The following is a 230686-nucleotide window of genomic DNA, read 5'->3' as shown; positions in this document are numbered from 1 at the left end:
GCCGACATCATGGTCAACTCCTGGTACGACCCGGAGGAGGGCGAAGTCCTCGCCTTCGAGGAGCAGATCGGCTCGCACGGCGGGCTCGGCGGGGCGCAGGCCCGGCCGTTCCTGCTGTCGCCGCTCGCGCTCTCCGCGCCGGTGCCGGAGGGCGCGGAACTGGTCGGCGCCGAGCAGGTCCATCACGTGCTGCGGTGCTGGCTGGGGGAGGACCTGGGGCCGGAGGTGCCGGTGACCGCCACGGCGGAGGCGCCCCTCACGGAGGCCACGATTCCGGTGAACGATTCCCCGCCGGAAGCCCCTGATGGCACAGCATTTGCGGCCGCCGATGCCGCCGTGCAGGACAAAACACACTGATTTGGCGGAGCGTCCGCCGTGCCCGACCATGGCTTCCGCTCGGCGATCCCGGGCACCGGGCACGACGAGAGGCGCACCACCCCATGCACGACACCGGAACCGCAGTACCGTCGGCTCCGGCCCCTGACCAGGGAGAAGGCCAGGAAGCGCAGAGCAGGCACGCCCGGCGCTTCGGGCTTCCGATCGCCACCTGCCTCGTCATGGGCAACATCATCGGCGGCGGCATCTTCCTGCTCCCGGCCTCCGTCGCCCCGTTCGGCACCATCAGCCTGGTCGCCTTCGCCGTCCTGACCGCGGGGGCCATCGCGCTCGCGCTGGTCTTCGGACGGCTCGCCGAGCGCGACCCGCGCACCGGCGGACCGTATGTGTACGCACGGGAGGCCTTCGGCGACTTCGCGGGGTTCCTCGCGGCCTGGTCGTACTGGATCACCACCTGGGTGTCGAACGCCGCGCTCGCCGTCGCCGCCGTCGGCTACCTGGACGTGCTGATCCCCGTCAACGAGCACAAGTGGACCGCCTGCCTGGCCGCGCTCGTCCTGCAACTCCTGCCCGCGCTCGCCAACTTCGCGGGCACGCGGTACGTCGGCGCGGTCCAGCTCGTCGCGACCGTCCTGAAGTTCCTGCCGCTGCTGCTCGTCGCGATCGGCGGTCTCTTCTTCTTCGACAGCGCCAACCTCGGGCCCTTCCAGGCGAGCAACGACAGCCCGATCGGGGCCGTTTCGGCGTCCGCCGCGATCCTGCTCTTCTCCTACCTGGGCGTCGAGTCGGCCGCCGTCAGCGCGGGCGAGGTGCGCGACCCGCGCCGCAACGTCGGGCGCGCCACCATCCTCGGCACGCTGGGCGCCGCCCTGGTCTATCTGCTCGGCACCCTCGCCGTGTTCGGGACCGTCGCCCACGACAAGCTGGTGACGTCCACCGCGCCCTTCTCGGACGCCGTCGACGTCATGTTCGGCGGCTCCTGGGGCGGCACCGCGGTGGCGCTCGCCGCACTGGTGTCGATGGTCGGCGCCCTCAACGGCTGGACCCTGCTCAGCGCCCAGACGCCCTACGCGGCCGCCAAGGACGGGCTCTTCCCGAGCGCGTTCGGCAAGAAGAAGCGCGGCGTGCCGACCGTCGGCGTCCTCGTCACCGTCGTCCTCGCCTCGCTGCTCACCGTGTACAACTACACGGCGGGCTCGGCGGGCGTCTTCGAGTCGCTCGTCCTGATCACCACGTTCACGGCGACCGTGCCCTATCTGCTCGCCACCGCGGCGCAGATCTACTTCCTCGTCTCCGGGCAGCGCGAGCGCGTCAACCGCTCCCGTCTGGTGCGCGACGCGGTCCTCGCCGGTGTCGCCTTCGCGTTCTCGATGTGGCTCGTCGCCGGGTCCGGCTACGCGGCCGTCTACCAGGGAGTGCTCTTCCTCTTCGTCGGCGTGCTCGTCTACGCGTGGCTGGCGGCCCGCAAGCAGCGGACCGCCACCCCTGCGCAGGACTGACCCGGCAGGACCGAACGGGCCGCCCGCACCGCCCCCACCGGTGCGGGCGGCCCGTGGCCGCGCCTACCTCGCCAGCGGCGCGACGACCCAGCGCCGCGTACGGAACATGCTGTCCCGCGCGCCGATCTCGATCAGCTTGCGGGCCGCCGGATAGGCCTCGTTGCCCGCCAGCTCGTAGCCGACCTCGAACGTGCCCGGCACGTCCCTGACCTCGGGCTGGCGCTGCTGCGCCGCACCCTGGCCGGTCTCGTCCGCGGTGACGGCGGCCAGCTCGGCGAGCAGCTTCTTCTGGGCCGCGTCGAGCGCCTTGCGCGGATCGCGCTCCAGCGGGGCCGGGGCCGCCGTGCCGCCCTTGGGCGGCGGCGGTGAGATCTCGGTGCTCGGCTCGCGCGTGACACCGGTGGCCTTGCGGGTCGAGATCTGCGACTGGACGACGGTGCCGTCGTTGTCCAGGCCCACCCGGATCAGACCGCGTCCCGGCGTGATGACCGGTACGCCGTCGAAGACCTGCCGGAACGTCACATGCGTCTGCAGGGACACCGGGCGCCCGACCTCGGAGCCGTCCTTGGTGCCGGAGTTCTGCATCAGGTCGTGCACGCTGTCGACGACGAGCTCGGCGCCGTCGGCGTACTGCTCGGCGAAGGCGCGCGCCGCCTCGACCGCGCGGTCGGTGGGCAGCTGCTGGGTGTTGCGGTGGTTGGGCTCGGCGAGCTTGACCCAGCGGATGCCCTGCGGGGCGGTGGAGACGACGCGGTCGCCGGAGGTCGCGTTGATGACGCCCTGGCGCTCGACCTGCACCTCCTGCAGCGCGGCCGTCGGGAAGCCGGCCTGCCGGCCGAGCGAGGTGAGTTCGGCGCTCGGGTCGCGGGGCGCGAGCTGCACGATCTGCTGCTGGCCGGAGAGCTGTGTGAGCGGTTCCCTGACGCCTTCGCGCGCGTAGTACCAGCGCCACGCGTACCAGGTGTCCGGCACGTGCTCGCGGAAGAAGTTCCGCTCGGTGTTGAGCCGGTTGACGGCCTCGGCCTGCGTGGTGCCGACCGCGGCGACCGAGGGCGCCTGCCCGTGGTAGATGTCCCAGCTCGCGTTCAGCCAGGCGTCGCAGAACGTCTGCCCGGCCCGCCACTTCTCCCAGAACTTCTTGCCGTAGTCCGGGCTGTCGATGCTGGTCGTCTCGAAGCCGAAGATCATCCGGAAGCCGATGTTGGGTCCGGCCCAGGTGCGGATCGGGGAGTGGCCGCCGGTGACCTTGAGCGAGTCGCAGGTCGACCAGAAGATGTAGTTGGCCTTCTCGTTGCCGAGCGCCATCCGGTTGGAGACGGCGTCGCTGCGGCCGTCCCAGACGGCGCCGAGCGGCGCGAAGAAGACGCCGTTGCCGTCCATGCCGCCGTGCCCGGAGTGGTACACGGCGCACACCGCGTCCATCCCGTACCGGTCCTGCCAGTTGTCGTACGTCTCCTCGTACGCCCACACCTGCGCGCCGCCGTCGGCGAACCAGAAGTTGCGGTCGTAGAACTGCTGGAGGTACGCCAGCCAGCCGGTGGCGTCGGCGTGGGTGTGGGAGAGCGGGTTCTGGTTGACGAACTTCTGGATGCTGAAGGCGCCCCACCAGCCGAACGTCGAATCCCGGTCACCCGCGGCTCCGGGCTTCTCCGGTTCGAGTGGCGACGGACCGCGGTCCGCGTAGTTCATGCGCATGGCCATACCCCCTGAGTGAGCTCCTCGTTCCGTGCGCGAGGGGGCCTCAAAGTGTCACCGCCGACGCGCCTTGCCCAGGTGCCATTTCGGCCATACGGCCCCTGCCACGGGGCTGTTCTGGCACCTCAGCGGCATCTGTGGCGCGACGGCACGCACAACGTGTTCGTATCGGACGATCCGCACCTGCGCTCCCCGCTCGAACACCTCCGTGGCCCCGCGGCGACCCGTGCGGCCCGTTTTCATCCGGAGTGTGATCGGATGGTCCCCACGGAACTTCCGATCACGGAACCGCACTGAAGGGAACTGCATCGTGGCAACCACGCGCTCCGCGCACACGGTCTGGGAAGGCTCGCTGACGGAGGGTTCGGGCACCGTCACCTTCGACTCCTCCGGCATCGGGGAGCAGGCGGTGTCCTGGCCGTCGCGCGCCGAGCAGGCCAACGGCAAGACCAGCCCGGAGGAGCTGATTGCGGCCGCGCACTCCAGCTGCTTCTCGATGGCGCTGTCGCACGGCCTGACCGGCGCGGGCACCCCGCCCACCCGGCTCACCACCTCCGCCGACGTGACCTTCCAGCCGGGCACCGGCATCACCGGCATCCACCTCACCGTCGAGGGCACCGTGCCGGGCCTCGACGAGGCGGCCTTCGTCTCGGCCGCCGAGGACGCCAAGGCCAACTGCCCGGTGAGCCAGGCGCTGACGGGCACCACCATCACGCTTTCGGCCAAGCTGGCCTGACCCGAGGCCCGTTGACGATGCCGCCGTCCCTTTTGGGGCGGCGGCATTGTCATGCCCGGGGATTGACAAGAGCCCGCTCAAGTTTTGTGATGGAGGGTGGAGTAGACCTGGATACGGGGGACTTGGGCTCGCGGCGGAAGGGACTGGACCATGGCACGTGCGGTGGGGATCGATCTCGGGACGACGAACTCGGTGGTGGCCGTGCTGGAGGGCGGTGAGCCCACCGTGGTCGCCAACGCGGAGGGCGCGCGCACCACCCCGTCGGTGGTCGCCTTCGCGAAGAGCGGCGACGTCCTGGTGGGCGAGGTCGCCAAGCGGCAGGCGGTCACGAACGTGGAGCGGACGGCCCGCTCCGTCAAACGCCATATGGGCGACAGCGGTTGGCGCTTCCCGGAGAGCGGCTCCGTGGACGGCACCCGCTACACCGCGCAGGAACTCTCCGCGCGCGTCCTGCAGAAGCTCAAGCGCGACGCCGAGTCCTATCTGGGTGAGGACGTCACCGACGCGGTGGTCACCGTGCCCGCGTACTTCGACGACACCCAGCGCCAGGCCACCAAGGAGGCCGGCGAGATCGCGGGCCTCAACGTGCTGCGGATCATCAACGAGCCGACGGCGGCGGCCCTCGCGTACGGCCTGGACAAGGGCGACGACCAGACCGTGCTCGTTTTCGACCTCGGCGGCGGCACCTTCGACGTGTCCCTCCTGGAGATGGGCGAGGGCGTCATCGAGGTCAAGGCCACCAACGGCGACACACAGCTCGGCGGCGACGACTGGGACCAGCGGATCGTCGAGTACCTGGTGCGGCAGTTCAAGAACGGCCACGGCGTGGACCTCGCCAAGGACAAGATGGCGCTCCAGCGTCTGCGCGAGGGCGCCGAGAAGGCGAAGATCGAGCTGTCCTCGTCCAGCGAGACGGACATCAACCTGCCCTACATCACCGCGTCGGCCGAGGGCCCGCTGCACCTCGCCGAGAAGCTGACGCGCGCCCAGTTCCAGGAACTCACGTCGGACCTGCTCGACCGCTGCAAGCAGCCCTTCCACCAGGCGGTCAAGGACGCGGGCGTCAAGCTGTCCGCCGTCGACCACGTGATCCTGGTGGGCGGCTCCACGCGGATGCCCGCCGTCACCGAACTGGTCAGGGAACTCACCGGCAAGGACCCGCACAAGGGCGTCAACCCGGACGAGGTGGTCGCCCTCGGCGCGACCCTGCAGGCCGGGGTGATCCGCGGCGACGTGAAGGACGTCCTCCTCCTCGACGTGACCCCGCTCTCCCTCGGCATCGAGACCAAGGGCGGCATCATGACCAAACTCATCGAACGCAACACCACGATCCCCACGAAGCGTTCGGAGACGTTCTCGACCGCCGAGGACAACCAGCCGTCGGTCGGCATCCAGGTCTTCCAGGGCGAACGCGAGATCGCCGCGTACAACAAGAAGCTCGGCGTCTTCGACCTCACGGGACTGCCGCCCGCCCCGCGCGGCGTCCCCAAGATCGAGGTCACCTTCGACATCGACGCCAACGGCATCATGCACGTCTCGGCGAAGGACGAAGCCACCGGGCGCGAGCAGCGCATGACGGTGACCGGCGGCTCCGCGCTCCCCAAGGACGACATCAACCGCATGGTCCGCGAGGCCGAGGAACACGCCGAGGAGGACCGCAAGCGCCGCGAGGCCGCAGAGACCCGCAACCAGGCCGAGCAGCTCGTCTACCAGACGGAGCGGTTCCTGCGCGACAACGCCGAGAACGCGGCGCGGATCCCCGCCGACACCAGGAGCGAAGTGGAGGCGGCCGCCGCGGAGTTGAAGGACCTCCTCAAGAACAGGGCGGACGACACGGCCGCCCTGCGCACCGGCGCGGAGAAGCTCGCCACCGTCAGCCAGAAGATGGGCCAGGCGATGTACGCGCATTCTGGCGGGGGCGCCTCACAGGAACAGACGGCCTCGGACTCCGCGGCCGAGGAGGGGGTGGTGGACGCGGAGATCGTGGACGAGGAGGACAAGGGAGGCAAGGGCGCCCCGTAGGCAGCGCCCCGTAAGCAGCGCCCCGCGGGCGGCGTCAGGAATCCGCCCGCTCCCACCCCCGCCGTTCCGGGCGGGGGCCCAGCTGTTTCGGGTCCCGGCTCCGATACACCACGTACGGCCGGAACACGTACTGAACCGGCGCGCTGAACATATGGATGAGCCGGGTGAACGGCAGCAACGCGAACAGCAGCAGACCGATGACGGCGTGGATCTGGAAGGTGAGCGGAACGCCCACCATCAGGTCCACGTCCGGTTGCAGAGTGAACAGGCTGCGCGCCCAAGGCGCGATCGTCTCACGGTAGTTGTAGCCCTCGTCGAGCCCGGAGTTGGTGAGCTTGGCCCACATGCCCATGATGATCGCGGAGAGCAGGACGACGTACATCACCTTGTCGTTGGCGGTCGTCGCGCGGAAGACGGGCGCCTTGGTGCGGCGGCGGTAGAGCAGCATGAGGATGCCGAGCACGGCGAGCGCGCCCGCCGCCGTGCCGCCCCACAGCGACAGCTTGTGGTACGCGCTCTCGGTGAGGCCGACCTTGTCCGTCCAGGACTCCGGTACGAACAGGCCCATGAGGTGGCCGACGAGCACGAAGAGAATGCCGTAGTGGAACATCGGCGACGCGATGTTGAGGAGCTTCGACTCGTAGACCTGCGAGGAGCGGGTCGTCCAGCCGAACTTGTCGTAGCGGTAGCGCCAGATGATGCCCGCGACGAGCAGGACGAAGGCGACGTAGGGGAGCACGCCCCACAGCAGGGTGCTCATGGGCGCTCCCCGATCAGTGCGAACGGTTCGAGGCCGACGTCCTCGCGCGGCGGCCCCGAGCGGGCAAGGGCCAGGGCCTCGGCGCGGTCCCTGGGCGAGGGTCCGGGCAGCGTCGCGCACACCGCGTCGAGCACGGCGGCGTACGGCGTGCCGAAGTCGGTCAGGGCCAGGCGCAGCAGTTCGAGGCCGCTGCGGTGCTCCGTCAGCAGCACGGGACCCGCGTGCGCGGAGAACTCAAGGACGGCGGGCAGGAAGTCGGGCAGCTCCTCGCCGCTGAACTCCAGGCCGTGCTCGCGGTAGACCTCCTTGAAGCGCACCAGGGCCATGCCGCGCCGCCGGGTGTCGCCGTCCCGCCACCAGCTCAGGTACAGGCTGTGCCGGTTCTTGAAGTCGAAGACCTGGACGTAGTGGGCCTGGAGTGCGCGCGGGTCGGTGGCGGCCGCGTGCGCCAGGAAGCCGTCGAGGGCCGCGGGCGCGGCGGCCGTGAGGAGCGGCAGCCGGGCACGGAACTCCTCGTCCGGGTAGCCGAGGCACAGCGCGGCGGCCTGGTAGAGCACGGCGTTCTCGCTCGGGGAAGTCAACTCTCGTCCTCCTTGTCGGCGGTCTGCCGTCTGCGCAGCGCGTGGAAGTTCTCGATGGTGACCAGCGGCAGCTGCTTGCGTCCCGAGTCCTGGCCGAAGGGGCCCTCGCCGCCCATGCCGGGACCGTCCTCGTAGTCGAGGCTGCAGGAGTCGGACAGCCCGGGAATCGCCGATTCCTCGAGGCGCCGCGCGTCGCCGACCGCCGCGGTGGGGATGACGTACCGGTCCTCGTACTTGGCGATGGCGAGCAGCCGGTACATCTCCTCGATCTCCCGGCCCGACATGCCCACGGACCCGGCGACCGAACTGTCGGGCCGCTCCCCGAGGTTGATGGCCCGCATGTGCGCCCGCATCGCCGCGAGCTTCTCCAGCGAGGACCGCACCGGGCCGACGTCGCCGGCCGTGAAGATCTCCGCGAGGTATTCGAGGGGGATGCGCAGCGTGTCGATCGCGCCGAAGAGGTTCGCGGCGTCCTCGCCGTCGTGGCCCGTCTCGGTGAGCGCGTCGACCACCGGGGACAGCGGCGGGATGTACCAGACCATCGGCATGGTGCGGTACTCCGGGTGCAGCGGGAGCGCCACCTTGTACGTGCTGATCAGCGCGTGCACGGGGGAGCGGCGTGCCGCTTCGATCCAGTCGTACGAGATCCCGGAGCGCTCGGCGTCGCGGCGCACCTCCGGGTCGTCGGGGTCGAGGAAGACGCCCAACTGCGCCTCGTACAGCTTGTGTTCATCGGGCTCGGAGGCCGCGGCCGTCACCTTGTCGGGGTCGTAGAGGATCACGCCGAGATAGCGCAGGCGGCCCACGCAGGTCTCCGAGCAGACGGTGGGCAGGCCGACCTCGACGCGCGGGTAGCACATGGTGCACTTCTCGGCCTTGCCGGTGCGGTGGTTGAAGTAGACCTTCTTGTACGGGCAGCCCGTCACGCACTTGCGCCAGCCCTTGCACTGGTCCTGGTCGACGAGGACGATGCCGTCCTCCTCGCGCTTGTACATCGCGCCCGAGGGACAGGACGCCACGCACGCCGGGTTCAGGCAGTGCTCGCAGATGCGCGGCAGATAGAACATGAAGGTCTGCTCGAAGGCGAACTTCACCTTGTCGGCGGCCTGTTGACGGGTCTTGGCGACCATCGGGTCGAGGTCGCCGTACTGCGTGGCGCCGCCGAGGTTGTCGTCCCAGTTCGACGACCACTCGATCTTCATGGGCTTGCCGGAGATCAGGGAGCGCGGCTCGGCCACCGGGTAGTCGTCGCCGAGCGGGGCGTCGGTGAGGTTCTTGTACTCGTACGTCCAGGGCTCGTAGTAGTCCTTGATCTCCGGCAGCTTGGGGTTGGAGAAGATCTCGAGGAGGGACTTGATCCGCCCGCCGTTCTTCAGCTTGAGGGCGCCGCGCTTGTTCAGCTCCCAGCCGCCGCGCCACTTCTCCTGGTCCTCGTAGCGGCGCGGATAGCCCTGTCCCGGGCGGGTCTCGACGTTGTTGAACCAGACGTACTCCATGCCGTCGCGGTTGGTCCACGTCTGCTTGCAGGTGACCGAACAGGTGTGACACCCGATGCACTTGTCGAGGTTCATCACCATCGCGATCTGAGCCATCACGCGTCGTTGGGTGGCTTCGCCACGGGGCATCAGTACTGCACCTCCTGGCTGCGGCGACGGATGACCGTCACCTCGTCGCGCTGGTTGCCCGTCGGGCCCAGGTAGTTGAACGCCCAGGACAACTGGGCGTAGCCGCCGATGAGATGGGACGGCTTGAGGATGAGCCGGGTCAGGGAGTTGTGGATGCCGCCGCGCTTTCCGGTGGCCTCCGCCTTGGGGACGTTCACCGTGCGTTCCTGCGCGTGGTGCATGTAGACCGTGCCCGCGGGCATCCGGTGCGAGACGACCGCCCGCGCCACCACCACGCCGTTCCGGTTGACCGCCTCGATCCAGTCGTTGTCCTTGACGCCGATCGCGTCGGCGTCCTGCGGCGCCATCCAGATGCACTGGCCGCCGCGCGAGAGGGACAGCATGAAGAGGTTGTCCTGGTACTCGGAGTGGATCGACCACTTGTTGTGCGGCGTGAGGTAGCGGACCGTCACCTCCTTCTCGCCGTCCGGGCCGAGGCGCGGCTCGCCGAAGAGCCGGTTCATGTCGAGCGGCGGCCGGTAGACGGGCATCGCCTCGCCCAGCTCGTGCATCCAGTCGTGGTCGATGAAGAAGTGCTGGCGTCCGGTGAGGGTGTGCCAGGGCTTGAGGTGCTCGGTGTTGAGCGTGAAGGCGGTGTAGCGGCGGCCGCCGGACTCGCTGCCGCTCCACTCCGGCGAGGTGATCACCGGGACGGGCGCGGCCTGTGTGTCGGCGTACGTGATGCGCTTGCCCTCGTGCTCGGCGGCCAGATGTGCCATCTCCTGGCCCGTGCGCGCCTCCAGCGTGTGGAAACCCTGGGTGGCCAGGCGCCCGTTCGTCGTGCCGGACAGGGCGAGGATGGTGTTGGCGGCCTTCACCGCGGTGTCCAGGGCGGGCCGTCCGTCGGCGGGTCCGCCGCGCACGACGCCGTTGCGCTCCTTGAGATCCTCGACCTCCTGGTCGGGGCGGAAGGCGATGCCCTTCACCGGCAGGCCCAGCTGCTCGACCAGCGGGCCCAGCGAGGCGAACTTCGCGCCGATCGCGGTGTAGTCGCGCTCGACGACCGCGAGGTTCGGCATGGTCCTGCCGGGGATCGCCTCGCACTCGCCCTTGCGCCAGTCCAGGACGACCCCGCCGGGCTGCGCGGTCTCCCCGGGGGTGTCGTGCTGGAGCGCGGTCGCGACGACGTCCTTGCGTACGCCGAGGTGGTCGACGGACAGCTCGCTGAGGCGGTCCGCGATCGCGTGGAAGGTGTCGAAGTCGGTGCGGGCCTGCCAGGGCGGGTCGACGGCCGGGGTGAAGGAGTGCACGTAGGGGTGCATGTCCGTGGTCGACAGATCGTGCTTCTCGTACCAGGTGGCCGCGGGAAGCACGACATCGGAGAGGAGGGTCGACGAGGTCTGGCGGAAGTCGAGCGAGACCAGCAGGTCGAGCTTGCCCTCGGGGGCCTGATCACGCCAAGTGACCGTCGAGGGCCGCTCATGGGGGGCGGCCTCCTCGGCGCGCAGTGAGGAGTGCGTGCCAAGGAGGTGCTTGGTGAAGTACTCGGCGCCCTTCGCGGACGAGCCGAGCAGGTTGGCGCGCCACAGGGTCAGGACGCGCGGCCAGTTCTCCGGGGCGTCCGGGTCCTCGCAGGCGAACTTGAGGGTGCCCGCCTTGAGTTCGTCGACGACATTGGCCACCGGGTCGCCCGTGGTGTCGCCCAGCTCCAGGGAACTGCGGTCGAAGGTCGGATACGACGGCATCCACCCGGTACGCGCCGACAGCGCAAGGCAGTCGGCGCCCGTCATCCCCGCGAACCGGCCCTCGCCCAGCGGGGAGGCGAGGACGTCGGCGGCGAACCTGTCGTAGCGCCACTGGTCGGTGTTGAGGAACCAGTACGCGGCGCCGATCATCTGCCGCGGCGGCCTGCTCCAGTCGTTGGCGCTGGCCAGCGTCGCCCAGCCGGTGGAAGGGCGGCACTTCTCCTGACCGACGTAGTGCGCCCAGCCGCCGCCGTTGCGGCCCTGGCAGCCGGTCAGCTGGAGCAGCGCGAGGAAGGCGCGGTAGATCGTCTCGGAGTGGAACCAGTGGTTGGTGCCCGCGCCCATCAGGATCATGCAGCGGCCGCGCGACTGCTCCGCGGTCCTCGCGAACTCCCGGGCGATCTTCACGCACTTGGCGGCGGGTACGGACGTGTGCGCCTCCTGCCAGGCGGGCGTGCCGGGCGCGGCGGCATCCTCGTACGAAGCGGGCCACTCGCCCGGCAGTCCCTCGCGCGCCACGCCGTACTGCGCGAGCAGCAGGTCGAAGACCGTCGTGACCAGCGGCCCTTCCTGGCCGCCGAGCCGCGTCGCGGGCACGCCCCTGCGCACCACGTCGCCGCGGCCCTGGCCGTGCGTGCCGCCCTCGGTGTCGAAGCGGGGAAGCAGCACCTCGACGCCCGCCGCGACGTCGGAGCCGTGGAAGCTCAGGAGCGGTCTGATGTTGCCGAGCTCAAGATTCCACTTGCCCTTGCCCGACTCGGTCCAGCGGAAGCCGAGCGAGCCGTTGGGGACGGCGGGGTGCCCGGTGTTCTCGTCAAGGACGGCCGTCTTCCACTCGCCGCCCTCGCCGTCCTGGCCGAGGTCGGTGGCGCGCAGGAACTTCGCGGGGACGTACGCGCCGTCGCGCTCGGTGAGCGTCACGAGGAACGGCAGATCGGTGAACCGGCGCACGTAGTCCGTGAAGAAGTCCGTCCGCCGGTCGACGAAGAACTCCTTGAGGATCACATGCCCCATCGCGATGGCGAGCGCCCCGTCCGTGCCCGGGTGCGGATGCAGCCACTCGTCGGCGAACTTGGCGTTGTCGGCGTAGTCGGGCGCGACGACCACGACCTTCTGCCCGCGGTAGCGCGCCTCGGCCATCCAGTGCGCGTCCGGCGTCCGCGTCACCGGGACGTTCGAGCCCCACATCATCAGATACGCGGCGTCCCACCAGTCGCCCGACTCCGGGACGTCGGTCTGGTCGCCGAACACCTGCGGCGAGGCCACCGGCAGGTCCGCGTACCAGTCGTAGAACGACAGCATGGGCGCGCCGATGAGCCCCATGAAGCGGGCGCCCGCCGCATGCGACACCATCGACATGGCGGGGATGGGGGAGAAGCCCGCGACCCGGTCCGGGCCGTACGTCTTGATGGTGTGGACATGCGCGGCCGCGACGATCTCGACCGCCTCGTCCCATGTCGCCCGCACCAACCCGCCCTTGCCGCGCGCCTGTTGATAGGTGCGGCGGCGCTCCGGGTCCCCCTGGATGTCCGCCCAGGCGAGCACCGGGTCCTTCAGACGGGACTTCGCGTCGCGGTACATCTCCAGGAGCACACCGCGCAGATACGGGTAGCGGACGCGGGTGGGGGAGTACGTGTACCAGGAGAACGCGGCGCCGCGGGGGCAGCCGCGCGGCTCGTACTCGGGGCGGTCGGGGCCCACGCTCGGATAGTCCGTCTGCTGGGTCTCCCAGGTGATGATGCCGTCCTTGACGTACACCTTCCAGCGGCAGGATCCGGTGCAGTTCACGCCGTGCGTCGAGTTCACGACCTTGTCGTGGCTCCAGCGGTCCCGGTAGAAGGCGTCCGCGTCCCGGCCGCCGGTCAGCCGGACACTGTGCAGGTCGGGGGCGGCGGTGCCGCGCCGGAAGAACTTGCCCGCGCGCAACAGGGCGGCGGCGGGCTCGGTCGTCTCTGTCACCGTGGCGCTCCCTAGGTCTGCCTTCCCTCGAACCTAGGGGCGGGGGGCGCGGGACACCTGTCGGCCGCCGCCGTACGGGTTGCCGCGGGAGGCCGCCAGGACCGCCATTACCTGGCGCGTAATCGACCCGTCGGCGCCGCCCCGACACAGTGGTGTCACCGGATCCGGTCCGGCGCACTCCGGCCCGGATCCGGCTTCCCGAACCGCTCTTCGCCCTGCTTGGAGGCTGATCCCGCATGTCCGCGTTCCAGCTCACCGCCCTGGCCCGCACGACCGACCCGCAGCTGATGCTGCGCCGCTTCCTCGCCCTGGACGCGGTCGTGACCACCGGCAACGGACTCGCGTACGCCGCCGCGTCGGGCCCCCTCGGACGCTTCCTCGGCGTCGACTCCGGCCTGCTGCTCGTCCTCGGCGTCTTCCTGGCCCTCTACGGCGCGGGCGTCGGGTACCTCGCGTCCCGCAAGAGCCCGCCGACGCTGCCCGTCCGCGCGGTGATCGAGCTGAACGCCGCCTGGGCGCTGCTCAGCATCGTCGCACTCGTCGCCTGGCTCTCGCCCGGCACCGCGGGCGCCGTGTGGATCCCGCTGCAGGCCCTGACGGTGGGCGGCTTCGCGGCGCTGCAGTACGCGGCGCTGCGGGGGATCGCGGACGGTCGCTAGGCCATCAGCGACTGCAGGTACTTGGACGTCGCCGGGTCGGCCGGGAGGAGTGTCTCGATGGCCAGCTCGGCGACCGTCACGTCCATGGGCGTGTTGAACGTGGAGATGGACGAGATGAAGGACAGGACGTGCCCTTCGTGCTCGACGCGCAGGGGCAGCGCGAAGTACGGGACGTCCGTGCCGGCGTCGAAGGCGTCGACCCCGGGATCCGCCACCGGGTAGGCGGCCACCTCGTCGTACACGGCGCGCAGCGCGGCGGAGCGCTGCAGGGCGATCTGCCGCTCCATCTGGTGCAGCAGATGCCCGCGCCACTCCCGCAGATTGCGGATCCGCGGGGCGAGGCCCTCGGGGTGGAGGGTGAGGCGCATCGCGTTCAGCGGGGCCTGCGCCAGCAGGTGCTCGGGGATGCCGTCGAGCAGCACGGCGAGGCTGCGGTTCGCCGCGATCACGTCGTACGCCGCGTCGACGACCAGCGCCGGATACGGCTCGTAGCCGCTCAGGAGCCGGTCCAGGCTCTCGCGCAGCGCGCCCATCGACGGGTCGTCGAGCGGCGTCTCACGGAAGCGCGGCGCGTAACCGGCCGCGAGCAGCAGGGAGTTGCGCTCCCGCACCGGCACGTCGAGGTGGTCGGCGAGGCGCAGCAGGAACTCCTCGCTCGGCCGCGACCTGCCGTTCTCGACGAAGCTGATGTGCCGCGCCGATGAATCCGCGCGCAGGGCCAGTTCCAGCTGGCTGACGCGGCGGCGCTCGCGCCAGCCGCGCAGCAGGGGGCCCACCCCGGTGGTGTTCCCCTGGGCGTTCCCTCGGGCATTCCCCTTGTGGGGCGCGGCGGTTGTCATACGTAGACGGTAATCGAAAGGGAGTGTGGCAAGGTGAGCCGGAGACGGACTCCGTGCCGCGCCGGACACGGGACGCGCCCCGTGCCCGACCCGGACGACCTGGAAGGAAGCGTGGCCCATGACCCCCGAACCGCTTTCCCTGAAGGAGATCGAGGACCGCCTGGCCGAGCTGCCCGGCTGGTCGCTCGACGGTGACCGGATCACCCGTTCGTACCGGCTCGGCTCGCACTTCGCGGCGGCCGCCCTGGTCCTGCACATCGCCCAGACGCAGGAGGAACTCGGTCACCACTCCGACCTGAGGCTCGGCTACAACACCGTCACCCTCTCCGTGAACACGCACAGCGCGGGCGGCGCGCTCACCGACCTCGACTTCGAACTCGCCCGCAGGGTCGAGGCGTTCGCGCCCGGCCACGGCGCGGAATGACGTCGATGCTCGACTACAGCAAGGAAGCCGACCGCTACGACGCCTCACGCGGCGGCGAGCCGCGCGCGGCGGCCGCGGCGGACGCCGTGCTCGGACTGCTGCCCCCGGACACCGCCAGCCTCCTCGACGTGGCCTGCGGCACCGGCCTCGTCACCCGGCGGCTCGCCGCACGGCAGGGCCTGCGGGTGACCGGGGTCGACGCGGCGTACCGCATGGCCCGGATGGCCGCGGACCGCGTTCCGGGGGCCGTGGTGCTCGGCGACAGCCGCCGACTGCCGTTCCCGGACGGCGCGTTCGACGCCGTCAGCACGGTGTGGCTGCTGCATCTGCTGTCCGGCGAGGAGGAGACGTCGTCCGTCGTCGCCGAGTGCGCGCGCGTGCTGCGGCCCGGCGGAACCCTCGTCACCACCGTCGACAAGGCCGCGTCGCACGACGTGGGCAGCGACATCGACGCCGTGCTCGCGCCGCGTCCGATACGTCCCGCGGTCGACCGCGCGGAATCGGTCGGTGCGATCGCGGCGGCGCACGGCCTCGTGCCCGCGGGCCAGGCCAGGTTCCGCGGCCACGGGCAGGGCCGCTCGCCCCGCTCCACGGTGGACGACCTGCACCGGGGCTGGTTCACGCGGATCGCCCCCGACGGGCCGCTCGCCGCGCGGCTCGCCGCGGGGCTCGCGGAACTCCCCGACCAGGAAGTCCCGCGCCCCGACCCGTGGTTCACGCTGCGGTCGTTCCGCAAGCGCGGCTGACGGGCGCTCAGACGGAGCGGTCGGCCGGGGCCCCGGCGCCGCCGGAGGAACCCGTGCCGCCGAACGCGCCCGACGCGCCGAACGCCCGCTCGGCGAAGCGTTCCCCGATGCGGCGGTGCGCGGCAGCGTCCGGGTGCAGATCGTCGGGCAGGGGCAGCTCCGCGAAGTCGGCCTCTCCGTAGAGGTGGCGGCCGTCGAGGTAGTGCAGGTTCGGGTCGTCGGCCGCCCGCTCCCGCACGATCCGCGCCAGCTCGGCGCGGATGACGGAGAGCGTCAGCTTCCCGCTCGCGGTCTCCGCCGGGTCGCCCGTGGCCCGGAAGCGCAGCCGACCCTCGCCGAGAGCGGAGAGGTCGAAGGCGCAGGGGCCCGGGGTGTCCTCGTGGATCGGGCACAGGATGGGCGAGACGACGAGCAGCGGCGCCGTGGGGTGTCCTTCGCGCACGGTGTCGAGGAAGCCGTGCACGGCGGGGCCGAAGGCGCGCAGGCGCATCAGATCCGCGTTCACCACGTTGATGCCGATCTTGAGGCTGATCAGGTCGGCCGGGGTGTCCCGTATCGCGCGGGCGGTGAACGGGTCGAGCAGCGCGCTGCCGCCCAGACCCAGATTGATCAGCTCCGCGCCGCCCAGGGATGCGGCGAGCGCGGGCCACGTGGTGGTGGGGCTCGCGGCGTCGGAGCCGTGACTGATCGAACTGCCGTGGTGCAGCCACACTGTGCGGCCCCGGTCCGGCACGGGCTCGACGGGCGCGTCGGTGCGCAGTGCGACGAGCTCGGTGGTCTCGTTGTGCGGCAGCCAGATCTCGACGTCCTTCTCGCCCGCGGCGAGCCCGTCGAAACGGACGGTGCCGACCGGTCCTGGCCGGTGCTCGGCGGTGCCGGTGCTCAGGTCGATGGTCAGCGTGTTGCCGCCGCCGACGCTTGCCCGGCCGGCCGGGCGCCCGTCGACGAGCAGGTCGTACACGCCGTCGGGGCGGGGCGGGGCGCCCGGGTAGACGCGCTTGGTGGCCAGCGTGTCGAGCTCCACGGCGGTGGCGCGGGTCCGGAAGACCAGGCGTACGCCGGAGGGCTGGGACTCCACCATGGCGAGCTGCCCGTCGGCGCACTGGGCACGGGCCCTGGCGGGCAGCCGGTGCGGCAGGACGCCGTGGGCGGTGCGCTCCAGGTCGAGCGCGCCGCGCAGGAGGTCGGCGGTGAGGGGGGTGCTGATGGGAGTGGCGGTGGACGGGGCGGTGGACGTGGCGGTGGTGTGCTCGGTGTTCATTGCCTCAGCCTGTTGATTCAGGGGGTTCGGGGTTCGGGGTTCGTTCGGGGTACGGGATGGTGCGTCGCGCGTCGCCCGGCCGGTGCGGCCGGTGCTCAGGCCGTCGTGGTCCAGCCGCGCAGCAGGGCGTCGAGGCGGTCCAGGGTCCACTCCCAGGACTCCTGCGAGTCCGGGGCGCTGTGGCTGAAGCCGCCGGCCAGTTCGAGGCTGACGTAGCCGTGGAAGACGCTGCCGAGGAGCCGCACCGCGTGGGTCTGGTCCGGTTCGGCCAGGTCGTAGCCGCGCAGGATCGCCCGCATCATCTGTGCGTGCCTGGCCCCTGCGCTCGCCGCGGCCGCCTCCGGGTCGAGCCGGAACTGGGCCGCCGCGTAGCGGCCGGGGTGCTCCCGCGCGTAGTCGCGGTAGACGTTCGCGAAGGCGGCCAGGGCGTCCCTGCCCGCGCGCCCGGCGAGCGCGGCGGAGCCCCGGTCGGCGAGTTCCGCGAGGGCGAGCAGGGCGATCCGGGTCTTCAGGTCGTGGGAGTTCTTCAGGTGCGAGTACAGGCTCGCGACCTTGACGTCGAACTGCCGGGCGAGCGCGGACACGGTCACCTGCGCGAAGCCGACCTCGTCGGCCAGCTCGGCTCCCGCCGTGACGAGTCGTTCCGTGGTCAGTCCTGCGCGTGCGGCCATGAGGTCCTCTCCTTCCGTTCCTGCCGTGCCTTCCGTGTTCCTAAAGCAATAGTGCACCTGCCTAAAAGCTTTAGGCAAATTGGATACTGCTTCAGGCTGGTGGGGCATCGGCGCGCACACTTGCCGGAACAGCAAGGCGGGTAGGCGGAAACGGGAAATGGGGAGCAGGCTGGCACCGTTCCCCCGCGAGGGCGGGCAGCGACTGCCCCGCCGCGGAGGGCGGGCAGAGAAGGAACAGGAAGGCGGCGGACAACGATGGCGCACGGACAGACACCCGGCCACCACCACGACCACGATCACGACCCCGGCCAGGGCCGGACGGAGACCCACACCCACACCCACTCGCATGGACACGGTCACGGTCACGGCGACGTCGACTGGGCTGCCATGGGCACCTACCTGGAGCGGTACGCGAAGATCGCCGCGCCGATGTACCGGGAGGCGGCCGCGTGGGTGCGGCAGTGGACCCCGAAGCCCGGCGTCGTGGCCGACGTCGGCAGCGGCCCCGGCGGCGTGGCGTTCCTGCTGGCCGAGGCGTTCCCCGGCGCGCAGGTCATCGCCGCCGACCCGGAGGAGCCGCTCCTGGAGCGGGCCCGCGACCGCGCGGAGCGGGAGGGCGTCGCCGACCGGTTCAGCACGGTCCGCGTGGAACTCCCGGACAGCATCGGCCAGTTGCCGCCCGCCGACCTCCTGTGGCTCGGCAAGTCCCTGCACCACGTCGGCGACCAGGGCGCGGCGCTCGCCGCCCTCGCGGAACGGCTCGCCCCCGGCGGCGCGCTCGCCCTTCTGGAGGGCGGCCTGAGCGCCCGCAGCCTGCCCCGCGACATCGGCTTCGGTACACCGGGTCTGCAGGCCCGCATGGAGGCGTACGACGAGGAGTGGTTCGCCGGGATGCGCGCGAGCCTCCCGGGCGCGAAGCGCGAGACGGAGGACTGGCCCGCGCTCCTCGGTGCGGCGGGCCTGCGCCACGTGGCGAGCCGCAGCTTCCTGCTCGACCTGCCCGCCCCCCTCTCGGCGGACGCCCGCGCCCACCTGGTCGACGAACTCACCCGCCGCCGCGAGATGCGCGCCGAGAGCCTCGCCGCCGACGACGACCTCGCCACCATCGACCGCCTCATCGACCCGGCCGACCCGGCGGGCCTGATGCGGCGCCCCGATGTGTTCCTGCTGGCCGTGCAGACGGTGCATGTGGCGGTGAAGGACGACGGCGCGACGTCCTGACCGGAGCCGCCGCCCCGGCCGGGCTCAACAGCGGCCGGGGCGCGCGTACAACGTGACGCGGAACTCCTGGCCGTGCCAGGTGCGGCACGGTTCGAAGCGCTCCCTGAGGATGTCGCGCTTCATGCTCTCCGCCTCGCCCGTGCCGCCCGGGTCCCCCGACGGGTCGGTGACGAAGACGACCCGGGGCCGGGTCAGCAGACGGGCCCGGATGACGTCGGCGGGGACCTCGGTGCCGTACAAGGTGTGCGAGGCGGCCGGGCTCCGGTCGAGGGCGAGGTCGCGCAGGCCCGCGAAGGCGCCGGGGTCGGGCAGCGACCACACCCTGCGCCGCAACGGCATGTACAGCACGGCATCGCCCCGGGCCGAGGCGTCGGCGATGGCCCGCGCGGCCGCCGTCGCGTTGTCCAGGCGGCTCTGCGGGGTCCGCAGATGGGCGCTGACGGGCACGAGCGTGGTCACGGCGACGGCGATGACGACGAGTGCCGTGGCGCGCTGCCGCCCGGTGACCGCACCCGCCGTGCCGAGCACGGTGCCGAGCAGCGGGCCGATGAGCAGGGCGAGACCGGCGTACCCGTAGAGGACGTAACGGTCCACGTACAGAGGCGTGATGGGGGTGAGTGCCAGGAGCGTGGCGGTGGGGGCGACGAGCAGCGACAGGGCGAGCCGCGGCAGTTCGACGGGGCGGTGCGGGAAGGCGCCCGGCGTCCACTTCCTGAGCAGCGCGGCGCAGCCGGCCCCGACCACGCACACGCCGACGGCTGCCGCGTACCAGCCCACGTTGACGTGCAGCCAGGCCACTTGGGCCTTCTGCCGCTCGCTCACGACCACGAGCGGGGCGAGCCCCACGACCACGGCACCGGCCGCCGCGGCCCAGCGCCCGCGGACCGCGCGGGGCACCGCGAGGGCGTGCGCGGCCAGCGCGAACACCGCGAACTCGTGCAGCAGGCAGGCCACCAGCAGCACGGCGCCGTACGCACACCACAGCCGCCGCGCCCGCCGCCCCTCCGCTGAGCCGGGGACGGGCACGGACGCGGCGATCGCGCGCACCAGCAGATACGTCGCCCAGACGACCAGCGCGCACACCATCGCGTACGAACGCCCCTCCTGGGCGAACCGCTGGACCGGCGGCAGCACCGCGAAGACCACCCCGGAGAGCAGCCCCGCCCGCCGCCCCGCGAGCCGCCCGCCGAGCACGGCCACACCGGCGGCGGCCGCGGCCATGGCAAGGACGGACGGGACGCGCAGGACCAGCAGCGGGTCCGCGCCGCCGGTGAGCCGGAACAGGCCGTGCATCAGCAGGTAGTAGAGCCCGTGGACGGCGTCGGCGTTCCCGAGCGTCTGCCAGAGGCCGGAAACGCCGCGGCGCGCGACGTCGTACGTCACCACCTCGTCGCGCCACATGGTGCCCTCGCGGCGCACGCCCCACAGGCCGAGGGCGAGGGTGAGGAGCGTGCCCGGCAGGACGAGGACCGAGCGCCGTGCGAGGGAGCGGGCCCGGGTGCCGAACGGGTCCTTCTTGGCGGGTTCTCGGGTCTGTTCCGCGAGATCGGAGCGGAGGGTGGTGGCGATGACGTACTCCCCGTGCGCAGACGTCGGCTTTCCCTGGTCAGGGCCCAAGTGCAGGGCCGTGGAGCCGAGTTCAGCGGCGCGGGAATTGATGGGCAGCCCTGTTTCCGCCGTCCGATCAATTGCTAGCGTGGGACCGGATCTTGACCGGAGGGGCCGGGCGGTATCCGGGGGAGGCGGTCGGCATGGGGCGTCGCGAGAAGCCTCTGGAGCCGACGGCCGGGCCCGTCCAGCGCCTCGCGCACGAGCTGCGCAAGCTCCGCGTGGACGCGGGCGGCCCCACCTACCGCGAGATGGCCCGGCGTGTCCCGTACGCCGCACCCACGCTCTCCGCCGCGGCCGCCGGGGAGCGGCTGCCGACGCTGCCCGTGCTGCTCGCCTACGTCCGCGCGTGCGACGGGGATCCACAGGAGTGGGAGCGGCGCTGGTACGAGACGGTCGCCGAGGACGCCGACCGCGACCGCGCGGACGACGGCGCATCGCCCTATCCGGGGCTCGCCCGGTTCGGCCCCGACGACCGGGACCGCTTCCACGGCCGCGACGACCTCGTCGGCGACCTGCTGCGCCTGACCGCGCGGCGGCGCGTCGCCGTGGTGCTCGGTGCCTCGGGCAGCGGCAAGTCGTCCCTGCTCAGGGCCGGGCTGATACCGGCCCTTCGGGAGTCGGCGGGACCACCGGAGCTGGCCGCGATCCGTCTCCTGACCCCGGGCGACCGGCCCGCCCGCAGCCACGCGGACCTGTTCACCCCCGCGGCGGGCGACGGCGACACGCTGCTCGTGGTCGACCAGTTCGAGGAGGTCTTCTCGCTCTGCCACGACCCGGCGGAACGGGCCGCCTTCCTGGACCGGCTGCTCGCGGCCCGCGACCCCGCGAGCAGGCTGCGCGTCCTGCTCGCCGTGCGCGCCGACTTCTACGGCAGATGCGCCGAACACGGCGGGCTCGCCGCTGCCCTCGGCGACGCGGGCCTCCTCGTCGGTCCCATGTCGCCAAGTCGCCTCAGAGAAGCCGTCGTCAGGCCCGCGGCGGCCGAACGGCTCGTCGTGGAACGCTCCTTGACGGCCCGGATCGTCGCCGACGTGGCGGACGAGCCGGGCGGTCTGCCGCTCATGGCGCACGCGCTGCGCGAAGTCTGGCGGCGGCGCAACGGCAAGACCCTGACGGTGGCGGCGTACGAGGCGATCGGCGGGGTCAGGGGAGCCGTCGCGCACACCGCCGAGGACGTCTACGGGCGTCTTTCCGGGCGCGAGGCCGCCATGGCGCGCTCGCTGCTCCTGCGGATGGTGGCGCCGGGCGACGGCACGCAGGACACCCGGCGCCCCGTCGACCGGGCCGAACTGCCGGCGGGCTGCGCCGATGTGCTGGAACGCCTCGTCTGTGCCCGCCTGTTGACCGTCGACGGCACCACGGTCGAACTCGCCCATGAGGCGCTGCTCAGCGCGTGGCCGCGGCTGCGGGGGTGGATCGAGGAGGACAGGGAGCGGCTGCGGCTGCACCGGTCGCTCACGGAAGCCGCAAGCGCCTGGGCCGAGTTGGCGCGCGATCCGGGCGCGGTGTACCGGGGGACGCGTCTCGCGGCGGCGCGCGAGGCGTTCGGGGCGGTCCCGGACGGTGACGCGCTGGAACTGACGCCGCTGGAAAGGGAGTTCCTCGACGCCGGGATCGAGGCCCACGACCACGCCCTGCGCGCCCGCAGCCGCGCCGCGCGGCGTACTCGCGCCCTCCTGGGCGCCCTCGCCGTCGTGCTCTGCCTGGCCGCCGTGGCGGGCGCGATCGCCTGGCAGCAGAACCGGAACGGGCGGCGCCAGGACGCCGAGGCCGAGGCGCGGCGCGTCGTCGGCGTCGCGGCGACCCTGCGCACGTCCGACCCGGTCGCCGCCATGCGCCTGAGCGTGGCGGCCTGGCGGATCGCGGATCTGCCCGAGACGCGGGAGGCGGTACGGACGGCGGGCGCGCAGCGGGAGGTGGCGGCGTTCTCCGGCGGCGGCGGCGCGGAGACCGCCACGACGGCGCGGTACCTCAGCGCCGACGGCCGCGTCCTGACGGTGGCCGACAAGGGGAAGGCGACGCGATGGGACCTGCGCGGGCCGCGCAGGATCGGCGTCTTCGACCCGCCGGGAGCCGCCGGCGACGACCTGGACGTCAGCGCGGACGGACGGCTGATCGCGCTGGCCACCGGACGCGGCGTGCAGGTGTGGGACCTGCGGCGGGAGCGTCCCGTGGGCCCGCCGCTGGGGGCCGCCGATGCGCGGCACTGGGACGGGCGGTTCGGACCCGGCGGGCGGACGTTCCTCCTCCAGCACGAGGAGCGCGGCGAGGTCCAGGTGTGGGACGTACGCCGCCACCGCCTGCTGGCCGAGGTGACCGGCGTGGCCACCAGCAGCGCGCCGTTCTCCGCCATGAGCCCCGACGACCGGCTCCTCGCCACCTGCTCGGCCGAGGGCAGGCTCGCCGTCCGGGACGTCGTCGCGGGACGGGCGCTGCCCAGGACGTGGCCGCGCGCACTGGACCGGCACGCCTGCGGGGCGCAGGAGGTGCTGTTCACGCCGGACAGCAGGGCGCTCGCCGTTCCGCTGACGGGTGGCATCCGCACCTGGGACGTACGGTCCGGGCGGGAACGCCCCGGCATCGAACTGCCCGGCGCGGCCGAGCCGTCGGTGGACTTCAGCGCGGACGGCGCCACGGCGGTCGCCCTCGCGGACGGGGAGGTCGTCCTGTGGCGTACGGCGGACCCGGACACTCCGCTGCTCCGCCACGCGTACGACGAGAACACGGTCCAGGACGTGCGGCTCGACACGGCGGACGGCGTGGTCCGGCTGCGGGTGAGCGCCACGGAGGTCCGCACGCTCGACGTCCGCGACGCACTGGCGCGCGAACCGCTGAAGCACCCGCTGACGAAGGCCCGGTTCAGTCCCGACGGCCGCACGCTCGCCGTGGTGGAGCGGCGGGGCGATGAACGGAAGGTGCTGCTCCGCGACGCACGGGACGCGCAGCCGTCGTCCGTGCCGCCCGTGCTCCCCGGCCGCTGGTGCGAGGACTGCGCGGACCCGCTCCTCGCGTTCTCGCCGGGCGGCGGCACGTTCGCGTACACCGAGGACGCCGCGCGCGGGACGACGGTGCGGCAGTGGGACGTACGTCGTGGTGGTGTCGCCTCCCGTACGACCGTGGCCACGCGGGCGGACGGCCTCGTGCAGCCCACGGAGGGCGGGCGGGTCCTCACGGCGGGCGCGCCGCCCGGCACGCAGGACCACGACGATCCCCGCGCCGTCGTGTGGCGGATCGACGGGCGCGCCAGCACCCGGCTGCTGCACCGCAGGCTCCCCGGCGACCTCGTCCTCACGCCCGACGGCCGTCGACTGCTCACCCTGAACGGCGAGTTGACCGACCTGGACACGGGGCGCACGGCACGCGTGCTGCGCGGGGAGGACGAGCTGATCGCCGCGGCCTTCAGTCCCGAAGGGCGTCAGCTGGCGGTGGCCGACAGGAACGGCAGGATCGCGCTGTGGAACGGCGCCGGTACGCGCCCGCTCGGCGTCCTCGCGTCGGCCCTGCGGACCCGGGGCGACGACCTGGCGGCCGCGCCCGTCATCGCCTTCTCCGCCGACGGCCGGCTGCTCGCCGTGAGCGCCGCCGACGGCTCCGTCCGCGTCTGGGAGACCGGCACGCCGCGGCTCTCGGGAGCCGTGTACCCGGCGACCGGAGGACCCGTCATCGCCCTCGGCTTCGCGGGGGACGAGCTGCGGGTGGCGACGGCGCACCGCACGCCCCGCGCCGTGCCCGTGGCGGCGGGCCGTGCCGCGGCGGCGGTCTGCGAGCGCGCGGGCGGCGGCCTCACCCGGCAGGAATGGCGCACCTATCTGCCCAACTCCAGGTACATGGACACCTGTTGACGTACAGTCGGGCGGACTCTGCAGTCCGGGGAGGGGCGCGGCGGCGTGAGCGAACTGATGCGGTGGGAGTCGGACGGGGGCCCCGTCGTGGTCGAAGTGGACTCCAGGGACCCGGGGTTCAGGTCGGTGGCGCGGCGCGGTGACGGCGACGAGATCCATGATGTCGACGCCCGCTTCGAGTCCGCGCTCGGCAATGTGCGGGGCGCCGCGCTGTCCGCGCTGCGGACCTTCCGGGACCGGACCCTCGATCCGGACGGGATCGAGCTGGAGTTCGGGGTCAAGCTCAGCGCCGTCGCGGGTGCCGTCATCGCGAAGACCGCGGCCGAGGGGCATCTGACGGTCAAGCTCACCTGGTCGAAGGCGTCGAAGCCGTCGCAGGAGCCGCGGACCGACGGGCCAGGGAGCGACCGCCCCGGGACCGAAGGGTCCGGACCCGAAGGATCCGGGCAGGGTGTTCGGCAGGACGGCGGCGGTCAGGGCGTGCAAGGCGAATAATGGCGGGCATGCACTGGCGTGCCCGGATCGGCACGGTCGACGGCGTCCCCAGAGGGGCGGGCGTGCTGGTCGACGGCACCCGGCTGATCACCTGCGCCCATGTCGTCGAGGGGCTCGACGAGGTCTCCGTGACGCTGCCCGGGTGCGCCGAAGCGCTGCACGGGGCCGTGGCCTGGGTCGGGGACTGGCGGCGCGTCGGGGACCGCGGCGACGTGGCCGTGGTCGCACTCGACCGGGCGGCCCGCGTGCCGCCGTGCGGGTTCGCGCCGCTCGACGTCCTGCGGCCGCGCGCGGGACACGTCGTACGCGAACTGCGCGCGCTCGGCTTCCCGTTCGGCCACGAGAAGGAGGGCACGCACGTCACGCTGCGCACCAGCGCCGACCGGCTGCTCGGCCAGGAGTGGCTGGAGATCGACGTCGAGCAGGCCCATCTGCAGCGCCTGGGCGAGGGATTCAGCGGCGCCGCCGTCTACGACCCGGAGACCGGCCTCGTCGTCGGCATCGTCACCGACGCCGTGCTCGACGGGGAACAGGAAGGCTACATCGGGCGGATGCTGCCCCTCGACACCCTGCGCGGCCACTGGGAGGAGCTGGACGACCTCCTGCCGCTCGACTGGCTGCCGACGCTGCCGCGCCGCGAACTGCGCGCCCTGTTCGACGGCGTGCGGATCGACCCGGCGAGCCTGGAACTGATCGTCCGGCGGGCCTTCCCCACCTTCCGCCGCCCCCTGCCCGCCTTCCGGTCCGTCTGGCACGCCGTCCGGTACGTCGCCGAGGAACTGACCGGCGAGGACCGCCTGGTGCGGCTGCTGGACTCCCTGCGCGCGGCCGGGCCGCCCGGAGTGGACGTCGGACGGTGGCTGCGCCGGTGGATGCCCGGGCAGTGGGAGGAGGCCGAGGCCCGCGACGTGGTCGCGCCCACCGGCTCCGTGATGTTCCGGGCCGAGTCGATGACCCGCGGTGCCGGGCTCGACCTCTCCGTGTGCACGGTGGTCGACGGCGTGCCGGTCGGCAGGTCGGGGCCCGTACGGATCCGGCCCCGCCAGCTGCGTACGAAGGTCGAGGCGCTGCTCGCCGAACAGGTCGGCAAGGTCCACGAGTTCGACTGGATGCTGGAGTTCGTGGTGCCGGAGCGGCTGATGAGCGAGCCGTTCGAGGAGTGGCAGATCCATGAACCGGGCGCCGCCCGCCCCCGGCCGATGCGCACCGTGCCCGTCGTGGTCCGGCACATGGACCGCCTCAAGCCGCTCACCGTCTCGCGGCTCACCCGCAGACGCTGGGAGACGGTGCGGGCCCGCGGCGAGACCAGACCGCTGCGCGTGGAGTGCGGACTGCCGTACGGGTACGACGAGTTCCACGACTGGCTGGACGCCGACGACGACGTGTGCGCCCTCGCGTACGCGGCGACACCCGCGGGCGACTGGCTCGCCGCCGCCCTCGACACCGGTGTCCCGATCATGCTGTGGCGGCGCCACGACTGCGGCGCCGACGGCCACGCCCACTGCGCGCCCGACAAGTTCCTGGACCGGCTCACGGACGCGGTGGCCGCCCTCGACCCCGACCGGCTGCCCTGCGAGGTGATGCGGCTGCGCAAGGAGGCCCGCTCCCCGGACAAGGGCGACGCCGAGCACTGCGGACACCGCCTGACCCTGTTCTGGGACGACCCGGAACGCAAACCGGATCCACCGCTGGCGATGGGGACGAGGGGAGAACCGTGAGTGGGCAGGACACCCGAGGCGCGGGAGTGGGGAGCGGATCCGACATGACCGCCGCGCGGCCCGACTGGCAGATCTACCAAGGGAGCCGGATCCCGCACGAGGGCATCGACCGGCTCCCCGAACCGCCCCCGTGGCGCACGTTCACCGGCGGCCCGCCCCTGCCCACCCCGCCCGGCGACTCCGGCAACCCGCACGCGGCCGTCAGCTACCGGCCCGGCGAGGACGCGGTCCGCCAGGTCAACGCCGCGCTCTATCTGCGCAGGCCGCTCCTGGTGACCGGCGCCCCCGGCACCGGCAAGTCCTCCCTCGCGTACGCGGTCACGCACGAACTCGGCCTCGGCAAGGTCCTGCACTGGCCGATCACCAGCCGCGTCACCCTGCGCGACGGCCTCTACGCCTACGACCCGCTCACCCGGCTGTACGCCGCCGAACGCGCCCGCGGCGAACGGGACATGGGGTCCGGCGGCGGCGATGACATCGGCGACTATCTGCGCCTCGGCCCGCTCGGCACGGCCCTGCTCCCCTACGAGCGGCCCCGCGTGCTGCTCGTCGACGAGATCGACAAGAGTGACATCGATCTGCCCAACGACCTCCTCACCATCTTCGAGAAGGGCTCGTACGAGATCGTCGAGCTGGCCCGCCGCGCCGCGCCCACCGCGGAGGTGATGACGGCCGACAGCACCACCGACCGCGTGGAGATCCGCGACGGCACCGTCACCTGCCGCGCCTTCCCCCTCGTCATCATGACGAGCAACGGCGAGCGCGAGTTCCCGCCCGCGTTCCTGCGGCGCTGTGTGACCGTGGACCTGAAGCAGCCCGCGGGCGTGGCGGAGCTGACCGCCATCGTCCGCGAGCACCTCGGCCCGGTGGTCGGCGGCGAGGGCGGCGAACTCCCGCCGGGCGCCCGGGAGATCATCGACCGCTTCTTCGAGCGGCGCAGCGCCGGACTGCTCGCCAACGACCAGCTCCTGAACGCCATCTACATGTGCCATCACGCCGCGTTCAGCGAGGAGCCCGAGAACGTACGGAAGCTGGCGGACCAGGTGATGCCGTTCCTGAGCGGTGAGGCGACGCGGCACGATGACGCTTGACCGGCTCAGGAACGCCCTCGACGCGCTCGGCCCGCCGGTCACCCCGCTGGAACTGGCGGAGATGCTGTGGCTGGCGGAGCGGTTGCCCGCGGGGCCGGGGGACGCCGGACCCCCGGCGTCGCGCCGGTACACCGGCGACCACGTGGACTTCACCGGCGCGACGTTCAACGCTCCCATGGCGGGCGAGGCCATCCTCGGGGAACGAGGGGATGCCGCGGCCGCGGCGGGCGGCGGGGCGGGCGCCGGGCCCCGCGGCCCGGCGCAGCAGGACGGCGATGCCGAGCCGCCCCCCGGCCCCGGCGGACGGCGCAGCACCCTGCACATTCCGCGCGGCACCCCGGGGCCCGGCACCGACGCCGAGGACGTCCTCGTCCCCGCCCCGCAGGCCCTGTGCCGCGAACTGGCGATCCAGCGCGCCCTGCGCCCGCTCAAGCGCCGCGTCCCCGACCCGCGCCGCCGCACCCTGGACGAGGAGGCCACCGCCGCACGCGCCGCCCGCCACCCGGGCCTGCGCCCCTGGGCGCCCGTCATGGCACCGGTCACCGACCGGCTCCTCAGCCTGGTCCTGGTCGTCGACACGGGCCCGGCGATGACGGTGTGGCGCCCGCTCGCCCGTGAGCTGCGCGAGGCGATGCAGCGCACCGGCGCGTTCCGCGACGTACGCGTGAGGCACCTGGCCGACCTGGGCCCGCGGGTCGGCGTCCGCAGCTCGGCCACGGGGCCCGCGCTCGACCCGGCGGCCCTCGTCGACCCGACGGGCCGTCAGGTCGTCCTGGTGCTCAGCGACTGCTCGGGGCCGCACTGGTGGGGCGGCCGCGCGGCCCCCGCCCTGCACCTGTGGGCGGGGCGCGGCCCCACGGCGATCCTCCAGCCACTGCCCGAACGCCTCTGGCGCAGGACCGCGGCCCCCGCCGTGCCGGGACGCGCGATCGCCTCCCGCGCGGGCGCCCCCAACACCGCGCTGCGCTTCACCCCGCACGACGGCCGCGCGGGGCCTCCCGCGCCGGACGCGATCCCCGTGCCGGTCCTCGAACTGGCCCCCGAGTGGCTCGCCGACTGGGCGGGCCTGGTGACCGCGTCGGGCGACCTGCACAGGGACACGGCCGTGACGTACCTGAGTGCGACACCCCCGCCGCACGGCCAACCCGACGTGACCGAAGGGGACTTGACGCTCACCGAACGCATCATCCGCTTCCAGGCGGCGGCCTCGCCCACGGCCGCCGACCTGGCCGCGCACGTCGCGCTCTCGGTGCCCGCGCTGCCGGTCATGCGCCTGATCCAGCAGCGGATCACTCCGGGCTCCCGCCCCAGCGACCTCGCCGAGGTGCTGTTGAGCGGACTGCTCGAACCCGTCGACCCGGAGCGCGGCCTGTACGACTTCGTGCCGGGCGCGCGGGGCGCCCTCCTGGAAACCCTGCCCCGCCCCGAGTCGTTGGCGGTCGCCGACCTCCTGGGGCGGCTCGGCGCGGAGATCGAGGCGCGGGCGGGCTCGGCGACCCGGGCCTTCCGCGCGGTCGTGCCGGTGACCGAAGGGACGGGGAGCCGGGGGCTCGGGGCAGCGGGGGAGCCGTTCGCGCTGGTGAGCGAGGAGGCGTTGGGGCTGTTGCGGGGGCGGGCGATCCGGGTGGTGGAGCGGCCGGGGACGGTGGTCACGGGGGCGGAGGCGCGGGTCCCCGGGGCAGGGAGTGAGGCCGCCTCGTCGTCGGCGGCGGGAGGGGAACCGCCCGGGTCGGTGACGGCTCCGGCGGGTCTCTCCAACGTCACGGTCGCGGACCCGTTCATCGGCCGGGCGCATGAACTCGACGGCCTGGAAAGGACATTCACCGACCTTCACGGGGTCGAGCGGGTCCTCCTGCACGGCAGGGAGGGCGTGGGCAAGACCATGATGGCGATGGCGTGGGCGCGCCGGTGGGGCGGCCGCGACCAGGAGGCCCCTGCGTGGTGGGTCGATGCGGGCTCGCCCGCGTCGCTCGTCGGAGGGCTCTGCGAACTGGCCGGTGCGCTGCAGCCGTCGGCGACGGATTCCGGTACGGCGGGCGAGCGCTGGGAATGGGCCCTTGAGTGGCTGAGCTCCCACACCGGCTGGGCGCTCGTCCTCGACGGCGTCGAGGACCCCGACCACGTGCACGCCCTGCTGTCCCGCCTGGGCCGCGGTGGTGCCGTCCTGATCACCAGCCGGGTGACGGACGGCTGGCCGGACGACGTCTTCCGGCTCGGGCTCGACGTGCCCGCGCTGTCGGAAGTGGTCCAGATGTTCAAGGGCCGCGCGGGCCGGGAGGTCGAAGGCGCCGCGCGTCTGTGTGAAGAGCTGGGCCGCGTGCCGGGCGCCGTGGTGCGGGCGGCCGAGACCGTCGCCGCGACGGGCATGACGGTGGACGAGTACCTCTCCGCGCTGATGGGGGAGGCGTTCGAGTCCCTGGCGGAGGGCCCGGTGCCGACCGAGGCGGCCGAGGGCGCGATCAGGGACGCGCTGCGCTCCCTCGCCGACCTGCAGGCCGTGCAACTGCTGCAGATCCTCGCCTGGTTGGGTTCCGGACCCATTCCCCGTGAGGTGCTCCTGCGCGGCCTGACCCCGGCGTACGACGTGCCCCGCTGTCTGCATGCCCTGTCGGACGCCGGCCTGGTCGGGCTGGATCCGGCGACGGCCACGGTCATGCTTCCCGAGCGGGTCGGAGCCGTCGCCCGCACGCCCGACCACCCCTTCCGGCTGTTCTGGGGGCGCAGTGACATCAACGATGCCCGCTACCGGGCCGTCGTCTGCCTCCTCTCGAGGTCTCCGGAGCCCGCCGACGACCCGGCGAACTGGCCCCGCCACCGACAACTCCTGCCGCTCGTCCAGGGCTTGTGTGCGCGGGCCAGGCCCGATGACGACGGCGCGCCCATGGCCGAGCTGCTGACCTCGACGGCACAATTCCTCCTTACCCAGCGGGAGTTCGACCGGGCCATCGACATGCTGGACAGGGTGCTGTCGTGCCGACGGCGACTCTCGGGCGCGCACTCACCGGCGGCGGCGCATGCCATGGCGGAGCTGGCGCGGGCCCATCTGGCGGCGGGAGGCGCGGAGGCCGCGATCGAACTCCTCAAGGACGCCCAGGCGGCCCTTGCCGACGGCGGCACGGGCTTCGACGAACCGGACATGCTGGCGCTGCGCGCCTCACTCGCGGACGCCTACGCGCAGTCGGGCGAACCCAGGCGGGCCGTGCGGGTCATGGGGGAGGCCCATGCGGCGGCGGCCAGGACGCTGGGAGCCGAGCACCCGAGCACCCTGCGGCTGCAGTCGCGCCTCGCGGCCGCGTACGCGGCGGCGGGGCAATGGGGCGAGGCCGTGAACGCGTACGAGGACGTGTTGGCCGTGCACGGCAGGGTGCTGGGAGCGGACGCCCCCGAAACGCTGGAGGCGCGCCGCGACCTGGCCTTCGCGCACGCGGGGGCGGGGGACGTGCATCTGGCGGTGGCCGAGCAGGATCTGGTGGTGGCGGCCCTGCGCCGGGTCCTCGACGAGGAACACCCGCGCGTGATCCGGGCGCTTGCGGAACTGGCGGGTCTCTATCGGAGGGGCGGCATGAAGCGGCGTGCCGAGCACACGTACGAGCGCGCGCTCCTCGACAGCCTCACCGCGCTGGGCGATGAACATCCGCAGACCCTGGACATCCGTGAGCTGCTGGCCGGGACCTATCTCGCCGACGGGGTCGCGGAACGGGCCGTAGGGCTGCTCGAATCCGTGCTGTCGGGCAGGGGCGGACTCTTCGGCGAGAACGACCCGGACACCCTCCGTGCCGCGGACTCCCTCGCGGTGGCCTACGGGGCCGTGGGGCGCGGGGACGAGCAGATCGCCCTGTACGAAAGGACGTTGGCGGCCCGGCGGGCGCTGTTCGGGGACGACGACCTCGCCACACTGGAGTCGTACGACCGGCTCGCCATGGTCGTCCAGGACGAAGCCGGCGTGATCGACATGCATGCGCGCGCCCACGCGGGGCGGGTGCGGACGCTGGGCGAGGACCATCCCGACACGCTGTGCGCCCTCGAACGACTGGCGCTCGCCCGGATCAGAGCCGGAGAGGCGACGAGGGGCTTCGCCGAGCTGCGGCAGGCGCTGACCCTGTGGCGCGACACCCAGGGGCCCGCCCACACCGACACCCTTCGGGTGCTCGCCACGCTCGCGGACACCTACCTGGGCAGGCATGACGACGAGCAGGCCGTCGCGGTGTACAGGACGGCCCACGAGGAAGCGGGCGACGCCGAGGACTCCGTCGTCGTGCTGCGGCACGCGGTCGCGCACCTCAAGTCGGCGCTGGGCCCCGCCCATCCGGGCGTCCGGCTGATGAGCGAGCGGTTGGCCCGCTCGTACTGACACCCCGAAGGGCCGTCAGTACGAGCGGGCCGCACGCATGTCTTGCCGGGCTGCCGGGCGGTTCGCCGGGCTCAGACCACGTCGAACGTGGCCGGGTCGGGACCGATCCGCCGGTCCTCGTTGAGCGCGGAGATCGCGGCCATGTCCTCGGGGTCGAGCTCGAACCCGAAGACGTCGATGTTCTCCTTGATCCGCGACGGCGTCACGGACTTGGGAATGACCACGTTGCCCAGCTGGATGTGCCAGCGCAGGACGATCTGCGCGGGCGAGCGCCCGTGCTTCTGGGCGATCGCGACGATCGCGGGGACCTCCAGGAGCCCCTTGCCCTGGCCGAGCGGCGACCAGGCCTCGGTGGCGATGCCCTGCTCCGCGTGGAACTCGCGGGAGGCGCGCTGCTGGAGGTGCGGGTGCAGCTCGATCTGGTTGACGGCGGGCACGATCGACGTCTCGCCGAGCAGCCGCTCCAGGTGTCCCGGCAGGAAGTTCGAGACGCCGATGGACGTGGCGCGGCCGTCGGCGTGGATCTTCTCGAACGCCTTGTACGTGTCGACGTACAGGTCCTTGGAAGGCAGCGGCCAGTGGATCAGGTACAGGTCCACGTGGTCGAGGCCGAGCTTCTCCAGCGACGTGTCGAAGGCGCGGAGCGTGGCGTCGTAGCCCTGCTCGCTGTTCCAGAGCTTCGTCGTGACGAAGAGCTCCTCGCGGGCGACGCCGGACGCGGCGATGGCCTTGCCCGTGCCCTCCTCGTTGCCGTAGATGGCCGCGGTGTCGATGCTGCGGTACCCGGCCTCCAGGGCCGTCGCGACGGCCTTCTCGGCCTCGTCGTCCGGCACCTGCCAGACGCCGAATCCGAGCTGGGGCATCTCGACGCCGTTGTTCAGGATGATCGGGGGGACCTTGCTCACGAGCTCTCGATCCTTACATTCGTCGGGTGGTGCTTCCATGGTCAACGATCAGCGGCGCCGCTGCATTCCTGTCCGTGGTCACGGCCGTTTTTCCGGCCCTGGAACGACGGGTGCGGAATGGCCGGATATCTAGGCGGCGCCCGGATCGGATCGGTCCGGACCATTGACGGTGTCCCGTCATGCCGCGACCCTATTGCACGCCACTGAACGCGGGACACTCATGTGAACGCATCCGTCGCCTGTGCCGCCCCGCGCCTCCGTGGCGCGCTCCTGAAACCCCACCTCTTCAGGAAAGGCCGCGACATGCCCACGCCCACACACTCCCTCCCGGCACCCACGACCGGCCGCGAGCACCCGGCCACGCCCCCCGCACGGCCCGCCGCGGACGACGCCGGCTGGCAGACCCCCGGCTACGCGGTCGTCGACACCGCCCTCGAAGTCACCGCCTACCTCCTCGCCGACCGGTAGCACCGCCGCCATGCTGCTGCAGGTGCTCGGCACCGCGGCGGGCGGCGGGCTGCCCCAGTGGAACTGCGCGTGCCCCGGGTGCACCGGGGCACGCACCCACCCGGAGCGCCGCCGCCGGCACGCCGCACTCGCCGTCCACGCGGGGGAGGGGCGCTGGTACCTCGTCAACGCCACCCCCGACATCGCCGACCAGATCGAGTCGGTCCACGCGCTGCTCCCCGGCGCGGGCGCCGACGCACGGCGCACCCCCGTCGCCGGAGTCGTCCTCACCGACGCGGAACTCGACCACACCCTCGGCCTCGCCCGGCTGCGCGAGGCGCGCGACGGCATCGAGGTCATCGCCACGGCGCCCGTACGCGACGCGGTGCGCGACGGGCTGCGGCTCGACGCGCTCCTGGAGCCCTACACGCGGGTGCGCTGGCGGGAACTGACCGCCGAAGCGAGCCTGCATCTGCCGGGCGGCGCCGGAATCCAGGTCCGTGCCGTACCTGTTTCGGCCAAGCGTCCGCGGTACGCCGCGGGCACGGGGCCCGACGCGGGCACCTGGTCCATCGCCCTGCGCCTCCACGAGCCCGCCACCGGCAGGACCGTGCTCTACGCCCCGGCCCTCGCCGTCTGGAGCACGGCGTTCGACCGGGCCGCCAAGGACGCCGACTGCGTCATCGTCGACGGCACGTTCTGGGACGACGACGAGCCCGTACGCTCCGGCTTCACCGCCCGCACCGCCACGGCCATGGGGCACCGCCCGATCTCCGGACCCACCGGCACGGCCCACCGCCTCGCCCGGCTGCCGGGCCGCTGCCTCTACACCCACCTCAACAACACCAACCCCTTGGGGGACCCGCATGCCGAGCAGTACAAGCTGCTCGCCGAGTGGGGCATCGAAGTGGCCGCCGAGGGGATGGTGATCGAGCCGTGACGACGGCGACCCGCACCCGGGAGCAGGAACCCTGGACCCCGGACGAGCTCACGGACCGGCTGCGCGCCGTCTCCGCCGAGCGCTACCACGACCGGCACCCCTTCAACGTACGCATGCACGCGGGCGAACTGACCCGCGAGGAGCTGCGCCGCTGGATCGCCAACCGCTTCCACTACCAGCGGCACATCCCCGTCAAGGACGCCCTGATCCTCGCCAAGTTCGACGACCCCGCGCTGCGCAGGGGCTGGCTGCGCAGGATCAGGGACCACGACGGGGAGCGGGACGGCGAGGGCGGCATCGAGCGCTGGCTGCGGCTCGGCGAGGCCGCCGGGCTCGACAGGGAGCAACTCCTCGACGCCTCACAGGTGTTGCCCGGGGTGCGGCTCGCCGTCGACGGGTACGTCAACTTCTGCCGCCTCGGCACCGCCCTGGACGCCGTCGCCGCCTCGCTCACCGAACTGTCCGCGCCCGATCTGATGGTGACCAGGATCGCCGCGTTCGAGCGGCACTATCCGTGGATCGACGGGGACGGACTCGCCTACTTCCGCACCCGCGTCGGACAGGGCGGCCGCGACGGGCAGGAGGCGCTCGCCCTGGTCCGCGCCTGGGCCCGCACCCGCGAGGAGCAGGAACGGGCCGTCGCCGCGCTCGCGTTCAAGTGCGACGTGCTGTGGTCGCTGCTCGACGCCGTCGACCGGGGGACCGGAGGTGCTCCGTGACCGCCCGCGACGCCCTGCGCGCTGCCGCGCGCGACGCGTGGCGCCCCGAGCTGGCCCGCTCGGTGCTGCTCCGCCACGACCGGGTGCGCGGCGTCGACCTCCTGGTGCTGCCCGAGCGCGTGGTCGTCCTGCGGGGCGCCGCGGGCAGCATCGTCGGCCTGTGCGACGGGCGGCGTGATGTCGCGGGGATCGTGGCGGAGCTGGCGCGGCGGCATCCGGACGCGCCCGTTGCCGCCGAAGTGCCGGTGTTCCTTGAGCAGTTGAGGGACGAGGGGTGGCTGCGGTGACGGCTGCCCCCGAGCAGGACGCGAGAGGGGGAAGAGGCGCCCCGGAACCCGACCCGCCCTGGGCCCTCCTCGCCGAGCTCACCCACGGCTGCCCCCTGCGCTGCGCCTACTGCTCGAACCCCGTCGAACTGGCCGGTCGGTCAGGCGAGTTGACGGCCGCCGAGTGGGCCGACGTCTTCCGGCAGGCCGCCGAACTCGGCGTCGTGCAGAGCCACTTGTCCGGCGGCGAACCCCTGCTGCGGCGCGACCTCACGGAGATCGTCGCGGGCGCCGTCGCCGCGGAGATCCATACGCAGCTCGTGACCAGCGGCGTCGGACTGCACGGCAAACGGCTCGCCGCGCTCGTCGGTGCCGGGCTGCACAGCGTCCAGCTGTCCGTGCAGCACGCCGACCCCCGGGCCGCGCTGCGCATCGCGGGCGTACGGGCGTTCGCGGCGAAGGAGCGGGCCGCGCGCCTCATCAGGGCGGCCGGGCTGCCGCTCGGGCTCAACGCCGTCCTGCACCGCGCCAACCTCGACGCGCTCGACGCCCTCGTGGAACTCGGCATCTCCTGGGGCGCCGACCGGATCGAACTGGCCAACACGCAGTTCTACGGCTGGGCGCTGCGCAACCGCGACGCGCTGCTCCCGGACCGGGCCCAGGTGGCGCGGGCCCGCGAGCGCGTGGAGCGGTGGCGGCGGCGACTGGAGGGACGCATGGAACTCGTGTGGGTGGCGCCCGACTACGTCGACGGCATCGCGAAACCCTGCATGGGCGGCTGGGGCGCCCGCTCGCTGACCGTCACGCCGGACGGCACGGTGCTGCCCTGCCCGGCGGCCGCGGATCTCGTCGGACCCGCGGCACCCAACGTCAGAAGGCATCAACTGGCCTGGATCTGGCGGGAGTCGGACGCCTTCACCCGCTACCGCGGCGACGCGTGGATGAGCGACACCTGCCGCGGCTGCGCGCTGCGGACGGTCGACTTCGGCGGCTGCCGCTGCCAGGCGTACGCCCTGACCGGCGACGCCGCCCGCACGGACCCCGCCTGCCACCGCTCGCCGGACCACGCCATGGTCCGCGCCCTGGTCGACGGGGCGGACGCCACCGCGCAGGCGCCGCCCGACTACGTCTACCGCGCGCACACCACCGGACCGGCGCCCAGGTAGCCAGGTAGCTGGGTAGCTGAGTAGCTGAGTAGTCCGGCAACTCCCCACGGCCCCAAGGGTCTTGGGCCCCGTACGTCCCCCGACTGTCAGGAAACCTTCCTGACATTGCCGCAGAAAGGGAAGCCCCACGTGACACTCCACACTCCCCGCTCACGCTCCCGTACTCGCTCCCGTGCCCGTTCCCGTTCCCGCAGAACGACCGCCGCCCTGGCTGCCGTCGCCGCGCTGTCCGGCGCGGCGGCGCTGACCCTGGCGGGCGAGCCCACCACCGCAGAGGCGTCCCCCGCGCCCGCCGCACGGGCGTCCGGCACCATCCACGCCGCGCCCTACGAGTACCTCGGCTGGGGAAATCCGCAGAAGCCCACCGATGTGATGGCCGCGACCGGCGTCAAGTGGTTCACGCTCGCGTTCATCCTGTCCGACGGCGGCTGCAACCCGGCCTGGGACGGCAGCCGACCGCTCAAGGGCGGCTCCGACGAGGCGGCCATCAAGTCCATCCGCGGCGCGGGCGGCGACATCGTCGTGTCCGTCGGCGGCTGGAGCGGTGCCAAGCTCGGCGAGAAGTGCAGCAGCGCCACCGCGCTCGCCGGTGCTTACCAAAAGGTCATCGACGCCTACAAGTTGAAGGCGTTCGACATCGACATCGAGGACACCGAGTTCTCCAACGCCACCGTGCGGCAGCGCGTCGTGGACGCCCTGAAGATCGTCGAGGCGAAGAACCCCGGGATCGTCACCTATGTGACCATGGGCACCACCCCGAACGGCCCCGACGCCACCGGCAAGGACCTCATCAAACGCGGCGCAGCGGCCGGACTCGCCCATGACGCCTGGGTGATCATGCCGTTCGACTTCGGCGGGCACAGCGGCACCATGGGCCAGGCCTCCGTCAGCGCCCTGGAGGGCCTGAAGAGCGCGGTCAAGAGCGCCTACGGCTACAGCGACGCCGACGCCTACCAGCACATAGGCGTGTCCTCCATGAACGGCAAGACCGACGTGGCGGGCGAGACCGTCACCACGGCCGACTTCAGGACGATCCTCGCGTACGCACAGGAGCACCACATCGCGCGGTACGCCTTCTGGTCCGTGAACCGCGACCGCGCCTGCGGTTCCGGCGGTGACGCCGACGCCTGCAGCGGCGTCGCGCAGTCGCCGTACGACTTCACCAAAATCGTCGCGCAGTACGGAGGTTGAGATGGGCAGCGCACGCATGGGACGCAAGAAGAGAGCGGTCCTGCTCGCGACCGCCGTCGCGCTGGCGGCCGGTGCCGTGACCGCCGCGACGGCCGGTGCGGCACCGGCACCGGCATCCGCACCGGCACCCGCACCGGACCGTACGGCCTCCGCCGCCGGTGAGCCGGGCGCCCCCGTCACCCTCTCCACCGGCTGGACCATCCCCTGGGGCACGTCCTGGCTGCCCGACGGATCCGGCGCACTGGTCACCGAGCGCGACGACTTCCGGGTGTGGTGGATCGCGAAGGACGGCAAGGAGAAGAAGGATCTCGGCAAGGTCCCCGAGTCGCAGACCACCGGGGGCGAGGGCGGTCTGATGGGGCTCGCCGTCGATCCGGACTGGGCGACGAACCACTACATCTACGTCATGCACACCTCGTCCGAGGGCAACCGCATCGCCCGCATGACGTACGACGGGACGTCCGTCGGCGGCTACAAGGTGCTGCTCAAGGGCATCAAGAAGAACAAGTACCACAACGGCGGCCGCCTCGCCTTCGGCCCCGACGGGTATCTGTACGCCACCACGGGCGACGCCCAGGACAAGCCGCTCGCCCAGGACAAGAACTCCCTCAACGGCAAGATCCTGCGCCTGACGAAGGACGGGAAGCCCGCCCCCGGCAACCCCTTCGGCACCTACGTGTACAGCCTCGGCCACCGCAACCCGCAGGGCATCGCCTTCGACCCCCAAGGCCGCCTGTGGGAGGCCGAGTTGGGCGACGCCACCAGGGACGAACTCAACCTCATCAAGTCCGGCAAGAACTACGGCTGGCCCACCTGCGAAGGCACCTGCGACGTCGCAGGCATGACCAACCCCAAGCGGACCTGGGGCGTCGCCGAGGCCTCGCCGAGCGGCGTCGCGATCGTCGACGGCGCCGTCTACATGGCGGCCCTGAAGGGCAAACGCCTGTGGCGCATCCCGATCAACGCCGACAACGAGGACACCGGCACCCCGAAGGCGTACTACATCAGTGAGTACGGTCGCCTGCGCTCCGTGACCACGGTGCCCGGCGCCTCCGAACTGTGGCTGTCCACCACCAACGCCGACAACAACGGCGGACAGCCCGACGGCTCGGACAAGATCTTCCGCGTGCCCATCGGACAGGGCTGAGCTAGGCGGCGGTCCCGAGGTAGGCGTCGCGGACCTTCGGGTCGGCGCGTACCTCGGCCGCCGTGCCCTGTGCGAGGACGCGGCCCAGGTCGAGGACGACGACACGGGCGCACAGTTCCATCACGAAGGCGACGTTGTGCTCGACGAGCAGCACCGCGCAGCTCTCCTCGTCCGCCAAGTGCCGGATGACGGCGGCCAGATGGCGTCTCTCGGACTCCGTCATCCCGGAGGCGGGTTCGTCCAGGAGCAGCACCCTGGGCGGATCCGCCACCGCACGTGCCAGCTCCACCATGCGGGCCAGGCCGACCGGCAGCGCGCCCGCGTAGTCACCGGCGAGCGCGTCGAGTCCGCAGGCGCGCAGGACGGCGGCGGCCCGTTCGCGCCGCCTCCTCTCGTGCGTACGACGGGTGGGCGCCGCCACGAGATCCGCGGCGAACCCGCCTCCGCCGCCCCGCCACTCCTGCGCGACGACGAGATTGTCGGCGACGGTGAGCTGCCCGAAGAGCTGCTGCCGCTGGAAGGTGCGGCGCATCCCGTGCCGGGCGCGCCACACGGGGGAGCGGCGCGTGACATCGGTGCCGTCGAGGACGACGCGGCCGCCGTCGGGGCGGCGGATGCCGGAGAGGACGTCGAACAGGGTCGTCTTTCCCGCCCCGTTGGGCCCGATCAGCCCGCACACCTCGCCCGCGCGGACGGCCAGTTCGACGCCGGTGAGGGCATGGATGCCGCCGAATCTGACGCCGACCCCGGTGGCCTGAAGGACGTGCTCCGCCGCCCGCCGCCCGCTCCTGCTCTCCTGCACGACTGCCCCACTCCCTCGGCGGCCGTGCCGCCCGCCGCCATGCCCAGATACGCCTCGGTGAGCCGGTCCGCCCGCACCTCGGAGCGCGGACCGCACCAGGAGACGCGGCCCTGGGCGAGATACGCCACCGTGTCCGCGACGCCCAGGATCTCGGCCGCCTTCTCCTCGACGAGCAGCAACGCCGTTCCGTGGTCCCGGAGTTCGACGAGCAGCCGGAACACCTCATCGACGACGCGCGGCGCGAGACCGAGCGACGGCTCGTCCGCGATCAGCACCTTCGGCGGGCGCTGGAGCAGCGGCGCGAGCGCAAGCAGCTGCTGCTCCCCGCCGGACAGCGAGCCCGCCACGACCCCTCGGCGGTCCGCGAGGCCCGTGAACCGTTCGTAGACGGCGTCGCGTTGGTCCTTCTCCTTGAGGTGCAGGGCGAGATTCTCCTCGATGGTGAGCGAGGGGAAGATCCCCCGGCCCTCGGGGGCAAGGACCACCCCTGCGCAGGAACGCTGGACGGCGCCCTCGCGGGTGGCGTCGCGGCCCGCCCCACGTACACCCGCCCCTCGGCTGGCCGGACGAGGCCTGCCGTGACCCGGCATGTGGTGGACTTTCCGGCCCCGTTGGGCCCGAGCAGGGCGACGATCTCGCCGGGGTGCACGGTGAGATTCACTCCGTGGAGGACGGGGGCGCCGTCGTATCCGGCGTGGAGTCCGTCGAGGACGAGGGCGGGGGCTGCGCCGTGGGCCCCGACGTCGTCCGGGTTGCTGGGGCTCCGCCCCGGACCCCGCTCCTCGAACGCCGGAGGGGCTGAAACTGTCCGGCCCGGGGGAGCACTCATCCGTCTGCGATGCATCCGCACGGACACCGCCGCGCAGTACCCGTCCGGGTCATTGGCCAACGCAAGCCCCGCGAGCCCGAACAGAATCACCGGCAAGTGCACCGACTCCGTCACATGGTCCGCCACGAGATGCGGCACGATCGCGAAGACCAGGCCCGCCACCACCGCGAACTGCGCCCGCCGCACGCCCGCCGCGACCGCCACCGGCATCCCCTCCCCGCCGGGCGAGAAGGTTTACGGCCGGGGCCGATGGTTCACGCATCCGACTCCCGGTCGCCCGGTGCCTTGCCGCCGGAGCGACTGCGCGTGCGTTCGCCGCGTACCCCGCGGCAGAGGCCCTCGTGCGGGACGGCGAGCCGAGAACGGCAGTAGGGCAGCAGGGGGCGATTCGCTGCACGGCGACCGCAACTGCACGATCAGGCGCGGAAATTGAACAGTGCGCGCTGCGTCGTGCGCGGCTACCAACGCCTCATGACCGGTACAGCGCCTCGACCTCGGCCAGATACGCCTGCTCGATCGCCTTCCGCTTCAGCTTCAGGGAGGGGGTCAGGAGCCCGTGCTCCTCGGAGAACTGGTGCGCCAGTATCCGGAACGTACGGATCGACTCGGCCTGCGAGACAAGGGTGTTGGCGGCCACCACCGCGCGCCGCACCTCGGTCTCCAGGTCCGGGTCGCGCACCAGGTCGCCGGGCGGCATCAGCGGCTTGCGGCGCATGGTCAGCCAGTGCTCGACGGCCTCCGAGTCCAGCGTGACGAGCGCCGCGATGTAGGGGCGGTCGTTGCCGACGACGATGCACTGCGCGACCAGCGGGTGGTCGCGCACCCGCTCCTCCAGCTGGGCCGGCGACACGCTCTTGCCGCCGGACGTCACCAGGATCTCCTTCTTGCGGCCGGTGATCGTGAGGTAGCCGTCCTCGTCGAGCGCGCCGAGGTCGCCGGTGGCGAGCCAGCCGTCGTGCAGGGTCGCGTCGGTGGCCTTGCGGTCGTTGAGGTAGCCCTGGAAGACATTGCCCCCGTGCAGCCAGACCTCGCCGTCCTCCGCGATGTGCACGGTGGTGCCGGGGATGGCGAGGCCCACCGTGCCGTAGCGGGTGCGCTCGGGCGGGTTGGCGGTCGCGGCGGCCGTCGACTCGGTCAGGCCGTACCCCTCGTAGATCGTGACGCCCGCGCCCGCGAAGAACAGGCCGAGCCGCCGGTCCATCCCGGAACCGCCGGACATCGCGTGCCGCACCCGGCCGCCCATCGCCTCGCGCACCTTGGAGTAGACGAGCTTCTCGAAGAGCTGGTGCTGCATGCGCAGGGACGCCGAAGGGCCGGGTCCGGTGCCGAACGCCCTGGCCTCCATCGCCTCGGCGTACCGCACCGCGCACTCCACGGCCTTGTCGAAGGCGCCCGCCCTGCCGTCCTTCTCCGCCTTGCGCCGCGCCGCGTTGAAGACCTTCTCGAAGATGTACGGCACGGCCAGGATGAACGAGGGCCGGAACGCCGCCAGATCGGGCAGCAGCGCCGCCGCGTTGAGGTTCGGCTGGTGGCCCATCTTGACCCGGCCGCGCACCGCCGCGACCTGCACCATGCGGCCGAAGACGTGCGCGAGCGGCAGGAAGAGCAGCGTCGTCGCCTCGTCGCCGCGCTTGGAGTGGAAGACCGGCTCCCAGCGCGCGACCATCACATCGGCCTCGAACATGAAATTCGCGTGGGAGATCAGACAGCCCTTGGGGCGGCCGGTGGTGCCAGACGTGTAGATGATCGTCGCGATCGAGTCGGGCGTGACCGCGCGCCGGTGCCGGTGCACCACCTCGTCGTCGATGTCCCGGCCCGCGCCGTTCAGTTCACCGACGGCGTCGGCGTCCAGCTGCCAGAGCCTGCGCAGCTGCGGAAGGCGGTCTATCACCGAGCCGATCGTCATCGCGTGGTCCTCGTGCTCGACCATCGCGGCCGACACCTGCGCGTCGTGCAGCATCCAGAAGACCTGCTCGGCGGAGGACGTCGGATAGACCGGCACCACCTGGGCGCCGATGGTCCACAGGGCGAAGTCGAAGAGCGTCCACTCGTACCGGGTGCGGGACATGATGGCGACGCGGTCCCCGAACCGTACGCCCTGCGCGATGAGCCCTTTGGCCAGCGCGAGCACCTCGTCGCGGAACCCGGCGGAGGTGACGTCGTGCCACCGCCCGTCCGTCTTGCGGCCGAGCGCGATGCGATGCGGGTCCTCGGCGGCATGGTCGAACACGGCGTCGGCAAGGCCGCCCACCAGCGGCGCCGACGCCATCGGAGGATTCGTGAACTCGCGCAATGATGCTCCTTGTGGCGCTCCGCACAGCGCCGTGACCGTACCCCACGCCGCTCACGTTCGGGAGGGGGTCGCAACCCGGTCGGTCCGGACCATCGGCACAGGTCAGCCGGTGGAAATGCGGCCACATGGGGAAGGGCCGGACAACTTACTTACGCTGGAGTAAGTTTCGGTGGCGTAATCTCCACCGAATCTGTACGCGGTACACAGAGGGCGGTTGACGGATCCCCACGGGTGCGCGCCCCCGTGGGCGGACGTCACGTGAGGGACGTGTCGCCGAGGGCTTCGAGCACCTGGCGCAGGCCGTCGCCCGCCTTGTCGACCAACTCCGGGTCCACATCGGCGAGCAGCCGCCTGTAGTTCGCCAGATGGTCGGTGAAGGCGGCCAGGGTGACCTCGTGGCCGCGCTCGGTGAGACGGATCTTGACGGTGCGCCGGTCCCCTCCGTCGCGCACCCGTTCCACCAGGCCCTTGGCCTCCATCTTGTCGACGCGGTTGGTGATCGTGCCCGAGGACACCATGGACGCCTTGAGGAAGGTCCCCGCGGTGAGGGCGTAGGGCGGGCCCGAGCGCTGCAGCGTGGTGAGGACGTCGAACTCGCCGACGTCCAGGCCGTGTCGGGCCGCGACCTCCTTCACCGACTTGTCGACCATGAGGGCGAGCCGCTGGACGCGCCCGAAGAGCTGCACGGGCCAGAGGGTCTCCGCGGCGTCGGGGCGCTCCGTGACCCACTGGTCGATGATCGCGTCCACGGCATCGCTCATCGCCGTCACTCCTCTCGATGCGGACTATCTCGACAGGGACTCTATCAGTCATAAGTCTCTTAGATTCGAGATACTTGACTCTGGGAAAGTCGGATGCTTCTATCTCGTCATTGAGATTGCCGAGTCTGAACGACAGGAGCACCCGATGCCCGAGCTGTCCCTCCACCCCGCCGCCCAGGACCTCCTCTTCCGCGAGGCCCGCACCGCCAACACGTTCACCGCGGAGCCGGTGACCGACGAGCAGGTCCAGGCGGTCTACGACCTGGTCAAGTACGCGCCCACCGCGTACAACCAGTCGCCCCTGCGCGTGGTCCTCGTCCGGTCCGCCGAGGCCCGCGAGCGGCTCGTGGGCCTGATGGCCGAGGGCAACAGGCCGAAGACCGAGGCCGCCCCGCTGGTCGCGATACTCGCCGCCGACAACGAGTTCCACGAGGAACTCCCGGCGCTGCTCCCGCACTTCCCGCAGGCCAAGGACCTCTTCTTCGCCGACCGCACGGTCCGTGAGGAGTCCGCGCTGCTCAACGCGTCGCTCCAGGCGGCGTACTTCATCCTCGGCGTGCGCGCGGCGGGGCTCGCCGCGGGGCCGATGACCGGATGCGACTTCCCCGGCCTGCGGAAGGAGTTCCTCGACGACGACCACACCCCGCTGATGGTCGTGAACATCGGGCGCCCGGGCCCCGACGCCTGGTTCCCGCGCTCGCCGCGGCTCGCCTACGACGAGGTCGTCACCACGGTCTGATCCGCCCGCCGACCGCCCCACCTGCCGGAGCTGCCTGCCATGTCTCTGCTCACCCGAACCCGAACCCGAACGCGAACCGGCCCCGCCCCCGAGGCGGCGACACCGGAGGCCCGCCAAGTCCCCGCCGTCTGGCTGGCGTTGCTGGCCACCCCCGTCGCCGCGAGCGCCAACGGACCCGTCCTGATCCTGCCCGACATGGCCCAGTCGCTCGGTGTCCGCACGGCCACCGCGACCTGGCTCGTCACCGTCTTCGCCTGGGCCATGGCCGTCGGCACCCCGCTGATGGCGGGCCTGCTGCGCCGCAAGGGGCTCGGCGCCACGCTCAAGCTGAGCGCCGCCCTGATCGTGGCGGGCACCGCGGTCCTCGCCGTCGCGCCCTCGCTGCCCCTGGCGATGGCGGGCCGGGCGGCCCAGGCTGCGGGCGGCGCGGGGCTGATCACCGCGGCGATGAGCCTGGCGGGTTCCGTGCGCCGGATGGGCGTGATCACCGCGGGCTTCGGCACGCTGGGGGCGGTCGGCCCGCTGCTCGGTTCGGCGATCGCGGACGTAGCCTCCTGGCGGGTGTCCCTGGCCGTCGGCGCGGTCACCCTCATCGCCGTGCCCGCGGTGATGCGCCGCGCCGACCTGTCCGCACCGAAGCACAGCACCCCCTTCGACGGCCGGGGCGCCGCCCTGCTCGTCCTGACGGCGACGGCCCTGGTGCTCATCCCGCGCCACCCGCTCCCCGCGGTGGCCGCGTCACTGGCGGCGGCCGCGCTCCTCGCCCTGCACATCCGCTCCAGGCCCACCGGTTTCGTACCGGTGTCGCTGCTGCGCACCCGCGTGTTCGTGCTCTCCGCCCTGCTCGCCTGCGCCTTCGCCACCTCGTACTTCACCCTGCTCTTCACCGTTCCGCAGCTGCTGAGCGAGCGCACCGGGCTTTCGGCCTCCGCGATCGGCACCGGCCAGCTGGTCGCCCTCCTCGCGGGCTCGGCGCTCGCCATGGCGCTGGCCGCGGCCTCGGCCCGCATGACCCGCCCCCGGGTCCTGGCGATCCTGCTGACCGTCGGCGTGCTCGCCCCGTTCACCGCGGCGTTCGCCCCCTGGGCGCCGCTGCTCCTGCTGGCCGCGACCCTGGCCGTCCTGACCGCGAGCGGGGGACAGGCGACGCTCGCGGTGTACGCGACCGCGGCGGCCCCGGCCGCGCAACGCCCCACCGCGATCGGCCTGTTCAGTCTCTGCTACCAGCTCGGCGGCGCCTTCGGCCCGGCGATCGCGGCCGTCATCACGCTGGGCGGCTGAGCCGGGTCTGCGGGCGTACGCGGCGTTGTGTCACAGAACGTCAACAGCGCAACCGATCGGTGCTTTCCCCGCTCTTGGAGGGCGGACCGACAGCGCCCGTCCGCTGCCCGCACCAGCCGAGGAGACCCTTGCCGTGACCGAGACTTCCCCTTCCGCGCCCCGGCGTCCGCTCGGCCGTGTCACGGCACTCGCCGTGGCCAGCATGGCCCTGGCCCTCGCTGCGCCGGTCGCGGTGACGGCCACGGCGGGCGAGGCCCGTGCCGCCGCCGACCCGGTCTCCGTCCTGAAGTTCACGGCCAAGGAGCGCAAGGACGCCCTCGCCTACTGGACGCCCGCCCGCATCAAGGCCGTCGGGAAGTCCGTCGACCTCGGCCCGACGGGACCGAAGGCCAAGCCGTGGCGGGGCACCACCCTCAAGGCCGTGGGGCGGCTCTTCTTCGTCAACGCCAACGGCGCGGACACCTGGTGCACGGCCACCGCGGTGAAGAGCGCCAACCGCTCCGCCGTGATGACCGCGGCCCACTGCGTCCGCAGGGGCTCCTCGCCGTACAACACCAACATGTCGATGGTGTTCGTCCCCGCCTACGAGAAGGGCAGGATGCCGTACGGCGCGTTCGCGGTCCGCCAGGCCGTGACGCCGCGCGCCTGGGAGACGGACTCCACGAACGACATGTCCGCGCTGGTCGTCGACCCCGGCAAGAACGGCAAGAAGCTCACCGACGCCGTGGGCGCCCAGGCCGTCGCCTTCAACCGCCCCGTCGGCGGCACCGTCTCCGCCTTCGGCTACTCCGCGACCCGCCCGCAGCGCGGCGAATCCCTGCTGCGCTGCGTCGGCACGGCGAAGAAGGAGCACGGCACCCAGGCCATCCCCTGCGACATGAGCGGCGGCTCCAGCGGCGGCCCGTGGCTGGCCGACTTCAACGCCACCACCGGCAAGGGCGTGCTCGTCTCGGTCAACAGCGCCCTGGACAACCTGACGCCGACCAAGATGTACGGCGAGATCTGGAAGGGCACGGCCAAGAAGGTGTACGACCGGGCGCAGCACGCCTGAGGTCTCCCGGCGCCGGGCTCCCCGGTCCGCACCGCGTGAGTGCCCCTGCCCCGGTCGTCGGGGCAGGGGCACTTCCGGTCACCGCGCGGGTTCCTCGACCCGCCCCGGCCGCGCGGGAGTTGCCGCCGCCCGGACCGGCGCCGCGGCCGTCTCCGATTCCTTCCGCGGCGTACGCACCATCACAAGGACCAGGATCCCGGCCACCAGGCCCGTGACGCCCGCCGTCAGGGACGCGCCGTTCAGGCCCGAGGCGAAGGCCGAGCGCACCACGTCCGCGGAGACCGTGCCGTGCAGCGCCGATGCGCCGCCGCCCGCAGCCGTGTGCGCGGCGTCATGGCCGAGCGAGCCCTGCATGCGGGAGGTGAGGACCGTGCCGAACAGGGCGACCCCGACCGCGTATCCGAGCTGACGGAAGGTGTTGACCGCGCCGCCCGCCATCCCGGCGTTCGCGGGCGGCACCGAGGCGAGCGCGGCCCCCGCGAGGGCCGGTGCGACCAGGCCCGCGCCGATGCCGGTGACCGTCAGGCCGGGCGCGAGGGACGTCCAGGTCGACCCCGCGTCGAGCACCGCGGTGCAGAGCCCGCCCGCGCCGATCAGGAGCAGCCCGACGCCGATGACGAGCCGCGGCGCCACCCCGTGCAGCAGCCGCCCGCCGACCGCGGCCACCAGGAAGGACATCCCGGCGAGCGGAAGCAGCACCAGACTGCCGCGCACCGGGCTCATGCCGAGCACGGTCTGCAGCCAGATGGAGAGGTAGGGGATGACGCCGAACGCCGCCGCGTTGTAGCCGATCGCGCCGATCAGGACCCCGGTGAAGGCGGGCTTGCGCAGCAGCCGCAGGTCCAGGAGCGGCTGGGCGGTGCGCCGTTCGACCAGGACGAAGCAGAGCAGCGCGAGCGCCGAGACGGCGAAGGCCGTGCCGGTCACCGCCGACGCCCAGCCGTCCGTGCCGCCGCGCAGCACGCCGTACGTCCCCGCGCCCGCGAAGCACGCGAACGCCGCCGTGCCCGCCCAGTCGATCCGGCGCCCGGCAGGCCCCTTCGACTCCGGCACCACGCGCAGCGTCAGCCAGATCGACGCCACGCTCACCGGCAGGTTCACGAAGAAGATCCAGCGCCAGCCGGGCCCCTCGGTGAGCAGCCCGCCCACGATCGGGCCGAGCGCGGCCGCCGCCCCGCTCACCGCGCCCCACACGCCGAGCGCGACCGACCGGTCGCGGCCCTGGTAGGCGGCGCCGAGCAGCGGCAGCGTCGTGGCGAACATCGCGGCGGCGCCGAGTCCCTGCGCGGCGCGGGCGGCCACCAGCAGGTCGGCGTCGGAGGCGAGTCCGCAGCCGAGCGAGGCCAGCGCGAATAGCGCGGTGCCGACGATGTTGAGCCTGCGCCTGCCGAGCACGTCGGCGGCGGCGCCGACGCCCAGGAGCAGCGCGGCGAGTGCCAGCGCGTAGCCGTCGATGACCCATTGCAGATCGCTGAGCGAGGCGTCCAGCGCCCGCGCCATGTCGGGCAGCGCCACGACCACGATCGTCACGTCCAGCAACAGCATGAACGTCCCCAGCGACACCGCGGTCAGCGGCCCCCATGTACGCATCGTCCGTCTCCTCGTCCCACGTCGGGTGGATCTCCGTGCCCTCGTACGATGGGGTCACGGCGGACGATCCTGGTGCTGGCACATATCTGGGTGACGTAATTCGACATTGAAGGGTGGGCCGATGACGGAATCCGATGTGTTCGACGAGCTCGACCGCAAGCTGCTGCACGCCCTGGAGGTCGACGGCCGGGCCCCCTTCAGCCGTATCGCCCATGTCCTCGGCGTCTCCGACCAGACCGTCGCCCGCCGCTACCGCAGGCTGTGCGCGGGGGCGGGCCTGCGCGTCGTCGGCGTCCGCGACACCCAACGGCTCGGCAGGGACCAGTGGATGCTGCGGCTGCGCTGCTCGCCGGACGGCGCCGAGGCCATCGCGCAGGCCCTCGCCCGGCGCTCCGACACGGCCTGGGTCCACCTCACGTCGGCGGGCACCGAAGTGGTCTGCATGACGCTGCCCCGTACTCCGGGCGACCACGACGACCTGGTCTTCGGCAAGCTCCTGCGCACCCGGCAGATCGTCGAGAGCACCGCGCACCAGCTGCTGCACCGCTTCTACGGCGGCCGCACCGGCTGGATCGGCAAACAGGGCTTCCTCACCGCGGAACAGATCGCAGCCCTGCACCCAGGCACCTGCCAGGACCCGTCCCCGGCCACCGCGTCCGCACCCCGCGGCGACGTCCGCATCGGCCCCGAGGACGAGCCGCTCGTCGCCGCGCTGAAGACCGACGGGCGCGCCACCCACCCCGAACTCCAGCGGCTCACCGGCCGCTCGGAGTCCTCCGTGAAGCGCCGTCTCGCGGCGCTGCTCGCATCCGGCGCGCTCTACATCGACACCGAGTACGACACCTCGCGGTTCGGCTTCGCCACCGCCGCCATGCTCTGGATCACCGTCGAGCCCGGGGCGCTGGACGCGGTCGGCCGTGCGATGGCCGAGCACCCCGAGGTCGCCCATGTCTCCGCGGTCACCGGGTCCGCCAACCTCATGGCGAGCGTGCTGACCCGCGACACCGGCGAGCTGTACGCCTATCTGAGCGGCAGGCTCGGCGCGCTGGAGGGCGTGCGGCACATCGAGACGTCGCCCCTCCTGCGCCGCTTCAAGGAGCTCACCTACCCGCGCCCCCTGCGATAGCCCCGGCGCCTGCCGCCGTGCAGCCCGTCGCCGCCCGCGAGGATCGCCGCCGCAAGGGCGTCCGCCGCGTCCTGGGCGGAGGCGCGCCGCTCGGCGTGCAGCAGCACGAAGTCGACCCTGCCGAGTTCGGGCAGGCCCGCCCGGTCGGGGACGCGGACCAGGCCCGGCGGGATCAGGCCGCGCGAGTGCGCCATCACGCCGAGACCCGCGCGGGCCGCCGCCACCAGGCCGTTGAGGCTGCCGCTCGTGCACGCCACGCGCCAGGCGCGGCCGCTGCGTTCCAGGGCCTCGAAGGCGAGCGCGCGGGTGATGCCGGGCGGCGGGTAGACGATCAGCGGCACCGGCCGCTCGGGGTCGATGCGCAGCCGTTCGGCGCCGATCCAGACGAGGTCGTCCTGCCGGACCAGTTCGCCGCGCGGGTCCTCCGGGCGCCGCTTGGCGAGCACCAGGTCGAGCTTGCCCGCGTCCAACTGCTCGTGCAGCGTGCCGGACAGCTCGACCGTCAGTTCCAGATCGACGTCGGGGTGGTCGTGCCGGAACGACTCCAGGATGTCGGTGAGCTGAGTGAGGACGAAGTCCTCCGACGCCCCGAACCGCAGCCGCCCGCCGAGCCGCGTCCCCGTGAAGAACGCCGCCGCCTGCTCGTGCGCCGCCAGGATCCGGCGGGCGAAGCCGAGCATCGCCTCGCCGTCCTCGGTCAGCTCCACGGAGTGGGTGTCACGGGTGAAGAGCTGGCGCCCGGTGGCGTCCTCCAGGCGGCGCACGTGCTGGCTCACCGTCGACTGGCGCAGGCCGAGGCGGCGGGCGGCCTGGGTGAAGCTCAGGGTCTGGGCGACCGCGAGGAACGTACGGAGCTGCACGGGGTCGTACATGCGGGCCAGCCTAGCGCCGGTCATCGCGATGCATGATGACAGTCAGAGCGGTATACGGGATTCCCGATCGCGCGGATCGGGGGGATCATGAGGAGGGCACGTCCCCGTACCGAGAGCATGGAGCACCGTGAAACGCCTGAAGTGGCCGTCCTGGATGCCGGTCGACCCGTACATCGTGGCGTTGCTCGGCACCGTGGGGATCGCGGCGCTGCTCCCGGCCCGCGGCGGCGCCGCCGATGTCGCGTCCGGTGCCTCGACCGCCGCGGTCTCGCTGCTCTTCTTTCTCTACGGGGCGCGCCTGTCCACCCGTGAGGCGATGGACGGCCTGCGGCACTGGCGGCTGCACGTCACGGTCCTCGTCTGTACGTTCGTCGCCTTCCCGCTGCTCGGGCTCGCGGCCAAGGGCCTCGTGCCGTACGTCCTGACGCCCGCCCTCTACAGCGGATTCCTCTTCCTCACGCTGGTGCCTTCGACGATCCAGTCGTCCATCGCCTTCACCTCCATGGCGCGCGGCAACGTGCCCGCCGCGATCTGTGCGGGCTCCTTCTCCTCGCTCGCCGGCATCCTGCTCACCCCGCTGCTCGCGGCGGCGCTGCTCGGCAACAGCGGCGGCGGCTTCTCCGCCGACTCGCTCGTCAGAATCGTCCTTCAGCTGCTCGTGCCGTTCGTCGCGGGGCAGGTGCTGCGCCGCTGGGTCGGCAGTTTCCTCGCCCGGCACAAGAAGGTCCTCGGATATGTCGACCGCGGTTCGATCCTGCTCGTCGTCTACACCGCGTTCAGCCAGGGCATGGTGGAGGGCATCTGGCACCAGGTGACCCCGCTGCGGCTGCTCGCGCTGCTCGGCGTGGAGGCGCTGCTGCTCGCCGCGATGCTGGCGCTGACCTGGTACGGCGCGAAGCGGCTCGGCTTCCCGCGGGGCGACAGGATCGCGATCCAGTTCGCCGGGTCGAAGAAGTCCCTCGCCGCGGGACTGCCCATGGCGAGCGTCCTGTTCGGGGCGCAGGCCTCGCTGGCCGTGCTTCCGCTGATGCTCTTCCACCAGATGCAGCTGATGGTCTGCGCGGTGATCGCCAAGCGCCGCTCCCGGGACCTGGAGGACTTCGTCGCCGAGGACTCCGGTGACGTGAGAGCCGTCAGCGCGGCTCCGCGAGGCGCAGCGTCACGAACCGCGGCCGGTACAGCGACACGTTCCGGCTGATGTTCGCCTGTGCGCTCGCGGGCGTCGCGTCCAGCCAGTTGACGTCGTAGCTGAGCGTGACGCGCCCGTCCCCGCCGAGCGCCGTGTGGACCTGCGGGTTGTAGGCGGCCGTGTCCTGGCGTGCCGCGCCGTCCTGCGGCAGCGGTGCGTCGAACCCCTTGGCGGGACCGTGCCAGGGCCCGGTGGGGGAGCAGGCCCAGTAGGTGCTGACGGCGGTCAGGCCCTCGGTGCCCGCGGCCATGGTGAACAGGACGTACGTCCCGTCGTCGCGCACCACCGTGAACGCGCTGCCCACGCCCTTGCGCCGGCCGTCCCCGAGCACGGGCTCGTGCGTGTCCTGCCCGCCCCAGTCGTCCCCGTCCCAGTACTCCCACGCCCCGGCGTCGGCGAGCCTGCCGTGCGGGACGCGCGCGACATAGGCGTGCGAGGTGGGGCGCGCGGTCGCCTGGGCGTCCGTGCCGCCGAAGACGTACGTCCAGCCGTCGTCGTCGACCGTCGTCGTGCCGTACAGGACCCGCTTCTCCGGATCGCCCACGGACTGCTGGTCGGAGACCTTCACGATGCCCTCGACGCGCAGGTCGGGCAGCGAGAGCGTGGCGACCTCCGTGGCGACGGGCACGCCGTAGATCCAGGGGCCCCGGCTGGCCATGCGGTTCCACAGGAGGACGCGGACGACCTGCTCCGCGGAGCCGGGCGAGCGCGGCTCCACCCGGGCCGCGACCGGCCAGCGCCACTGCTGGGCCGCCGGGTCGGCGAACAGCGGGGCGGGCAGGGTGCGTTCCAGGGTGCCCGAACGGGACATCACCACCGCGGAGTTGCGGACCATCGGGGTGTTGGTGTCCCGCCAGGTGTGCGGCTGGCCCGCCGGGTTGGGCGGCGCGTGGACCTGGCCGAGGAAGGTGTCGGAGAACAGCCACAGGACCCGCCCGTCCGGCAGGCGCACCGAGTGGGTGCCGTCCCCGCCGGTCCAGTCGTCGGTGCGCGTCATGTCGTCGCCGTAGCGCGCGAACTCCCCGGTGACCTTGTCGTCGGCGGACCAGGAGGCCACGCCGCGGGGGCGGCAGGCCGCCGCGCCCTCCCGGTCCTCGTCCGGGAGGGCGATGAGCAGTACGGCGGCGCAGGCCAGGGCGAGCAGCAGGACGAGCCAGACCCTGCGCGGCCCCGCGGCGGGACGTTCTCGGGCGGACACGCCCGGGACGTTAGTTGCTGCCGCTCACCCGGTCCATGGGGAGCCGGACGACGGTGTCCCGTGTCACAGCGGTGCCGGTGGTGCCCAGGTCGCCGAGTTCGGCGTCGCTCAACGCCCGGTCATAGACCCGTACTTCGTCGATCGCGCCGGTGAAGTGGGCGCGGCTGTCCAGGCGTTGGCCGACGTGCACACCGAAGGGCGAATTGCGGCTGACCGAGCCGGGCACGTCGGCGGCGGAGCCGATCTGTGTGCCGTCGAGGAAGAGCGTCAGGGCGGTGCCCGTCCGGCGGCGCAGCGCGATGTGGTGCCACTGGCCGTCGTTGTACGCGCCGGTGGTGCGCACGGACGCGGATCTCGGGGGCGTGGCGCCGTCGCGGGTGGTGATCAGGCCGGTGACGCGGTTGCTCGCGGGCTCGCCGCGCAGCCACACCTGGGGCTGATTGGTGCCTATGCCGCCCATCCACAGCAGGGGTTGTTCGCCGGTGGTGGCGGAGTAGCGGAACCACAGGGACGCCGTGAAGTCCTTGGTGCCGAGCGGCAGTCGGCCGCTGTAGGGGAGGCGTACGGCGTCGTCCACGCCGTCGAAGGCGATCGCTCCGCCGAACCGGCCCTCGGTCTCGCGCGCCCCGCCGAGCACCGCGGCGCGGCGGGCGCCCGGCGCATCGTCGCGGGTCGTCGGGTCGGGTCCGCGGCGCGGCGCGAGCCAGTCCTCGGTGAACCGCGCGAAGCGGATCTCGTCGCGCGCGTCGACCGCGCCGCCCTCGTACATCAGGCCCACGTGCTCGTCGTCGGCCCGCACCATGTCGGAGTAGCCGGACCAGTCCGTGGTCACCGTCGTGCCCCGGTCGACGCTGTCCCAGGTGCGCCCGCCGTCGTAGGAGGAGCGGATCTGCATCGTGCGGCGGCGGTCGGGGTCGCCGGGGCAGGCGAGCAGCATGCGCCCGCCGAACTGGAGTGTGGAGCCCTGCACTTGGGGCGTGTAGAGGTCGGGGATCGCCCGGAAGGGGGCGGCGAAGGAGTCGCCGCCGTCGCGGCTGACGGTGTGCGTGCGGTGGCCGAGGTCGGTGCCGTCCTGCTCGCGGCCGCTGACGTAGACGGCCCCGTCGGGCCGTTCGGTGAGGGTCATCTCGGACGGCTTCTGGCGGAACGTGCCGTCGTCGGCGATCGGGTACGAGTCCGTCGCGCCGATCTCCCAGTCGTCGCCGCCGTCGTCGCTGACGATCAGCGCGGCGTGGTTGGCGGTGACCCGACTGCCGTTCCACGTCTCGGCGTTGACGGCGAGGACGAGCCGTCCGGCGTGCCGGCCGCGGGTCAGCTGGATGCCGTGCACGGGCCCGGTCGCGTACCAGGAGTTCCAGTCGTCGGGCAGGATCTCGTCGCTCAGGTCGCGCGGCTTCGACCAGCTGCGGCCTTCGTCGTCGCTGTACTGGAGGTGGGGCGTGCGGTCGCACGGCACGTCGCAGTTCTTGCCGTCCGTGCGGCCGGTGTTGTACGTCTCCGCGAGCAGGATGCGGCCGGTCCCGCGGTCCACGACGGGCGCCGGATTGCCGTGCGTGTCGCCCGCGCCCTCGTTGATCACCTGGAGCGGGCCCCAGGTGCGGCCGCCGTCGTGCGAGCGCTTGAGCACCAGGTCTATGTCGCCCGCGTCGCTGCAGTCGTTGACCCGGCCCTCGGCGAAGGCGAGGAGTGTGCCCTCGGTCGTGCGCACGACGGCAGGGATGCGGAAACAGGCGTACCCGGGATCCTGCGCCGCCTTGAACAGCACCTGCTGCTCGAACGGCGGCGTCGGCTCGTCGGGGGCGGCCTGCGCCGTCGGCGCGGGCAGCAGCGCGCCGACCGCGACGGCGGTCACGGCGGCCGCGGCGGTGCGCAGTGTTCTCAGGCGTGCACGGAGTCTCGATGGCATGGTGCGGCCCGCCCTTCATGGCGATGGCGACTCATGACGGTGACGCCGGACGGCGGGTGACCTGACATCCTGACATCCCACGTCCAACGCGCGTGCCACAGACGCTACTTGGGGGCTTCGGGGCCCCACAAGAAGCGTGCGTCAGGGGATCAGTACGACCTTGCCCCGATTGCTCCGCGCTTCGATCGCCTCGTGCGCCTTCGCCGCGTCCGTCAGGGCGAACTCCGCGTGCACGGCGGGCCGCAGCTCACCCGCCGCGAACAGCCGCCACAGTTCCCTCCGCCACCGTTCGTACACCTGTGGCCTGCCCCGTGCGATCAGCGCCATCTGGAAGCCGATGACCGACTTGGCGCCGACGAGCAGGTCGTACGCCGCCACGGTGCCGCCGCCCGAGCTGTAGGCGACGAGGCGGCCGTGCGGGGCGAGCGAGGCGACGGCGGGTGTGAGCAGCTCGCCGCCGACCGCGTCCAGGACGTAGTCGACGGGCTCGCCCCAGGTCTCCTCGTCGTATGTGACGACCTCGTCGGCGCCGAGTCCGCGGACGAAGTCCGCCTTGCCGGAATCCGACACGGCCGCGACGACGCGGGACGCGCCCCTCAATCGGGCCAGCTGGACGGCGAGGTGGCCGACGCCGCTCGCGGCCGCGGTGACGAGCGCGGACTCGCCGGGTTCGGGGCGCGCGGCATCCAGGGCGCCGTGGGCGACGAGCCCCGACCGGACCAGGGCGACCGCGTCGACGGCACTCGCGCCGTCCGGGACGGGGGAGGCCATCGCGGTGTGCAGCAGGGCGTGGTCGGCGTACCCGTGTCCGAAGACGAGCCCCGTGACGCGGTCGCCCGGCGCGTACCCGGTGACGCCGTCGCCGAGCGCGACCACCGCACCGGCGACCTCCCCGCCGAGCGGGATCGGCTCGCGGGGCTCGCGGACCTTCCGTACGACGGGCAGTGTCACGCCGACCGCCTCGACGCGCACGAGGAGCTCGCCGGGGCCGGGTTCGGGGACGGGGGCCTCCTCCAGGAACAGCACTTCGGGGCCGCCGCTGTGCTCGTACCGGACGCGACGCATCCGTACACCTCCATGAGTGGGAAGCCGGTCGGTGACCGGCCGAAAACCATTGGGAACTCCAACGATGCCCTCACGGTAGGGCGGATACCGTTGGGAAGTCCAATGATTCTTCGCTAGGCTTTCCCCATGCCCACGACGCCGCCCGCACCCAGCACCATCCGCACCCTGCCCAGCTGGCTCCTCGGCCGCGCGGCCGCCCGGGGCCGCGGCCTGGTCGCCGAGGCGCTGGCCCGCGAGGGCCTGAAGATGTGGCACCACGTGGTGCTCTCCGCCGTCGCCGACCTGGGCCCCGTCGCCCAGGCCGAGCTGGGCCGCAGCGTGTCCCTCGACCCCAAGGACATGGTCGGCGTCATCAACGACCTGCAGTCCGAAGGACTCGTCGAGCGGGCGCCCGACCCCAAGGACCGGCGCAAGAACGCCATCACGATCACGGACAAGGGGGAGCGGCTCGTGGCGCGCTGCGCGAAGGCGGCCGCGGGCGCCAACGACGCACTCCTTGCGGCGCTTTCGACGGCCGAGCGGGAACGGTTCCTGGAGATGCTGACCAGGATCTCGGGGGTCGGGGACGGGGACGGGGCCGACGCGGCGGAGTAGGGCAGTGGGCCCGGCCGGCGCAGGGGGCGCTCCCCGCCGGCCGGGACCCCGCCGCCGTGCGGCGGGCGGCCCGGGTCAGCCCTGGGCGGCCGCGGCCCGCAGGGCGACGCGGTGCTCGCCCGCGTACACGTTCATGGAGGAGCCGCGCAGGAAGCCGACCAGCGTGAGCCCGGTCTCGGCCGCGAGGTCGACGGCGAGCGAGGACGGCGCGGAGACCGCGGCGAGCACCGGGATGCCCGCCATCACCGCCTTCTGCGCGAGCTCGAACGAGGCGCGCCCGGAGACCAGGAGGACCGCGCGGGACAGCGGAAGCCGTCCGTCCTGGAGCGCGCGGCCGACCAGCTTGTCGACGGCGTTGTGCCGCCCCACGTCCTCGCGTATGTCGAGCAGTTCGCCCTCCTCGGAGAAGAGCGCCGCGGCGTGCAGGCCCCCGGTCCTGTCGAAGACGCGCTGGGACTCGCGCAGCCGGTCGGGGAGGCTCGCGAGCAGCTCGACGCCGAGCAGGACCGGGGGAGCGTCGGCGATCGGGAAGCGTGCCGTGGTGCGGACCGCGTCCAGGCTCGCCTTGCCGCACAGGCCGCAGGACGAGGTGGTGTAGACGTTGCGTTCCAGGGTGATGTCGGGGAGGACGACGCCGGGGGCGGTCTGCACGTCGACCACGTTGTACGTGTTCGAGCCGTCCGCCGTCGCCCCCGCGCAGTAGACGATCGACCGCAGCTCGTCCGCGGAGCCGAGCACCCCCTCGCTCACCAGGAAGCCCGCCGCGAGCGCGAAGTCGTCGCCCGGCGTGCGCATGGTGATGGCGAGCGGCTTGCCGTTCAGCCGGATCTCCAGGGGTTCCTCGGCGACGAGGGTGTCAGGACGCTCCGAGACGTGCCCGTCCCGGATCCGGAGCACCTTGCGTCGTTCCGTGACTCGTCCCATGTCTTGATCAGTCCCGGTTCTGTACGTGCTGGTAGCCGAAGCGGCCCTTGATGCAGAGGTTGCCGTGGGTCACCGGGTTGTCGTGCGGCGAGGTGACCTTGACGATGTCATTGTCCTGCACGTGCAGGGTCAGGTTGCAGCCGACTCCGCAGTACGCGCACACGGTCGTCGTCTCGGTCTGCGCCGACTCGTCCCACGTCCCCGCGGCCCGCATGTCGAACTCCGACTTGAAGCTGAGGGCGCCCGTCGGACAGACCTCGATGCAGTTTCCGCAGTACACGCACGCCGAGTCGGTCAGCGGGGCGTCGTGCTCGACGGCGATGCGGGCGTCGAAGCCGCGCCCGACGACCGAGATCGCGAAGGTGTTCTGCCACTGCTCGCCGCAGGCGTCCACGCACTTGTAGCAGAGGATGCACTTGTCGTAGTCGCGCACATACAGGTCGTTGTCGACCTTGGGCGCCTCGTCGAGACGGGCCGCGTCGGGGCCGAACCGCTCGGGCTCGGCCCCGTACTCCTCCAGCCAGCCCGCGACCTTCGGCGTCGTCGACAAGTCGACCGAAGAGGCGAGCAGTTCAAGGACGACCTTGCGGCTGTGCCGGGTGCGCTCGGTGTCCGTGCGCACGCTCATGCCCGGCTCGGCGCGGCGCGAGCAGGCGGGGGCGAGCGTGCGGGCGCCCGCCACCTCCACGACACACACCCGGCAGGCGTTCTTGGGCGTGAGGGTGTCGCCCTCGCACAGGGTCGGCACGTCCTTGCCCGCGGCGCGGCAGGCGTCGAGGACCGTGGCCCCCTCCGGAACCCTGGTCGCCGTCCCGTCCAGGGTGAACTCCACCAGGCGGCGCGGCGGTTGAAGCGGTATCGCGGTCATTCGTACGCCCCCAGGCGGTCGATGGCGGATTCCACGGCGTTCCACGCGGTCTGGCCGAGACCGCAGATCGAGGCGTCCCGCATGGCGCGGCCCACCTCGCGGAGCAGCGCGACGTCGGCGGCGGCGTCGGCCCCGGTCCGCCCGGCGATGCGGTGCAGGGCCTCCTCCTGGCGGACGGTGCCGACCCGGCAGGGCACGCACTGGCCGCAGGACTCGTCGCGGAAGAACTCCGCGATGCGCAGCAGGACGCGGGGGAGCGGCACGGAGTCGTCGAGGGCGAGCACCACGCCGGAACCGAGCGTCGTCCCCGCGGCCCTCGTCCCCTCGAAGGTGAGGGGGATGTCCAGCTCGTCGGGGCGCACGAAACCGCCCGCCGCGCCGCCGAGCAGGATCGCGCGCAGAGTGCGGGGCGTTCCGGCGAGGGCGAGCAGTTCGCCGAGCGTCGCGCCGAAGGGCAGCTCGTAGACGCCCGGCCGCTCCACGCTGCCCGACACGCAGAAGAGCTTGGGGCCGGTGGACTTCTCCGTGCCGATCGCGGCGTACGCCCGGGCGCCCATCGTGAGGATGGGCAGCACATTGACGAGGGTCTCCACGTTATTCTCGGCGGTGGGCTTGCCGAACAGGCCCTTCTCCACGGGGAAGGGAGGCTTCGAGCGCGGCTCTCCCCGGTATCCCTCGATGGAGTTGAAGAGGGCGGTCTCCTCACCGCAGATGTAGGCGCCCGCGCCGCGCCTGATCTCGATGTCGAAGGCGTATCCCTGGCCGAGGATGTCGGCGCCGAGGAGGCCGCGGGAGCGGGCCTGCGTGATGGCGTGCTCCAGGCTGTGCAGGGCGCGCGGGTACTCGCCGCGCAGGTAGAGGTAGCCCTGGTGGGCGCCGACCGCGTATCCCGCGACCGTCATCGCCTCGACCAGCGCGTACGGGTCGCCCTCCATGAGCACGCGGTCCTTGAACGTGCCCGGCTCCGACTCGTCGGCGTTGCAGACGAGGTAGTGGGGGTGGTCGGGCTGGGCCGCTGTGGCCTGCCACTTCCTTCCCGTGGGGAACGCGGCGCCGCCTCGGCCCACCAGTCCCGACTCGGTGACCTCCCTGATGACCTCGGCGGGGCCGATGGCGAAGGCGCGGCGGAGGGCGGTGTAGCCGCCGTGGGCGCGGTAGTCGTCGAGGGAGGCGGGGTCCACGGTGCCGATCCTGCTGAGCAGGATCAGTCCGTCCCGGCCCGCTTGGGGGACGGCGTGGGAGGCGGGGGGTTCGGCGGGGGAGGAGTCGGGGTCGGTGGCGGCGAGGGCGATCGTGTCGGGTGCGGCGGGGGCGATGGTCGCGGTGGTACGGGTCTTCTCCCCGCTCCCGCCCCTACCCGAATCCCGCGGCTCCGCCGCCACGGGGTTGCCGCCCCTGGGGCTCCGCCCCAGACCCCGCTCCTCAAACGCCGGAGGGGCTGAAATGTCCCGGACCGGCGAATCCTCAGCCCGTCCGGCGTTTGAGGACGCCGGAGGCCCCGCCCGCACCACCGCCGCCGCCGGCGCCCGCTCGCACAGCCCCAGGCAGGGGCTGGCCTCGACCGCGACCCCCGGCACGGCGGCGAGCCGTTCCGACGCCTCCCCGCACAACCCCGCACCCCCACACGCAAGATCCGTACAGACCCGCACCACCGTCCGAGGCCGCGGTCGCACCGAGAACATGGAGTAGAACGTGGCCACCCCATACCCCTCCGCGGGCGGAACGGTGAGCCGCCTGCACAGGTAGTCGAGGCCTCCTTCGCTGATCCACCCCACCCGGTCGTTCAAGGCGTGCAGCCCGGGCAACAGCAGGTCCCGCCGCTCACGGGCCGCACGGCCACCCCGTGCCCACCGCAGATCCGCGTCGCTGCGGTCGTCGGCGCCCTCCCACGCGGATCCGGGCGGCCCGAGCACCGCGTCGACGGCCGATCGCTCCTCGTCCGTCGGCTTGCTGTCACCGAAGCGCAGATCCACTTGACGTCACCTCACAGCCGCTGTCAGCTTGTCGATCCGGATCGCCGACGCCTTGAACTCCGCCGTCCCCGCGATGGGGCAATTCGCCTCGATCGTCAGCTGGTTGGTGTCGACCTCGTCGGGAAAGTGCATGGTCATGAAGGCGAGTCCGGGCCGCAGGCCGGGGTCGATCCAGACGGGGGCCGTCACCGTGCCGCGCCGCGAGGACACGCGGACCTCCTCGCCCACGACGACGCCGTAGCGCTCGGCGTCCTCCGGGCACAGTTCGACGTACTCGCCGCGCCGCAGCGGGGAGGCGAAACTGCCGCTCTGCACACCGGTGTTGTACGAATCGAGCCGCCGCCCGGTGGTCAGTCGGATCGGGTACGCCTCGTCGGTGAGGTCGACCGGCGGGTCGTGCTCGACGAGTCCGAAGGGGGCGAGGCGGCCGCGCAGTGCCGGGTCCTGCTCCCACAACCTGCCGTGCAGATACGTCGGTTCGAGCCGGTCCTCGTCGGGGCAGGGCCACTGGATGCCCTGCAGGGCTTCGAGCCGGTCGTACGTCATGCCGTGGTGGTCGGGCGACACCGACCGCAGCTCGTCCCAGACGGCCCGCGCGTCCGCGTACTTCCAGTCGTGGCCGAGGAGTCCCGCGAGCTCGCAGATGATGTCGATGTCCTCGCGGGCCTCGCCGGGCGGCCGCACGGCCTTGCGGACCCGCTGCACACGCCGCTCGCTGTTGGTGGTGGTGCCGTCGGTCTCGGCCCAGGCGGCGGTCGCGGGCAGCACCACGTCCGCCAGTTCGGCGGTCTTGGTGAGGAAGATGTCCTGGACGACCAGGAAGTCCAGGGAGCCGAGGCGCCGCATCGCCTGTTCGCTGTCGGCCTCCGACTGCGCGGGGTTCTCGCCGATGCAGTAGACCGCCTTGAGCGTGCCCTCCTCCATCGCCTCGAACATCTCCGTGAGGTTCAGGCCGTAGCGGGGCTGGATGACGGTGTCCCACGCCGACTCGAACTTCAGGCGGGACGCGGGGTCGAGGATGTCCTGGAAGCCGGGCAGCCGGTTCGGGATGGCGCCCATGTCGCCGCCGCCCTGCACGTTGTTCTGGCCGCGCAGCGGCTGCAGGCCCGAGCCGAAGCGGCCCACGTGCCCGGTGAGCAGCGACAGGTTGATGAGGGCGCGCACGTTGTCCGTGCCGTTGTGGTGCTCGGTGATGCCGAGCGTCCAGCACAGCTGCGCCCGCTCGGCCCGTGCGTAGGCGTGCGCCAACTCCCGTATGGCGGCGGCCGGTACGCCCGTCACCTGTTCGGCGAGCGACAGCGTCCACGGCTCGACCAGGGCCGCGTACTCCGCGAAGCCCGTCGTCGCCCGCTCGACGAACGCGCGGTTGACGAGGCCCGCGTGGATGATCTCGCGGCCGATCGCGTGCGCCATCGGGATGTCCGTGCCGACGTTCAGGCCGAGCCAGCTCTCCGCCCACTCGGCGGTCTTGGTGCGGCGCGGGTCGACCGCGTACATCCGCGCGCCGTTCCTGATGCCCTTCAGGACGTGCTGGAAGAAGATCGGGTGCGCGAAGCGGGCGTTGGAGCCCCACATCACGATGAGGTCCGTGTGCTCGACTTCTTCGTACGACGATGTCCCGCCGCCCGAACCGAAGGCGGCCGAGAGGCCCGCGACGCTCGGCGCGTGGCAGGTGCGGTTGCAGGAGTCGACGTTGTTGGTGCCCATCACCACGCGGGCGAACTTCTGCGCCACATAGTTCATCTCGTTGGTCGCGCGGGCGCAGGAGAACATCCCGAAGGCGCCGTGCGCCGCCCGGAATCCGGCCGCCGCCCTGGTCAGCGCCTCGTCCCAGGTCGCCCTGCGGAAGGGCTCGGCGCGGGAGTCGCGGACCAGGGGGTGGGTCAGTCGTGTGTAGGTCTTCGGGGTGCGGTCGCGTTCGTTCATGCGGCAGTCCTCGATGCGAGCAGGTCCGAGATGGCGTGCACGGTGCGCAGCGTCGGCACCGGGACGCCGGTGATGTCCGCGAGTTCCACGACGGCCGCGAGCAGCACGTCCAGTTCCAGCGGTTTGCCGCGCTCCAGGTCCTGGAGGGTGGAGGTGCGGTGGTCGCCGACGCGCTCGGCGCCCGCGATGCGCCGCTCGACGGAGATGTCGGGGCGGCAGCCGAGGGCGGCCGCGACGGCGAGGGTCTCGTTCATCATGATCTCGATGACGCGGCGCGTGCGGCCGTGCAGGCACATCTCGCGCATCGTGGCGCGGGACAGCGCGCTGATCGGGTTGAAGGAGATGTTGCCGAGCAGCTTGATCCAGATGTCGCCGCGCAGGTCGGGCTCGACCGGGCACTTGAGGCCGCCCGCCACCATGGCCTCGCTGAAGGCGACGCAGCGCGCGGAGCGGGAGCGGTCCGGCTCGCCGATGGAGAAGCGGGTGCCTTCCAAGTGGCGTACGACACCCGGGCGTTCGAGCTCGGTGGCCGCGTAGACGACGCAGCCGACGGCCCGTTCGGGCGCGAGCACCGCACTGACCGCGCCCCCTGGGTCGACGCTCTCGACACGGTGGCCGTCGTGCGGTCCGCCGTGCCGGTGGAAGTACCACCAGGGGATGCCGTTCTGCGCGGCGATCACCGCGGTCGACTCGTGGAGCAGCGGCTCGATCAGCGGCCCGCACGCCGCGTACGAGGTGGCCTTGAGGCCCAGGAAGACGACGTCGACGGGGCCGATGTCGGCCGGGACGTCGGTGGCGTGGGCCCGCGCGGTGAAGTCGCCGCGCGGGCTCAGGACACGGACGCCGTGCTGCCTCATGGCCGCCAGATGCGGTCCACGGGCGACGAGATGCACGTCGGCGCCCGCGCGGTGCAGGGCGGCTCCGACGTAGGCGCCGATCGCACCGGCGCCGAGGACTGCGACTTTCACGGTGGGGCGCTCCATTCGGTCGAGGGATCCGAGGAACGTGGGGAGTGGAACGGAACGTATGGAGAAGACGTCGACGGAATATTGTCTACAGTATGGAAGTTGGGGCAGCAAGGGGTCGCGCGGGAGATTGCATACCGTCGACGAATCGCGTGCGCCCTCTTCCCAACTCCGCCGCCGGTTCCTAACGTTCGGGATCATGAGGCCCCCCGTCGCACCCCCCGGCTGGAGCCGCTGGCTCGTGCCGCCCGCCGCCCTGTCGGTGCATCTCTCCATCGGCCAGGCCTACGCCTGGAGCGTGTTCAAACCGCCCCTGGAATCCGCGCTCGACCTCAGCGGCACCCAGAGCGCGCTGCCCTTCCAGCTAGGCATCGTCATGCTCGGGCTGTCCGCCGCGTTCGGCGGCACACTCGTCGAGCGCAACGGCCCGCGCTGGGCCATGGCCGTCGCCCTGAGCTGCTTCTCGTCCGGATTCCTGCTCGCCGCGCTGGGCGCCGCGACCGGCCAGTACTGGCTGATCGTGTTCGGCTACGGCTTCGTCGGCGGGATCGGCCTCGGCATCGGCTACATCTCCCCGGTCTCCACACTGATCAAGTGGTTCCCGGACCGCCCCGGCATGGCCACCGGCATCGCGATCATGGGCTTCGGCGGCGGCGCGCTCATCGCCTCGCCGTGGAGCGCGCAGATGCTGGAGTCCTTCGGCACGGACGCGGACGGCATCGCGCTCGCGTTCCTCGTGCACGGCCTCACGTACGCCGTCTTCATGTCGCTCGGCGTGCTCCTGGTACGCGTACCCCGTACGGAAGGTGCGCACAGGCCCGGCGGCCCCGGCGCGCTCGACGGACCCCAGGTGTCGGCGAAGCAGGCCATCCGCACCCCGCAGTTCTGGTGCCTGTGGGTGATCCTGTGCATGAACGTGACCGCGGGCATCGGCATCCTGGAGAAGGCCGCCCCGATGATCACGGACTTCTTCGCGGACACGGAGACGCCCGTGTCGGTCTCCGCGGCGGCGGGCTTCGTCGCCCTGCTCTCCGCGGCCAACATGGCTGGACGCATCGGCTGGTCATCGGCGTCCGACCTGATCGGCCGCAAGAACGTCTACCGCGTCTACCTCGGTGTCGGCGCGCTCATGTACCTCCTCATCGCCCGCTTCGGAGACACCTCCAAGCCGCTGTTCATCGTCTGCGCGCTGGTGATCCTCTCCTTCTACGGAGGCGGCTTCGCGACGATCCCCGCGTATCTGAAGGACCTCTTCGGGACCTACCAGGTCGGCGCCATCCACGGCAGGCTGCTCACCGCCTGGTCCACGGCGGGGGTCCTCGGCCCGCTGATCGTGAACCGCGTCGCCGACCACCAGGAGGAGGCGGGCAAACACGGCTCGGCGCTCTACGGCCTCTCCTTCACGATCATGATCGGGCTGCTCGTCGTGGGCTTCGTCGCCAACGAACTCGTCCGCCCCGTCCACCCCCGCCACCACGTCCCCGCACCGAAGGAGGCCGCCGATGGCCATGCCGCCGAGCACACCGCCCCGTAGCCGCCGCGCGCTGACGCTCTTCGCCTGGCTCTGGGTGGGACTGCCGCTCGCCTACGGCATCTACGAACTCGTACACAAGGCCACCCAGCTGTTCACCGGGTGACACGATGATGAGAAGCATCCAAACCCGGAGCCCCTTTCCTGTCGCTTTACGTACCCCGTTACTCGTGAGTCGCTGACCAGACTGGAGGGTCCCGCAGCTCCGGCAACACAAGGGGGACCCGTCCATGCACGGCTCGCGCATCGCCGCCGTCGGCCACTACCAGCCCGCCAAGGTGCTCACGAACGAGGACCTCGCGGGTGTGGTCGACACCAGCGACGAGTGGATCCGCTCCCGTGTGGGCATCCGCACCCGCCACATCGCGGGCCCCGAGGAGCCGGTCGACGAGCTGGCCGCGCACGCCGGAGGCAAGGCCCTGGCCGCCGCCGGCCTGGCCCCCGACGCCATCGATCTGGTCCTGGTGGCCACCTCCACGGCCATCGACAGGTCGCCGAACATGGCGGCCCGGGTGTCCGCGCGGCTCGGCATCCCCGCGCCGTCCGCCATGGACCTCAACGTCGTGTGCGCGGGCTTCACACACGCCCTCGCCACCGCCGACCACACCGTGCGGGCCGGGGCGGCGACCCGCGCCCTGGTCATCGGCGCGGACAAGATGTCCGAGGTGACCGACTGGACGGACCGCACCACCTGCGTGCTGACCGGCGACGGTGCGGGCGCCGCCGTCGTCGAGGCGTGCGGGCCCGGCGAGGAGCCCGGCATCGGCCCCGTGCTGTGGGGCTCGGTGCCGGAGATGGGCAACGCCGTCCGCATCGAGGGCACCCCGCCGCGCTTCGCCCAGGAGGGCCAGAGCGTCTACCGCTGGGCGACCACCCAGCTGCCGCCGCTCGCCCGCGCGGCCTGCGAGAAGGCCGGGCTCACCCCCGCCGACCTCGCAGGGGTGGTCCTGCACCAGGCGAACCTGCGCATCATCGAACCGCTCGCCGAGCGCATCGGCGCCGTGAACGCCGTCGTCGCGCGCGATGTCGTCGACTCCGGGAACACCTCGGCGGCGAGCGTCCCCATGGCGCTGTCCAAGCTGGTGGAGCGCGGGGAGATCCGCTCGGGCGATCCGGTCCTGCTCTTCGGCTTCGGCGGGAACCTGTCGTACGCGGGGCAGGTCGTGCGCTGCCCCTGAGACGGAGTGTGACCGGCTCAACTCCCCCTGGTGCTGGCCCCTGTAGCTCGTAGACTGTAGACAAAAGGCAATCGTCGAGGAGGGGACCGCGATGTTGTCCACAGGACTGCCGCAGGGGGCGGTGCCCAGGCTCGAACGCCCCGGGCCGCTCAGAGAGCGGGTCTACGAGGCGCTGCTCGAACTCATCACGACCCGCTCGCTGCAGCCCGGCCAGCACCTCGTCGAGAGCGAACTCGCCGGACACCTCGGCGTGTCCCGGCAGCCGGTCCGCGAGGCGCTGCAGCGGCTCAACACCGAGGGCTGGGTCGATCTGCGCCCCGCCCAGGGCGCCTTCGTGCACGAGCCGACCGAGGAGGAGGCGGACCAACTCCTCACGGTCCGTACGCTCCTGGAGGCCGAGGCCGCACGGCTCGCCGCCGCGAACACCGGCACCGCGGGGATCACCGCGCTCGACGAACTCTGCACCCGGGGCGAACAGGCCGTCGCGGACGGCGACGTGGACCAGGTCGTGACCCTGAACGCGGCCTTCCACGCCAAGGTGATGGAACTCGCGGGCAATGTGGTCCTCGCCGAACTCGCCGGACAGGTGGACCGCAGGGTGCGCTGGTACTACACGCCGGTCGCCCGGCAGCGCGGCAGCCAGTCCTGGATCGAGCACCGCGAACTGATCGCCGCGATCGCCGACCGCGACGAGCAGCGGGCCACGGACGTCATGCGCGCCCACACGGAACACACGCGCAAGACCTACCACGAGCGCGACCGGGGCTGAGTCCTCGGCGGCCGCCTCGCTCCGCGCACCGCACGGCTCCGCTACATCACGCCCATGCCGCGCTTGGCGAGGCGCTTGAAGAGGTTGGAGAGGTCGTTGACGAGCTCTCCGATGTCCCGGTGCAGGCGGCGCGACGCGTCGCGCGTCTCGTCGTCCAGGGAGGGCGCGCCGAGCGCCTGGTGCCTGCGCACCGCGCCGTCCACCCACGCGGCGTCACGGCGGACGATCACGGGTCTCTCGTAGAGGAGCTGGTGGTTGGGGGCCATGGAGCACCACCCCGGGGCGGTGCGCGGCAGCGTGGGGGCGAGCAGGCGCCACTCCTCGGGCGTCCGCCCGTCCCTGACCGGGTCCAACTGGATCCTGGCCTCCGCGTAGGGGCCGACGATCTTCGCGAACTCGGACTGGAAGGTGTCCAGTTGGGCGATGGTGGCGGCTCTGACACCGCCCAGGGAGGTGTAGCGCGCGGCCAGCAGGGTCGCCACAGCACCGGTCGCCACGCCGCCGAGTCCCACCAGCGCGACCTGTAACTCGGACTGTGCCACTGTGCCCCCTCCGGTCCCCGCCAAGCGGCCTGATCGATTGTGGCAGCGGGGCGCGGGCAAAGGAACGCGGCGGCGGGCTTGATCGTTGGGTGGACGGGCCGTGACCGTCGGCCGAGGACGTGGCGACACCCGGAGGAGAGAGAGCATGCAGCGCAATCCTGTGCGCCCCCTGATCACCGAAGACGTTCCGACCGCGGTGGGGACGCTCGCCCGGGCCTTCGCCGACTACGCCTTCACACGGCACGTGGTCGCGGCCGACGGCCACGAGGAGCGGGTCCGCCGCTTCCAGGAGCTCTTCCTCACCCGTATCGGGATGGTCTACGGACGCGTCTGGGTCGCCGGAGCCGGGCGGGCCGTCGCCGTCTGGACCACCCCTGACCGGGACCCGAGCCCCGGTTTCGCCGCCGTGGGCCCGCTGATCGGCGAGCTCGCGGGCGATCGCGCGGCCTGGTTCGAATCGGCCGACCAGGCGCTGCGCCCGCATCGCCCGCAGCGCCCCGCGTGGTTCCTCGCCACGGTCGGCGTGGACCCCGACGCCCAGGGGCAGGGCCTCGGCCGCGCGGTGATCAAGCCGGGCATCGAAGCGGCCGACCGTGCGGGACACCCGGCCTTCCTGGAGACGTCGACCGAGCGGAACGTGGCGTTCTACGAGCGGCTCGGCTTCGCCGTCACCGCGGAGGTCACCCTGCCGGGCAACGGCCCGCGCACGTGGTGCATGCTGCGCGAACCGGCGTAGGGCGGGACTCACCGGCGTGGGACGGGACTCACCGGCGTAGGACGGGACTCACCGGCGTTGGGCGGGACTCTCCGTACCCGCACGCACACCTTTGTCCTGTGACTGGAGAAAGTCATGGGTAATTCCCGCGCAACTTCTTCCCACTCCCGGCAGGCACTGCTACGTTCCCCTCGAAAGCCTGAAGGAGGCCCGAAGGCAACGGCGTTGCCCGAGGGCGTGGCACTGGCAGCCCGAAGAGGCGGGAGGGGCGCGTGAGACGTATGACGGCTCGACCCGCCAACGCGCACCAGGCGCGACTGTTGCGGCTGTTGCGCGACGGGGGGCCCAACTCCCGTGCCCAGCTGGGCGATCAGATCGACCTCTCGCGGTCCAAGCTCGCCGTCGAGGTCGACCGGCTCCTGGAGACCGGACTCGTGGTCGCCGACGGACTCGCCGCCTCGCGCGGCGGCCGCCGCTCCCACAACATCCGCCTGGCCCCCGCCCTCCGCTTCCTCGGCGTGGACATCGGCGCGACCTCGGTCGACGTCGCGGTGACCAACGCCGAGCTGGAGGTCCTCGGCCACATCAACCAGCCCATGGACGTACGCGAAGGACCGGTCGCCGTCTTCGAGCAAGTCCTCGCCATGGCCGCCAAGTTGAAGGCCACCGGGCTCGCGGAAGGGTTCGACGGCGCCGGGATCGGCGTCCCCGGGCCCGTCCGCTTCCCCGAGGGCGTGCCGGTCGCCCCGCCGATCATGCCGGGGTGGGACGGCTTCCCCGTCAGGGAGGCCCTCAGCCAGGACCTGGGCTGCCCCGTCATGGTCGACAACGACGTGAACCTCATGGCGATGGGGGAGCAGCACGCGGGCGTCGCACGCTCCGTGGGCGACTTCCTCTGCGTGAAGATCGGCACGGGCATCGGCTGCGGCATCGTCGTCGGCGGTGAGGTCTACCGCGGTACGACGGGCAGTGCGGGCGACATCGGCCACATCCAGGCCGAACCGGACGGACGCCCCTGCGCCTGCGGCAACAAGGGCTGCCTGGAGGCCTACTTCAGCGGCGCGGCGCTCGCCCGCGACGCCGAGGAGGCGGCCAGGGAAGGACGTTCGGCGGAACTCGCCACACGGCTCGCCGAGGCGGGGCGGCTCACCGCCGTCGACGTCGCGGCGGCCGCCGCCGCGGGTGACGCCACCGCCCTCGACCTCATCAGGGCCGGCGGCAACCGCACCGGCCAGGTCATCGCGGGCCTCGTCAGCTTCTTCAACCCCGGCCTCGTGGTGATCGGCGGCGGTGTGACCGGCCTCGGCCATACGCTGCTCGCCGCGATCCGCACCCAGGTCTACCGCCAGTCGCTGCCCCTGGCGACCGGCAACCTCCCCATCGTCCTGGGCGAGTTGGGGCCCACCGCCGGGGTCATCGGCGGCGCCCGGCTCATCAGCGACCACCTGTTCTCCCCGGCCTGACCGGTCGCCGACCGGCCTGACCGGGACGTAGCGACACCTCACCCAGCACAGCGCCTCGCTCTGCCCTGCCCTGCCCTGAAACCGGCACGCACACGCACCTGCCTGGGGGAACCGTCATGGCACCAGAACCACCGCTGCTCAGCATGTCCGGCATCACCAAGTCGTTCCCCGGAGTCCGCGCGCTCGACGGCGTCGACCTCCAGGTCCAGGCGGGCGAAGTGCACTGCCTCCTCGGCCAGAACGGCGCCGGGAAGTCCACCCTCATCAAGGTCCTCGCGGGCGCCCACCAACCCGACGGAGGCGAGATCAGCTGGCGCGGCGAACGCACCACCCTGCGGTCGCCCATCGCGGCCATGCGGCTCGGCATCGCCACCATCTACCAGGAACTCGACCTGGTGGAGGGCCTCTCGGTCGCCGAGAACGTCCACCTCGGGCACGAGCCGACCGCCGCCGGATTCGTCGTACGGGGACGGGAGGCGAGGGCGTCGACCGCCGCCCTGCTCAAGCGGCTCGGGCACACCGAGATCGATCCGGGGCGCCTCGTCGGCGACCTGTCCGCGGCCCAGCAGCAGATCGTCTCGATGGCCCGCGCGCTCTCCCACGAGGTGCGCCTCATCGTCATGGACGAACCGTCCGCCGCGCTCGACCCCGACGAGGTCGACAACCTCTTCCGCATCGTCGGCGACCTGACGGCGGACGGTGTCGCCGTGGTCTACATCTCGCACCGCCTGGAGGAGATCCGCCGCATCGGCGACCGCGTCACCGTCCTCAAGGACGGCCGCGCCGTGGCCGGTGGACTCCCCGCGAAGTCCACGCCGACCAGCGAGGTCGTGGCGCTGATGACGGGCCGCAACGTCGAGTACGTCTTCCCTGACCGCCCCACCGAACGGGCCCTGCCCGAACCGGTGCTGACCGTGCGCGGCCTGACGCGCCGCGACGAGTTCGAGCCCTTCGACCTCGACCTGCGCCCCGGCGAGATCGTCGGCCTCGCCGGACTCGTCGGCTCGGGACGCTCCGAGATCCTGGAGACGATCTACGGCGCACGCAAGGCCCACGCGGGTCAAGTGACCGTCGACGGGCGTACGTTGCGGCCCGGCAGCGTACGCGCCGCCGTCCGCGCCGGACTCGGCCTCGCCCCCGAGGAGCGCAAGGCGCAGGCCCTGCTGATGCTGGAATCCGTCACCCGCAACGTGTCCGTCTCCTCCATGTCCCGCTTCTCGCGCGGCGGTTGGCTGGACCGGAGGGGGGAACGCGAAGCGGCCCGCGCCGCGACCCGCGAACTGTCCCTGCGGCCCGACAACCCCTCCGCCCCGGTGCGCACCCTCTCCGGCGGCAACCAGCAGAAGGCCGTCCTGGCCCGGTGGCTGCTGCGCGGCTGCCGCGTCCTGCTGCTCGACGAACCGACCCGCGGCGTCGACGTCGGCGCCCGAGCCGAGCTGTACGCGGTGATCCGCCGGCTCGCCGACGACGGCCTCGCCGTCCTCCTCGTCTCCAGCGAGGTGCCCGAGGTGCTCGGCCTCGCCGACCGCGTCCTGGTGCTCCGCGAGGGCCGCGTCGTGCATGCCGCACCCGCCCGTGACCTCGACGAACACCGCGTACTCGACCTTGTCATCGAAGGGAGCCCGGCGGCATGACCCAGCCAGCCCCGGCGGCTGAGGCCGCCACCCGCAAGAGCGCCCCCGCCGACGGCAGAAGCCCGTGGCGGACCGTCATCGCCCGCGCCGACGTGCGCACGCTCTCGCTGCTCGGGGTGCTCGCCGCGCTGATCGTGATCGGCGGCATCACCCAGCCCGACTCGTTCCTGGACACCGACAACGTCCAACTGGTCCTCACCCAGGCCTCCGTCATCGGCGTCGTCACCGTCGGCATGACCTTCGTGATCATCTCCGGCGGCATCGACCTGTCGGTCGGCGCGATCGTCGCGCTCGCCTCGGTGTGGGCGACGACGGTCGCCACCCAGGAGTACGGCTTCGCGGGCATCCTGTTCACCGCGGTGCTCGTCGGCATGGCATGCGGCCTGGTCAACGGCCTGCTCATCGCGTACGGCGGAATGGTGCCGTTCATCGCGACCCTCGCCATGCTGGCCTCCGGGCGCGGGCTCGCCCTGCAGATCACCGACGGAAAGACCCAAATGGTCACCGTGGACGGGGTGTTGGACCTCGGCCTGCGCGACTCCTACATCCTCGGCATCCCGCCGCTCGTCCTCGTCTTCGCGGCCGTCACGGTCGTCGGCTGGCTGCTCCTGAACCGCACCACCTTCGGGCGGCGCTCCGTCGCGGTCGGCGGCAACGCGGAAGCGGCGCGCCTCGCAGGGATCGACGTACGAAGGCAGCGGCTCTACCTCTATCTGCTCTCCGGGCTCTGCTGCGGCATCGCGGCCTTCCTGCTGATCATCCTGTCCGGCTCGGGACAGAACACCAACGGCAATCTGTACGAGCTCGACGCCATCGCCGCGGCGATCATCGGCGGCACGCTGCTCAGCGGCGGCCGGGGCACCATCACCGGCTCCGTGCTCGGCGTGCTGATCTTCACCACGATCCAGAACATCTTCGCGCTCAACAACCTGGAGACCGCGACCCAGCAGATCGCCAAGGGCGCGATCATCGTCGCCGCGGTGCTCGTCCAACGACGTACGGCCCACACCACCTGAGTCGAGGGGTTCACCATGCCAACCAACACGAGCCGCAGAGGGCTCCTCTTCGGAGCCGCCGCCCTGTCCTCCGGAGCCCTCCTCGCGGGGTGCACCAGCAACGAGTCCAAGGACGAGGGCTCCGACGACAAGGAACAGCAGGTCGCCGACGACAAGCCCGGCAAGCAGGTCACCATCGGCTTCGCGGGCCCGCAGGCCGACCACGGCTGGCTCAACGCCATCAACGACAACGCCAAGGAGCGGGCCAAGAAGTACAAGGACGTCACCCTGGAGGCCACCGAGGGCTCGAACGACACCGCCGCGCAGATCGGCCAGGTCGAGACGCTGATCAACAAGAAGGTCGACGTCCTGGTGATCCTGCCCGCCGACGGCAAGGCGCTCACCCAGGTCGGCCTGAAGGCCATGAAGGCGGGCATCCCCGTCGTCAACCTCGACCGTGTCTTCGCCTCGCCGCAGGCCTACCGCTGCTGGATCGGCGGCGACAACTACGGCATGGGCCTCAACGCCGGGCACTACATCGGCGAGCAGCTCAAGGGCAAGAAGAACGCCCGCGTCGTGGAGCTGGCAGGGCTCGACAACCTGGAGCTGACCAAGCAGCGCACCAAGGGCTTCGACGACGCGCTGAAGAACTATCCGAACATCGAGAAGGTCGCCCGCCAGGCCGCCGACTTCACCGTCGAGTCCGGCCAGCAGAAGATGTCCCAACTCCTCCAGGCGCAGAAGAACTTCGACGCCCTGTGGAACCACGACGACGACCAGGGGGTCGGCGCCCTGCGCGCCATCAAGCAGGCGGGTCGCGACGACTTCCTGATGGTCGGCGGCGCGGGCGCGCTCTCCGCCTTCCAGGCCATCGACGCGGGCGACAGCGTCCTGAAGGCCACCGTCCTCTACCCGCCCACGATGGCCGCGTCCGCGATCGACCTCGCGCGCGCCCTCGGGCAGAGCAAGGGCATCAGCGGCATGGCCGAGTTCGAGATCCCGGCCTTCATCACCCTGTACTCGGCGGTGGTCGACAAGGACAACGTCGAGCAGTACATGCCCACCGGCTTCAAGTGATGTGCGCCTCAGTACCGCCCATCGAGCGTCGACGAGGAGGAGTACCGCATGCGTGAGACGGAACCCGAGGCGGGGAAGCGGCCGTTGGGGGTGGGCATGGTGGGATACGCGTTCATGGGCGCGGCCCACTCCCAGGGCTGGCGCACCGTCGGGCGCGTCTTCGACCTGCCGGTCAGGCCGGTGCTCTCGGCCGTCTGCGGACGCGACGGCGGTGCCGTGCGCGCCGCGGCCGACCGGCTCGGCTGGGCCGCGGCCGAGACCGACTGGCGCGCCCTGATCGCCCGGGACGACGTCGACCTCGTCGACATCTGCACCCCCGGCGACAGCCATGCGGAGATCGCCGTCGCCGCGCTCGACGCGGGCAAGCACGTGCTGTGCGAGAAGCCGCTCGCCAACACCGTCGAGGAGGCCGAGGCGATGGCCGACGCCGCCGAACGGGCCCGCGCCCGGGGACAGATGGCCATGGTCGGCTTCAACTACCGGCGGGTTCCCGCGCTCGCGCTCGCCCGCCGGATGGTCGCCGACGGACGGCTCGGCGTGCTCCGACACGTACGTCTGACGTACCTTCAGGACTGGCTGGTGGACCCGAAGTTCCCGCTCACCTGGCGGCTGCGCAAGGACCGCGCGGGCTCCGGGGCGCTCGGTGACCTGGGGGCGCACATCGTGGACCTCGCGCAGTATCTGGCGGGGGAGCAGGTCGCCGGGGTTTCGGCGCTCACCGAGACCTTCGTACGCGAACGGCCGCTTGTCGAGGCGGCGGCGGGGGTGTCCAGCGGGCTCACCGCGTCGGGCGGCACCCGGCTCGGCACGGTCACCGTGGACGACGCCGCGGTCTTCACCGGCCGCTTCCCCTCCGGCGCGCTCGCCAGCTTCGAGGCAACCCGCTTCGCCACCGGACGCAAGAACGCCCTGCGGCTCGAACTCAATGGCTCCGAAGGGTCGTTGGCGTTCGACCTGGAGCGGCTCAACGAGCTCTCCTTCCACGACCACACCGAGCCCGCCGCGTCGGCCGGCTTCCGCCGGATCCTGGTGACCGAGCCCGACCACCCCTACCTGGAGGCCTGGTGGCCGCCGGGCCACGGCCTCGGCTACGAGCACACCTTCGTGCACCAGGCCCGCGACCTGCTGCACGCCATCGCCACGGGCGCCGAACCCGCGCCCTCCTTCGCCGACGGGCTCTCCGTGCAGCGGGTGCTCGCGGCGGTCGAGGAGAGCGCGGCGAAGAACTCCGTGTATACGCCGATTCCTGCCTGAGTGTTCAGCCGATCCCTGCCTGAGGAGGCCCCGTCATGCCCCGCACCTTCACGCTCTTCACCGGCCAGTGGGCCGACCTGCCGCTCGAGGAGGTCTGCTCCCTCGCCCGTGACTTCGGCTACGACGGCCTCGAACTCGCCTGCTGGGGCGACCACTTCGAGGTCGACAAGGCGCTCGCCGACCCCGGCTATCTGGCTGGCAGGCACGCGCTGCTCGACAAGTACGGGCTCAAGTGCTGGGCGATCTCCAACCACTTGGTGGGCCAGGCCGTCTGCGACGCGATCATCGACGAGCGGCACCGGGCGATCCTGCCCGCCAGGATCTGGGGCGACGGGGAGGCGGAGGGCGTGCGGCGGCGGGCCGCCGCCGAGATCAAGGACACCGCGCGGGCGGCGGCCGCCTTCGGCGTCGACACGGTCGTCGGCTTCACGGGGTCGGCGATCTGGCATCTGGTCGCGATGTTCCCACCGGCCCCCGAGTCCATGATCGAGCGCGGTTACGAGGACTTCGCGGAGCGCTGGAACCCGATCCTGGACGTCTTCGACGCCGAGGGCGTCCGCTTCGCCCACGAGGTGCACCCCTCCGAGATCGCGTACGACTACTGGACAACGCACAAGGCTCTGGAGGCCGTTGACCACCGCACGGCCTTCGGCCTGAACTTCGACCCGTCGCACTTCGTGTGGCAGGACCTCGATCCGGTGGGCTTCCTCTACGACTTCCGCGACCGGATCTACCACGTGGACTGCAAGGAGGCCCGGCGCCGCCTGGACGGCCGCAATGGCAGGCTCGGCTCGCATCTGCCGTGGGGCGACCCGCGCCGCGGCTGGGACTTCGTGTCGGCGGGCCACGGGGACGTCCCGTGGGAGGACGTGTTCCGGATGCTGCGTTCCATCGCGTACGAGGGCCCGGTCTCGGTGGAGTGGGAGGACGCGGGCATGGACCGCCTCCAGGGCGCGCCCGAGGCGCTGAAGCGCTTGAAGGCGTACGACTTCGAGGCGCCGAGCGCGTCGTTCGACGCGGCGTTCGGCTCGGACTGAGGCCTGGGCCTGCGCGGCGTTCGGCTCGGACTGAGGCCTGGGCCTGCGCGGCGCTCGGTTCCGGCCGGGCCCCGCCGCCTCGCGGAGCTTTGTCCTGTCGGAGGAAGAAGCCGAACTCTGGTACCGCACAAGGGCTTTCGGCCACGTACAAAGCTCGCTACCGTCCCTGATGTGTACAGGACATGAGACTTCCGGGGTGACGGCGCACCCCGGCGCACGGAGTACCGCACGACACCCGCTCCCATCCGGAGGAACCCCCGTGCACAGGAAACGCCCGAGACTCCACAAAGCCCTCGCCCTGCTCACCGGAACACTCCTGACCGGTGCCTCTTTGGCCATCGCCGTACCCCAGGCCGGCGCCGTCCCCGCGGATCCGCCCGGGGCCGCGCCCGCCGCCGAGGACTTCCAGCAGGTCACGCTCGCCAAGGGCGAGCCGGAGATGGGCGAGCCGATGACGCTCGCCGTGCTGCCCGACCGTTCCGTCCTGCACACCTCCCGCGACGGCACGGTCCGCCTCACCGACGCGACCGGCGACACCAAGGTCGCCGGGAAGATACCGGTCTACTCGCACGACGAAGAGGGTCTCCAAGGCGTCGGCATCGACCCGAAGTTCAGCGAGAACCGCGCGGTCTACCTCTACTACGCGCCCCCGCTCGACACCCCCGCGGGCGACGCCCCGAACGAGGGCACCGCGGACGACTTCAAGAAGTTCGACGGCGTCAACCGCCTCTCCCGCTTCGTCCTGAAGGCCGACGGCACCCTGGACGCCGCCAGCGAGAAGAAGGTCATCGACGTCCCCGCGAGCCGCGGCATCTGCTGCCACGTCGGCGGCGACATCGACTTCGACAAGGACGGCAACCTCTACCTCTCGACGGGCGACGACTCCAACCCCTTCGCCTCGGACGGCTTCACCCCCATCGACGAACGGGCGAACCGCAACCCCGCCTACGACGCGCAGCGCAGCGCGGGCAACACCAACGACCTGCGCGGCAAGATCCTGCGCATCAAGGTCGCCGACGACGGCACCTACACCGTCCCGGACGGCAACCTCTTCGCCAAGGGCACCGCGAAGACCCGCCCCGAGATCTACGCGATGGGCTTCCGCAACCCCTTCCGGATGAGCGTCGACAAGCCGACGGGCATCGTGTACGTGGGTGACTACGGGCCCGACGCGGGCGCGGCCGACCCCAAGCGCGGCCCCGCGGGCCAGGTCGAGTTCGCCCGCGTGACCAAGCCGGGCAACTTCGGCTGGCCCTACTGCACCGGCAAGAACGACGCCTACGTCGACTACGACTTCGCGACCGGGGCCTCCGGATCCGCCTTCGACTGCGCGGCGCCGAAGAACGAATCGCCGCACAACACGGGCCTGACCGACCTGCCCGCCGCGCAGGAAGCCTGGATTCCGTACGACGGCGGTTCCGTCCCCGAGTTCGGTTCCGGTTCCGAGTCCCCGATGGGCGGCCCCGTCTACCGCTACGACGCGGCGAACACCTCGCCGGTGAAGTTCCCCGAGGCGTACGACGGGAACTACTTCGCCGGCGAGTTCGGCCGGCGCTGGATCAAGCGCATCGAGCAGGGCGCGGACGGCACCATCTCCAAGATCAACCCGTTCCCGTGGACCGGCACCCAGGTCATGGACATGGAGTTCGGCCCCGACGGCGCCCTCTACGTCCTCGACTACGGAACCGGCTACTTCAACGGCGACGCCAACTCCGCCCTCTACCGCATCGAGAACGCCACCGACGGACACTCCCCGATCGTCGAGGCGAGCACCTCGGTGACCAGCGGCCAGGCACCGCTGAAGACGAAGTTCACCGCGAAGGCCACCGACGCCGACGGCGGCACCCTCACCTACGCCTGGGACTTCGGCGACGGCGGCACATCGACGCAGCAGAACCCCACGTACACGTACAAGAAGAACGGCGTCTACACGGCGACCGTGACCGTCAAGGACCCCACCGGACGCACCGGTTCGGCGAGCGCGCACCTCACCGTCGGCAACACCGCGCCCAAGGTCACCCTCGAACTCCCCGCCGACGGCCAGCTGTTCACCTTCGGTGACAAGGTGCCCTTCAAGGTGAAGGTCACCGACCCGGAGGACAAGACCATCGACTGCACCAAGGTCAAGGTCACCCACATCCTCGGCCACGACAGCCACGGCCACCCGGTCACCTCGGCCAACGGCTGCTCGGGCACCATCCAGACCTCCGCCGACGGTGAGCACGACCCGAACGCCAACATCTTCGGGGTCTTCGACGCCGAGTACACCGACAAGGGTGCCAATGGCCAGCCCGCGCTGACCACCCACGACCAGAACGTCGTCCAGCCCAAGCACCGCCAGGGCGAGCACTACGGCGACTCCAAGGGCGTCTCCATCGTCAACCACACCCCGGCGCACGGCGGCAAGACCGTCGGTGACATCCACAACGGCGACTGGATCTCCTTCAAGCCCTACGTCCTCGGCAACGCCACCAAGCTGACCGCGCGCGTCGCCTCCGCCGGATCCGGCGGCACCCTCGAAGTCCGCAGCGGATCGGCCACCGGCAAGCTCCTGGGCACCGCGAAGGTCACCCCGACCGGCTCATGGGAGACCTACACGGACGTCAGCACGGCCATCACCCGGCCCCCGACGACCACCACCACGCTCTACCTGGTCTTCAAGGGCTCGGGCAGCGGAGCGCTCTACGACGTGGACGACTTCACCTTCACCACCAGCTGAGGAAGGGGCGAGCACCATGCGCAGACGAGCACGGCTCATGACCGCGACCGCGGCCGCCGCACTGCTCATCGGGTGTGCCACGGGCCCCGCGGCCTCCACACCGGGACCGGACCACGGCAAGGAGGGCGAACGGGTCCTGGTCTTCTCCAAGACCGCGGGATTCCGGCACGACTCGATCCCCACCGGCATCGCGACCGTCAAGGAACTCGGCGCCGCGAACGGCTTCGCCGTCGACGCCACCGAGGACGCGGCCGCCTTCACCGACACCAACCTCGCCAAGTACGACGCCGTGATCTGGCTCTCGACCACCGGCGACGTCCTGAACGCCGGGCAGCAGACGGCGTTCGAGAAGTACATCCGCGGCGGCGGCGCCTACGTCGGCGTGCACGCGGCCGCCGACACCGAGTACGACTGGCCCTTCTACGGCCGACTCGCGGGCGCCTACTTCCAGTCGCACCCCGCCATCCAGCCCGCGAAGATCCATGTCGAGGACCACGCGCACCCGGCCACGGCCCACCTGGGCACGGGAACCTGGGACCGCACCGACGAGTGGTACAACTACCGCGCCAACCCCCGGGACAAGGCCCGTGTCCTCGCCTCCCTCGACGAATCGTCGTACACGGGCGGCACGATGTCGGGCGACCACCCCATCGCCTGGTGCCAGAGCTCCGTCGAGGGAGGGGCCGGCCGCTCCTTCTACACCGGCGGCGGCCACACCAAGGAGTCCTACGCCGAACCGGCCTTCCGACAGCACCTCCTCGGCGGCATCCGCTGGGCGGTCGGCGCCGCCCAGGCCGACTGCCGGCCCGAACGGGGCTACACGCCGGTCTTCGACGGCACGGCGGCCTCCCTGGAAGGCTGGCAGCAGGCGGGCCCGGGCTCCTTCACCCTGAACGAGTCCGAAGGGACACTGACGTCCGTCGGCGGGATGGGCATGCTCTGGTACGACCGGCGTGAGCTCGGCTCGTACTCCCTCAAGGTCGACTGGAAGATGGCCGGGGACGACAACTCCGGGATCTTCGTGGGCTTCCCGGCCTCCGACGACCCCTGGTCCGCCGTCAACAACGGCTACGAGATCCAGATCGACGCCACCGACGCCCCCGAGAAGACCACCGGCTCCGTCTACGGCTTCAAGTCCGCCGACCTGAAGAAGCGCGACAAGGCACTGAACCCGCCGGGGGAGTGGAACACCTACGAGATCCGGGTCGAGGGCGAACGCCTGCGGATCTACCTCAACGGCGTCCAGATCAACGACTTCACCAACACCGACCCGGCGCGGAGCCTGCGCCAAGGGCACATCGGCATCCAGAACCACGGCGACGCCGACGAGGTCTCCTTCCGCGACATCCGCGTCAAGGACCTGCCCGCGACCGGCTCCGGTCCCTCCGCACCGTCCGATTCACCCGCACCGTCCGGCTCGGGCGCGGGCCGCTAGACGGCGGCGGGCGGAGGACGCCGGACCTCCGCCCGCCGTCTTGCTCCGTCGCACCCATTCGTCGAGTAGTCGAGTCATGGCAGGAGGCAGCCGTGTCCACATCCGCGCTCTCTACTTCTTCCGTCGGGACACCACTCGTCGGGGTCTGGCTGATCGGGGCGCGCGGATCGGTCGCGACCACGACCGTCACCGGGTGCGCGGCGATCGCGGCCGGACTGCACGCGCCGACCGGCATGGTCACCGAAACACCCCCCTTCACGGACTCAGGCCTGCCAACGTTGTCGTCACTCGTCTTCGGCGGCCACGACACCACGAACTGCCCCCTGCCCAAACGCGCCGAGGAACTCGCCGCGGGCGGCGTCCTGCCGCACGGCCTCCCCTCCGCGGTCCGCGCCGAACTCGCCGCCGCCGACGCCGAGATACGCCCCGGCGGACCACTGCCCGGCGACACCCGCACCGACGACGAACTGATCGACGCCTTCACCACGGACCTGCGCGACTTCCTGCGTCGCCGGAACCTGGCCCGCGCCGTCGTGATCAACGTCGCCTCGACGGAGCCCCTCCCCGCCGACGGCGACACACGACTGCCCGCCAGCTCCCTCTACGCGGCCGCTGCACTACGGGCAGGCTGCCCCTACGTCAACTTCACCCCCTCCACCGGTCTCCACCACCCCCACCTCACCGAGGCCACCCGCACCTCCGCACTGCCCCACGCCGGCCGCGACGGCAAGACCGGACAGACCCTGCTCCGCTCCGTGCTGGGCCCGATGTTCGCCCAACGCGCCCTCGCTGTACGGTCCTGGTCCGGCACCAACCTCCTCGGCGGCGGCGACGGCGCGGCCCTCGCCGATCCGGCCGCCGCGGCCGCGAAGAACGCGGGCAAGGAACGCGTCCTCGCCGACACCCTCGGCACGGCCCCCGAGGGAGAGGTCCACATCGACGACGTGCCCTCGCTCGGCGACTGGAAGACGGCCTGGGACCACATCGCCTTCGACGGCTTCCTCGGCACCCGCATGGTCCTGCAGACCACCTGGCAGGGCTGTGACTCGGCCCTCGCGGCCCCCCTGATCCTGGACCTCGCCCGGCTGACCTCCCGCGCCCACGAACGCGGCCTCGTCGGCCCCCTCCCTTCCCTCGGCTTCTACTTCAAGGACCCCGACGACGGGTCACCCGCCGCACTCGGCGAGCAGTACGCACAACTGCTCGGCCTCGCGGAGCGCCTGCGGGAGACCCGATGAGCACGCCCCGCGACTGGGCGGAACTGCTGCGCCTGCCCGCCCTCTTCACCGTCCCCGGCGACGCCCTCGCCGGTGCGGCCGCCACCGGTCTGCGCCCCAACCACCGCACCCTCATCGCCATCGCCTCCTCTCTCTGTCTGTACGAAGCGGGCATGGCCCTCAACGACTGGGCGGACCGAGCCGACGACGCCGTCGAACGCCCCGAGCGCCCCCTTCCCTCGGGCCGCATCACCCCACCCGCCGCCCTCGCCGCGGCAACAGCCCTCACGGCAACGGGCCTCGCCCTCGCCTCCCGAGCAGGCCGCCCCTCCCTGACCACGGCCACCGCCCTGGCCACCACGGTCTGGGCCTACGACCTCCACCTCAAACACACCCCAGCGGGCCCGACCGCGATGGCGGCGGCACGGGGGCTGGATCTGGTGTTGGGGGCGGTGGCTACTGGGGGCGCGGGGGCGGGCGCGGGGGCGGGGGGACGTGGTCGGCTTGGGGGTGCGGGGGCGTCCGTTGCGGGGGCGTCCGGGGTGGCGTCGTCGGGGGTGGTGCCGTCCGCGGTGGCGTCGTCCGGGGTGGTGCCGTCCGCGGTGGTGCTGGCCGCCCATACTCTGGCGGTCACCACCGTCTCCCGCCGCGAAGCCCAGGGAGGTTCCACGGCGGCGCCGTTGGCGGCACTTGCAGCGGCCGCGGTGCTTGCCGAGCGGGTGGGCCGGGGGCCGGTCACCGGCCGGGCCGCGAACCGACGGGCGGCGGTCGCAGCCGCCCTCGGCCTGCCGGGGACCACCCCCACGGCACCGGTCACCGCCCGAAGCACCGCCCTACGCACCCTGCGCGGCGCGCTCGCCGTCGCCTATGTCGGCACCGTCGCCAAACCGTTCTTCCACGCCGTCCTCAATCCCTCACCTCCCCTCACCCAACGAGCCGTCGGCGGCGGCATCCGCGCCATGATCCCGCTCCAGGCCGCCCTGTCCGCCCGCGCGGGCGCCGCGGGAACCGCCCTCCTGACCGCCGCCCTCGCCCCGGCGGCCCGGAAGTTCGCACGGAAGGTGAGCGTGACATGAGCGGCTCCGACTCTTGGCGGCCCGCGAGTGGCTCCGACTCCCGGCGGCCCGCGAGTGGCTCGGGCGGCACGGGTGGCATGGGCGGTACGAGTGGCCTGGGCGGCATGGACGGGGTGGGTGCCTCGGGGGCCTCGGGTGTCTCGGGGGCCTCGGGCGGTGCGGCTGGCGCGGGTGCCTCGGGTAGCGCGGGTGGCGCGAGCGGCGCGGAGAGTGGCTCCCTCCCCCGGACCCCGCCGAGCGGTACGAACCCTCCGCACCGCCCCCCGCCCGGCGGACTCCGCCTCGGCTACGGCACCAACGGGCTCACCGACCTCCGCCTCGACGACGCCCTCGGCCTCCTCGCCGACCTCGGCTACGCGGGTGTCGGACTGACCCTCGACCACATGCACCTCGACCCCCTCGCCCCCGACCTCGCCGCCCGCAGCCGACACGTGGCCCGCAGGCTCGACCGGCTCGGCCTGACCGTCACCGTCGAGACCGGAGCCCGCTACGTCCTCGACCCGCGCAGCAAGCACGGCCCCTCCCTCCTCGACCCCGATCCGGAACGGCGGGCCGACCGGGTCCGCCTGCTCATCCGCGCCGTCCAGGTCGCCGCCGACCTGGGCGCCCACGCCGTGCACTGCTTCAGCGGCATCACCCCCGAGGGCACGGACGAGCACACCGCCTGGCAACGCCTCGCCGACACACTCGGACCCGTCCTGGACGCCGCGTCCGGCGCCGGTGTCCCGCTCGCCGTCGAGCCCGAGCCCGGTCACCTCCTCTCCTCACTGGCTGACTTCCACCACCTCCGGCACGCACTCGGTGACCCCGAACTCCTCGGCCTCACCCTCGACATCGGCCACTGCCAGTGCCTCGAACCCCTCCCTCCCGCTGACTGCGTCAAGGCCGCCGCGCCCTGGCTGTGGCACGTCCAGATCGAGGACATGCGCCGCGGTGTCCACGAACACCTGCCCTTCGGCGACGGGGAGATCGACTTCCCGCCCGTCCTCGAAGCCCTGGCCGCCACCGGCTACGAAGGACTGACCGTCGTCGAACTGCCCCGCCACTCCCACGCAGGCCCGCAACTCGCCGCGCACTCCATCGACTTCCTGCACCGCGTCGCCGAAGGAGGAACCCCGTGACCGACACCCCCGGAATCGCCGCCCTCCGCACCCACCTCGAAGCCCACCTCGGCGGCGCCGCCCGTGCCTGGCTCGACCAGGCCACCGCCGAAGCCACCGCAGAGGCCGCCGCCTCCCGGGCGCCCAGGGAAGGCGCCTCGGGGCAAGGAGGCGTCCCCACCTGGGAGTTGCGGTTCGCGGAGGCCGGACGTCGCTGCGGCCCCGACCACGCCGACGCCGCCCGCGTCCTCCTCCTGCACACGGCGGCCGCCGACCCGGACACCCTCGCCCGCGTCTACGCCCAAGGCACCGCAGCCGAACGCCGCGCCGTCCTGCACGCCCTACCCCACCTGGTGCCGGGACCGGAGGCGCTGGCACTGGTCGAGGACGCCTTGCGCACCAACGACACCCGGCTGGTCGCCGCGGCCGTCGGCCCCTACGCCGCCGCGCACCTCGCCCCGCACGACTGGCGGCACGCCGTCCTCAAGTGCCTGTTCACCGGCGTCCCCGTGGAGGCCGTCACCGACCTCGCGCGGCGTGCCCACGGCGACGCCGAACTCGCCCGGATGCTCGGCGACTACGCGAACGAACGCACCGCCGCGGGCCGGACCGTCCCCGGCGACCTGCACCGCGTCCTGGCCCTGACCGCCCCCACGGCCCCCTCGGCCGCTGCGGCTCCCTCGGGCCCCACGGCCCCTTCGACCGGCGAGGAGTAGGAGTCCCGATGCGCATCTTCGATCCCCACATCCACATGACCTCCCGCACCACAGACGACTACCAGGCCATGTATGCCGCGGGTGTCCGCGCGGTCGTGGAGCCCGCCTTCTGGCTCGGCCAGCCCCGCACCTCGCCCGCCTCTTTCTTCGACTACTTCGACTCCCTCCTCGGTTGGGAACCCTTCCGTGCCGCCCAGTACGGGATCGCCCACCACTGCACGATCGCGCTCAACCCCAAGGAGGCGAACGACCCCCGCTGCACCCCCGTCCTTGATGCACTGCCCCGCTATCTCGTCAAGGACAACGTCGTCGCCGTCGGGGAGATCGGCTACGACTCGATGACGCCCGCCGAGGACAACGCGCTCGCCGCCCAGCTCCAGCTGGCCGCCGACCACGAGCTGCCCGCGCTCGTGCACACCCCGCACCGCGACAAGCTCGCGGGGCTGCGCCGCACGATCGACGTCGTCCGTGAGTCCGCGCTGCCGTTGGACCGCGTCCTGATCGACCACCTCAACGAGACGACGGTCAAGGAGGCCAAGGACAGCGGCTGTTGGCTCGGCTTCTCCGTCTATCCCGACACCAAGATGGACGAGGAGCGGATGATCGAGATCCTGCGTGACGTCGGCCCCGAGAAGGTGCTCGTCAACTCGGCCGCCGACTGGGGGAAGAGCGACCCCCTCAAGACCCGCAAGGTCGCCGATGCGATGCTGGTGGCCGGGTATGACGAGGACGACGTCGACCTCGTCCTCTGGCGCAACCCCGTGGCCTTCTACGGGCTCAGCGGTCGCCTCGCCCTGGACGTCGTCGGCACGGAGGCCACCCACGAGGGCAACTCCATCCTGCGCGGCGGGGCGTGAGCGATGCGCTTCCGGCACCCCGACGGCTCGACCGTCCACCTCGCGTACTGCACGAACGTGCACCCCGCGGAGACCCTCGACGGCGTCCTCGCCCAGCTCCGCGACCACTGCGAGCCGGTGCGCAGACGGCTCGGCAGGGACCGCATCGGCATCGGCCTGTGGCTCGCCAAGGACGCCGCCCGCGCCCTCGTCACCGACCCCGCGGCGCTGCGCGGCCTGCGCACCGAACTCGACCGGCGCGGCCTCGAAGTCGTCACCCTCAACGGCTTCCCCTATGAGGGCTTCGGCGCCGAAGAGGTCAAGTACCGCGTGTACAAGCCGGACTGGACCGATCCGGAGCGCCTCGCCCACACCACGGACCTGGCCCGGCTGCTCGCGACCCTGCTGCCCGACGATGTCGCCGAAGGCACCATCTCCACCCTGCCCGTGGCCTGGCGCACCCCCTTCGACACCGCCCGGGCCGAGGCCGCCCGCAGCGCTCTCACCGCGCTCGCCCAACGCCTCGACGCCCTCGATGAACTGACCGGCCGGTCGATCCGCATCGGCCTCGAACCGGAACCGGGCTGCACCGTCGAGACGACCGCCGACGCGATCGCCCCCCTCACCGCGGTCGGTCACGACCGCATCGGTGTCTGCGTCGACACCTGTCACCTCGCCACCTCCTTCGAAGACCCGCAGGCCGCGCTCGACGCCCTGACCGCCGCGCGCATCCCCGTCGTCAAATCGCAGCTCTCCGCCGCCCTGCATGCCGAACACCCCCATCTCCCCGCTGTCCGCGAGGCGCTCGCCGCCTTCGACGAACCCCGCTTCCTGCACCAGACCCGCACGCTCAACGGCACCGGACTGCGCGGCACCGACGACCTCGGCGAGGCGCTCGCCGACCATGCGCTGCCCGACACGGCCCCTTGGCGGGCGCACTTCCACGTCCCCCTGCACGCGGCCCCCGCCGCGCCACTCACCTCCACGCTTCCGGTGCTCCAGGACACCCTGACCCGCCTCGTCGGCGGCCCTCACCCCCTCACCCGTCATCTCGAGGTCGAGACCTACACCTGGCAGGCCCTGCCGCCCGCACTGCGCCCGCGCGGCCGCCCGCAGCTCACCGACGGCATCGCCGCGGAACTCACCCTCGCCCGTGACCTCCTGACGGACCTCGGCCTGAAGGAACTCCCATGACTCCCACTCCCTTGCTGGTTCTGGACGTCGTCGGCCTCACCCCGCGCCTCCTCGACCACATGCCGCACCTGAAGGCCCTCGGCCAGTCCGGCGCCAGAGCACAGCTCGGCACCGTCCTGCCCGCCGTCACCTGCGCCGCCCAGTCCACGTTCCTCACCGGCACCACCCCCGCCCAGCACGGCATCGTCGGCAACGGCTGGTACTTCCGCGAGCTCGGCGACGTACTCCTCTGGCGTCAGCACAACGGCCTTGTCGCCGGCGACAAGTTGTGGGACGCCGCACGCCGCGCGCACCCCGGCTACACCGTCGCCAACATCTGCTGGTGGTTCGCCATGGGCGCCGACACCGACGTCACCGTCACCCCCCGCCCCGTCTACTACGCCGACGGCCGCAAGGAACCCGACTGCTACACCCGGCCCCCGGCCCTGCACGACGAACTCACCGAGAAACTCGGCACGTTCCCCCTCTTCCACTTCTGGGGCCCCGGCGCCGACATCGTCTCCAGCCGCTGGATCGTGGACGCCACCCGGCACATCATCGACACCCGCCACCCCGACCTGGCCCTGTGCTACCTCCCTCATCTCGACTACGACCTGCAGCGCTTCGGCCCCGACGACCCCCGCTCCCGTCAGGCGGCGGCCGACCTGGACGCGACCCTCGCGCCGCTCCTCGACGATGCCAAGGCCGAGGGCCGCACGGTCGTCGCCCTGTCCGAGTACGGCATCACCCGTGTGAACAGGCCGGTCGACATCAACCGCGTACTGCGCCGCGCGGGCCTCGTGGAAGTGCACACCCAGGACGGCATGGAGTACCTCGACCCGATGGCGTCCCGCGCCTTCGCGGTCGCCGACCATCAGATCGCCCATGTCTATGTGCGTCGCCCGGAGGACCTGGAGGCCACACGTGCGGCCCTCGAGGGTGTTCCCGGCATCGAGCAACTCCTCGACGACGAGGGCAAGAAGGCGCACCATCTGGACCACCCGCGCTCCGGTGAACTCGTCGCCGTCGCGGAGCCGGATGCTTGGTTCACGTACTACTACTGGCTCGACGACGCCCGTGCGCCCGACTTCGCACAGCTCGTCGAGATCCATCGCAAACCCGGCTACGACCCCGTCGAGCTCTTCATGGACCCCCAGGACCCCTACGTCCGTGTGAAGGCCGCGGGCGCGCTGGCCCGCAAGAAGCTCGGCATGCGCTACCGGATGGCGGTCGTGCCCCTGGACCCGTCACCTATTCGCGGCAGCCATGGCCGCCTCCCCACGAGCGAGGACGAAAGTCCGCTCATTCTGTGCTCCACCCCCCGCGCCGTAAGCGGCCGCGTCGCGGCCACCGAAGTGAAATCGCTGCTGCTCCAACTCGCAGGCCTGGCCTGAGCCCGAAGGCCCGGGTCGCTGAATCTGCTTGATCTCCACTGAACCAGACGGCGCGGACCCTGCCATCAGGGTCCGACCCCGAGTGATCCCTGATCCCTTTTTCGAACCCATCCCTGATGTGACCCCGGGAGACCGCATGAGCCGCAAGCCCACCTCCGCCGACCCTGAACTCGCCCACAGACTCAGCCGACGCGGCATGCTCGGCGTGGCCGCGGGCGCCACCGCCACGGCGCTGATCGGCGCGACCACACCGGCAGTCGCCGCGGACAAGCCCGTGGACACGACGGCGGCCGAGCCGTCGGGCAAGGGCCACGGCCGCCCCGTCCTGCCACCCGGCCGCCTCGGCGTCCAGCTCTACAGCCTCCGCGACAAGGTCTCCACCGTCGGATTCGCCCCCGTCTTCGCCGAGTTGGAGAAGTACGGATATGACGAGATCGAGTTCGCCGGTTACACCCAGGGTTCGGCGGGCGCCATCACCCTCGCCCGGCTGAAGGCGCTGGCCCACGACCACGGGCTGCACCCGATCGGCTCCCACGTCGGCTACTACGACGACAACAACCCCAACGCGTACACCTTCGCGCAGAACCTGACCAAGGTCCTCGACGACGCGGAGGCCCTCGGTCTCCAGCACATCGGCACCGCGTCGGGCCCCTTCCGCTACGGCTCGACCGTCGACGCCTGGAAGCGTGCGGCGGAGGACTTCAACACGTACGGCGAGGCGGCCCGCAAGCGCGGCATGAAGTTCTACCAGCACAACCACGCCGAGGAGTTCTCCTTCGCCGCCGACAAGCCGAAGGTCAGGCTCTACGACGTGCTGCTCGCCGAGACGGACCCCGACTTCGTGTACCTGGAGATGGACATCTACTGGGCCTACTGCGCCCAGTTCCGGTTCGGCAAGCGGCCCGACGGAACCCCCGCTCCCTTCGAGCCGCTCTCCTATGTGCTCAAGCAGCCGCACCGTTATCCGCTGTTCCACGTCAAGGACGGCATCCGTGACGAGACCACGCGGGACGGCTACCGCATGACGGACGTCGGGGACGGGGACATCGACTACAAGAGGTTCCTTTCGAAGGTGACGGCCCGTACCCACCAGGGACGGCGTTATCACCACTGGCAGACCGAGCACGACAGCCCAGTCGAGTCCTATGCCTTCGCCCGCAAGTCCAGCGAGCACCTGCACTCGCTGCGGGAGCGCTGCGGGGAGTAGCCGCGCCCGGCGGGGAGCAGAGAGGGGCCCGGCCGAGCGGCCGGGCCCCACCCCGCGTACGTACTCCTGAGATTCCCTCGGAGCGTCCCTCCGTAGACGGCCTATGCGGTCACGGACGCCGTCGCGGTCTTCTCGCGCCCCGGTTGCCGCAGCAGCAGCGCGACCGCCGCCGCCACCATCGAGACCCCGCCTGCCAGCGCATACGCCCCGTTGTAACCCCATGCGGCGACGACCATCGAGCCGAGTCCGCCGCCGAACAGGCCGCTGATGAGCTTGCCGCTGTAGACCAGCCCGTAGTTGGTGGCGTTGTAGTTCTCGCCGAAGTAGTCCGGGGTCAGCGCCGCGAACATCGGGTAGAACGCGCCGCCGCCGAAGCCCGAAAGGAACGCGAAGAACAGGAACAGCCACTCGCTGTGGATGTCGCCCGCCCAGATCACACCGAACTGGGCGAGGCCGAGCACCACGATCACGAGCACCAGGCTCAGCTTGCGGCCCCAGATGTCCGACATCCAGCCGACGACGGCGCGTCCGACGCCGTTGACGACCGCCATGACGCCCATGGAGGAGGCCGCGACCAGGGGCCCGAAGCCGATCTCCTTGGCGAAGTCCACCTGGAAGGAGATGCCGAAGATCGACACCCCGGCAGTGAGGACCAGGCTCAGCCACATCAGCGGCAGCATGCCGGTCCTGATGGCCTCCTTGGGGGTGAACTGCCGTACCGCGGGCGGGTTCTTGGCCAGCGACTTCGCGCTCTTGTCGTCGCCCGACATGGCGAGCGGATCGATGTCGTGCGGCCACCAGTTCTTCGGCGGGTCCCGGAAGAAGAAGGCGCAGACGAGCACCACGACCAGTACGTACAGGCCGATCATGTCGAGCACACGGTGGTAATTCGATGTGTCGAAGGCGTAGTTGAAGATGAAGATGAACGGCAGCGAACCGTACGCGAAGCCGCCGTTCACGAATCCCGTCTTGCCGCCTTTGCGCTCCGGGAACCACTTGCCGACCATATTGATACAGGTCGAGTAGACGAGACCGGAGCCCAGGCCGCCGATGACACCGAACCCCAGGATCGCCAGCCACACATTGCTGAGATGGGACAGCGCGACAAACCCGAGCATGCACATGAAGGAGCCGATCATCATGGCCCGCTTGGCGGTCACGATGCCCTTCTCCCGAAGCCATCCGGCCGGGAACGCGATGCCCGCCTGGAAGAAGACCCAGACGCTGAGGATCCAGAAGGTGTTGGACTGTGTCCAGCCATGGGCGCTGGACAGTGTGTCCTCCGCCGAGCCGTACGCGTACTCGGAAACGCTGATGGCCATCATCGCTATCCATGGCAGATACACCATGAGCTTGCGGGAATGGCCGAGGATGTCGCGGTCCGTCTCGCCCATGCGATAGACGCGGCCGTGCTCGTCGGTGATCTCTCGGTACCTCGCGCCGGTGGCCGGCGCCGTATTTCCTGCGGCGATGGGCTCCGCCGTCATATCAAGCCATCTCCTCACCGAGGGGTTGCGGGTTGGGTTCGATGCCACGGGGCCTGGGCCTGCCGGGCTGGGAAAGGAAGAGTGCGATGAAGCCCGCGAAGAGTGAAATGCAGCCCGCCAGGGTGAAGGCACCGGAGTGCCCCCAGGCGTCGACGACCACGGCCCCCATACCGGCGCCGAGGCCCGATACGAGCTTGGAGCTGTAGACCATTCCGTAGTTGGAGGCGTTGTTGTTCTCGCCGAAGTAGTCCGCGGTGAGTGCCGCGAACATCGGGAAGATGGCGCCCCCGCCGAAGCCGGATATCGCGGAGAAGATCAGGAACAGTGGCAGATTCTTGACGTCGGCCGACCAGAGGATGCCGAACTGGGCGAGGCCGAGAATGACGCAGACCACGAGCAGGCACTGCTTGCGGCCGTAGAGGTCGGACAGCCAGCCGATGACGCCGCGCCCGGTGCCGTTGACGATCGCCTTGAGTGACATCGCGGTGGCCACGATCCCGCCGGCGAATCCCGCCTCCTTGCCGATGTCGACCTGGAAGGCGATGCCGAAGATGTTCACACCGGATGTGCAGGCCAGACAGAACCACATCAGCGCCACCCGCCCGGTCTTCCACGCCTCCAAGGGGGTGTATTGCTTGACGGCCGGTGGGTTCTTCCGCAGGGAACGCCGCGCACGCGGGTCGGCGGGCGGATGGAGCGGATCGACGTCAGCGGGCCACCAGTTCTTCGGTGGATCCTTGAAGAAGTAACCGGCGACCGCGACCATCGTGGCCAGCAGGAAACCCACCGAGACCAGCACCCAGCGGAAGTTGGTCAGATCCATGAAGCCGGTGAACAAGAAGACGAACGGCACCGAACCATAGGCGAAGCCGCCGTTGACGAAGCCGGTCTTGCCGCCCCGCCGCTCCGGATACCACTTGCCGACCATATTGACGCAGGTGGCGTACACCATTCCGGCGCCCATGCCGCTGAACATGCCGAAGCCCAGATAGGCGACGATGACATGTGGCGCGAAGGCCAGCGAAAGATAGCCGAGCAAGGTGCCCGACGCGCCGAGCATCATCGCCCAGCGGGCGGGCAACCTGCCGCTCTCGCGCAGCCGGCCCGCGGGGAAGGCCACGGCTGCCTGGAAAATCACCCAGACCGTCATCATCCAGAAGATGTGCTGGTCGTTCCAGTGGTGCGCGGTGTGCAGGGTGTCCTCGGCGGAAGCGAAGGCGTACTCGGCCGACGAGATGCCCATCATGCCCACCCAGGGCAGGATCACCATCCACTTCCGCTTGCGGCCCATGATGTCGATATCGGTCTCACCAACCCGGTACATCCGGCCGTTGGCGTCCGTCACCTCCCTGTAGGGGACGGAAGTCGGTAGTTCGGTCGTGGTCATGACGGTCGCACCCCTTGCGTCGAAAGATCTGGCCAGCGCCCCCTGTCCAAATTCCTTTCGTGCGCGCTCGGGTCCCGGGGCGGCCGGCGCGCACCGCCGACCGCCCTGTCGCTTCAGGCCCTCATCGACCACCACCCCGGAGCAGCCCCGCGGCCCGTGCCCACCGGTACTTCGCGCCGAGCGCGGCCACCGGCTTCTCGGTCGTGTACGGGTACGCGACGACGCCCCGCTCGAAGAGGTACTGGCAGGCCTCCTCGACCTCGACATCGCCCGCCAGCGACGCCACCACGGGCTTCTCCACGCCCCGCTCGCGGAACTCCGCGATGACGCGGGCCGTGAGCTCGGCGAAGACCATGGGAGGGGTGACGATCGTGTGCCAGTAGCCGAGGACCAGCGCGTGGATGCGCGGGTCCTCCAGGCCGAGCCTGATCGTCGCCTCGTACGTCGAGGGCGGCTCGCCCCCGGTGATGTCCACGGGGTTGCCCGCGGCCCCGAAGGGCGGGATGAACGCCTTGAAGGCCGCGTCCAGGTCGTCGGAGATGTCCATCAGCGTCAGGCCGTTGTCGGTCACCGCGTCGGAGAGCAGCACGCCCGAGCCGCCCGCGCCCGTGATGATGACGATGTTGTCGCCCTGGGGAGTGGGCAGGACCGGCAACGCGCGCGCGTACTCGAGCATTTCGTTGAGCCCCGGGGCCCGGATCACGCCCGCCTGCTTCAGGATGTCGTCGTACACGGCGTCGTCGCCCGCCAGCGCGCCCGTGTGGGATCCCGCGGCCTTCGCGCCCGCCGCCGTCCGCCCGGCCTTGAGGACCACGACCGGCTTCTTCGGGACGGTCGCCCGGGCTGCCTCCACGAAGGCGCGGCCGTCCTTGAGGTCCTCCAGGTGCATGGCGATGCACTGGGTGTTGGGGTCCTCGCCGAACCAGGTGAGCAGGTCGTCCTCGTCCAGGTCCGACTTGTTGCCGAGCCCGACGATCGCGGAAACACCCGTCTTCGTAGTGCGTGCGAAACCGAGGATGGCCATCCCTATGCCGCCCGACTGGCTGGTGAGGGCGACGCCGCCCTTCACGTCGTAGGGCGTGCAGAACGTCGCGCACAGGTCCTGCCACGTCGAGTAGTAGCCGTAGATGTTCGGGCCGAGCAGCCGTACTCCGTAGCGCTCGCCGATCGCCACGATCTCCTCCTGGAGGGCGTGTTCACCCGTCTCCGCGAAGCCGGAGGGGATCAGAACCGCGTTGGGTATGCCCTTGCGGCCCACCGCCTCCAGGGCCGATGCCACGAACTTGGCGGGGATGGCGAAGACCGCCACATCCACCTCACCAGGAACGTCCGTGACACTCTTGTACGCCTTGCGGCCCAAGATGTCATCGGCCTTGGGATTCACCGGATGGATCTCTCCGGAGAAGCCGCCGTCGATGAGGTTGCGCATCACCGAATTGCCGATCTTCCCCTGCTCGTTCGAGGCGCCGATGACGGCGACGGAGCGAGGCTGCATCAGGCGGCGCATCGAGGTGAGCATCTGCGCGCGTGTGTAGGTGCGTCGTGGTGTGGGGGCGTGCTCGGAGAGGATGATCCGGATGTCCGCCGCGATCGCGCTCTCCGGGGTGGCGATCACCGGGTTGAGGTCGACCTCCGCGATCTCGGGGAAGTCCGTGACCAGTTGGGAGACCCGGCGGATCTGTTCGGCGATCGCCCAACGGTCCACGGGCTGCGCTCCGCGCACTCCCCGCAGCACCTCCGCGGCCCGGATCGAGTCGAGCATCGAGACCGCCTCGTCGGCGTCCACGGGCGCAAGGCGGAACGTGACGTCCTTGAGGACCTCCACGAGGACGCCGCCGAGCCCGAAGGCGACGACCTTCCCGAACGTCGGGTCCGTCACCGCCCCGACGATCACCTCCTGCGTGGCGGGACCGCTCGGCAGCAGCTCCTGCACCTGTACGCCCTCGACACGGGCGTCAGGGGCGTATGCGCGCGCGTTCTCGACGATCCGGCAGAAGGCCGCCCGTACGTCGGCGGAGCCCTCCACGCCGACGATCACGCCGCCCGCGTCGGTCTTGTGCAGGATGTCGGGGGAGACGATCTTCATGACGACAGGACCGTCGAAGCGGGCGGCGTGTGCCACGGCCTCGTCGACGTCGGTCGCCAACTCCTCGCCCGGTACGGCGATTCCGTAGGCGTCCGCGATGACCTTGCCCTCGGGGGCCGTCAGGGACGTGCGTCCCTCGGCGCGCACCGAGTCGAGCAGCGTGCGCACCCTCAGCACGCGGTCTTCTGCCATCACTCAGATCACTCCGTTCGACTTGAGCAGGCGCAGTTCCTCGTCGCCGAGGCCGAGCTCACCGATGAACACCTCAGCGTTGTGCTCGCCGAGCAGCGGCGAACTGACCACGTCCACGGGGGAGTCGGAGAGCTTCAGGGGGGAGCCGACGGTGGTGAACGTGCCGCGTTCGGGGTGCGGGACCTCGACGACCATCTCGTTGGCGACCAACGAGGCGTCCTCGATGATCTCCCTGGTGGAGAGGATCGGACCGCACGGGATGTTGTGGGCGTTGAGCCGCTCCAGTACGTCCCACTTGGGCAGCGTCGACGACCACTCCTCGATCAGCTGGAACATCTTGCCGAGCTTGGGAAGGCGTGCCTCCGGAGTGGCCCAGTCGGGGTCGTCCGCGAGCTCCGGGCGCCCGATCAGCTCGGTGATGGGCTGCCAGCCCACGGGCTGCACGATGACGTACACGTAGTCGTTCGGGCCCCCCGGCGCGCACTTGACGGCCCACCCGGGCTGCCCGCCGCCGGACGCGTTCCCGGAGCGGGGCACCTCGTCCCCGAAGTCCTCGTTCGGGTACTCCGCGAGCGGTCCGTGCGCGAGCCGCTGCTGGTCGCGCAGCTTGACCCGGCACAGGTTGAGGACGGCGTGCTGCATGGCCACGTTCACGCGCTGTCCGCGACCGGTGTTCTCCCTCTGGAAGAGGGCGGCCAGAATGCCCGCGACGGCGTGGATGCCGGTCCCGGAGTCACCGATCTGGGCGCCGGTGGCGAGGGGAGGACCGTCCTCGAAGCCCGTGGTCGACATCGATCCGCCCATGGCCTGGGCGACCACTTCGTAGGCCTTGAAATTGGTGTAGGGGCCCTCTCCGAAGCCCTTGATCGAGGCGTAGACGATGCGTGGGTTGATCTCCTGGATGCGGTCCCAGGTGAAGCCCATCCGGTCCACGGCGCCCGGGCCGAAGTTCTCGACCATCACGTCGGAGCGCCGGATCAGCTCGGTCAGGAGTTCCTTGCCGCGCTCGGTCTTGGTGTTGAGGGTGATGCTCCGCTTGTTGCAGTTGAGCATCGTGAAGTACAGCGAGTCGACGTCGGGGAGGTCGCGCAGCTGCTTGCGCGTGATGTCCCCGGACGGCGCCTCCAGCTTCACCACGTCGGCACCGAGCCAGGCGAGCAGCTGGGTGGCCGACGGGCCGGACTGGACGTGGGTCATGTCGAGGACGCGAATGCCTTCAAGAGCCTTGGTCATGGCCGTCGGGGCTCCTCACTTGTACATGGTCTGGTTCATGGTTCCGGGGGCGTACGCGTCCGGGTCGACCCAGACGTTGATCAGCGAGGGCTTGCCGGACTCGCGGGCGCGGCGCAGCGCGGGGCCGATGTCGGCGGGGTCGCAGACCTCTTCGCCGTGGCCGCCGAGGAGCTGGGCGAACTTGTCGTAGTGGACGTCGCCGAGGGTGTTGCCGACCCGCTCGCGCTCCTCGCCGTACTTGGCCTTCTGGCCGTAACGGATCTGGTTCATCGAGGAGTTGTTGCCGACGATCCCGACGAAGGGGAGGTTGTAGCGCACCAGGGTCTCGAAGTCCCAGCCGGTGAGGCTGAAGGCGCCGTCTCCGAAGAGGGCCACCACTTCCTTGTCGGGCCGTGCCTGCTTGGCGGCGAGGACGAAGGGGATGCCGACGCCGAGCGTGCCGAGTGGTCCGGGGTCCATCCAGTGGCCGGGCGACTTGGGCTGGACGACCTGTCCGGAGAAGGTGACGATGTCGCCGCCGTCGCCGATGTAGATGGAGTCTTCGGTAAGGAAGTCGTTGATTTCGCTGACCAGGCGGTACGGGTGGATGGGTGAGGCGTCGGAGCGCAGGCTCGGCAGGCGCTTCTCGATGGCTGTCTGCTCGGCGGCACGCAGCTCGTCAAGCCACTCCTTGCGCTTGGCGGCCCCTCCGTTGAGGCGTCCGGACGCGGCCTCGGTCACCGACTTCAGGATCAGTCCCGCATCCCCGACGATGCCGAGGTCGATGTCCCTGTTCTTGCCCACGGTGCGGTAGTCGAGGTCGATCTGGACGACGGTGGCGTCCTGGGAGAGCCGCTTGCCGTAGCCCATGCGGAAATCGAAGGGCGTGCCGACGATGACGATGAGGTCGGCGTTGGCGAAGGCGTAGCGCCGTGAGAGCTGGAAGTGGTGCGGGTCCCCGGGCGGCAGAGTGCCGCGCCCGGCCCCGTTCATGTAGGCGGGCACGTTCAGGGTGCGCACGAGGTCGATGGCGGCTTCGGTGCCGCGCGTCGTCCACACCTGGCTGCCGAGCAGGATGGCCGGCTTCTCCGCGTGCACGAGAAGGTCGGCGAGCTTCTCGACGGCCTCGGGGTCGCCCGCCGAGCGGGTCGAGGCGCGGTACTGCCCGGCCTGCGGGACACGGGCCTTGTCGACCGGCACCTTGGCGTCGAGGACGTCGCGGGGTATTTCCAGGAAGGAGGGCCCCGGAGCGCCGTGGTAGCACTCGCGGAACGCCATCGACACCATGTCGGCGGCGCGTGCCGTGTCCGGGACCGTCGCGGCGAACTTGGTGATCGGCGTCATCATGTCGACGTGCGGGAGGTCCTGGAGGGACCCCATCTTGTGCTGGGTGTGGGCTCCTTGGCCGCCGATGAGCAGCATGGGGGACTCGGCGCGGAAGGCGTTGGCGACACCGGTGACGGCGTCGGTCGTGCCGGGGCCCGCCGTCACGACCGCACAGCCGGGCTTGCCCGTGATGCGCGCGTAGCCGTCGGCGGCGTGGGCCGCGACCTGTTCATGGCGTACGTCGACGACGTCGATGCCCTCGTCGACGCAGCCGTCGTAGATGTCGATGATGTGGCCGCCGCAGAGGGTGTAGATGACCTCTACGCCCTCCGCTTTGAGTGCTTTGGCGACCAGGTGCCCACCGGAGATGTGGTTCTGGCTGGTGTCGTCGGGCATGGCGAAGTCCTGTCCCTTCGTAGGGGAGTTGAGGTGTGCTCGCACGCCTCGGGAGTGCTCTCGCGGTAGATTGCATACAGTCGACGAATACTGTATGAACCTTGTTATCCCGCATCCGATGGGTGGTGTCCAGGGGGCGTACGGCACTTTTGAGTCAGGAGCCGGAATGGACCTTTTCGAGCACCAGGCAAGGCAACTCTTCGAAGAAAACGGCATCTCGGTGCCATGCGCCGAGGTCGCCGGCACGGCCAAGGAAGCACGCGCGGCAGCCGAACGTCTCGGCGGCCGCGTCGTCGTCAAGGCCCAGGTCAAGACCGGGGGACGCGGCAAGGCGGGCGGTGTGAAGCTCGCCGCCGACCCCGCCGCGACGGAGATCACGGCACGCCAGATCCTCGGCATGGACATCAAGGGCCACACCGTGCACACCGTGATGGTCGCCCAACCCGTCGACATCGAAGCCGAGTTCTACGTCTCCTACGTACTGGACCGCGCGGCGGGGCGCTTCCTCGCGATCGCCTCCGCCGAGGGCGGCATGGAGATCGAGGAAGTGGCGGCGGCCCGCCCCGAAGCGGTGGCGCGCCTCGCGATCGACCCGGCGCAAGGGGTGACTCCGGAGAAGGCCACCGAGATCGCGGCCGCCGCGGGCCTCCCCACGGAGACGGCCGACACCTTGGTCAAACTCTGGCGCGTTCTGATCCGTGAGGATGCTCTCCTCGTGGAGGTCAACCCGCTCGTGCGCACCTCCCAGGGAGAGATCCTCGCGCTGGACGGCAAGGTCACCCTCGACGACAACGCCCGCTTCCGCCAGGAACGCTGGGGCGCCGAACGGGCCGTGCACGACCAGGAACTGGAAGCCATGGCCGCCGCCAAGGGCCTCAACTACGTGAAGCTGGACGGCGAGGTCGGCATCATCGGCAACGGCGCCGGACTCGTCATGTCGACGCTCGACGTCGTCGCGGGCTGCGGCGCCCGCCCCGCGAACTTCCTCGACATCGGAGGCGGCGCCTCCGCCCAGATCATGGCCGACGGCCTCTCCGTCATCCTCTCCGACCCCTCGGTCACGTCCGTCTTCGTGAACGTCTTCGGCGGCATCACCGCCTGCGACGCCGTCGCCGACGGCATCGTCCAGGCCCTGGAATCCGTGCGGCTGACCAAACCCCTGGTCGTCCGCCTCGACGGCAACAACGCGGCCCGCGGCCGCGCCATCCTCGACGCCCGCGCCCACCCGCTCGTCCAGCAGGCCACCACCATGGACGGCGCCGCACGGCGCGCCGCCGAACTCGCCCACTAGAGAAGGAAGGACCGTCATGGCGATCCACCTCACCAAGGAGAGCAAGGTCCTCGTCCAGGGCATGACCGGCGCCGAGGGCATGAAGCACACCCGCCGGATGCTCGCCGCGGGAACCGACGTCGTCGGCGGCGTCAACCCCCGCAAGGCGGGCCGCACCGTCGACTTCGACGGCCGCCCCGTCCCCGTCTTCGGCTCCGTCCGCGACGGCATCGACGCCACCGGGGCCGACGTCACCGTCGTCTTCGTGCCGCCCGCCTTCACCAAGGCCGCCGTCGTCGAGGCCGCCGACGCCGGGATCGGGCTCGCCGTCGTCATCACCGAAGGCGTCCCCGTCCACGACTCCGTCGCCTTCCTCTCGTACGCGAAGGAGCGCGGCACCCGCGTCATCGGCCCCAACTGTCCCGGCCTGATCAGCCCCGGCGAGTCCAACGCGGGCATCATCCCCGCCGACATCACCAAGCCGGGCCGCATCGGCCTCGTCTCCAAGTCCGGCACCCTCACCTACCAACTCATGTACGAACTCCGCGACATCGGCTTCTCCACCTGCGTCGGCATCGGCGGCGACCCCGTGGTCGGCACGACGCACATCGACTGCCTTGCCGCCTTCGAGGCCGACCCCGACACCGAACTGATCGTCCTCATCGGCGAGATCGGCGGCGACGCCGAGGAACGCGCCGCCGCGTACATCAAGCAGTCCGTCACCAAGCCCGTCGTCGCCTACATCGCCGGATTCACCGCGCCCGAAGGAAAGACCATGGGCCACGCGGGCGCGATCGTCTCCGGCTCGTCCGGCACCGCACAGGCGAAGAAGACCGCCCTCGAAGCCGTCGGCGCGCGCGTGGGCAACACCCCGACCGAGACCGCCCAGTTGGTGCTCGACCTCCTGTGACCCCTGCCCGCCCCGACTGTGCACCGTGAGCGGAGACCACCCGATGACACCCTCAAGCACGTCCCGCGACGCACTCGTCCTCAAGGCCGGCACCGCCTGGACCGACGCCTGGCGGCGCTGCGTCGCCGTGGCGCCCGAGGCCTTCCGCGACGACCGCGTCCTGAACCTCTGGAACAACACGTGGCAGACCGACGGCAGGCCCCTGCCCGCCACCAGCCCCGTCGACGGCACCCCCATCGCGGGCCCGCCGCGACTCGACGCCACCACGGCCCGGCAGGCGGTACGCGCCGCACTGGACCAGCACCGCACCTGGCGCCACATCGCGCTGCCCGAACGGCGCGCCCGCGTCGCCGCGACCCTCGACGCGCTCGGTGAGCACCGGGAGTTGCTCGCGCTCCTGCTCGTCTGGGAGATCGGCAAGCCGTGGCGCCTCGCGCAGGCCGACGTCGACCGGGCCATTGACGGCGTGCGCTGGTACGTCGAGGGCATCGACGCGATGGTCGACGGCAGGGCGCCGCTGGACGGTCCCGTCTCCAACATCGCCAGCTGGAACTATCCGATGAGCGTGCTCGTTCACACCATGCTGGTACAGGCATTGGCAGGGAACGCGGTCATCGCCAAGACCCCGACCGACGGCGGCGTCGCCTGCCTCACCCTCGCGTGCGCCCTCGCCGCCCGCGAAGGACTGCCCGTCACCCTCGTCAGCGGCAGCGGCGGCGAGCTGTCCGAAGCGCTCGTGCGCGCGCCCGAGATCGGCTGCGTCTCCTTCGTCGGCGGCCGTGACACGGGCGCCGCGGTGGCCACCGCCGTCGCCGACCTCGGCAAGCGGCACATCCTCGAACAGGAAGGACTGAACACCTGGGGCATCTGGAACTACAGCGACTGGGACGCGCTCGGCGCCCTCGTCCCCAAGCTCTTCGACTACGGCAAGCAGCGCTGCACCGCCTACCCGCGCTTCGTCGTGCAGCGTGCCCTCTTCGACGCGTTCCTCGCCGCGTACCTCCCGGCGGTCCGCACCGTACGCGTAGGGCATCCGCTCGCCGTCGAGCACCCCGACGACCCGTACCCCGAGCTGGACTTCGGGCCGCTCATCAACGCGGCGAAAGCCAAGGAACTCACCGACCAGGTCACCGAGGCCGTCGACCGGGGCGCCGTCCCGCTCCATCGCGGCAACCAGGCGGAGGGCCGCTTCCTGCCCGGCCAGGACACCGACGCCTACGTCCATCCCGTCACCCTCCTCAACCCGCCACCGTCCTCCCCGCTGCACCATGCGGAGCCGTTCGGCCCGGTCGACACGATCGTCCTGGTCGACACGGAGGCCGAGCTGCTCGCGGCCATGAACGCGTCGAACGGCGCGCTCGTCGCCACGCTCTCCACCGACGACCCGGCGACGTACGAACGCCTCGCACCGCAGATCCGCGCCTTCAAGGTCGGCCGGGGCAGGCCGCGCTCGCGCGGTGACCGCGAGGAGCTGTTCGGCGGGTTCGGCGCGTCCTGGCGCGGCGCGTTCGTCGGCGGCGAGCTCCTTGTGCGCGCCGTCACCCAGGGGGAGGCGGGGGAGCGGGCGCCGGGGAACTTCCCGAGCCATCACCTGATGGCATGAGGTGAGGCGGCCCCGGCCCCTCGCCGGGGCCTGGGCTCCTGCCTGCCCGGTTGCCTGCCTGGTTGCCTGCCCGGTCCGGCAGGGCTCAGCCGATGCCCTGCCGGTCCGGCAGCAGTGCGAACGCGCGGTCCGCCGCCTCCGGGACCGAGCGCTCCACGGCCTGCGCGAGGAGTTCCCGGTGCCGGAGCAACGGCTCGCGCCGTTCCCCGGGAGCGAGCAGCAGCAGATCGTCGAGCCCGGCGAGCATGCGCCGGGTCACCTGGGGATTGCCGACCGCGCAGCCCCGGATCTCGGCGAACCCCAGATCCACCAGCGCGGTCCAGTCCGGCACCGACTGCACGAGGCGCATCGCCCCGCGCCGGTCGCGGTGACCGAGCGCGCCCAGCGGATGGGGGGCGATCGCCGCGAGGAACTGCACGATGCGGTCCAGGGCCTGTACGGCGGTGGTCGGATCGTTCACCGCGGGGGACAGGGCGCGCAGCGCGATGTCGGACAGCTGGCGCAGACCGAAGCCGAGATCCTGGTGGAAGGTCCGCTCCACGCCCACGGACACCGTGTAGCGCAGGGCACGGCGGGACGGTGCGGCCCCGCCGTGCACCGTGAAGACCGGCGTCCCCGGCACCACGAAGTCGCCGATCCGGGGGATGAGCCGCAGGACGACGCCCTGGCGCCGGGCCGCCCGCACGGCTCGCGCGATGTTCACGTCGCGCAGCACGCCCGCCCTGCCGTGGTGCATGATCCGCGCGGTCTCGGGCCCGAGCTGTCCGGTGTCCACGGGGAGCTCGGTCGGCTGCTTCACCGCGACCCGGAACGACTCGCGGGCGATCCGGTCGATGACGAAGCCGATCCGCATCATCCGGACCGTTCCATTCACATAGGCCACGAACAGCAGCAGGCTCAGGAGCACCATCAGCATCGCGAGCACCGACTCGACGAGGGGCACCGTCGTCACGAGCCGCGGATCCTGCTCGCTGTCGAACGACGTCAGCGTAAGGAGCGAGAACAGGAACGTCGCCATGAAGACCGTGAGCGTGGCCTTGGTGATCCGCGACCGGACGTAGAGCCGCACCACCCGGGGGCTGAACTGTCCGCTGGCCATCTGCACGGCCACCAGCGAGATGCTGAAGACGACACCGATGAAGGTCATCATCGCGCTGCCGATGGTGTTGATCACCGCCTTCGCGTCGTCGGCGATGGAGATCAGGTCCTTGATCGAGTCGAACTGCTCGTCGTCCCGCAGCGCCGCCACGATCTCCGCGTCCACCTCCGCCGCGAGCCACCACAGCACCATGATCCCCACGAGGCCCGCGGTCGGCGCGAACCACATGGTGTCCCGCAGGTGCTCGCGCAGCGGGGACAGCACCCGGGGCCGCCGCGGCTTCACATCGATCGACGCCCCTGCCGTACCAGTAATCAACCCGTCACTCATGGTGAGACTGTAGGCGGGGTGACGCAGGCCACCGCGTATCCGCGGTCGAGGCGCGGATACGCAGGTGAAAGGCACTCCGAAACCTTGGTATTGTTGTCCATGTCGCCGCGGGGAACACCCCAGGGCGGCAGACGCCTAGTCCGGGTGGCGGAATGGCAGACGCGCTAGCTTGAGGTGCTAGTGCCCTTTATCGGGCGTGGGGGTTCAAGTCCCCCCTCGGACACCAGCTGGAGACCCCACTTCATGTGGGGTCTTTCGCGTTTCAGGGGGGCGTCGGCGCGTCACGCCGAGCCCTCCTCCGCCCACAGCGACCGCACATGCCCCAGATGGCGGGCCATGCACCGCTCGGCGGCCGCCGCGTCGCCCGTGAGCATCAGGTCGAGGAGTTCGAGGTGTTCCTCGGCCGAGGGGGTCAGCTGGTCGCGGGCGTCCAGGGCGGTGAGGCCGTAGAGGCGGGAGCGTTTGCGGAGGTCGCCGACGGTTTCGACGAGGCGGTCGTTGCCGGAGAGGGCCAGGAGGGAGAGGTGGAAGCGGCGGTCGGCCTCCAGGTAGGCGATGAGGTCGTGGTCGCGGGCGGCGCGGACGATCTCCTCGGCGATCGGGCGCAGCACCTCCAGGTCCTCGCGGGCCGCGGTGCGGGTGATGCGGCCGATCATGGGGACCTCGATCAGGCCGCGGATCTCGGTGTACTGGTCGAGGTCGCGTTCATTGACCTCCGTGACCCGGAAGCCCTTGTTGCGGACGGGCTCGACCAGGCCCTCGCGGGCCAGGTCGAGCATCGCCTCGCGCACCGGGGTCGCCGAGATGCCGAAGTCCTCGGCGAGGCCCGGTGCCGAGTAGATCTCGCCGGGGCGCAGCTCGCCGGAGATCAGGGCGGCGCGGAGGGCGTGGGCGACCTGGTCGCGCAGCCGCTCCCTGGTGGTGATGAGGTTCTTCTGCTTCAGGTGCCCCATGGTGTCCCCTCCGGTGTTCCCGCCGTGCTCGCCCACCGGCCCCGGGCTCGTCGCGGAGTCGTTGCGGATCACCAAAGTACAATGTGACGTTGCCAGTTGGACCTCTCGGGGCGGAACTGGGGAGGTGAGAAGGTGCGGGTCAGAGGCGGAAGCCCGCGGGGAAGGGGTCGTCGGGGTCCAGGAAGTACTGGGCCGTGCCGGTGATCCACGCCCGCCCGGTGATCTGCGGAACGACCGCGGGCACCCCGGCCACCGTCGTCTCCGCCGTCAGACGGCCGGTGAATTCCGTGCCGATGAAGGACTCGTTGACGAAGTCGCGGTCCAGGGGGAGTTCGCCGCGGGCGTGCAGTTGCGCCATCCGCGCCGAGGTTCCTGTGCCGCACGGGGAGCGGTCGAACCAGCCGGGGTGGATGGCCATGGCGTGCCGGGAACGGTGCGCGTCCGAGCCCGGAGCAGCCAGGTAGACGTGCTTCACGCCCGCTATGTCCGGCTGTTCGGGGTGGACCGGGCGGTCCGGTGAGTCGTTGATCGCCGCCATGACGGCCAGGCCCGCCGCGAGCAGGTCGTCCTTGCGGTCGCGGTCGAACGGCAGGCCCAGCGCGTCGAGTTGGACGAACGCGTAGAAGTTCCCGCCGAAGGCCAGGTCGTACGTCACCGTGCCGTGGCCCGGGACGTCGATCTTGCGGTCCAGGGCGACGCTGAAGGCCGGGACGTTGGTGAGCGTGACCGATGTCGCCGCGCCGTCCGTCACGCGTACGTCGACGCAGACGAGGCCCGCGGGGGTGTCGAGGCGGACCGTGGTGACCGGCTCGGTGACCTGGACCATGCCCGTTTCGACCAGGACGGTGGCCACGCCGATCGTGCCGTGGCCGCACATCGGGAGGAGTCCCGACACCTCGATGTAGAGGACGCCGTAGTCGGCGTCGGGGCGGGTCGGCGGCTGGAGGATCGCGCCGCTCATCGCGGAGTGGCCGCGGGGCTCGTACATCAGGAGCGTCCGCAGATCGTCCATGTGCTCGATGAAGTGCAGCCTGCGTTCGGCCATCGTGGCGCCGGGGATCACCCCGACACCGCCGGTGATCACTCGCGTGGGCATGCCCTCGGTGTGCGAGTCGACTGCGTGGTAGACGTGACGCGTGCGCATGGAACTCCCTTCGGAAGTAGGAGAGTTGCTCGGATTGCGGGTGGGGCCCGGGGCCCGGTGGCCGAACTCGGCCGCTGGGTGGTGTCCCGCGGTCGGACCCGGCCGCTCGGTGGAGTCCCGCCGTCGCCCCGACCGGCCGCCTAGTGGTGGCCCGCCGCCCGCGCCTTCTCCGTGGCCGCGCGGACCATGGCCTCCACCGGGCCCGGCAGCGGGGTGCGCGGCGGGCGGGTCGGGCCGCCGCGCAGGCCCACGATGTCCATCGACAGCTTGATGGACTGCACGAACTCCGTCTTGGAGTCCTGGCGCAGGAGCGGGTGCAGCGAGCGGTACAGGGGGAGCGCCGTGGTCAGGTCGCCCGCGCAGGCCGCGTGGTAGAGCTCGGCGCAGGTGGCGGGGAAGGCGTTCGGGTAGCCCGCGATCCAGCCGACGGCGCCCGCGACGGCGAGTTCGAGCAGGACGTCGTCCGCTCCGATCAACAGGTCGAGGTCCGGGGCGAGTTCGGCGATCTCGTACGCCCTGCGGACGTCGCCGCTGAACTCCTTGACCGCCACGACCGAGCCGTCGCCGTGGAGTTCGGCGAGGAGGGCGGGGGTCAGGTCGACCTTCGTGTCGAGCGGGTTGTTGTACGCGACCACGGGGAGCCCGGCCCGGGAGACCTCGGCGTAGTGGGCGCGCACGGCGTCGTCGTCGGCGCGGTACGCGTTCGGCGGCAGCAGAAGTACGGAGCCGCAGCCCGCCTCCGCCGCCTGCTCGGCCCAGCGGCGGGACTCGGCGCTGCCGTACGCGGAGACGCCGGGCATCACGCGGGCCCCGTCGCCCGCCGCCTCGACGGCGGTGCGGACCACGCGGGCGCGTTCGTCGGGGGTGAGGGTCTGGTACTCGCCGAGTGAGCCGTTGGGGACGACCCCGTCGCAGCCGTTGGCGACGAGGTGGCGGACGTGTTCGGCGAACGCGTCGTGGTCGACGGAGAGGTCCTCGCGCAGGGGCAGCGCGGTGGCGACCATGATGCCGCGCCAGGGTCGGTCCGTGGTCCAGGTGGCGGAGGTCATGAGGCGTGCCCTTCTGTGGAGTGCGGTGCGGAGTGCGGCGTGGAGTCCGAAGTGGATTCCGGAGCGGATTCCGGAGCGGATTCCGGTGAGGGGAGGGAAGCGAGTGTGCCGAGCGGGACGGGAGTGGACAGGGGGAGCCGGGGCGGCGGCGCCGGGGCCACGGCCCCGGCGGTGGCCAGGCAGGTCACCGCCGGGTCGCACATGCGGCCCTGGCACCAGCCCATGCCCGCCCTGGTGAGGAGCTTGACCGTGCGGGTGTCGCGGGCGCCGTACTCGGCGACCGCCTCGCGTATGCGGCCCGCGGGCACCTCCTCGCAGCGGCACACGTCCGTGTCGTCCCTGAGCCACTCCGTCCAGCCGGGGCCCGGCGCGTGCGCGACGGCCATCGCCTCGGCGAAGGCGCGCATGCGGTCGCGCCGGTGCCGCAGGGCACGCAGGGCGCGCAGAACACGCGGGGAACGCGGGGCCCGCGGGGCGAGAGGAGCATGCGGAGCGCGTACGGCGCCGTGGTCTCCTGGCAGGGCGGGGCCGCGGCCCGTCAGGCGTGCGAAGATCGCGAACGCCGCCAAAGCGCCCTCGGCGAAGGCCAGTTGAACCCCGCCGACGCCGCCCGTCTCGCCCGCCGCCCACATGCCGCGGAGCGATGTCTCCTGCAGAGGGCTCAGGGCGAGGGCGTGCGTGCCGTCGACGGTGCGGCGGGTGGCGCAGCCGAGGGTGGTCGCCGTCTCGATCCGCGGGATCAGGCCGTGGCCCACGGCAAGGGCGTCGCAGGGCACACGGCGGGCCGTGCCGGGCACCGGACACCAGTCGCGGTCGATGCGGGTGACCGTCACCGCCTGCACCCGGTCCGTGCCGTGCGCCTCGATCACCGCGCTGCGGGTGCGCAGGCGGACCCGGTGGCGCAGCAGGGCGGAACCGTGCAGCGCGGCCTCCGCCAACTTCCCCGGATTCGCGGCCAGTACGCCGGGATGGCGGGCGTAGCCGAGATAGTCCGATGCTTCGATCACCTCGGGGACGCGCGCGCCCGCCGCGGTGAGGGAAGAGGCCGCGGCGAGCAGCAGCGGACCGCTGCCCGCGACGACGATGCGCCGACCCGGCAGCGCGAGGCCGGACTTGAGCATCGCCTGGGCGCCTCCCGCGCCCACCACGCCGGGCAGGGTCCAGCCGGGGAACGGGAGTTGACGCTCGTAGGCACCGGTCGCGAGCAGGACCGCGCGGGCGCGCACGGTCACCGGGCGGCGGTCGTCGCTGTCCGCGCCGTCCTCGCCCGCCAGCGCGTGGACCGTCCAGTCGGTGTCGCTCCCGCGCGTCACCGTCCACACGTGGTGGCCGAAGAGACGGTCCACCGGGCCGGCCGCCAGCCGGTCGCGCAGCGCGGCGAAGGCCGCCCAGTCGTGGTGCAGGACCTCGGGGCGCGTCGCGCCCGTCGCGGGATGCGGGTGCCGGTAGAACTGGCCTCCCGGTCCGTAGGAGGAGTCCAACAGGGCGACGGACAAGCCGAGTTCGGCTGCGGTGACGGCGCCCGCGAGGCCCGCGGGGCCCGCGCCGATGACCGCCACGTCGTACGGTTCAGGTGTCGAGCCCGGCATGGCCGTGTCCTTCCTGCGTGGTGATCGCGTCGCCGGGGTGGGCGGTGACCAGGCAAGCCCTTCTGTTGGGCCGTCCGTTGACGGTGGCCAGGCAGTCGTGGCACTGTCCGATGCCGCAGAACGCGCCGCGCGGGCGGCCGCCGACGCGTGTGGTGCGCCAGGCGAGGATCCCGGCGGACCAGAGCGCGGCGGCGACGGACTGGCCGGGCAGGGCGGTGAGCGGGCGCCCGTCGAAGGTGATCTCGAAGGCGGAGCCGGTCGCGGCGCCGACCAGTTCGGCGGGGGTCGGGTCGTCGTACGTCATGGCGTCGGCTCCTCGGTGAAGCGCTCGGGGGCGAACGGGCCTGGATCCACCGGGAGTTGTCGGCCCGTCAGCTGCGCCGCGATCAGCAGGCCCGTCGCCGGGGCCAGGCCGATGCCCGCGCCTTCGTGGCCGCAGGCGTGGAAGAGGCCGGGGACGCGGGGGTCGGGGCCGATCGCGGGGAGGTGGTCGGGAAGGTAGGGGCGGAACCCCGCGTACGTCCGGATCGCCCGCACCCCGGCGAGGGCCGGGAAGAGCCGGGTGGCCTGCGCCGCGAGGCGCCGGAGGACCTCCACCGAGAGCGTACGGTCGAAGCCGACGCGTTCGCGGCTCGCCCCGATCAGTACGGGGCCCGCGGGGGTGCCCTCCACCACGGCCGAGGTCTGCAGGGCCGCGGAGCCGCTCGCCACGTCGGCGACGTAGTCGGCGGAGTACACCTTGTGCCGTACGACGCGCGGCAGGGGCTCGGTGACCAGGACGAAGCCGCGCCGGGGCAGGACCGGCAGATCAACTCCCGCCAGCTGGGCGATGGTTCCGCCCCAGGTGCCCGCCGCGTTGAGCACGCGGGGTGCGAGGACGTCGCCCGCCGCAGTCCGTACGCCCCGTATCTCGCCGCGAGGGCCGGTGAGGACCGCGGTGACTTCCTCGCCGAGCCGCAGCGTCAGCCGTCCATGTCCCTGCTCCTTGCTCCGCCCCGCGTTCCGCAGCAAGTGCGCGGCGGCGAGGGCGGGTTGGACCTGGGCGTCCTGCGGGTAGTGGAAGCCGCCCGCGAGGCCGGGGGTGAGGTGCGGTTCGAGGTCGGCGAGGCGGTCCTGCGGGATCTCGTACGCCTCGACGCCCGCCCGTGCCTGGCCCGCGGCGAAGTCGCGCAGCGCGGTCAGGTCCGCGTCGGCCGACGCGACGACGACGCCGCCCTTCGTCTCGTACTCGACGGCTGCGGGCAGCTCCTTCGCCAGGTCCTGCCACAACTGGCCGGAGAGCAAGGCGAGTTCAAGTTCCGGACCGGGTGCCTTGTCGGATACGAGGAGGTTCCCCTCGCCCGCTCCGGTGGTGCCGCCCGCGACGGGGCCGCGGTCGAGCACGGTGACGTGGAGGCCGGCGCGGGTGGCGTAGTGGGCGCAGGCGGCGCCGACCACACCCGCGCCGATGACGATGAGATCAGGGCGTTCCGAGGGGGGTCTCGTGAGCACGGCAGTAATATTTCACATGGCACATGGGCTGCCAAGTGCCTGCGCAGAGAAGGGAGTTTGACGATCGGTCCGTGGCCGGGGGAGTTCGCGCGGGGTGATCAGTCGCGGCGGTTGTGCGTGCCCGGGGTGTAGCCGAAGGCGCGGCGGAAGACGTCGATGAACGCGCTGGTGGACGACCAGCCGCAGCGGTGGGCGACCGCCGTGACCGGCATGCCGTCGGCCAGCATGCGCAGGGCGTGGTACAGGCGCAGTTGGGTGCGCCACTGCGGGAACGTCATGCCCAGCTCGCGGCGGAAGAGCCGGCTGAGAGTGCGCTCGCCCGCCCCCGCGTCGGCCGCGAGGGCGGCGAGCCCGCGCGGCTCCGCGGGGTCGCGGTGCAGCAGGTCGCAGACGGCCGCGAGCCGGGGGTCGGTGGGTGTGGGCAACTGGACGGGCTGCTGCGGCGAGGCGCGCAGCTGGTCGAGGAGGACCGCGCGCAGCCGCAGCCGTTCCGGGGTGTCCTCGTGCGGGCCCCGGGTGTACGCGAGGATCAGCTCGCGCAGCAGCGGGGCGACGGCGAGGACGGTGGGGGCGGCCAGGCCGAGCGGGTTCGTGTCGGCGGGCAGGCCGAGCAGATGCAGATCGAGGTGCCCGTGCGCACGGTGCGCGTGCACGCAGCCCGCGGGCACCCAGATGGCCCGGGTGCCGGGCGCGAACCAGGTGCCCGCGTCGGTGGTGACGGCCAGGACGCCGGAGCCCGCGTAGACGATCTGGTGGTCGTCGTGACGATGCGCGTCGATCCGCTCCCCGGGCGCCAGCGCCTGGGTACGGGTGGGTGCCTCGGGGGTATGGCGGATCTCCGGCATGAGTTGGCACTTTATCGGAAGCGCGCCAGGGCGGTGCGTGGCGACGATGGGGCGATGCCAGAGAATCGGACTTCAACTTCGGGGTGGGCGGCGTCTTCGGGGCGGGTTGGACCTGGGGGGCGGGTTGGGCCCGGGGGGCAGGCTGTGCCTCCGGGGCGGAGCGAGCCCGTGGGGCGGGCCGGGGCCGCGGATCAGGCTGTGCCTTCGGGGCCGGGCGTGCCCTCGGGCCGGGGCGTGCCCGTGCATCGGACGGGAGCCGCGGACCGGGGCGCGCCTGCGGGGCGGACCGCGCCTGTGGACCAGGCGGGGACTTCGGGCCAGGTCGCGCCCGCGGCTCAGGGCGGACCCCCGGCTCAGGGCGGACCCCCGGCTCAGGGTGAGCCCTCGGCTCAGGGTGGGCCCTCGGCTCAGGGTGGGCCCTCGGCTCAGGGTGGGCCCTCGGCTCAGGCCGCGCCCGCAGAGCAGACCGCGCCCCCGGACCACGCCGCGCCCCCGCCCCACCCCGCCCCCGTCCCGCGCCCCCACACCCCACGTCGCCGTCCCCGCCGCCCCCGTTCCCTCTCCCTCCTCTCCCTGGGTCACGCCTGCGTCGACGTCTATCAAGGGGCGGTTGCCGCGTTGGTGCCGTTCTTTGTTTCGGAGCGGGCCTATACGTATGCCGCGGCGTCGGCCGTCGTGCTGGCCGCGTCGTTGTTGTCGTCTGTGGTGCAGCCGTTGTTCGGTGCGCTCACGGACAAGTGGGCGATGCCGTGGCTGTTGCCGGTCAGCACGTTGGTGGGCGGGGCGGGGGTCGCGCTCGCCGGGGTCGGTGAGGACCGGGTGTTCACCCTCGTGGTCGTCGCGCTGTCCGGGATGGGGGTCGCGGCGTATCACCCGGAGGCGGCGCGGGTGGCGCGGGCGGCGAGCGGGGGGAGTCACACCGCCATGAGCTGGTTCTCCCTCGGCGGCAATCTCGGCTTCGCGGCCGCGCCCCTGCTGGTGTCCGGCGTCATCGCGACGGGCGGCCTCGGCGCTTCCCCGCTCCTGGTCGTGCCCGCCCTCGCAGGGGCGGCGCTGTGCGTGGCCGCGCTGCGGGGGCTCAAGGATCCCGCGACGGCGGGCGCACCCACCCGTACGGAACAGCCCGTGGCCCGCGACGACTGGGCTTCCTTCGTGAAGCTGTCGGGCGCCGTCGTCTGCCGCTCGATCGTCTTCATCGGGCTCAGCACGTTCATCTCGCTGTACGTGCGCGAACGCACCGGCGGCGGTGAAGTCGCGGGTACGGCCGCGCTGTTCGTGCTCTACATCGGCGGCGCCGTCGGCACCGTCGCCGGTGGCAAGCTCGCCGCCCGGTACGGCCGCGTCCCCGTCGTCCAGTGGTCGTACGCCCTGACCGTCCTCGCCGTCGCCGGGGTCGTCCTCGTCCCGGGCCCGCCGCTCTACGTGTTCGTCGCCCTCGCGTCGGCCGGTCTGTACGTTCCCTTCTCCCTGCACATCACCCTGGGCCAGGACTACTTGCCGCGCAGGATGGGCACCGCGAGCGGCGTCACCCTGGGGCTCACCGTCAGCATCGGCGGCCTCGCGAGCCCGCTGGTCGGCGCCCTCGCCGACGCGACGGATCTGCGGACGGCCCTCGCGCCGCTGATCGGACTGCCCGCGCTCGGCTGGCTGCTCCTGCGCACCCTGCGCGAGCCGGGAGCGGAAGGCGAGGCCGCCCGCTCCTCCTGAGTTCCGGAGCGGCGCACCCCGGTTCGGTCCGTGCGCGCAGAGGGGTTGTCAGTGCAATTTCACATTACTACGTTACGCATCACATGACATGGTGGCATCTCAGCAACTATCCCCACATGTACGCGAGTTGACCGATGCGCCACGCCACTCGCCTCCCCTCAGGAGCCCCAGGTGTCCCAGTTACGAACAAGGAGATGTACGGACTGCTCCGCGCGAACGACCCGGCGGGCTTCGACGCCTGGCGCGACCGGCTCGGCAGGGACGGCGGGGACGGCGGGCTGCAGAGCGCGTACGACGCCTTCCTCGACCGGCAGATCGCGCACGTCGACGACCTCTTCGTGCCGGACACGCGGTACGTGCCGGTGGGCGAGCTGCGCGACACCACGGCCGACCAGGTGCGCGCCTCCTTCACCGCGACGACCAGCAGCACGCCCACGTGCACGTCCAACGGGGCGCCGGAGCGGCCGCGGTACACCTGCACCGGCCGGATCACCGCGAACCTCGGCGCGGCGGGCAACCCGGACGCCGTCTTCAAGGACATGTCCGAGACCCTGGACTACTTCCTGCTCGAACGGGCCGCGGGCCGCGGGCGGCGACAGCAACCTGGCCGACATGAACTGCTCGTTCGGCAAGGTGGACATCTGGTCCAACGGCCGCGCGGGCACCGCCGACTACAGCTGCGAGGGCCCGCTCAGGGGCTGAGCCGCCACGGCCTCCGGGGCCGTCGCCGATGAAGCGGCGGTCCTGGAGGCCCTGTTGATGCGGCGGCGCAGCATCGGCAGGGCGCACAGCGCGAGGAGGACCGCCAGGCCCCCGGCGCCGATCCCGACCGAGAATCCGGCCGTGGTGCCGAACGAGTCGTACACGATGCCCGTGACCGCGGCGCCGATCGCGATCCCGCTCTGCAGGCCCGCGATCATCCAGGTCATGGCCTCGGTGAGGCGGTGCTCAGGAGTCGTACGCTCCACGATCCCCATGATCACCACCATGGTCGGCGCGAAGAAGACACCGGCCACGAACACCACGGCCACCATCCCCGCGACGCTGTCCACCCACAGGAAGGGCAGGGTCGAAAGGGCGGTGCCGCTGATGCCGATGAGCAGCAGGCGGGGCAGCGGCACGCTCAGGGCGCGGGCGCCGAAGAGCAGTCCCGAGATGCCGGAGCCGACCGCGTACACCGCGAAGACGAGGCCGGACAGGGCCTTGTCGCCCTGCCGTTCGGCGAAGGCGAGCCCCATCGTGTCGACCATGCCGGGGATCGCGCCGCCGAACAGCAGGGTGAGCGCGAGGAGCAGTACGGGTGGTGACCAGATGACCGACGAGGAGCCGCCCGACGGCTGCTCGGCGCGGGGCAGGACGCGTGGTTCGGTGCGCTTCTGCGGGACGAACAGCGCGACTCCGACGATCAGCAGGACGCCCGCGACGAGGGGCGCGGCCTGCGGGAAGAGCGCCGTGGACAGGACGACGGCGAGCGCGGGACTGATGACGTAGGTCAGTTCGTCGACGACGGATTCCATGGAGTACGCCGTGTTGAGCCGGGGCGTGCCCCGGTACAGCTCGGTCCAGCGGGCCCTGACCATCGCGCCCATGCTGGGCATGAGACCGGCGAGCAGCGCGCAGAGGAACAGCGTCCAGGTCGGTGCGCCGGTGGTGGCGCAGAGCAGCAGCGCCGCGAGCCCGATGACGCTGACGCCGGTGGCGACCGGCAGCACACGGCTCTGCCCGTGCCGGTCGACGGCGCGCGAGACCTGCGGTCCGAGCAGGGCCATGGAGAAGGTGAAGGTGCCCGCGACCAGGCCGGACAGGGCGTACTCGCCGGTCGTCTCGGAGAGCATCGTCAGGATGCCCATGTGGGTGAGGGGCAGGGGGAGGCGGGCCACGAGGCCCGCGCCGCTGAACGCCTTGGCGCCGGGGGCGGAGAAGATCTCGCGGTAGGGACTTGGCATGGCGTGACCTGTTTCCGGGATCGGTTTTCCGGGCGCGCGGGCATGCGGGAGCCCGGCGCGCCGCACGGAAAACAAGTGGGACGTACGTTCCACTTTCTATCACGCGGACCGCACAGGGCGTGGGGCCCCGCACGCCCGTCGCGGTACCGTCGGTGCACAGATCCGAGAACCACACGGGTCTGAAGAGCCACGCAGATCCGAAGAGCCACGCAGATCCGCAGAACCACGCAGGCCGGGGAGAACGACACTGAACAGCACCGCCGCGAGCACCGACGGGCGCAGGGCCAAGGGCGAACTCCGTCGCCGCGCGCTGATCGAGGCCACCGTGCGCGTGATCGCGCGCGACGGCGCGGCGGGCGTCACCCACCGCACCGTCGCCAAGGAGGCGGGGCTGCCCACCACCGCCACGACGTACTACTTCGACGGCATCGACGCCCTGCTGACCGCGGCGCTGACCAGCTGCATGGAAGAGGACTCCGCCCGCATCGAGCAGCTCGCCGAGGCCCCCGGCGACGACGTCGACCGGATCCGCGCCCTCTCCGTCCAGATGGCGGACCTGCTCACCGCCCCCGGCCATCTGCTCGCCGAGTTCGAGATGTGCCTCCTCGCCGTACGCCGCCCGGAACAGCGCACCGCGACCCGCCGCTGGAAGAACGCCCTCGCCGCCTTCGCCCGCCGCCTCACCGACGACCCCGTGCGCGTCAAGCTCTTCACACACGCATACGACGGCCTGCTCCTGCAGGGGCTGCTCGCGGGGGAGGCGCCTACGGCTGAGGAGTTCGAGGAGTTGCTGCGGGAGCTGCTGCGTCCCGAGTGAGGCGGACGTGAGCGACCTGTTTCAGCCGCGTGATCACGTCGCGCCGTGCGACTGCGGTGTGCGGTCGGTGGTCATGGCGGCGCAGGTGCTGAGCCGCATCGCGGAGCCGTTGCGCCGCAAGCGCGGAACGTGCCTTTGGTCCCGTGGAATAGGGACCTTTGCGACCCGATGGCGCATAGGGACTCAGGAAATATGTCCGATGCGTATCCCCCCTTGTGGGCCTAGGCATAGCCTGGGGAGATTACTCCGTGTGAGGGGTGTGCGACCCAAGCGGTAGAGGAAGCAATCTTGGACGAGTCTGCGCGAATACCAGTCGCGACCCGGAAAATTCTGGAGCTGGTGCAGGAATACCCCGACGGGTTGGAGCGCCCGGCGCTGTTGACGGCAGCGCAGGCTCGGTACGCCAGGCTGCCCGAGGCCCGACTGGTGAAACTCGTGGCGCAGGCGCTGGACGCCGGGCTGCTCACGGAGTCCGGCGGGCGGATCCGCGTCCCCTCCGTCGAGACGGCGGAACCCGCCGACGAGCCGGTCGCCACGGAGACCCGGCAGGGGATGCGGGCGATCGCCATCGACCTCGAAAGCGTCGTGCACACCGTGCTGGCCGAACCATACGTGGAGCGGCACGTCTACCACATCGCGGCGGTGAGGTTCGGCACGGACCCCAAGTGGTGCGCGGAGCAGCCCCGATGGGAACGGTACGTCCGGCCGGGCTGCCCGGAGGACGAGATCAGGGACGCGACCGCACGGCGACACGTCATCGACGAGGGCGTGGCCCCCGGGCAGGCGTGGACGGAGTTCGCGCGGTACCTCGCGGGAGCCGACGTCGTGGTCGCCCACAACGGCACGGGGCTGGACTTCCCGCTCGCGCGTACGGCCGCCGAGACGGCCGGCGCGGACGATCCCTTCGATGGATGTGCCCTGGTCGACGCGCTGTATCTCACCCATGCCGTCTGGCCTGTTGCCGGTTCGCACCGACTCCATGCGCTCGGCGAGGCCGAAGGCGTCACCAGGCGCGGGCTGCGGGCACACACGGCATTGGACGACGCGGAGCTCCTGGCCGGGGTGCTGGAGGCGGCAGCCGGCAAACTCGCGGGCTGGGACGCCGAGTTGGTGGACATGGTGGCCGCGGTCTGCGCCGACTCGCCGGGCTGGCGCTTGCTCTTCGAGCTCGCGGGGCGATCCGCGCAGGGCGAGCGTGCGGGGGGATGGGACCAGCAGCGGGTGGCCCGTCTGGTCGAGGGGGAGCTGGCGCATCACACGCCACGACGCGAGGGCGGCCGGGCGGGCGCCGGACGGGGCGGCGTCGGCATCCCCGACAGGCTCCGCGGTGCCGATGGCAGGGTGGACCCCGCAGCACTGGCCGCTGTGGTGCACGGCGTTCAGGCCGAGCCCAGGCCGGCGCAGCAGCGCATGGCGGCGGCCCTGCACGCGTGGAGCGATCTGGGCACGGCGGGGTTGCTGGAGGCCCCGACGGGAACCGGCAAGAGCTATGCGGTGCTGGCGGCGGCACTCGACTGGCTCGCCGCCGACTCCGGACGTACGGCCGTCATCGCCACCTACACCAAGCAGCTGCAGAGCCAGATGGCGAAGGACCTCAAGGATCTGGAACGGGCACTGCCCGGCTTGCTCGACGTCGCCGACCTCGTCAAGGGCCGGACCAACCGGCTCTCGCTGGCCGCGCTGACGGCGCTGCTGGCCGAGGGCGCTCAGGCGGCCCAGGCAGCTCGGGCAAGGGCTTCCGCCCGTGGACGTGTGCGCTTCGTGGGCCTGACCCGTTTCCGTGAGCTCGCTGTCTATGTGCTGCTCAGATTGCGGGCGTCGAAGGACGCCCCGCAATCGTGGATCGCCCGGTCGGTCGACCCCGTGGACCTTCCCGGGTTCTTCTCCGAATACGTGGGCCGCGCACTGCCGTTGTGGCTCGAGGCCCTGTCGCAGCGCGACGGCGAGTACCACCGGGCGGCAGACACCCCACTGGCAGCGCACACGGACACGGTCGGGGAAGCCATCGCGGGACACCGCCTGGTCGTCACCAACCACGCGCTCGTCCTCGCCCACCTGGACGACCTGCGAGCCCTCGGGCCGGACACGCTGCTCGTCGTGGACGAGGCGCACGAGCTGGAGAACGCCGCCACCTCCGCCCTGACGGTCGCCGCCGACTACCGGGACTTGGAGGACCTGCTCTCCGAGTGCCATGTCTGGCTCGCCGACGCACGCGCCGGAGAGGACCGGGACCGGGCGCAGCGAGCCATCACGGAACTGGACGAGCTGTTCGACGACGAACGTCTGCCACGTCTTGCGGCACGTGCATTCGACGCCCGGGCCAAGGGCGTCGGCGTACGCGTGGGGAGCCGCACCGCGGTCCTTGCCAGCCCGTACGCAGGCACCTCCGGTACCGCGGAAGTGCGGGAGATGAAGGCGCTGTTGGTGCGCGTCGCGCGGGCTGCCGGTGCGGCCGCCGCGAGTCTCGACAGGTATGCCGCGGTGCACACCGCGACGCTCGACGCACTCACCCTCGAGCGGGTGGCCGGTCTCGGCAGACGTGCCGCTGATGTGTCGTCTGCCGTGGACAGGATCACCGCGGACATCGATGCGCTGATGAACCCCGCTGACACGTTCGACGAAGCGGCCGATGACGGGGCCCCTTCCCAGGTGGTGTTCCTCGAAGAGCTCGCCGAGCCCGAACCAGGGCTCCGCTCCTACCGGTTCCGCATCGCGTCGAGCCCCATAGACCTGCCGGCCCACCTTGAATGGCGGCGCTACCTCGCGTCCTTCACCCGAGTCCACTATGTCTCGGCAACCCTGCGGGTCGCGGGCGACTGGTCCTTCGTGCGCGACCGTCTTGGCCTGCCTGCGGACATCCCGGTGCTCGACCTGCCCTCGCCGTTCGACCTGGCGGGCCAGGCCGAACTGGTCTGTTTCGCCGACTTCCCTTCCTGGGCCGAACAGGAAGAGGGCGCCATGCGCACCGTCGCACACCAACTGGCCGGCTTCGCACAGGAGATGTCACACGACCGGGACGACGGATGCGGGCACGACGGGGGAGCCATGGTGCTCACCACGGCCCGGTCCACGGCGGCGGGAATCGGTGAGCTGCTGGAACGGGAGCTGCGGGCCCGGGCTTCGACAGCCCCCGTCGTCAGTGCGCTCGTACGGGGCAACGGCCGTGCGGTCGCGGAATTCACCGACCGCCATACCGGCGGCGGATTCCTGGTCGGCACGAAAGGGCTGTGGCAGGGCGTCGATGTCGCCGACGAGCGGCGTCTGCGCATCGTGTGGATCAACAAGCTCCCGTTCGCGCCGTTCGCCGCGCCGGTCGTCGAGGCCCGTCGAGCAGCCGTCCGGGAACGGGCGGAGCGTGCCGGGCACCAGGACCCCGAGGGCGCCGCCACCGAGGGGTACTACCTCCCGCTTGCCGCTCTTCAACTCCGCCAGGCCGTTGGGCGACTGATCCGCTCCGACCGGCATCGGGGGGTCGTCGTCGTGAGCGACCGCAAACTTGCCGGGCAGACCAGTCTGCGTCGTGCCTATCGCCGCACGTTCCTCGGCAGCCTCGACGAAGGCATGCTGCGGCCGGACCCCGACACCGGGGAGGCAGGCGGCGGAAACGTGGTGACCATGGCGGACGGATGGCGCCGCATCTGGGAATTCATGGTCCGTGAGGGGCTGTTGCCACAGGAGCGGGCCGCCGAACTGTGCTCGGCCGAAGCCCTGGAGCGGCATACCCTCCTGCCGCACACGCGGCGCATCCGCAAGCTGGCGCTCACCCCGGACGAGGTCGTGAGGCTGCGGAAGGAGGGCCGTCTCACCGCCACCGTCCTGGAGCGCTCGGCGATGGTGGGAGGCCTGCTCGGACTCTCCGACGAGCCGGTGACGCTGAAGCCCGCCCAACGGGCCGTGATCGAAGCCGTTGTCGAGGGACGCAATGTCCTCGGGCTGCTGCCCACCGGTTTCGGCAAGAGCTACACCTTCCAACTCCCCGCTCTCGTCATGCCCGGTGTCACCATCGTGGTCAGCCCGCTGGTCGCCCTCATGCATGATCAGGCGCTCGAACTCAACCGCTCCATAGGCGGCGCCGTGCGTGCGGTGATCTCGCCGCTGAGGGAGTCCAGCAGCAGGGCGGGCAAGACCGAGATCGCCGAGCAGCTCTTGGCGCGTGCGGACCACGGCATCAGGCTCGTGTACGTCAGCCCGGAACGCCTGTGCCAGCGGCGCTTCAGGGAGCTGGTGCGCACGGCCGTGGCGGAAGGACGGGTGACGCGCATCGCGGTGGACGAGGCGCACACGGTCGCTCAGTGGGAGGACTTCCGTCCCAGCATGCGCCGCCTCGGGCGGTACTTCGCGGAGCTGCGCGAGGAGTTCGGCCTCCCGGTCACGGCCGTGACGGCGACGGCCAACCGCTCGGTGCACGCCGCGCTGCGCGAGAGCGTGTTCGGCCTCGCGCCCGAGCCGCCTGAGGCCGGATCGGCCCAGGAGAAGGAGGAAGCAGCGCGACCGGACGCACGGGGTGGGCTCGTCACCGTTCGCGAGAACCCCATCCGCCCCGAAATCGCCATATTTCGACGAGCGTTGAACCAGCCGGGTCCAGCAGGCGTCGCCGGGCTCGCCGAACGGGTCGTGGACGCTCTCCAGGGGCACGCGATCTTCTACTGCCTCACGGTCAAAGAAGTGAACGCCCTCCATGCGCACTTGCGGGAGTACGTCGGTGAAACAGGGGCGCGTGTCCTCCGGTTCCATGGGCGGCTCACCGAAGTCGAGAAGGCTGCCGTCATGACCGAATTCAGGGACGCTCCCCGAGAGGGCGAGGAGGGGTTCGCTCCACTCATCACCGTCGCCACATCGGCTTTCGGCCTCGGGGTCAACCGTCCCGACATCCGGACCGTGTTCTGCGTCTCGCCGCCCACCGACCTCGCCGCGCTGTACCAGCAGATAGGCCGTGCGGGACGTGACGGTGCGGGGCGCGGTGCAGAGCCGGACGGTACGGCCAACGCCGCTCTCGCCCTGGCGACGAGCCGCGGCCTGCGCACCGTTCAGTTCATGACGGGAAGCGATCTCTCCCCAACGCTGCTGCGCCGCATGGGCAGTGCCGTACTGGGAAAGCGCGGGAGCCTTGATGCTGCGGCGGTGGCCGAGAAGCTGATGGAAGAGGACGCGGCTTCGGGAGTTCTCGACGAGAGCGAACTGCGCAGCAGCCACACCGTGGACCGCTATCGCACCGGGGTGATGCGCGCCTTCAGCGCACTCGCCGACCTGGGAGCCGTTGCGGACCTGGGCGACTACCCGCCGTACTGCACGATCAAGCCGGGAAGCATGCTGCACGGCGGATCCCCCGCGCCGGCGAGCGACGGTGAAGCGGTGGAACGGACCGTCGTCGACACCGTTCTGGCTCTGTCCGACCGATCCAGGGTCGGTGTCGACCGGCTGGATTCTCATCTGGCGGAGTCCTGTGACACCTACCGGGACTTCGCGGACGGGCCCGCAGGTACCTGGGAACTCCTCGCCGATCTGCACGACCGCGGAATCCTCGATGTCTCCGCCGCGCCGAGCCGCCGCCTCGTCACGGGCCTGCGCGTACAACAGCCCCGACTGCCCGGTGGGTTCCTGCCCCTGCTCGCGCGCCGCAGTTCCCGCGCGGCGGAGGAACTCGGCCTCCTCAGGGACTTCTTCGCCGACGGAACGACCTGTGCCCAGCGGAAGTTCGCCGACTACTTCGGTGTGGTGGGGCTTCCCGAGGGATGCTGTGGCAACGCACGCTGCCGCTGCTCGGTCTGCTGGACCAAGCCGGACTGGCCCAGGAAGGAAAGGCGCCCGGTCGTGGCCCAGGCGTTCGAGAGCGCGGCCGTGCGCCGAGGCGGCAGCGCAGACAGCGCCGTCCGCGCCCAGCGACTCGACCACCAGGTGTACCGCCTCGCCCGGCTCATGCCCCAAGGCGTGCACCCACGCGCCCTCTGGCATGCGCTGCGGGGGGACGAGTCGTCGTATCACGCCCAGCAGAAGCGCATGATCAAGCTGCCGCGCAGGCTGCGGGAAAGCACCTTCTTCGGAGGGCGCATCGACCTGCCGTACGCCGATGTGGAGAAGAGCCTGTCGCGGCTGGCCGAGGCGGGCGCCGTATCGGCGACGGCAGACGGGCGGTGGCACGTGGGACACCGGCGCGCGGGTGCGGGGGCGGCACGGGGATCAGGTGAAGGAGAGGATGCCGAGTGACAACGACCTCAGTGGCACCATCCGCGGTGTGGCGGCCCTACACCGATGAGCCGCTCCTCACCCCGGCCATGGCCCGCGGCTACGATGCCACGCCGCCCGACGAACTCGACCGATTGCGCCGCTACCTGGAAGCGCTCGTCGCCGCACGCCATGGTGCGGTACACATCGCTGTCGCGTTCAATTCCGCCTACTTCGGCTACGGCCTCGGGGGAGTGGGCTACGGCGACAGCCCGCTGGACCCCGACACCTTCCCCGTCGTCACGCTCGACGAGCGCGTGCCGGCCATTCCGGTCGGAGCGATGGTGCGCATCGCCAGTGGGTCGCACCCGCTGTTCGCGGAGGTGGTCTACAAAGAGGGGCGGCACGACGCGGTCGGCTCGCTCGGCGATGTGCCCGGCTGGGTGTCGGGCGCCCCGGCAGGTGCGGAAGGCCCCGGAAAGCCGTGCGACGCCGACACTCCGATACGCCGTGAGCTGCTCGTCCCCGATCTCGGCGTCTTCGGCAAGGCCCTGAGCCCGAGCCCGGCTCAACTCCAGCGGCTCCGATCACGCGAGCGGTGGATCAACCAGAGCGGTCATCTCCTGGTCGACGCCTGCTACGCGTCCCGTGAGGCGGCGGCGTGGGACGACGTACAGGCCTACGCCGCCTACTTGTTGACCAGCGCACGCTCCCAGCTGTTCAGCCCGCTGGTGCCCATATCGCTGGTCGACGTCGCCGGCAGTCCGGACGGCGAGGTACTGCGCGACGCGCTGTCCCGTCTGCTCGACGTCGTCGGCCGTGTGCTCGCATCGAGTGATGCCTTGCGCATGTGGGGGCCGTACGCGGTGACCCGTGCCGACTTGGCCGCGCGGTGGAAGGACGAGGGGCCGCTCGGAAGAGCGGACATGGCCGTGATCGGGAGCGCCCTGCAGCGCGCCGCGCGGCCGGCGGCCCGGCGGCGCTTCGCCCTGCAGGAGGCCGTCACCGCGTACACCGCGGTGGGCCCGCTGCTGCGCGCATTCCCGAGCAGTTCCCCGCTGCTCCAAGGAGTCGCCTATCCGGCGGCCGTGTGCGCTGCGAATCTGGCCATCGCGGACATGATCCAAGGTGAGAGCACGAACGGCCTCTTCGAGGACGGCACCCGTGTCAGCCTTGACGATGCCGCGGAGAGCGGCGGGATATGGCGGTCCCGCAACCCCGGTGACGCCGAGACCGGATGCGACCCACTCCTTGCCGGTGGACGCGGCTGGCGCGATTCGCTGGGGCCGAGTGCTCCGGTCACGGTCCCTGCCGAGGAACCGCCCCCCGAGGCGGAGACGCCGGAGGAAGAACCACCCTCCATACCGATCGACGCCCCGCTTGACGACGATGCCGATCTCGGCGCGGGACAGTTGCTGCGCATCGACGACAGTGAAGTCGCGTGGCGCATGCCGTTGAGACTGGCGCACATCATGGACGGCTATCTGCCGCTGCGTGCGCTGATCGCCGATGAGCTGCGCGGACTCGGCGGCCCCGGCATCAGTGTCCGGCTGGAACTCACGCACCCCCAAGGGGAGTTGGACGACGCCGAAGCGATGCAGGACACACGCGTCGAATTCGGCGACGGGTCCGGACGGCTGGTGGACGTCGAATGGCCGCTCGACTTCTTCCCCGGGCTCGAACTCCACTTGCAGTGGCCGCGCGGCGGGCGCGTGATCCGCACCACCACGACCCTGCTGGAGAGCCCCGTCGCGGTGGACGAGCGGACGATCGAGTACCGCTACGACGCGACGGTCCTGACCAGGGAAGGCGGCCCCGGCAGCAGCCGCACCGAGGACTCCGCGCTTGGCCTCGACGCCCGTCGGCTGGTGATGCGGACCGTGCGCCGCTGCGGCCTGCTCTCTCCCGACGGCCATGCGCTCCTCGACCGGTCGGTGCTGCCTGCCGCCGCTTACGGCAAGGAGCCGACGGTCGCGGCGGCCGAGGCGCTCCAGGCCGCCGCGGAGGAACTCCTCGTCAGCGGGAGTCTCTACCGGGCGATCGGCAGCAGGGACGCCGCCGGACGCCCGCATCACCCGGCGAACCCGGGCGAGGAGGAGATCTCCTTGATCGGTTACGACCCGAGACCCGTCGTCGTGCCGCGCGAGCCGTCCCCTCACGGTCCTGCCCCGGCATCCTGCTCCACCGGGCCGACTGTCGAACACCATGTTCATGGATTCCTCCGGCGGCTTCCGCAGGGGAGTACGCCCAGTGACGGGCAACGCGCCGCATTCCGTGAGCACTGCCGCAGGCTCGGCAAGGCCGACGGCTGGGAACTGCCGCGTGGCTACACCTTCGTCAGCCAGCACACCCGCAGCCGCTGAGGCCACCCACCCCCCTTCTTCTCTTCTCTGAACGGAGCACGCATGCACGACCGGTACCGCGTGGTGGCGGAGCCACCGATGTCGCCGCCCGATGCGCCTGTGGAGCTGCTCGGCTCCCTGGCCGCAGCACTCAACGACCTGGACAGTCCTTGTGCTGGAGCGCTGGACGAGCTGACCGAGGACATGGTCGAACTCGCCTTTCAGTCCATAGCCTCGAAGGACCGGCAGGTGCTGCTGCGCACGCTGGGCATCAAGCTCGCGGCACCGCGCAGGGCGAGCAAGGCCCTGTGCAGGGACATGCTCATCCGGATGAAGCGGGACTCCCAGCGGCGGCAGTGCAATTGCGCCGCCCGACGGCTCACGTCGCGAGTCATTCAGGACGTCGCGGATACCGCATCCCCGGCAGTGGCCGCCCAGGACGTCGCCGACCCGGTGGCCCGCTGGGGCGAGCCTCTCGTCAGGCTGGCCGTGCTGACGTGGTGCCAGGCCTCCGCCGCTGATGCAAGGCTCTTCCAGTGGACGGCGGGCAGCGAAGGGCTGGGGCTGGCGGCGGGCAGTCCGCAATGGGCCGCGATCCAGAGCGCCGCAGAACGCGTGATCGAGGAGACCCCGGACTTCAACTGGAGCTCTCTCGCGGACGATCCGGCTCCGGTCCAGCGCACCGACCAGGAGAAGACGGACGTCGAAGACGACGATCAGAGAACCGAGGACTCTCCCCTGGAGGCAGTCGCGAGCGGGACGGGAGCCACAGGAGAGCCGTCGGGCGACGGCGACGCGGTGCGCGCCGCCCACGCGATGTTGCAGGAGGATCTCCGGTCCGCGCGGGACGCGGTACGCCGCGTGAGCGAGTGCATCGAGGACGGCTGCCCGCCTGCGGCAAGGGACCTGGAGCTGCTGTCCCACCTCGGTGATTCCTTCGCGCAGGCCGAAGAGGCACTGGCCGGGGCCGGGATGCCGGGCGTACCGCGGCGGCTGGACGACGTGGCGCGAGCAGTGCGGGACCTCATGGCGCGGCGTGCGCAGGACGAGGCCGGACGGCGGGGCCTGCAGCGGTTGCTGGACGTCGTGGGCCAGGAAGGCGGATCGGCCGCCGTCGCGCTGGCGGTCGCGCACGAGCGCACGCGGCAATTGCTGGCGCGGCCTGTGTGGGAAACAGCGGAGTACGAGCAGGCCGGGGCGCTGGTGGCGCTGGCCGAGATCGTCGAGATGCACGACCAGCCGGACTCGTTGGCCGGCATCATGACGCGGCAACAGCAGCTCGGCCAGGTGCTGCCCGACTGCGTGATGGCGGCCGTGATGCACACGGAGCTGTCCTTCCCCGACACTTCCGCGGCCCCTGCCCCGGCCATCGCTCCCGCCGCTCCGGCGCAGGCGACGGAACAGGACCTCGCACCGGTGCCGGGCCCCGAGCCACGCCCCGGGAGCGCTGCGGAGACGCGGACGGAGAGCGCGGACAGCCCGGCGGACGCGTACGTGCCGCCCTCCCGGGACACGGAGGACACGGCAGCCACTGAGGCCCTGCCCGCCTCGCGGGAGCCGGGCACATCCGGTGGCGAAGCCCGCGACGGTGACGAGACCGGCGGTCGTGAGGACGAGGACACCGCCGGTGAAGGCCGGGACACCCGCGGAGAGCACTTGATCACGGGCGAGGCCGCAGCGCCGGTGACCAAGACCGTGCCTGCCGAGCCCATCGGCGCGGAGCGTGTGGAATCCGCAGCGGACGAGGACGTCGAGGCCGCGGTGGTCCGGCTCGTCTCCGAAGGGCGCTTCGGACTGGCATTCCACCTCGCCACCGCCGCCGAGCGTTCCCCGGCCGAGGCGGCGGCCCTGCGGCTCGCAGCGGCGGCGGCGGTCATGCGGCCGGGATCCGCAAGCGCCGTCCGGGCGTTCGGTGAAGCACGCGAACAATGGGAGGACTTGAGCACGCACGACTCCGAGGGCACCGAGCTGCTCATGCTGCCGGCCCTGGTGCGCGCCGCCCTGCTCACCGGCGAGCACGCGACCGGTGCTCAGCTGAAGGCCCTGGCCCCGCGGCTGCCCGACGGGCTTGCGACGGTTGCCATCGCCGTGGCCGACCGCACCTTGAGCAGCGCGCTCCTCATGGCGCCTCCCATGGCCGTCATCGCCGACGCCTCCGAGTCGGAGTCGGTGCTGCGCGAGATCACGCGGCAGTGCCGTGAGCTGCTCAAGCCGCAGCGTCTGAGGTTCAACCGCGCCACGCACATTGCCGCGAGGTGGCTGGCCGACGACGGCATGCTCGGTGCGATGCTCCAGGCCATGGTCCGCAGCGACCCGGGAGCCGAGGCACTGGCACGCCAAGCCGTCGAGCGCCTGAGCCGGCGTTCGGAGATCCAGACGGAAATAGACCGGCTCGACCGTGAACTGCGCGGCTCTAGTGGCCGCTCGCTGCAGGGCTCGGGCCGACAGGATCTCGTGCACGTCGTCGAACGTGCCCTGGACTGTGCCAAGGCGTGGCTGGACGTCACCGAGGCAGTGCAGCGCGGCCGTACCGGTGACAATGACTGGGCGGTGCGCGAGATCGCCGCGATGCGGCAGACCATCCTGGCCGAACAGGGGCACGTCGTCGCGGAGTTGAAGCAGGTGATGGGGCGGTCCGCGCGCATGTCGACGGCCGCGGCGCGTGCCGCCGAAGTGTCCTTGGCAGGGCTCTTCAAGGAGCTCGACCATGGTGCTCAGGTGCGGCCCGAGCCCGGCATCGACGCCCTGCGGCTGATCGACGCCGAGCTGCTCAAGATTCCCTTGGCGCCGGACGCCCGCCCCTCCGTGCCGGAACTCCTCGCGGCCGTGGACCGGACGTGGGACGAAGCGCTGCGGTTGCAGGAGGAGCAGGACGCGTTCCAGCCGGCGCACGAGATTCTCGAACTGGCGGAGCGCGGTGCGCTGCCCGCCGGTGAGGGCGTCGCTTTCGACGCGATCCTGCACACCCGTCTCACGGAGGCGGCGGACAAGCGCCGTTCCGTGTTGAGCGGGCGCCATGCCGAACTCGTCGCTGAACTCCGGCGCGCGCAGGCGGACGGAGCACTCACCGATGACCAGGACGTTCACATCCAGGAGCTGCTGGCGGATGCCCACCCCACGGGCCCGAGCGGAGCATCGCGTGAAGTGAGGTCGGTCCGGTACACACTCGACCAGGTGGCGGACCTGCTCCCCACCTACCGGCGGGAGGCCGCGAATCGGCTGCGTGCCCGCCTGGACGCCCTCCCGGACGTCACGGCCGACGACAGGGCCCAGGTGCTGCGCCACCTCGACACGGACGGGCTGGCCACGGCGGCGGACCTCGTCTACTTCCTGGAGCTGGGCGAGGACGTTCCGGAGATCGTGTCGGGCGAATCGCACCTGGCGGACTTCTTCCCGAAGGTGCCGAACAACCTGCCGGAAGGGATCACTTCCCAGCTGATCGACTGTGTTCGGGCACGTGGGGAGTACCCGTCGCTGCCTACTCTCGCCTACGGCGACCTCTCCGAGGACGAGTCCGCCCGTGTCGTCGATGCCTTGGAGCGGTGGCGGGAGCTCGCCGCCACCGGGCCCAAGGAACGGCAGAACGTGAACGTGAAGGAGATGCTGCTCCCGGCCCTCTCCCTCCTCGGCTACGAGGGCAAGAAGGCGCGACCCCTGTACGAGCTGCCGCGCAGCAACGAGTACCGCTTCGTCGAAGCCACCGAGATCAGCATCAACGGGCGTGCCTGGGCACCCGCCTTCGGCACCAGGATCCTCGAACAGGGGGAGAAGCTCCGGATCCTCATGCTGTGGGGACGTCCTCCCGCGAGGCTGCTGCTGAGCCGTGTGGCACAGGAGCCCAGCGGCGACAGCTTGCTCGTCGTCTACTTCGGCACCCTGGACAGCGAGGCGCGCCGAGAGTTGGCCACTGCTTCGATAGGCGGTGCGCCCCTCATGGTGGTGGACGACGCGGCCCTGGCATACCTGGCGGCTCGCGGCAACCGTCAGGTGAGTGCGGCGACCGAGACTTTGCTGCCGTTCTCCGGGGTCAACCCCTACATCAAGGAGAAGCGGGGCCGGATCGGCCGTGAGATGTTCTACGGCCGTGACGCCGAACGCAAGAGCATCCTCGATCCGGACGGCACGCAGATCATCTTCGGCGGACGTGGCCTCGGCAAGTCGGCACTGCTCAACGACGCCGGCGACCGGTTCGCCGAGCAGCAGCCCGGCTGGCACCACAAGCTGTACCTGAATCTGGATCACCACAACATCGGAAAGGGGACGGCGCTCGGCCCGGAGACGATCTGGAGCGTGCTGAACCAGGAGCTCACGGACCAAGGGGTGCTGGTCCAGCCCCGGCGCAGGGCCCAGCGCACCAAGCCGTACGAGTCCGTGCGCTCAGGGATCAAGGAGTGGCTGGACGGCGATTCCCGGCGGCGACTGCTGATTCTCATGGACGAGTGCGACCGGTTCTTCGAGTCGGACGTCCCGCACTGCACGGAGACACGGCGGCTGCGAGGGCTGTGCGAGGAGACCCGAGGCCGCATGAAGGTGGTCTTCGCGGGGCTGCATTCGGTGCAGCGGTTCACCCGGCTCGCGCGCAACGGCCCGTTCAGCCACCTGGCACAGACTCCGACGGTCGTCGGTCCGCTCGCCCCGCAGTTCGCCGCGGACCTGCTGGTGGACCCCATGAGAGCCCTGGGGTTCGAGTTCGACGACGTCGACCTGGTGAACAGGGTGCTCGGCTACTGCTCGTACCAGCCCTTCCTGCTGCAGATGTTCGGCAGCCGGATGGTGGAGGTGATGCAGCGCAAGCGCAATCGTGCGGAGGCGGACGGCCCTCCGTTCGCCATCGAAGCCGCGGACGTGGAGGGTGTGGAGTCGGATCCCGCGCTGCGGGCCGACATCACCGCCGCGTTCAAGGACACGCTCACCCTCGACGACCGCTACAACGTCATAGCCAACGTCTTGGCGCGGCACGCCCGCGACAACGGCCTCGAGACGCGTCTGAGCGACATGGAGCTGCGCGACGAGTGCGCGAGTTGGTGGCCGGTCGGCTTCGAGGGGCTCGACAGTGAGGGCTTCCGCGCCTATCTGCAGGAAATGGTCGGTCTGGGCGTGCTGGCCCCCAATCACGACGGGCGTGGCTGGCATCTGCGGGGTCCCAACGCGCTGCGCATGATCGGGAGTGCGCACGAGGTCGAGACGCAACTGCTGAGCGCCGAGAGCGAGTGCCGGCTGGAGGAGACGGTCGTCCTCGAAGGCCGGCCCGAGCTGTCCGACGGCAGGCCCGCTCCGCTCACCGTGACCCAGGTCGACGACCTGCTGGGCGACCGTTCCAATCAGGTCCGTGTCGTCCTCGGCACGCGGGCGACGGGCGTCGGGGACGTCGAGGAAACGCTGCGGTCCGTCACGGGCCGGGTGAGCGGCTGGAACCTGCCTCCCATCGGGCGCATGGGTGTGTTCCGTCAGGAGCTGAGGGGCGGCAAGCCCGGTGAGCGGCGGGTCATCGTGAGTGACCTCGCGAACCGTGCGGTGAGTGAGGAGGCCTGTGTCGAGTCGCTGCACCTGGCCCACTCCGACCTCCCCGAGGGGCGGGGCGTCACCCGGGCGGTCGCCATCATCGTGGACGCGGGCCAACTCGGCGTCTGGCGGGATCTGTTGTCCCATCCCGACACCGCGGGATCTCGGGCGGTCGTGCTGCGCAGGCACGACTTGAGCAGTCTCAAGTCCTGGGCCCTGGGCGGCGGCCGGTTCGACACCGAGGAACGGCTGACCCGGCTGCTGGAGATCACCGGAGGATGGCCCCTGCTGCTCGACCGGGCGATGGAGCTGAGTCGGAAGTGCGAGAACCACGACCTGGCGCTGGGCAAGCTCGCCGAGGAACTCCGTCAGCGGGCGGCCGCGCAGGAACTGGTTGCCGCGGCGGGCCTCACCGCGGACGCCGTGGTCACTGCCGGATACCGCGCCGTTGTGGATGAGTTCGGCGTCGGCCTGGCCGACGAAGAGGACATCATCGCCGCCATCGAGCTTGCGGGTCTGGACAAGGCGGAAGCGCACTGGGCCTACGTCTGTCTGGAGGCGCTCCAGGTCTTTGAAAGGGAGGGGCAGCGCCTGAGGGTGGAGCCGGTACTGCACGGCTGCTGGTCCATCGGCTGACGCTGGTCACCGGGGGTGAACTCCCCCGGTGACGCGGCGCGGTCACCGCTGGCCGCTCCCGGACTCGAGGTATCGGCTCACCGGGAGCGGCAGGGAGGATCAGACCCGGTCGCCCGCGCCCGCCAACACCTCCGCCGCCGCGATCCCCGACACCCGGGTCGCCCCATGGGTGATGAGGTGGGCCGCGCCGAGTGTGTCGCCTGCGGGGACGCCCATTTCTACGACGAGGGCGTCGGGGCGGCTGCGCAGGAGGCGGGTGAGGGTGTCGGTCATCCAGCGGTGGCGGGCGGCGTCGCGGACCACGACGACCAGGGCGCGGCCGGTGGCGGGGGTGAGGGCCGCTTCGGCCAGGACGTCGGTGGTGTGGGCGATCTCGGGCTCGGTGAGGCGTACGGACGTGGTGCCGGGGCGCAGGTCGCGCAGGGGGTCGGCGATGCCCCAGGGGGTGTGGCCGTCTACGGCGAGGTTCATCGTGGGGGAGAGCTCCACGACGTGCGGGGCCCCGGTGAGGGGGAGTGCGGCGGGGGCCTCGCCGGGGCGGTGCCGGACGTGGACGGCGCGGCGGGCCGCGACCAGGCCGATGTCGGAGCGGTCCGCGGCGCGGGCCACCGCCCGTGAGCGTGCGCCGGACCAGCGGGCGAACTCCGTGACGCGCCTGCTCGCCTCGGCCAGGCGCTCCTCGCGGAGCGTGCCGTTCAGGACGGCCTTGACCAGGGCGGTGGAGAGCACGTCGACGGTGGACTCCTCGGCGCTCTCGCCGCCGACGCACACGGCGTCGACGCCGCCGGCGACCGCCTTGACCGTCGCTCCGTCGATGCCGTAGCGGTCGGTGACGGCGCCCATCTCGATGCCGTCGGTGACCAGCAGGCCGTCGAAGTCCAGCTCTCCGCGCAGGAGTTCCACGAGGATGCGGTGGCTGAGGGTCGCGGGCAGGTCGGGGTCGTAGGCGGGGGCGACCAGGTGGGCGGTCATCACCGCGCGTACGCCCGCCTCCATCGCGGCGATGAAGGGCGGCAGCGCGGTGAGCGCGATCTCCTCGGCGGAGCCGGTCACTTGGGGCAGTCCGTAGTGCGAGTCGACGACGGTGTCGCCGTGGCCGGGGAAGTGCTTGGCGCAGGCGGCGACGCCGGCTTCCTGGAGGCCGCGGATCCAGGCGGCGGTGTGGCGCGAGACGAGGTCGGTGCGGGCGCCGAAGGACCGTACGCCGATCACGGGGTTGAGCGGGTTGGAGTTGACGTCGGCGCTGGGCGCGAAGTTCAGGGAGACGCCCGCGGCGTGCAGGTCGCGGCCGATGTCGTGGGCGACCCGCTCGGTGAGGTCGATGTCGTCGACGGCGCCGAGGGCGAGGTTGCCGGGCCGTGAGGATCCGGTCCAGGCCTCCAGGCGGGTCACGTCGCCCGCCTCCTCGTCGATGGCGACGATCAGGTCGGGATTCTCGGCGCGCAGCGCCGCGGTGAGCCGTGCGACCTGCTCGGGGGTGTCGATGTTGCGCGCGAACAGGACCACGGAGCCCAGGCCTTCGGAGATCCTGCGGCGCAGCCAGTCGGGGGCCGTGGTGCCCTCGAAGCCGGGCTGCAGCACGGAGTTGGCGAGCCGCTCCAGAGTGGGGTCACTGCTCGATGCCATGGCGCGACCTCCGGGGATGCGGGTACGTTGCGGGATTCCTGTGGCCTCTGCTGATTGGTCCAGGCCAATCAGATAGTGGATATTGGCTCGTATCAAACACGGCTGTCAAGAAGCCCGAACCGGTCGAGACGGGCGAATTCAACATCATCCGAGGAGAGTTGGGGAATCCTTGGGACGCACACCGATCCACCGCCGCTGAGGGGAGAGGTTCATGCGCAGATACGAACTGGTCGGCAGGCGTGACATCAGGCTGGTCGCCGACGCCCCGAGGCCGTCGCCGGGGCCGCTCGAAGTGCTGGTACGCGTGCGGGCCTGCACGGTCTGCAACCGCAGCGACCTCGCCTACTTCCACTACTACGGACTGCGCGAGCACGCCGCACAGGGCTGTTTCGGCCATGAGATCGCCGGGGTCGTCGAGGCGACGGGCGACGGCGTCCGGCGGGTCGCACCCGGACAGCGCGTCTTCGTACGCACGCCCCTGACCACCGGATACGCCGAATTCGCGCTCGCCCGCGAGGTGTCCGTGGGCGCCCTTCCCGACGCCGTGCCCTTCGAACAGGGCGCGATCCTGCAGCTCCTGCCGCTCGCCGTGCACGCCACGCGCGGCATCCGGATCGGCGACCGCGTCGCGATCGTGGGACAGGGGCCCGTCGGGCAGATGGCGCTGCGGATCGCGGTGCTGCGCGGCGCCGCCGAGGTCGTCGCCGTCGACCTCGACGACTGGCGCCTTGCCCGGTCGGCGCGGGCGGGCGCCGACGCGGTGCACCGCGTGGACGGCAGCAGTGAACAACTGGCCGCGGTCGGGGCCGACTTCGACGTCGCCGTGGACGCCGTCGGCACGCCCACCACGCTCAACGCCTGCGTCCGCCTCGTACGCCAGAACGGCCTCGTCGTCCTCCTCGGCACGCACCACGTCGACACCCACGTCACCGTCGACCTGGTCACGTGGGAGCGCAAGGGGCTGCGCGTGCACAGCTCCGCCGAGCCCCTGGACGCCGCGCGCGCCGAGGCGCTCGCCGTCGCCGAACGGCTCGCCCACCGCCGCGCCGAGAGCCTGCGCCTGCCCGATCTGCTCACGCACACCTACCCCCTCGACGACCTGCCGAAGGCCATCGAGCAGCTCTCCGCGAGCCGCGCGCTCTACCCGGACGCCGAGCGGGCGCCGTACGACGGGCCGCCGCCCGAGACGCTGAAGGTGGCGATCGTCCCGTGAGCGGGACACCGCCCGCGTGAGATGGGGCATCGCCGGTTACGGCGACATCGTGACCCGCCGCGTCCTGCCCGCGCTGCGCGCACTGGGCGAGGAGCCGGTGGCGCTGTGGGGCCGCGATCCGCGCCGGGCCGCGCGCGTCGCCGAGCGGTACGCCGTCGCCGCCTCGGGCGACGCCCCGGAGATCCTGCTGCACGGCGTGGACGCGGTGTACGTCGCCACTCCCGTCGTACGCCATGTCCCGCTCGCCCGGGCCGTGTTGGACGCCGGACTGCCCGTGCTCGTGGAGAAGCCGCTCGCCGGGGGACTCGGCACGGGCGGGGTCCTCGACGCGGCAGGGCGGTGTGCCGGTGTCGCCTACTACCGCAGGCTCGCCCCCGCCGTACGACGGCTGCGCGCGGAACTGGCCGGCTGGGCGCCCGAGCGCGTGGAGGTCCGGTTCCGGTGCGCCTTCGCGCCGGGGCCCGACGATCCGATGCGCTGGCGCACCGACCCCGCCGTGTCGGGCGGCGGGGTCCTGGCGGATGCCGGAAGCCACCGGATCGACCTGCTGCTCCACCTCTTCGGACGGCCGTACGAGGTGGCGGCCACGCTCGGCGACCGCTTTCCCCGAGGGGCCGAGCGGCGGGCCGAACTCGCCCTGCGCTGGCGGTCGGGGCCGCGGGCGCACTGCCTCGTCGAGTGGTCCGACGAGCCGCCGGTGGACCGCGTCGAACTCACCGGCGGCGGCCGCACCGTGACCCTCGACCCGCTCGACTCGGGCCGCCTCACCGGCCTCGGCGGGGCGCCGCTCGTGCTGCCGCCCGCGGCCAATCCGCACCAGCCGCTGCTCGCCGACTTCGTGGGCGCCGTCGCGGCGGGCGGCGCCCCGGTGTGCCCGGTGGGCGAGGCCCTGCTGGTCGACGACGTGATCGTGGCCGCCGGGCGGTCGGCCGCGGCGGGCGGGCGTCGCGTGCGGCCCTGGGCGGACTGAACGGGGCGTACGGGAAGTGGAGTTCAGGCTCCGTCGTCCGCCGACCAGGGCTTCAGCCAGCGCGGGTCCGGCGTGTCCCCGGTCCGTACGAAACGGGTGTCGACGGACAGCCGCATCGCGTCCGTCGTCGTGTCCAGGGAGGCGTGGACGATCCGCGGCAGATGCACCATCACGTCGCCCGCCGCGAAGTCGGCGCACAGCCAGCGGCGGCCCAGCGCGCGGGCGGTCAGCTCCAGGTCGTGGCAGATCTGGCGCCGGTCGCCCGGGCGGTCCGTGATGTCGCGCAGCGGCTCGTACTCCTCGGGCGCCAGCCGGTGGGAGCCCTCCAGGTAGACCAGCGCGCCGGTGCGCGGCGGGCAGTCGCCGACGGGGATCCACAACGTGACGACGTGGGGCGAGCCCTCGTCCATGTAGTCGAAGTCGACATGGGCGCGAGACGCGCGACGCGTGCCGCGGTGGAAGTGGCGCAGGATGCGGCGCGGCAGCATCTCCGCGTCGGCGTCCAGGAGTTGGGCGGCGAGCTCGGCGAGGGACCGGTTGCCGACGAAGCGGTCGAAGGGCGCCGAGCGCACGAAGGCGTACGCGGGATGGCCCGCGACGCCGTACGCCGGGACGCCCCGCGGCATCCGGCCGGAGAACACGCCCTCCTCGGGATCGCTGCCCGCCGCGAGGAAGCCCGGCGGGAACAGCGAGAAGTACCGGCCGCGCAGCCGCAGCACCTCCGCGCGGTCGAGGAACCCCGGCAGATACAGATAGCCGTCGGCGTGCAGCCGCTCGCGCAGCGCGGCCGGGTCCCGCGGCGCGAGGAGGTCCGCGCTGGGGCGCAGCGGCCCGAACAGCTCGGGTGTGAAGGGTATGGGTACGCCGTTCGACGACAAGTCCACGATGCATCCTTCGAGAGCTGGGAACCGAAAGCCGGGCACCCGGCGCGTCAGTAGACGCCTTCCACCGCCTCCTGCGCGCCCGCCCCGTCCTGGAAGGGCCCTACCGCGGCCACCCCGTCCCAGGGGAACCACGGATGCGGGCCCGTCCTGATCGCGCTGTCCCGCTCCAGGAGATTGGGCAGGAAGAGATCTTCGAGCAGGGTCGTGGCCCGCACGCGCCCCCGCTCCCCGACGCCCACCTCGCGCCACGGGTCCGCGGGGTCGACCACCTTCAGGACCGCGAAGGGCGGCGGCAGGTGGTACGAGTGCCCGGTGCCGCCCGGCACGTCGGGCGCGCCGGGCACTGCGTCGGCCTGCAGGGCGTGGCCGACCAGGGTGTTGCCGTACGTGTCGATCCACTGCACGCCCGGCAGATGCTCCGCGCGCAGGAACTCCGCCTCCGCCGCGCTGCACGAGGTGCCGCCCGTGCACACGGCGCGGATGCCGTACGTGTGCAGCGGCCGCGGCAGCCGCATGGCGAGTTCCAGGAGCAGCCGCGAGGTCGTGAAGAGCAGCGAGGGGCGTTCGGCGGCGAGCAGGGCGAGGGTCTGGTCGATCAGGTGGGCGGTGTACGCGTCCGCCTCGCCGCCCGCGCGCAGCGCCGCCTTCACCCAGCGCGGATCGAAGTCGATGGCGTGCACGGCGCCGCGCCAGCTGTCGGCGAGGCCCTCCACGAAGTGCCCGTACGCGTGCGGCCCGCCCGGCGTCATCGCGAGCACGTCGCCGCCCGCGACGCCGCGCGCCTCCAGGACGGTGCGGTAGATCTCCACGTCGTACGCGAGCCGGGTGACGTTGACGACGCGGCAGGGCGTTCCGGTGGTGCCGCCGGTCTCGAAGACCCGGAAGGGGCGGTCGTGGTAGCCGCGCGGGCGCAGGTCGCGGGCGCTCGCGGCGCGCAGCTCCGCCTTGTCGAAGAGCCCGAAGAGGTCGAGCGCGGCGAAGGAGTCGACGTCCTTGACCGGGTCGAAGCCGAGCCCGGCCCGGCGCCGCACCCAGAAGGGGCTGCCTGTCGCGGGGTCGAAGTGCCAGCGCATCATGCGGCGCGTCCACGCGTCGAGGCCCACGGCGAGTTCGGGCACCCGCTCGCGCAGTGTGTCGTGCAGGGTGCCGAACGCGGTCGTCATACGGGACCTCACTTCGCGGGTCGGTGCACGAACAGGGACTCTGCGGTGATGGCCGCCACGGCGTCGGGCCCGGCGCTGAGGACCGCGGCGAAGGGGAAGGGCACCTCGTGGCCGATCAGCGGGTGGGTGGCGGAGTGGGTGAAGTGGCCGTCGAGCAGGGCTAGTTGTGGCAGGGCGAGGGTGTCGGTCGCGGCGCGGCGCGTGAGGAGGCGGTCTCCGGGGCGCAGCCGGTCGCGTACGGAACGTGCGGCGCTCCGCGCGGCTCCCGGCTCCCGGAAGGCGGCCAGGGGGAAGGGGCCGTCCGGGGCGAGCCCGTCGAGGGCGGCGGCCAGCGCGACCGCCAGGGCTTCCGCCGCGTCGGGGCGCGTGCAGACGATGGTGCGTACGTTGCTGCAGAACCGCCCCGAGTCCGCCGCGACCAGCGGAAGCAGCCAGTCCACGGCATCGGGCACCGGCATCCCGGAGGGGACGAGGGCGCAGCCCCTGCCCGGGCCGTGCAGGGTGAGGGAGGGCGATGCGCGGACCGTCGCGGCGAGCCCCGCGCCGCCGTAGACGACATGCCGGTCGGTGAGCTTCAACAGGCCGTGCAGGGTGCGCTGTTCCGCCGGGTACAGGCCGACGCGGGCCGGGGGCCAGCCCGCCGCGAGCAGGGCGGCGACGAGCCGCGCGGCGGACAGCGGCTCACGTCGGCTCGGGCGCAGCCATACGCCGGCCGAGCGCTCGGCCTGGTCGCACACGGACGTCAGACAGGTGAACGTGTTGCCCGGCAGCGCGACCAGGGCCAACTGCCCGTCGGGCGCCGGGGCTTCGCGCCGCTTCAGGAGGCCCGCACGCAGCATCTCGCACCAGCGGTCGACCAGCGGGCCCGGCAGACCCGCGCTCTCCCACAGTGCCGCGCGGAAGTCCTCGCCGCTCTGCTCGCCGGCGCCGCCCGTGGCGAGGGTGCCGCGGTCGAACAACTCAAGGGCGGTCAGCAGCAGTTCGCGGCGGTCGGTGAGGTCGGGGAGGCCGGGTCTTGCGCCGTCCCACCACCGCCGGTCCGCATGGGCGACGATCTCCGGCACCAGGGCGAGCCGGGTGCCGGTCGCGCCGGGCAGTGCCACGGAGTCGAGCGACGTCCGCCACTCGCCCCTGCGGAACGCGGGGAGCTGCTCCGCCGTCACGACAGCTCGCTGCGGAGCGCGGCGACCACCCGTATCTGCTCGGCCTCCGTGAGCGACGGATACAGCGGCAGGGCGACGTGGTGGCGGGCGAACCAGCGGCCCCGCTCGAACGCCCCCTGCGCCGTGTCCCGGTGGCCTTCGGCCTCGAAGTAGGGGTGGTCGCACAGCAGATGGTCGTAGACCTCACCGGCCAGCGCCACGCCGTGCCGCTCCCGCAGCCGCTTCTTCAGGAGGGCGCGGTCGAGGGGGCGTTCGGGGTCGGGGTGGGCGAGGTACTTGTAGAAGTTGCTGACGGTCGCCGCGGGCACGGGGTGCGGGCGGATGCCGGGCACGTCGGCGAGCAACGCGTCGTACCGGGCGGCGAGTTCACGGCGGGCCGTCAAGGTCGCAGCGAAGCGTTCCAGGTCCACCGTGCCGACGGCGGCGTGCAGTTCGCTCAGGCGCCAGTTGCTGCCGGGGCGGTCGTGCAGCGTGGAGCCCTGGGCGCTCTTGCCGTGGTCGCGCCAGCGCCGCACCTGCTCCAGGTCGTCGGCGTCTCCGGCGGCGAGCAGGCCGCCCTCGGCGCTGATCGCGACCTTCGTCGGGAAGAAGGAGAAGGCACCGAACCGGCCGAGACTGCCCGCCGGGCGCCCGTCGAGCGTGGCGCCGAAGGCGTGCGCGGCGTCCTCGACCACGGGGATGCCGCGTTCCCCGCAGAGCGCGATGACCTCGTCGACGGAGGGCGCCACGATGCCGCCGATGTGCACCGGCAGGACGGCCGCCGTGTCCGGATGCCGGTCAAGGGCGGCGCGCAGGGCGGCCGGGTCCATGCCGAGGCCGTCCAGCTCGATGTCGACGAACCCCACGGCCGCCCCGGCGCGCACCGCGGCCGCCGCCGTCGCGAAGAACGTGTTGACCGGCACGAGCACGGTGCGGCCCGCCACGCCGATGATGCGCAGCGCGATCTCCAGGGCCGCCGAACCGGACGCGACGGCCGCGGTGTCCGTGCCGGTCCAGGTGCGCGCCAGCTCCTCGAAGCGGGCCACCTGCGGGCCCTGGGTGAGGACGCCGGAGGCGAGCGCGGTGTCCACGCGGTCGAGCACGGCACGCCGCTCCGCGACCTCGAAGTGGATGCGCTGGGCCGGGACTTCGCCGTGCGCCGCCCGCGGTCCGGCCAGGGTGCGGGCGAAGAAGTCCGCCGCGTGGCCGACGTGGGTGCCGTGGCCCATGGGGAGTTCGTGGACCTCGACGTCCGCCGCGGCGGACGCATAGGCCGCCTCGATGTGCCGTGCCGCCGCGCGGGCGTCGGCGGGTTCCAGGTAGGAGTCGGCCGTGCCGTACTGGAGGTGGAGCGGGGCGGGGGCGTGCGCGGCGTAGAGGTCGGCCAGGTCGGCGTACTCCAGGATGCCGGGCAGCACCGCGCCCTCGTGGCCGGTCAACAGCCGTTCGTACAGGGCCTGGTAGCTTCCGAGGTGGCTCGCCGCGCAGAGCGGCAGCGGCCGGTGCGGGGCGAGGAGCGCGGTGTGCAGGGCGACCGCGGCGCCGAGGCTGTGGCCGAACAGGCCGATGCGGTCCGGGTCGACGAGCGGATGGGCGGCGAGGACGTCCAGTGCGCCCAGGGCGTCGCCGACGAGCGCGCCGAGCAGCGACCTGCCGGTGAGCGCGAACGCGTGGGCGAGCAGCGTGCCTTCGTCCCTGCCTGCCCTGCGTTCCTCGTCGAGGCCGCCGCCGATGCCGTGGTCGAGGGAGAGGGTGACGAAACCCGCCCGCGCCAGCTGTTCGGCGACGTTGCGGTCCGGGTGGTCGGGGGGCACGTCGCCGGTGAGCTGGTCCAGGCGCGCGTTCTTGCCGCCGAGGACGAGGACGGCGGGTCCGCGCACGGTGTCGGCGGGGGCGAGCAGCGTGCCGTGGAAGGCGCCCCGCAGCGGGGAGTCCAGGACGAGGTGCTCGCGGCGCAGGCCTTCGTGGGACGAGGTGGTGGTGTCCGTGACGGTCAGCGGTGCGTGCTCGACGCGTGCCAGCCGCTGGACGACGGAACGGACGTGCAGGGACCGGGCGAGGTGCGCCGACGGGGCGGCCGAGGGCCCGGCGGTGAACCGCAGGGCCGGTTCGGCGGCGAGGAGCCGACGGAGGTGACGTAGCTGCATCCGCGGCTCAGACGAAGTCGCCGTGCAGGGTGCTCGGCACTTCGAGGGCGTAGGCGTCCAGGGCCTCGTCGAGTTTGATCTGGCCGCGTTTGAGGAGTTCGAGGAGTTCGTTCTGGGGGCGGTAGAAACACGACTTGCACAGGTCGGTCCTGCGCGGGTTGGAGGCCTCCCACTCGGCGCGCGGGCCGCCGTCGAGAACGTCGGAGTATCCCTGTTCGACGACATTGCCGATCAGATAGCGGCTGTTGAGATGCACCTGCGGGCAGGGATAGAGATTGCCGTCGGCGCCGACCGCGGTCACGAACCGGCTGTAGTGGCAGCGCTCGAAGTCGCCCTCGACCTCTTCGACCTGGTCCATCGGGCCGCGGTCCAGCTTGGGCACCGACACCTCGAAGGCGTCCGTGGAGAGTTCGGCGGCGCGGGTGAGGGATGCGGAGATCTCCGGCATCACGGATTCGATGGTCTCGTGACCGAGTGCGCTGTAGAACTCCGGTTCGAAGCGTACGTAATGCGCCCCGGAATCACGGGCGATGCGGGCCGCGGCCATGATCTCCCGGTAATTCTGCAGGGTGATCACGTAGTTGAAGCCGATGCGGAAGTCCGGGTCGACGGCGGTCTCCCTGAGCCTGCCGACCGAGCCGATGAACTTCGAGAACGTCTGCTCGCGGTCGCGCGTGATGTCGTCGAAGGTGGCCTCGGTGCCCGCGTTCAGGCCGATGCGGACCCAGGTGTGGGTCTCGGCGACACAGGCGGCGACCTTGGCGCGGCCGAGCCGCGAGCCGTTGGTGATCAGGCCGATCCGCAGCCCGGCCGCGTGCCCGGCACGGCAGATGTCGGTGTAGCCGGGGTGGATGGTGCACTCGCCGCTGCCGCAGAAGGTCACGGCGCGCCCCTCGTTCTCGGCGAACTCGCGCAGCAGCGTGATCGCCTTGTCGGTGGCGATCGAGTCCTTGAACGAGAACAGGTCGTAGAACTGCTCTTCGTTGGGGGAGTGGAAGTTGCAGAAATTGCAGCGCATATTGCAGGCACCCATGATGCCGATGCGCATATGGACGGGCTTGATCTCCTCACCGGCCACGAAGCGGCGCAGCAATTCGCCGTGCGCGAGCACCTTCTGTGGCGAGTGGGCCTGATCGAGACTCACGATGGGGAGTCCGTCGCGATTTTGAGGGGCAGCCATTCCAATGTCGCCGGAACTAGGTGTGCTGTTCACGAACCCCCCACGCAAGATCGATGTGCGTATACGTTGTTCGAGCGTGATGGCGACATTAGGGAGGCCCGTCAGGGCTGTCAATGGGTCTAGACAACGCGGTAGTTGATGGCGAAATTGGACCCTGTGCCCTGCCCGAGGATCCGTCCGACGTGGTAGTCGAGCACGTCGCGCACGTCGGCCAGGGTGCGGCGCCCGTGCACGACGTCCATGCCGAGTCCGGTGGCGCCCGACACCAGGAGATCGGCCTCGTGCCGCGGATCGAGCCCCGCGGCGGCCGCGTCAGGGCCTGCGCCCGCCGTGATCAGCCCGGCGACGAGCCGTTCCAGCGGCTGTTCGTCGTGGAGGAAGACCGCGGCGAGCTCCGGGTCGGTGAGGCTGCGCGCGTAGTAGGCCGCGAACACCCGCAGCGCGGCGGCCCGTCGCTCGTCAAGAGGGAGAAACTCGTCGATCACGGCGCGCAGCAGGGCGCGCGGGTCCGTGAGGTCGGACGGCAGGCGGGAGCGGGCCTCGCGGTCGTTGTCCTCATGCAGCAGACGCAGGGCGAAGACCAGGAGGTGGTGCTTGTTCGTGAAGTGGTACTGCACGACGCGCAGGGAGACCCCCGCCTCGGCGGCGATCTCCCGCATGCTCGCCGCGTGCAGGCCCCGCTCGGCGGCGATGCGCCACACCGCCTCGGCGACCAGGCGGCGCTTGCGGGCACGCGCGTCCGGCGGACCCGGGTCCGTGGGGTCCGCCCGGGCCTCGACGGGTGCGGGGACGGGCGGATTCCTGCGGCGCCGGTACGCCCGGGCCTGGCAGCTGCGCGAGCAGTAGACGGCGGGGCGGCCGCGCTGCCCCGAAGGCAGGGCCGCGCGGCACTCACGGCATCCCGTCGCGCTTGTCTCCGCTCTCTTTTCGTCACGCACGTATTCCATTGTAGAACCCGGAATGTGTGACGAAAAGGGAGATTGCTGTGCTGCTCCTGCCTCTTCAGGCCTGAGCGGGTGTTACGTTCGTAACGTGAAATACGATATCCTGCAGATTCTCGGTGCCGTACTGATGGTGACCTTCGCGCAAGGTGCGATCCGGCTCCTCATCGACCATGACCACACAGGGCTCCTCGGCTGGCTGCCCGGCGGCTTCGCGGTGCTGCTCGTCGCGTACGTCGCGCTGACCGCCGTCGGCGTCCTGCTCGCGGGCTGGTCCCACACGCGGGCCAAGGAGCTCGGCAGGCGCGGCTAGGGCCTGTCCGGCGGATCGGCCCCTAGGCGGAGGCCGGTCCCGTGCCGCCGCCCGATGTCAGGGCGCTGAGCGCCTCGGTGACCCAGGTGGTGACGCCTTCCTTGCCGACGCCGAGACCGGTCAGCGGGCCCGAGCCGTCCTCGAACTCGATGAGGGCCAGCAGGAGGTGCTCGGTCCCGATGTAGTTGTGGCCGAGGCGCAGCGCCTCGCGGAACGTCAGCTCCAGGACCTTGCGCGCGCCCGCGTCGTACGGAATCAGCTCGGGCACCTCGGCGGCCGTGGCGGGCAGTGTGCTGAGGGCCGCGTCCCGGACGTCCACCAGGGCGACGCCCTGCGCGACGATCGCCTTGGCGGCAAGGCCTTCCGGGTCGCCGGCCAGGCCGAGGAGCAGGTGCTCGGTGCGGATCTCGGCGTGCTGGGCGGCCTTGGCCTCGTTGTGCGCGGCCATCACGACGTTCCTGGCGCGCGGGGTGAAGCGGCCGAAGCCCTGGCTGGGGTCGAGATCGGCGGCCTCGCCCGGGTTCTTGGGCACGAAGCGCTTCTGCGCCGCCTGCCGGGTGACGCCCATGCTCCGGCCGATGTCGGTCCAGGAGGCGCCGGAGCGGCGGGCCTGGTCCACGAAGTGGCCGATGAGGTGGTCGGCCACGTCGCCGAGGTGGTCGGCGGCGATGACCGCGTCGGAGAGCTGCTCCAGGGCGTCGGTGTGGACCTTCTTGATGGCGTCGATGAGGTCGTCGAGACGGATCGGGGGCTGAGGTGTCGTGTGCTCGGAATCGCTCATGTGACAACCGTAGGTTGACAGTTGGGGACCGTCAACCTTCGGTTGACACCGCGTTCGGGATGCGGGCCGACGGCCGCTCCCGGGGCCGGATCAGGGAATGTCCGCCCGGAACTTCTTCGTCAGGTCGGCGCCCCGGATCACGCCGCCCGTGTGGTACTTGAGCCCCCACGCGTCGATCACCGAACCGTCGCCGAACATGCAGGCGGCGATGGCCTTCGACGGGTCCGTCTCGCCCTTGGGCGCCCAGCCGCCGCCGTCCGTCGCCTTCGGGCCGTACATCGCCGTGCCGTTGAGCGCCTTGCAGTAGCCGATGGACGGGTTGCCGGGGTGGCCGCCCGGGTCGGCCGGCTTGTGGATGTAGGCCAGCGCGGCCAGGGTCGGCTTGTCCGCGGCCAGCGTGTCCGCGCCGATCATGATCTTCGAGCCGTCCTTCGCGGTGAAGGTGCACATCTCCCGCTCGCCGCCGAGCTGGACGATCTGCGTACCGGTCTTCGTGTAGTACGGCACCTGGACCTGCGCCTTGCCGCCCTGCTCGACGCACCAGGACGCGGCGGCGGAACGGTGCTTGGCGGGCTGCGCGGCGCCGCCGGGGCTGTCCGCGGCATTGGCCGCCACGGCGCTGGCCGAGAGCAGCAGGGCGACGCTCGCGGCGATGGCGTGGGAACGCTTCACGATTCCTCCGGGGTGAGGGGGTCGGGGGTACCGGTGCGGGTGACCGGACTCATCCTCGGGAGGTCGTCCCCGCAGATCAACGCGTGTACGCCGGTGATTCGACGCCCGGTGCGACATCGACGCGATCAGTGCGGGGACACGCCCGCGACATGGGCGTACGAGGGGCGGAATCCGGCCAGTAACGCGCCAGTAACAGCCGCCACGGCGGCGGGAGTTAGAGTGCTGCGCTCATGGGCGTTCTTCAACTCCGACTGCTCGGCGGATTCCGGGCCGAGCGTGTCCAGGGCGTGCCGCCCGCCGAACGGTGGACGCGGCCCGGCGCCCGCACGCTCGTGAAGCTGCTCGCCGTCACACCGGGCCACCAGCTGCACCGCGAACGCGTCATGGCGGTGTGCTGGCCGCACGCCGAACTGGCCCCCGCCCAGCGCAACCTGCGGGTCGCCCTGCACGCCGCCCGGCACGCCCTCGAACCCGAACTCGCCCCCAGGGCCACCTCCTCCTACCTGGTCGCCGACGGCGCCCTGCTGCGCCTGGTGCCGGACGCCGTCGTGATCGACGCGGACCGTGCGGAGGAGCTGGCGGAGCGTGCCCTGGGCGAGGGCGGCGTACGGCAACTGGCGTGCGCCTGGAACGCGTTCACGGGTGAGCTGCTGCCCGAGGACCGGTACGCGGCCTGGGCCGAGCCGCGCCGCGCCCGGCTCGCCGACCTGCGCGACCGGGTGGGCATCGCGCTCGCCACGGCACGGCTCGCCGAGGGTTGCCCCGAGGAGGCGGCCGCCACGGCGCGGCGGCTCATCGAACACGCCCCCGCCGACGAGCGCGCCCACCGCGTCCTCATCGAGGCGCATGTGCGCCAGGGGCGGCACGCCGCAGCGGTGCGGCAGTACGAGGAGTGCGCGGCGGCGCTGGCGGCGGAACACGGCACGCGCCCCGCGCCGGAGACCGTGCGCCTGCACCACGCGGCACTCGACGCCCGCCCGACGGCACCGGGTCCCGCCGAGGCGGACGCGGCGCGGGTACGCCTGGACTGGGCCCGCACCCTGGAGCGCTCGGGCCGCTACGACGAGGCGATCCGCGTCCTGCGCGAGGCACTGGACGCGTACGAACTGCACGGCCCCACCGACGCCTGCGCCCTGACGGCCGCCCGCCTCGCCGAGGTCCTCGCCCGGCGCCGCACGACCCGCGAGGCCCACGCGGTCCTCGACGCCCATCCGCCCGCCCCGCACGCACCCGCCGAGGTCCTCGCCGCGTGCCGGATGGCGCGCGCGATGACGCTGTTCCACGAGGGCGACTACGCGGCGGGGCTGGGGGCGGCGCGGCAGGCGCAGGCGGTGCTGGAGTCGGTGGGTGCCGGGGGCGGTGACGGCGACCGGGGCGTGGGGAGTTCCGCCGGAGCGGGCCTGTTGGCCAGGTCTCTGGCCCAACAAGCCACCTGCAACGGGCTCTTGGGGCGGTTCGACGAGGCCGTCGCGGCCGCCGAGCAGGCCCTCGTCGCCGCCGAGCGGGCCGGGGACTCCGCGCTCCTTGCCACCGTCCTGTCCGTGCTGCGCGAGAACGCCCGCCGCGCGGGGCGCTACCGGCAGGCCGTGGCGCACGGACGGCGCGCGCTCGCCCTCGCCGAGCAGGCGGGGCGGCCCACCGCGACCGCCTTCGAGCGCGCCAACCTCGCCGAACTCATGCTCCTGCTCGGCGACATCGACGAGGCCGACCGGCTCGCCCGCGCCGCCGTGGAACTCGCCGAGCCCTTCGGCGGCACCGTGCTGGCCTTCGCGCTCACCGCACTGGCCCGGGTCCGCACGGCGGTGGAGCCCGCGGCGGCCGACGCCCTCCTGGACCGTGCCGCGGAGTGCGCCCGCGCGGGCGGCCACCGGCAGGCCGTGGACGAGGTGCGGGCCGCGCGCGCCGAATGGGCGGTGGCCGTGGGGCAGTCGTGAATCGCCGCGGCGACGGCGGCCGGACCGCGCGCTGACCGTTCCCGGTCCCTCCCCGGCAGCCCGAACCGTCCCCCGGCAGCCCGAACCGCCCGAGGAAAACCCTGGGTTGATCAGCCGGTCACAGTGGTTGAAGGGCGGAACCACAGGCTCTGCGGGTCCCCGTGCGGGGCGCCGCGTCCCCCTGGTCACACGCGGCCCTTCCATCCCCGGCGGGCATCCGGGACCCCGGAGTGAGACCCCAGGGTTTTCACGGTCGCCACCGCCTCCGAGCAGGGCCAGAGTGGAGCCACGGTCGCGGAGCCGCGGCGGACCTGAGAACACCGATTCGGGGGGAAGAAAACCGGTGACCGGACGTACTACGGGGGTGTACGCACGGGTGGGTCGCCCGGTAACGGGGGAACGACCGTCGCCGGGGCGGGGGACGGGGGTGCCCGAAGGCACCCCCGCTCGGGCGCGCGACGTCTCCGGGAACGGCCGCGCGCATGACATCAGCCCGGCATCGCGGCAGTTCGACTCCGGCGGCCCGGTCGACGACTGGACCGCCCAGACGCCCGTGGGGGGCCGCGGGCCGGCCGCCGTGGCACGGGTCGACCGTCCCGACGCGTGCCACGGCGTCCCTGGCGGACTTCTGTGGGGGAGGCCCGCCAAGGCACCCGCCAAGGCCCGGGCCAAGGCACCCGCCAGCGCCCCTGCCGAGGCCGGTGACCCGCGCGCGTCCACCCCTGTCCGTGTCTGATCCGCCGCCGTTCCCAAGGACCGGGCCGCCGACCCGTCCGCGGCGTCCCGCGCCGTGATCCACAGGCATGGCACACCATGGCGCCGCCCCGCGCGGCGCACCACAACGGGGGACCCGACGAGCATGTCCGCTCACGACGACCGCACCACGAACCTGCCCGACACCGACACCCTGACCTATCTGTCCGGCGCCGACGTGCGCGCGGCCTGCGCCGAGATCGACCCGCTGGCCTGCATGCACGAGACGCTCGTCGCACATGCCGACGGGCGGACCGTGCTGCCGCCCGAGGCACACCTCGGCTGGACGCCGCCGGACGGCGGCGAGGCCCGCGGCGTCGCAAGGCCCGGCCTGGTGCAGGGCGCACTCACCGCCGCGGGCACGAAGATCATCAGCGCCAACCCGGCGAACGTGGCGCGGGGACTGCCGCGGGCCGGCGGCCTCACCGTGCTCTTCGACCCGAGGACCGCACACCCGCTGTGCGTCATGGAAGGCGCCCACATCAGCGCCGTGCGCACCGCCGCCGTCTCCGTGCTCGCCGCCCGCCGCCTGGTCCGCCCCGGCGCCCGCACCGCGGCCCTCTACGGCGCGGGCGCCGTCGCCCGCGAGCATGCGCTGATGCTGGCCCGCGGCCTGCCGGGCCTGGAGGAGATCCGGGTGTACGACGCGGTGCCGGGCCGTGTCGCGCAGTTCGAGCGGGACATCGGATCCGAACTCGGCGCGGACGAGGTGAAGGTCACCGCGGCCGTCGACGCGCGGACGGCCGCGCACGGCGCCGACGTGGTGATCGCCTGCACCAGCACCCGGCATGCCTATGTGGAGCGCTCCTGGCTGGCCACCGGCGCACTCGCGGTGAACGTCTCGCTCGACGACCTGACCGAGTCCGTGCTCACCGGCGCCGACCGGCTCTACGTCGACGACTGGGACCTGATCCGCGACGACCCGTACCGCCTGCTCGGCAGGCTGCTGCGCGAGGGCCGCGTCCCGCTCGCGGACGCCGCGACGCTCGGCGAGATGCTCACCGGGGCGTGTCCCGGGCGCACCGGCGACGACGAACTGATCGTGGTCAACCCCTTCGGTCTCGCCGTCGAGGACATCGCCCTCGCCCACCGGGTGTTCCGCGTCGCCCGCGACCTGGGCCTCGGCACCGTGCTGCCCCGCTGACCCGGCCCACGCCGTCCCGACCTTCCGTACGTCACGGAGAAGACTTGTGAAACGACTGCTGTTCGTCGCGGGCCGGAGCGGCCCGCCCCTGGACCACGCCCTGCCGAGGCTCACCGCCGTCGCGTCCGTGCACGCCGTCCTCCTCGCCCCGGTCGACGACTTCACCTTCGGCGAGCTGGGCAGGCACTGCGCCGACGTCACCGACCGGAGCCCGGCCGCCGACCCGGTCGCCGCACTCACCGAGCACGCCGGACGGATCGGCGCCGACGGTCTGCTGACGTTCTCCGAGCACGCGGTGCGGCCCGTCGCCGGGGCCTGTCTGCGGCTCGGTCTGCCCGGCCCGGGCGTCAACGCGGCCCGGGCGTGCGACAAGGGTCTTATGCGGCTGCGCTGGCGGCTCGCCGGACTGCCCGTGCCGCGCTTTTGCCATGTCACGAGCCTCGGCGACCTGCAACGGGCCAGGGACCGGCTCGCCGTGCCGTTCCTGCTCAGGCGCGCCGAGGGGGAGGGGGCGGCCGGTGACGTCGTGATCGGCGAGGACACCGACATCGCCGAGGTGTGGCACCGGGCCCTCGTGGCCGACCGCGCGGCCCGCAGGGACGGGTCCGGCGACCGCACGCCGGGCCCGCACCCGCCGTCGTTCCTCGCCGAGGAGTGCGTCGAGTCCACCACCGCGTCGTGGTACGACGACGTGGCGGGCAAGCACACCCGGGGATACGGCGACCGCCTGAGCGTCGAAGGCATGGTCGCGGGCGGCAGTTACCACCCGCTGTGCGTCACCGGCAGGCTGCCCGCCGTCGCGCCCTGCACCGAACTGAGCGGCCAGACGCCGTGCGTGCTGCCCGAGCGGCTCCAGCGCGTCGTCGAGGAGCATGCGCGCCGCGCCGTCGACTCCCTCGGCCTGGACACCTGCGCCACGCACACCGAGCTGCAGCTGGGGGCGGAGCACCGCGTGAGCCTCCTGGGGACGGCGGCCCGGATCGGCGGTGCGACGGTCGCCCGGCAGGTCGACGAGGTCTTCGGCGTCGACCTGATCACCCTCCAGGCACGCGAGGCGCTCGGCGAACCCCAGAAGTACCCGGACCGCATGCTGGTCACCGGCAACGGCCGGGCCGCCGCGTCCCTCGCGCTGCTCGCCACCGACGCGCACGGCACCCCCTGGTCCACGCTGCCCCGGCTCAACTGGCGCACCCACGACTGGAGTTCCCTGGTCTCGCCCGGCACCACGGTCGAGGTGGTCAGGGGCCGCACCGTGCCCGACGGCACCCCCATGCCCCGCTACGACGCGTCGGCCGCGGCGCCGGGCATCGGCGGCATCGCGTATGTCACCGCCGACGATCCCGCCACGCTCAGGGCCGACACCTACCGGATCCTGGACGGTCTGGAGGCGAGCCTCGTCGCCCATGAGGCGGCCGTCGGCACGCGGGCGCGGCGGACCGCACCCGCCGCGCCCGCGCCCGTCGTGTACGCCGAGGAACTCCCGGAAGCCTCCGAGGTGTCCGCCCTCTTCCGCGCCGCGGGTCTTGCGGGGCCGCTCGACGAGCCCGACCGGATGCGCTGGATGCTGGCGGCCTCCCAGCATCTGATGACCGCCCGCGCCGACGGTGAACTGGTCGGCCTCATCCGGGTGTTGACCGACCTGTCGTGCCACGCCTTCGTCGCCGACCTGGCCGTCCGCCCGGACCTGCGGCGCCGCGGCATCGGCGGCGAACTCGTGCGCAGGGCCACCGAGCCGTATCCCGGGGTGACGTTCGTCGTGCACCCCGGCAGCCACTGCGGCGACTTCTACCGCAAGCAGGGCTTCGTGCCCGCACCGGAATGCGTGGCGCTGCCCCGCCGGGAGAACGGGCCGGAGGGGAACCGGTGAAGCCCGTCGACGGAACGGTCCTCGTGATCGGCGGCGGCGCCCGGGAGTACCACGAGCACCTCCTGCGCCCGGCCGCGCTCCGGGCCGACCTGTGGCTCCTCGACGCGGCGGCCCCCACCTGGCAGTCGCCCCATCTGGCGGGCGCCACACAGGTCGACCCCGGCGACATCAACGCCCTGGTCGCCACGGCCCGTTCGGTCGCCGCAAGCCGTAAGGTGCGGGGCGTGCTCTGCCACGAGGAGGCGCTGATCCAGGCCGCCGCGCAGCTCGCGGAGGTCCTCGACCTGCCCGGGCCGTCCGTGACCGCGGTGCGCAACTGCCGCGACAGGCACCGCACCCGCGCGCTGCTGCGCGACGCGGGCCTCCCGCAGCCGCGGTTCGCCCTGGTCGCCGATCCCGCGGAGGCGGCGGCCGCAGCCGAGTGGCTCGGCTACCCGGCGGTGGCCGAGCCGCGCCGCCCGGGCGCGGTCCGGGGCGCCGTGCTGGTCCGCTCGGCGGCCGACCTCGCGGGCCTGTGCGCCGACGCGCGGTCGGCCCACTGCCCCGGCGTCTCGGCGTACCGCGCGGGCATCCTCGTCGAGGAGTACCTGGACGGGCCCGAGATCGGCGTCGACGGCGTCGTCCACGACGGCACCTACGCGCCGATGTTCGTCGCCCGCAAGGAGGCGGGCCGCACCCCGTACCGCGCGGAGACGGGACACCTGGTCGACGCCCGCGACCCGCTCATCGACGACCCCGCCCTGCGCTGGGTGCTCGCCGAGACCCACCGTGCGCTCCGCATCACCGACGCGGTCACGCACACCGAAGTACGCCTGACCGCACGGGGGTTCGTGGTCATCGGGGTGAACTGCGGGCTCGGCGGGGACCTCATCCCCCGCCTGGGCGGCATCGCCACCGGGATCGACCCCGGCCTCGTCGCCCTGGACGTCGCCCTGCGCACCCCGCCCGACCTCACACCCGCCCACCGGCGCGTCGCGGGCATCCGCTTCAGCCACCCGGCCGGGCACTGCCGCGTGGACCGGGTCACGGTGCCCGCGCCCGACGGGGCCGCCGGCCTGCTGCGGGCCGCCGCCCTAGCCGCCCCCGGCGACGTGCTGCGACCGCCGCCGCTCGGCCGCCTCCAGCCGTACGCCTACGTCCTGTGCTCGGCCGGGAGCCGCGCCGAGTGCACCGCGCGCCTGGACGCGGCGGAGGGTCAAGTGGTAATCCACGCCCAGCCGTTGGACCTCACATGAGCAGAGAAAGAGATGACGGACGACGCCCTCCCGGAAAGCCGTGACCGCCACGACTGGTACGAGCGGGCGGGGGTGCGTGGCGGCCCGCACCGGACCGTCGCGGGCCCCCTCGACCCCGCGACCCGGTTCTTCCCGCACCACCTGGTGCCGTACTGGGACCACCCGCTGGTCCGCGAACTGCCCGAACGCCGCCGTCAGGAGCTGCTGGCCCGCCACCTCTACCACTACCTGACCTTCACCGCGCACTTCGAGACGCGCGTGGTCAACCGCGCCACCGAGCGCATCGCGGACGGCCGCGCCGGACTCGCGCTGCCCGCGCCGGTCCGCCTCGACGCGTACCGCATCTACTGCGACGAGGGCTACCACGCCCTCTTCAGCCTCGACGTCGTCGAGCAGATCGCCGCCGCCACCGGCATCCCGCCGCTGCCCTACGCCTTCGACCCGTTCCTGCGCCAGCTCGACGGCATCGGCGCCGAACTCCTCTCGGGGGAACCGGTCCTCACCCAGCTGCTCCAGGTCGTCGTCTTCGAGACGCTCGCGCCCGTCGCGCTCGACGAAGTGCCCAGGGACCGGGCGGTCCTTCCCGTGGTGCGGGAGATCGTCCGCGACCACGCAAGGGACGAGGGCCACCACCACGTCTACTTCGCGCGCTTCTTCGAGCTCCTGTGGCACGACCTGCCGACGCCGCTGAAGAGACGTGCCGCGCGCTGTCTGCCCGAGCTGATCGTCTCCAGCCTCGCGCCCGACCTGCGGCCCGTGGGCGCGGCGTTGACGGTGGCCGGGCTCGGGCCCGACGCCGTGCGCGACATCCTCGCCGACGGCTACCGGACCCCGGGACGCCAGGACGCCCTGCGCTCCACCGCACGCCACACCGTCCGACTCTTCCGGGACACCGGGGTGCTCGAATTGCCGGGTGCTGCCGAGGCGTTCGGCGCGGCAGGGCTGCTCGGGGACGTGCCGGACGCACCGGGGCCGGGGGGTTAGGCCGGGGCCTCGGAGGCCTGGGCGAGGAGTCGTACGAGTTGTGCCCTGCGGTGCACTCCGTCGAGCTTGCGGTAGATGTTGCTCAGGTGGAACTCGACCGTCTTGACGCTGAGGAAGAGCCGCTCGGCGACCTCGTGGTTGGTGAGACCGCGCCCGACCACGAGCGCGACCTGGAGTTCCTGCGGGGTGAGACGCTCCAACGGGGCCCGCTCCGGGCGCACTTCGGTGCCGCCCGCGGCGTGCAGTTCGGCGGCCACCCGCGCCGCCCACCCGGACGAGCCGAGCCGCTCGAAGGTGGCAAGGGCACGTTCGAGCAGGCGCCTGGCCTCGCTGCGCCTGCCCTGCCTGCGCAGCTGCTCGCCCCAGGCGAACTCGGTACGCGCCCGCTCGAAGGGCACCGGGCGCTCGGCGAGCAGCGCGAGCGAACGCCGCATGTGCTCCGAGGCCCGCTCCGGGTCGCCGGGTTCCAGCAGCCCGCGGCAGCGCGCCGCCGCGCCCGCGGTGACCGGCCGGTGGCCGCGGCCCCCCTCGTACTCCAGGACGTCCAGGACCTCGCGGGCCTCGGCGGTCATGTGCAGATGGACGTACGCGTCGGCGAGGTCCGCCGCCCAGGTCAGATACAGGCCGTCGCCGCGCCCGTGCTGCCGGGAGAAGGCCCGCACGTCCTCCAGGCAGTGCACCGCCTCCTCGAAGCGGCCGAGGCCCAGTTCGAGCAGGCCGAGCGCCCCGCGCGCCCGGGCCGCGTCCATCGGCAGCTCGGTGGAGAGCGCCCACTCCTCGGCCTGCGCGGCATGCCGCCTGCAGTCCTCCTCGCGGTTGAGCGCCGCCTCCGTCCTGGCGAGCGCGGCGAGTCCGCGCGGCACCTCGATCAGCCGCCCGGTGGCCTCGGCGAGCCGCACCGCCTCGTCGGCGTGCGCGAGCGAGGGCGTCCAGCGGCCCCGCCAGAACTCCACCACGGCGAGCGTGCACAGCAGATGGGAGAGCAGCCCGACCGCACTGGAGCTGCGCGCGGTGTACGCGGCGCGGTCCAGCAGGCCGTGCGCCTCGTCGAGTTCCTCGGCCGCGAGATGGCACAGACCGCCCACCCCGGACAGCGGATAGGGGAACGCGGGGTCGGGGGAGGCGAGTGGCTCCGCAAGCTCGCGCAGCAGTTCCCTGCCCGCGTCCGCGTCGCCGCCGAGCAGCAGCACCAGGGTGCGCAGGAGCCGCACGGGCAGCAGCGTCTCGTGGGCGGACTCGGCCAGTTCCATCGCCGCGGCCGAGGAGACGCGGGCCGCGGTGAGGTCGCCGACGGCCAGCTCGGTGAGCGCGATGCCGCCGAGCATGACCGCGGCGAGCGAAGGGTCGACCTTCTCCGCCTCGTCGACCGCCGACCTCAGGAGTTCGCGCGAGCGCGTCGGCTGGCCGCGCTGCACGTCGAGGTAGCAGCGGAGCTGGCGGATGTCGAGCTGGGTGCCGAGCTGCTCGGCGTGCTCCAGGGCGCTGTCCAGGATCGCCGCGGCTTCATTGAGGGAACCCGCGGCCTGTGCGGCCCGTGCGGCGTCGAGGAGGCGCTCCGCCTTGCGCTGCCCCGCCGGTGTGAAGCGCGCGGCCCGCTCGTACAGACGGGACGCCAGGGGGTACGTGAGGGTCTCGGGGGCGCCGGACGCGGCGTTCTCCAGGAGGGACGCGACGTGTTCGTCCGGCTCGGCGCCCGATGCGGCCAGATGCCAGGCGTACTGCTCCAGTGCGGGGGCGGTGGCGCCCTGCAGGGAGCGGGCGACGGCGTGGTGGGCCCGCCGCCTGCGCACCGGGGTCGCCCCGTGGTAGACGGCGGAGCGGACCAGCGGGTGCCGGAAGGCGTACCCGTCCTGTTCCTCGACGACCAGGCCCGCCGCCTCGGCCGCCTCCAGCGATTCGTAGCTGAGCCCGTGCGCCCGCAGCGCCGCCTCGGTGCCCGCGAGCGGCCGGGTGCCGAGGACCGCGAGCAGCAGCATCGCGTCCTGGGCGTCGGAGGGCAGCCGGGCGACCGCGCTGCCGAAGGTGTGGGCCAGCATCTCGCCGATGGGCAGCGGCGCGCCGGAGTCGTCCTCGTCGCCGCGGCCCGCGAGCAGGGCGGGCAGTTCGATCAGGGCGAGGGGATTGCCCCGCGCCTCGGCGAGCAGCCGGGCCTGCTCCTGCTCGGTCAGCTCGGCGGTGCCCTCCTCGGTGACCAGGCGCCGCGCCGACTCGGGGTCGAGGCCGCCGAGCGTCAGGGTCTCGATGGAGGCGAGCCGCGACGCCGCTTCCTCCGGGGCGTCGCGCAGGGTGAACAGGACGACGACGCCCTCGCGGCCGAGCCTGCGGGTGGCGAAGGCGAGCGCGTCCAGGGAGTACGGGTCGAGCCAGTGCGCGTCGTCGACGGTGACGAGGACGGGGCCCTCCTCGGCGAGCACGCCCAGCAGGCTGAGGGTGCCCGCCGCCACCGCGAACCGGTCCTGCGCCTCGGCGGGCCCGAGCGCCAGCGCGCCGGTGAGCGCGGCGACCTGGCGCTGCGGGATGCGGTCGAGGAAGTGCAGTACGGGGCGGAGCAGATCGGCGAGGCCCACATACGGCAGGTCCGACTCGACCTCGACGCCCCGCGTGCCGAGCCGCAGCAGGTCGTCGGCGGTGTCGGCGACGTACGAGACGAGGCTGGTTTTGCCGATGCCGGCCTCACCGCGGATGACCAGCGCGCCGCTCTCGCCCCCGCGTGCCTTGTCGATGAGGGCAAGAAGACGTGCGCATTCCGCGGAGCGCCCCAGGAGCATGGCTTCAGCCTACCGGCGGGGCAGGACTTCGGAGAGCGGTCGAACGGTACGTATCCGCCGATGTGTTGGGCCTCTCGCACCGCCGTGCGGGAGCCGTCGATCTGCCCGCCTCCTGGCTCTGTCAACCGAAAGATCCCCCCGCTACCCTCCGCGCATGATTTCCACGGTGGTGTGGGGGACGGGCAACGTGGGCCGTGCGGCCATCCGCGCCGTCGAGGCCCATCCGGCGCTGACGCTCGCCGCTGCCCTGGTGCACGGCCCCGGCAAGGTCGGCCGTGACGCCGGTGAACTCGGCGGTCTGGGGCGGCACTTGGGGGTGGCGGCGACCGACGACGTCGAGGCGGTGCTCGGTGCGCGGCCCGGGGCCGTGGTGTACGCGGCCTCCGGCGATCTGCGCCCCGACGAGGCGCTCGCCGACGTCGTCAGGGCGGTCGGGGCGGGTGCCGTGGTGGTCACGCCCGCGCTGTACGCGCTCTATGAACGCCGGGGCGCACCGGCCGAGTTCAGGGATCCGGTGCTCGCCGCCGTCGCGGCGGGCGGCGGCTCGCTGTTCGTCTCGGGCGTGGACCCCGGCTGGGCCAACGACGTGCTGCCGCTGCTGGTCAGCGGGCTCGGTTCGACCGTCGAAGCGCTCCGCTGCCAGGAGATCTTCGACTACTCGACGTACGACCAGGAGGACGCGGTCCGCCAGCTGATCGGCATGGGCCACCCCATGGCGTACGAACCGCCGATGCTCGCCCCGGGCGTCCCGACCATGGTGTGGGGCGGGCAGATCCGGCTCCTGGCCAGGGCGCTCGGCGCCGAGGTCGAGGAGATCCGCGAGACCTTGGAGCGCCGTCCCCTCGACGCCACCGTGCGGACCAGGACCATGGGGGAGTTCGCCGCGGGCACCCAGGGCGGGGTGCGGTTCGAGGTGCGGGGCATCGTCGACGGCGCACCCCGCATCGTCATCGAGCACATCACCCGTATCCACCCGTCCTGCGCCCCGGACTGGCCCGTTCCGCCCGACGGCGGCGACGGCGCGCACCGGGTGGTCGTCGAGGGCCGCCCGCGCATCGAGGTCACCGTCGAGGCCGCCGACGAGGGCGAGAACCGCTCGGCGGGCGGCAACGCCACCGCGGCGGGACGGCTCGTGAACGCCATCGACTGGCTCGTGGCCGCCGAACCCGGCCTCTACGACGCGCTCGACGTCCCGCTGCGCCCCGCGGCAGGCCGACTCGGAAGGAAGCAGCCATGATCATCGACATTCCCGAGGGCAAGGAACCGATCGGCTACGTGTGGGGCGAGATGGTCCCCGGCATCGGGGAAGCGGCGTCGCACTTCTCGCTCGCGGTGTACGAGCACTCGACGCTCGGCCTGCGCGAGTTCGAGGCGGCACGGCTGCGGATCGCCCAGCTCAACGGCTGCGCCTTCTGCCTCGACTGGCGCACCGAACGCGACGGCCGCACGGTCGAGTCGGGGTTCGACGACGCGGTCACCGCGTGGCGCACCACCGACGCCTTCGACGACCGCACGCGGCTCGCCGCGGAGTACGCCGAGCGGTACGCCCTGGACCACCACGGGCTCGACGAGGAGTTCTGGCGGCGGATGACCGCGCACTACGGCCAGGCCGAGATCGTGGAGCTGAGCATGAGCATCGGCTCGTGGCTCGCCTTCGGCAGGCTCAACCACGTGCTGGGCCTGGACAGCGTGTGCGCGCTGCCCAGGCCCTGACGCTCACACGACGGTTCAGCAGGTGCCCGCCGGGCGGGCCCGGGTCACCAGGTCGGTGTGGCCGGTCGTGCCGTCGATCCACACGACGCGCTTGCCGGTGTCGGCCGCGCCGTAGCTCTGCTCACCGCGGTTGCAGGAGACCCGCTGCAGGCCCTTGCCGTCCAGGTCGGTCTGGACGAGCTTGGTGAGGTTGCTGTTGCTCCAGCCGCGCTCGGGCTTCCACTGGGTCAGCGTCAGCGCGCTGTCGGAGGCGTCCACGCCCCAGAAGTAGGAGTCCGCGCCGTCCTCGGGGATGACGTCGGTCAGCCCCGTGCCGTCGAGCTTCGCGCGGCGCAGGCCCTGCCGGTTGTCGTCGGCGATGTCGTCGACGAGCCAGTACAGGTACTTTCCGTTGATCGTGGGTGTGGAGATGCCGAGGCGGCTCTCCTTGGCCGGGACCAGCGTCTGCCGGCCGGTGCGCACGTCCGTGATCTCGGTCGAGATCTGGTCGATGCCGTCCTTGTCGGTGTAGGCCTTGGCGTAGCCGAGCTTGTCGCCGCTCAGCGTGGGAAGCGCCGTCGCCACCTCGTAGCGGCCGCCGTCCACGAAGTGCGGCTCGCGCTCACCGGGCTTGATGTACGCGACGCGCTGCTGTCCGAACGGGCTGGACTCCTGCCAGGCCACGGTGTTCCCCGAGACCTTGACGTTGCCGACGGTCGTGCCTGCCGACCAGAGCTTCTTGACCGGGCCGCCCTTGAGCGGCCGCGAGAGGACCTCGACGCTGTCCGCGCCGTACGCCGCCCAGGCCACCGTCTTGCCGTCGGTGTCCGGATAGACGTGGAAACGCCCGTCGTTGGGGCTGATCAGCTTCGGGGCGCCCTTGCCGTTCGTACGTCCCGCGTAGACCGAGTACGGCTCGCCGCCCTCCTCGTCGGACTTCGAGGTGGCCCACCAGCCGCCGCCCGCGCCCGCGCCGGTCCGCTTGGTGTTGAGGTCGCCGAGGAGCTTGTCGGAGTCGGCGCCGATGGCCTTCTCCCAGCCCTTCACGATGCCGTGCGCGTCGAAGGCACGGTTGACCGAGCGCAGGTCCGCGCCCTTGACGCCGAGGTCCTTGGCGGCGGCGACCACGGCGTTGCGGGCCTCGGTGAAGCCGTCGAGCGGGGTGAGGTATTCGGTGAGCGCCTTGTAGACGATCCGGTCGGCGCGCTCCCCGCCAAGGTCCTCACGGATGTCCCACAACGCCCCGGAGAAGATGGTGGAGTTGAGGTGCACGCCGCCGCTGTCGGTGGCGTAGGTGACGCCGAGGAAGTCCTTGGCGGTGGTGCGGCCGTCGTTCAGGTCGCGCATCGCGCAGTCCTTCGGCCCCTGCGTACGGCACAGGTTCTCGCCGATCAGGGAGGCCTCGGGGGAGTCCTCGTTGCCGGTCGCGGTGACGTCGATGGCGTTGCCGAAGTAGTCGGCGACGGCCTCGTTCAGGGCGCCGGACTGGCCGGTGTAGACGAGGCCCGCGGTGTGCTCGACGACGCCGTGCGTCATCTCGTGGCCGACCACGTCCAGGTCGGCGGAGAAGACCTTGTTCTCCTCGTCGCCGCTTCCGTAGACCATCTTCTGGCCGTCCCAGAAGGCGTTGACGAACGGCAGGCCCTGATCCGTCACGCCCACCAGGGAGTTGATGGCCATGCCCTTGTCGTCCAGGCTGTCCCTGCCGTGCTTGGCCTTGTAGTAGTCGTAGACTTGCCCGGCCGCCCAGTGCGCGTCGACCGCGCCCGCATCGGTGGCGTCCTTGCCGAACTCGGGGGTCGGCGACGTGACGTCCTTCAGGCCCGCGGGCCACTTCCCCGACGCGTCGTTGGCGTCCACGTCACGGGCGTCGTACGTGGTGATCGGATTCTTGCTGCCGCCCCACTGGCGCCGCTGGTCGATCAGCCCGTACGCCCCGGTCCTCGCGTCCTTGGTGACGTCGAGGCCGACCTTGCTGCCGTCCAGCTTCACGCCCGAGCCGGTGGCGCCGGGGTGGCCGTCGGAACCGTCGTCGAAGGCCTGGATGCCGGAGTAGCTGAGCACCGGGAACCCGGCGTCCGCGTCGACGTAGATCTCCTGCTTGACCGGCGCCCCCGTCGCCGGGTCCTCGCCGGTGACGGTGACGTGGTACGTCAGGACGCCCTTGCCCTCGGGGAGTACGACGAGGCCGTGCGAGGTGCCGGTGAGGGCGTGCTTCTTCGCGGAAGTCCCCTTGCCCCGCGCGGTCTTGGCGTTGCCGCCGTGGTCCTTCGCGGCGGGCCCGCCCAGCTTGGTCCAGCTGCCCGCCCCACCCGCGGAGAGGTCCGCGAGGGCGGCCGCGGTGGCCCGCTCGACGGCCGTCTTCTCCGGCACCTTGGCGTCGGCGCCGACCGTGAGACCGGTGAAGTACTTGCCGGAGGTGCCGGTGACGACCCGGTCGCCCCGCTTCTCCTCCAGGCGGACCAGATACTGGCCGCCGAGCACCGGTATGCCCTTGTGCTTCTGCTGGAAGCGCACCGCCTCACCGGTCCGCCCGCGCACCGTCTTCCCCGCGGTCAGATCCCGCCGGGGGTCGGCTATGCGATACCGGCCCTTCTTCTGTTCGAGGTGCTTCTTGGCCGCGGCCGCCGCGCTGCCCGAGTCCTGCGCGGGCTCCTCGATCCCGTCGACCAGGGCGGGCGTCGCGGTGTGCTGGCCGGGTATCAGCTCCGGCACCGGTTCGGGGTCCGCGGCATGGGCGACGGGCGCGGTCACGGCGAGCAGCGCCGCCACGCCGAGCAGCGCCGCGCCGCCGGTCGCGCCGGGTATCCGGGCCGTACGAAGTCGCGCCTGTCTCCTGGGTGTTGTGCTCATGGGTGACTTGTTCACATTCCCCTCCGTGGCAGGGCCGCAGGTCGAGCGGCCCTCTTGATCACGAAGGTGCCAGACGAATGTGGATCAAGTGATAACGCCGTGTCACAAGTGTCAGGACGGGGCATCGGGAGCCGCCCGCGTGCCCTCTGGGGCGAACACGGCTTTTCCGGCCGCCAGTTGTCACGAACGGGCCTGTTGGATCCGTCATACATGCGACCTACGCTGGTAGCCGCCTGAAAGGGAGTCGCATGAGCGGACGCATCGAGCGAACCGGGACAAGTGGACGACCTGTACGGCCGGGGAAGCCCGGGAGGGGGGAGCGGGTCGCCGACTGGGCGGACGGGCGGCTCGGCATCAACACCCTCGCCAAGAGCCAGATGCGCAAGATCTTCCCCGACCACTGGTCCTTCATGTTCGGGGAGATCTGCCTCTACAGCTTCCTGATCCTGATCCTCACGGGCACCTATCTGACCCTCTTCTTCGAGCCGAGCATGGCCGAAGTGACGTACGACGGCCCCTATGTGCCGCTCAAGGGCCTGCTCGTGTCCAGGGCGTACGAGTCCACCGTGGACATCAGCATGGAGGTGCGCGGCGGACTGCTCATCCGGCAGATCCACCACTGGGCCGCGCTCGTCTTCGTCGCCGCGATGCTCGCGCACATGATGCGGGTGTTCTTCACCGGGGCCTTCCGCAAGCCGCGCGAGGTCAACTGGCTGTTCGGCTGGACGCTGTTGTTCCTCGGCATCCTCACCGGCCTGACCGGCTACTCACTGCCCGACGACATGCTCTCCGGCACCGGCATCCGCTTCATGCACGGCGCGATCCTCTCCATCCCCGTCGTCGGGACGTACATCGCCTTCTTCCTGTTCGGCGGGGAGTTCCCGGGGGACGACATCATCGCGCGGTTCTATCCGATCCACATCCTGCTGCTGCCGGGCATCATGCTGGGGCTCGTCGTCGCGCATCTGATCCTGGTCTTCTACCACAAGCACACCCAGTTCTCCGGGCCCGGCAGAACCGAGAAGAACGTGGTCGGGGCGCCGTTCCTGCCCATCTACATCGCCAAGGCGGGCGGCTTCTTCTTCCTCGTCTTCGGCGTGCTCGCGATCATGGGCGCGGTCGCCTCCATCAACCCCGTCTGGGCGATCGGCCCCTACCGGCCCGACCTGGTCTCCACCGGCGCCCAACCCGACTGGTACCTCGGCTTCTCCGAGGGCCTGATCCGGGTGATGCCCAGCTGGGAGATCAACGCCTGGGGGCACACCCTCGAACTGGGCGTCTTCATCCCCTTCCTGCTCTTCCCGCTGATCCTGGTCCTGATCGGCGTCTATCCGTTCATCGAGGCATGGGTCAAGGGCGACAAACGCGAACACCACATCGCGGACCGGCCGCGCAACGCCCCGGTGCGCACCTCGCTCGGCGTCGCCTGGCTCGCGCTGTTCGCCGTCCTGATGGTCGGCGGCGGCAACGACCTGTGGGCCACGCACTTCCACCTCTCCATCAACGTCATCACCTGGTTCGTACGGATCGGCTTCTTCGTCGTCCCCGTGATCGCCTTCCTCGTGACGCACCGCATCTGCCTGGGACTCCAGCACCGGGACCGGGACAAGGTGCTGCACGGCCGCGAGACCGGCACCATCAAACGGCTGCCGCACGGCGAGTACATCGAGATCCACGAGCCGCTCCCGCAGGCCGAGCTGTTCCGGCTGACCGCCCACGAGCAGCCCCGGCCCTACGAGATCGGCCCCCTGGTCGACGCCAACGGAGTCGCCCGCAAGGTCAACCGCTCCGACCGGCTGCGCGCCCGCCTCGCCCGCGCCATGTACGGCCCCAAGGCGCAGGTGCCCAAGGCGACACCCGAGGAGTATCTGGCGATCCAGCGAGGTGAGGGCGATCACCACTAGCGAGGTGAGGGCGATCACCACTGAAGAACCGGCGGGCGTGCCCGGGATCAACTCGGTTAGCCTCACGGAGTGATGGCATCCGACAAGACCCCGAAGCTGTTCGCGATCAGTGACCTGCACGTGGCGTACCCGGACAACAAGGCGTACGTCGAGTCCCTGCGGCCGGAGACCGACGAGGACTGGCTCATAGTCGCCGGTGACGTCGCCGAGCGCATGGCCGACATCGAGTGGGCGCTGCGCACGCTCACCGAGCGCTTCGCCAAGGTGGTGTGGGCGCCCGGCAACCACGAACTGTGGACGCCCAAGGACGACCCGGTCCAGCTGCGCGGCGAGGCGCGCTACCAGCATCTCGTCGCGCTCTGCCGGTCGTTGGGGGCCGCCACCCCCGAGGACCCCTACCCCGTGTGGCGCGGCGAGGGCGGTCCCGTCACGGTGGCGCCGCTGTTCCTGCTCTACGACTACACCTTCAGGCCCGAGGGCACGCACACCAAGGAAGACGCCCTGAAGGCGGCCCACGAGGCGGGCGTCGTCTGCACCGACGAGTACTTCCTGCACCCCGATCCGTACGAGACCCGCGACGACTGGTCCCGGGCCAGGGTGGCGCTCACCGAGAAGCTGCTCGCCGAGCGCACCCCGGGCCTGCGCACCATCCTCATCAACCACTGGCCGCTGCTGCGCGAACCCACCCGGATCCTGCGCTACCCCGAGTTCGCCCTGTGGTGCGGCACGGAGCAGACCGCGGACTGGCACGTGAAGTACGACGCGGAGGCGGTCGTCTACGGCCATCTGCACATCCCGCGCACCACCTGGCACGACGGCGTGCGCCACATCGAGGCGTCCGTCGGCTACCCGCGGGAGTGGCGCAGGGACTTCCACCCCGACCCGTACCTGCGGCAGGTGCTGCCCGCGCCCGCGGAGTAGCTCAGGGCCTGTCCGGCGGATCAGGCCCTAGGACGACGGGGCGGGCAGCGGCCTGCGGGCGAGGAGTTCGGCCAGGCCCTGACGGGTGGCGGCCAGTACGACACGGTCCTGCGGACGCAGCTCGTACTCCGGGTCGAGTTCCCATTCGAGGCCCGACGAGCGCTCCAGGGCGACCACCCGCCACGCCCCGGGCCGGAACACCCCGGCCACGGTCCGGCCGGTCAGGCGCGGCTGGTCCGCGACGTCGAGCACCGCGAAGAGCAGCACCGAACGCTCGACGGGCAGCGCCCCCAGGATCTGCCGGCCCATCATCGCCCCGGCGAACGCGGGCGCCGCGAGCGCGGACACGCTGCGAGTGGGGTCTCCCCTGCTCGAACGCAGTTGAGAGCTTGGGGAAGGGTCAGGGCGCCGGGGTGCGCGGCCCGCAGGGTGCGGTAGACGGCGGTGGCGAACTCGTCGTCGTACAGGCGAAGCGCCACCCGCAGATCGGACTTCACGGAGCGGGCGTACAGGGCCGCTTCGAGGTTGATGGTGTCCGCGCTGGTGAGCGCGAGCAGGGCGTGCGCGCGATGGACCTTGGCCGCTTCGAGCACGCCCTCCTCCGTGACGTCGCCGATCACGGTCGGTACCCGGAGACGGCGCGCGAGCGAGACGCCGCGCGCCTCGGGATCGGCCTCCACGCACACCACCGGAATGCCCAGTTCGCGCAGCCGGGCCAGGACACGGGTGCCGACCTTGCCGAGGCCGAGCAGGACGACATGGCCGGAGAGGCCGCGCGGCGGGCGGCGCAGCGAGGACGCGGTGCGGAAGGTGCCGAGGGCTTCCAGGACGGCGGCGAACAGGATCGGCAGGAGCAGCAGCCCGACCAGACCGGCGAGCAGCTGGAGGATCTGCCGGCTCGGCGGGCCTTCCGTCGCCGGGTCGTTGATCGAGAAGAGGTCGAGGAGCGTCAGATAGGTCGCGTGCAGCGGGCTGGTGTCCTCGGTGGTGACGATCGAGGCGATCGCCATCCCCAGGACCGCGGCCGCGAACCCGGCGACCGACCAGCGAAGGCGCCGTGAGAAGAGCTGGCGCAGCGGCACCCCGCGCCCCGCGAGGAACCCGGGCGGCGGCGCGGCACCGGAGTACGACACCGCCTCGAGGACGAGCGCGCCGTGCCCGGGCGCCGCGGCCACGGCGGCGTCGTCCGGCAGCAGCTGGGGCCCCGCTTCGCCGCCCGCCCGGTCCGAACCCTCGTACCCCGCAGGGTCGTTGGCGGTCGAGGAGAGCAGCGCCAGCGTGGCGAGCCCCCGCTGCGGCACGGCGCCGGGGGCCGGTGGTGTCCGCTCCACGGCGCGCAGCAGCAGCCCGTCGGCGTGCACGACCTTGCTGGTGCCCGCGACGGCCGTGGCGGCGAGGGCGGGGGCCGCGGTGTCGGCGTCGGACAGGACGGTGACGTCGGAGTCGGCCGCGGCGAGCCCGGCGACGGCGGCGGCCTGGTCGAGCAGTTCCTCCAGGTGCTGGCCGAGCTTGCGGTTGTAGAGCCGGATCACCAGGCGCAGCCGGGGGTTGAGCCGTCGGGCGGCGAGCGCGGTGCGGATGTTGGTCTCGTCGTCGTCATGCATCAGGGCGAGCGCGGTGGCCTGCGGGACGCCCGCATCGACCAGGACGTCGTCGGTGAGGTCGGCCGCCTCCAGGGTCCGCGGCACGACGTTCTCGCCCTCGCCCTGCCCGGTGCCGTTGCCGGTGGTGCGGGAGACGGCGGCGGTGATGCGCCCGATCAGCGCGGTGGTCCTGGCCCGCCCCGATGTCCGGGTCCGCTCGCCGTGTCCCGCGGGCGGCACGACGAGCGTCACCTGCTCGCCGTAGACACCGCGGAGTTCGGCGGCGAGCCGGTGGGCGAGGGCGTTGTCGCCGCCGCACACGACCATGTGGCCGGTGGTCGGGAACGGCGGGCGCTGTGGGGGAAGCGATGATGCGTACGACACACGGAGAAGAGTGCCTCACGGGGCCCGGTGGTTCCCTCCGGCGCACGGATCAGGTCCCGTCAACGTGACGTGCTCCTGCCCGAATTGGTCCCCGTATCGACGCCGATGGGGTGCTCGGGAACGGCGCGGAGCAAGGGTTCCGCAAGCACGTACATACCGGTGGACAAGCCGCCTCGGTGAAGCTCGGGGCAGGACGTCGGGTCCGGCCGGGGCACCGAGCGGACGGCCCCGGCGCCGGGAGGAGGCGGTCCCATGCACCTGGTCGAGCTGCTCGCCGCGCGGTCCCGGCCCGCGGCCGCGCTCCTGATGACGCTCACCCGGCGCTGTCCGCTCTCCTGCGCGCACTGCTCCACCGCGTCCACGATGGCCGCCGAACAGCTGGACGCGGCCCCCTTGACCGCCTTCGTCGCGACCTTCCGCCCCGGCGACCGCCCGGACCATCTGCTCCTGACCGGCGGCGAACCGCTGCTCAGGCCCCGCCTGGTCAAGGACATCGCGGACCTGGCACGGGCGGCGGGCACCCGCAGCCAGCTCCTGACCGGCATGTTCTTCGCCCGTGGCGGCCCCGTCCCGGCCGCCGTCGCCGATGCGCTCGCCGCCGTCGACCACGTCGCGGCGAGCCTCGACGTCTTCCACGAGGCACAGGTGCCCCGCGCCCGCGTCTTTTGCGCGCTGCGCGGGCTGCTCGACGCGGGCAAGGACGTGAGCGTGCAGGTGACCGGACTCGGCCCGGACGACCCGTACTTGGCCGACGTCACCGGCGACATCCGCCGCACCTTCGGCGACCGGGTGCCCGTCCTGGTGGCAGAGGTGCGTGCGGCGGGCCGCGCCGCCCAGTGGCTCTCCGCGGTGCGCCACGACGACGCGCCGCGGGGAGCCGCGCCGAGCCCCCGGCGGCCCGCGTCGCCGTGCGCGATGGCGGCCTGGCCCGTCGTCGCCTTCGACGGGACCGTGGTCGCCTGCTGCAATCAGGACGTCGTCGACGGCAGGGCCGGGCACCTCCCCGGCCATCTGCGCATCGGGCACGTCGCCGAGGACGACTGGCCCACCGTCCGCCGCCGCGTCGTCGGCCGCCCGCTGCTCCGCGGCATCCGGGCGTTCGGGCCGCAGTACCTCGCCGACGCGCTCGCCCCGGCCGCCGACTCCGGGGCCGGGTGCGCCGGTTACTGCGACACGTGCGTGTCCGCCCTGGACGCGCCGGGAGCCGCGGCCGCCGCCGACGCCTTCCTGCGACGCCCCGGCACCCGCGTCCTCGAACGGGAGATCACCCGGCTCGTCGAGGAAGGCGGCGCGGACGGATTCCTCGCCCGGCACACGGTCGCCGCCTACCGCGGCCTCGCCGCGCTCGGCGCCCCGGCGGGTGGCCCGTGAGCGGCGCGGGCACGCGGGTCGACGCCGCGCTCGGGCTGCTCCTGCCCGGCCTGCACGCCACCCTCGACCGCGTCTGGGACGTGCCCGAACCCGACCGCATCTACCCGGAGTTCCTCGTCACGACCCACCACATCGTCCGCGCCTCGGTGCCGCTCATGACCGTCGCGCGCACCCGCAGCGCGGAGCTGGCCCGCCGCCACGCCGACCCGGTGGCCGCCGCCCTCGTCCCGTACTGGGAACGGCACATCGCCGAGGAGACGGGCCACGACACCTGGGTGTGCGAGGACCTCGCCGCCCTCGGGCACGACCCGGGCCGGGTGTGGCGGCGGATCCCGTCCGGCGCGGTGGCCAGGCTCTGCGGGGTGCCCTATCTGTGGATCGGGCGGCAGCACCCCGTCTGTCTCCTCGGCTACCAGGCCGTCCTGGAGGGCAGCCCGCCGCGGCCCGACGTCGCCGATGTGCTCGGCGCGCGCACCGGCCATCCGCGCGCCGCCTTCCGCACCCTGGCACGGCACGCCGCAGCGGACGTCGGCCACGGCGCGGAACTTCTCGGCCTGCTCGACGAACTCCCGCTGGGAGAGCGCCTGTCGGCGGCCGTGGTCCGCTCCGCGCTGCACACGGTGCGCGCGGTGGCCGGGGTCTTCGAGGAGCTGGTCGGGCCGTACGAGTCCGGTGACACGCCCGCGCGCCGCAGGAGCTCTGCGGCGCACCTCGGCAGCGAAGGAGTCCGGTGATGCAGCCGTACGGCGAAGGAGCCCCGTGATGGCGCGGCCGCCCGCGATGGCCGCGGCCCTGCGGCACCGTCGCTTCCGCGTGCTCTTCGCCAGCCAGATGGTCTCCAGCGTCGGTGACTGGCTGGACTATCTGGCGCTGATCGTGCTCGTCACCTATGTCTGGGACCAGGGCGCGGGCGCGCTCGCCGCGGTCAGCGTGGCCACCGCCGTGCCGCTGGTGCTGCTCGCCCCGGTCGCCGGGGCGGTCGCCGACCGGACGCGGGACCGCAAGGCCGTCCTCATCGGCTGCGACATCGCGCGCGCCGCCCTCGTGCTCGGCTTCCTCGCCGCGCCCGGACTGACCGTGCTGCTCACGCTCGTCGTGCTCAAGGTCGCCTTCTCCGCGCTGTTCAACCCGGCGTACCAGAGCACGCTGCGGTCCGTCGTGCCGGAGCGGGACATGCTGTCGGCGATGTCCCTGACCGTCTTCGCCAACCAGGCGGCGAAGGTCGCGGGCCCCGCGCTCAGCGGACTCGTCGTCGCGCTGTGGGGCGTGCGCGCCGCGTTCGTGGCCGACGCCGCCACCTTCGTGGTCTCCGCGCTGCTGCTCTGCGCGGTGCGGCTGCCCAAGCGTGCCGCACGCGAGGAGACCGGGGGCGCGGCGGCGGACCGCCAGGGGACGGCGGGCAGGGGCAGGCTGTGGGCCGAGACCGTCGAGGGCGTCGCCTTCATCGTGCGGACGCCCGCGCTGATCGCGGTGATCGGCAGCATGGCGGCCACGCTCTTCCTGGTCCTCGCCTTCGACACGCTGTCCCCGCTGGCCATGCGGGAACTCTCCGTCGGGGAACAGGACTTGGGGTACGTCGTGGCGGCGGTCGGGCTCGGCGCCGTGCTCGGCACGCTGGCCATCAGCCAGTGGGGCTCGCGGGTACGGCCCTTCGTCCTGCTGGGCGCCGCCCAGCTCGTGGTGGGCGCGCTCGTCGGCGTCATCGGCATCGGCCTCGCCGTGGGGGCGGGCGGACACGCGCTGCTCTGGACGGGCATCGCGTTCGGCGTGGGCTTCGCGGCGGCCGGGATCATGGTCGTCTTCCCCTATGTGCTGCACCGGGAGACGCCCCAGGAGCTGATCGGCCGTGTGACGTCGACCGCGAACGCCTTCCCCGTGCTGCTGCAGCTCGCGGCGCCGCCCCTGGGCGCCGTGCTCGCGGGATGGTTCAGCGTCGGCTTCGTCTTCCGTACGGCGGGAGCGGTGCTCTGCGTCGTGGGCGTGGTGGTGTGGATCTACGGGAGGGGCGAGAAGGTGTCCGGTGGCGAGAACGGCGGGCACGCCGAGAACGGCGGGCACGCCGAGAAGAGGGACGTCGGCGGGAGCGCCGGGGAGCGGTGGCAGGAGCGGGAAAAGGGCCCCGATGAGCACGGCGGCCAGAACCTGGACCTGCTCCGCGGCGCGGGCTTCCCCGTCGACCATCTGCCCGACGGGCAGCGCAGGGCCCTGTCGGACCTCACCGACGAGGAGGTGGAGACCCTGATCGACGTACAGTCCCGGATCCAGGCGCGCGCCCCCGAGGTCGAGGCGCACAGCGTGGAGCCGATCATCGGCGGCGTCCTGTTCTGAGGGGCGGGGGAAGGAGGTGCCGACAGAGTCCTGAGCGAGTACGAGGGGGTGCCGCATGGCGCGCGACCGAAGCGCCCAGAGCCGCAAGACCGTCACCATCGTCTTCTGCGACATGGTCGGGTCGACCGCGCTCAGCGAACGCCTGGACGCCGAGGCGCTGCGCCACGTGATGCTGCGCTACTACGCCGTACTCAGCGACTGCCTCGAACGGCACGGCGGGACCGTGGAGAAGTACATCGGCGACGCCGTGATGGCCGTCTTCGGCATCCCCGCGGTCCGCGAGGACGACGCGCTGCGCGCCGCCCGTGCCGCGCTCGACATCCTCGCCGCCGTGCGGACGTTCGGCGACGACGCGCTGGACGCCCACGGGGTGCGGGTCGCCGTGCGCATCGGCATCCACACCGGCGAGGTGGTCACGTCGGGCGCCGCCGACGCCGGGCACGCCCTGGTGTCCGGCGAGGTCGTCAATGTGGCGGCGCGCCTGGAACAGCACGCGCCCACCGGGGAGATCCTCGTCGGCGCCGACACCCACCGGCTGATCGCGCCGGCCGCCGAGACCGTCCCGGTGCCGCCCCTGACCGTGAAGGGCAAACGGGACCCGGTGCCCGCCTGGCGGCTCGTCTCGGTCGGCTCGCCCCGGCACGGCGCGTCCCGTGGCCGGGGCGTCGCGCTCGTCGACCGCGCGGACGAACTCGCCCAGCTCCAGCTCGCGTTCGGGCGGGTGCGCAGGGACCGCGGCTGCCATCTGGTCACGCTGTACGGGGATCCCGGCGTCGGCAAGAGCAGACTGGCCAAGGCGTTCGCCGCCGCGGTCGGGCAGTCGGGCGCGGCCGACGCGACCGTGGCCTGCGCCGCCTGCCCGCCGTACGGCAGCGAAGGCTCCCTCGCACCGCTCGCCCAGCTCCTCAAGCGGCTGCTCACCGACGCGCCGCGGGAGCGCCTCGCGGAGCTGCTCGGCACCGCGGGCCCCGACGCGGCGGCCGCGACCGCCCTGGCCCGCCTTGCGGGTTCGGGCCGCTCGGGCACCTCCTTCGAGGAGACCTGCTGGGCGCTCCAGCGGCTGTGCACGGCCCTTGCGGGGGAGCGGCCCCTGGTCCTCGTCATCGACGACCTGCAGTGGGCGCACGAGGACCTGCTCGGCGCGCTCGACCACATCGCCGACTGGGTGCAGGGCGCGCCGCTGCTCGTCCTCTGCCTCGCGCGGCCCGAACTCCTTGAGCAGCACGCCAGTTGGGGCAGCGGAAAGCTCAACGCGACCGCGCTCGTGGTGCCGCCGCTCGGCGGGGACGACTGCCGGGAACTGGTCCAGCGGCTCAGCGGCGGGGCTCCCGCACAACAGCCTGGGACCGAACAGGGCGATGTAGTGGCCCACTTCGCGCCGCCGCTGCCCGAACGCGCCGTGGGCCGCCTCATCAGCCGCTCGGAGGGCAATCCCCTCTTCGTCGAGCAGATCATGGAGATGGTCGCCGAGGGTGCCGACCCCGACGACGTACCCCTGTCGGTGCGCGCCATCGTCGCGGCCCGCCTCGACCGGCTCGCCCCCGACGAACGCGCCGTCCTGGAACGGGCGTCCGTGGTCGGGGCGGAATTCTCCGCGGCCGACCTCGCGGCGCTCGCGGAACCCGACGAGCCGCCCGCCGACCGCCTCGTGCGCGACCTGGCGCGGCGCCGCTTCCTCGAATCCGCCGACCCCGGCACGGCGGGCGAACCCCGCTGGCGCCTGGTCAGCCAGCTCATCCGCGACGAGGTCTACACCGGCATGTCCAAACTGCTGCGGGCCCGCGGACACGAGAGCTACGCCGACCACGTGCGCCACCGGGGCCCCGACGACCACCACACCATCGGCACCCACCTCGAACAGGCGTCCCGGCTGCGCGCCGAACTCGACCCCGGCGACCCCGACGTGGCCCGCACCGCCCGCGCCGCCGCCGACCACCTCGGCAGGGCAGGCACCGACGCACTCGCCCACGGAGACATCAACTGGGCCGTCGGCCTGCTGTGCCGGGCCCTCGCGCTGACCGGCGACCGCTCACGGGACGCCCTCGCGCTGCGCACCGCGCTCGCCGAGGCCCGGCTCGCCGCGGGCGACGCCGAGGAGGCAGTCGCCGAGCTGCGCCGACTGCTCGGCGACGCGCGCGAGGCCGGTGACGCGCGGACCGAGGCCAGGGTCCGGCTCCAACTCGGCTATCTGGAACCGGGACCCGACGGATTCGGCGCCCTCCTGGACGCCGCACGCGCCGCCGTCCCCGTGTTCACCGAGGCCGACGACGCGCTCGGACTCGCCCGCGCCTTCCTCGCCATGGGCCAGGAACGGCAGAGCCGCAGCCGCCACACGGAAGCGGCCGCCCATCTGCAGCGCGCCCTGCACGAGTCGGTGCGGGCCGGAGCCGAACTGGAGCGCGCGGGCATCCTCGGCGCGCTCGCCGTCTCGCTGTGGCTCGGCCCCGAACCGGTCGGCTCCGCGCTGCGCAGCTGCCGCGACTTCCGCGGCGACCACCTGGCGGGCCGCCTGGTGGGCCGCGCCACCGTTGCGTGCCCGATGGCCGTCCTGCTCGCCATGCGCGGCGAGTTCGACGAGGGACGCGGCCTCCTCGACGACGCGCTGCGCACCCTCACCGACCTCGGCCACCACTTCGCGGTGCCCGCCGTCCAGCTCTTCACGGCCACCGTGGAACAGCTCGCGGGACGCTGGGACGACGCCGAGACCCTGCTGCGGGAGGCCGCCGACGCCATGGAACGCCTCGGCGACCGCCAGCTGCACTCCACCGCCGTACGCGACCTGGCCCGCGTCCTGCTCTCCCGCGGCGACCCGCCCGGCACGGTCCGCGTGCTCCTGGACCGGCTCCTTGCCGACGGCGTGGCCGCGATGCCCGCGGCGGCCTGCGAGGTGCACGGCATGCGGGCCCGCATCGCCGCCGTCGAAGGCGATCCCGCGGCCGCCGACGCGCACATCGCCACCGCCCTGCGCGCGGCCGCCGAGACCGACTCACCGGCCTGCCGGGCCACCGCCGAACTCGACCGCGCCCAGGTCGCGGCCGCGCTCGGCCGCACCGCCGAGGCCACCGAGGCGGGCGCGGCGGCGGAGCGGCTCTACGCGGTCAAGGGGCACCTCGTGGGCGTGCAGAGGGCCCGCGCGGTACGAGGCGGTGCGCGATGACCGCCGCACCCGAAGGCCTGACCTGGCACCTCCTCGGCCGCGACCGCGCCGCCATCGAGGTCCGCACCGACTGGGCGGGCGCGGGCGGCGGCGGGCAGGACGGCGCAGGGCAGGACGGCGCCGACTGGGCGTGGGGCGGCGCGACGGGCCGCGGCGTACGGGTCTGCGTCATCGACAGCGGCGTGGACACCGAGCACCCCCTCGTCGGCCCCGTCAACGCCTCCTACCTCGTCAGGGAGGCGGCGGGCGAGGACGAGGACACACCGCGGTGGGAGGTCGTGCGGGTCTCCGGCGGCGACTCGTCGGGGCACGGCACCGCCTGCGCCTCGATCATCCGGGGCCTCGCGCCGCAGTGCGACGTGGACAGCGTCCAGGTCCTCGGCTCCGGCTTCCGCGGCTCGGGCGACGCGCTCATCGCGGGCGTGCGCTGGGCCGTCGAACGGGGCTACGACGTCATCAACATGAGCCTGTCCACCACCCGCAGACAGTTCGCGCCCGTCCTGCACGACCTGGCCGACCAGGCGTACTTCGGACGCACCCTGCTCGTCGCCTCCGCGCACAACATGCCGGTGGAGAGCTTCCCCTGGCGGTTCTCCTCGGTGATCTCGGTCGGCAGCCACGACGAGGACGACCCGGGGCTGCTCCTGTACAACCCGAGCCCGCCGGTGGAGTTCTTCGCACGTGGGGTGCAGGTGCCCGCGGCCTGGCCCGGCGGCGCCACCCGGCGGTGCACGGGCAACAGTTTCGCGACGCCCCACGTGGCGGGCCTGTGCGCGCGGATCGTGGGCAAGCACCGCGGCATGACGGCGTTCCAGGTCAAGCAGGCGCTGTTTCTCGCCTCGGCCAATGTGAGGAGCCACTAGATGAAGGACACCGGGCCGGACACGGCCTACGGCGGGGCCGAGGAGGACGACCACCGACGACTGCTGCGCTCCGTGGTGCGCACCGCCGCGGCGATCTTCGACGCGCAGGCCAGCTCCATCGCGCTGCTCGACCAGGCCAGCGGGGAACTCGTCTTCGAGGCGGTGGCGGGCAAGGGCGAGGACGGTCTGGTGGGCCGCCGCTTCCCCGCGGGGCGCGGCATCGCGGGCTGGGTCCTGCAGTCCCGCCAGCCCGTCGAGGTGCAGGACGTCGACAGCGATGCGCACTTCGCCCGCGACATCGCCGAGTCCACCGACTACGTGCCCAAGGCCCTGATGGCGGCGCCGCTGCTGAGCGGCGACGAACCGCTCGGCGTCCTCGAAGTCCTCGACCGCAGCGCCGAGTTGCGGGCCCCGCTCGCCGCGATGGAGCTGCTCGCGCTCTTCGCCGACCAGGCGTCCGTCGCCCTCGCCCTCGTGCAGCGCAGCAGGCGCGCGCGGCTCACCGGCGAACCGGTGCCGGAGAGCCCCGACGCGGCCGCCGTCCGGGTGCTCGCCGAGCAGATCGGCGCGCTGGACGACGGCAGCCGTGCGGCGGCGCGCCGCATCGTCAGCGACCTGGCGGACGTCCTGCGCAGGCGGGACTGATCGCGCAGTCGGCACCCGCATGCCCGGGCGGCGGGCCCGGCGCGTGCTCCTGGGCCAGGTCGTGCACGAAGGCCCCGAGCCGGAACAGGCAGGTGCCGTCCGCGTCCGCCGGGCGCACGTTGGTGAGCGCGTGCGTGTCGCACAGCCGGTTCAGGGTCTGCGCGGTGTCCATGGGCTCGCCGCCGAGCCGCAGCCAGGCGTCCATGAACGTGAAGTCGGCGCCGAAGTCCAGGAGATGGATCTGCTGCCAGTCCTCCTCGCTGAGCGCGCGGTAGCCGCGCCGCAGGCTCCGGCGCAGATCGACGTCGCCGACCGTGAACCAGTCGAGGCCCGCGGACGACTCCACATGGTCGGCGAACTTGGCGAGCGGCCAGATCCTGCGCGGCGCGAGCCGGGCTCCCGCGATGCGCAGCGCGAGCGGCAGGCCGCCGCAGAACCGCGCGATGCGCCGCGCCGCCTCCGGCTCGGCGTCGATGGCCTCAGGGCCGGTGATGCGCCGCAGCAGTTCGAGTGCGGCCTCGTCGTCGAGCGGCCGCAGTTCGAGGGCCTCCGAACCGTCCAGGCCCGCGAGCCGGGAGCAACTGGTCACGACGGTGCTGGCCAGCGGGGCACTGGGCAGCAGCGGCCGCACCTGGGCCTCCTGGACAGCGTTGTCGAGGACGAGCAGCGCGGGCACGCGCACCGTGAACCGCGCCCGGTAGCGCATGACGAGCCCCGGCAGATCGTCGGGCAGCGTCTCGGGCCGCTCCCCGAGCTGCTGCAGGAGTTCGGCGAGCGCGCTGTCGGGCGGCCTCGGCAGGCCCCGCGCGTCGCTGAGGTCGACGTGGAAGACGCCGCCCGGGTACGCGTCCGCCGCCGCGTGCGCCGCCGCCACGGCGAGCGAGGACTTGCCCACGCCGGGCGGCCCCGTCACCACCGTGACGCGCCACTGCGCGGCGCCGCCCGCATGCACCTCCACCGCGGGGAACAGGGCGTCGATCTCCCCGTCGCGGCCGGTGAAGTCCGCAAGGCCCGGCGGCAGTTGTACGGGGCCGGTGACCGGCCCGGGATCGCGGGGTGCCGCTTCGGCGAGCGGTACGGCGGGTTCCCGCGCGTTCGGCACCGTGCCGCACGGCTGGGCCGCGGGACCGCCCTCCAGGATCTCCTGCTGCAACTGCCGCAGCACGGCGCCCGGTTCGAGGCCGAGCTCCAGGGAGAACTGACGGCGCGTCTCGTCGTAGGCGATCAGCGCGTCGTTCTGCCGGCCGACCCCGCACAGGGCCCGCATGTGCTGGGCCCTGAACTGCTCACGGAAGGGGTGCTCCGCGACCAGCGGCTCCACCTCGTCGAGCACCTCGTGGTGCTGGCCGAGCTGGAGCCGCGCGGTGAACCACGCCTCGAGTCCCGAAAGACGCCGCTCCTCGAGACGCGCCGCCTCCGCGTCCAGCGGCGCCACGCCCTCCAGGCCGACGAAGGGCCTGCCGCGCCACAGCGACATGGCCTCCCGGATCAACCGGTCCACCCGGGCCGCGTCGCTCTGCGCGGCGGCGCGCCGCGCGAGGTCGATGCCCTGCTCGAAGCGGACCATGTCGATCGCCTGCGGGTTGACGGCGAGCCGGTAGCCGGGCCGCTGGTGCAGGACCTGCGCGCCCGCACCGCCCTCCTCGTGCGCCAGGGCGCGGCGCAGATGGTGCACGTACACCTGGAGGTTCTTGCCCGCGCTGCGCGGCGGGTCCTCGCTCCACAGCGCGTCGACGAGGCGGTCCACCGGGACCACCGAGTCCGGCCTGCACAGCAGGACCGCGAGAAGGACCTGCTGTTTGAACGGTCCGAGGGCGAGCTGATCGGACTCCGTGACCGCTGCGAGCGGCCCGAGCACGTTGAACTGCAACACCGTTGAATCCTTCCCCGTGTGTGCCTCGCGTGGTCGCGCCGCAGGGCCCAGGCGGGACATCACCTGGGCCCTCATGGTGATCAGCCGGTGTGCGGCCGATGGTGCAAGCGGTGCTCGATTCCGAGAGGTGTCCGACTACCAGACGAAGGCGCCGCTGAGCGGGCTGTTGCTGTGCGAGACGACGTCTTCGGCGGCGTCGAGGCGGGCCTTGATGGAGTTGAGCAGCGCGACCTCTTCCTGGCTGAGGGAGGAGATGGCGTCGAGCTGCTGCGGGTTGGCGCCCTTGAAGTTGTGACCGGCGGCGGCGAGTTCCTTGAGCGCGTCGTACGACATGGTTTCTCTCCTTGGTTGACTGGTGGTCCGTCGGTCGGCGGACCACCGGTGCGAGGGGGATGGGCGCCCCCTCACGCTTGGGTGGCCGCCAGGGCGGGGGCCCGGCGGGAGGCCAGCACCGCCCGCAGGGCGGCGTCGGCGGCATCGACGGAGTGCAGCGCGCTGAGGCCGACGGCGGTGGCCAGGTCGTGCGTCAGCGGCATTCCGTCGATGGTGCGCAGGAGTTCGTCACGGTGCTTCACATCGAGTGCGGCATGGCGTTCCAGGGTGCGGAATCCGCTGCGCGGATATCCGGTGCGGCGCATCAGTTCGTCGACGAGTCGCGGCGACGGCGGATTTCCTTCGAGTACGGCGACATGCCCGAGCAGACAGACCGGGTGGTAGTGCCGGATCCAGTAGTACTGGGCCCCCACCAGATTGGCCACGGCGGCCGCGGGCAGTCGGCGCAGCGGTTCCCGCGGGTCGAATCCGAGGGCTTCCAGGTCCTGCCTCAGCCATTCGTCGTGGCCCTGTTCCTCGCGAATGTGCCGGGTGAGGTAGGTGACCAGGGCCTCGGCGGCCGGGTCGTCGGCCGCGCGGTTCTCCGCCTCTTCCAGTGCGCATTCCATGAGGGGCACCGTGGAGCGGATCGCGGTGTGCAGCATGCAGAGATATTCGGGATACAGATCGCGGAGCCGCGGTGAATTCCACAGTTCCTGCGACGTCATGGCAAGGCGTGGCAGCAGCAATTCGATTTTCGCAAGGAGCACACGGCTGTGCCGGGTGGTCATGAGGGGGTCTCCTGTCTCGCGGTGCGCGGAATCCGGAGGGAACATCCCGGACGGAGTGTCCCGGGCGGCATTCCGGGCCGCGGAGCTACCGGTTTCAATCGGTGAGGCCGGCCAGGGCGGCCAGGAGCGCGTCGTGCCTGCTCTCACCGGAGCGCCGCTTCGTCATCGTCCAGCACAGGCCGCAGATGGACGAGAACTCACGGTCTGCCAGATCGCGGTATTGCGGGAGTCCCGTGAGAACGCCGGGACCGACGGCGCCGAGTGCGCGGAAGAAGTCGTCGTCGTGGAATTCCCGGACGGCCGCCTCGACTTCCGTTCCGTCGGCGGCGTCGCGGCGCAGGGCGGCCGGGCCCGCGCCCATGATCACGGATTCGTTGCAGCAGGCGGTGACCCGGCCGTCGTAGCGGACGACGGTGGCGTCCACGACGTCGCAGGGGCCGAAGTCGCGCCCGGGGGTGCGCTGTTGCCAGGCGTAGAGCGCGGCGCCCCTGCCGTGCGGCAGCCCGTGGGTGGGGATCAGTTCGGCCTGCCGGGACCAGTGGGGGCCGAGTGCCTCGGTGAGCGAGGCGCGGGTGGCGGCCAGGCTGTCGCCCTCGTCGACGCACTGCACGACGATCGGCACGGAGTGCCGTGCGACGACCCGCGCGGCGTTCACGAACCGTTCGGGGCCCTGGCCGTCGACGTGATGGGCGTCGGTGCTCAGATAGATCGCGGCGGTCAGCGGAAGCAGCCGATCGATCCACTCGGGGGCGCGCGGCGACGCCGCCCAGAAGCCGCTGGTGTAGATGACCACGCGCTTGCCCGCGTCGGCCAGGCGCCGCACGGCGAGCGTGAGGCCCCGCCGTTCGACGAACGGTTCGCCCCCGGAAATGCCCACCATGGTGAGTTCCGGCATCGCCGCGAGCCGGTCGACGAGCGATTCGAGGAGGACGAAGTCGGTGATGCGCGGGCTGTCGGGGCGCGAGTCCACCGAGCAGTGCGCGCAGCCCACGGGACAGCGGTCGGTGAGGAACAGCAGGACGGAGGCGCCGCGCCTGCGGCGGATGGCGCAGATCTCCTGGTGGGTGGAGGCGGTCATGGTGTGCTCCCCGCGGTCCACTGGCTGCCGACCCCCGCGGGTTCGGTCCCGGCGAGGCCGAGGGTGATCAGCTCGGCGTACTCGGTGATCCCGTACTGCTGGGCGAAGGAGACCGCACCGGCCTCGACGAGCAGTTCCTCGGTGCGTTCCTCCACGAGCCGCGTGGTGGGTTCGACGGACAGGCGGCGTACGGTCGCGGGCACGGCCGGGTCCTTGGAGAGCACCCAGCAGGTCTGGCAGTAGCCCGCGGTGCCGCAGCCGTCGCCGGAGCCGTGCCGTTCCATCAGGTACTCGGGCCCCGTGGCGCGGATCGCGCGGACCATCGGGCTGCCGATCGCGCGCTCCCTGATGGTGGACCAGTCGTCCTTGGCGATGTGGCCGAGGTAGAGATGGGCGGGCAGCGGAACCTTGCCGTCCATCACGTCCTGGTTCCCGCACGCGGTGACCTGTCCGTTGAAGCCGATGACCGGCCAGGCGGAGACGGCACAGGGTGCCGGTGCGATCGCGCCCTGCGGCAGCGGGGCTTGTTTCAGCCAGGCGTCCGCGCGGCCGTGCGGGCTGACCGGCGCCACCAGCATGGGGACCCGGTCGTCGAAGACCCTGCGGACCTCGGCGGTGAGATCGGCCAGATAGGGGTCGCCTGGGCCCGTTCCGGTGAGCTGGAGGCTGACGTGCTTGCCCTCGTCCATGAGTTCTTTCAGGACGCGGAAGACGGCCGCCCGCGGGACTTCCTCCTCGTGGAAGACGTCCAGGCTCGCGGAGAAGTGGTCCACCGCGTCGATGGCGCGCTTCACGGCGGGCGGAATGCGCCCGCCGTGCTGGGCGAAGTACAGGCCCGACAGGACATGGCTGCGGGCGCCGACCGCGCGGGAGAGCTCCGCGATGTCCTGGACGAGACGCGGCCTCAGGAGCGCCTCGCCGCCCGACATGAGGACGAATTCGGGCCGGTTCTCCGGGGTGAAGGTCTCGGCGAATCCCCGGAAGAGCTGCTCGGGGTACTCCTCGCTGTCGAGCATGGAACTGGTCGAGCAGTGCTTGCAGTGGAGGGGGCACCTGCGGGTGATCCCGAAGAACACCGCTGCCGCGGGTACCGGGCGATATCGCAAGATCTCCATGAGGTGCACCGGAATCCCCCTCCGTCGACACGTTCCGCAGCTTCCGTGCAGATCTGGTTCGAGTATGAAGTCCCGTACTTATGTTCGTCTTTGAAGTTGGTTGAGAACCGGTTCTACCGGTTCCCAACCACGTTTTCAGACGGACGGAAGTACCCCGTCGGGACGATTGCGCAGTGCGAGGGCCGCAGGCAGAGCGGTTGAAATCAGCGCCAATGCGGCGACTCCCGCGAGGATCAGCGAGTAGCCGACCGGAGGAATGCTGAAATCGGTGGAACCCGTCAACGCGCCGTTCGCCCCCGCGAGCCCCGTGACGGCGATGGCGGTGCCCGTCGCGGCCCCGATCAATACCGCGATGAGCGTCTCCAGATAGAGCATTCCCGTGATGTGCCGCGGCCCCGCCCCGAGAAGGCGCAACAGCGAGACCTCCTTGGCCCGTTCGGCCGTTCCCATGAGCAGGCCGTTGATCATCGAGACCGCGGTGAAGAGCACCAGGACCGAGAGGACGAGATAGGTGCCCGTGGTGTTCTGCGCCAGTGAGGTGCGCAGCCCGTGGGCGTACTCGTCGACGTCCGTCACCTCGACCGTCGGATGGTCCTTGACGAGCGCGGCCGCCGCCGCGCGCAGCCGGTCGCCCTGGCCGGGCGCGGCGCGCACGAGCACCGAGTCGTCGAGGTTCTCGTGCAGATGCGGGCCGAGATAGCGCTCGGAGAGCAGGATGTCGCCGAGGCCGAGCGGCCGGTCGAAGACGGCGCCCACGGTCAGCTTCACCTTGGTGCCGTCACCGAGCCAGGCGTCGAAGCGGTCACCGATGTCGAAGCCGCGCTGCTTGGCGTACGTACGGCTGACCGCCGCGGTGCCGTCGCGCTCCAGGCTCTTCAACGAGCCCTCGCGCAGGCCGAGATCCATCACCTTGCCCGCGGCCGCCGGGTCGAGCGCCTGCGCGCCGAGCACGTCGGGCGTGCCGAGGACGTCCGAGATCACCGTGGTGGAGCGGGTCGCCGCGACGGCCGCCGCCCCGTCGAGGCCGCGCGCCGCCTCGGCGACATCGGCCGGCAGGCCCGGCGAGTCCTGCGGCAGCAGCACGAGGTCGGCCTGCGTGCGCCGGTCGGTCTGCTCGGCGGTGATGCGGTTCATCGACCCGGTGACGAGCAGCACCGTGCAGGCCATCGCCACGGTGAGCATCAGGGCCGACGCCATGGAGGCCACCCGGCGTACCGAGAAACGGGAGTTGGCGTGGGCCAGCCAGCCCGTGACGCCGCCGATCGCCGAGACGAGGGCGCCGAGCGGCGGTTCGAGGATCCGGGCGAGCAGCGGCCCGAGCAGCGCCGCCGCCCCCATCAGGAGCAGCACGATCAGATACTGGAACGCCACCCCGACCTCGCCGCCGATGTGCTGCGTGGCGAAGAACAGCGCGATGCCGCCGCCCAGCGGGAACAGCGCGAGCACCACTCGTGTGACGGTCACGGGGCGGCGCGGCGACACCGCTTCCTGGAGCGCGTCGGCGGGCCTGATGCGGGAGATCCGCCCCGCCGCGGCGAGCGCCGCGAGCAGCGCGAGCAGCAGGGTCGCGCCGCCCGCGAGCAGGAACGGCAGGGGCCCGACGACGAGTTCGTACGCGTCGGGCGCCGTGCCCCGGTCGTGCAGCCGGTCCAGGATCACCGCGGAGAGCGGCACGGAGAGCAGGAAGCCCGGCAGCAGACCGGCGAGGGACGCCAGCAGGGTCTCCGCGGCGACCATCCGCCTGACCTGCCAGGACGTCGCGCCGACCGCCCGCAGCAGGGCGATCTCCTGGGTGCGCTGGAGCACGCCGAGCGCGATGGTGCCGCCGAGCACGAACACCGCGAGGAAGCCGCCGATGCCCGCCATCGGGCCGAACAGCAAGGTGGTGGAGGCGAGTTGCTCGGTGGTGCCGGGCGCCCCTGCCTTGGCGCGCGCGTCGCCGGTCAGGACGTCGAGATGCGGTACGTCCAGGGCCTCGCGCACCCGCTGTTCCACCGCGCCGACCGAACCGCCCTTGGTGAACACACCGGCGAAGGCGGCCTGACCGTCGGCCCCGGAGAGCCGTTCGGCGGTGGCCGACGTGAAGAACAGCGAGGACTGGTCGGGCAGTTCGGCCCTGCCGCCAGGACGGGCGATCCCCGAGACGCGGTACGTCGCCGCGCCGTCGGCGGTGACCACCCGCACCTTCCCGCCGACCTTGTGCCCGCCGCGCTGCGCCGTGCCCGCGTCGAGGACCACCTCGTCGGGCGCGGCCGGTGCCTTGCCCGACGCCAGGGTGAACGGGGTCAGGGCGGCCGCGTCCCACGCATGGCCCTCGGTCACGCCGTCGTCGGGCGCCGCCTGCGCGGTGCCGTCCGCGGCGATGGCCTGCGCGTAGAAGGGCGTGTCCGTCACCACCCGGTCCACACCCGGCACTTGGCGTACCTTCGCCACCTGCGCGGCGGACAGCCGGGGCGGCTGGTCCAGCGGATAGCTCTCGTTGTCGACGTTCTGCCCGGAGCCCGTGCGGATCACGACGTCCGGGTCCAGGCGGACCACCGCCGACGTGGCGCCGAACCGGTCGGCCTGCGGCACCGCCCGCAGCCCCGACTCGACCAGGATCCCGCAGGCGGCGATCAGCATCGCGGCCATCGCGGCGGCACAGAGCGCGCCGACGAAGCCGTACCGGTGCTGCCTGATGCCCGTGACCGCGAGCCTGAGCACCTCAGGACCCCAGCCGCGACATGCGCTCGGAGACCCGCTGGGCGCTGGGCCGTTCCATCGCGTCGACGATCACGCCGTCGGCGAGGAAGAGCACCTGGTCCGCGTACGACGCGGCCTGCGGGTCGTGCGTGACCATCACCAGGGTCTGCCCCGTGGTGTCGACGACCTCGCGCAGCAGCCGCAGCACGTCCTGCCCCGAGCTGAGGTCGAGCGCCCCGGTCGGCTCGTCCGCGAAGATCACCTCGGGCCGTGTGACCAGGGCGCGGGCCACCGCGACGCGCTGCTGCTGGCCGCCGGAGAGCTCGGCGGGCCGGTGCCGGAGCCGTTCGGTGAGCCCGGTCCGCGCGATCACGTCGCGCATCCAGTCGCGGTCCGGGCGCCGCCCCGCGAGCCGGAACGGCAGCAGGATGTTCTCCCGCGCGGTCAGCGAGGGCACCAGGTTGAAGGACTGGAAGACGAAGCCGATCCGCTCCCTGCGCAGGATGGTCAGCTTCCGCTCCCGCATCTTGCTGATGTCCGTCTCACCGAGGAACACCTCGCCGGACGTGGGTTTGTCGAGCCCGGCCGCGCACCGCAGCAGAGTGCTCTTGCCGGAACCGGAGGGGCCCATCACCGAAGTGAAGGACCCGGCCGGCAGCGCCACGGACACCGAACGCAGGGCCTGCACGGCGCCGTTGCCGCTGCCATAGGTCCGCGTCACGTTGTTCAGGCGCAGGGCGGAACGCGTCAGCGGCGCGGACCGGCGTGCCTCCTGATCGGGCAGGGTCATGGGGGTTTCCTCCGGATTGGGTACGGTCACGGGGTTCGGTCACGTAGCAGCCGCGAGGCCGGTATCAGCGCGGCGAGCAGGGTAAGGAGGACGGCACCCGCCCCGGCGCCGACGAGGAACAGGGGCGGCCCCGCGAGGTCCACGCCGCCGCTCAGCGCCACACTCGTCGCGGCCAGCACGACCGCGGCGACACCCCCGCCGAGCAGCAGCCCGCAGGCCGCCACCACCGAGCTCTCCCCGGCGACCAGCGCGAGCACGTCCCGGTGCGTCGCGCCCGCGAGACGGAGCACCGCGAACTCGCCGGTGCGCACCAGCGTCGCCATCACCAGGGTGTTCGCGAGGGCGAGCGCCGTGAACGCGGCGATCAGCGCGCTGAACACATACGCGGGCCACGTCTGAGACGCCGCGTCCTCGGTCCCCGCGGCCCGCACCGCGTCCCGGTCGGCGGCCTCCGCCATCGGCCAGGTCCGGGTGAGACCCGCCAACTCCTTGTCCATCGCGGCCTGTCCGGTGCCGGGGGAGCGCTTGACGTACACCGCGTCGAGCAGCGGGTCGGGTGTGTGGGCGCGCAGCACCCGGCTGGGCAGGATCAGGTCGGCGAAGCCGAGCGAGCGGTCGTAGCGGGCCCCGATCCGCAGCGTCGTGCGTGTGCCGTCGGGCAGCCGCAGGCGGACCCGGTCGCCCACCCGCCAGCCGTACTCCTTGGCCTGCTCCTGGCTCACCGCGACGGCGGTCCCGGCAAGCAGGCCCTTCAGACCGCCCTCGCGCACATGCAGGTCGAGGGCGTCCGGCAGCTTCGGATCGGCCGCGAGCGCACGGGCGTTGACGCTCTCCGCCTCGTCCGTGCGCACCGAGATCCGCACCCAGGCGCTGCTGGTCGCCGACACCGCGGCGACACCGGGCAGCCGGGCGGCGTCCTCGGCCACGGCGGGCGGCAGGCCCGTCGCGTCGCCCGGCACCAGGACGTGGTCGGCGACGAGCCGCTCGGCGGCCCACTCCTTCGACGTGGACTGCTGCGACGTCTGCATGAACAGCGCCGACACCGGAAAGCCGATCATCAGGATCAGCGGTACGGCGGCGGCCGCGACCCGGCGCGGTGCCGTCGCGCTGTTGGCGAGCGCGAGCCGCCCCGTGCGGCGGAACAGCACGCGCAGCAGCGAGCCCGCGAGCGGCACCAGCGGGCGCACCAGGGCGGGCCCGAGGACGGCCGTCGCGATCAGCAGCGTGAGCACGCCCCCGAAGGCGAGCCCCGCCCCCTGCACCCCGCCCATCGCGATGCCGAAGAACAGGAAGCACCCGGTGAACAGGAGGAACGCGAAACCCGTCAGGGTCCGCGACAACGGCAGGCCCCGATCGGCGAGGTCGGCCTCGCGCAGCGCCTCCTCGGGGCGCACCCGGGCCGCACGGCGCGCCGCGGAGACCACCGCGAGCCGGGTGATGAGGACGCCGACCGCCGCGGCACCGGCCAGCGGCAGCCAGTGGACCCGCACCGTCAGTTCCTCCGGCGCGATGCCGAGCCCGACCAGGCCGCGGGCCAGCGGCTTCGCGAGGATTGCGCCCAGCGGCACGGCGACGGCCGCCCCGATCACCGCGACGAACAGCGTCTCCCAGCCCAGCATCCGCTTCACCTGCCGGGGCGTCGCCCCGATCACCCGGAGCAGCGCGATCTCCCGGTGCCGCTGGAGCACGGCGAAGGCGAAGCCGCTCGCCATCACGAACAGCGCCACGAAGACCGCGAGGGACCCCATGCTCACCACGAACACCAGCGTGTCCAGGAACAGCACATCACTGGCGGAGATCTCCGCGCGCGCCGTGTCGGTGAGCACCTCCACGCCGGGCCCGCGGCCCACCGCGTCCCTGACACGCGAAGCCACCGCCTCCAAGTCCTCCCCGGGGGCGGTGGTCACGGCGACGGCATGCACGTCACCGCCCGGCGGCGCGAGGTGCGCGGCCGTGGCGGCGGTGAAGAACAAGGCGACCTGATCCTTCGTCAGACCGGTGTCGCGCGGGGCCGCGATGCCGCTCACGCGGTACGTCCCGTGCCCCTCCACGCCCGTGAACACCTGTACCCGGTCGCCGACATGGATCCGGCCACGCGCGGCGGCCGGGGCGTCGACCACCACGTCCCGCGAGTCCTTCGGGGCCGACCCTTCCCGCAGCTCGTACGGGGTGAGCCGGGCGCTCTGCCACGCGTGCCCGAGTGAACGCTCGCCGAACTCGGGGGTGACCGGACGTCCGTTCTCCGCCACGACCTGCGCGGAGAACGCCAGGTCGGGCACGGCCTCCCGGACACCCGCCACCTTCTCGATACGGTCCACGAGCCCGCCGGAGACCGGCGGCCGTGGCACCAGGGGCGCCTCCACGTCACCGAAGCCGGGGGAGTGGTCCTTGCCGTCCAGGCCCTCGTCCCTGTCGCCCGTCACGACGAGGGACGCGGCGTCGAAGCGGTTCGCCTCGCCCTCGCCGCGCAGCGCCGAGTCCAGGAGCACGCCCGACGCGGTCAGCAGCACCAGGGCCAGCGTCACCGCGGCGAGGGAGCCCGCGAACAGTGCACGTCGCGTGCGCAGGGTCTGGAACGCCAGCCTCAGCACGAAGGCCTCCTCATCACGTGCCAAGGATCACGTGGCGCCCTGTCCAAAACCTGTCCGCGCGATGTCCTGGCAGCGCGGACGGGGGTCGGCCTGTCCTGAGAACCGGTGGCAGGCCGCCCCGCAGCGTGGTCCGATGGCGGTCATGGAGTTCGAATTACTGGGAGAGCTGGTGGTACGGGACGACTCCGGTCGCCTCGTGCCGATCCCCGGTGCGCTCCAACGGGCGCTCCTCGCCTTCCTGTTGCTGCACGCGCCGTCCGCGGTCAGCGGCGGCAGGATCCTCAGCGAGCTGTGGACGGGCGCCCGCGCCAAGGACCCCACGGCCGCCCTGCACACCGCCGTCGCCAAGCTGCGCCGCGCCCTGCACCCGCACGCCCCCGGCCTCATCCGCACCGGACCCGCCGGCTACCGCCTCGACCTTGCGGGGCACTCCTTCGACGTACGCGACTTCGAGGCCGAACTCGCCGCGGCGCGCGGCCGCGGCGCACCCGACCGGCGGGCCGCCGCCCTGCGCGAGCTGCTGCGCAAGAACCCCGGGCCAGCGCTCGGCGGGCTGCCCGCGCTGCCGTTCGTGCAGCAGGAGCGGGACAGGATCGAGGCGCTGCGGCTGACCGCCCTGGAACACCGGGCCGCCGCCGAACTGGACGTGGTCGCACACGGGATCGCGCTCGACGCGGACGCCGGCATCGACGCCGACGCGCCCGCCCTCGTCGAGGAGTTGCGGGCCGCGGTGCACGAGGACCCCGACCGGGAGCGCCTGCGCGCCCTGCTCATCCAGTCCCTGCACGCCTGCGGACGCCAGGCCGAGGCCCTTGAGGTGTACCGCGTCGCGCGCGCCGACCTCCGCGAACGCCTCGGCATCGAGCCGGGCCCCGAACTGCGCGCCGCACAACGGGCGGTGCTCGTCGCGGCGCCCGCGCGCAGCACGGCGGCGCCCACGGCCACGCCCGCCGAGCAGCACGCGCCCCACGACCACCGCGCGCCCCACGACCACCGCGCGGCGCCCGAGTCCGCCGCGGACCCCTACTTCATAGGGCGCGGCGAAGAACTGCGGGAACTGCGCCGCCAGTTGAGGAACCCCGGCCTGGTGACCGTCGTCGGCGCCGCGGGCCTCGGCAAGACCCGGCTCGCCCTCGCCGTCGCGGCCCGCGAGGAACAGCCCGGCGCCGAGGTGTGGCGCGTCGACCTGGTGCCGTGCGCGCCCGGCGGAGTCACGGCCGCCGTCGCCGACGCCATGGACGTCGCCGCGGGCGGGCTCGGACCACGGGCGGCACGCCAGCGGATCCGCGCCGTGGCCGACCGCTGCGCACACCCCCTGATCGTCCTCGACAACTGCGAGCACGTCCTGGGCGACGCCGGTGAGGTGGCCGCCGAACTCCTCGCGGGCTGCCCGGGCCTGCGCATCCTCGCCACCAGCAGGGAGTGCCTCGGCGTCGCGGGCGAAACCCCCTACGCGCTGCGGCCCATGACCGGCGACGACGCCGCGCGGCTCTTCCGCACCCGGCTTCGCCGCCTCTCCCCGGAGGCCGCGGAGGCCGCGCTCGACCACGAGATCGGCGAGGTCTGCGAGGCCGTGGACCGGATGCCGCTGGGCATCGAACTCGTCGCGGCCAAGGCGGCGACCGCCCCCCTCGACGGCATCGTCGGCCAACTCCGCGCCCGGCGCGGCGTGCTGGACACCCGCCTGTGGTCGGCCGACGCCCGGCACGGCACCCTGCGCGCCGCCGTCGACTGGAGCTACCAGCTCCTCGCCCCCGACGAGCAGGCGGTCGTCCGCGCGGTGTCCGTCTTCACCACCGGCTTCACCCCCGAGGCGGCCGAGGCCGTCGCGGGCCCCGCGGCGCCCGCCACCCTCGCCCGCCTCGCCGCCAAGTCCCTGCTGGTCTTCGTCCCCTCCGCGGACCGCCCCACCTACCGGATGCTGGTCTCGGTGCGCCAGTACGCCCGCGCGTCGCTGGCCGAGCACGGCGAGGAACCCACGGTCCTGCGCCGGCACGCGCACTGGGTCGCCACCCTCGCCGAACGCACCGCGCGCCGCATGCGCACCGGCCAATTCCGGGAGGCGTACGCGGAGATGAGCGCGGCCGCGCCGGAAGTGACCGCCTGCCTCGACTGGCTGCAGGGCGGCGACGGCACCGACGAGGCCGACGCGCTCCTCGCGTCCCGCATCGCCACCCGCCTCGCCCTGCACTGGACCGCCGCGGGCCACCAGGCCGAGGGCCGCGAGCGGCTCGCCCGCGCCCTGAAGGTCACCACGGCCGCCGCGCCCTGGTACGCCGAGGCGCTCGCCTGGTGCGGCTGGCTCGGCGTCAACATCCGCGAGGACCGCGGCGACGAGGAACTCCTGCGCCGCGCGCTGCCCGCGGCCGAGGAGGCGGGCGACGACTCCGTCGTCGCCTTCGTCGGAGCGCTCGCCCTGACCGTGCACGTACGCCAGGAACGCCTTGCGGAGGCCCGCGCGGTGGCCGCCCGCACCGAGGGCGCCCTCGACGCCTACCGGCACGGCTGGGAGACCGGCATCTGGCAGCTGTTCCACAGCGAACTGCTCGTCGCCGAGGACCGCGGCCGCCAGGCGCTGACCGCCGCCGTCACCGCCCGCGAACTCCTCTCGGGCACCGACCCGCACTCCGCCGCCACCGCGCTGATCATGACCGGCATGGCACAGGAGCGGGTCGGCGACCGCGCCGCGGCCCTGCGCTCCTGGCAGGGCGCCCACCAGGAACTCCTCCTCATCGGCTCCGAGCACGAGGCCGCCTGGGTCAAGGCACTGCTCGGCTACACGGCCGCGGGGGACGGCGACCCGGCCCGTGCGGAGTCCTTCGCGCGGGGCATGGAGGCATACGCCGAGGAGACCGGCGAGCCGTATCTGCGCGCCAAGACGGCGACCCTCCGCGCCCTCGTCGCGGCCGCCCGCGGCGACACGGACACCGCGGAACGCCTGCACCTGACCGCCGTCTCCGCCTACCAGGAAGGCCACCGCCCCGAGTGCGCCGCCCATGAACTGGCCATGCTGGGCCACCTGGCGGCCCAACGGGGCGACCCGGTCCTGGCCCGCATCCGCTGGGAACACGCGCTGCGGGCGGCGCGGCTGTCCGGGCGCGCCCATGCGGAGATCTTGCCGTTGCGGGGGCTGACGGGGGTGACGGGGGTGACGGGGCTCGTGGGGCCGGGGACTCCGGTGGCGGGGGAGGGCGTACCGCCCGCGGCGATCGATTCATCCGCCCCGTCCGCTGCCGCCGCCCCGTCCGCCCCCGCCGCCCCGTCGGACCCCTCCGACCCCACCGCCACCCACCACCTCCGCGCCCGCCTCGACGAAGTACTGCGCGTCGCCTCCCCGCCGCGCAGCACCGAGTGCCCCTTCCACCTCGCGGTGCCCGCGGCCGACGGATCGTACGCCTTGACGCCCCGGCATTGCAGGAGTGACTGATGCATCAGTCAGAAGCGCAATCCCAGCTCTTCCTGTGAACTGAACACCTCCATGTTGTGCTCATCGCAACGCATGGGTACGGTGGCTCACCATGCAGTCAGACCAGCGGGACGACGTGGCCGAGCGGGTGCGGAAAGTCATCACCGACGAGGGCGTGACCCAGCGCGAATTCGCGCGCCGGATCGTCATGGACCCCTCCAAGCTGTCCCGCTCGCTGGGCGGCACGCGCAGGTTCACCGCGGCCGAGCTGGCCCGCATCGCCGCCACCGGCGGAGTCGACGCGGGCTGGCTCCTCGGCACGGGGCCCGCGGCGGCCCCGGCCCGGCGGGGGCGAGCGGCAGGCGCGACCGTCGAGGGCGGCCGCCCGCTGCAGATCATCCGCGAGACCGTCCGCCTCATCGCCGAGCACGGCTTCCACGCCGTCCGCGTCCAGGACATCGCGGCGGCCTGCGACACCAGCACCGCCGCCATCCACTACCACTTCCCCGGCCGCGACGACCTGCTCGAAGCGGCCGTGCGCTGGTGCATGGACGAGGACACCGCCCGGCGCGCGGCCCGGGTCGCCGACGCCGCGGACGCGGCCGACGAGCTGCGTCAGCTCATCGAGCTGCAGATCCCGCGCACCCCGCAGCAGCGCTGGCAGTGGAGCGTCTGGCTCGACCTGTGGGCGGAGGCCGCCCGCTCCACCGCCGTGGGCCGCCTGCACGCCGACTACTACCGGCAGTGGCGCACCACCGTCGCCGACGTCATCCGGCGCGGTGTCGCCGAGGGCGTCTTCCGCCTCGCCGACCCGGCGGCCGCCGCGCTGCGTCTGACCGCGCTGATCGACGGCCTCGCCACCCAGGTCCTCGCCGCGGCCCCGGACAGCCCGGGCGCGGGCCCCGACGACATGCACGAGGCGCTCATCGCGTACGTCGACGCGACGCTGACCGCGCACTGACTTCTCGTACGACCGCCCCCTGTACGCAACACCCCACCCCCGAGGGAGAGTTCCGCATGCCCGTGAACGACAACGTCATCATCACCGCCGCCCTGACCGGCGCGGGCGACACCGTGCGCAAGAGCCCGCACGTGCCCGTCACGCCCGAGCAGATAGCCACGTCCGCGGTGGAGGCCGCCGACGCGGGCGCCGCCGTCGTGCACATCCACGTCCGCGACCCCGGGACCGGCGACCCCTCCCGCGACCCGCGCCTGTACCGCGAGGTCGTCGAGCGCATCAAGGAGACCGGCACCGACGTCGTCATCAACCTCACGGCGGGCATGGGCGGCGACCTCGTCATCGACCCCGTCCAGCCGCTGAAGGACCTCGGCGAGCTGCCCGGCACCGACCTCGTCGGCGGCCTCGACCGCCTCCCGCACGTCGAGGACCTGCTCCCCGACATCTGCACCCTCGACTGCGGCTCGCTCAACTTCGGCGACAACCTCTACATCTCCACGCCCGACATGCTCCGCCAGGGCGCCAAGCGCATCCAGGAGCTGGGCGTACGGCCCGAGTTGGAGATCTTCGACACCGGCCAGCTGTGGTTCGCCAAGCAGCTGCTCGCCGAGGGACTCCTGGACAACCCCACCGTCTTCCAGCTGTGCATGGGCATCCCGTGGGGCGCGCCCGCCGACCCCGGCGTCCTCCAGTCCATGGTCAACATGCTCCCCGACGGCGCCCAGTGGGCCAGCTTCGCGCTCGGCCGCATGCAGATGCCGTGGGTCGCCCAGTCCATCCTGCTCGGCGGGCAGGTCCGCGTCGGCCTTGAGGACAACCTCTACCTCGGCAAGGGCAACAAGGTGACGAACGCGCAGCTCGTCGAGCGCGCCGTCCAGATCACGGAGAACCTCGGGTCGCGTGTCGCCACGCCGGACGAGGCCCGCCAGAAGCTGGGCCTGCGGCCGCGTTCTTAGCGCTCCGCCCGGACCGGCCCTTTGGCTGCGGGCCTGTTGTGGCTGGTCGCGCCCCGCGGCGGAGCCGCTCATGTCAACAGCCCCACGCCCCTTACGGGGCACCCCCCCCGCAGCATGGAGAGGAACCCCACCATCATGACCACCACCACTCCCGAAGAAGTCCGCCGCGTCGCCTGTATAGGTGCCGGAGTCATCGGCGGCGGCTGGGTCGCGCACTTCCTGGCGCGCGGCTATGACGTCACCGCCTGGGACCCCGCGCCCGGCGCCGAGCAGAAGCTGCGCCGCCTCGTCGAGGCGGCCTGGCCCGCGCTGACCCAGCTCGGCCTGGCCGACGGTGCGTCGCAGGACCGGCTCACGGTCACCGCGACCCTCGAAGAGGCCGTCGCCGACGCCCAGTTCGTGCAGGAGAGCGCCCCGGAGAAGCTGGAGCTCAAGCGCGATCTGCTCGCGCGGCTGGACGCAGCGACGCCCGCCGGGGTCGTCATCGCCTCCTCGACCTCCGGCTACCCGATGACCGACATGCAGACGACGGCGGCCACCCCCGGACGCCTCGTCGTCGGGCACCCGTTCAACCCGCCGTACCTCATCCCCCTCGTCGAGGTCGTCGGCGGCGAGCGCACCGACGCCGAAGCGGTCGCCTGGGCGTCCCGCTTCTACGAGGTCGCGGGCAAGTCCGTGATCACCATGAAGAGCGAGGTCCCCGGCTTCATCGCCAACCGCCTCCAGGAAGCCCTGTGGCGCGAGGCCCTGCACATGGTCGCCAACGGCGAGGCCACCGTCCAGGAGATCGACGACTCCATCACCGAAGGCCCCGGCCTGCGCTGGGCGTTCATGGGCCCCATGCTCACCTTCGCGCTCGCGGGCGGCGAGGGCGGCATGGCCCACATGCTCGACCACTTCGGCCCCTCCTTGAAGTCGCCGTGGACGCGCCTCGAAGCCCCCGAACTCGACAAGAAGCTGTACGACGCGGTGGTCGCGGGCTGCGACGAGGAGGCGAACGGCCGCACCATCGCCGACCTCGTCGCCGAACGCGACCAGGGCGTCATCGACGTCCTGCGCGCGACGGGCCGGCTCCCCGGAGGCACCAAGTGACCGAGCCCCTGCCGCTGCTCCGCCAGCAGGTCCGCCCCGAGTGGATCGACTACAACGGCCATATGAGCGAGGCCTTCTACGTCCTCGTCTTCGGCTACGCCACCGACGCCATGATGATCGAAACGGGCCTGCACGCCGCCTACCGCGCCTCCACCGGCTGCTCCCTCTACACGGTCGAGGCCCACATCCGCTACCTCGACGACGTCCCCGAAGGCACCCACCTGGCCGTCCGCACCCGCCTGCTGGGCACGGACACCAAGAAGGCACGCTTCACGCACGAGATGTACGCCATCGACGCCCCCGGCGCCGACCCCGCCCCGGACGCCACCCCCGTCGCGACCACAGAACTCCTCGCCCTCCACGTCGACCAGAACGCAGGCCGCACCACCCCGTTCCCCACCGAGATCCGCACCCGCCTCACCGCCCTGACAGAGGAACCCCCGCCCTGGGCGGGCCGCTCGATCGCGGAGGTGCCCCGGTCGGCCTAGGGACGCGGGCGGCGCTGTCGGCCCTCGGACACCGGCTGCTCCGGGCTTCCCTGGCTCCGCCTCCCACGCGGGGTCGACCTCACCGGTCAAGCTCCTCATGGGCCGTCTCCGGCAGCCGCAAGTACACCACCGAAGAGGCGACGCACAGTACGGCCACGTACCAAGGGAACAGCTCAGGAGACCCGATCTCCTTGAACATCGTCCCCATGTACGGGGCCGTGCCTCCGAAGAGTGCGACGGTCAGTGAGTAGGGGAAGCCGATCCCGGCCGCTCGGACGCGTGCGGGGAAGACCTCTGCGTTCACGGCCGCGGAGATGGACGTGAATCCGGTGAGGAGCACCATGCCCGCGCACTGGACGAGCAGGAGTGAACCGAAGGAACCCGAGAGGGACTTGAGGAGGGGGACGCTGAGGGTGGCGAAGCCGATGCCGAAGAAGAGGAGGAGGGGTCTGCGTCCGAGGCGGTCGGAGAGGAGGCCGCCGAGGGGCTGGAGGAGGGCGAAGAAGCCCAGGGAGATCGTGCCCGCGAGGAGTGCCTGGCTCTTGCTGATGTCCGTGTTCAGCTCGGCGTAGGTCGGCAGGTACGACGTCCACGTGTAGTACGCGAGGGTGCCGCCCGCGGTGATGCCGCAGATCAGCAGGGACTGGCGGGGGTGGTGGCGCAGGGCGTCGAACAGGCCGGGGCGTTCGGCCTGTTCGGCGGGGGTGTGGTGGGTCTCGTGGGCGCCCTGCCGGATCCAGAAGCCGACGAGACTGAGCGCCGCGCCGACGAGGAACGGCAGGCGCCAGCCCCAGCCGTCCATCTGGCCCTCGGAGAGCGTGGCGACGAGCAGTGCCGCGATGCCGGATGCCGCGAGCTGGCCCGCGCTCGTGGAGACGTACTGGAAGCTGGAGAAGAGCCCGCGCCGCCCGGGGCCCGCCGACTCCACGAGGAACGTCGTCGACGCGGCGAACTCGCCGCCCACGGAGAGCCCTTGGAGCAGCCGGGCGGCGACGAGCACCACCGGCGCGAGCACGCCCGCGGACGCGTAGGTCGGGGTGAGGCCGACGAGCAGGCTGCTGCCGCCCATCAGCAGGATGGTGACGGTCAGCGCGGCCCTGCGGCCCCGCCGGTCGGCGACCGCGCCCATGAGCAGTCCGCCGACGGGCCGCATGAAGAAGCCCACCGCGAACACGGCGAACGTGGAGAGCAGCGGGACCAGGGAGTTGCCGGACCCCTTGGGGAAGACCTCGCCGGCGATGTACGTGGCGAGGAAGGTGTACGCGTACCAGTCGTACCACTCGACGGCATTGCCGACCGAGGCGGCGAGCAACTGCCGTACGGGGCGCCGGTCGTGCGCGGGGGCGGCGTCGGTCGCATCGTCGATCACATCGGCGATCACATCGGCGATCACATCGGGGTCGTGCGGTGTCATGATCACGTCCATCCCCCGCCCGCTCGCCGCGCAAACGGCCACGGATCCCCGTTGCCGCCGCACCCCGTCGCCATGATCAATTCCGGGTGGAAAACCGGGGAGTTGAGGTACCGTGCACGGCATTCACCCGAAAGGAACGCATGACTCTCCCCACTCGGACCCGGACAGTTCAGATACCCACCGCCGACGGCACGGCCGACGCCTTCGTCGCGTGTCCCGCGGAGGGCGGGCCCCACCCCGGGGTCCTGATGTACATGGACATGTTCGGACTGCGGCCCGTGCTCAACGGCATGGCCGAACACCTGGCGTCGCACGGCTACTACGTCGTGCTGCCGAACGTCTTCTACCGGCACGGCCCGGCCCCGGTGGTCGACCTGCCCGACCTGACCGCGCCGGAGAACCGCGGCGCGTTCTTCGAGCAGGTGGGGCCGATGTTCCACACGCTGACCGCGGAGCGCTCGGCCCAGGACGCCGGTGCCTACCTGGACTTCCTCGCGGCGCAGCCCGAGGTGCGCACGGGCCCGGCCGGGGTCACCGGCTACTGCCTGGGCGGCGTCCTCGCCGTCCGCGCCGCGGCGGCCCACCCCGACAAGGTGGCGGCCGCCGCCGGTTTCCACCCCGGGCCCCTCGTCTCCGAAGGCCCGGACAGCCCGCACCTGCTGGCCCCGCGGATCACCGCCGAACTCCACCTGGGAATCCCGTCCCAGGACGACCACATGTCGCCGGAGGCGGTGGAGAAGGTGCGGCAGGCCCTGGACGGGGCCGGAGTCCGGCACACCACCGAGGTGTACCCGGACACCCTGCACGGCTTCACCCAGGCGGACACCACGGAGTTCAGCCCCGCCGGGCTCGAACGCCACTGGGACCGGCTGCTCGCCCTGCTCGGCCGCACCCTCTGAGGCCGGTCAGCCGGTCGTCGGCCGGTACGCGTAGACCGACGTCGTGACCAGGCACGGCACCGGCGGCACCACCTCGACGCGCAGGGTGCGCCGCGCGGTGTCGTAGTCGACGCCCTCCGTCTCGAACGAGCCGGAGCACAGGCTGCGTTGGGGCGACGCGAACAGGCTCGTGACGTGTCCGGTGGCCGGCTTGCCGTCCAGGGCGCGGTCCAGGTCGACCTGGAGGACGGGCCGGTCCTCGGGGAACAGTTCCTTGGACGCGTCGTTGGAGGCGCACACCAGCCGGGTGTCCGAGACGAAGTCGCAGCCCTGGATGTCGCGGACCGGCTTGTCCAGGGAGATCTGCCCGGCCTGGGCGAGCGCGCCCCCGGTGGGCGGCGTCGAGGAGTTGAGGAGCGGGGCGGGGAAGACCTGGAGGCGGTTCTGGTCGCCCCATTCCCCGGACACCAGCCACTGGGCGTCGGGCGAGACGGCGGCGAAGGAGTTGTTGAGCTTCTCGCCCGCGTCCAGCTGGTGTTCGTACAGGTAGCGCTTGCCGTCCGGAGTGGTGACGGCGTACATCTTGGACTTCGCGTCGTCGCCGCCCTGGTAGGCGTCGAAGGTGTGGCCGTTCGCGATGTCCGGGTCGCCTATGTGCCCCCAGCCCTTGACGCGCAGGTCCAGCGGTATCGAGCCGAGCCCCCGGTACAGGAGCCCGCCGTCCGCACGGCTCGCCAGGCCCTGGCTGCCGGTGAGCGAGTTGACGTACGACGTGCCCGACTCCTGCCAGCCGCCGGGCGAGGCGGGCGCGGCGACCGCGGCGCCGCCGGTGGCCGCCGTCAGTACGACGGCTCCGAACAGGACGGTTGATGCCTTCCAAAGGGTCATCGGGCGCTACCTCCGTGGGGGGTTCGATCGCTGCCGCGTCATCGTACGGAACGTGCGCACCGGCGGTGTACGCGACGTGAAGCGCGACGATGTACGTAACGTGAACCCCGGTGACAACGGCCCGACAGAAGGCGGTTCAGACGTGAAGCTGGCAATTCTCGGCGGCGGCGGATTCCGTGTGCCGCTCGTCCACGGGGCCCTCCTCGGCGACCACGCCGAAGGCCGGGTCACCGAGGTCGTCCTGCACGACCTGGACGCGGGGCGGCTCGGCGCCATCGCCCGCGTACTGGCGGAGCAGGCCGCGGGCGTGCCCGACGCGCCGTCCGTCACCGCCACCACCGACCTCGACGAGGCCCTGCGCGGCGCCGACTTCGTGTTCTCCGCCATCCGCGTCGGCGGCCTCGAAGGACGCGCCGCCGACGAGAGCGTCGCGCTCGCCGAGGACGTCCTCGGGCAGGAGACGGTCGGCGCGGGCGGCATCGCGTACGGCCTGCGGACGGTACCGGTGGCCGTGCACATCGCCCGCCGCGTCCGCGAACTCGCCCCCGACGCCTGGGTGATCAACTTCACCAACCCCGCGGGCCTGGTCACCGAGGCCATGTCCCGGCACATCGGCGACCGCGTCATCGGCATCTGCGACTCGCCCGTCGGCCTCGGCCGCAGGGTCGCGCGGGTGCTCGGCGGCGACCCCGACGAGGCGTTCATCGACTACGTGGGCCTCAACCACCTCGGCTGGCTGCGCGGCCTGCGCATCGCGGGCCGCGACGAACTGCCGCGCCTGCTCGCCGATCCCGGCCTCCTCGGCTCCTTCGAGGAGGGCAGGCTCTTCGGCGCGGACTGGCTGCGCTCCCTCGGCGCGATCCCCAACGAATACCTGCACTACTACTACTTCAACCGCGAGGCCGTGCGCGCCTACCAGGAGGCGGAGCAGACCCGCGGCGCCTTCCTGCGCGACCAACAGGCCCGCTTCTACGCCGAGGCGGCACGCGCCGACGTCCCCGCGCTCAAGGCCTGGGACGACACCCGGGCCGAGCGCGAGGCGACGTACATGGCGGAGAACAGGGAGACGTCGGGGGCGGGGGAGCGCGCCGACGAGGACCTGGAATCCGGCGGGTACGAGAAGGTCGCCCTCGCCCTGATGCGGGCCATCGCCCGCGACGAGCGGACGACCCTGATCCTCAACGTCCGCAACGGCGGCACCCTTTCCGCCCTGGACGCGGACGCCGTCATCGAAGTCCCCTGCTCCGTCGACGCCAACGGCGCCCACCCGCTGTCCGTGAGCCCGCTGCCCGGGCACGCCACCGGCCTGGTCTGCGCGGTCAAGGCCGTCGAGCGCGAGGTGCTCGCCGCCGCGGACAGCGGATCGCTCGCCACCGCGGTCAAGGCGTTCGCGCTGCATCCGCTCGTCGACTCGGTGACGGTGGCCCGGCGTCTCGCGGAGGGCTACCGGGGCGTGCATCCCGGTCTCGCGTACCTGAGATGATCACGACATGAGTCCCGTCGTCTCCATCGGTGCCGCCGCCCGCCGTCCCTGCACGCTCGTCGTGTGCAGGGGCTGTTGCTGCGGCGACGCCCGCAAGAACCCCGGCATCGACCACGTCTGGCAGCTGGAGCGGCTGCGCTCGGCGGCGGCGGCCTCACGCGGCCGCTTCGCGGTCCGCACGACCGACTGCCTCGGCCCGTGCGGCCAGGCCAACATCGTCGTCGTCCAGCCCTCCCACGAGGGCCGCAGACGAGGCGGCCGCCCGGCCTGGGTCGGCTTCGTCACGGACGACGCGTCCCTGGACGGGATACTGGCCTGGGCGGAGGCGGGCGGCCCGGGCATCGCGAAACCGTCGCCGCTGCTGGAGCTTCAGCTGGTGGACCCGCGCAAGGTCTGATCGGGCCCCGTGAGGGGCGCGCGGAACCGCGCGCCCAGCCACAGGTGGCCCGCAGGCGGCGAGCCGGCGGCTCAGCCGGAAACCACCTGGTCCAGGAACCCGTTCAGGTTCTGCAGAGTCCGCTCGTTCTGCTCCTCCAGCGTCAGACTCTCCTCGAAGCGCCGCGCCAGCGCCGTGGTCTTCTTCCCCCGCACATAGAGGGAGCAGGCCAGATCCGCGCAGATGTACAGCCCGACCGAGTTCCCCTGGCGCCCCGCCGCTCCCGCCTTCGGCGCGACGAGCAGCGTGATCCCCGACCCGGACTGCGGCGTCACGCACACCGAGCAGATGCTGGACTTGAGCAGGCTCTTGCGCGCCCCGGAGGACGCCCGCAGGGCGATCCCCACCAGTTCCTCGTCGCGCCACGCGACGACGTAGCCGCGATCGGGCGCCTTGGGGTCGCGCCAGCCGAGAAAGTCCAGGTCGGACCAGGGGGTGTCGGCGAAGCCCGCAGGGAGCGTGAGCCTGCGGGCCTCGCCCTTCGAACAGTTCACAAAGGACGCGCGGATCTCGTTCTCACTGACGGACTTCATGATCGAGAAGTTATCAACGGGCCGCCGCGACCGTCCCCTCATTTATCCCCGGCGCCCGCGTCCCCGGCGCCCGCGTCCCCGGCGCCCGCGTCCCCGGCGCCCGCGCCCGCAGGCGTGCGCGCCGCACGGAACTGCGTCGTCCGCCGCAGCCGGAACCCGAGCGACTCATAGAGGCGGATGGCACGGGTGTTCCGCGCCGAGGTGTGCAGGAACGGGGTCTCGCCGCGCTCCCTGATGCCGTGCGCGACGGCGAGGACGAGCCGGGTCGCAAGCCCGTGCCCGCGGTACGCCGGGTCGGTGCAGACCGCGCTGATCTCGGTCCAGCCCGGCGGATGCAGACGTTCCCCGGCCATCGCGACGAGCGCGCCCGCACGGCGTATGCCCAGGTAGGTGCCGAGCTCGACGGTGTGGGGCAGGAACGGGCCAGGCTTGGTGCGTTCGACCAGGTCGAGCATCTCGGGCACGTCGTCGGGCCCGAGCCGTACGGCCTCCGGGTCCGGCGCCGCGGCGATCCCTTCGTCCACGAGCTGCACGCCGGGCATCGCGAAGGTGAGCTCCCACCCGGCGGGCGGATCCACCGTCGTGCCGGGCAGCGGCACCTCCGCGCCCGCCCCGGCGAGCGCCGCGAGATCCGCCCAGTCCGCGTCCGTCATGTCATCGGGCAGCGCGAGCCACGGCGACACGTCGAGCGGATAGCGCACCACGCGCCCGCGCCACTCGGCGAGGTGCGCGTGCGGCCCGGTGAGGGAGGTGTACGCGGGGTTGTCCAGGGGATGCGGGCCGTCGTCCCGGGCCGGGGCCGCGTGCCCGGGACGGGTCGAAGCCCCCGGCGGCTCCCGCAGCGTCCCCGGTGTCGTGCCCCGGCTCACCCGGACACCTCGATCACGATCTTGCCCCGCGCGTGGCCGCCCTCGACCTCGCGCAGCGCCTCGTCGGCGCGGTCGAGCGGGTACGTCGCCGTCACGTGCGGGCGCAGCACGCCCGCCACGGCGAGGAGCGCCACCTCGTCGAGGACCGCGGCGGTGCGGGCCCGTGCGACCGGGACCCCGCCGAGTTCGGCGACGGTGTCCTTGGCGGCCACGGTGACCAGCTTCGTGCGGTCGTCGAGCAGCTCCGCGACCCCTGCCAGGTCCGGGCCGCCGACCAGGTCGAAGATGCCGTCGACGCGGCCGCCGGGCACCGACTCCCGTATGCGCTCGGGCAGTTGGGGCCCGCGCGCCACATGGGTCGCGCCGAGCGACTCGACGAACTCCTTCTTGCCCGCGCTCGCGGTGCCCACCACGCGCAGCCCGAAGTGCACGGCGATCTGTGTGGCGGCCACCCCGACGCCGCCCCCGGCGCCGGCGACGAGGAGCGTCGACCCGGCGGGCAGGTCCAGCTGCCGCACCCCGTCGTACGCGGTGGCCGCCGCGACGGCGAGGGTGGCCGCGTCCGTGTAGGAGAGGGCGTCCGGCTTGTGCGCGGCGATGTCGGTGGGGATCAGCGTGTACTCGGTGTACCCGCCCGCGACCGGATTGCCGAACACCGGGTCGCCGACCGCGAATCCCTCGACGCCCGGCCCGACCGCCGCCACGACCCCGGCGACCTCGCTGCCCAGGGCCTCGGGTCCGGTGAGCGGCCCCTGTCCGGGCCGCCGCTTGCCCGCGCGCAGCTTCCAGTCGACCGGGTTGACGCCCGCCGCGCGGACCGCGACGAGCAGCTGCCCGGGACCGGGGTCCGGCTTCGGCAGGTCGAGGAAGGTCTCCACCTCGGGACCGCCGTGTTCGGTGAATGCGTAGGCCTTGGGCATCTGGCTCCCTCTCTTCGATCGGTATCCGTAGAGGACGACCGCCAAGATCGACGGACTATTCCCGGGCCGGGCGAACGTTCACGAGGCCGCAACGATCGGGAGCGGATCGGGATCGGGAGCGGGAGCGGAAGCCGACCGCCCGCCGAAGTTTTGCCGGACCGACCTCTTGACCTTCACCGTTCAACCAATCAACACTCAGGCCCCGAAGACCCGCACTGGCGCGGACGACGCATTCAGGTCTTGGCGTCGCCGACCAGTCCGGCATGCCCAAGAGCCGCGTTCCGGAGGTCATTTCGTCATGCCCGCCACCACTCGCCGTGAACTTCTGAAGCAACTCGGCGGCACCGCGGCCGCCTTCGCCTTCGTGGCCGCCGCGGGCCCGCTCGCCGCCGCCGCACCCGCCGCGGCGGCCCCCGCGGGCAGCCCCGCGACGACCGCGGCCAAGGCCACGCCCCGCGTCCGCAGGCTGCTCGCCCGTCTCACCCTCGACGAGAAGATCAGCCTCGTGCACGGCGCCACCGACCCGCGAAGACTGGGCCAGGCCGGCTATCTGCCGGGCGTCGCCCGCCTCGGCATCCCCGAACTGCGCCTGACCGACGGCCCCGCGGGCGTGAACGTCGCACGGTCCGCGACCGGACTCCCGCCCGTCTCCACGCTCGGCGCCGCCTTCAACCCCGAACTCGCCCGCGAGTACGGCGCGGTGATGGGCCGCGAGGGCCGCACCCTCGGCCAGGACGTGCTGCTCGCCCCGCAGATCGAGCTCTCCCGCACCCCGTTCTTCAGCCGCAACAAGGACCAGTCGGGCGAGGACCCGTATCTGAACGCGCTCATCGGCGCCGCCCAGGTCGAGGGCGTCCAGGCCCAGGGCATGCTCGCCCAGGCCAAGCACTTCCTCGCCAACAACCAGCGCCTGCACGAGTTCGACCGCGAGAACCCGGAGAACTCCTACGACTTCGTGGTCGACGAACGCACCCTGCACGAGCTGTACCTGCCCGCCTTCGAAGCCGTCGTCCGCGCGGGCTGCGCCTCGGTGATGTCCGCGTACAACCACCTCAACGGCCCCTGGAACAGCGAGAACCACACCGTCCTCACCGACATCCTGCGCGGCGAGCTCGGCTTCGACGGCTTCGTCACCTCCGACTGGGGCGCCACCCACTCCACGGCCGCGCTCGAAGCGGGCCTCGACATGCAGATGTGGGACGGCTCGCACTTCGGCGCACCCCTCAAGAAGGCCATCAAGGACGGCTCCCTCCCCGAGAGCGCCCTGGACACCGCCGTCTCCCGCATCCTCGGCAGGTACGACGCCTTCGGCATGCTCGACGGCAGCCGCGTGCCCGCCCGCAAGGAGATCGACGTCGAGGCGGGCGCCCGCGTCGCCCGCGAAGTCGCCGTCCAGGGAGCCGTGTTGCTCACCAACGACGGCGGACTCCCGCTCTCCCCGGCCGCACTGCGCGGCCTCGCCCTGATCGGCCCCACCGCGGGCCAGGTCGCCGTCTCGGTCTCCGGCGAGCGCGCGTACGGCTTCGAGGACCGCATGGTCAGCCCCCTCGACGCGCTGCACCGCACGACAGGACGGCAGATCGCGTACGAGGTGGGGGTCGACCTCACCGGTACGGCCGTGCCCGCGTCCGCCTTCCCCGGCGGCCTGACCCGCAAGGGCGGCGGCACGGACGAGAACATCGACTTCACCGGGGACGACGCGCTGCCCGTCGGCACGGCCGTCGAATGGACCGGCACCTTCGTCCCGCCCGCCACGGGGGAGTACGCCCTGAACATCCAGGGCTGGGGGGCGGCCGTCTCCCTGACCCTGGACGGCGAGGAACTGGCGACCGCGTCCGGGGTGCGGGACGCCTTCACGCGCAAGTGGTCCTCGATCGTGCCCACGACGGACGGCCTCGACAACGGCAGGGCGGCACCGAAGAAGCTCACCGCGGGCCGCTCCTACGCCGTCGTCGTCAAGGCCACCGGATGGGACGACACCGTCGTCGAACGCGACCCCGTCCAGGTGCGGTTCGCCTGGGTCACCCCCGGACGCCGCACGGCGCACATCGCGGCGGCCGCGCGGCTCGCCCGGCGCGTCCACACCCCCGTCGTCTTCGCCTACAACGGCGAGGGCGGCGCGCTCGGCGGCAGCGGCGACCTCACCGCGCTCGCGCTCCCGGCCCACCAGGACGAGCTGATCGCGGCGGTCGCGGCCGCCAATCCCCGTACCGTCGTCGTCCTCAACACCGGCGGCCCCGTCACGATGCCGTGGCGGCGCGCCGTCCGTGCCGTCCTGCACGCGGGCTACGTCGGCCAGGAGGGCGGCTGGTCCACCGCCGACCTGCTGCTCGGCCGCGCCAACCCCGGCGGCAAGTCCGTGGTCACCTGGCCCCAGCAGGAGTCCGACCACCCGACGCTCGACCCGGCGCACCCGGAGCGCTACTACGGTGTCGAGGGGACCGTCACGTACAGCGAAGGCATCTTCACCGGCTACCGCGGCTTCGACAAGGCGGGCACCGAGCCGCTCTTCCCCTTCGGACACGGCCTTTCCTACACGGAGTTCGGGTACTCCGGGCTTCGCGTACGGCGGGCGGGCGCCGGGTACGAGGTGTCCTTCACCGTCACCAACCGGGGGCGGCGCACGGGCGCGGAGGTGCCGCAGGTGTACGTCGGGCCGCCCCGGCACGGCGACGTGGAACTGCCCGTGAGGACCCTCGCCGCCTTCGAGCGCGTGGAACTGCGCCCCGGCCGCTCCCGCCGCGTCACGCTGCACGTCGCCGAGCGCCAGCTGTCCTACTGGGACACGGAACGCGGCCGCTGGGTGCGTCCCGAGGGCGCCCGTGCGGTGTACGTCGGATCGTCCTCGCGCGACATCCGGCTCACCGGCACGGGACGCTAGCCTCCGGGATCAGAGCCCCACGGCCCCGTCGATGCGTTCACGGAGCAGATCGGCGTGGCCGTTGTGGCGTGCGTACTCCTGGATCACATGGAGGAGGACCCAGCGCAGCGACACCGTGCCGCGCCACGGGCTCTCGCCCTCGATGTCCAGGTCGGGCGCCTCGGCCACCAGGCGTTCGGCGAACTCGACCTCGGCGCGCCACGCCTCCCAGGCCGCGGCGACGGACTCGGCGTCGGGGGCGGTCACCGCGCCGTCGATGTCGTAGTCGGGGTTGTCCTCGGTCGGGTAGAGGGGCTGCGCGTCCTGGCCCGCCAAGTCCCGCCGGAACCAGCGGCGTTCCACGTCCGTGAGGTGTCTGATCAGGCCGAGCAGGGAGAGGGCGGACGGCGCCGCGGACCGCTCGCCCAACTGCTCCGTGAGGCCCGCGCACTTGATTTCGAGCGTGGCGCGCTGGGCCATCAGCGTATGGACGAGCAGGGCGCGTTCGTCCCCGGTGGTGGGTCCCGTGTAGCGGTTGTCCGCGGCGTCGTCGGTGAAGAACGTGATGCGTCTCTGGGAAGCGGTCATGCCGCCATCATCGCCCGTGACCTCAGGCGCGGTCGCGCAGCCCCCGGTAGAGCGCGCCGACCAGGTGGACGCTGCGCAGGTCCTCGCCGGAGGTGCCGCCGCCCATCCGGTTCATGACGTATGCGTACGCGACGCCGTTCTCCGGGTCGGCGAAGGCGTACGAACCGCCCATGCCGCCGTGCCCGAACGCCCGTGGATTGGGGCCCGCCTGGCCGTACTGGTTCAGCATGTAGCCCAGCGCCCACGGCCACTTCTCGGCGAACGAGGTGACCGCGCGCAGCACCAGGTCGGGCTCGTCGGCCTCGCTCTGGCGCGTGCGCAGCCGTTCCAGCGTGCCCGCGCCGAGCAGCCGTCCGGCCGCCAACTCGCCGTAGACGGTGGCGAGTCCGCGCGCGGTGGCATGGCCGTTGACCGCGGGGATCTCCGCCGTGCGGTAGTCCGGGCCGTTCACGTCGCCGAGCGGCAGATAGCGGATCGCGGCCGTGACCGGTGCCATGGGGTGGTCGTCGAGCCCGCGCACCGGCGGCTCGGGCGCGGCGCCGAACGGGCCGTCCGCCGAAGGGCGTCCGGTCCCCGTGGACGGGGGCGGTACGACGGAGGGGGACGGGTCCAGCGCGGGTGCCAGGTCCGCGCAGCGCCCGTGTTCGCCTGCCGGGGTGCCGACGTGGATGTCGGCGCCGAGCGGCCCCGTCACCTCCGTGCGCAGGAACGTGCCGAGCGAGACGCCCGTGACGCGCCGCACCACCTCGCCGACCAGGAAGCCGAACGTCACCGCGTGGTAGCCCTGCCGGGTGCCGGGATCCCACCACGGCGCCGTCGCCGCGAGCGCGTCGGTCACCTTCTCCCAGTCGTACACCGCGCCGGGCGCAAGCGGCTCGGCGGGCGCGATGAGTCCGGAGCGGTGGCTGAGCAGCCAGCGCACCGGGATGTCGCCCTTGCCCTCGCGCGCGAACTCGGGCCAGTACCGCGCGACGGGCGCGTCGAGGTCCAACTCGCCGCGCTCCACCAGGAGATGGGCGCAGAGCGCCGTCATCCCCTTGGTGACGGAGTAGACGTTCACCAGGGTGTCGCGCCGCCACGGACGGGTGCCCGTGAGGTCCGCGTCGCCGGCCCACAGGTCGACGGCGAACTCTCCGTCGACGACGGCAGCGACGGACGCCCCGAGGTCGCCGCGCTCGGTGAAGTTCCGCTCGAACTCTTCGCGCACTTCGCCGAATTCGGGGGCGCAGGTGCCATGGACGCGCACGGTCATGGTTCTCCTCGGGGGGAGTAAGGAGGTGCCGGGGGCCACCATGCTCGCGCATGGTTGCCCCCGGCACCTAGTTCCGCGTCAAGCCTGCCGACGGTTCACAGCCAGCTGTGGTAGCGCCGGATGTACCACGTCTTCACGCCCTGCGTCAGCACGCAGTACGCGAGGAGCGTCCCGATCAGCCACGGGAAGTAGCTCATCGGCAGCGGTTCGAGCGAGAGGGCCGAGGCCAGCGGGGAGAACGGCAGCCACAGGCCGAGCGCCATGATCGAGCCCGTCATGACGAGCACCGGCAGGGAGGCCCTCGACTGGATGAAGGGGATCTTCTGCGTACGGATCATGTGCACGATCAGCGTCTGCGAGAGCAGGCCCTCGATGAACCAGCCGGAGTGGAACAGGGTCTGCTCGCCGTCGGTGTTGGCCGAGAAGACGTACCACATCAGCAGGAAGGTGGTGATGTCGAAGATCGAGCTGATCGGCCCGATCCGGATCATGAACCGGCCGATGTCCTTCGCGTCCCACTTCCGCGGCTTGCGCAGGTACTCCTTGTCCATCCGGTCCCAGGGGATGGACAGTTGGCTGATGTCGTAGCAGAGGTTCTGCACGAGCAGCTGGATGGCGAGCATCGGCTGGAAGGGCAGGAAGGCCGAGGCCACCAGGACCGAGAAGACGTTGCCGAAGTTCGACGACGCGGTCATCTTGATGTACTTGATGGTGTTGCCGAAGGTCTGACGGCCCATCAACACACCCTGTTCGAGGACCATCAGGTCCTTCTTCAGGAGGATGATGTCCGCGGACTCCTTGGCGATGTCCACGGCCGTGTCCACCGAGATGCCCACATCGGCCTCGCGCAGCGCCGCGGCGTCGTTGATGCCGTCCCCGAGGAAGCCGACGGTGTGCTCATCGGCCTTGAGGGCCCGCACGATCCGTGCCTTCTGGACCGGGTTGACCTTGGCGAACACCGTGGTCGTACGGGCCAGTTCGATGAGTTCCACGTCGTCGACGAGGTCGATGGTGGCACCGGTGATCAGCTCACCGGCGTCCAGGCCGACGTCCGCGCAGACGCGCGCCGCCACCAGTTCGTTGTCGCCGGTGATGACCTTGACGGCCACGCCGTTCTCGGCGAGCGCGCGCAGGGCGTCCGCCGCGTCCTTCTTCGGCGGGTCGAGGAAGGCGAGGAAGCCGACGAGCGTCAGCTCCGCCTCGTCCGCCACCGAGTAGGTGTCGCGCGCCGTGCGCATCGTGCGGGTCGCGACCGCGAGGACCCGCAGCCCCTCGCGGTTGTTCCGCTCGCTGACGAACGCCACGTGCGCCCGCAGCTGGTCGGTGAGTTCGACCTTCCTGCCGCGGTCCATCATGTGCGTGCACAGGCCGAGCACTTCCTCGACCGCGCCCTTGGTGACCATGACGTGCTCGGGGCGGCCCGCGTCGCCGAGCAGGCCGTTGCGGTTCAGGACGACGGACATCCGCCGTCGCGCGAAGTCGAAGGGGATCTCGTCGACCATCGTGTAGCGCGTGTCGACGACAACCTCCTCGGCCTCGTCGACGCGGTCGACGACCGCCTGGTCCATGAGGTTGCGCAGGCCCGTCTGGAAGTGCGAGTTGAGGTAGGCGTACTCCAGGACCTCGGGGTCCTCCTGGCCGTGCACGTCGAGGTAGCGGTCCAGGACGATGCGGTCCTCGGTGAGCGTGCCCGTCTTGTCCGTGCACAGCACGTCCATCGCGCCCAGGTTCTGGATCGCGTTGAGCTGCTTGACGACCACCTTGTGCCGGGACATCGCGACCGCGCCGCGGGCCAGGTTGGCGGAGACCACCATCGGCAGCATCTCGGGCGTGAGGCCCACCGCCACGGAGATCGCGAAGAGCAGCGCCTGGTTCCAGTCGCCCTTGGTGAAGCCGTTGATGGCGAGCACGATCGGGACCATCACCAGCATGAAGCGGATCAGCAGGAAGCTGACGCGCTTGACGCCCAGGTCGAAGCTGGTCTGCGGACGGTCGCCGACCAGGGCGCCCGCCATCGAGCCGAAGTAGGTGCCGGTGCCGGTGGCGACGACCACGCCGGTGGCCGTGCCCGAGGTGACCGACGTGCCCATCAGGCACAGGTTGTCCGCCTCGACGGGGTCGCTCGTCGCCTTCTGGCCGTAGTCGCGCTTGCGGGTGTCCGCCTTCGCGACCGGCAGCGACTCGCCGGACAGGGCGGCCTGGCTGACCATCAGGTCCTTGGCGGTGAGCAGGCGCAGATCGGCGGGGACCATGTCACCGGCCGCGAGCTTCACGATGTCGCCGGGGACCACCTGCTCCATGGCGACTTCTTCGGTGCCGCCCTGCTCGCTCCACCGGCGCTGCACCGCGCAGGTCGTGGTCACGAGGTCCTTGAGCGCCTGGGCCGACCTGCTGGAGCGGAACTCCTGCCAGAACCGCAGCACTCCGCTGATCAGCACCATCGCGGAGAGGATGAGGACACCGGGGTCTGCGGGGTCCTGCCAGAACATCACGGCGGCCAGGACGACGAGCACGCCGATGAAGGGGTTCCAGAAGGACTTGGCGAGCTGCCGCGTCCAGTGCGGCGCACGCTCGTGGGCGACGACGTTGGCGCCGTGCCGCTCGATGCGCTCGAGGACCTGGTCCTGGCGCAGTCCGCGGGTGCTCGCGCCGAGTTCGCGCAGCACGTCGCGGGCGGGGCTCGCGCTGAACGCGGCCAGCTTCGAGCCGACTTCGCGGGTGCGGGCCTCCAGCTCGGCGGCCTTGCGCTCGCGGCGGCCGCCGGAGGTACGGGGGTTGGGGTTCTCGCCTGGCGGTGCCAGGCGTACCTGGGGAATCAGCTTGTTCATGGCAGACCTCCCTCCGTGCGGGGGCATGGCGAAGCAGGCCCGTGCACGAGGACGTGATGGTGTGAATGAGTGCGTGACGCGGTGAAGGTGATGTGAAAGAAACCCCGAGGGCGCCGACGGATCAGTGCTGTCGGCGGGGCAGGGGGCGGCGCCGCGGCGTCAGTGCGGCGCAGAGAGAAGAGCGGCGGCGGAAAGCGGCCTCAAAAGGGGCCGCACAAGCGGCCTCGGAAGAAGGCGGAATGCCGCCTCGAAAGCGGAAAGCCGCCTCAGAAGAGGTCACCGCTGACGCAAGGACTTCCTTCGGGACTCATCCCGAACACCTCCTTGCAGTCGCGGGACGGAGAAGAACGCACCGCTGATCGGTGCACGGCCCAGTCAGACACGGGCATTCCCATATGTCAAATGAGGGGCCTTAAGTCCCGAATGGCCGGGACTTGTGTCCTCCCCATCAGAGGTTGGACTTCTCTTCACACGCCCGTCACGGACCCTTCCGCATCGCTTGCTCCCCTTGGCACACTTCACCCGCTCGCATCCCCCACACATCACGAGGTCGGAATATTCATGCCTGAACTCAATCGGCGCCGCTTCATGCAGCTGGCCGGCGGCACCGCGACGTTCGCCGTGCTCAACCAGAGCATCGCCCGCGCCGCCTCGCTGCCGGCGAAGCGGGCCACCGGCACCATCAAGGATGTCGAGCACGTCGTTGTCCTCATGCAGGAGAACAGGTCCTTCGACCACTACTTCGGCACGATGAAGGGCGTACGCGGCTTCGGCGACCCGCGCCCGGTGACCCTGCCGAGCGGCAAGCCGGTCTGGCACCAGTCGGGCGGCGGCAAGGAGGTCCTGCCCTTCCACCCGGACGCCGAGGACCTCGGCATGCAGTTCATCGCGGGCCTCGACCACGACTGGGCGGGCGGCCACAGCGCCTTCGCGGGCGGCGCGTACGACAACTGGATCGCCGCGAAGTCCGAGCGGACCATGGCGTACCTGAAGCGGGACGACATCCCCTTCCACTACGCGCTCGCCGACGCGTTCACCGTCTGCGACGACTACCACTGCTCGTTCATGGGCGCCACCGACCCCAACCGCTACTACATGCTCACGGGCCACGTCGGCAACGACGGCAAGGGCGGCGGTCCTGTCCTCGGCAACCAGGAGGCGGGGTACGACTGGACGACGTACGCCGAGCGCCTGGAGCAGGCGGGCGTCTCCTGGAAGGTCTACCAGGACATCGGCGACGGCCTCGACGCGGCCGGGCACTGGGGCTGGATCGACGACGCCTACCGCGGCAACTACGGCGACAACTCGCTGCTCTACTTCAACAAGTACCGGGGCGCCAAGCCCGGTGACCCGCTCTACGACAAGGCCCGCACCGGCACCAATGCCAAGGCGGGCGACGGGTACTTCGACCTCCTCAAGGCCGACGTCAAGGCCGACAAGCTCCCGCAGGTCTCCTACATCGCCGCCCCCGAGGCGTTCTGCGAACACCCCAACTGGCCGGTGAACTACGGCGCCTGGTACATCGCGCAGGTCCTGGACGCGCTCACCTCCAACCCCGAGGTGTGGGCCAAGACGGCGCTCTTCATCACCTACGACGAGAACGACGGCTACTTCGACCACGTCGTGCCGCCGTACGTCCCGAAGGACGCGGGCCAGGGCAAGTCCACGGTCGACACGACCCTCGACTACTTCCCGGGCAACATCTCCTACGGCGCCGGGCACTACGGCCTCGGCCAGCGCGTCCCGATGATCGTCGTCTCGCCGTGGAGCACCGGCGGCTTCGTGAACTCCGAGGTCTTCGACCACACGTCGATCATCCGGTTCATGGAGAAGCGTTTCGGCGTCCAGGAGCCCAACATCTCGCCGTGGCGCCGCGCCATCTGCGGCGACCTCACCTCCGCCTTCGACTTCAGCGGCAAGGACACCGACCCGGCGCAGCTCCCGGACACCGCGGCCTACGAGCCGCCGGACCACGAGCGCCACCCCGACTACTTCCCCAAGCCCCCCGCCAGTCCGGCGCTGCCCAAGCAGGAGCCGGGCTCGCGGCCCGCCCGCGCGCTGCCCTACGCCCCGCTGGTGGACGGCGCCGCGGACCCGGCCGCGGGGAAGTTCACGCTCACCTTCGGCGGCGGCGCCGCGGCGGGCGTCTGCTTCCACGTGCGCTCCGCCAACCGCACCGACGGCCCCTGGACGTACACCACGGAGGCGGGCAAGACCGTCGCCGACACCTGGAACTCGGCGTACTCCAAGGACGCCTACGACCTCTCCGTCTTCGGCCCGAACGGCTTCCTGCGCACCTTCAAGGGCCCCGGCAAGAAGGCGGGCCCCGAGGTGATCGCCCGCCACGACAAGGCGTCGGGCAACCTCAAGCTCACCCTGAAGAACGCGGGCGGCGCCGACGTGAACCTCACCGTGACCAACGCCTACGGCGGCGCGGGGGAGACCTTCAAGGTCAAGGCGGGCGCCTCCGTCGAGCACACCGTCGACCTGCGGGCGAGCAAGCGCTGGTACGACGTCACCGTGAAGTCCGACGCGGACGCGGGCTTCCTGCGGCGGCTCGCCGGGCACGTGGAGACCGGTGAGGCGGGCGTGAGCGACCCGGCGATCAGCACGAGCTGACGTACCGTCCGAGAGGGCCTCGGCAGGGGCCCCGGCAAGGAAAAGGAGCGGCCGTCGACCGCTGCCTGCGGATAGCATCCGCAGGCATGACGGACATCGCTCCCCGCCCTTCCGGGGCCCCCGACAAGCCCGTTCTCGACGGGCTCGAAGAGAAATGGTCGCGGCGCTGGGACGAGTCGGGCGTATTCGCCTTCGACCGCTCGAAGACGCGTGACGAGATCTTCTCCATCGACACGCCGCCGCCCACCGTCAGCGGTTCGCTGCACGTCGGCCACGTCTTCTCGTACACGCACACCGACACCGTCGCCCGCTACCAGCGGATGCGCGGCAAGGAAGTCTTCTATCCCATGGGATGGGACGACAACGGCCTGCCGACCGAGCGGCGCGTCCAGAACCACTTCGGTGTCCGCTGCGACCCCGCCCTGCCGTACGACCCGGACTTCACCCCGCCCGAGCAGCCCGGCAAGCAGCAACTGCCCGTCTCCCGGCGGAACTTCACCGAGCTGTGCGAGCGGCTCACCGTCGAGGACGAGAAGGTCTTCGAGGAGCTGTGGCGCAGGCTCGGCCTGTCCGTCGACTGGTCGCACACCTACCAGACCATCGACGCCGCGGCCCGCGCCACCTCGCAGCGCGCGTTCCTCGACAGCCTCGCGCGCGGCGACGCGTACATCGCGCAGGCGCCCACCCTGTGGGACGTCACGTTCCGCACGGCGGTCGCGCAGGCCGAACTGGAGGACAGGGAGCGGCCCGCCGCGTACCACCGGCTCGCCTTCCACGGCCGGGACGGCGCCCCCGTCCTGATCGAGACGACGCGCCCCGAACTCCTGCCCGCCTGCGTCGCCCTGGTCGCGCACCCGGACGACGAGCGCTACCGGCCGCTGTTCGGCACGACGGTCCGCACCCCGCTCTTCGACGTCGAGGTCCCCGTCGTCGCACACCCGCTCGCCACCCCCGACAAGGGCACGGGCATCGCGATGGTCTGCACGTTCGGCGACACCACCGACGTGACGTGGTGGCGCGAACTGAGCCTGGCCACCCGGCCGGTGATCGGCTGGGACGGCCGCTTCCTCGCCGAACCGCCCGCCGGTGTCACCGCTCCCGCCGCCGTCGAGGCGTACGCGCAGCTGGCGGGCGCCACCGCCCACACCGCGCGCGAACGCGTCGTCGGCATGCTGCGCGAGAGCGGCGGCCTCAAGGGCGAGCCGCGCGCCGTCACCCACGCGGTGAAGTTCTTCGAGAAGGGCGACAAGCCCCTGGAGATCGTCACCACCCGCCAGTGGTACGTCCGCAACGGCGGCAGGGGCGGCGCGCTGCGCGACCGACTGCTCGACCGCGGCGCCGAGTTGGCCTGGCATCCGCCGCACATGAAGGTCCGCTACGACAACTGGGTCGGCGGCCTCAACGGCGACTGGCTGGTCAGCCGCCAGCGCTTCTTCGGCGTCCCGATCCCCGTCTGGTACCCGCTGGACGGCACCGGGCAGCCCGACCACGGCCACCCGATCGTCCCCGACGAGGACGCGCTGCCCGTCGACCCGAGCGCGGAGACCCCGCCCGGATACGAGGCGGCCCAGCGCGGCGCGCCGCACGGCTTCATCGGCGACCCGGACGTCATGGACACCTGGGCGACGTCGTCCCTCACCCCGCAGATCGCCGGGAAGTGGCTCGCCGACCCCGACCTGTTCGCGCGCGTCTTCCCCATGGACCTGCGCCCCCAGTCCCACGAGATCATCCGCACCTGGCTGTTCGCCACGGTCCTGCGCGCCCACACCGGGCACGACGCGCTGCCCTGGAAGCACGCGGCGATCTCCGGCTGGATCCTGGACCCCGACCGCAAGAAGATGGCGAAGTCCAAGGGCAACGTGGTCACCCCGGGCCACCTCCTGGACCAGCACGGCTCGGACGCGGTCCGCTACTGGGCGGCGAGCGGCCGCCCGGGCACGGACACGGCGTTCGAGGTCGGCCAGATGAAGATCGGCCGCCGCCTCGCCATGAAGCTCCTCAACGTCGGCAGGTTCGTCCTGAGCCTCGGCGACGTCCGCTCCGGCGCCGCCGTCACCGAGCCGCTCGACCGGGCCCTGCTCGCCGCACTCGCCACGACCGTCGACGAGGCCACGACGGCCTTCGACGCCTTCGACTACGCCCGCGCCCTCGACCGTACGGAGAGCCTCTTCTGGCACTTCTGCGACGACTACGTCGAACTGGTCAAGGCCCGTGCGTACGGCGACCACGGCGACGCGGCCGCGACGGAATCCGCCCGGGCGGCCCTGCGGACGGCGCTCGACGTCCTGCTGCGCCTCTTCGCGCCGGTCCTGCCGTTCGTCACGGAGGAGGTCTGGTCGTGGTGGCGCGAGGGCTCGGTGCACCGCGCCCGCTGGCCGGAATCCGCCGGGCTGCGGCGGCTCGACGGCGACCCGGCCGTCCTCGCCACGGCGTCGGAGGCCATCGCGGCCGTCCGCAAGGCCAAGTCGCAGGCGCAGCTCTCGATGCGGGCGGAGGTCGTGAAGGCGACGGTGACGGCACCCCGTGCGACGCTCGACCGGTTCGCGGCGGCGGGGGACGACGTGCGGGCGGCGGGCAGGATCCAGGCGGTCGAGCTGTGCGAGGGGGAGGGCGACCTGCGGGTGGAGGTGGCGTTCTGAGCCCGCCGGATGAGTCGGACATCACACCCCCGCAAAGGACTGGCGGACGGTGCATACCCGGGGGGTAGGGTCTCCCGGGTGACAACGCATTCGAACACTCCTGCAGGCTGGTACCCGGACCCGCACGGCGCGCCCCAACTGCTGCGCTGGTGGGACGGCTCCCAGTGGACGGAGCACACCAGCCCGGCCCAGCAGGGCGGCCAGCAGCAGGCCCAGGCCCAGCAGGTCCAGCCTCAGCAGGCCCAGGCCGGGCAGGTCCCTCAGCAGGCGCAGCCCGCGCAGCCGGTGCAGGCCCAGCCCGTCCAGCAGCAGGGCCAGTTCGGCCAGCCGCAGGCGCAGGCGCCCCAGGGGCAGTTCGGTCAGCCGCAGGCGCAGCCCGCGCCGTCGGCCGACCCGGCCAAGGTGCAGCGCCAGGTCCAGCAGCAGGCGGGCGTGGCGCCGGCCGCGCAGGGCGGCGGCACGCTGTTCACGGAGCCGGTCCTGGTCGTGAACCAGAAGGCCAAGCTCATCGAGCTCACCAACGAGTACAGCGTCATGGACCAGTCGGGCAACGCGCTCGGCTCGGTCGTCCAGGTCGGCCAGAGCACGCTGAAGAAGGTCGCGCGCTTCGTCTCCAGCGTCGACCAGTTCATGACGCACAAGCTGGAGATCCGTGACGCGTACGGCCAGCCGCAGCTGCTGCTGACGCGCCCCCGCAAGTTCATGAAGTCGCGGGTGATCGTGGAGCGCGCGGACGGCCAGCCGATCGGCGAGATCGTCCAGCAGAACATGATCGGCAAGATCAACTTCGCGATGATGGTGAACGGCCAGCAGGTCGGCGCGATCAAGGCGGAGAACTGGCGCGCCTGGAACTTCTCGATCGTCGACCACGCGGACAACGAGGTCGCCCGGATCACGAAGACCTGGGAAGGTCTCGCGAAGACCATGTTCACCACCGCGGACAACTACGTCCTGCAGATCCACTACCAGCTGCCCGAGCCGCTCCTGAGCCTCGTCGTGGCGACGGCGCTCACCGTCGACACGGCGCTGAAGCAGGACTCCCGCGGCCTCGGGTAGCCGCGTCTCTTCCCGTACGACAACGGCGCCGGTCGCCCCCTTCGTCAGGGGCGGACGGCGCCGTTTCGTGGTGCTGGCTCATGCGCTCTGCGGGCCCGATGCGGCTGGTCGCGCAGTTTCCCGCGCCCCTTCAGGGCGCCGCTGCTCAGGGCCGGGACAGGCGCAGCGCCGTCGGTTCGGCCGGCTGGCCCGGGATCGAGGAGAGGTACTCCGGCGCGGGCTCGCCCGTGGGAGCCCTGGGCGAGCGCGTGAGCACGACCACGCCGTACGCCGCGACGCCCGCGCCCGCCACCGCGAGGAGGATGCCGCCGACGCCGCCCTGGAGGCGCTCGCCGAGCAGGCTCACGCCGATCACCGAGGCGGCGAGCGGGTTGGACAGCGTCACCACGGCGAGCGGTGCGCCGAGGCCGCCGCGGTAGGCGGTCTGCGAGAGCAGCAGCCCTCCGGCGGCGAACGCCGCCACGAGGAGCGCCACGACGATGACCTGGGGGCTGAGCAGCGGCCCCGAGCGGTCCGTCACCGCGACCGTCAGGGTCTGGGTGAGCGCGGACGCGACGCCCGACGCGAAGCCGGAGGCGGTCGCGTGCCGCAGTCCGGGCCGGGTGCCGGGCCGGGAGAGCACCCCGATGACCGCCATGGTCGCGGCGGCGACGGCCAGCGCCTCGGGCGCGGTCAGGCTGTCGTCGGGCGCGGGGCCCGACGCGGTGAGGAGCAGCGCGCCGAGACCGATGAGCGTGAGCCCGGTGCCGCGCCACTCCAGGCGGGTCACGCGGCGTCCGGCGAGGCGCGCGCCGAGGGGCACGGCGGCGACCAGTGTGAGCGCTCCCAGTGGCTGGACCAGCGTGAGCGGCCCGTATTTGAGGGCCGCCACGTGCAGCAGTGCCGCGGACGCGTTGAGCCCGACCGAGGACCACCACGCGCCGCTGCCGAGCATCCGGAGCATCCCGCTCTCGCCCTCCGAGACGCGCGAGGCGAGCCGTTCCTGGGCGACCGCGGCGGCCGCGTAGGCCGCCGCGGAGACGAGGGAGAGCGCGACGGCGAGCAGGGTGGCGTTCACCGGCCCGCCCCCGTGGTGATCAGTTCGGGCGCGGGCGCGGAGCGGCGCACGACCAGGGAGCTGCCGGGGCGCGGAAGGCGGATCACCGCGAGCGCGATGCCGAGCAGCGCGGTCGCCACGATCGCGTCGAGCCAGTAGTGGTTGGCGGTGCCGACGACCACGAGCAGGGTGAGCAGCGGGTGCAGGAGCCACAGCCAGCGCCACCGCGACGAGGTGGCGACGATCATGCCGACGGCGAGCATGAGCGCCCACCCGAAGTGCAGCGACGGCATGGCCGCGAACTGGTTGGCCATGGTGTCGGTCGCGGGCTCCGACGCGTACACCGAGGGGCCGTAGACCTGTGCCGTGTCGACGAGGTGCGCGGCGTCCAGCATCCGCGGCGGTGCGAGCGGGAAGCCGAGGTGCAGTACGAGTGCGGCGGCGGTCAGCGCGGCGAGCACCCGCCGGGCCCAGACGTAGTGCCGGGGGCGGCGCAGATACAGCCACACCAGGAACAGCAGGGTCGCGGGGAAGTGCACGGTCGCGTAGTAGGTGTTCGCGATGTGGATGAGCGTCTCGCCGTGCAGCAGCGCGTCCTGCACGACGCCCTCGCCGGGCAGCCGCAGGGCCCGCTCGGCGTCCCACACGCGGTGCGCGTTGTGGAAGGCCTCGCCGGTGTGGCCGTTGGCGAGCTGCCTGCCGAACTTGTAGACGAGAAAGAGTCCTACGACGAGAAGGAGCTCGCGGACGAGGGGCGGTCGGGCAGATGTGTCCGGCTTCCGGACGGCGGTCGCGCCCGGCTCCCGGACCGTTATGTCCGGCTCCCGTTCGGCAGGCTCGGTTCGGGAATCCATCCCCCGGCCCCTTTGCGTGATGACTGGTGGTGCGGTGCCGAGTGAGGGATCTCCCCACTCATCGATACGCCAGTGTACCGATACGGAGCCGTACCGGTACACTGGCGTATCGATGAGGCCGATAGCGGCCGTCGCACCGAGGAGAAGATCCATGACGTCGACGTCGAACCGCTCGAAGATCACGCCGGAGCGTGAGCAGGAGTTCTACGACGCCGTCCTCGACCAGCTCCGCGAGTGCGGCTACGAGGCACTGACGATGGAGGGCGTCGCCACCCGCACGCGCTGCAGCAAGTCCACGCTCTACCGGCAGTGGAAGACGAAGCCGCAGTTCGTCGCCGCGGCGCTGCGCGCCAACCGCTGCGTGCGGTTCGCGGGGATCGACACCGGCAGCCTCGCCGAGGACCTGCGCGAGGCGGCGCGGGCCGTGGGTGAGCGCTCAGGTCGGGACACGATGCTGGTCCAGGCGCTCAGCCACGCGGTCCTGCAGGACGCGGAGCTGCAGCGGGCGCTGCGCGAGACGCTGATCGAGCCGGAGCTCCAGGCGATGGACGCGATCATCCGGCGCGGTGTCGAGCGCGGGGAGATCCCCGAGGGGCATCCCGCGGTGGAGTTCGTCACGCTGCAGCTGTTCGGGGTGCTGCGGGTGCGCCCCATCCTCGAGGGTGAGTACGCGGACGAGGAGTATCTGCTCCGCTTCGTCGAGGCCTGTGTGCTGCCGGGCCTCGGCCTGACATGACGCCGGTACAGGGCGTCACCTGACCGTGGGCCCGGGATCGCCGGATGACGGAACCCGGGCCTGCCCGCGCCGCACCGTGGGGACGGGGGCGGCGCGCACCCCCAGGCCGGACGGGGTTCCTCCAGAGCGGTGAGGAACCCCGCCCGGCCGACCGGGACACGGAGTCCCGCGCCTACACGTCCTGCCCGGCGCCTGCGCCGCCGCCACCGGCGGGTCCCTGCTTGATGCCCTTGGTGATGGTGTCCATGGTCGACAGCGACGGGGCGTCGTCGTTGACGTCGATGCCCATGCGGACGATGACGAGCTTCGACTTGTCGGCGGGCGAGGGGAAGGCGAGCGACTGGACGTATCCGTCGTCGCTCTTCTTCGTCACGGCCTTCCAGCGGACGAGGTAGCCCTTCTGGCCCGCGACGGTGACCTCCTTGGAGGCGAGCACCTGGTGCGAGGTGATCTTCCCGTAGGTCTTGCCGCCGTACCCCTCCTTGGCGTTCTTGGCGATGTCCGCCTTCGCCGCCGCCTCGGGCGTCTTGGCGTCCAGCTTGAGGCTCTCGGCGGACAGGGAGTACGCGCTGCCGCGGGTGCACTCCTCCGACGGGTTGCCGGGGCAGGGGATCGGGTCGGTCTGTACCGCGGCACCCCGCTCCGTGGTCCCGCCCTTCCAGCTGTCCGGTATGGGGATCTTGATGCCGTTCACCGGGTCGGTGGCGAAGCCCGCCTCGCCCTTCGGGCCCTCCGGCAGGGGTGCCTGCGGCGACTCGGGGGAGCCGGGTGTGCCGGGGTTCTGCGGGGCGCCGGTCGACGGCGCGTTCCCCGCGGTGTCGTCGCCGCCGTCCCCGTCGTCGTCCGAGGTCAGCGCGTACACGCCGCCCGCGATGCCCGCGAGCACGACGGCCGCGACGCCCGCGGCGATCGCGATGCGCAGCTTGCGCCGCGGGGGAGCCTGTCCGGGGTGGGCCGGGTGGTCCGGCTGGGCCGGGTATGCCGCGCCGCCCGCGGCCCGCACCTGATCCGTCCACACGCTCCCGTCCCACCAGCGCTCGGTGGGAGGTCCGCCGGCCGTCTGGCCGGGGTCGGGATACCAGCCTGGGGGAGTCATCTGGGTCATGGGCGCCAGCGTATGAGCCCCGCGTGAAAGCAGGATGAGAGGGGGCCCGAATCGGCCTTTCCGGTCGCAGGACGGGCCTCGGCGGGCCCTTCGCCGCGGCCTCCGCGCTCTCCTGGACCCCGCGTCAAGAGCGCTGCCCCGGACGTCACTTCAGTGTCCCTCGCCGTTGAGCACGAGCCGCGAGGGCGCGGCGCCCGAGGCCACCGCGGGCGGCCATGCGACGCGGCGGCCCGGCGTGATCGACCCGAGCACGCTCGCGTGCCGTGCCCCCGTGCTCGCCGGGACGGTGCCGGGCAGCCCGTGCAGGGTCAGGAACCCGAGGACCGCGAACGCGTACGCCTCCTTGGCCGCGGACGGCAGCCCCAGCTCGTCGGAGGTCCGCACCGGGATCCGGCCCAACTCCGCGCGCAGGGCGGCCATCAGTGCCGGATTGCGGGTGCCGCCGCCGGAGGCGATGACCTCGGAGGCGGCCACCGAGCGGACCGCGTCGGCGACCGTGCGGGCGGTGAGCCGGGTGAGGGTGGCGACGACGTCCTCGACGGGCAGCGCCTCGCGGCCCTTCAACGCCGAGCGCAGATAGGGCAGATGGAAGAGTTCCTTGCCGGTCGTCTTCGGCGCGGGCAGCGCGTAATAAGGCTCGGCGATGAGCTGGCCGAAGAGGTCCTCGTCGACCGTGCCCCGTGCGGCCAGTTCGCCGTCCACGTCGTAGCCGAGACGGCCACCGGTCGCGTCGTGCACCGCGGCGTCGATGAGCGCGTTGGCCGGTCCGGTGTCGAACGCGGTGCCGTCGGGCGCGGTGATGTTGGCGATGCCGCCGAGGTTCAGCGCGGCGGGGGCGCCGGGGCGGCCGCGCAGCCACATCTGGTCCACCATGCTGACCAGGGGCGCGCCCTGACCGCCCGCCGCGATGTCACGGGGGCGGAAGTCGGCGACCACGGGCAGTCCCGTCGCCTCGGCGATCCACGCGGGCTGCCCGATCTGCAGGGTGCCGTGCACCTGCGCGTCCACCACCCAGTGGTAGACGGTCTGGCCGTGCGACGCGACCAGTTCGGCCTGTCCGTCGCAGAGTTCGCGGTCGGCCTCGACCGCAGCCGCCGCGAAGGCGCGCCCGATGAGGGTGTCCAGACGGCATACCTCGGCGAGCGTGGTTCCCGCGGGCGGCAGCGCGGCGGCGAGCCCGGCGCGCAGCCCCTCGTCGTACCCCCGGCTGATCAGCCCGAGGGGAGTGAGCGTCAGCCTGTCCCCGTCGAGCGTCAGATCGGCGGCTGCCGCGTCGATCGCGTCGTACGAGGTCCCTGACATGAGCCCGATCACGCGCACGTGGGGCCTCCTTCTGTCGGCTCACCGGTGTGCTTGATCATCGCACCTCGTGGGCGCCGGTCGGCGCGTCTTCCCCGAAACAGGCACGGGGTGCAGCCGTCCACGGCCCCCTGCGGAACCCGCCGCGCGGCCGCGTCAGACCTCCCCGCGCGCGGCGAGCACCCGGCCGCGCCAGACCCCGGGATCCCCCCAGGCGCCGCGCAGCGCACGGGCCTTGGTGAGCCACAGGGAGAGGTCGAACTCCGCCGTGTACCCGATCGCCCCGTGCAGCTGGAGCGCGGCGCGCGCCGCCGCGTACACCGCGTCGCCCGCCGTCACCTTCGCGGCGGCGACATCGCCCGGCGCCATGGTCAGCGCGGCGCCGAACACCACGGGCCTGGCGAACTCCAGGCGCACCAGGACATCGGCGAGCCGGTGCTTGACGGCCTGGAACGTCCCGATCGGCACCCCGAACTGGCTGCGCTGCTTGGCGTACGCGACGGTCCTGTCCAGCAGCGCGAGGCCCACGCCGAGACTCTGGGCGGCGATGGCGAGCGCGGCCCAGTCGGTCGCGTGCCGCGCGGCGGCGGCCACGGCGGGGCCCGCGGCGAGCGGCTCACCGCCGGGCAGCGGCGCGGCGAGACGCCGGGCGGGGTCGAGGGACCGGCGCACGCGCGCGTGCCCGGGCGCAAGGCGCAGTCCGTCGTCCGAGACGGCGAGGACCAGGTCCGCCGCGTCCGCGTCGAGGGCGTAGGGACCCCCCTCGGGCAGTGTCAGCGTCGCGCTCCGTCCGCCCGACGCCAGCGTGGGCAGGAACCGCTTGGCGGGCGCGGTGTCGCCCAGTGCGGCGAGCCGGGTCAGGAGGGCCGCGGCCGCCACCGTCTCGACCACGGGACCCGGCACGGCGTGCCGCCCCAACTCCACGAAGGCGACGGCTGTTTCGACGGGCAGCGGCCCCACGCCCTCGTACTCCTGCGGCGCCGCGAGCGCGAAGACCCCCGCGTCCGCGAGCCGCCCCCACACGGCACGCCCCGGGGCGTGCTCGCCCGATCCCCAGGCCCGCGCGGCCGCCACGGTGTCCGCGGCCGTGAGCATCGCGTCCAGCGAACGCGCGAACTCCCGCTGCTCGTCGTCCAGGAGGAACCTCATCAGCGGCGTCCCTTCGGCAGTCCGAGCAGCCGCTCGGCGATGATGTCGCGCTGGATCTCGTTGGTGCCCGCGTAGATGGGGCCTGCGAGCGAGAAGACGTACCCCTCCATCCAGTCGGTGAGGTCCGTCGCGTCCTGGTCCGCCGCGGTCGCTGCGTCGGTCAACTCGCCGTCCGCGCCGAGCAGATCGAGCGCCGTCTCGTGCAGCGCGATGTCGTACTCCGACCAGAAGACCTTGTTGAGGCTGGACTCGGCGCCGATCGTCTCCCCGGCCGCGAACCGCGAGGCATGGGCCCAGGTGAACAACTCGTAGGCGCGCGCCCCGATCACGGCGTCGGCGACGCGGTCGCGCAGGGCCGTGTCGGCCGGGTCCCCGTGCGCCCGCCAGCGCCGCTCCAGGCGGTCCGCCGACGCGAGGAACCGGCCGGGGGAGCGCAGCATCAGACCGCGTTCGTTGCCCGTGGTCGACATCGCGATCCGCCAGCCCTGGCCGGGTTCGCCGATCACGTCCCGGTCCGGCACGAAGACGTCGTCGAGGAAGAGTTCGGCGAAGGCGGGCTTGCCGTCGATGCGGCCCACGGGACGCACCGTCACCCCGGCCGCGTCCAGCGGGAACATCAGATAGGTCAGGCCCCGGTGCGGCTTGTCCCGGTGGTTCTCGTACGGCTCGCTGCGGAACAGGCCGAACGCGCGGTCGGCGAACGCGGCCCGCGACGACCAGGTCTTCTGCCCGCTGAGCAGCCAACCGCCGTCCGTACGGCGGGCGGTGGAGCGCAGCGACGCCAGGTCGGATCCCGACTCGGGCTCCGACCAGGCCTGCGCCCAGATGACCTCGCCGGTCGCCATGGCGGGCAGGATGCGGGCGCGCTGCTCCTCGGTGCCGTGGTCGAAGAGGGTCGGCGCGAGGAGGTTGATGCCGTTCTGCGAGACCCGGCCCGGCGCGCCCGCCGCGTAGTACTCCTCCTCGAACACCAGCCACTTGACGATGTCGACGCCCTGTCCGCCGTACTCCTCGGGCCAGGACACCACCGACCAGCGGTCGGCCGCGAGTTCGTGCTCCCACGCGCGGTGGGCCGCGAAGCCCTCCGCGGTCTCCAGAGAAGGCAGCAGCCGGGGCGGCACGTGCGCGGCGAGCCAGTCGCGCGCCCGCAGCCTGAACTCCCCCTCGTCGGCGGCGAAGTCGAGGTCCATCGTCGGTCACCTCTCGTCGGCTCTTCCCTAACAAGTGTTTGGTAGATTACCCTGTGGGGAGTCGACGAGTCGAGGGCCGGAGAACCGGAACCGATCGAGAGCCGGGGGGCCGCGCATGGACGCACCCGCTTATCTGCAAGGACACGACCTGCTCGCGGGCCGCACCGCCGTGATCACGGCGGCCGCGGGAGCGGGCATCGGCGGCGCCACCGCCCGCCGCTTCCTCGAGGAGGGCGCGCGGATCGTCATCGGCGACGCCCACCCGCGCCGCACCAAGGAGTCGGTGGCCGCGCTCGCCGAGGAGTTCGGCCAGGACCGGGTCGACGGAATCCCGTGCGACGTCACCGAAGAGCCGCAGATCCAGGCGCTGTTCGACCTGGCGGAGCGGCGTCACGGCGGCCTCGACATCGTCGTGAACAACGCGGGGCTCGGAGGCACCGCCGAGCTCGCTGACATGACCGACGAGCAGTGGGACAAGGTCATGGACGTCACGCTGAACGGCACCTTCCGCGCCACCCGCACCGCGCTGCGCCGCATGCGCGCGGCCGGGCACGGCGGCGTGATCGTGAACAACGCCTCGGTGCTCGGCTGGCGCGCCCAGGCGGGCCAGGCGCACTACGCGGCGGCGAAGGCCGGCGTCATGGCCCTCACCCGCTGCGCCGCCGTGGAGGCCGCCCCGCACGGCATCCGGGTCAACGCGGTGTCACCGAGCCTCGCCATGCACCCCCATCTCGCCAAGGTCACCTCGCCCGAGCTGCTCGAAGAGCTCACCGCGCGCGAGGCGTTCGGGCGCCACGCCGAGCCGTGGGAGATAGCCAACGTCATCGTCTTCCTGGCCAGCGGGTACTCCTCGTACATGACGGGCGAGACGGTGGCGGTGAGCAGCCAGCACGCGTAAGAGGCGTGCCCCGTAGGGGCGCGGGGCTGTGACATGTGCGGCTCTGCCGCGCGGGCGCGCCAAGCCACGACGCACCCGCAGGCGTACGACGGCGAATCCAGCGCAGCGCTTAGGCGGAGAATGACCGTGTGTCGAAACCGAAACAGAGCCCCAGTGACCAGCAGCGCACCAGCAAGAAGAAGCCCCCGGTGACCCCCTCGCCCGAGCGCCGCCGCGAACTCCTCGGCATCGCCGCCGACGTCTTCGCCGAGCAGGGGTACAACGCGACGACGGTCCGCAAGATCGCCGACGCCGCGGGCATGCTCGCGGGCAGCCTCTACTACCACTTCGACTCCAAGGAGTCGATGCTCGAAGAGATCCTCCGCACCTTCCTCACCGAGCTCTGGGACGGGTACGACGGCGTGCTCCGGGCCCAGCTCGACCCCCGCGCCACACTCGAAGCACTCGTCACCGAGTCCTTCCGGGAGATCGACCGGCACCGCGCCGCCGTCGCGATCTACCAGAAGGAGTCCAAGCACCTGGTCGCCCACCGGCGCTTCCAGTACCTCGCCGACTCGCAGCAGCGCTTCGAGAAGGCCTGGCTGACCACGCTGGAGCGGGGCGTCGCGGAAGGCGTCTTCCGTGACGACCTGGACATCCGGCTCGCCTACCGCTTCGTGCGCGACACCGTCTGGGTCGCCGCGTCCTGGTACCGCCCCGGCGGAGGCCACAGCCCCGAGGAGATCGCCCGCCAGTATCTGTCGATGGTCCTGGACGGCATCTCCGTACGCACGTAGCAGGCGCGCCGTCGCACGGCGCGCCACGACCGAGGAGTACGCAGTCATGGCCGAGGCCTACATCGTCGAAGCGGTCCGCACCCCCGTCGGCAGGCGCAAGGGAGGACTCTCCCAGGTCCACCCCGCCGACCTGGGAGCCCATGTCCTCACGGCACTTGTCGAGCGCACCGGCGTCGACCCCGCCGCCGTCGAGGACGTCGTCTTCGGCTGCCTCGACACCGTCGGACCGCAGGCCGGGGACATCGCCCGCACCAGCTGGCTGGCGGCCGGGCTGCCCGAAGAGGTGCCCGGCGTGACGATCGACCGGCAGTGCGGATCGTCCCAGCAGGCCGTGCACTTCGCGGCGCAGGGCGTGCTGTCCGGCACCCAGGACCTCGTCGTCGCGGGCGGCACCCAGAACATGTCGATGATCCCCATCGCCTTCGCGTCCCGGCAGGCCGCCGAGCCCCTCGGCCTCACCGAAGGCCCCTACGCGGGCAGTGAGGGCTGGCGCGCACGCTATGGGGACCGGCCGGTGAACCAGTTCCACGGCGCCCAGCTCATCGCCGAGAAGTGGGGCATATCCCGCCAGGACATGGAGGAGTTCGCGCTCCGCTCGCACCGGCGGGCGATCCGCGCCATCGACGAGGGCCGCTTCGACCGCGAGATCGTCGCCCACGCGGACGTCACCACCGACGAAGGCCCCCGCCGCGACACCACCCTGGAGAAGATGGCGGGCCTCAAGCCGGTCCTGGAGGGCGGCACGATCACCGCCGCCTGCTCCTCGCAGGTCTCCGACGGCGCGGCGGCGCTGCTCATCGCGAGCGAACGGGCCGTACGGGAACAGGGGTTGACGCCCCGCGCCCGGATCCACCACCTCTCCGTGCGCGGCGAGGACCCCATCCGGATGCTCTCCGCCCCGATCCCCGCGACGGCGTACGCCCTCAAGAAGACCGGCATGACCCTCGACGACATCGACCTCGTCGAGATCAACGAGGCGTTCGCGCCCGTCGTCCTCGCCTGGCTCAAGGAGACCGGCGCCGACCCGGACAAGGTGAACGTCAACGGCGGTGCCATCGCGCTGGGCCATCCCCTCGGCGCGACCGGCGTCAAACTGATGACGACACTCCTGCACGAACTGGAGCGCACCGGCGGCCGGTTCGGCCTCCAGACCATGTGCGAGGGCGGCGGCCAGGCGAATGTGACGATCATCGAGCGTCTCTGATCCGTGCTCCGCAGTCCGCGGAACGCGCTCTCCCTCACCCCTTGCGGGAGTACCTGCGCGGACCGTGCTCCACGGCGGCCCCGACCCGGCTAGTCTCGACTTCTGTACGTCGATTGAGCGACCCCGGGAGGTAGCGCGATGACGCAGGGACGGCCCGGAGGAGCCGCCTGGGCCCCGCTGTGGGAACGCGACGACGAACTCGCCGCGGCGGCCCAGGCCGTCGAGGAACTCTGCGCGGATGTCACGACCTCGGGTGGCCTGCTCACCTTCAGCGGAGAGGCGGGCATCGGCAAGACGGCCCTCCTCACCGAAGTGCGCCGCATCGCGGAGGGCCGTGCCACGGTGTGGTCGGCGCGCGGCGGCGAGACGGTCACGTCCGTGCCCTTCAATGTCGTACGCCAGTTGCTGCAGCCCGCACTCGTCTCCCTCACTCCCGAGGAGGCCCGCGAGTATCTCGGCGACTGGTACGAGATCGCGGGACCGGCCCTCGGCATAGCCGAGCCCGGCGGGCGCCAGGCCGACCCGCAAGGCGTCTGCGACGGACTCGTCGAAGCGGTCAAGCGGCTCGCGGGGCTGCACTGGCCGCTGGTCCTCGTCATCGACGACGCGCACTGGGCCGACCAGGAGACCCTGCACTGGCTCGCCGCGTTCGCCCAGTGCCTGGAGGAACTGCCCGTACTCGTCGTGGTCGCCCACCGGCCCGGCGAAGCCACCGGCGAGAGCGCCCGCCACCTCGCCGCGGTCGCCGCCGCCGCACGGTCGTTCAGCACGCTGCGCGCGCTCACCCCGGACGCCGCCGCGGGACTCACCCGCGCCACGCTCGGCGAGCACGCCGACGCCCCGTTCTGCCGCGAGGTCTGGGCGGTCACCGGCGGCAACCCGTACGAATCCGTCGAACTCCTCGCCAAGGTGCAGGACAGCGAACTGGAACCGGTGGAGAGCTCCGCCGATGAACTGCGCGCCCTCAACCGCACGGCCCGCGGCCGCGGCCTCGTCGCCCGCCTCGAAGGACTCGGCACCGACGTCACACGGTTCGCCTGGGCCGCCGCCATCCTCGGCACCGAGATCTCCCTCGACCTGGCCGCCAAGCTCGCCGGAGTGGCGGACAGGGCCGACGCCGAGCGCTGCGCGGAACGGCTCTGCACCGCGCGCATCCTGCTCAGCGGCGCCGACGGCCTGGAGTTCGTCCACCCGCTCATCGCCAGCACGGTCTACCGCTCCATCCCCGCGGCCACCCGCACCGCGATGCACGGCCAGGCCGCCTCGGTCGTCACCCACTCGGGACGCGGCGCGGCGGCCGCGTCCCGGCACCTCCTCGAAGTCCACCCGGACGACGACGCCGAACTGGTCGACCAGCTGCGCCAGGCCGCCGCGGAACACCTCGCCGTCGGCGCGCCCGACGCCGCCCGCCGCTGTCTGGAGCGCGCCCTGCGCGAGCCGCCCCTGCCGCACATCCACGCGCGCGTGCTCTACGAACTGGGCTGCGCCACCCTGCTCACCTCGCCCGCCACCACCATCTCCCACCTGCGCGAAGCGCTCTCCATGCGCGGCCTGGACCAGGAGCTGCGGGTCGACGCGGTCTGCCGCCTCTCGCAGGCCCTCGTCCACAACGACCAACTCGAAGAAGGCCTGCGGGCCATCGCCGAGGAAGCGGCACGGCTGCAGCCCGGGCCCGCGCGCCTGCGCCTGCAGGCCGTGCACTACATGTGGGAGGGCATCCACGCGGGCGAGGAGGACTCGCCGGGACGTTCGCGGCGGCTCGCCGCGCTCGCCGGACCCCTCTCCGGCCGGGACAACTCCGAGCGCGCCCTGCTCATCCTGCGCGCCTTCGACGCCATGACCCGCGGCGAGAACGCCGAACTCGTCGTCGAGCTGTGCGACCGCGCCCTCGTCAACGGCCGGCTCGCACCGGGACTCGGCTGGACCGACACCGAGTGGAGCTTCGAACTCCGTCTGATGCTGGGCAGTTCGTACGCCTTTTCCGACCGGCTCGACCGTGCGGAGAGCCTGTTCACCGAGGCGGTGCGGGCCTACGAGACCGCGGGCTGGAGCGGCGGGCACCTCGCCCTTTCGCACGCCTTCCTCGGCTACGTCTACCGCAGGCGCGGACGGCTGCACGACGCCGAGCGCTCACTGCGGGAGAGCCTGCGGCTCGCCGACCGCGTCGGCCAGGGCCTGCCCATGCACTGGGAAGCGGCCAGCATGCTCATCGACACACTGCTCGCCCGCGGCCACATCGACGAGGCGGGCGCCATCGCCGACCAGTACGGCTTCGCGCCGCCGTCCGCCTCCACGATCTATGTGCCCGACGCGCCCTCCGTCCGCGGCCGGCTGCTGCTCGCCCTCGGCCGCACCGAAGAAGGCCTGAACGAACTGGAGGCCACGGCAAAGGCGTTGACCGCGCGCGGCCAGTACAACACCGTCCTCGCACCCTGGGCCTACGACCTCGCGCGCGCCCTGGTCCACGAAGACCCCAAGCGCGCCGGGCACCTCGTCGCGGACGCCCGCATGCAGGCCGAACGCTTCGGCACGGACACGGCGATCGGCGAAGCCCTGAGGTGTGCGGCGGCGCTGGAGACAGGGGCGCGGTCCGTCGAGCTCTACCGGCAGGCGGCGGCCTATCTGGAGGCCTCGCCCTGTGCGTACGAGCATGCGGTCGCCCGCGTCGAGTACGGAATCGCCGCGGATTCCGCGGCGGAACTGGAGCGAGGGCTGACGCTGGCGCGGACATGCGGGGCGGACGGACTTGCCGACCGGGCACGGGGTCATTTGGGTCTGGTCAGGCGGTAGTGCGTGGTGGTCGGCTCCGGGGTGCCGACTCGGGGCTCTGCCCCGGGCCCCGGTCCTCAATCGCCGGACGGGCTTGATCTTCTGCGCCCGGGCTTGAAGGTGGGGTTTTCAGGCGGTCCATGACCTCCTCCGCCTCCCGCATCACTCTCTCCACCAGCTCCGCGCACGACGGAAGATCGTCGATCACGCCCGCCACCTGGCCGGAGGTCATCACGCCCAGGTCCGGACGGCCGTCCACCATCGCCGACTTGAGCATCATGGGGGTGTTCGCCGCGAGGAGCAGCTGGCTCCAGGTCAGGTCCTTGCCGTGCTTCATCGCGAGGCCGTCGCGAACCATCCGGGTCCAGCTCAGGCCGGAGACCTTCCGGAACGCGGCCGCGTGCCGCAGGGCGCGGGCGAGGGAGGTGAGACGGCCGGACCTCTCCAGGGCGGCCACCAGCTCCGTGCGGAGCATCCGGTGGGGGAGGCCGTCCACGCGCGTGGTGACCGTGATGTCCTTGACGGAGGCGGCCAGATAGCGGGCCTTGACCGGGTCGGGGACCGTCGAGTCGGAGGTCAGCAGGAAGCGGGTGCCCATGGCGACGCCCGCGGCTCCGTAGGCGAGCGCGGCGACCAGTCCGCGGCCGTCGTGGAAGCCGCCCGCGGCGATCACGGGGATGTCCACGGCGTCGACGACCTGGGGGAGCAGGACGGTCGTGGCGACCTCGCCGGTGTGGCCGCCGCCCTCGCCGCCCTGGACGACGACCGCGTCCGCGCCCCACGCGGCGACCTTCTCGGCATGCCGCCGCGCGCCGATGGACGGGATCACGACCACGCCCGCGTCCTTGAGCTCGGCGATCAGCTCCCGGGAGGGGGCGAGCGCGAAGGAGGCCACCCGGACGCCTTCGTCGATGATGACCGCGACCCGGTCGCGCGCGTCGCCCGCGTCGGCGCGGAGATTGACGCCGAAGGGCGCGTCCGTACGGGACTTGACCTCGCGGACGGCCGAGCGGAGCTGCTCGACCGTCATGGTCGCGGAGGCGAGGATGCCGAGCGCCCCCGCCTCGGCCGTCGCGGAGACCAGGCGCGGGCCCGCCACCCAGCCCATGCCCGTCTGCACGAGGGGGTGCCGGACGCCGACGAGCCTGGTCAGCGCCGTCTCCAGGACGGGCGGTGGCGTCACGCGCGCACCTCGCGGTCACGCAGGCCGCGCGGGTCCACCACGTCGCGGATCAGCCGCAGTTCCTCCGGGGTCGGCTCGCGGGTGTACGGCACGTCGTCCGGCACGGACAGCGCGAACCCGGTGGCCTCGCGCACCTGGTCGAGCGTGACGCCCGGGTGCAGGGACACCAGGCGCATGGACCGGTCGGGCGTCGCGAAGTCGAGGACGCCGAGGTCGGAGACGACGCGGCGCAGATCGTGGAAGCGGGTCGCGGCGGGGCCCGCGGCGGCCGCGCTGTCGTGGCCGACGCCGCTGATCATGTCGACCTTCTCGACGAAGACCCGCGTCGAATGCCGCGGGATCCAGTAACTCACCGGATTGTTGAGGGTGTTGACCGGGGCGCCGCGCACTCCGAGCAGCTGCCGCGTGGGGCGCTCCCAGTCGCCGATGCAGGAGATGTTCTGATTCCCGAAGCGGTCGATCTGGCTGGCGCCCATCATCACGTGCCGCCTGCCGCCCATCACCATCGTGAGGTGCCTGCGGTACGGCAGCCAGCCCTCCGTGACGCTCGACGCGGCCCCCACGGCAGGGACGTCGCCGATCAGCATCGCCTCCCCGTCGGTGAGCAGCAGCTCGGGGGAGAAGGTGAGCCTGGCGAGGCGGGCCGCGACCGTGGGCACCGTGCCCATGGGGGACGCGAGGATCTCGCCCGCGTCGCGCCAGGCCTCGGCGCAGGCGATCACGCAGTACTCGGCGCGGGTGGCGGTCCGTGCGGTGGTCGACGTCATCGCTGCTCCTTGTGCCAGGTCTGGACGGCCAGGTGGTACGCGCGCTCGTCGCCGGAGAGGAAGCGGGCACGGAAGGCGTCCCAGGCCGCGGGGTCCGCCGCCGCGGTGGCGTACGCCTTCTGGAAGGGCTCGTCGCGGCCGTAGTCGGGCACGCAGGAGGTGAAGTGCGCGCCCTTGGGGGTCTCGGTCACGCCGGTCACGGAGTGCCGGGAGATCAGCATGGTCTGCGGTGCCGCGTGCTCGGTGAGCGCGGTGGCCTCCACGATGCGCTCGCAGGAGACGTACGCGGTGTCGGCGGCCTCGCAGAAGAGATCGTCGAAGTACGGGTCGGGGCCCAGATACTGGGCGTTGCCCGAGCGGTCCGCGCGGTTCATGTGCACCAGGGCCGCGTCCATCCGCAGGGCGGGCACGGCGACGAGGTCCTCGCCGTCCTCGTACGGCGAAGTGACCGTGCGCAGCTGGGGGTTGACCCGCAGGACGTCGGAGCCGAGGCCCGCGCGGATCGGCAGGAACGGCAGGCGCTGGGCGCCCGCGGTGAGGCCCTGCATGAACATCGCCTCGTCCAGCTCGACCAGTTCGAAGGCGCCGCGCTCGCGTGCCGCGCGGAAGTGCGGCTCCAGGGGGATCGAGTCGAGCGTGGTGAAGGCGGTGATCAGCTTGCGGATCCGGCCGGCGTCGGCGAGCAGGCCGACGTCCGGGCCGCCGTACGAGACGACGGTCAGGTCCGTGACGTCGGACCGCAGCAGCGCGCGCACCAGGGCCATCGGTTTGCGCCGCGATCCCCAGCCGCCGATGCCGAGCGTCATGCCGCTGCTCAGGCGCCCCACGATCTCGTCGGGCGTCATCCTCTTGTCGGTCATGCCCTGCCCTCCCCTTGCGTGCCGTGCGTGCCGTGCGTGCCGAAGTCGTCGCGGATGCGGTCGGCGAGACCGCTGAGGTTCGCCTCGAAGGTGAAGCCCTGCTCGAAGCGGTAGCTGCGATGCACGTCGACGGGGTCGATGCCGTTGATCGCGGCCTTCGCGAAGCGCAGCAGCGTGCCGTCCTTGCGGGCGATCTCCCGCGCCAACTCCAGGGCCGCCTCGTACAGTTCGGCGCGCGGCACGACCCGCCACACGGAGCCGTGCGCGTGCAGCTCGGCGGCCGTCGCGGTGCGCGAGGTGTAGTACAGGGCGCGCATCAGGTGCTGCGGCACGAGGCGGGCCAGATGGGTGGCGGCGCCGAGCGCGCCGCGGTCCAGCTCGGGCAGGCCGAAGGTGGCGTCCTCGCTCGCCACGATCGCGTCCGCGTTGCCCACGAGGCCGATCCCGCCGCCCAGGCAGAATCCGCCGACCGCTGCGACGACCGGCACCTCGCATGCGTACACCGCCGAAAACGCCGCGTAGCAACCGCGGTTGGCGCCGATCAGCGCGGTGTGGCCGGTGTCGCGCTGCATCTCCTTGATGTCCACGCCCGCGTTGAAACCGCGGCCCTCGGCGGTCAGCACGACGCAGTGCGTCCCGGGGTCGCGTCCCGCGGCGCGCACGGCGTCCGCCAGGTCGTACCAGCCCTGTACGGGAAGGGCGTTGACGGGTGGGTAGTCGACGGTGACGACGGCCACGCCCTTGTCCGGGACGGAGGTGGAGACAGGCATCAGAGGATCCGCTACCTTTCAATCACACGCCTTCAACCAAACATTTGTTAGTTGGAAAGGTAGCAGCGATGACTGACACACGACAGGTGGTCGTCGTGACCGGCGGCACCCGGGGCGTCGGTGCCGGAATCGCCCGCAGCTTCCTCGCCGCGGGTGCCCGGGTCGTCGTCTGCGCCCGCAGGCCACCGGACAAGCCCGTCGAAGCGGCGGGCGAGAGCGCCGAGTTCAGGCCGCTCGACCTGCGCGACGCGGCGGCCGCCCACGCCTTCTTCGCCGCCGTGGCCGCCGACCACGGCCGCGTGGACGCGCTCGTGAACAATGCGGGCGGCACGCCCTTCGGACTGCTCGCCGACGCCGCGCCGGCCCGCCAGGCCAAGATCGTCGAACTGAACCTGCTGGCCCCGCTCTACGCCTCGCTCGCCGCCTACGAGGTGATGCGCCGTCAGGAGGCGGGCGGCAGCATCACGATGATCGGCAGCGTCAGCGGGACCAGGCCGTCGCCCGGCAGCGGGGCCTATGGCGCGGCGAAGGCAGGTCTGGAGAACCTGGCGGGGACCATGGCCGTCGAATGGGCCCCCGCCGTGCGCGTGAACACCGTCGTCCTCGGCCTCGCCCGTACCGAGAGCGCCGCACTGCACTACGGCGACGAGGAAGGCATCGCGCAGGTCGCCCGCACCGTCCCGCTGGGCCGCCTCGCCGACCCCTCCGACGTCGGCGACGCCTGCGTCTTCCTCGCCTCCGACCGCGCCCGGTACATCAGCGGCGCCGCCCTGAAGCTGCACGGCGGCGGTGAACGCCCCGCGTTCCTGGCCGCGGCGTCCGTCAACCACTGAACGCATCCGAGGAGTTCTGCCATGACGTCGACGTCACCTGCCAAGTCCGGGCTCTGCGAGGGCCGCGTCGTGATCGTCACCGGCGCGGGCCGCGGCCTGGGCCGGGCCCACGCGCGCGCGTACGCCGCCGAAGGCGCCAAGGTCGTCGTCAACGACCTCGGCGTGGGGCCCGACGGCTCGGGCGGATCCGGCGGGCCCGCGCACGACGTCGTCGAGGAGATCCGCGCCGCGGGCGGCGATGCCGTCGCGCACGGCGGCGACATCGCGACGTCCGAGGGCGCGGCCTCCCTCGTACGGACCGCCCTCGACACGTACGGCCGCCTCGACACCCTCGTCAACAACGCGGGCTTCCTGCGCGACCGGATGCTGCTCAACCTCGACGAGGACGCGTGGGACGCGGTCATGCGCGTCCACCTCAAGGGGCACTTCCTGCCGCTGAAGCACGCGGGCGCGCACTGGCGTGCCGAGGCCAAGGCCGGTCGCGTCCCGCACGCGTGCGTGGTCAACACCAGCTCAGGGGCGGGCCTGTTGGGCAGCGTCGGGCAGGGCAACTACAGCGCCGCCAAGGCGGGCATCCTCGGCCTCACCATGGTCGCCTCCGCCGAACTGGCCTCCTACGGAGTACGGGTGAACGCCATCGCGCCCGCCGCGCGCACCCGTATGACCGAGCAGACCTTCGCCGACACCATGGCCGCCCCCGAGGACGGCGCCTTCGACGCGATGGCTCCGGAGAACGTCTCACCGCTCGTCGTCTGGCTCGGCTCCACGGCGTCCGCCGGGGTCACCGGCCGGGTCTTCGAGGCCGAGGCGGGCCGCATCACCGTCATGGAAGGCTGGCGCCCGGGCCCCACCGCCGACAGAGGCGCCCGCTGGACCCCCGCCGACGCGGGCGAGGCGACCCTGAAACTACTCGCCGCCGCGGAGCCGCCGGGGGCGGTGTACGGAGCCCGCTGACCCCACCGCCCCGCACCACAGCCGCGCCCCGCAGCGGGTCGTACCCGCCTGCTCCCCGCGCGGCTGCCGCACGCCCGGCCCTCCCCACCGGGTGGGCTGCGCCTGCACGGTGCTCACCGCGGGTCCTGGCCCCTGGTCCCGTCGCGGTTTGTGGATGTCGGGTCCTTGCGGGCGGGCTGTATCCGCCGGGTGTTCGCCGTGGGTTCTGCCCCCGCTCCTTTGGGGTTTCTGCGTGTTGGGCCCCTGGGTGGGCCGGGTCCGCCCCCGGTGTTCACTGTGAGGCCTGCCTCTTGGTCCCGTTGCGGTTTCTGCGCGTCCGGCCCTTACGGGTTCGCCGCGTCCGCCCCGGCGCTCACCGCGGACCCTGCTTCCCCTGGTCCCGTTGCGGTTTGCTGAGTGTCGGGTCCTTGCGGGCGGGCCGCATCCGCCGGGTGTTCACCGTGGGTTCTGCCCCCGCTTCTTTGCGGTTTCTGCGCGTCCGGCCCCAACGGGTGGGCCGCGTCCGCCCGGTGTTCGCCGCGGGTCCTGGCCCCCCGCTCCTTTGCGGTTTCTGCGTGTTGGGCCCCCGGGTGGGCCGGGTCCGCCCCCGGTGTTCACTGTGAGGCCTGGCCCCTGGTCCCGTCGCGGCTTTCGAGCGTCGGGCGCTCCCCGGTGGGTCGCGTACGCCCGGTGCTCACCGTGGGTCCTGCCCCCACGGGTGGACCCCGCCGCCCGGAGCCCACCGCGGATCCCGCCGCCCGGCTCCGCCCCCGTCAGTGCACGTGCGGGCCGCCCGTCATCCGGGGTGTGCCGCGCGGGACGATGACGAAGACGGCCGACGCGCTGGCCGCTGCGGCGACCGCGCATACGGTGAAGGCGTTGCCGAAGGAGGCGGTTGACCCGTGGGCGATTCCGGGCGCCGCGACCGTGGAGACGACCGCTACGCCGACGGAACCTCCCACTTCGTGGAAGGTGTTGACCAGGCCTGAGGCGATTCCCGCTTCCTCATGGGTGATGAATCCCAGGGCGGTCGTGGTGGCTGCGACGAAGACCGAGCCGAGGCCGAGTGCGGCGAAGGAGAGGCCGGGGGCGACCGACACCCACGCGTCGCCGTCCGCGCCGACCGTGGTGAGCGCCCCCGTGCCGAGCGCGGCGAGCGCGAGTCCGACGGCGGCGGTCGGGCGCGCCCCGGCCCGGCCCACGAAGTGCCCGCCCAGGTGCGCGCCGAGCCCCGTGGCGACGGCCACCGGCAGGAACAGCACCCCGGTGCGCAGCGCGCTGAAGCCGCGTACCTCCTGGAGATACACCGACCCGAGGAAGAACAGCGAGATCAGCAGCGCGGTGGCGACCAGCATCAGATACGCGCCCGCCACGACCGGGCGGCGGCGCAGGATCCGCAGGTCGATCAGCGGACTGCGGTGCGCGCGCTCGACCGCCACGAACGCCCCGTACACGACCACTGCCGCCGCGACCGGAAGGAGTGTCCGCGCGTCGGACCAGCCGCTGTCACCCGCGGCGACCAGACCGTAGATGAGCGCGCCCGTGCCCGCCGTGACGAGCAGCGCGCCGGGGACGTCCAGGCGTGCGGGGCGCGGTGTGCGGGCGGCGACGAGTGCGGGCAGGGCCAGGAGCAGGGCCGCTCCGATCGGCACGTTGACGTAGAAGATCCACTCCCAGCCGGGGCCGTCGGTCAGCAGACCGCCGAGCAGCACGCCGATCGCGGAGCCCGCGCCGCCGATCGCCGCCCACACGCCGAGCGCGCGGTGGCGCGCCGGTCCTTCGAAGGTCGTCGTGAGGATCGCGAGCGCGGCGGGCGAGAGGAGCGCGGCGCCGACGCCCTGTGCGGTGCGGCCCGCGATGAGCGCGGCGGCGTTCGGCGCGAGTCCGGTGAGCAGGGAGGCGGCCGTGAAGAGCGCGAGTCCGGTGAGCAGGGTGCGGCGCGCCCCGAACACGTCGGCGAGGCGGCCGCCGAGCAGCATCAGGCCGCCGAAGCAGAGCGCGTACGCCGTGACCACCCAGGTGAGCGCGGTGCGGCCGAGGCCGAGGTCGGCGGCCATGCTCGGCAGCGCCACGTTCACGACGGTGACGTCGAGCACGAGCATGAACTGGGCGAGGCAGAGCAGCACGAGGAGCGTCCAAGTGTGCCTGCCCGGCGGGGTGTTGGGCGTGCGTGGCGCGTCTTCCGCCGGGTGTGGGTGTGAGTGTGGGTGTGGTTGTGGGTGCGGGTTCGACATGGCGTGTCCCCCAGGGATGCCGATGGTCCGGGGCGACTGGTGGGCCGGCCCGGCTGATGCCCATGAACTGTACGGTGCAGTTCATGTGAACTCAACTGTTCAGTTCAGGTCGCTGCTAAGGTGCGGTCCATGAGTGCGAAGACAGGCAACGGCGGTGCGGGGGACGGCAGGGCCCAGCCCACGGGCGCCCGTGCCGAGCGCAAGCGGGAAGCCATCGTCGAGGCCGCGAGGACCCTCTTCCTGCGCGACGGCTTCGGCATCGGGATGGACGCCATCGCCGCCGAGGCCGGCGTCTCCAAGGTGACGGTCTACAACCACTTCGGCAGCAAGGAAGCGCTGTTCACCGCGGTGATCGCGGGCGCGCTCGACGAACCGCTCGCCGCCTCGTCGTCGGTGGCCGCGCTCGACGGTCTCATCGAGGCGGACGACCTGCGCACGGCCTTCCTGGACGCCGCGCGCGCCTGGGTCGACGCGGTCCGCACCGACCAGGACATGAACGCCCTGCGCCAGCTCGTGGCCCGCGAGATCCACCGCTTCCCCTCGCTCGGCAAGGCGTGGGAGCAGCATGGTCCCGAGAGCCATCACCCCGCGGTCGCCGGGGCGTTGCGCGAACTCGCCGAGCGGGGGCGCCTGTCCGTCCCGGACGTCGAGGCGGCGGTCATCCAGCTCTACTCGCTGCTTGTCTTCCCGCACCTGGTCTTCGGCTCGTACGGGACGGACATCAGCGACGACCTGACGGAGCGTCTGATCGTCGCCGGTGTCGACATGTTCCTCGGGTGCTACGCCGTCTGACTCCCGTCGGAGCCGTCCTCGTCAAGGACGCGGCGCGCCACCGCGAACGCCGCGTTGGCCGCGGGTACCCCGCAGTACACGCCCGTCTGCAGCAGCACCGCGCCGATCTCCTCGGGGGTGAGGCCGTTGCGGCGGGCCGCGCGGATGTGCAGGGCCAGCTCGTCCAGATGGCCGTGGGCGACCAGGGCGGTCATCGTGATCATGCTGCGTTCGCGGCGGGTGAGCGTGGGGTCGGTCCAGATCTCGCCCCACGCGTAGCGGGAGATGAAGTCCTGGAAGTGTGCGGTCAGGGGTGTGGTGTTCGCCTGCGCGCGCTCCACGTGGGCATCGCCGAGTACCGCGCGCCGCACGGCCGTTCCGCGCGCCGCGGGACCCGCGAGGTGCCCGCGCAGCGCCGCGATCACGGCGTCGGGACGCTCCGCCGGGGCCAGGTGCGAGGCGCCCGCGATCTCGACGAGGTCGGCCCCCGGCACCCCGTCGGCGATCTCCCGCGCGTGGGCGGGCGGCGTCGCCGGGTCCTCGCGTCCGGCGATCACCAGCGTGGGCGCGGTGATCGAGGGCAGCTCCGCGCGCAGGTCGAACGCGGCCAGGGCGTCGCAGCACGCGGCGTACGCGGCCGGATCGGCCGAACGGTGGTCCGCGACGAGGACGGGCACCGTGAACCCGGGCGTGAACCACCGCGCGGGCGCGGAATCCGCGAGCGACGCCAGGCCCTCGCGGCGCACCAGCGCGGCCCGCTCGCGCCACGGCCGCTCGCCGCCGAAGTGCGCCGACGAACAGACGACGGCGAGGCTCGCCACGCGCTTCGGGTGCCGGGCCGCGAGATGCAGCCCGACGGCGCCGCCGAGCGAGACCCCCGCGTACGCGAAGCGGTCGATGCCCAGCGCATCCGCGAGCGCGAGGACGAGCCCGGCGAGTTCGGCGACGGTCGCCCCGGGGCCGATCAGATCCGCCGGTGCACCGCCGTGCCCCGGCAGGTCCCACCGCACCACCCTGTAGGACGAGGCGAGTTCGGTCGCGACGGCGTCCCACAGGGCGGTGGAGGTGCCGAGGGAGGGGCCGAGAATCAGCGCCGGCGCGCTGCCGGGACCCTCAACGGAGTGGTGCGGCAGGCCGCGGGTCGGTTCATTGTTCAACGTCGCTCCAGGGCGCGGTCGGTGAGGTGTGTGGCGGATCCGGTGTAGTGGGTGGGGTTGGTGAGGTTGCTGAGGTTGGGGGCGGGTTCGAGGTTTTTGTGGGCGGGCTTGTCCGGCAGGGTTTCGGCGGGGGAGCGGCCTTCGTTGTTCAACGTCGCTCCAGGGCGCGGTCGGTGAGGTGTGTGGCGGATCCGGTGTAGT

173 protein-coding genes, 1 tRNA gene and 2 pseudogenes (1 of these 176 cut by a window edge) are annotated in these 230686 nt (G+C 72.2%); 95 read left to right on the top strand and 81 right to left on the bottom strand.

Annotated elements, in window-relative coordinates:
• Together ACFWZ2_RS01690 and ACFWZ2_RS01685 are read left to right on the top strand one after the other, a co-directional pair.
• A protein-coding gene (locus tag ACFWZ2_RS01690) for a phage holin family protein (RefSeq protein ID WP_384540166.1) crosses the window boundary here: on the top strand, positions 1 to 357 show its 3' end. It extends 1845 nt beyond the left edge of the window; only the last 357 of its 2202 coding nucleotides appear in the window; the start codon falls outside the window, past its left edge; its stop codon occupies positions 355 to 357.
• 83 nt (positions 358 to 440) lie between these two features.
• Positions 441 to 1835 carry an amino acid permease gene (locus ACFWZ2_RS01685; RefSeq protein ID WP_384540163.1) on the top strand — a complete coding sequence of 465 codons (1395 nt, stop codon included), beginning with the start codon at positions 441 to 443 and terminating at the stop codon, positions 1833 to 1835.
• A gap of 63 nt (positions 1836 to 1898) precedes the next feature.
• Here the strand turns inward: ACFWZ2_RS01685 and ACFWZ2_RS01680 are convergent, their stop codons facing one another.
• On the bottom strand, positions 1899 to 3536 hold the full coding sequence (locus ACFWZ2_RS01680; protein WP_384540160.1) for a DUF6345 domain-containing protein: 1638 nt from the start codon (positions 3534 to 3536) through the stop codon (positions 1899 to 1901).
• 304 nt (positions 3537 to 3840) lie between these two features.
• Here ACFWZ2_RS01680 and ACFWZ2_RS01675 point away from each other — a divergent pair, with 304 nt between their 5' ends.
• Together ACFWZ2_RS01675 and dnaK are read left to right on the top strand one after the other, a co-directional pair.
• Positions 3841 to 4266 carry an OsmC family protein gene (locus ACFWZ2_RS01675; protein ID WP_362325849.1) on the top strand — a complete coding sequence of 142 codons (426 nt, stop codon included), beginning with the start codon at positions 3841 to 3843 and terminating at the stop codon, positions 4264 to 4266.
• A gap of 150 nt (positions 4267 to 4416) precedes the next feature.
• Positions 4417 to 6288 carry a molecular chaperone DnaK gene (gene dnaK / locus ACFWZ2_RS01670; RefSeq protein WP_384540155.1) on the top strand — a complete coding sequence of 624 codons (1872 nt, stop codon included), beginning with the start codon at positions 4417 to 4419 and terminating at the stop codon, positions 6286 to 6288.
• A 34-nt stretch (positions 6289 to 6322) separates the two neighbouring features.
• On the opposite strand, the gene narI is transcribed toward dnaK, so the two are convergent.
• From narI to ACFWZ2_RS01650, 4 genes are read right to left on the bottom strand one after another with little or no spacing between them, the layout of a single operon-like run.
• Positions 6323 to 7048 (bottom strand): respiratory nitrate reductase subunit gamma, encoded by a 726-nt coding sequence (gene narI, locus ACFWZ2_RS01665; protein ID WP_384540152.1) that lies wholly within the window; start codon positions 7046 to 7048, stop codon positions 6323 to 6325.
• Positions 7045 to 7629, bottom strand: a complete 585-nt coding sequence (narJ, locus tag ACFWZ2_RS01660; protein ID WP_384540149.1) for a nitrate reductase molybdenum cofactor assembly chaperone — start codon at positions 7627 to 7629, stop codon at positions 7045 to 7047. The genes narI and narJ overlap by 4 nt, the downstream gene beginning before the upstream one ends.
• On the bottom strand, positions 7626 to 9254 hold the full coding sequence (gene narH / locus ACFWZ2_RS01655; RefSeq protein WP_384540146.1) for a nitrate reductase subunit beta: 1629 nt from the start codon (positions 9252 to 9254) through the stop codon (positions 7626 to 7628). The genes narJ and narH overlap by 4 nt, the downstream gene beginning before the upstream one ends.
• Entirely contained in the window at positions 9254 to 12937 is a 3684-nt protein-coding gene (locus ACFWZ2_RS01650; protein WP_384540143.1) for a nitrate reductase subunit alpha, read from the bottom strand. The genes narH and ACFWZ2_RS01650 overlap by 1 nt, the downstream gene beginning before the upstream one ends.
• A 236-nt stretch (positions 12938 to 13173) precedes the next feature.
• Between ACFWZ2_RS01650 and ACFWZ2_RS01645 the strand changes: the two genes are divergently transcribed.
• Positions 13174 to 13596 carry a hypothetical protein gene (locus tag ACFWZ2_RS01645; protein WP_384540140.1) on the top strand — a complete coding sequence of 141 codons (423 nt, stop codon included), beginning with the start codon at positions 13174 to 13176 and terminating at the stop codon, positions 13594 to 13596.
• Here ACFWZ2_RS01645 and ACFWZ2_RS01640 read toward each other — a convergent pair.
• The gene (locus tag ACFWZ2_RS01640) at positions 13593 to 14435 is read right to left on the bottom strand and encodes a helix-turn-helix domain-containing protein (protein ID WP_384540137.1); all 843 of its coding nucleotides are present in this window, start codon (positions 14433 to 14435) and stop codon (positions 13593 to 13595) included. The genes ACFWZ2_RS01645 and ACFWZ2_RS01640 overlap by 4 nt on opposite strands.
• Before the next feature lie 118 nt (positions 14436 to 14553).
• Between ACFWZ2_RS01640 and ACFWZ2_RS01635 the strand changes: the two genes are divergently transcribed.
• Together ACFWZ2_RS01635 and ACFWZ2_RS01630 are read left to right on the top strand one after the other, a co-directional pair.
• Positions 14554 to 14859 (top strand): 4a-hydroxytetrahydrobiopterin dehydratase, encoded by a 306-nt coding sequence (locus tag ACFWZ2_RS01635; protein ID WP_384540134.1) that lies wholly within the window; start codon positions 14554 to 14556, stop codon positions 14857 to 14859.
• A gap of 5 nt (positions 14860 to 14864) precedes the next feature.
• Positions 14865 to 15605 (top strand): class I SAM-dependent methyltransferase, encoded by a 741-nt coding sequence (locus tag ACFWZ2_RS01630; protein ID WP_384540131.1) that lies wholly within the window; start codon positions 14865 to 14867, stop codon positions 15603 to 15605.
• 7 nt (positions 15606 to 15612) lie between these two features.
• On the opposite strand, the gene ACFWZ2_RS01625 is transcribed toward ACFWZ2_RS01630, so the two are convergent.
• Together ACFWZ2_RS01625 and ACFWZ2_RS01620 are read right to left on the bottom strand one after the other, a co-directional pair.
• The gene (locus ACFWZ2_RS01625; protein ID WP_384540128.1) at positions 15613 to 16866 is read right to left on the bottom strand and encodes a GDSL-type esterase/lipase family protein; all 1254 of its coding nucleotides are present in this window, start codon (positions 16864 to 16866) and stop codon (positions 15613 to 15615) included.
• Between the two features lie 95 nt (positions 16867 to 16961).
• Positions 16962 to 17537, bottom strand: a complete 576-nt coding sequence (locus ACFWZ2_RS01620) for a TetR/AcrR family transcriptional regulator (RefSeq protein ID WP_384540126.1) — start codon at positions 17535 to 17537, stop codon at positions 16962 to 16964.
• Positions 17538 to 17792: 255 nt separating this feature from the next.
• On the opposite strand from ACFWZ2_RS01620, the gene ACFWZ2_RS01615 reads away from it, so the two are divergent.
• On the top strand, positions 17793 to 18758 hold the full coding sequence (locus ACFWZ2_RS01615) for a class I SAM-dependent methyltransferase (protein ID WP_384540123.1): 966 nt from the start codon (positions 17793 to 17795) through the stop codon (positions 18756 to 18758).
• Between the two features lie 24 nt (positions 18759 to 18782).
• Here ACFWZ2_RS01615 and ACFWZ2_RS01610 read toward each other — a convergent pair whose 3' ends face one another.
• Positions 18783 to 20375 carry a hypothetical protein gene (locus ACFWZ2_RS01610; protein ID WP_384540120.1) on the bottom strand — a complete coding sequence of 531 codons (1593 nt, stop codon included), beginning with the start codon at positions 20373 to 20375 and terminating at the stop codon, positions 18783 to 18785.
• Positions 20376 to 20509: 134 nt separating this feature from the next.
• On the opposite strand from ACFWZ2_RS01610, the gene ACFWZ2_RS01605 reads away from it, so the two are divergent.
• The 5 genes from ACFWZ2_RS01605 to ACFWZ2_RS01585 are packed head-to-tail and all read left to right on the top strand — an operon-like array spanning position 20510 to position 31866.
• Positions 20510 to 24211, top strand: coding sequence for a hypothetical protein (locus tag ACFWZ2_RS01605; RefSeq protein ID WP_384540118.1), 3702 nt, complete (start codon positions 20510 to 20512; stop codon positions 24209 to 24211).
• A gap of 45 nt (positions 24212 to 24256) precedes the next feature.
• A complete protein-coding gene (locus ACFWZ2_RS01600; protein ID WP_384540115.1) occupies positions 24257 to 24706 on the top strand; it encodes a CU044_2847 family protein in 450 nt (149 codons plus the stop codon).
• 8 nt (positions 24707 to 24714) lie between these two features.
• Complete coding sequence (locus ACFWZ2_RS01595; protein WP_384540112.1) at positions 24715 to 26424, top strand: trypsin-like peptidase domain-containing protein; 1710 nt, start codon at positions 24715 to 24717, stop codon at positions 26422 to 26424.
• 44 nt (positions 26425 to 26468) lie between these two features.
• Positions 26469 to 27515 (top strand): AAA family ATPase, encoded by a 1047-nt coding sequence (locus ACFWZ2_RS01590; RefSeq protein WP_384540109.1) that lies wholly within the window; start codon positions 26469 to 26471, stop codon positions 27513 to 27515.
• Positions 27505 to 31866 (top strand): SAV_2336 N-terminal domain-related protein, encoded by a 4362-nt coding sequence (locus tag ACFWZ2_RS01585; RefSeq protein WP_384540107.1) that lies wholly within the window; start codon positions 27505 to 27507, stop codon positions 31864 to 31866. The genes ACFWZ2_RS01590 and ACFWZ2_RS01585 overlap by 11 nt, the downstream gene beginning before the upstream one ends.
• Before the next feature lie 71 nt (positions 31867 to 31937).
• Here ACFWZ2_RS01585 and ACFWZ2_RS01580 read toward each other — a convergent pair whose 3' ends face one another.
• Positions 31938 to 32810, bottom strand: coding sequence for an aldo/keto reductase (locus tag ACFWZ2_RS01580; RefSeq protein ID WP_384540104.1), 873 nt, complete (start codon positions 32808 to 32810; stop codon positions 31938 to 31940).
• A gap of 264 nt (positions 32811 to 33074) precedes the next feature.
• Here ACFWZ2_RS01580 and ACFWZ2_RS01575 point away from each other — a divergent pair, with 264 nt between their 5' ends.
• The 7 genes from ACFWZ2_RS01575 (at position 33075) to ACFWZ2_RS01545 (ending at position 38647) form a co-directional block, all read left to right on the top strand.
• Positions 33075 to 33239: a hypothetical protein gene (locus ACFWZ2_RS01575; RefSeq protein ID WP_384540101.1), complete on the top strand. Its 165-nt coding sequence runs from the start codon at positions 33075 to 33077 to the stop codon at positions 33237 to 33239.
• Between the two features lie 10 nt (positions 33240 to 33249).
• Positions 33250 to 34158: a pyrroloquinoline quinone biosynthesis protein PqqB gene (gene pqqB, locus ACFWZ2_RS01570; RefSeq protein WP_384540098.1), complete on the top strand. Its 909-nt coding sequence runs from the start codon at positions 33250 to 33252 to the stop codon at positions 34156 to 34158.
• Positions 34155 to 34877: a pyrroloquinoline-quinone synthase PqqC gene (gene pqqC / locus ACFWZ2_RS01565; protein WP_384540096.1), complete on the top strand. Its 723-nt coding sequence runs from the start codon at positions 34155 to 34157 to the stop codon at positions 34875 to 34877. Before pqqB ends, pqqC begins: the two co-directional genes overlap by 4 nt.
• Positions 34874 to 35164: a pyrroloquinoline quinone biosynthesis peptide chaperone PqqD gene (gene pqqD, locus ACFWZ2_RS01560; protein ID WP_384540093.1), complete on the top strand. Its 291-nt coding sequence runs from the start codon at positions 34874 to 34876 to the stop codon at positions 35162 to 35164. The genes pqqC and pqqD overlap by 4 nt, the downstream gene beginning before the upstream one ends.
• Complete coding sequence (gene pqqE, locus ACFWZ2_RS01555; RefSeq protein ID WP_384540091.1) at positions 35161 to 36309, top strand: pyrroloquinoline quinone biosynthesis protein PqqE; 1149 nt, start codon at positions 35161 to 35163, stop codon at positions 36307 to 36309. Before pqqD ends, pqqE begins: the two co-directional genes overlap by 4 nt.
• Before the next feature lie 129 nt (positions 36310 to 36438).
• A complete protein-coding gene (locus ACFWZ2_RS01550) occupies positions 36439 to 37500 on the top strand; it encodes a chitinase (protein ID WP_384540088.1) in 1062 nt (353 codons plus the stop codon).
• A gap of 1 nt (position 37501) precedes the next feature.
• Positions 37502 to 38647, top strand: coding sequence for a PQQ-dependent sugar dehydrogenase (locus tag ACFWZ2_RS01545; RefSeq protein WP_384540085.1), 1146 nt, complete (start codon positions 37502 to 37504; stop codon positions 38645 to 38647).
• A gap of 1 nt (position 38648) precedes the next feature.
• Here ACFWZ2_RS01545 and ACFWZ2_RS01540 read toward each other — a convergent pair whose 3' ends face one another.
• The 5 genes and pseudogenes from ACFWZ2_RS01540 to ACFWZ2_RS01520 form a co-directional block, all read right to left on the bottom strand.
• Positions 38649 to 39371 carry an ABC transporter ATP-binding protein gene (locus tag ACFWZ2_RS01540; RefSeq protein ID WP_384540365.1) on the bottom strand — a complete coding sequence of 241 codons (723 nt, stop codon included), beginning with the start codon at positions 39369 to 39371 and terminating at the stop codon, positions 38649 to 38651.
• Entirely contained in the window at positions 39314 to 40039 is a 726-nt protein-coding gene (locus ACFWZ2_RS01535; RefSeq protein WP_384540082.1) for an ATP-binding cassette domain-containing protein, read from the bottom strand. The genes ACFWZ2_RS01540 and ACFWZ2_RS01535 overlap by 58 nt, the downstream gene beginning before the upstream one ends.
• Positions 40040 to 40041: 2 nt before the next feature.
• A pseudogene (locus ACFWZ2_RS01530) lies at positions 40042 to 40278 on the bottom strand (ATP-binding cassette domain-containing protein); the annotation flags it as partial.
• Positions 40279 to 40747: 469 nt separating this feature from the next.
• Positions 40748 to 42571 (bottom strand): AMP-dependent synthetase/ligase, encoded by a 1824-nt coding sequence (locus ACFWZ2_RS01525; protein WP_384540079.1) that lies wholly within the window; start codon positions 42569 to 42571, stop codon positions 40748 to 40750.
• 254 nt (positions 42572 to 42825) lie between these two features.
• Positions 42826 to 43332: a MarR family winged helix-turn-helix transcriptional regulator gene (locus ACFWZ2_RS01520; protein WP_384540076.1), complete on the bottom strand. Its 507-nt coding sequence runs from the start codon at positions 43330 to 43332 to the stop codon at positions 42826 to 42828.
• 145 nt (positions 43333 to 43477) lie between these two features.
• Between ACFWZ2_RS01520 and ACFWZ2_RS01515 the strand changes: the two genes are divergently transcribed.
• The 3 genes from ACFWZ2_RS01515 (at position 43478) to ACFWZ2_RS01505 (ending at position 46403) form a co-directional block, all read left to right on the top strand.
• A complete protein-coding gene (locus ACFWZ2_RS01515; protein ID WP_384540073.1) occupies positions 43478 to 44071 on the top strand; it encodes a malonic semialdehyde reductase in 594 nt (197 codons plus the stop codon).
• 39 nt (positions 44072 to 44110) lie between these two features.
• The gene (locus tag ACFWZ2_RS01510; RefSeq protein WP_384540071.1) at positions 44111 to 45352 is read left to right on the top strand and encodes an MFS transporter; all 1242 of its coding nucleotides are present in this window, start codon (positions 44111 to 44113) and stop codon (positions 45350 to 45352) included.
• A gap of 133 nt (positions 45353 to 45485) precedes the next feature.
• Positions 45486 to 46403, top strand: coding sequence for a trypsin-like serine peptidase (locus ACFWZ2_RS01505; protein WP_384540068.1), 918 nt, complete (start codon positions 45486 to 45488; stop codon positions 46401 to 46403).
• A 78-nt stretch (positions 46404 to 46481) separates the two neighbouring features.
• Here ACFWZ2_RS01505 and ACFWZ2_RS01500 read toward each other — a convergent pair whose 3' ends face one another.
• The gene (locus tag ACFWZ2_RS01500) at positions 46482 to 47993 is read right to left on the bottom strand and encodes an MFS transporter (protein ID WP_384540066.1); all 1512 of its coding nucleotides are present in this window, start codon (positions 47991 to 47993) and stop codon (positions 46482 to 46484) included.
• A gap of 121 nt (positions 47994 to 48114) precedes the next feature.
• Here ACFWZ2_RS01500 and ACFWZ2_RS01495 point away from each other — a divergent pair, with 121 nt between their 5' ends.
• The gene (locus tag ACFWZ2_RS01495) at positions 48115 to 49119 is read left to right on the top strand and encodes an Lrp/AsnC family transcriptional regulator (protein WP_384540063.1); all 1005 of its coding nucleotides are present in this window, start codon (positions 48115 to 48117) and stop codon (positions 49117 to 49119) included.
• Here the strand turns inward: ACFWZ2_RS01495 and ACFWZ2_RS01490 are convergent.
• Entirely contained in the window at positions 49098 to 49991 is an 894-nt protein-coding gene (locus ACFWZ2_RS01490; protein ID WP_384540362.1) for a LysR substrate-binding domain-containing protein, read from the bottom strand. The two genes, ACFWZ2_RS01495 and ACFWZ2_RS01490, sit on opposite strands and share 22 nt — an antisense overlap.
• A gap of 127 nt (positions 49992 to 50118) precedes the next feature.
• Here ACFWZ2_RS01490 and ACFWZ2_RS01485 point away from each other — a divergent pair, with 127 nt between their 5' ends.
• A complete protein-coding gene (locus ACFWZ2_RS01485; RefSeq protein WP_384540060.1) occupies positions 50119 to 51189 on the top strand; it encodes a bile acid:sodium symporter family protein in 1071 nt (356 codons plus the stop codon).
• Here ACFWZ2_RS01485 and ACFWZ2_RS01480 read toward each other — a convergent pair.
• From ACFWZ2_RS01480 to ACFWZ2_RS01470, 3 genes are all read right to left on the bottom strand, one after another.
• The gene (locus ACFWZ2_RS01480; protein WP_384540058.1) at positions 51125 to 52378 is read right to left on the bottom strand and encodes a DUF4185 domain-containing protein; all 1254 of its coding nucleotides are present in this window, start codon (positions 52376 to 52378) and stop codon (positions 51125 to 51127) included. The genes ACFWZ2_RS01485 and ACFWZ2_RS01480 overlap by 65 nt on opposite strands.
• A gap of 10 nt (positions 52379 to 52388) precedes the next feature.
• Complete coding sequence (locus tag ACFWZ2_RS01475) at positions 52389 to 54284, bottom strand: exo-alpha-sialidase (protein ID WP_384540055.1); 1896 nt, start codon at positions 54282 to 54284, stop codon at positions 52389 to 52391.
• Positions 54285 to 54425: 141 nt separating this feature from the next.
• Complete coding sequence (locus tag ACFWZ2_RS01470; protein WP_384540052.1) at positions 54426 to 55349, bottom strand: zinc-binding alcohol dehydrogenase family protein; 924 nt, start codon at positions 55347 to 55349, stop codon at positions 54426 to 54428.
• A gap of 126 nt (positions 55350 to 55475) precedes the next feature.
• Between ACFWZ2_RS01470 and ACFWZ2_RS01465 the strand changes: the two genes are divergently transcribed.
• The gene (locus ACFWZ2_RS01465) at positions 55476 to 55943 is read left to right on the top strand and encodes a MarR family winged helix-turn-helix transcriptional regulator (RefSeq protein ID WP_384540049.1); all 468 of its coding nucleotides are present in this window, start codon (positions 55476 to 55478) and stop codon (positions 55941 to 55943) included.
• Between the two features lie 75 nt (positions 55944 to 56018).
• Here the strand turns inward: ACFWZ2_RS01465 and fdhD are convergent, their stop codons facing one another.
• Genes fdhD through ACFWZ2_RS01440 form a run of 5 tightly spaced genes read right to left on the bottom strand, consistent with a single transcriptional unit; the run spans position 56019 to position 62602 of the window.
• Positions 56019 to 56867, bottom strand: coding sequence for a formate dehydrogenase accessory sulfurtransferase FdhD (fdhD, locus tag ACFWZ2_RS01460; protein ID WP_384540046.1), 849 nt, complete (start codon positions 56865 to 56867; stop codon positions 56019 to 56021).
• Positions 56868 to 56874: 7 nt separating this feature from the next.
• On the bottom strand, positions 56875 to 57735 hold the full coding sequence (locus tag ACFWZ2_RS01455; RefSeq protein WP_384540044.1) for a 2Fe-2S iron-sulfur cluster-binding protein: 861 nt from the start codon (positions 57733 to 57735) through the stop codon (positions 56875 to 56877).
• Complete coding sequence (locus ACFWZ2_RS01450) at positions 57732 to 59708, bottom strand: NADH-ubiquinone oxidoreductase-F iron-sulfur binding region domain-containing protein (protein ID WP_384540041.1); 1977 nt, start codon at positions 59706 to 59708, stop codon at positions 57732 to 57734. Before ACFWZ2_RS01450 ends, ACFWZ2_RS01455 begins: the two co-directional genes overlap by 4 nt.
• A 6-nt stretch (positions 59709 to 59714) precedes the next feature.
• Complete coding sequence (locus ACFWZ2_RS01445) at positions 59715 to 61634, bottom strand: molybdopterin oxidoreductase family protein (protein ID WP_384540039.1); 1920 nt, start codon at positions 61632 to 61634, stop codon at positions 59715 to 59717.
• Positions 61631 to 62602, bottom strand: a complete 972-nt coding sequence (locus tag ACFWZ2_RS01440; RefSeq protein WP_384540037.1) for a 2-dehydropantoate 2-reductase — start codon at positions 62600 to 62602, stop codon at positions 61631 to 61633. Before ACFWZ2_RS01440 ends, ACFWZ2_RS01445 begins: the two co-directional genes overlap by 4 nt.
• Positions 62603 to 62798: 196 nt before the next feature.
• Between ACFWZ2_RS01440 and ACFWZ2_RS01435 the strand changes: the two genes are divergently transcribed.
• The 4 genes from ACFWZ2_RS01435 to ACFWZ2_RS01420 all read left to right on the top strand — a co-directional run bounded on the left by ACFWZ2_RS01435 (position 62799) and on the right by ACFWZ2_RS01420 (position 66077).
• Entirely contained in the window at positions 62799 to 64133 is a 1335-nt protein-coding gene (locus ACFWZ2_RS01435; RefSeq protein ID WP_384540034.1) for an OFA family MFS transporter, read from the top strand.
• Positions 64102 to 64236, top strand: coding sequence for a hypothetical protein (locus ACFWZ2_RS01430; protein ID WP_384540374.1), 135 nt, complete (start codon positions 64102 to 64104; stop codon positions 64234 to 64236). Before ACFWZ2_RS01435 ends, ACFWZ2_RS01430 begins: the two co-directional genes overlap by 32 nt.
• 124 nt (positions 64237 to 64360) lie before the next feature.
• Positions 64361 to 65308 carry a beta-ketoacyl-ACP synthase III gene (locus ACFWZ2_RS01425; RefSeq protein ID WP_384540031.1) on the top strand — a complete coding sequence of 316 codons (948 nt, stop codon included), beginning with the start codon at positions 64361 to 64363 and terminating at the stop codon, positions 65306 to 65308.
• Positions 65309 to 65399: 91 nt separating this feature from the next.
• Positions 65400 to 66077 carry a GntR family transcriptional regulator gene (locus ACFWZ2_RS01420; RefSeq protein WP_384540028.1) on the top strand — a complete coding sequence of 226 codons (678 nt, stop codon included), beginning with the start codon at positions 65400 to 65402 and terminating at the stop codon, positions 66075 to 66077.
• A gap of 41 nt (positions 66078 to 66118) precedes the next feature.
• Here the strand turns inward: ACFWZ2_RS01420 and ACFWZ2_RS01415 are convergent, their stop codons facing one another.
• Positions 66119 to 66619, bottom strand: a complete 501-nt coding sequence (locus tag ACFWZ2_RS01415) for a hypothetical protein (RefSeq protein WP_384540026.1) — start codon at positions 66617 to 66619, stop codon at positions 66119 to 66121.
• Between the two features lie 145 nt (positions 66620 to 66764).
• Between ACFWZ2_RS01415 and ACFWZ2_RS01410 the strand changes: the two genes are divergently transcribed.
• From ACFWZ2_RS01410 to ACFWZ2_RS01330, 17 genes are all read left to right on the top strand, one after another.
• Positions 66765 to 67355 (top strand): GNAT family N-acetyltransferase, encoded by a 591-nt coding sequence (locus ACFWZ2_RS01410; protein WP_384540024.1) that lies wholly within the window; start codon positions 66765 to 66767, stop codon positions 67353 to 67355.
• Positions 67356 to 67615: 260 nt separating this feature from the next.
• Complete coding sequence (locus ACFWZ2_RS01405; RefSeq protein ID WP_384540021.1) at positions 67616 to 68797, top strand: ROK family protein; 1182 nt, start codon at positions 67616 to 67618, stop codon at positions 68795 to 68797.
• Between the two features lie 116 nt (positions 68798 to 68913).
• A complete protein-coding gene (locus tag ACFWZ2_RS01400; RefSeq protein WP_384540018.1) occupies positions 68914 to 70431 on the top strand; it encodes a sugar ABC transporter ATP-binding protein in 1518 nt (505 codons plus the stop codon).
• The gene (locus ACFWZ2_RS01395; protein ID WP_384540016.1) at positions 70428 to 71447 is read left to right on the top strand and encodes an ABC transporter permease; all 1020 of its coding nucleotides are present in this window, start codon (positions 70428 to 70430) and stop codon (positions 71445 to 71447) included. Before ACFWZ2_RS01400 ends, ACFWZ2_RS01395 begins: the two co-directional genes overlap by 4 nt.
• A gap of 15 nt (positions 71448 to 71462) precedes the next feature.
• Positions 71463 to 72503: a substrate-binding domain-containing protein gene (locus tag ACFWZ2_RS01390; protein ID WP_384540013.1), complete on the top strand. Its 1041-nt coding sequence runs from the start codon at positions 71463 to 71465 to the stop codon at positions 72501 to 72503.
• Between the two features lie 48 nt (positions 72504 to 72551).
• On the top strand, positions 72552 to 73757 hold the full coding sequence (locus ACFWZ2_RS01385) for a Gfo/Idh/MocA family protein (protein WP_384540011.1): 1206 nt from the start codon (positions 72552 to 72554) through the stop codon (positions 73755 to 73757).
• Positions 73758 to 73792: 35 nt separating this feature from the next.
• On the top strand, positions 73793 to 74794 hold the full coding sequence (locus ACFWZ2_RS01380; protein WP_384540008.1) for a sugar phosphate isomerase/epimerase family protein: 1002 nt from the start codon (positions 73793 to 73795) through the stop codon (positions 74792 to 74794).
• Between the two features lie 259 nt (positions 74795 to 75053).
• Positions 75054 to 77513: a PQQ-dependent sugar dehydrogenase gene (locus tag ACFWZ2_RS01375; RefSeq protein WP_384540004.1), complete on the top strand. Its 2460-nt coding sequence runs from the start codon at positions 75054 to 75056 to the stop codon at positions 77511 to 77513.
• 16 nt (positions 77514 to 77529) lie between these two features.
• Complete coding sequence (locus ACFWZ2_RS01370; protein ID WP_384540001.1) at positions 77530 to 78948, top strand: ThuA domain-containing protein; 1419 nt, start codon at positions 77530 to 77532, stop codon at positions 78946 to 78948.
• Between the two features lie 92 nt (positions 78949 to 79040).
• The gene (locus ACFWZ2_RS01365) at positions 79041 to 80186 is read left to right on the top strand and encodes an inositol-3-phosphate synthase (RefSeq protein WP_384539999.1); all 1146 of its coding nucleotides are present in this window, start codon (positions 79041 to 79043) and stop codon (positions 80184 to 80186) included.
• The gene (locus tag ACFWZ2_RS01360) at positions 80183 to 81241 is read left to right on the top strand and encodes an SCO3242 family prenyltransferase (RefSeq protein WP_384539996.1); all 1059 of its coding nucleotides are present in this window, start codon (positions 80183 to 80185) and stop codon (positions 81239 to 81241) included. The genes ACFWZ2_RS01365 and ACFWZ2_RS01360 overlap by 4 nt, the downstream gene beginning before the upstream one ends.
• A complete protein-coding gene (locus ACFWZ2_RS01355) occupies positions 81238 to 82362 on the top strand; it encodes a sugar phosphate isomerase/epimerase family protein (RefSeq protein WP_384539993.1) in 1125 nt (374 codons plus the stop codon). The genes ACFWZ2_RS01360 and ACFWZ2_RS01355 overlap by 4 nt, the downstream gene beginning before the upstream one ends.
• Entirely contained in the window at positions 82359 to 83057 is a 699-nt protein-coding gene (locus ACFWZ2_RS01350; protein ID WP_384539990.1) for an EboA domain-containing protein, read from the top strand. Before ACFWZ2_RS01355 ends, ACFWZ2_RS01350 begins: the two co-directional genes overlap by 4 nt.
• Before the next feature lie 8 nt (positions 83058 to 83065).
• The gene (locus ACFWZ2_RS01345; protein WP_384539987.1) at positions 83066 to 83914 is read left to right on the top strand and encodes a TatD family hydrolase; all 849 of its coding nucleotides are present in this window, start codon (positions 83066 to 83068) and stop codon (positions 83912 to 83914) included.
• A gap of 3 nt (positions 83915 to 83917) precedes the next feature.
• Entirely contained in the window at positions 83918 to 85087 is a 1170-nt protein-coding gene (gene eboE, locus ACFWZ2_RS01340) for a metabolite traffic protein EboE (protein ID WP_384539984.1), read from the top strand.
• Positions 85084 to 86460 (top strand): alkaline phosphatase family protein, encoded by a 1377-nt coding sequence (locus ACFWZ2_RS01335; RefSeq protein WP_384539982.1) that lies wholly within the window; start codon positions 85084 to 85086, stop codon positions 86458 to 86460. Before eboE ends, ACFWZ2_RS01335 begins: the two co-directional genes overlap by 4 nt.
• Positions 86461 to 86596: 136 nt before the next feature.
• Complete coding sequence (locus tag ACFWZ2_RS01330) at positions 86597 to 87667, top strand: sugar phosphate isomerase/epimerase family protein (protein ID WP_384539980.1); 1071 nt, start codon at positions 86597 to 86599, stop codon at positions 87665 to 87667.
• A 101-nt stretch (positions 87668 to 87768) separates the two neighbouring features.
• Here the strand turns inward: ACFWZ2_RS01330 and ACFWZ2_RS01325 are convergent, their stop codons facing one another.
• The 5 genes from ACFWZ2_RS01325 to ACFWZ2_RS01305 form a co-directional block, all read right to left on the bottom strand.
• Complete coding sequence (locus tag ACFWZ2_RS01325) at positions 87769 to 89154, bottom strand: OFA family MFS transporter (protein WP_384539977.1); 1386 nt, start codon at positions 89152 to 89154, stop codon at positions 87769 to 87771.
• 1 nt (position 89155) lies between these two features.
• Positions 89156 to 90541: an OFA family MFS transporter gene (locus ACFWZ2_RS01320; RefSeq protein WP_384540360.1), complete on the bottom strand. Its 1386-nt coding sequence runs from the start codon at positions 90539 to 90541 to the stop codon at positions 89156 to 89158.
• Positions 90542 to 90662: 121 nt separating this feature from the next.
• The gene (locus ACFWZ2_RS01315) at positions 90663 to 92819 is read right to left on the bottom strand and encodes an acetate--CoA ligase family protein (RefSeq protein WP_384539975.1); all 2157 of its coding nucleotides are present in this window, start codon (positions 92817 to 92819) and stop codon (positions 90663 to 90665) included.
• Positions 92820 to 92822: 3 nt separating this feature from the next.
• Positions 92823 to 94052 (bottom strand): formyl-CoA transferase, encoded by a 1230-nt coding sequence (gene frc, locus ACFWZ2_RS01310; RefSeq protein WP_384539972.1) that lies wholly within the window; start codon positions 94050 to 94052, stop codon positions 92823 to 92825.
• A 15-nt stretch (positions 94053 to 94067) separates the two neighbouring features.
• Positions 94068 to 95753 carry a thiamine pyrophosphate-binding protein gene (locus ACFWZ2_RS01305; protein WP_384539969.1) on the bottom strand — a complete coding sequence of 562 codons (1686 nt, stop codon included), beginning with the start codon at positions 95751 to 95753 and terminating at the stop codon, positions 94068 to 94070.
• A 166-nt stretch (positions 95754 to 95919) separates the two neighbouring features.
• Between ACFWZ2_RS01305 and sucC the strand changes: the two genes are divergently transcribed.
• The 3 genes from sucC to ACFWZ2_RS01290 are packed head-to-tail and all read left to right on the top strand — an operon-like array spanning position 95920 to position 99536.
• Positions 95920 to 97044: an ADP-forming succinate--CoA ligase subunit beta gene (gene sucC / locus ACFWZ2_RS01300; RefSeq protein ID WP_384539967.1), complete on the top strand. Its 1125-nt coding sequence runs from the start codon at positions 95920 to 95922 to the stop codon at positions 97042 to 97044.
• A gap of 16 nt (positions 97045 to 97060) precedes the next feature.
• On the top strand, positions 97061 to 97933 hold the full coding sequence (gene sucD, locus ACFWZ2_RS01295) for a succinate--CoA ligase subunit alpha (protein ID WP_384539964.1): 873 nt from the start codon (positions 97061 to 97063) through the stop codon (positions 97931 to 97933).
• 43 nt (positions 97934 to 97976) lie between these two features.
• Positions 97977 to 99536 carry an aldehyde dehydrogenase family protein gene (locus ACFWZ2_RS01290; protein ID WP_384539961.1) on the top strand — a complete coding sequence of 520 codons (1560 nt, stop codon included), beginning with the start codon at positions 97977 to 97979 and terminating at the stop codon, positions 99534 to 99536.
• A gap of 85 nt (positions 99537 to 99621) precedes the next feature.
• Here ACFWZ2_RS01290 and ACFWZ2_RS01285 read toward each other — a convergent pair whose 3' ends face one another.
• Positions 99622 to 100965 carry a DUF2254 domain-containing protein gene (locus ACFWZ2_RS01285; RefSeq protein ID WP_384539958.1) on the bottom strand — a complete coding sequence of 448 codons (1344 nt, stop codon included), beginning with the start codon at positions 100963 to 100965 and terminating at the stop codon, positions 99622 to 99624.
• A gap of 138 nt (positions 100966 to 101103) precedes the next feature.
• Here ACFWZ2_RS01285 and ACFWZ2_RS01280 point away from each other — a divergent pair.
• Positions 101104 to 101191 (top strand) — tRNA-Leu (locus tag ACFWZ2_RS01280).
• A 55-nt stretch (positions 101192 to 101246) separates the two neighbouring features.
• Here the strand turns inward: ACFWZ2_RS01280 and ACFWZ2_RS01275 are convergent.
• From ACFWZ2_RS01275 to ACFWZ2_RS01245, 7 genes are all read right to left on the bottom strand, one after another.
• On the bottom strand, positions 101247 to 101918 hold the full coding sequence (locus tag ACFWZ2_RS01275; protein WP_384540358.1) for a GntR family transcriptional regulator: 672 nt from the start codon (positions 101916 to 101918) through the stop codon (positions 101247 to 101249).
• Positions 101919 to 102057: 139 nt separating this feature from the next.
• The gene (locus ACFWZ2_RS01270) at positions 102058 to 103062 is read right to left on the bottom strand and encodes a proline racemase family protein (protein ID WP_384539956.1); all 1005 of its coding nucleotides are present in this window, start codon (positions 103060 to 103062) and stop codon (positions 102058 to 102060) included.
• Positions 103063 to 103202: 140 nt separating this feature from the next.
• Positions 103203 to 104111: a dihydrodipicolinate synthase family protein gene (locus ACFWZ2_RS01265; RefSeq protein WP_384539953.1), complete on the bottom strand. Its 909-nt coding sequence runs from the start codon at positions 104109 to 104111 to the stop codon at positions 103203 to 103205.
• Complete coding sequence (locus tag ACFWZ2_RS01260) at positions 104108 to 105700, bottom strand: FAD-dependent oxidoreductase (protein ID WP_384539951.1); 1593 nt, start codon at positions 105698 to 105700, stop codon at positions 104108 to 104110. Before ACFWZ2_RS01260 ends, ACFWZ2_RS01265 begins: the two co-directional genes overlap by 4 nt.
• Positions 105681 to 106004, bottom strand: coding sequence for a (2Fe-2S)-binding protein (locus ACFWZ2_RS01255; protein ID WP_384539949.1), 324 nt, complete (start codon positions 106002 to 106004; stop codon positions 105681 to 105683). Before ACFWZ2_RS01255 ends, ACFWZ2_RS01260 begins: the two co-directional genes overlap by 20 nt.
• On the bottom strand, positions 106001 to 107191 hold the full coding sequence (locus tag ACFWZ2_RS01250) for an NAD(P)/FAD-dependent oxidoreductase (protein ID WP_384539946.1): 1191 nt from the start codon (positions 107189 to 107191) through the stop codon (positions 106001 to 106003). Before ACFWZ2_RS01250 ends, ACFWZ2_RS01255 begins: the two co-directional genes overlap by 4 nt.
• Before the next feature lie 98 nt (positions 107192 to 107289).
• On the bottom strand, positions 107290 to 108036 hold the full coding sequence (locus tag ACFWZ2_RS01245) for an AraC family transcriptional regulator (RefSeq protein ID WP_384539944.1): 747 nt from the start codon (positions 108034 to 108036) through the stop codon (positions 107290 to 107292).
• Positions 108037 to 108609: 573 nt separating this feature from the next.
• Between ACFWZ2_RS01245 and ACFWZ2_RS01240 the strand changes: the two genes are divergently transcribed.
• Together ACFWZ2_RS01240 and ACFWZ2_RS01235 are read left to right on the top strand one after the other, a co-directional pair.
• Positions 108610 to 109743 carry an MFS transporter gene (locus ACFWZ2_RS01240; protein ID WP_384540355.1) on the top strand — a complete coding sequence of 378 codons (1134 nt, stop codon included), beginning with the start codon at positions 108610 to 108612 and terminating at the stop codon, positions 109741 to 109743.
• A gap of 194 nt (positions 109744 to 109937) precedes the next feature.
• Positions 109938 to 110477 (top strand): hypothetical protein, encoded by a 540-nt coding sequence (locus ACFWZ2_RS01235; RefSeq protein WP_384539941.1) that lies wholly within the window; start codon positions 109938 to 109940, stop codon positions 110475 to 110477.
• On the opposite strand, the gene ACFWZ2_RS01230 is transcribed toward ACFWZ2_RS01235, so the two are convergent.
• Positions 110415 to 111689 (bottom strand): MFS transporter, encoded by a 1275-nt coding sequence (locus ACFWZ2_RS01230; protein ID WP_384539938.1) that lies wholly within the window; start codon positions 111687 to 111689, stop codon positions 110415 to 110417. The two genes, ACFWZ2_RS01235 and ACFWZ2_RS01230, sit on opposite strands and share 63 nt — an antisense overlap.
• Positions 111690 to 111936: 247 nt before the next feature.
• On the opposite strand from ACFWZ2_RS01230, the gene ACFWZ2_RS01225 reads away from it, so the two are divergent.
• The 4 genes from ACFWZ2_RS01225 (at position 111937) to ACFWZ2_RS01210 (ending at position 127148) form a co-directional block, all read left to right on the top strand.
• Positions 111937 to 112506 carry a TetR/AcrR family transcriptional regulator gene (locus tag ACFWZ2_RS01225; RefSeq protein WP_384540352.1) on the top strand — a complete coding sequence of 190 codons (570 nt, stop codon included), beginning with the start codon at positions 111937 to 111939 and terminating at the stop codon, positions 112504 to 112506.
• Positions 112507 to 112845: 339 nt separating this feature from the next.
• On the top strand, positions 112846 to 118710 hold the full coding sequence (locus ACFWZ2_RS01220) for a DEAD/DEAH box helicase (protein ID WP_384539936.1): 5865 nt from the start codon (positions 112846 to 112848) through the stop codon (positions 118708 to 118710).
• Positions 118707 to 121031 carry a hypothetical protein gene (locus ACFWZ2_RS01215; protein ID WP_384539934.1) on the top strand — a complete coding sequence of 775 codons (2325 nt, stop codon included), beginning with the start codon at positions 118707 to 118709 and terminating at the stop codon, positions 121029 to 121031. Before ACFWZ2_RS01220 ends, ACFWZ2_RS01215 begins: the two co-directional genes overlap by 4 nt.
• 42 nt (positions 121032 to 121073) lie before the next feature.
• On the top strand, positions 121074 to 127148 hold the full coding sequence (locus ACFWZ2_RS01210; protein WP_384539932.1) for a hypothetical protein: 6075 nt from the start codon (positions 121074 to 121076) through the stop codon (positions 127146 to 127148).
• Between the two features lie 99 nt (positions 127149 to 127247).
• Here ACFWZ2_RS01210 and ACFWZ2_RS01205 read toward each other — a convergent pair whose 3' ends face one another.
• The gene (locus ACFWZ2_RS01205) at positions 127248 to 128774 is read right to left on the bottom strand and encodes a glycoside hydrolase family 3 protein (RefSeq protein ID WP_384539930.1); all 1527 of its coding nucleotides are present in this window, start codon (positions 128772 to 128774) and stop codon (positions 127248 to 127250) included.
• Between the two features lie 211 nt (positions 128775 to 128985).
• On the opposite strand from ACFWZ2_RS01205, the gene ACFWZ2_RS01200 reads away from it, so the two are divergent.
• Together ACFWZ2_RS01200 and ACFWZ2_RS01195 are read left to right on the top strand one after the other, a co-directional pair.
• Positions 128986 to 129987 (top strand): zinc-binding dehydrogenase, encoded by a 1002-nt coding sequence (locus ACFWZ2_RS01200; protein WP_384539928.1) that lies wholly within the window; start codon positions 128986 to 128988, stop codon positions 129985 to 129987.
• A gap of 16 nt (positions 129988 to 130003) precedes the next feature.
• Entirely contained in the window at positions 130004 to 130957 is a 954-nt protein-coding gene (locus ACFWZ2_RS01195) for a Gfo/Idh/MocA family protein (RefSeq protein WP_384539925.1), read from the top strand.
• Between the two features lie 23 nt (positions 130958 to 130980).
• Here the strand turns inward: ACFWZ2_RS01195 and ACFWZ2_RS01190 are convergent, their stop codons facing one another.
• The 6 genes from ACFWZ2_RS01190 to ACFWZ2_RS01165 form a co-directional block, all read right to left on the bottom strand.
• The gene (locus ACFWZ2_RS01190) at positions 130981 to 131841 is read right to left on the bottom strand and encodes a phytanoyl-CoA dioxygenase family protein (RefSeq protein ID WP_384539923.1); all 861 of its coding nucleotides are present in this window, start codon (positions 131839 to 131841) and stop codon (positions 130981 to 130983) included.
• A gap of 47 nt (positions 131842 to 131888) precedes the next feature.
• Positions 131889 to 133004 (bottom strand): hypothetical protein, encoded by a 1116-nt coding sequence (locus ACFWZ2_RS01185; protein WP_384539920.1) that lies wholly within the window; start codon positions 133002 to 133004, stop codon positions 131889 to 131891.
• Between the two features lie 8 nt (positions 133005 to 133012).
• Positions 133013 to 134167, bottom strand: a complete 1155-nt coding sequence (locus ACFWZ2_RS01180; protein WP_384539917.1) for a hypothetical protein — start codon at positions 134165 to 134167, stop codon at positions 133013 to 133015.
• The gene (locus tag ACFWZ2_RS01175) at positions 134164 to 136293 is read right to left on the bottom strand and encodes a DegT/DnrJ/EryC1/StrS family aminotransferase (protein ID WP_384539914.1); all 2130 of its coding nucleotides are present in this window, start codon (positions 136291 to 136293) and stop codon (positions 134164 to 134166) included. The genes ACFWZ2_RS01180 and ACFWZ2_RS01175 overlap by 4 nt, the downstream gene beginning before the upstream one ends.
• A gap of 7 nt (positions 136294 to 136300) precedes the next feature.
• The gene (locus tag ACFWZ2_RS01170; RefSeq protein WP_384539911.1) at positions 136301 to 137437 is read right to left on the bottom strand and encodes a radical SAM protein; all 1137 of its coding nucleotides are present in this window, start codon (positions 137435 to 137437) and stop codon (positions 136301 to 136303) included.
• 155 nt (positions 137438 to 137592) lie between these two features.
• Positions 137593 to 138411, bottom strand: coding sequence for a TetR/AcrR family transcriptional regulator (locus tag ACFWZ2_RS01165; RefSeq protein ID WP_384539908.1), 819 nt, complete (start codon positions 138409 to 138411; stop codon positions 137593 to 137595).
• 94 nt (positions 138412 to 138505) lie between these two features.
• On the opposite strand from ACFWZ2_RS01165, the gene ACFWZ2_RS01160 reads away from it, so the two are divergent.
• Complete coding sequence (locus tag ACFWZ2_RS01160; RefSeq protein ID WP_384539906.1) at positions 138506 to 138727, top strand: hypothetical protein; 222 nt, start codon at positions 138506 to 138508, stop codon at positions 138725 to 138727.
• 22 nt (positions 138728 to 138749) lie between these two features.
• On the opposite strand, the gene ACFWZ2_RS01155 is transcribed toward ACFWZ2_RS01160, so the two are convergent.
• Positions 138750 to 139508, bottom strand: coding sequence for a Clp protease N-terminal domain-containing protein (locus ACFWZ2_RS01155; protein ID WP_384539903.1), 759 nt, complete (start codon positions 139506 to 139508; stop codon positions 138750 to 138752).
• Positions 139509 to 139598: 90 nt separating this feature from the next.
• Positions 139599 to 140180, bottom strand: coding sequence for a hypothetical protein (locus ACFWZ2_RS01150; RefSeq protein WP_384539900.1), 582 nt, complete (start codon positions 140178 to 140180; stop codon positions 139599 to 139601).
• A gap of 230 nt (positions 140181 to 140410) precedes the next feature.
• Between ACFWZ2_RS01150 and ACFWZ2_RS01145 the strand changes: the two genes are divergently transcribed.
• The 5 genes from ACFWZ2_RS01145 to ACFWZ2_RS01125 all read left to right on the top strand — a co-directional run bounded on the left by ACFWZ2_RS01145 (position 140411) and on the right by ACFWZ2_RS01125 (position 148097).
• Entirely contained in the window at positions 140411 to 142114 is a 1704-nt protein-coding gene (locus ACFWZ2_RS01145; RefSeq protein ID WP_384539897.1) for a BTAD domain-containing putative transcriptional regulator, read from the top strand.
• 859 nt (positions 142115 to 142973) lie between these two features.
• Positions 142974 to 144011: an ornithine cyclodeaminase family protein gene (locus tag ACFWZ2_RS01140; protein ID WP_384539894.1), complete on the top strand. Its 1038-nt coding sequence runs from the start codon at positions 142974 to 142976 to the stop codon at positions 144009 to 144011.
• A 46-nt stretch (positions 144012 to 144057) separates the two neighbouring features.
• Complete coding sequence (locus tag ACFWZ2_RS01135; protein WP_384539891.1) at positions 144058 to 145878, top strand: GNAT family N-acetyltransferase; 1821 nt, start codon at positions 144058 to 144060, stop codon at positions 145876 to 145878.
• Positions 145875 to 147113 (top strand): acetyl-CoA carboxylase biotin carboxylase subunit family protein, encoded by a 1239-nt coding sequence (locus ACFWZ2_RS01130; protein ID WP_384539889.1) that lies wholly within the window; start codon positions 145875 to 145877, stop codon positions 147111 to 147113. Before ACFWZ2_RS01135 ends, ACFWZ2_RS01130 begins: the two co-directional genes overlap by 4 nt.
• 12 nt (positions 147114 to 147125) lie before the next feature.
• Positions 147126 to 148097 (top strand): diiron oxygenase, encoded by a 972-nt coding sequence (locus ACFWZ2_RS01125; protein WP_384539886.1) that lies wholly within the window; start codon positions 147126 to 147128, stop codon positions 148095 to 148097.
• Here ACFWZ2_RS01125 and ACFWZ2_RS01120 read toward each other — a convergent pair.
• The gene (locus ACFWZ2_RS01120) at positions 148094 to 150865 is read right to left on the bottom strand and encodes a helix-turn-helix transcriptional regulator (protein ID WP_384539883.1); all 2772 of its coding nucleotides are present in this window, start codon (positions 150863 to 150865) and stop codon (positions 148094 to 148096) included. The two genes, ACFWZ2_RS01125 and ACFWZ2_RS01120, sit on opposite strands and share 4 nt — an antisense overlap.
• A gap of 154 nt (positions 150866 to 151019) precedes the next feature.
• Here ACFWZ2_RS01120 and ACFWZ2_RS01115 point away from each other — a divergent pair, with 154 nt between their 5' ends.
• The gene (locus tag ACFWZ2_RS01115; RefSeq protein ID WP_384539881.1) at positions 151020 to 152102 is read left to right on the top strand and encodes a dihydrodipicolinate reductase; all 1083 of its coding nucleotides are present in this window, start codon (positions 151020 to 151022) and stop codon (positions 152100 to 152102) included.
• Positions 152099 to 152578 (top strand): carboxymuconolactone decarboxylase family protein, encoded by a 480-nt coding sequence (locus ACFWZ2_RS01110; RefSeq protein WP_384539878.1) that lies wholly within the window; start codon positions 152099 to 152101, stop codon positions 152576 to 152578. Before ACFWZ2_RS01115 ends, ACFWZ2_RS01110 begins: the two co-directional genes overlap by 4 nt.
• 15 nt (positions 152579 to 152593) lie before the next feature.
• Here the strand turns inward: ACFWZ2_RS01110 and ACFWZ2_RS01105 are convergent, their stop codons facing one another.
• A complete protein-coding gene (locus tag ACFWZ2_RS01105; RefSeq protein WP_384539875.1) occupies positions 152594 to 155410 on the bottom strand; it encodes a M4 family metallopeptidase in 2817 nt (938 codons plus the stop codon).
• Positions 155411 to 155658: 248 nt separating this feature from the next.
• Between ACFWZ2_RS01105 and ACFWZ2_RS01100 the strand changes: the two genes are divergently transcribed.
• Together ACFWZ2_RS01100 and ACFWZ2_RS01095 are read left to right on the top strand one after the other, a co-directional pair.
• Positions 155659 to 157314: a cytochrome bc complex cytochrome b subunit gene (locus tag ACFWZ2_RS01100; protein WP_384539872.1), complete on the top strand. Its 1656-nt coding sequence runs from the start codon at positions 155659 to 155661 to the stop codon at positions 157312 to 157314.
• Positions 157315 to 157386: 72 nt separating this feature from the next.
• Positions 157387 to 158235, top strand: coding sequence for a metallophosphoesterase family protein (locus tag ACFWZ2_RS01095; protein WP_384539869.1), 849 nt, complete (start codon positions 157387 to 157389; stop codon positions 158233 to 158235).
• A gap of 27 nt (positions 158236 to 158262) precedes the next feature.
• Here ACFWZ2_RS01095 and ACFWZ2_RS01090 read toward each other — a convergent pair.
• Positions 158263 to 160145: pseudogene (locus ACFWZ2_RS01090) on the bottom strand (NAD-binding protein).
• A 309-nt stretch (positions 160146 to 160454) separates the two neighbouring features.
• Here ACFWZ2_RS01090 and ACFWZ2_RS01085 point away from each other — a divergent pair.
• Genes ACFWZ2_RS01085 through ACFWZ2_RS01060 form a run of 6 tightly spaced genes read left to right on the top strand, consistent with a single transcriptional unit; the run spans position 160455 to position 168566 of the window.
• On the top strand, positions 160455 to 161573 hold the full coding sequence (locus ACFWZ2_RS01085) for a radical SAM protein (protein ID WP_384539866.1): 1119 nt from the start codon (positions 160455 to 160457) through the stop codon (positions 161571 to 161573).
• Complete coding sequence (locus ACFWZ2_RS01080) at positions 161570 to 162307, top strand: hypothetical protein (protein ID WP_384539863.1); 738 nt, start codon at positions 161570 to 161572, stop codon at positions 162305 to 162307. The genes ACFWZ2_RS01085 and ACFWZ2_RS01080 overlap by 4 nt, the downstream gene beginning before the upstream one ends.
• Positions 162308 to 162335: 28 nt before the next feature.
• Positions 162336 to 163901 carry an MFS transporter gene (locus ACFWZ2_RS01075; protein ID WP_384539860.1) on the top strand — a complete coding sequence of 522 codons (1566 nt, stop codon included), beginning with the start codon at positions 162336 to 162338 and terminating at the stop codon, positions 163899 to 163901.
• A gap of 55 nt (positions 163902 to 163956) precedes the next feature.
• On the top strand, positions 163957 to 167058 hold the full coding sequence (locus ACFWZ2_RS01070; protein WP_384539857.1) for an adenylate/guanylate cyclase domain-containing protein: 3102 nt from the start codon (positions 163957 to 163959) through the stop codon (positions 167056 to 167058).
• Positions 167055 to 167921, top strand: a complete 867-nt coding sequence (locus ACFWZ2_RS01065) for a S8 family serine peptidase (protein ID WP_384539854.1) — start codon at positions 167055 to 167057, stop codon at positions 167919 to 167921. The genes ACFWZ2_RS01070 and ACFWZ2_RS01065 overlap by 4 nt, the downstream gene beginning before the upstream one ends.
• Positions 167922 to 168566 (top strand): GAF domain-containing protein, encoded by a 645-nt coding sequence (locus ACFWZ2_RS01060; RefSeq protein ID WP_384539851.1) that lies wholly within the window; start codon positions 167922 to 167924, stop codon positions 168564 to 168566.
• Here the strand turns inward: ACFWZ2_RS01060 and ACFWZ2_RS01055 are convergent.
• From ACFWZ2_RS01055 to ACFWZ2_RS01020, 8 genes are all read right to left on the bottom strand, one after another.
• On the bottom strand, positions 168529 to 170439 hold the full coding sequence (locus ACFWZ2_RS01055; RefSeq protein ID WP_384539847.1) for a BTAD domain-containing putative transcriptional regulator: 1911 nt from the start codon (positions 170437 to 170439) through the stop codon (positions 168529 to 168531). The two genes, ACFWZ2_RS01060 and ACFWZ2_RS01055, sit on opposite strands and share 38 nt — an antisense overlap.
• Before the next feature lie 135 nt (positions 170440 to 170574).
• Positions 170575 to 170772: an aroma-sacti cluster domain-containing protein gene (locus ACFWZ2_RS01050; protein ID WP_384539845.1), complete on the bottom strand. Its 198-nt coding sequence runs from the start codon at positions 170770 to 170772 to the stop codon at positions 170575 to 170577.
• 71 nt (positions 170773 to 170843) lie between these two features.
• Positions 170844 to 171542: an iron-containing redox enzyme family protein gene (locus tag ACFWZ2_RS01045; RefSeq protein WP_384539842.1), complete on the bottom strand. Its 699-nt coding sequence runs from the start codon at positions 171540 to 171542 to the stop codon at positions 170844 to 170846.
• A gap of 94 nt (positions 171543 to 171636) precedes the next feature.
• Positions 171637 to 172620 carry a radical SAM protein gene (locus tag ACFWZ2_RS01040; protein ID WP_384539839.1) on the bottom strand — a complete coding sequence of 328 codons (984 nt, stop codon included), beginning with the start codon at positions 172618 to 172620 and terminating at the stop codon, positions 171637 to 171639.
• The gene (locus ACFWZ2_RS01035) at positions 172617 to 173735 is read right to left on the bottom strand and encodes a radical SAM protein (RefSeq protein WP_384539836.1); all 1119 of its coding nucleotides are present in this window, start codon (positions 173733 to 173735) and stop codon (positions 172617 to 172619) included. The genes ACFWZ2_RS01040 and ACFWZ2_RS01035 overlap by 4 nt, the downstream gene beginning before the upstream one ends.
• A gap of 135 nt (positions 173736 to 173870) precedes the next feature.
• Entirely contained in the window at positions 173871 to 176438 is a 2568-nt protein-coding gene (locus ACFWZ2_RS01030; protein ID WP_384539833.1) for an ABC transporter permease, read from the bottom strand.
• A gap of 1 nt (position 176439) precedes the next feature.
• Positions 176440 to 177207, bottom strand: a complete 768-nt coding sequence (locus ACFWZ2_RS01025; protein ID WP_384539830.1) for an ABC transporter ATP-binding protein — start codon at positions 177205 to 177207, stop codon at positions 176440 to 176442.
• A gap of 26 nt (positions 177208 to 177233) precedes the next feature.
• Positions 177234 to 179798, bottom strand: coding sequence for an ABC transporter permease (locus ACFWZ2_RS01020; protein ID WP_384539827.1), 2565 nt, complete (start codon positions 179796 to 179798; stop codon positions 177234 to 177236).
• A gap of 142 nt (positions 179799 to 179940) precedes the next feature.
• Here ACFWZ2_RS01020 and ACFWZ2_RS01015 point away from each other — a divergent pair, with 142 nt between their 5' ends.
• The 5 genes from ACFWZ2_RS01015 (at position 179941) to ACFWZ2_RS00995 (ending at position 186698) form a co-directional block, all read left to right on the top strand.
• Positions 179941 to 183225 carry a BTAD domain-containing putative transcriptional regulator gene (locus ACFWZ2_RS01015; protein ID WP_384539824.1) on the top strand — a complete coding sequence of 1095 codons (3285 nt, stop codon included), beginning with the start codon at positions 179941 to 179943 and terminating at the stop codon, positions 183223 to 183225.
• 91 nt (positions 183226 to 183316) lie between these two features.
• On the top strand, positions 183317 to 184165 hold the full coding sequence (locus ACFWZ2_RS01010; RefSeq protein WP_384539821.1) for a TetR family transcriptional regulator C-terminal domain-containing protein: 849 nt from the start codon (positions 183317 to 183319) through the stop codon (positions 184163 to 184165).
• Positions 184166 to 184221: 56 nt separating this feature from the next.
• Positions 184222 to 185118, top strand: coding sequence for a 3-keto-5-aminohexanoate cleavage protein (locus ACFWZ2_RS01005; RefSeq protein WP_384539818.1), 897 nt, complete (start codon positions 184222 to 184224; stop codon positions 185116 to 185118).
• Between the two features lie 135 nt (positions 185119 to 185253).
• Complete coding sequence (locus ACFWZ2_RS01000) at positions 185254 to 186210, top strand: 3-hydroxyacyl-CoA dehydrogenase NAD-binding domain-containing protein (RefSeq protein WP_384539815.1); 957 nt, start codon at positions 185254 to 185256, stop codon at positions 186208 to 186210.
• Positions 186207 to 186698 carry a thioesterase family protein gene (locus ACFWZ2_RS00995; protein ID WP_384539812.1) on the top strand — a complete coding sequence of 164 codons (492 nt, stop codon included), beginning with the start codon at positions 186207 to 186209 and terminating at the stop codon, positions 186696 to 186698. The genes ACFWZ2_RS01000 and ACFWZ2_RS00995 overlap by 4 nt, the downstream gene beginning before the upstream one ends.
• Before the next feature lie 79 nt (positions 186699 to 186777).
• Here the strand turns inward: ACFWZ2_RS00995 and ACFWZ2_RS00990 are convergent, their stop codons facing one another.
• Positions 186778 to 188112 (bottom strand): MFS transporter, encoded by a 1335-nt coding sequence (locus ACFWZ2_RS00990; protein ID WP_384539809.1) that lies wholly within the window; start codon positions 188110 to 188112, stop codon positions 186778 to 186780.
• A gap of 140 nt (positions 188113 to 188252) precedes the next feature.
• Between ACFWZ2_RS00990 and ACFWZ2_RS00985 the strand changes: the two genes are divergently transcribed.
• Positions 188253 to 189011 carry a dienelactone hydrolase family protein gene (locus ACFWZ2_RS00985; protein WP_384539806.1) on the top strand — a complete coding sequence of 253 codons (759 nt, stop codon included), beginning with the start codon at positions 188253 to 188255 and terminating at the stop codon, positions 189009 to 189011.
• Between the two features lie 6 nt (positions 189012 to 189017).
• Here ACFWZ2_RS00985 and ACFWZ2_RS00980 read toward each other — a convergent pair whose 3' ends face one another.
• On the bottom strand, positions 189018 to 189878 hold the full coding sequence (locus ACFWZ2_RS00980) for a hypothetical protein (protein ID WP_384539804.1): 861 nt from the start codon (positions 189876 to 189878) through the stop codon (positions 189018 to 189020).
• A gap of 142 nt (positions 189879 to 190020) precedes the next feature.
• On the opposite strand from ACFWZ2_RS00980, the gene ACFWZ2_RS00975 reads away from it, so the two are divergent.
• A complete protein-coding gene (locus tag ACFWZ2_RS00975; protein WP_384539802.1) occupies positions 190021 to 191361 on the top strand; it encodes a 6-phospho-beta-glucosidase in 1341 nt (446 codons plus the stop codon).
• Between the two features lie 7 nt (positions 191362 to 191368).
• Positions 191369 to 191758, top strand: a complete 390-nt coding sequence (locus tag ACFWZ2_RS00970; protein ID WP_384539800.1) for a (2Fe-2S) ferredoxin domain-containing protein — start codon at positions 191369 to 191371, stop codon at positions 191756 to 191758.
• Between the two features lie 71 nt (positions 191759 to 191829).
• Here the strand turns inward: ACFWZ2_RS00970 and ACFWZ2_RS00965 are convergent, their stop codons facing one another.
• The 3 genes from ACFWZ2_RS00965 to ACFWZ2_RS00955 all read right to left on the bottom strand — a co-directional run bounded on the left by ACFWZ2_RS00965 (position 191830) and on the right by ACFWZ2_RS00955 (position 194119).
• Positions 191830 to 192330 carry an FBP domain-containing protein gene (locus ACFWZ2_RS00965; RefSeq protein WP_384539797.1) on the bottom strand — a complete coding sequence of 167 codons (501 nt, stop codon included), beginning with the start codon at positions 192328 to 192330 and terminating at the stop codon, positions 191830 to 191832.
• Between the two features lie 38 nt (positions 192331 to 192368).
• Positions 192369 to 193100: a GNAT family N-acetyltransferase gene (locus ACFWZ2_RS00960; RefSeq protein ID WP_384540349.1), complete on the bottom strand. Its 732-nt coding sequence runs from the start codon at positions 193098 to 193100 to the stop codon at positions 192369 to 192371.
• A gap of 95 nt (positions 193101 to 193195) precedes the next feature.
• Positions 193196 to 194119, bottom strand: coding sequence for an NADP-dependent oxidoreductase (locus ACFWZ2_RS00955; protein ID WP_384539794.1), 924 nt, complete (start codon positions 194117 to 194119; stop codon positions 193196 to 193198).
• Positions 194120 to 194417: 298 nt separating this feature from the next.
• On the opposite strand from ACFWZ2_RS00955, the gene ACFWZ2_RS00950 reads away from it, so the two are divergent.
• Complete coding sequence (locus ACFWZ2_RS00950; protein WP_384539791.1) at positions 194418 to 197000, top strand: beta-glucosidase; 2583 nt, start codon at positions 194418 to 194420, stop codon at positions 196998 to 197000.
• A gap of 9 nt (positions 197001 to 197009) precedes the next feature.
• Here ACFWZ2_RS00950 and ACFWZ2_RS00945 read toward each other — a convergent pair whose 3' ends face one another.
• From ACFWZ2_RS00945 to mgtA, 3 genes are all read right to left on the bottom strand, one after another.
• Complete coding sequence (locus tag ACFWZ2_RS00945; protein WP_384539788.1) at positions 197010 to 197567, bottom strand: DinB family protein; 558 nt, start codon at positions 197565 to 197567, stop codon at positions 197010 to 197012.
• 22 nt (positions 197568 to 197589) lie between these two features.
• Positions 197590 to 198819: a serine hydrolase domain-containing protein gene (locus ACFWZ2_RS00940; protein WP_384539785.1), complete on the bottom strand. Its 1230-nt coding sequence runs from the start codon at positions 198817 to 198819 to the stop codon at positions 197590 to 197592.
• A gap of 95 nt (positions 198820 to 198914) precedes the next feature.
• Positions 198915 to 201647, bottom strand: a complete 2733-nt coding sequence (gene mgtA, locus ACFWZ2_RS00935) for a magnesium-translocating P-type ATPase (protein ID WP_384539782.1) — start codon at positions 201645 to 201647, stop codon at positions 198915 to 198917.
• 561 nt (positions 201648 to 202208) lie between these two features.
• Here mgtA and ACFWZ2_RS00930 point away from each other — a divergent pair.
• The 3 genes from ACFWZ2_RS00930 to ACFWZ2_RS00920 all read left to right on the top strand — a co-directional run bounded on the left by ACFWZ2_RS00930 (position 202209) and on the right by ACFWZ2_RS00920 (position 207961).
• Positions 202209 to 204266, top strand: coding sequence for a phosphocholine-specific phospholipase C (locus ACFWZ2_RS00930; RefSeq protein ID WP_384539780.1), 2058 nt, complete (start codon positions 202209 to 202211; stop codon positions 204264 to 204266).
• 86 nt (positions 204267 to 204352) lie between these two features.
• Positions 204353 to 206905, top strand: coding sequence for a valine--tRNA ligase (valS, locus tag ACFWZ2_RS00925; RefSeq protein ID WP_384539778.1), 2553 nt, complete (start codon positions 204353 to 204355; stop codon positions 206903 to 206905).
• 78 nt (positions 206906 to 206983) lie between these two features.
• Positions 206984 to 207961 (top strand): phospholipid scramblase-related protein, encoded by a 978-nt coding sequence (locus ACFWZ2_RS00920; protein WP_384539775.1) that lies wholly within the window; start codon positions 206984 to 206986, stop codon positions 207959 to 207961.
• 145 nt (positions 207962 to 208106) lie between these two features.
• Here ACFWZ2_RS00920 and ACFWZ2_RS00915 read toward each other — a convergent pair whose 3' ends face one another.
• Positions 208107 to 209018: a DMT family transporter gene (locus ACFWZ2_RS00915; protein WP_384539772.1), complete on the bottom strand. Its 912-nt coding sequence runs from the start codon at positions 209016 to 209018 to the stop codon at positions 208107 to 208109.
• A complete protein-coding gene (locus tag ACFWZ2_RS00910) occupies positions 209015 to 209851 on the bottom strand; it encodes a phosphatase PAP2 family protein (RefSeq protein ID WP_384539769.1) in 837 nt (278 codons plus the stop codon). Before ACFWZ2_RS00910 ends, ACFWZ2_RS00915 begins: the two co-directional genes overlap by 4 nt.
• Positions 209852 to 210002: 151 nt before the next feature.
• On the opposite strand from ACFWZ2_RS00910, the gene ACFWZ2_RS00905 reads away from it, so the two are divergent.
• Positions 210003 to 210587 carry a TetR/AcrR family transcriptional regulator C-terminal ligand-binding domain-containing protein gene (locus tag ACFWZ2_RS00905; RefSeq protein ID WP_384539766.1) on the top strand — a complete coding sequence of 195 codons (585 nt, stop codon included), beginning with the start codon at positions 210003 to 210005 and terminating at the stop codon, positions 210585 to 210587.
• A 172-nt stretch (positions 210588 to 210759) separates the two neighbouring features.
• Here the strand turns inward: ACFWZ2_RS00905 and ACFWZ2_RS00900 are convergent, their stop codons facing one another.
• The 4 genes from ACFWZ2_RS00900 to ACFWZ2_RS00885 form a co-directional block, all read right to left on the bottom strand.
• A complete protein-coding gene (locus ACFWZ2_RS00900) occupies positions 210760 to 211692 on the bottom strand; it encodes a DUF2510 domain-containing protein (RefSeq protein WP_384539763.1) in 933 nt (310 codons plus the stop codon).
• Between the two features lie 150 nt (positions 211693 to 211842).
• Positions 211843 to 213012, bottom strand: coding sequence for an anhydro-N-acetylmuramic acid kinase (locus tag ACFWZ2_RS00895; RefSeq protein ID WP_384539761.1), 1170 nt, complete (start codon positions 213010 to 213012; stop codon positions 211843 to 211845).
• A 135-nt stretch (positions 213013 to 213147) separates the two neighbouring features.
• Positions 213148 to 214140 (bottom strand): acyl-CoA dehydrogenase family protein, encoded by a 993-nt coding sequence (locus tag ACFWZ2_RS00890; RefSeq protein ID WP_384539758.1) that lies wholly within the window; start codon positions 214138 to 214140, stop codon positions 213148 to 213150.
• Positions 214140 to 215330, bottom strand: a complete 1191-nt coding sequence (locus ACFWZ2_RS00885; protein WP_384539755.1) for an acyl-CoA dehydrogenase family protein — start codon at positions 215328 to 215330, stop codon at positions 214140 to 214142. Before ACFWZ2_RS00885 ends, ACFWZ2_RS00890 begins: the two co-directional genes overlap by 1 nt.
• 115 nt (positions 215331 to 215445) lie before the next feature.
• Here ACFWZ2_RS00885 and ACFWZ2_RS00880 point away from each other — a divergent pair, with 115 nt between their 5' ends.
• From ACFWZ2_RS00880 to ACFWZ2_RS00865, 4 genes are all read left to right on the top strand, one after another.
• Positions 215446 to 216228 (top strand): SDR family oxidoreductase, encoded by a 783-nt coding sequence (locus tag ACFWZ2_RS00880; RefSeq protein ID WP_384539753.1) that lies wholly within the window; start codon positions 215446 to 215448, stop codon positions 216226 to 216228.
• Between the two features lie 128 nt (positions 216229 to 216356).
• Positions 216357 to 217004: a TetR/AcrR family transcriptional regulator gene (locus tag ACFWZ2_RS00875; RefSeq protein ID WP_384539750.1), complete on the top strand. Its 648-nt coding sequence runs from the start codon at positions 216357 to 216359 to the stop codon at positions 217002 to 217004.
• Between the two features lie 46 nt (positions 217005 to 217050).
• A complete protein-coding gene (locus ACFWZ2_RS00870; RefSeq protein WP_384539747.1) occupies positions 217051 to 218208 on the top strand; it encodes an acetyl-CoA C-acetyltransferase in 1158 nt (385 codons plus the stop codon).
• Positions 218209 to 218346: 138 nt separating this feature from the next.
• Positions 218347 to 220998 (top strand): ATP-binding protein, encoded by a 2652-nt coding sequence (locus ACFWZ2_RS00865; protein ID WP_384539744.1) that lies wholly within the window; start codon positions 218347 to 218349, stop codon positions 220996 to 220998.
• Here ACFWZ2_RS00865 and ACFWZ2_RS00860 read toward each other — a convergent pair.
• From ACFWZ2_RS00860 to ACFWZ2_RS00845, 4 genes are read right to left on the bottom strand one after another with little or no spacing between them, the layout of a single operon-like run.
• Positions 220988 to 222142 carry an NAD(P)H-dependent flavin oxidoreductase gene (locus ACFWZ2_RS00860; protein WP_384540346.1) on the bottom strand — a complete coding sequence of 385 codons (1155 nt, stop codon included), beginning with the start codon at positions 222140 to 222142 and terminating at the stop codon, positions 220988 to 220990. The genes ACFWZ2_RS00865 and ACFWZ2_RS00860 overlap by 11 nt on opposite strands.
• 14 nt (positions 222143 to 222156) lie before the next feature.
• Positions 222157 to 222927, bottom strand: a complete 771-nt coding sequence (locus ACFWZ2_RS00855) for a CoA-transferase subunit beta (RefSeq protein WP_384539742.1) — start codon at positions 222925 to 222927, stop codon at positions 222157 to 222159.
• Positions 222924 to 223787: a CoA transferase subunit A gene (locus ACFWZ2_RS00850; RefSeq protein WP_384539740.1), complete on the bottom strand. Its 864-nt coding sequence runs from the start codon at positions 223785 to 223787 to the stop codon at positions 222924 to 222926. Before ACFWZ2_RS00850 ends, ACFWZ2_RS00855 begins: the two co-directional genes overlap by 4 nt.
• The gene (locus ACFWZ2_RS00845) at positions 223784 to 224557 is read right to left on the bottom strand and encodes an enoyl-CoA hydratase family protein (RefSeq protein WP_384539738.1); all 774 of its coding nucleotides are present in this window, start codon (positions 224555 to 224557) and stop codon (positions 223784 to 223786) included. Before ACFWZ2_RS00845 ends, ACFWZ2_RS00850 begins: the two co-directional genes overlap by 4 nt.
• A 68-nt stretch (positions 224558 to 224625) precedes the next feature.
• Between ACFWZ2_RS00845 and ACFWZ2_RS00840 the strand changes: the two genes are divergently transcribed.
• Both ACFWZ2_RS00840 and ACFWZ2_RS00835 read left to right on the top strand, forming a co-directional pair.
• Positions 224626 to 225390 carry an SDR family oxidoreductase gene (locus ACFWZ2_RS00840; RefSeq protein WP_384539735.1) on the top strand — a complete coding sequence of 255 codons (765 nt, stop codon included), beginning with the start codon at positions 224626 to 224628 and terminating at the stop codon, positions 225388 to 225390.
• A gap of 21 nt (positions 225391 to 225411) precedes the next feature.
• Positions 225412 to 226344, top strand: a complete 933-nt coding sequence (locus tag ACFWZ2_RS00835; protein WP_384539732.1) for an SDR family oxidoreductase — start codon at positions 225412 to 225414, stop codon at positions 226342 to 226344.
• 752 nt (positions 226345 to 227096) lie between these two features.
• Here ACFWZ2_RS00835 and ACFWZ2_RS00830 read toward each other — a convergent pair.
• Complete coding sequence (locus ACFWZ2_RS00830; RefSeq protein ID WP_384539729.1) at positions 227097 to 228557, bottom strand: MFS transporter; 1461 nt, start codon at positions 228555 to 228557, stop codon at positions 227097 to 227099.
• Between the two features lie 129 nt (positions 228558 to 228686).
• On the opposite strand from ACFWZ2_RS00830, the gene ACFWZ2_RS00825 reads away from it, so the two are divergent.
• Entirely contained in the window at positions 228687 to 229349 is a 663-nt protein-coding gene (locus ACFWZ2_RS00825; RefSeq protein WP_384539726.1) for a TetR/AcrR family transcriptional regulator, read from the top strand.
• On the opposite strand, the gene pcaD is transcribed toward ACFWZ2_RS00825, so the two are convergent.
• Both pcaD and ACFWZ2_RS00815 read right to left on the bottom strand, forming a co-directional pair.
• Positions 229337 to 230485, bottom strand: coding sequence for a 3-oxoadipate enol-lactonase (pcaD, locus tag ACFWZ2_RS00820; RefSeq protein WP_384539724.1), 1149 nt, complete (start codon positions 230483 to 230485; stop codon positions 229337 to 229339). The two genes, ACFWZ2_RS00825 and pcaD, sit on opposite strands and share 13 nt — an antisense overlap.
• Positions 230482 to 230637 carry a hypothetical protein gene (locus ACFWZ2_RS00815; RefSeq protein ID WP_384539721.1) on the bottom strand — a complete coding sequence of 52 codons (156 nt, stop codon included), beginning with the start codon at positions 230635 to 230637 and terminating at the stop codon, positions 230482 to 230484. The genes pcaD and ACFWZ2_RS00815 overlap by 4 nt, the downstream gene beginning before the upstream one ends.
• Positions 230638 to 230686: the final 49 nt, after the last annotated feature.

This window comes from Streptomyces sp. NPDC059002, from assembly GCF_042740435.1.
Taxonomy (GTDB): Bacteria; Actinomycetota; Actinomycetes; order Streptomycetales; family Streptomycetaceae; genus Streptomyces.
The sequence above is the reverse complement of the archived record's forward strand: the minus strand, read 5'-3'. Positions and strand labels throughout refer to the sequence as shown.

Bases quoted from the DNA above. Each gene is read 5' to 3' on its own strand.
- ACFWZ2_RS01685 (WP_384540163.1), top strand. From the start codon at position 441: ATGCACGACACCGGAACCGCAGTACCGTCGGCTCCGGCCCCTGACCAG.
- ACFWZ2_RS01680 (WP_384540160.1), bottom strand. From the start codon at position 3,536: ATGGCCATGCGCATGAACTACGCGGACCGCGGTCCGTCGCCACTCGAA.
- dnaK (WP_384540155.1), top strand. From the start codon at position 4,417: ATGGCACGTGCGGTGGGGATCGATCTCGGGACGACGAACTCGGTGGTG.
- narI (WP_384540152.1), bottom strand. From the start codon at position 7,048: ATGAGCACCCTGCTGTGGGGCGTGCTCCCCTACGTCGCCTTCGTCCTG.
- narH (WP_384540146.1), bottom strand. From the start codon at position 9,254: ATGCCCCGTGGCGAAGCCACCCAACGACGCGTGATGGCTCAGATCGCG.
- ACFWZ2_RS01645 (WP_384540140.1), top strand. From the start codon at position 13,174: ATGTCCGCGTTCCAGCTCACCGCCCTGGCCCGCACGACCGACCCGCAG.
- ACFWZ2_RS01640 (WP_384540137.1), bottom strand. From the start codon at position 14,435: ATGACAACCGCCGCGCCCCACAAGGGGAATGCCCGAGGGAACGCCCAG.
- ACFWZ2_RS01635 (WP_384540134.1), top strand. From the start codon at position 14,554: ATGACCCCCGAACCGCTTTCCCTGAAGGAGATCGAGGACCGCCTGGCC.
- ACFWZ2_RS01630 (WP_384540131.1), top strand. From the start codon at position 14,865: ATGCTCGACTACAGCAAGGAAGCCGACCGCTACGACGCCTCACGCGGC.
- ACFWZ2_RS01625 (WP_384540128.1), bottom strand. From the start codon at position 16,866: ATGAACACCGAGCACACCACCGCCACGTCCACCGCCCCGTCCACCGCC.
- ACFWZ2_RS01620 (WP_384540126.1), bottom strand. From the start codon at position 17,537: ATGGCCGCACGCGCAGGACTGACCACGGAACGACTCGTCACGGCGGGA.
- ACFWZ2_RS01615 (WP_384540123.1), top strand. From the start codon at position 17,793: ATGGCGCACGGACAGACACCCGGCCACCACCACGACCACGATCACGAC.
- ACFWZ2_RS01605 (WP_384540118.1), top strand. From the start codon at position 20,510: ATGGGGCGTCGCGAGAAGCCTCTGGAGCCGACGGCCGGGCCCGTCCAG.
- ACFWZ2_RS01595 (WP_384540112.1), top strand. From the start codon at position 24,715: ATGCACTGGCGTGCCCGGATCGGCACGGTCGACGGCGTCCCCAGAGGG.
- ACFWZ2_RS01590 (WP_384540109.1), top strand. From the start codon at position 26,469: ATGACCGCCGCGCGGCCCGACTGGCAGATCTACCAAGGGAGCCGGATC.
- ACFWZ2_RS01585 (WP_384540107.1), top strand. From the start codon at position 27,505: ATGACGCTTGACCGGCTCAGGAACGCCCTCGACGCGCTCGGCCCGCCG.
- ACFWZ2_RS01580 (WP_384540104.1), bottom strand. From the start codon at position 32,810: ATGGAAGCACCACCCGACGAATGTAAGGATCGAGAGCTCGTGAGCAAG.
- ACFWZ2_RS01575 (WP_384540101.1), top strand. From the start codon at position 33,075: ATGCCCACGCCCACACACTCCCTCCCGGCACCCACGACCGGCCGCGAG.
- pqqB (WP_384540098.1), top strand. From the start codon at position 33,250: ATGCTGCTGCAGGTGCTCGGCACCGCGGCGGGCGGCGGGCTGCCCCAG.
- ACFWZ2_RS01545 (WP_384540085.1), top strand. From the start codon at position 37,502: ATGGGCAGCGCACGCATGGGACGCAAGAAGAGAGCGGTCCTGCTCGCG.
- ACFWZ2_RS01535 (WP_384540082.1), bottom strand. From the start codon at position 40,039: ATGCCGGGTCACGGCAGGCCTCGTCCGGCCAGCCGAGGGGCGGGTGTA.
- ACFWZ2_RS01520 (WP_384540076.1), bottom strand. From the start codon at position 43,332: ATGAGCGATGCCGTGGACGCGATCATCGACCAGTGGGTCACGGAGCGC.
- ACFWZ2_RS01515 (WP_384540073.1), top strand. From the start codon at position 43,478: ATGCCCGAGCTGTCCCTCCACCCCGCCGCCCAGGACCTCCTCTTCCGC.
- ACFWZ2_RS01510 (WP_384540071.1), top strand. From the start codon at position 44,111: ATGTCTCTGCTCACCCGAACCCGAACCCGAACGCGAACCGGCCCCGCC.
- ACFWZ2_RS01500 (WP_384540066.1), bottom strand. From the start codon at position 47,993: ATGCGTACATGGGGGCCGCTGACCGCGGTGTCGCTGGGGACGTTCATG.
- ACFWZ2_RS01495 (WP_384540063.1), top strand. From the start codon at position 48,115: ATGACGGAATCCGATGTGTTCGACGAGCTCGACCGCAAGCTGCTGCAC.
- ACFWZ2_RS01490 (WP_384540362.1), bottom strand. From the start codon at position 49,991: ATGTACGACCCCGTGCAGCTCCGTACGTTCCTCGCGGTCGCCCAGACC.
- ACFWZ2_RS01475 (WP_384540055.1), bottom strand. From the start codon at position 54,284: ATGCCATCGAGACTCCGTGCACGCCTGAGAACACTGCGCACCGCCGCG.
- ACFWZ2_RS01470 (WP_384540052.1), bottom strand. From the start codon at position 55,349: ATGCGTCGCGTCCGGTACGAGCACAGCGGCGGCCCCGAAGTGCTGTTC.
- ACFWZ2_RS01465 (WP_384540049.1), top strand. From the start codon at position 55,476: ATGCCCACGACGCCGCCCGCACCCAGCACCATCCGCACCCTGCCCAGC.
- fdhD (WP_384540046.1), bottom strand. From the start codon at position 56,867: ATGGGACGAGTCACGGAACGACGCAAGGTGCTCCGGATCCGGGACGGG.
- ACFWZ2_RS01455 (WP_384540044.1), bottom strand. From the start codon at position 57,735: ATGACCGCGATACCGCTTCAACCGCCGCGCCGCCTGGTGGAGTTCACC.
- ACFWZ2_RS01445 (WP_384540039.1), bottom strand. From the start codon at position 61,634: ATGAACGAACGCGACCGCACCCCGAAGACCTACACACGACTGACCCAC.
- ACFWZ2_RS01435 (WP_384540034.1), top strand. From the start codon at position 62,799: ATGAGGCCCCCCGTCGCACCCCCCGGCTGGAGCCGCTGGCTCGTGCCG.
- ACFWZ2_RS01430 (WP_384540374.1), top strand. From the start codon at position 64,102: ATGGCCATGCCGCCGAGCACACCGCCCCGTAGCCGCCGCGCGCTGACG.
- ACFWZ2_RS01425 (WP_384540031.1), top strand. From the start codon at position 64,361: ATGCACGGCTCGCGCATCGCCGCCGTCGGCCACTACCAGCCCGCCAAG.
- ACFWZ2_RS01420 (WP_384540028.1), top strand. From the start codon at position 65,400: ATGTTGTCCACAGGACTGCCGCAGGGGGCGGTGCCCAGGCTCGAACGC.
- ACFWZ2_RS01410 (WP_384540024.1), top strand. From the start codon at position 66,765: ATGCAGCGCAATCCTGTGCGCCCCCTGATCACCGAAGACGTTCCGACC.
- ACFWZ2_RS01405 (WP_384540021.1), top strand. From the start codon at position 67,616: ATGACGGCTCGACCCGCCAACGCGCACCAGGCGCGACTGTTGCGGCTG.
- ACFWZ2_RS01400 (WP_384540018.1), top strand. From the start codon at position 68,914: ATGGCACCAGAACCACCGCTGCTCAGCATGTCCGGCATCACCAAGTCG.
- ACFWZ2_RS01395 (WP_384540016.1), top strand. From the start codon at position 70,428: ATGACCCAGCCAGCCCCGGCGGCTGAGGCCGCCACCCGCAAGAGCGCC.
- ACFWZ2_RS01390 (WP_384540013.1), top strand. From the start codon at position 71,463: ATGCCAACCAACACGAGCCGCAGAGGGCTCCTCTTCGGAGCCGCCGCC.
- ACFWZ2_RS01385 (WP_384540011.1), top strand. From the start codon at position 72,552: ATGCGTGAGACGGAACCCGAGGCGGGGAAGCGGCCGTTGGGGGTGGGC.
- ACFWZ2_RS01380 (WP_384540008.1), top strand. From the start codon at position 73,793: ATGCCCCGCACCTTCACGCTCTTCACCGGCCAGTGGGCCGACCTGCCG.
- ACFWZ2_RS01370 (WP_384540001.1), top strand. From the start codon at position 77,530: ATGCGCAGACGAGCACGGCTCATGACCGCGACCGCGGCCGCCGCACTG.
- ACFWZ2_RS01360 (WP_384539996.1), top strand. From the start codon at position 80,183: ATGAGCACGCCCCGCGACTGGGCGGAACTGCTGCGCCTGCCCGCCCTC.
- ACFWZ2_RS01355 (WP_384539993.1), top strand. From the start codon at position 81,238: ATGAGCGGCTCCGACTCTTGGCGGCCCGCGAGTGGCTCCGACTCCCGG.
- ACFWZ2_RS01345 (WP_384539987.1), top strand. From the start codon at position 83,066: ATGCGCATCTTCGATCCCCACATCCACATGACCTCCCGCACCACAGAC.
- eboE (WP_384539984.1), top strand. From the start codon at position 83,918: ATGCGCTTCCGGCACCCCGACGGCTCGACCGTCCACCTCGCGTACTGC.
- ACFWZ2_RS01335 (WP_384539982.1), top strand. From the start codon at position 85,084: ATGACTCCCACTCCCTTGCTGGTTCTGGACGTCGTCGGCCTCACCCCG.
- ACFWZ2_RS01330 (WP_384539980.1), top strand. From the start codon at position 86,597: ATGAGCCGCAAGCCCACCTCCGCCGACCCTGAACTCGCCCACAGACTC.
- ACFWZ2_RS01325 (WP_384539977.1), bottom strand. From the start codon at position 89,154: ATGACGGCGGAGCCCATCGCCGCAGGAAATACGGCGCCGGCCACCGGC.
- ACFWZ2_RS01320 (WP_384540360.1), bottom strand. From the start codon at position 90,541: ATGACCACGACCGAACTACCGACTTCCGTCCCCTACAGGGAGGTGACG.
- ACFWZ2_RS01315 (WP_384539975.1), bottom strand. From the start codon at position 92,819: ATGGCAGAAGACCGCGTGCTGAGGGTGCGCACGCTGCTCGACTCGGTG.
- frc (WP_384539972.1), bottom strand. From the start codon at position 94,052: ATGACCAAGGCTCTTGAAGGCATTCGCGTCCTCGACATGACCCACGTC.
- ACFWZ2_RS01305 (WP_384539969.1), bottom strand. From the start codon at position 95,753: ATGCCCGACGACACCAGCCAGAACCACATCTCCGGTGGGCACCTGGTC.
- sucC (WP_384539967.1), top strand. From the start codon at position 95,920: ATGGACCTTTTCGAGCACCAGGCAAGGCAACTCTTCGAAGAAAACGGC.
- sucD (WP_384539964.1), top strand. From the start codon at position 97,061: ATGGCGATCCACCTCACCAAGGAGAGCAAGGTCCTCGTCCAGGGCATG.
- ACFWZ2_RS01290 (WP_384539961.1), top strand. From the start codon at position 97,977: ATGACACCCTCAAGCACGTCCCGCGACGCACTCGTCCTCAAGGCCGGC.
- ACFWZ2_RS01285 (WP_384539958.1), bottom strand. From the start codon at position 100,965: ATGAGTGACGGGTTGATTACTGGTACGGCAGGGGCGTCGATCGATGTG.
- ACFWZ2_RS01275 (WP_384540358.1), bottom strand. From the start codon at position 101,918: ATGGGGCACCTGAAGCAGAAGAACCTCATCACCACCAGGGAGCGGCTG.
- ACFWZ2_RS01270 (WP_384539956.1), bottom strand. From the start codon at position 103,062: ATGCGCACGCGTCACGTCTACCACGCAGTCGACTCGCACACCGAGGGC.
- ACFWZ2_RS01265 (WP_384539953.1), bottom strand. From the start codon at position 104,111: ATGACCTCCGCCACCTGGACCACGGACCGACCCTGGCGCGGCATCATG.
- ACFWZ2_RS01260 (WP_384539951.1), bottom strand. From the start codon at position 105,700: ATGCCGGGCTCGACACCTGAACCGTACGACGTGGCGGTCATCGGCGCG.
- ACFWZ2_RS01255 (WP_384539949.1), bottom strand. From the start codon at position 106,004: ATGACGTACGACGACCCGACCCCCGCCGAACTGGTCGGCGCCGCGACC.
- ACFWZ2_RS01245 (WP_384539944.1), bottom strand. From the start codon at position 108,036: ATGCCGGAGATCCGCCATACCCCCGAGGCACCCACCCGTACCCAGGCG.
- ACFWZ2_RS01235 (WP_384539941.1), top strand. From the start codon at position 109,938: ATGTACGGACTGCTCCGCGCGAACGACCCGGCGGGCTTCGACGCCTGG.
- ACFWZ2_RS01230 (WP_384539938.1), bottom strand. From the start codon at position 111,689: ATGCCAAGTCCCTACCGCGAGATCTTCTCCGCCCCCGGCGCCAAGGCG.
- ACFWZ2_RS01210 (WP_384539932.1), top strand. From the start codon at position 121,074: ATGCACGACCGGTACCGCGTGGTGGCGGAGCCACCGATGTCGCCGCCC.
- ACFWZ2_RS01205 (WP_384539930.1), bottom strand. From the start codon at position 128,774: ATGGCATCGAGCAGTGACCCCACTCTGGAGCGGCTCGCCAACTCCGTG.
- ACFWZ2_RS01200 (WP_384539928.1), top strand. From the start codon at position 128,986: ATGCGCAGATACGAACTGGTCGGCAGGCGTGACATCAGGCTGGTCGCC.
- ACFWZ2_RS01185 (WP_384539920.1), bottom strand. From the start codon at position 133,004: ATGACGACCGCGTTCGGCACCCTGCACGACACACTGCGCGAGCGGGTG.
- ACFWZ2_RS01175 (WP_384539914.1), bottom strand. From the start codon at position 136,293: ATGCAGCTACGTCACCTCCGTCGGCTCCTCGCCGCCGAACCGGCCCTG.
- ACFWZ2_RS01155 (WP_384539903.1), bottom strand. From the start codon at position 139,508: ATGAGCGATTCCGAGCACACGACACCTCAGCCCCCGATCCGTCTCGAC.
- ACFWZ2_RS01145 (WP_384539897.1), top strand. From the start codon at position 140,411: ATGGGCGTTCTTCAACTCCGACTGCTCGGCGGATTCCGGGCCGAGCGT.
- ACFWZ2_RS01140 (WP_384539894.1), top strand. From the start codon at position 142,974: ATGTCCGCTCACGACGACCGCACCACGAACCTGCCCGACACCGACACC.
- ACFWZ2_RS01125 (WP_384539886.1), top strand. From the start codon at position 147,126: ATGACGGACGACGCCCTCCCGGAAAGCCGTGACCGCCACGACTGGTAC.
- ACFWZ2_RS01120 (WP_384539883.1), bottom strand. From the start codon at position 150,865: ATGCTCCTGGGGCGCTCCGCGGAATGCGCACGTCTTCTTGCCCTCATC.
- ACFWZ2_RS01115 (WP_384539881.1), top strand. From the start codon at position 151,020: ATGATTTCCACGGTGGTGTGGGGGACGGGCAACGTGGGCCGTGCGGCC.
- ACFWZ2_RS01110 (WP_384539878.1), top strand. From the start codon at position 152,099: ATGATCATCGACATTCCCGAGGGCAAGGAACCGATCGGCTACGTGTGG.
- ACFWZ2_RS01105 (WP_384539875.1), bottom strand. From the start codon at position 155,410: ATGAGCACAACACCCAGGAGACAGGCGCGACTTCGTACGGCCCGGATA.
- ACFWZ2_RS01100 (WP_384539872.1), top strand. From the start codon at position 155,659: ATGAGCGGACGCATCGAGCGAACCGGGACAAGTGGACGACCTGTACGG.
- ACFWZ2_RS01095 (WP_384539869.1), top strand. From the start codon at position 157,387: ATGGCATCCGACAAGACCCCGAAGCTGTTCGCGATCAGTGACCTGCAC.
- ACFWZ2_RS01085 (WP_384539866.1), top strand. From the start codon at position 160,455: ATGCACCTGGTCGAGCTGCTCGCCGCGCGGTCCCGGCCCGCGGCCGCG.
- ACFWZ2_RS01075 (WP_384539860.1), top strand. From the start codon at position 162,336: ATGGCGCGGCCGCCCGCGATGGCCGCGGCCCTGCGGCACCGTCGCTTC.
- ACFWZ2_RS01070 (WP_384539857.1), top strand. From the start codon at position 163,957: ATGGCGCGCGACCGAAGCGCCCAGAGCCGCAAGACCGTCACCATCGTC.
- ACFWZ2_RS01065 (WP_384539854.1), top strand. From the start codon at position 167,055: ATGACCGCCGCACCCGAAGGCCTGACCTGGCACCTCCTCGGCCGCGAC.
- ACFWZ2_RS01060 (WP_384539851.1), top strand. From the start codon at position 167,922: ATGAAGGACACCGGGCCGGACACGGCCTACGGCGGGGCCGAGGAGGAC.
- ACFWZ2_RS01050 (WP_384539845.1), bottom strand. From the start codon at position 170,772: ATGTCGTACGACGCGCTCAAGGAACTCGCCGCCGCCGGTCACAACTTC.
- ACFWZ2_RS01045 (WP_384539842.1), bottom strand. From the start codon at position 171,542: ATGACCACCCGGCACAGCCGTGTGCTCCTTGCGAAAATCGAATTGCTG.
- ACFWZ2_RS01040 (WP_384539839.1), bottom strand. From the start codon at position 172,620: ATGACCGCCTCCACCCACCAGGAGATCTGCGCCATCCGCCGCAGGCGC.
- ACFWZ2_RS01035 (WP_384539836.1), bottom strand. From the start codon at position 173,735: ATGGAGATCTTGCGATATCGCCCGGTACCCGCGGCAGCGGTGTTCTTC.
- ACFWZ2_RS01025 (WP_384539830.1), bottom strand. From the start codon at position 177,207: ATGACCCTGCCCGATCAGGAGGCACGCCGGTCCGCGCCGCTGACGCGT.
- ACFWZ2_RS01015 (WP_384539824.1), top strand. From the start codon at position 179,941: ATGGAGTTCGAATTACTGGGAGAGCTGGTGGTACGGGACGACTCCGGT.
- ACFWZ2_RS01010 (WP_384539821.1), top strand. From the start codon at position 183,317: ATGCAGTCAGACCAGCGGGACGACGTGGCCGAGCGGGTGCGGAAAGTC.
- ACFWZ2_RS01005 (WP_384539818.1), top strand. From the start codon at position 184,222: ATGCCCGTGAACGACAACGTCATCATCACCGCCGCCCTGACCGGCGCG.
- ACFWZ2_RS01000 (WP_384539815.1), top strand. From the start codon at position 185,254: ATGACCACCACCACTCCCGAAGAAGTCCGCCGCGTCGCCTGTATAGGT.
- ACFWZ2_RS00990 (WP_384539809.1), bottom strand. From the start codon at position 188,112: ATGACACCGCACGACCCCGATGTGATCGCCGATGTGATCGCCGATGTG.
- ACFWZ2_RS00985 (WP_384539806.1), top strand. From the start codon at position 188,253: ATGACTCTCCCCACTCGGACCCGGACAGTTCAGATACCCACCGCCGAC.
- ACFWZ2_RS00980 (WP_384539804.1), bottom strand. From the start codon at position 189,878: ATGACCCTTTGGAAGGCATCAACCGTCCTGTTCGGAGCCGTCGTACTG.
- ACFWZ2_RS00970 (WP_384539800.1), top strand. From the start codon at position 191,369: ATGAGTCCCGTCGTCTCCATCGGTGCCGCCGCCCGCCGTCCCTGCACG.
- ACFWZ2_RS00965 (WP_384539797.1), bottom strand. From the start codon at position 192,330: ATGAAGTCCGTCAGTGAGAACGAGATCCGCGCGTCCTTTGTGAACTGT.
- ACFWZ2_RS00955 (WP_384539794.1), bottom strand. From the start codon at position 194,119: ATGCCCAAGGCCTACGCATTCACCGAACACGGCGGTCCCGAGGTGGAG.
- ACFWZ2_RS00950 (WP_384539791.1), top strand. From the start codon at position 194,418: ATGCCCGCCACCACTCGCCGTGAACTTCTGAAGCAACTCGGCGGCACC.
- ACFWZ2_RS00945 (WP_384539788.1), bottom strand. From the start codon at position 197,567: ATGACCGCTTCCCAGAGACGCATCACGTTCTTCACCGACGACGCCGCG.
- ACFWZ2_RS00940 (WP_384539785.1), bottom strand. From the start codon at position 198,819: ATGACCGTGCGCGTCCATGGCACCTGCGCCCCCGAATTCGGCGAAGTG.
- mgtA (WP_384539782.1), bottom strand. From the start codon at position 201,647: ATGAACAAGCTGATTCCCCAGGTACGCCTGGCACCGCCAGGCGAGAAC.
- ACFWZ2_RS00930 (WP_384539780.1), top strand. From the start codon at position 202,209: ATGCCTGAACTCAATCGGCGCCGCTTCATGCAGCTGGCCGGCGGCACC.
- valS (WP_384539778.1), top strand. From the start codon at position 204,353: ATGACGGACATCGCTCCCCGCCCTTCCGGGGCCCCCGACAAGCCCGTT.
- ACFWZ2_RS00910 (WP_384539769.1), bottom strand. From the start codon at position 209,851: ATGGATTCCCGAACCGAGCCTGCCGAACGGGAGCCGGACATAACGGTC.
- ACFWZ2_RS00905 (WP_384539766.1), top strand. From the start codon at position 210,003: ATGACGTCGACGTCGAACCGCTCGAAGATCACGCCGGAGCGTGAGCAG.
- ACFWZ2_RS00900 (WP_384539763.1), bottom strand. From the start codon at position 211,692: ATGACCCAGATGACTCCCCCAGGCTGGTATCCCGACCCCGGCCAGACG.
- ACFWZ2_RS00890 (WP_384539758.1), bottom strand. From the start codon at position 214,140: ATGAGGTTCCTCCTGGACGACGAGCAGCGGGAGTTCGCGCGTTCGCTG.
- ACFWZ2_RS00885 (WP_384539755.1), bottom strand. From the start codon at position 215,330: ATGGACCTCGACTTCGCCGCCGACGAGGGGGAGTTCAGGCTGCGGGCG.
- ACFWZ2_RS00880 (WP_384539753.1), top strand. From the start codon at position 215,446: ATGGACGCACCCGCTTATCTGCAAGGACACGACCTGCTCGCGGGCCGC.
- ACFWZ2_RS00870 (WP_384539747.1), top strand. From the start codon at position 217,051: ATGGCCGAGGCCTACATCGTCGAAGCGGTCCGCACCCCCGTCGGCAGG.
- ACFWZ2_RS00865 (WP_384539744.1), top strand. From the start codon at position 218,347: ATGACGCAGGGACGGCCCGGAGGAGCCGCCTGGGCCCCGCTGTGGGAA.
- ACFWZ2_RS00855 (WP_384539742.1), bottom strand. From the start codon at position 222,927: ATGACGTCGACCACCGCACGGACCGCCACCCGCGCCGAGTACTGCGTG.
- ACFWZ2_RS00850 (WP_384539740.1), bottom strand. From the start codon at position 223,787: ATGACCGACAAGAGGATGACGCCCGACGAGATCGTGGGGCGCCTGAGC.
- ACFWZ2_RS00845 (WP_384539738.1), bottom strand. From the start codon at position 224,557: ATGCCTGTCTCCACCTCCGTCCCGGACAAGGGCGTGGCCGTCGTCACC.
- ACFWZ2_RS00840 (WP_384539735.1), top strand. From the start codon at position 224,626: ATGACTGACACACGACAGGTGGTCGTCGTGACCGGCGGCACCCGGGGC.
- ACFWZ2_RS00835 (WP_384539732.1), top strand. From the start codon at position 225,412: ATGACGTCGACGTCACCTGCCAAGTCCGGGCTCTGCGAGGGCCGCGTC.
- ACFWZ2_RS00830 (WP_384539729.1), bottom strand. From the start codon at position 228,557: ATGTCGAACCCGCACCCACAACCACACCCACACTCACACCCACACCCG.
- ACFWZ2_RS00825 (WP_384539726.1), top strand. From the start codon at position 228,687: ATGAGTGCGAAGACAGGCAACGGCGGTGCGGGGGACGGCAGGGCCCAG.